Below are 226,606 nucleotides of genomic sequence, written 5' to 3'. Positions count from 1 at the left end.
TGTACCGCTTCACGCTGGTGCCGGAGGGCTCGGCCGAGAGCAATATGTGGTCGTTCATCTTCTTCATCGCCTTCATCGCCTCGCTGTGGTCGAACATCGCGCTGGCGGTGAAGCGTCTGCACGACCTCGACAAGCCGGGCATTGCCGCGCTGATCCTGTTCGTGCCGGTCGTCTCGATCGTCGCCTTCCTTGTGTTGTGCCTGTTTCCAGGGCAGCCTGGGCCCAACCGCTATGGCCGGCGCACCAACGAGCCGGCTGAATCGAAGAGATAGAGAGGCATGATGTCGTCCGAAAGCCGCTCCGCACTTTTCGGCATCATGTTCTAGGGGCCGATCGGATATCTCGCCATGCGCTACCGCACGCTTGATCCGAAACTGATCATCGAAACCGCCGAGCGGCTTGAAGGCCGCGTCGCCGACCGTTTCCCGGACGCCGGGCTGCGCGGCGTCGCCGCCGAACTGGTGTCGCTGTCGCGCGATCTGGCCAAGGCCGCCAAGGCACTGGAAGCGCCGATCTGGTGGCTGCGCGGCATCATCGTCGCCGCCGTGATCGCGGGCGCGCTGATCTTCCTGTTCGTCGGCACCATCCTGCCGCTCATTCACATCTCCCAGGCCGACGACGCGGTGCAGTCGGTGCAAGGCATCGAAGCCACGATCAACATGATCATCCTCGCCGTACTCGGTTTCCTTGCCCTGATCCGCACAGAGGAGCGCATCAAGCGCAAGCAGGTGTTTCGCCAGCTGCACGGCCTGCGTTCGCTGATCCACGTCATCGACATGCACCAGTTGACCAAGGATCCGGCGGCGCTGTCGGCCAGTTTCAAGCCGACCTCGCATTCGCCGGCCCGCATCACCAATGCCGCCGATCTCGCGCGCTATCTCGATTATTGCTCCGAAATGCTGTCGATCACCGGCAAGATCGCGGCGCTGTTCGCCCAGTCCGTCAATGACGCCGTCGTCATCGACGGCGTCAACGACATCGAGAACCTGGCGTCCAACCTGTCGCGCAAGATCTGGCAGAAGATCACGTTGATCGACGGCCGGCCGGCGGCGCCAGAACCTTCTCCGGCACTAGGCCCGGCGAGCCAAGCCGCTCGGCTTCCGCCCCGCGCACCAAGGCGCTGACCCGCTGGACCGTCGGCGCCTGCGTGCCGGCTTTTTCGGCGAGCCGCAAGACAGCACCCTGCAGGTCGTCGATCTCGGTCGGCCGGCCGCGCCGCAGATCATCCCACATCGACGAACGCGCCTCGGGGTCGATCGCCAGCATGCGCCGCGCCAAGAGCTTGAACAGCCAGTCGGGCAGCCTGAGCACCTTCGGCAGCAGCGCAGGGCGCAGGCCGGCGATGCGCGCCGGCTCGATGCCCGAGGCCTTCATCGCCCGGAGAGCCTCATCGATCTGGCCGGCGAGGATCAGCCGCCAGCGCCTGTCGGCGAGTTCGGTCGCCAGCGGCAGGCCCGACAGCGCCACCAGCGCATTGTTCAGGTTCATCAGAAGCTTGCCCCACAGCACGGCCTTCATGTCGCCATGCGCTTCGACGGCGAGGCCTTCGACGTCGAGAAGGCGGGCAAGGCCGGCGTCCCCATCTTCAACCATTACCTTGCCGTCGCTGGCACGGTGGACGCGCAGCGGCAGTTCGCCGTCCGGCGATTGCACGACATTGAACGGCACCATGCCGGCCAGCACCGTTTGCCGGCCAAGCGCCGCGCGCAGCCTGTCGGCATTGTCGACGCCGTTCTGCAGGCTCACCACCACGGCATCGGGACGGGCATGGGCCTTGATTAGGGCCGCCATATCCTGCGTCGCGCCGCTCTTGACTGTAACCAGGATCACATCGGCCACCGGCAAGGCGACAGCGGGATCCACGGTGACGGCGAGTGCTTCCGGCTTGATCAGTCGATCGCGGCCCTTGAGGTCGCTGACGCGCAATCCGCCCTGCCGCAGCGCTGCCTCGATGCGCGGTCGGGCGAGCAGGACAAGCTGCCGCCCGGCGAGTGCCAGGCAGCCGCCGGCATAACAGCCAATGCTGCCGGCGCCGGCAATGACGATCCTCTTTTCCCCGTTTTCCATCTCTTGCTCCGCATCAGTCGACTATACGACATGAAAACCATAATGTCGGCGGTATCGTCGGCCATGGGGCTGGCCCCTACGTCTGGCCGTGACAGGCCTTTCGCTTTCGACTATCGCTTTTGCCATGACGCTGCCGACTGATCCCGCCGCAAACCTCGCCTCTCTCATCCGCTGTGCCTCGGTGACACCAGCCGAAGGCGGCGCGCTGAGCGCGCTGGAGGCGATGCTGGAACCGCTCGGCTTCCTGGTCGACCGGCCAGTGTTCTCGGAGGAGGGCACGCCGGATATCGAGAACCTCTATGCACGGCGCTCCGGCAACGGCCCGCACCTGATGTTCGCGGGCCATACCGACGTGGTGCCTGTCGGCGACGAAGCCGCCTGGACGCACCCGCCTTTCGCCGCCGAGATCGCCAATGGCGAGATGTATGGCCGCGGCGCTGTCGACATGAAGGGCGGCATTGCCTGCTTCATCGCCGCGGTGGCGCGCCATGTCGAGGCAAATGGCGGCCCGAAGGGCTCGGTGTCGCTGCTGATCACAGGCGACGAGGAAGGACCTGCCATCAACGGCACGGTCAAGCTGCTCGAATGGGCCGCATCGAAAGGCGAGAAATGGGACGCCTCGATCGTCGGCGAGCCGACCAATCCGGACACGCTTGGCGATATGATCAAGATCGGCCGGCGCGGCTCGATGTCGGGCAGCATCACCGTCAATGGCCGCCAGGGCCATGCCGCCTATCCGCAGCTTGCCGACAATCCGGTGCGCGGCCTGATGAGCCTGGTGGATGCCTTGCTGCACCCGGTCTTCGACAAGGGCACGAAGGATTTCCAGCCGACCAATCTGGAGGTGACCTCCATCGATGTCGGCAACCCGGCCACCAACGTCATTCCGGCCAAGGCGACCGCCACCTTCAACATCCGCTTCAACGACAGCTGGACGGCCGAGACGGTCCAGGCCGAAATCCACAACCGCCTCGATCAGGCGGCGGGGCGCAAGAAGTACCGGCCAGGCAAGAAGACGCCGGTGGACTATGACCTCGTCTGGCGCGACCGGCCGAGCCATGTCTTCCTGACCCGCGACGACAGGCTGGTCGAGACGCTGAGCGGCTCGGTCGGTGCGGTGGTCGGCAAAAAGCCGGCGCTGTCCACCTCCGGCGGCACATCGGATGCGCGCTTCATCAAGGATTATTGCCCGGTGGTCGAATTCGGCCTGGTCGGCAAGACCATGCACATGGTCGACGAGCGCGTCGCCATTGCCGATCTGGAAACGCTGACGCGAATCTACCAGCGCTTCATCGACGACTGGTTCGGACAGGGCTGACCGGCATGCTTTCGGCGGACGAAACCCAAGCTTCGCTGACCGGCGCCTGGCGGCTGATGCTCGGCAAGGCCGATGGGCTGCGCCTGCTCGACCTGTCGGCCGACGGCTTCTGGAATTCGTTCTTCGCCATCATCATCGCGGCTCCGGCGCTGATCGTCGGCTGGGTCGGCATCGCCAACGAGATCGGCGATCCCGATGCCTTCGCCGGCCGCTTCTCCATGCTGGTGCGGCTGGCGACGGTCGATATCGGCTCCTGGGTGCTGCCGCTGGTAGCGCTCGCCTTGGTGGCGCCGCGCGCCGGCATTGGCGGGCGCTTCGTCCACTATGTCGTCGCCAGCAACTGGGCCTCGGCCATCACCGCCTGGCTGATGCTGCCCTCGGCGCTGATCAGGCTTTTCCTGTCGTCGACAAGCCAGGTCTCGAGCCTTGTGTCGCTGCTCCTATTTTCCCTGTCGATGGTGCTGACCTGGCGCATGACCAATGCCACGATCGGCAAGGGCGCGGCCGTCGGCACCGCCGTTTTCGTCGGCATGTTCACCGCTTCGCTGCTGGTGCTGTTCGGGCTGCAGATGCTGCTCGGCATCGCCGTGCCCGACGATATCGGGGCTCAGAGCCTCTCGGGACTCTATCCGGGGTAGAGCCCGGTTCTACCAGGGCAGAGTTGGTGTCTATCCGGGGTAATCGACGCCTATCAGGAAAAGCCCATCGGGCGGCGCCACCTGGCCGCAGGCGGCGCGGTCTCGCGCCTCGAGCGCGGCCTTGAGGTCGCCTGATGTCCAGCCGCCGTCGCCGACCCGCTTCAGCGAGCCGACCATGGAGCGCACCTGGTTGTGCAGGAAGGACCGCGCCGAGGCTCTCACCTCGATCACGTCACCCGTTCGGCTGACATCGAGCCGCTCCAACGTCCTGACCGGGCTGTTGGCCTGGCACTGGGTGGAGCGGAAAGTGGTGAAGTCGTGCCGGCCGAGCAGGAGCTTCGCCGCCTCGTGCATGGCGGCGGCATCGAGCCGCTTCGGCACCCACCACACCTTGCCCTGTTCCAGTGCCGAAGGCGCGCGCCGATTGAGGACACGGTAGAGATAGTGCCGGCCGGTGGCCGAGAAACGGGCATCGAAGTCGTCGGAAACGACTGCAGCTTTCAGGATGGCAATGCGCGCGCCCGCCGCCTGCAGGTGCGCATTGATGGCATCGCGCACCTTGTCGTCGGGCCACGCCTTGGCAAGGTCGACATGCGCCACCTGCGCGGTGGCGTGCACGCCGGCATCGGTGCGGCCGGCGGCGCGCAGCCGGACCGCCTCGCCGCAGAATTTCTCGATCGCCTGTTCGATCGCCTGCTGCACCGAAGGCTGATCGGCCTGGTGCTGCCAGCCGGCAAACAGGCTGCCGTCATATTCGATGTCGAGGCGAAAACGCGGCATGCCGGTCGGCTGTACGCTCTCGCCTAGGCGGCGAGAGCGGTGAAGGCGGAGGCGTAGACCAGCCTGCCGGCTTCGGGTGCGTCGCCCCAGGCCAGCGCCTGCAGCGCTTCGCCTTGGTATTCGCTGTCGAACTTTTCAGCCCGGGCGTGGCTATAGCCGAAACGGCCGTAATAGGCCGGATCACCAAGCACAACGGCCAGTGTCTCGCCAGCGTCCTTGAGCCGGATATGGGCCTCGCGGATCAGCGCGCCGCCGATGCCGGAGCCGTGAAAAGACGGCTCCACCGCCAGCGGGGCAAGCGCCACGGCGGCAAAACTCTTGCCGCCGTTCTGCACGAACAGGCGCGAAAACAGGATGTGGCCAACGGCTTGCCCGTCTTCTTCCGCCACCAGTTCGACGACGGCATCACCGCCGGTCACCAGCGCGTCGACCAGTCCGGCCTCCGCCTGCTGGCCGAAAGCGTGTTCCTCGACGAGGCGGATGGCCTCGCGGTCCCGCGGCGTCGCCGCGCGTATCGACATCATGCTCATGAGAATTTCAGTCCTTTTTCGATCTTGGCTCCGCGCAGGAATTCCGACGCGGCGGCGGGCTTTCCGCCCGCACGTTGAACTTCGACCAGCCTGATCGCGCCTTTTCCGCAGGCGACCGTCAGCCGGTCATCGAGAATTCCTCCCGACTCGCCCAAATCTTCCGAAGGCGACAGGCCTTCGGACAGCGTCGAGCGAAGCAGTTTCAGCCGTTCCATGCGGCCGCCAAATTCAATTTCGGACCAGGCGCCGGGAAAGGGCGACAGGCCGCGAATGTGATTGTGGACATCGGCCGCAGGCCGCGTCCAGTCCACGCGCGTCTCGGATTTATCGATTTTCCTGGCGTAAGTCACCCCTTCGGCCGCTTGCGCGGTAAATGTCAGGGTATTCCGTTCCAGCCGTGCCAGCGCTTCCACCATCAGGGCAGCGCCAACGCTCATCAATCGATCATGCAGATCGCCGGCTGTCATATCGGGGTCGATGGCGCATTTTTCAAGCAATGCCACCGGTCCGGTGTCCAGGCCCTCCTCCATGCGCATCACCATCATGCCGCTTTCCAGGTCTCCTGCCATGATGGCCCGCTGGATGGGGGCGGCGCCGCGCCAGCGCGGCAAAAGCGATGCATGGCCGTTGATGCAGCCGAGCCGGGGTGCCTCCAGAACCGCCCTGGGCAGAAGCAAACCATAGGCGACGACCACGGCGATATCGGCGCCGAGCGCAGCAAAGGCAGCCTGTTCGGCCTCGCCTTTCAACGATGCCGGCGTGCGCACCTCGATGCCCAGCCGCTCGGCCTCGCGCTGCACCGGCGACGGCGTCAGCTCCAGCCCGCGCCGGCCTGCGGCGCGCGGCGGCTGCGTATAAACGGCCGCTATCTCATGTCCGGCTTCAGCGATGGCGCGCAGCGTCGGCACCGAAAACTCCGGCGTGCCCATGAAGATGACGCGAAGGGGCATTGCCCTATCCCACCAGCTTGCCCGGCGCCTTGTCCTTGGCGAGCTTCCTGAACTTCTTTACCACCATGTCGCGCTTCAGCTTCGAGATGTGGTCGATGAACAGCACGCCGTTGAGGTGGTCGATCTCGTGCTGCAGGCAGGTCGCCATCAGGCCCTCGGCCTCCATCTCCTGCAGCGTGCCGTCGCGGTCGAGATATTTGACCCGCACGGAAGCCGGGCGCTCGACCTCGGCATAGTAATCCGGGATCGACAGGCAGCCTTCCTCGTAGACCGACCGCGCGTCGGCACTTTCGAGAATCTCCGGGTTGATGAAGACGTGCGGCGCCGGCGTTTCGTCTTCCTTGGCAAGGTCGATCACCAGCATGCGCAGCGGTTCGCCGATCTGGATTGCCGCCAGCCCGATGCCGGGCGCGTCATACATGGTCGCCAGCATGTCGTCGGCCAGTTTGCGCAAGGGCGCGTCGACGCGCTCCACCGGCTTGGAAACCTGGCGCAGGATGGGGTCGGGAAGGATGATGAGCGGCTTGATCGGCATGGCGTTTCACCTAAGACCTCCAAGGAAAGGCGTCAACCGGTGCGCCTGAGCCTCGTTCACGTTTTGATCTGTGCCCGCCCGCCGAATCGGCTATGCTGTCCACATGAATGATCTCAGCACCATCTTTTCGGAGCCTGTCATACGGCTCGGCGCCTCGACAATCACGCTGGGTCACGCGCTGGCCTTCGGCGCCTTGCTGTTTCTCGGCTTGTTCGTGGCGCTCGTCGTTGCGCTGTGGCGGTCGGCCAAGGCGCGCGCGGTCGCCGCCGCGGAGGCCGCCGACCATGCCCGCGACGCCGAGACACGCATGGCTGGTATTTTGCAGTCGCAGGCTGAAATGCAGGGCCGCATGGGGGCCATCGCCGAAGTTTTCGGCGCCCGGCAGGCCGAATTGACGCAATCGATCGGCCAGCGCCTCGACGCCATGACCGGCCGCATCGGCCAGACCATGACCGAGCAGACCAAATCCACGCATGAGAGCCTGGCGAAACTGCAGGAGCGGCTGGCGGTCATCGACACCGCGCAAGGCAACATCCAGTCGCTGGCCGGCCAGGTCGTGCAGCTGCAGGCGATCCTCTCCAACAAGCAGACCCGCGGCGCCTTCGGCCAGTCGCGCATGGAGGCGATCGTCGCCGACGGCCTGCCGCATGGGGCCTATGAATTCCAGGCGACGCTGTCGAACGGCAGCCGGCCGGACTGCCTGGTGAAAATGCCGAACGGCGCGCCGTCACTTGCCATCGACGCCAAATTTCCGCTGGAAGCATGGAATGCCATCCGCGCCGCCGACGGCGCCGACCTGCAGAAGGTCGCGGCCCAGGCCTTTCGCCGCGACATCGAGGTCCATATTCGCGACATTTCGGAAAAATACCTGCTCCAGGGCGAGACGCAGGACACGGCCTTCATGTTCGTGCCGTCGGAATCGGTGTTCGCCGAAATCCATGAGAATTTCGAAGCGGTCGTGCAGAAGGCGCACCGCGCCCGCGTCATCATCGTCTCGCCTTCGCTGCTGATGCTGTCGATCCAGGTCATCCAGGCGATCCTGAGGGATGCCCGCATGCGCGAGCAGGCGCATCTGATCCAGGGTGAAGTCATCAGGCTGATGGAAGATGTCCAGCGTGTCGACGAGCGGGTGCGCAAATTGCAGGGCCATTTCGGCCAGTCGGCCAAGGATATCGAAGACATCCTCGTCTCGACCTCGAAAGTGACCAAGCGCGGCCAGAAGATCGAGGCGCTGGAGTTCGGAGAAGGCGAGGCCGACGTCCCACACGGCGGCGCCGCCAAGGTGGAAGCCGCACCGCGCGTGGCTGATTCCAAGACGGGGCAGTTGAGGCTGAGGGTCGTCGAAGATGGAGAGTAGCCGCTCGACGCCAGAGATTAGCGAAGCGTCTATCCCATCGTCATTCTAGGGCGGAGCAAGGAGCGGAGCGACGCGCGCAGACCCTAGAATTCATGCCGCGACCGCGGCGCGCCGCAACAGTGCAGAATTCCGTTCCACGGCATCCTTCGGCAAGGTCACGGCATGGATCCTCGGGTCAAGCCCGAGGATGACGAAGCGATAGGAGGCTTCGCTAATCGCAGAGGTCTTGTGGGAGCCTACTAACCCTACTGCTCCTCCACCGTCGTCATGCCCTCGAAGTCCGGAAGCCAGTGCAGCGCCGACCGGTGCCATTTCTGGTGTCTCGGGACCAGGTCCTGACGCTGCCGCGAGGTCCCGACCCTGATCCCATAGACCTTCGGACCGTCGCCGACCGATGTCGCATAAAGGTGCGAGCCGCAGTCGGCACAAAAAGCCTGGGCGCGCTTGGCGCCGCTCGCCACGGTCTTGATATAGATTTTCGGCGCGCCCCTGGTGATCCGGTAGTGATCCTGCGGCGCGGGAACGGTGACGCGAAAGGCCGTACCGGTCAGCTGTTGGCAATCGGTACAGTGGCAGATCGAGGTCTTTTCCGGGTCGACCTCCGCCTCGTAGGTGATGGCACCACAATGACAGCCGCCGTCTATCTTCATCGTCATTCCTCCAAAATCGATCGGCTGATCTTAGCGACGCGGGGATGCGAGGCAACGGCGCGGCGCTGGTCCAGAGGCCAGGGCATGGATCACGAAGAGGGTTTTCGGGATCATGCTCAACTTTCATCGGACGCGGATTCGATCACCTTACGCCGCTTTTCCCAGGTGCCCGTGGTCTGCGGCTTGACGAACAGCCGCGCGATCTCAGGCATTTCCTTCTTCAGCCGCGCCTCGATGCGTTCGACACAGGCCTCGATCTCCGGCGCCGCCAGATGGTCCTCGAATTCGATGCTCAGGGCGGCAACGATCTCTTCCGGTCCCATATGCACCGTCAGCACACCGTTCGCCCGCTGCACCGCCGGATCCTGCTGGACGATTGCCAGCACCTTCCTCTGCACCTCGGGTGAGGCCGGCTCGCCGATGAGCAGGCCCTTGCTTTCACGCGCCAGGAAGATTGCCGTCGCGCCGAGGATGAGCCCGATGCCGATCGAGGCGGCGCCGTCAAGTTCGGGCATCTCGAAAATCTCCGCCGCCAGGATGCCGGCAAAGGCGACGGTCAGGCCGAGCAGGGCGGCACTGTCTTCAAACAGCACCGTATAGACGCTTGGGTCCTTGCTCGATTGCACGGCCCGCAGCCAGCCTTGCCTGCCCTTCTGCTTGCGGAATTCCTTCAGTGCCACCAGCCAGGAGCTGCCTTCGAACAGGAAGGACAGGCTGAGAACGACATAGTTCACCTTGACGTTGGCGACCGGCTCCGGCGCCAAGATGTGGACGACGCCCTCGTAGAACGACACGCCGGCGCCCAGCGCGAAGACCAACAGGGCGACGATGAAGCTCCAGAAATAGAGCTCCCGGCCATGCCCGAGCGGATGCGTACTGTCCGCAGGGCGCGCGGCGCGGTGCATGCCGTAAAGCAGCAGGCCGCCATTGCCGGTGTCGACGAGCGAGTGCACGCCTTCCGACAGCATGGCCGAACTGCCGGTGAAAAAGGCGGCGGCGAACTTGGTCAGCGCTATTGCGAGATTGCCGGCGAGCGCCGCATAGATGACCGTTCTGGAGCCGCCGTGCCCTGCCATCGCTTCCTCGCCGCCTCCGATACTCGCGAGCTTGTGCCGGGGAGCTTAGCCACCCGCGCGCTGAAGCTCCATATCCATCCTGAACGCATAACCCGTCGATCCGTTCAGGCCTCGGCGTTGCCCGCCCGAGGCCATTGGGGGCCGGAAAAGCGGTTGATACGGGCACTGGCAGTGGTGGCGGGACGGAAACAGCCCCTTGCCTAGAGACGCTTGTCTTGTTTCACTCCGTTTCCCGCAACTGGAGGAACGAATCATGGCTAAAGGTGCGATGAAGGCAGGCAAGGAAGCCCGCAAACCGAAGAAAGACGCCAAGAAGCCTGTAGCCGCTCCGGCCCTGAAGGCGCCGCCGGTCAAGGCAATGAGGCTCAAGGAAAAGTAAGTCCCGGCAACCCGGCGCGGCGGGATTTCACCGGCGGCATTCGACAATGCCGCCGGCCCGTGTTGATCGGGCATTCGGACAGCCCTATATCGACGGCGCGGGGACGACCTCGCACTTTCCGAAAAATTCGGCCGGGACGACCCGCCATTGTCGACTGAGCAGCCAAGGCCGGAAAGCCTGGATGCTCCGATGGAGCGTTGCGATGTCCTGGACTTTTCTGTTTTTCGCCGGCCTGTTCGAAATCGGCTGGGCAATCGGCCTCAAATACACCGACGGGTTCACCAGGCTGGTTCCAACCGTGCTCACGGTCGCGTCGATGATCGTCAGCCTCACCTTGCTCGGCCTGGCGCTGAAGGCGCTGCCTGTCGGCACCGCCTATGCGGTATGGACCGGTATCGGCACCGTCGGCACGGCGCTGCTCGGCATCTGGCTGCTGGGCGAGCCCGCCACGGCGATCAGGCTCGGCTGCATCGCGTTGATCGTCTGCGGCATCATGGGGCTGAAATTCGCGGCCTGAATGGCCTTGTCCGCCGGCGGGCGACATCGACCGAGCCGATATCCCCGGATGTCCAAGCCGACATCCCGGATGCAGGGGCTTCCGGTCGGCGACATGGACAAGCGAAAAAAGGGCCGCGCCTTGGCGCGTCCCTTGTTGGTCATCCGTCGAGGCGAGTGCGCTCTTAGCGACCCGTAAAGCCGGGAGGAGTCCTGCCGGTGCGCTGCTTGCGTGCTGCGTAGCGCGCGTCGCGCTTTGCCTTGCGCTCGGCTTCATCGGCAAGCAAGCGAGCAATGCGCTCGTTCTCTTCAGCCTCCCGAAGCTTTGCTTCCGCCTCCGCTGCCTCTTCGGCGGCAATGCGCGCCGCTTCAGCTGCTGCCTCACGCTCGGCCTTCTCGATCGCCTCGCGCGCCAGCTTTTCCTGCTTCAGCTTGGCCTTTTCGGCCTCGCGGATCTCACGTGCCGCAAGAATTGCCTTGCGTTCGGCCTGTCGTGCCAGCACCGCGGGATCGTCTGCTGCCGGCTTTGACTTGAAGCGCTCCAGAAGCGCCTTCTTTGCCTCGGTCGCGGCATTGCGCCGCTCGAAAATGTCTTTTTCCCTGTAGATAGCCAAGTCCACTTCCTTGAAGTCTATTCGCGAGGCTTACATACGCGTGAAAACCGGGAGTTCAAGCGCCAAAACGGTATGGCAGCCATGAAATTCCGGGATGTTGCACCGGGGAGACGCATTTCCGGCCGAAATCGACATGCACTGTTCACCAGCCACCCTCTGGCGGCGCGACGGACGCGTCGCTACCTCTAGGGCGACAATCAACACACTGGGATGACATTCAAATGGAACTCGGCCTCTACACTTTTGCCGATGTGAGCCCTGTGCCGGGTCCCGGCGCCATCGGCCCGCATGAGCGGCTGCGCAACCTGATCGAGGAGGTCGAACTGGCCGACCAGGTTGGCCTCGACGTCTTTGGCCTCGGCGAACACCATCGGCCCGACTATGCCGCCTCGGCGCCGGTCGTGGCTTTGGCCGCGGCGGCGGAGCGTTCGAAGCGCATCAGACTGACCAGCGCTGTCACCGTGCTCTCTTCCGACGATCCGGTACGCGTCTTCCAGCAATTCGCCACGCTCGACCTTCTGTCAGGCGGCCGCGCCGAGATCATGGCCGGGCGCGGATCGTTCATCGAATCCTTCCCGCTGTTCGGCTACAACCTCGAAGACTATGACGAGCTGTTCGCCGAAAAGCTCGACCTTTTGCTTGCCATCCGCGATCAGGTGAAGGTGACCTGGTCGGGCAGTCTGCGCGCGCCGATCAACGATCGCGGCGTCTATCCCAGACCCTTCCAGGACAGGCTGCCGGTCTGGATCGCGATTGGCGGAACGCCGCAATCGGCAGCCCGCGCGGGCGCGCTCGGCCTGCCGCTGGCGCTTGCCATCATCGGCGGCGAACCGGCGCGCTTCGCGCCGCTGTTCGACCTCTACCGTGATGCAGCCAAGCGCGCTGGCAGCGATCCGGCAGGCTTGGCCACCAGCATCAACGTGCATGGCTTCATCGCCGACACGACCGAGCAGGCGGCGGACGATTTCTACGGCCCGCAAGCCGAGGTGATGAACCGCATCGGCCGTGAGCGCGGCTGGGGTCCGACATCGCGCGCGCATTTCGACCAGTCGCGTGGTCCCGATGGTGCGCTGTTCGTCGGCAATCCGGAGCAGGTGGCGGAAAAGATCGTCGCCCAGCACAGGATTTTCGGCAACGACCGCTTCCTGCTGCAAATGGCGATCGGCACCATGCCGCACGCCAAGATCATGAAGGCGATCGAGCTTTATGGCACCAAGGTGGCGCCGATCGTGCGCAAGGAAACGGCGAAATCCGTGCCGGCCGTGGCGGCGCCTGCGGGCTTGGATTTCTCCGGCGCCGACTCGATTGTCTGAAGGGTAAATCTTTGCATCGCATGAAATATGGCGCACTCGCAGCCGAGTCTCCGGTTGCGCAATTGGCGGCACGATCCCTCGACGGCGGCCCGTGCGGCAGTGCCGGCTAACGGAACCTTGAAGCCGTGCCGGCGTTTTCGTCTGCGGATTGCATCAGTTGTGGTGCGCCGCCGAGGGGGCCACTATGAAAGCCGAACCCGCCGCTTTGGGCGCAGGCGTTGCCGAGGCCGAGGCCGAGGAGTCACGTTTGGTAACGCGCGCCGACACACGCCTGATGCGCTCGCTGCTCATCGGCATCTTCCTGTTCATGAGCATCTATGCGCTCTATTTCGCGCGCGCCTTCTTCATGCCGGTCATCCTGGCCTTTCTGCTGACGCTGACACTGACGCCGATCGTGCGGCTGCTGCGCAAGCGCGGCATTCCCGAAGTGGTCTCGGCGACGCTTCTGGTGCTTGTGTCCCTCTTCGTCTTCGCGAGCGCCGGCTATGTGCTCAGCGGCCCCGTCATCGATCTCATCAACAACACGTCGTCCATCGGCCAGCAACTGACCGAACGGCTGGCGCAGTTGCGGCGGCCGGTCGAGAGGATCATGGAGATCGCGCACCAGATCGAAGGGCTGACCGAAACATCGCAGGAACCGGGCGTGCAGAAGGTCGCTGTAGCGCAGTCCGGCTTCCTCTCATCGGCGGCGAGCAACATCCTGTCGGCCGGAACAAGCCTGACCATCATCTTCGTTTTGTCGCTGTTCCTGCTCGCCTCGGGCACGATGTTCTACGAGAAGATCATCCAGTCCTTCGCCAGCCTCACCGAAAAGAAGCGGGCGCTGCGCGTCGTCTACGACGTCGAGCGGGAAATCTCGCACTATCTGCTCACCGTCACAATCATCAACACCGGCCTCGGCACGGTCATCGGCCTCGGCCTGTGGGCGCTTGGCATGCCCAATCCGCTGGTCTGGGGCGCCGCGGCCGCTCTGCTCAATTTCCTGCCTTATGTCGGGGCCATGATCACGCTCGTCCTGGTCACGGTCATCGCGCTGATCAGCTTCGACACGATCGCCTACGCGTTGTTGGCGCCTGCCTTCCTGGTGTTGTGCGACATTGTCGAAGGCCAGTTCGTGACGCCGATGGTGGTCGGGCGGCGGCTCGAGATCAACGCCGTGGCGATCTTCATCGCCATCGCATTCTGGTCATGGCTGTGGGGCTTCGTCGGCGCGCTGATGGCTGTGCCGCTGCTGGTCGTCGTCAAGGTGTTCTGCGACCATTTCGAGAGCCTTAGCCATGTCGGCAATTTTCTCGCCGCCCAACATACGGCGGTCGTGGAGGAGGACGCCGACGAACAGGACGGCACGGCCGCCGCATAACAGGCGCACCGTTTGCGGCGGCGGGATCGAATGCCTATATCCGCCCGATCAGTGCCCGGTGCCCTTCCCGATGAACGACGCTCCCTTCGACCTCGACGCCTATTTTGCCCGGATCGGCCATGCCGGTTCCAGTGATGCTTCGCTCGACACGCTGAAGACGCTTCATTTCCTGCATCCGCAGGCGATCCCCTTCGAGAACGTGGATCCGTTTCTGGGGCGCCCGGTCCGATTGGACGCCGCATCGCTGCAGGACAAGATGGTCCTCGACGGGCGTGGCGGCTATTGCTTCGAGCACAATCTCATTTTCATGCACGCGCTGAAGGCGCTTGGCTTCGAGGTCGGCGGCCTCGCCGCGCGTGTGCTCTGGGGTCAGAGCGAGGACGCGATCACGGCGCGTAGCCACATGCTTTTGCGCGCCGAGCTCGATGGCCGGACCTATATAGCCGATGTCGGCTTCGGCGGCCTGACGCTGACCGCCCCGCTGCTGCTCGAGCCGGGCCTCGAACAGACGACCCCGCACGAAACGTTCCGCATCGTTGAAACCGGCGATCACTTTCGCCTGCAGGCCGCCATCGGCGGCGGCTGGCGCTCGCTGTATCGCTTCGATCTGCAGCCGCACTATGAGGTCGATTATTCCGTCACCAATTATTTCCTGTCGACCAACCCGGCATCGCATTTCCTGACCTCGGTTCTGGCGGCGCGCGCCGCGCCCGACCGGCGCTACGCGCTGCGCGGCAATCGCCTGTCGATCCATTACATTGATGGCCGCACCGAACAGAAGCAGATCGCCACAGCCACTGAACTCGCCGACACGCTGGAAGGCCAGCTCGGCATCACCATTCCCGACCGCACGGCCTTCGAGGCTCGGGTGCGTGAGAAGAAGATCGTGGAGACCAGTACATGACCGAACTTTCCGTCCTCGACCTGTCGCCGATCGTCGAAGGCAGCGATGCCTCGCAATCGCTCGCCAATTCGCTCGACCTCGCCCGCCACGCCGAGCGGCTCGGCTACAAGCGCTACTGGCTGGCCGAGCACCACAACATGCCAGGCATTGCCAGTGCGGCCACATCGGTTGTCATCGCCCATGTTGCCGGCGGCACCAAAACCATTCGCGTCGGCGCCGGCGGCATCATGCTGCCCAACCATGCCCCGCTGGTGATCGCCGAGCAGTTCGGCACGCTGGCGGCCTTGTTTCCAGGCCGCATCGACCTTGGCCTCGGCCGCGCTCCCGGCACCGACATGAACACGGCGCGGGCGCTACGCCACAATCTCGAGGCCGGCGTCGACAATTTCCCGCAGGATGTCGTCGAGCTGATGGGTTATTTCCTGCCGGCCGAGGAAGGCCAGCGCCTGCGCGCCGTGCCTGGCGAAGGGCAGACGGTGCCGATCTGGATTCTCGGGTCGAGCCTCTACGGCGCGCAACTCGCCGCCATGCTCGGCCTGCCCTATGCCTTCGCCTCGCATTTCGCCCCGGCGGAACTCGACCACGCGCTGGACATCTACCGCTCGCGCTTCCAGCCGTCCGAGCAGCTCGACAAGCCTCATGTCATGCTCGGCCTCAATGTCTTTGCAGCGCCCACCGACGCCGAGGCACGGCTGCTGTTCACCTCGCTGCAGCAGGCCTTCGTCAATCTGCGCACCGGCAGGCCCGGAAGATTGCCGCCGCCGGTCGAGGACTATGACCGGGATCTCGACCCGATGGCCAAGACCATGCTCGGCCAGGCGCTGTCCTGCGCCGTCGTCGGCTCGCCGGAAACGGTCCGCCAAGGCATCGATGCGTTCGTACGCCGCACCGGCGCCGATGAGCTGATGGTCACCGCGCAGATATTCGATCACGCCGCCCGCGTGCGTTCCTTCGAAATCCTGGCCGAGGCACACAAATCGCTGTCGCAAGCGGCCTGACGTCTTGTACTTCGCCGGGTGCTTTTGCCGGTCACAATGCTCTGCTAAGTGCAAGGCATCCATCGGCAGCAAGTGAGCTTTCCCGTGACACATGATCTCGAAGCACGCATGCGGTTCGCCATCGATCTGGCGCGGCGCGCCGGCGAACTCGGCCTGAGATATTTCCGCGATCTCGACAGCCTGACCATCGAGAGCAAGGGCCATCAGGACCTGGTCTCGCAAGCCGACCGTGAGGTCGAGCTGTTCATCCGCGCGGCGATCGCCGCCGACTATCCGCGGGACGGCATCGTCGGCGAGGAGCATGCCTCGGTCGCCGGCTCTACCGGCCATGTCTGGGTGATCGACCCCATCGACGGCACCGCCAATTTCGTGCGCGGCATTCCGGCTTGGTGCGTGGTGATCGCTTGCGCCCGGGATGGGGAGACGATCGTCGGCGTCATCCACGAGCCATCGACCGGCGAGACCTTCCACGGAAGGCTGGGCGGCGGCGCCTTCGTCAACGGCAGACCGATGAAGGCGAGTACGGCGACCGGCCTGGAAGAGGGCTCGGTGGGCACCGGCTTCTCAAACCGGGCCGAGGCCGAAAACATCGCCGTGCTGATCAAGAAGATCCTCGCCGAAGGCGGCGTCTTCTTCCGCAACGCGTCAGGCGCCCTGATGCTCGCCTATGTCGCCTCGGGCCGGCTGCTCGGCTATGTCGAAGAACACATGAACGCCTGGGACTGCGTGGCCGGCATGCTGTTGATCGAGGAGGCTGGCGGCACCGTTCTGAAGGCGGACCCGAAGACGGTGCTGCAGAGCGGCACGCAGGTCATCACGGGCGGCAAGGGCGTGTTTTCGAAGCTGCAGGCGCTGTGTTCCGGTGTCTTTACGCCCTGATCAGGCTCCAAATCTCGGGAAGCAGGATGGCGTCCGAAAACCGCTTCACATTTTTCGGCATCATGCTTTAGGCACTGACGCTCTGAACCGCCCCCAGCGGCCGGCATGAATTGCGGATCATCAGGCGGCCCTTGAGCACGAGCTTGCGCGGCGGCGCGTCCCGGTTGCCGGCGAGGCGGTCGAGCAGCAGATTGGCCGCTTGCTCGCCGATGGCCTGCACCGGCTGCGCCACCGTGGTCAGCTGCGGCTGGAACACGTCGGACCAAGGAAAATCGTCGAAGCAAGCGACCGAAATGTCCTCCGGACAGGACAAGCCGATGTCGCGGATCGCCTTCATGGTTCCGATCACCATCGGGTTGTTGGCCGAGAAGATCGCGCTTGGCCGGTCATGCAGCGACAGCAGCTGCATGGTTGCGTTGTAGCCGTCGATCTCGTGGAAATTGCCGGAGCGAACCAGTTCCTCGGCCACCGGCAAGCCGGCGGCCTGGAGCGCCTCGCAATATCCGGTCATGCGGTCATGCATGGGTGAAATATCCGAGGTGCCGGTGATGTAGCCGATGCGGCGGTGGCCGAGGTCGATCAGATAGCTGATGGCGTCGAACACCGCGCGCTGGTTGTCGAGAACCACGGCGTCGGTGTCGACCCCCTCGCACAGGCGATCCATCAGCACCACCGGCACGTTGGCATCGGCGACGATCCGCTCGAGGATCGCGCCGTCACCGACGCGCGCCACGATCAAGCCGTCGACCATGCGGTCGAGCAGCAGCCTGATCTGGTCGTCCTGGGTGTTCAAATCCTCGTCCGTACAGCACAGCATGACAGCATAGCCGGCGCGGTCGAAGGCCTGCTGGATGACCGAGACGACGGCGGTGAAGAACGGGTTGGTGATGTGGGGAACGGTCAAGCCGATGGTGCGCGTCGTACCCATCTTCAGGCTGCGGGCGATGGCGTTGCGCTTGTAGCCGATATCGCGGATCGCCTGCTCGATGCGAGCGCTGAGCTCCGGACTCACGGTTGCGGTGCCGTTGATCAGCGCCGACACGGTGGCGACCGAGACACGCGCCGCTTCGGCCACGTGCAACATGGTGGGCGCGGTGGATTTGCGTTGTTTTTTTGGCCCTGACGCTGTCATTTTCGAAACGTTTCGTCACCCCTTGCCAGCAATACCTACGGAATCCCGTCATTTTAGGCAAGAATTGAAATGCATCAAAGTTTCGTCACCCTATATCGGCTTGACAGGATCGAAACGTTTAGATTAGCGTTCGAGAAGCTGACGAAGACGGAAGGGAGGCCGCCATTGTCATGGAACAGAGCAATTCCCTTTCCTCGGCGCGCAATGCGACATCGGATCGCTCGGACACCGTTCTGAGCGCCGAGCATATTTCGAAGAGCTTTGGCGGCATCGCCGCGCTCGTCGATGTCGGCTTCGAATTGCGGCGCGGCGAAGTGCATGCCTTGATGGGTGAGAACGGCGCCGGCAAGTCGACGCTGATGAAGATCCTCTCCGGCGTCTATACCGGCTACGAAGGCACGGTCAGCATCGACGGAAGGCCGGTCAGCTTCGCCGGCGTGCGCGACGCCGAGGACGCGGGCATCGCCATCATCCACCAGGAGCTCAACCTGGTGCCGGAGCTCAGCGTCGCCGACAACATCTTTCTCGGGCGCGAGAAGCTGATCGCGGGTCTGATCGTCCACCGCAAGGCGAGCAGCCGCGCGGCAAGCGCCCTCCTGCAGCGGCTCGGCATCGAACTCGATCCGGACGCACGCGTCGGCGCGCTGCGTGTCGGCGAACAGCAGTTGGTCGAGATCGCCAAGGCGCTGTCGATGTCGGCGCGTATGCTGATCATGGACGAGCCGACCTCGGCACTGTCGCCGGCCGAATGCCAACGGCTGTTTCGCATCATCGGCCAGCTTGCCGACAGCGGTGTCGCCATCGTCTACATCTCGCACCGCATCGACGAGGTCATGCATCTGGCCGGCCGCGTCACCGTGTTCCGCGACGGGCGCCATGTGCTGACGCGGCCGATGGCCGAGCTTGACGAAAATGCCATCATTTCGGCGATGGTCGGACGGGACCTGCTCGCATCCTCCCAGGACGAGCGGGATCCCGGCGGCAGGACCGTACTTTCGGTCAGCGATCTGTCGCTGTCGAAGCCAGACCGCCAGGGCTGGCGGCAGATGATCGGCGGCATCAGCTTCGATCTGGCCGCCGGAGAAATCCTCGGCATTGGCGGGTTGCTGGGCTCCGGCCGCACCGAGATCATGGAAGCGATCTTCGGCTCGAGCGATGGCCGTGCGGGCGGCGAGATCCGGCTCGACGGCCAGCCGGTGGATATCCGCTCACCGCGCGATGCGCGGCGGCTGGGCATCGCACTGGTCACCGAGGACCGCAAGACGCAAGGCTTGCATCTACAGGCCTCGATATCGGACAATGTGGCGCTGCCGCTGGTCGGAGCGCTGGCCCGCTTCGGCATCCGTTCGCTGGCCGGCGAACAGGGGCTGGCGCGGCAAGCTGTCAAGGCGCTCGGCATCCGCTGCCGGGATATCGACCAGCCCGCCGGCACGCTGTCGGGCGGCAACCAGCAGAAGGTCGTCATCGGCAAGTGGCTGGCGACCAGGCCGAGGGTGCTGTTGCTCGACGAGCCGACGCGCGGCATCGATGTCGGCGCCAAGCGCGAGATCTACGACCTCATCTTCCGGCTGGCGGGCGATGGCCTGGCCATCGCCGTCATCAGTTCCGAGCTGCCGGAATTGCTGCATCTTTCCGACCGCATCCTGGTGATGGCCGACGGCCGCCAGACAGGCATCCTTTCCCGCGAAGCGGCGAGCGAGGAGGCCATCATGCGCCTCGCGGCACCGCGCCGGAGCCTATCGAGACCCGCCGCATGACCGCACTGAAACTCCTGTCCCGCACCAAGCTCTACTGGGGCCTGATCGCCATCTTCCTGATCGGCGTGCTGGGCTCGCCAGTGAGTTCCAAGGGCAACAACATCTTTCTGTCCTACGGCAATCTCCTCGACGTGCTGCGCCAGGTGTCGACCACCGGGCTGATCGCCACCGGCATGACGGCGGTGATCATCACCGGCGGCATCGACCTTTCCGTCGGCTCGCTGATGGCCATCTGCTCGGTGGTGTGCGCCATGCTGCTGACGGTTCCGGGCGTGACGCCGGGCGTCGTGCTGGGCGTGCCGACGGTTGCCCTGGTTGCGCTGTGTCTCGGCTTCGTGGTCACGCGCTTCATCTTCCTCAACGTGGAAAAGTCCCGCGCCGGCGTTGATGCCGTGGCCCGCGACGTGAGGCTGGACACCGTTCGCGGCCTGGTCACGCCGGCAATCGTCGGCATCGTCCTGTGTTGCCTTTCGCTCTCGTACCTGCTGCCGCAGATCGAGCCCAAATTCGGCGTTCTCGGCGTGCTTCTGGTGGCGCCTTGCGTTGGTCTGCTGTTCGGCGCCATCAACGGTTTCATCATCGTCGGCGGACGGCTGCAGCCTTTCATCGTCACGCTGGCGATGATGGTGACGGCGCTCGGAATCGCCCGGCTCACCGCCGGCCAGAACAATGCCGTGTTGCCGGTCTATACCGGTTCCAACGCCACCGCCGATTTCGAGCTGCTGCGCTCGCTGGTATTCGGCGTCATCCCGATGCCCGGCCTGTTCTTCCTCGGCGCCATCGTCATCTACGGCGCGCTGCTGCGCTTCACGCCGTTCGGCCGCTATGTCTATGCCATCGGCGGCAATGAGGAGGCGGCCAGGCTTTCCGGCATCGCCGCCGGCCGCGTCAAGATCGCCACTTATGCCATATCAGGACTGCTCGCCGGCATCGCCGCCGTGCTCTACGTAGCGCAGTACCGGCAAGGCAAGCCGGACGCCGGCGCCGGGCTGGAGCTCGACGCCATCGCCGCCGTGGTCATCGGCGGCACCAGCCTGATGGGCGGGCGCGGCAGCCTGATAGGCACCTTCTGCGGCGTGCTGATCTTCGGGCTGCTGTCCAACATATTGCAGCTCCACAACATCAATTCGAACCTTCAGCTGGTGCTGAAGGGGATGATCATCATCGGCACCGTGCTCGTGCAGGAGCGCAATGCCGGCGATCTGCTGGCCTATCTGCGCCTGCCCGGAGCGGCGCACAAGGAAACGGCCGCCGCAAAACGGCCGTCGCAAGAGACACCGTCTCTCAATCTCGGAGGAAACAAGAAATGAAACGACGTGACATGCTGAAGCTTGCCGCATTCGGCGCGGCCCTGCTGACCACCACGGCACTGCTCTCCACCGGACATGCCTTCGCCCAGGACAAGAAGTGGAAGATCGGCTTCTCGCAGGTGACCACCATCGAGCCCTGGCGCGCGCAGTTCAACAAGGACATCATTGCCGAGGCCGCCAAGCATCCCAATGTCGAGCTGATCATCACCGACGGCGAGGACAAGACCGAGAAGCAGGTCGCCGACGTCGAGAACCTGATCCGCCAGGAAGTCGACGCGCTCCTGGTGTCGCCGAAGGAATCGGCCGGCCTGACCGGCGTCGTGCAGCAGGCGATCGACGCCAAGATCCCGGTCTTCGTGCTCGACCGCAACGTCGACACCAAGGACTTCACCCAGTTCGTCGGCGGCGACAACAAGCTGATCGGCCGCGCGGCCGGCGAATATGCCGTCGAACTGCTCGGCGGCAAGGGCAAAGCGGCAGGCAATGTCGTCGAGATCTGGGGCGGCATGGGCACCCAGCCGGCGCATGACCGCCATGATGGTTTCCATGAATTCACAGACAAGGAGCCGGGCATCAAATACCTGCTCGACCAGCAGTCGGGCGACTGGAAACAGGACCAGGCCTACAATTTGATGGCCAACGCGCTGAAGACCAACGAGAAGATCGATCTCGTCTACGGCCATAACGACCCGATGGCCTACGGCGCCTATCTCGCCGCCAAGGATGTCGGCCGCGAGAAGGACATCAAGTTCATCGGCATCGACGGCCTGCCCAACGAAGGCGTGCAGATGGTGAACAAGGGCGAGCTGACGGCGACCTTCACCTATGTCACCCCAGGTGCGGAAGGCCTGCGCCAGGCGATCAAGTTCCTGAACGGCGAGAAGGTCGAGAAGACCATCACCTTGCCGACGCAGAAGATCACCAAGGAAAACGCCGCCCAGGTGCTGAAGGACAACGGCCTGTGAGATAGTGGAGCTTGAGGGGCCTCGGTTGGCGCAGCCCCTCATCCGCCTGCCGGCACCTTCTCCCCGTATAGTGACGGGGAGAAGGGAGCTGTGGTGAAGCCGGCGCCCTTCTGCAACGCCGGCGACTAGCGAAGCCGTCGATGACAGCGCCTTTCTCCCCGTCCCTATACGGGGAGAAATGTCCGGCAGGACAATGAGGGGCAGCGCAGACCAACCAATTCTACTCAACTCAATCGTTTCGGTGACCAGCTTCTGCAGGCTGGTAAGATCCGCACCTTACGCCAGCTTGGCCAGCAGCTTCATGAAAGTGGCGGCCTCCTTGGCCGTGAGCGGCGCCAGGGTCTCCAGCGTGATCTCGCGGGCCAGCGGGATCAGGCGCTCGATCGCGTCGCGGCCCTCCGCCGTCAAATTGACAAGCAGCCGCCTTTTGTCGACCTCATGCCTGGAAAGCTCGACCAGGCCACGCGCCTTCAGCCGGTCGATGACGCCTTTCACCGTCGCCGCGTCCATGGCGATCAGCGTGCCGAGCTGGTTCTGCGAAGTTTCGCCAACGTCGCGCAACTTGGCGAGTGCGGCGAATTGCGGAGGCGTCAGATCGGCGATACGGGAGGCGAAGATCGAAACATGGCGCTGATGCGCCTTGCGCAGAATGAAGCCGACCTGCTCCTGCAGGAGGTAGTCGTGATCATCGGCCTCTTCGGCCTCGACCAGCTTGAGCAGGTTGTCCTCGCCGCTCACCGCAGCCCGTCCCAGGCTTTTATGTCATCCGCCGCGAGGCCACCCATCCGATTATGGACGCGCGGGCCGCAGGTCATGGCGAGGCAGAACAGGATCTCGTCAGGACGCGGGCCGTCGCTGATGCCGACTTCCATGGCGTCGAAATGGCTGCGCACATAGGCGGCGTTGATATGGCCGAGCGGCACGTCGAGCTTTGAGCCGAAGGCGCCGACCTTCTTGGCCGACGGCACGATCGCCTTGGCATCGCCCAGCCGCTCGCGCATCGCATAGCCACCCGGCACATGCCACAGCGCGCCATGTTCCAGCTCGCCCGCGCTTCCGACGATGGCGCCCTTGCCGTAGCCGTCGATCTGTTTGATGTCGCCGCCGAGGACGGCGACCAGCCGGTCGGCGAGCAGCAGGCCGAGCGGCTTCAGATCGTCCATGGCGCTTTGCAGATCCTCGACATAGCGCCCGGCGAACGGGTTCCCGACCGCGGCCATGGCGGCGGCACGACGGCGCGGCACCGCGGCGGCCGGTCCCCCGTCGTGGAAGATCTCCTCGCTCAGCACCGCGATCTTGCGGATCGGAAATTCAGGCATGGGCAACTTCCTCCGGTTCATGCTTGGTGGGCGCGCCGAGTGCAACGGAGCCGCTGATGCGGGCCTCCCCGCCAAGAAACAGCGCCGATGCTGCAATCAGGCCGCGCCGGCGAAAATCTTCGGCGACGGCAAGACCATTGTCCAGCGCGCGTGCCACCTCATCAGGCGCAAGCGTGCCGACGCCTTGCGTCACCAGCCGCGCGCCAAGATCGCTGTCGGGCGACAGGTCGCGTGCGGGAACGCGCCTGATGGCGGGATTGCCGGGCAGGTCTACCGCGTTGGCTATGAGCGTTGCCGCCGCATCGGCCTCCGCGCCGGTCCGCGCCAGCACGGTGACGGCGTCGGCAATGCCAAGCGAGAAGGAGCGGCCACGCCAGCCGCTGGTTGCAACGCCACGCACGCCATCCTGCGCGCGGATCGTGATCCGGTCGGCCATGCCGTTGCCGGTGCCGGCGACCGCCAATCCCATCGAGCGGCCCTTGCCGATGTGGAGGGCGCTGTCGCCGCCATTGTTGACATAGGCGCGATCGAGCTTGCGTCCGGCAAGCAGCGCGGCAAGCATTTCGTCGGCTACCGACCCGGCAACGGCGGCCATCGGTGTGATGAAGCATTCCGCCATGGGCATGACGGCTGCTTCCATGCGGCGCGCCGTCGGGCCGGCGAAGGTTCGCGGCGCCAAGAAAAATGCAGGGAGCCGCAATTCGGGAAGCTCCTCGACCAGCTCGATCAGGATCGTTTGGAAGCGCGCGACGGCCTGGACGTAGGCGGCGCGACACTCATCAGCCTCGCCAAAGGCCTCGACGATCAGGTCGATCGGCCCATGGTTGAGATGCAGCCGCTTGCCGTCCTGCAGCCAGTGCGCTTGCGGATCTTCCATCACCCCGCCCCGTTCGGACCCACGCGGCGCAATTGCGCCAGCGGCGGCCATGGATTTTGGGTTGCGGCGCCTGTGCCGCGTCGGGGATTGAGATACTCGCCGCCTTTGGCGACGATGTCCGCAACGCTGCGGATCTCCGCCTCGTAGCCGCCGAGCCTGACATAGTCGTCGCGACGCAGCGTGAACTCGATCGGCGCCACCAGCGCCGGCGTCGGCACATAGCCGAAGGCGCCTTCCGGAACCCTGGTGACATCGACCATCAGCGTGATGCCGCCGCCCGGCCAGACATAGACCGGGGCGCCGCCAACGGTGACATAGGTAGTCAGGCCTTGCACCGAACGGGTGAGATTGACCGGGTTTTCGGTGACGCCGGCGCGCAGCGACCCGCCGGCGCCGCCGATGAACAGCACGGTGCACAAGGCCGGCTCGCAATTGTCCTCGATCAGGTTGACCGATTTCCTAAGCCGTTCCGGAAACGGTTTTTCGACCGGCTTCAGGTCGTCATCGAGCTCGTAATAGGCGAACTGCTCGCCGGTGGTCGAAACCATCAGCAGCGACAGGCCCGGCCGCGCACCCTTCTTGGCGTTCCATTCGCCGAGTATCGACAGCGGATCAGAAATGCTGGTGCCGCCCCAGCCGAGGCCTGGCTCGGACACTTTGAAATAGCGGCCCGGGGTCGAGCGGCGGCCAACGATCTTGATGCCGGTATCCTGCCAGCCCAGCACCTTGCCGGCCTGGTGTTCGGAGACAACGCCGGTGATGTGGTCGTCGACCACCACGACCTCGTCGACCAGCCCGCGCCATTGCGTGGCGAACATGCCGATCGTGGCCGAGCCGCAGCCGACCCGCATGCGGTGTTCCTGCTTGCCGTCGATGACAGGCGGTTTGCCGGCTTCGACGATGACCGTGGCGCCGCCGTCTATGCTGAGTTCCACCGGTTTGCGGTTGCACAAATTGAGCAGGGCGTCACAGGTGGCGCGGCCTTCCGCCTTGGAACCGCCGGTCAGATGATGCACGCCGCCCAGCGACAGCATCTGCGAACCGTATTCGCCCGTCGTGACATGGCCGATGGCCTCGCCCTCGGCCCGCACGACGGCCGTTTCGGGTCCGATATGTCGATCGGTGTCGATCTTCACCTTGACGCCGCAGTAGGAGAAGATGCCTTCGGTCACCACCGTGACGAGATCAACGCCCTCGACCTCCTGGCTGACGATGAAGGGAGCGGGCTTGTAGTCGGGATAGGTGGTGCCGGCGCCGATTGCCGTGACGAAGCGGCGGCCGGTGTTGAGCAGCTCGCCGTCCCATTGCTCGCCCTCGGCGACAAAGGGCACCATGGCAGCGCCTGTTTCGGCCGCGTGGTCGAGGATGGTCAGCGGATCCATGCGCACGATCCGGCCGGCGACATTGCCATAGCGGTCGCAGGCGCCGGTGCGGCCGTCGGCGATGTAGCACATGACGGGACAGGCATCGCAGCGGATCTTCTCCGCCACCAGCTTCTCGCCGGGATCATGGGTTTCGAAGCGTTCGGCAAGCTCGCTCATGCGCGTGCCTCCTTCTCGCGGATGGCCGCCAGGATGCGGCTTGGCGTTGCCGGCACCTTGGTGACCAGCACGCCGGTGGCGTGGCGGATGGCGTTGAGGATCGCCGGCGCCGTCGGGATCAGCACGTGCTCGCCCAGGCCCTTGGCGCCGAACGGCCCTTCGGGATCGGGCACCTCGATAAGGATGGTCTCGATCGGCGGCACGTCGCCAATGGTCGGGATGAGATAGTCGTGCAGGTTTTCGGTGCGCCCGGGAATATATTCTTCCATCAACGCCATGCCGATGCCTTGGGCGATGCCGCCTTCGATCTGGCCCTCGGCCAGCAACGGATTGATCGCCTTGCCGACGTCATGCGCCGCCGTGATCTTGATCAGCCTGACAGTGCCGAGTTTGAGGTCGACCTCAAGTTCGGCAATCTGCGCGCCATAGCCATAGACCGCATAGGGTTTGCCCTGGCCCTTGGCATCGAGGGGCAGCGTCGGCGGATCGTATGTCTCTTCGGCGCGGAAGACGAAGCCGTCGGCATTCGCATCGAGCGCGGCAAGGTCGATGCGGCGTGTCGCCTCGCCTTCGCGGATGACGATCACCGCGCCATCCAATTTAAGGGAAGCCTTATCCGAGACATTGGCAAAGCGCAGGATTTTTTCGCGAAGGGCCCGCCCAGCCTTTTCAGCCGCCTTGCCGGTCACGAAAGTCTGTCGCGAGGCCGAAGTCTTGCCGGCGTCTGGGCTGATTGCCGTATCGGCGCTCTTCAGCTGGAATTTGTCCAGCGGCAGGCCGAGCGCGTCGGCGCAGATCTGGGTGATGACGGTGTTGGATCCCTGGCCGATGTCGACGGCGCCCTGGTGCAGGATGACGTCGCCCGAGGGTGCGATGCCGACCCTGATGGTCGACGGATTGGGAAGCGAGGTGTTGCCGCAACCATACCAGCAGCACGCGACGCCGACGCCGCGCTTTCTATCTATGCTGGTGCTGTTGAAAGTATCCGCGTCGGCCGTCGCCCGCGCCCAGTGCAGCCGCAGCGCTTCGAGGCATTCGGCGATGCCGACGCCAGACACCAGAAGCTGCCCGGTAACCGTTTCGGAGCCGTTCCGAAGGCAGTTCTTCAGGCGAAAGTCTAGCCGATCCATGCCGAGCTTGCCCGCAAGCTCGTCATAGAGCGTCTCCTGCATGATCGTCGCCTGCGGCACGCCGAAGCCACGGAAGGCGCCGGCAATCGGACCATGGGTGTGGATGGCGCGGCCCTCGGCACGATAGTTGGGCGTGAGATAAGGGCCGGAGGCATGCACCGGCACGCGGTTGGCGACCGTCGGACCCCAGCTGGCATAGGCGCCGGTGTTGAAATCGCCGGTAAAGACCATGCCGGTGACGTAGCCGTCGGAGGCGGCACCGATGGTGGCCTTCATCTCAGCCGGATGGCGCTTGGTGGTCGACATCATCGATTCGTTGCGGGTGTAGGCAAGGGCCGCGGGCCGTCCCGTCTTGATGGCGACGAGGCCGATCAGAGGCTGCAGGGAAACGTCGAGCTTGGAGCCAAAGCCGCCACCGGTCGCGGTCGGCACGATGCGCACCTTGTTGACGGCAAGGCCGAGCACTTTCGCGGTGTCGTCACGGTCCATGTAAGGCGCCTGGGTGCAGGCGACGACGACAAGCGTGTCGCCGTCGACATATGCATAGCCGGCTTCCGGTTCGATATAGGCGTGCTCGACATAGGAGGTGTCGATCGCGCCGCTCGCGGTGACGGCCGCATTGGCAAGTGCCGCCTCGGGATCGCCGCGTTCGACAAAGCCCTTGGTCAGCAGGTTGTCCGGCCGGTTGCCGTGGATCAGCGCAGCACCCTCGGCCTGCGCGTCACGAGGCTGGAGAACATGCGGCAGTTCGGTCCAGCGGATAGGGAAATCCGACAGATCGAGATCGAGGATCGCCTCTCGCTCGCCGGCGACCAGGGCGACCGCCTCGCCGCGAAGCCGGGCAAAGCCTTCGGCCAGCGCCGGCTGGTCGGCGAATGGGCCGATAACGCCGAAACAGTTTTTTCCCGGGATGTCGGCGGCCGTGAAAACGCCCGCGATGCCTGGATGCGCCTTGGCCCAGCCGTCGAGGTCGCCGAAATCGAACTTTGCATGATAGTGCGGCGAGCGGACCACCAGCACCGCAAGCGCATCGACCGGGAAGGAATCGCCGCCGAATTTCTCGGCCCCGGTCACCTTTGGCACGCCGTCGAGCCTGATCGGCGACGCGCCAATGGCGTGGCCCGAGGCCGGCATCCTCCGATCGAGATCGCGATCCAGTCCATAAAGTTGGCGCTGCCCCTCACCCTTACCCTCTCCCCGCAAGGGGCGGGGAGAGGGGGGCGCCAACGCTGCAGCGCTTCCTTTCTCCCCGTCACTATACGGGGAGAAGGTGCCAGCAGGCGGATGAGGGGCGGCGCTGGCAGTTGACCGTTCACTGCCGAACCATCCCGCCTCCATCACCGCCGCGATGATCTTCCGGTAGCCGGTGCAGCGGCAGAGGATGCCGCCCAGCGCATCCTGCACCTCGGTCTCGGTCGGCCTGGGTTTCGTGTCCAGCAACGCGGTTGCGGCGACCAGCAGCGCCGGCGTGCAGATGCCGCATTGCGCGGCGCCATGCGCCAGGAACGAGGCTTGCAACGCCGACAGTCGGCCATTGGCCAGTCCTTCGACCGTCGTCACCGCGGTGCCAGCGGCCGAGGCCGCCGGCATCAGGCAGGCGCAGACAGGGTCGCCGTCGACCAGCACCGTGCAGGCGCCGCAGTCGCCGGCATCGCAGCCGACCTTTGTGCCGGTCAGCCGCAATTCGTCGCGCAATACCGAAGACAGCCTACGCAGCGGCGGCACGTTGACCGAGACAGCGGCGCCATTGACCGCGAAAGCGATATCGGCGCGATCCATGCTCATGCGGCCACCTTGTCGCCTGCTGGCGTCTCCGTGGCCGCGAGCACGGCGCGGGCAACGATCTCGCGCACCGCGTCCAGCCTGTATTCGGCGCTGCCGCGCACATCGCCGATCGGCGACAGCTCAGTCATCGGCGCCGACCGGACCGCGGCGACAAGCCCGGCGCCCACGGCAAGCCCGCGCAGCGCCGTCTCGACCCCGGGCAACCGCCTGGCGACGGCGGAACAAGAGCCGACGGCCACGGCCGCATCCGCGACGGTGCCATTTTCGACAACCAGACGCGCCGCCACCATGGCGATGGAGATGACGAGATAACGCCGGGCGCCAAGCTTGACGAAGGCCGATGTGCCGGAGAGTTTCGGCACGCGGATGGCAGTCACCATCTCGCCAGGCTGCAAGGCGGTACGGCGGTTGCCGAGGATGAACTGCGACAAGGGCAGATGGCGTGTCGCCGCCACCGAGCGCAGTTCTACCTCAGCGTCGAGCGCGAGCAGCCCCGGCACGCCGTCGGCGGCAGGTGAAGCGTTGCAGAGATTGCCGGCGACCGAGGCGACGTTCTGGATCTGCGCCGAGCCGACCTCCCGCGCCGCCTGTTTCAAGGCGTCAAAGGCTGGCGGCAAGGGGTGGCGGATGACATCGGTCCATGTCGTGCGCGCGCCGACGATCCAATGGCTGGCGGTTTCGACGATGCCGCGCAGCGTTGTCAGTCCGTTGACATCGAGGACATTGTCGCGAAACGGCTTGCTTCCCTGCACCGGATAGAAATCCGTGCCGCCGGCAAGAATGCGCCAGGTGCCTCCGCCAAGCAGCGCGAGCGCCTCGTCGACCGTGGTGGGTTTCGCGTAACGGATCACGCTTTCCTTCCCAATAAGATGGGCCTTCCCAGTAAGATGGCCTTCCCAACAAAATGGGCTTTCCCAACAAGATGGGGCCTTCCCCGAGATCGGCCCTCCCAAGACGTTTTGCCTGGGAATATCCCGCCGGTTTTCGATCCGGCAAATTCATTCGTATGCAAATGATATCAAGACGGCTGAATTTGTCAAAGCCAGAGTTTACGCCGGAGCCCGTGTGGCTGGCATCGCCACGCATTTGTTATTCCGCTGGAGGTTGACGCGGCCCGCCATCTGGTCAAGTTTCTCCCTCCGGTCGCGCCAGCGGCTTTTTCTTTCGCCGAGCCCCTCATTCGGAGCCGACCGCAGCCTGACAGGAAGGAAACTCCATGGCCGACGAAGCGCTCGTTGTCATCGACCTGCAGAACCACTTTTGCCCGGGCGGCGCGCTGGCCGTTGCCGGCGGCGACGAGATCGTGCCGCTGGTCAACGACATGATCCGGCGAACCGACCATGTCGTGCTGACGCAGGACTGGCACCCCGCCGGCCATTCCAGCTTTGCCTCCAGCCATCCGGGTTCGCAGCCCTATTCGACGATCGAAATGCCATACGGTGCGCAGACCTTGTGGCCGGACCATTGCATCCAGGGCAGTCTCGGTTCGGATTTCCACTCGGGGCTGGCCTGGACCAAGGCCGAACTCGTCATCCGCAAGGGATTTCGTCCCGCCATCGACAGTTACTCCGCCTTCTTCGAGAACGATCACGCGACGCCCACCGGACTCGCCGGTTATCTCCGGGAACGCGGCATCGACACGCTGATCCTGGTCGGCCTGGCGACCGATTTCTGCGTCGCCTTCTCGGCGCTGGATGCGGTCAAACAGGGGTTTAGAACCACGGTCAGGCTCGATGCCTGCCGTGGCATCGATCTCAACGGATCGCTCGAGACAATGCTGGCGAGAATGCGCGACGCCGGCGTGACGCTCGAAGATCATACGTCGGACTGACCGCACCGTGGCGGGCAGAGGGGGATGCATGCCGATGGCGATCGGGGCGGCCGGCGCGATCATCGTCGCGTTGCTGTTTCCGGCATCGGCCTTGGCGGCAGAAGAGCATGGCCTGCCGGGCGCCGCCATGTCGCTCTGGTGGGCGCTGCCTTTTGCCGGACTGCTCCTGTCGATCGCCACCGGTCCGCTGCTGTTCCACCATGTCTGGGAACACCACTACGGCAAGATCGCTGCCTTGTGGGCGGCGCTGGTGATCGTGCCGCTCGCGGTCGCCTTCGGCACCCCGGCGGCAACCGAGGCGGTGCTGCACGCGCTGCTCACCGAATACATGTCGTTCATTGTCCTGCTGTTTGCGCTCTACACGATTTCAGGCGGCATCCTGCTTGCCGGCAACATCCACGGGACACCGCTGGTCAATGCCGGACTGCTGGTCGTCGGGGCGGCGCTTGCCTCGGTGATCGGCACGACGGGCGCCTCGATGATCCTGATCCGGCCGATCCTGCGCGCCAACGACAACAGGCCTTTCAATGCCCATGTCGTCATCTTCTTCATTTTCCTGGTGTCCAACATTGGCGGCTCGCTGACGCCGCTCGGCGACCCGCCGCTGTTCGTCGGCTTCCTGCGCGGCGTCGATTTCTTCTGGACGACCGCCAATCTCTGGCGCGAGACGCTGTTCGTCGTGGTGGTCGTGCTCGCCGTCTTCCTGGCGATCGACCTCATCCTGCACCGGCGCGAGGCCGGGGCACCGAAGATCAAGGACCCAACACCGGACACGAAAGTGCGCCTGCGCGGCCTGGCCAACGTCCCGCTGCTGGCCGGTGTGATCGGCGCCATCCTGCTGTCGGCGGCCTGGAAGCCGGACGTGAGCTTTTCCGTGTTCGGCGTCGGTCTCGAACTGCAGAACCTGGTACGCGACGCGATCATCCTCGCGCTGGCCCTGCTATCGCTTCCCCTCTCCTACAAGAGCCACCGCCGAGCAAACGGCTTCAACTGGGGACCGATCGCGGAAGTGGCCAAGTTGTTTGCCGGCATCTTTATCTGCATCGTTCCGGTCGTCGCCATTTTGAGAGCCGGCCATGACGGCGCGCTGGCGCCGCTGGTCGCGCTCGTCACCTCGGCGCAAGGCACACCCAACGACCTCGCCTATTTCTGGCTGACCGGGGCGCTGTCGTCCTTCCTCGACAATGCGCCGACCTATCTGGTGTTTTTCGAGCTGGCCGGCGGCGACCCCCAACACCTGATGACGGAGTTCGCCTCGACGCTTGCCGCGATCTCGGCGGGCGCTGTGTTCATGGGCGCCAACACCTATATCGGCAACGCGCCCAACTTCATGGTCTATGCCATTGCCAGGCATCGTGGCGTCAAGATGCCGGGCTTCTTCGGCTATATGCTGTGGTCCGGGCTGGTGCTGATTCCGACCTTCTTGATCGCCGGCTTTCTGTTTCTCGGTTGATCAGCCGACACCGACATAGCGCCTGACCGCTGACGGGTCGGCGCGCAGGGCGTCGACATCGACCGTCTCGCGGTTGCGGCCGTTCTCGATGAACGAGACTCGGTCGGCGACCGACAACACAGCGTCGACCCGCTGCTCGACCAGGATGGTGGAGACGCCCAGCTCGCGCAGCTTCGATACAGTCTCGCGGATCTTGGCGATCATCGACGGCATCAATCCTTCGGTCGGTTCGTCGAGCAAAAGCACCTGCGGCTCGAGACAGAGCGCACGCGCCATGGCCAGCATCTGCTGCTCGCCGCCGGACAAGGTGCCGGAGCGCTGCTTCAGCCGCTGGCGCAGCAGGGGGAAAAGATCGAGGACGTTCTCCTTCGTCGCCTTGCCCTTGCCGCGCGCCATCAGCCCGATCTCGATATTCTCGGCCACCGTCATCTCGGCGAACAGCCGCCTTCCCTGCGGCACGTAGGCGACGCCGGCCTTCGGCACCTCATGCGCCGGCAGGCCGGTCAACTCCCGGCCGGCGAGCCTGATCGAACCGGCACTCGCCGGAACCAGGCCCATGATCGCTTTCAGCGTCGTCGTCTTGCCGGCGCCATTGCGGCCGAACAGGCACAGCACCTCGCCCTTGTTCAGCACGAGATCGAGCCCGTAGAGCACCTGGACCTCGCCATAGAAGCAGTCCAGCCCCGAGATCACCAATGCATCGGTCATGGGGCGGTCCCCAGATAGGCGTCCTGCACCGCCGCGTCGTTTCGGATCGCTTCGGGCGCGCCCTCGGCCAGGATCCTGCCGGCGTTGAAGACGGTGATGCGGTCAGCCAGATGCATGACCACAGGCATGTTGTGCTCGATCAGCAGCACGGTGGCGCTCTTGGCGATGTCGCGTACCAGCTCGACGAAATTGTCGATCTCGCTATCGGCAAGGCCTTGCGTCGGCTCGTCGAGGATCAGCAGGCGCGGCTTCAGCGCCAGGCCCATCGCCACTTCGAGCAATCGCTGATGCCCGTAGGACAACTGCCCGGCCGGCATATGGGCGCGGTCGGCCAGCCCGGTGCGTTCGAGCGCCGACATGACGCCGGCGCGCACCGCACCCTTCGAGCGGCCGTCGCTCAACGTGCGCTGCACCGGCAGCGCGACATTGTCGTAGGCAGGCAGGTTGGCGAAAACGCTGGTGATCTGGAAGGTGTAGGCGATGCCCTGGCGGACCCTGACATAGGCCGGCAGGCCGGTGATGTCAGCGCCGTCGAAGAGGATCGCTCCCGAAGATGGCCGGATGCGGCCGCTGACCAGGCTGACGAAAGTGGTCTTGCCTGCCCCGTTGGGGCCGATGACGGCGCGGATTTCTCCGGGCATCAAGGTGAAGTCGACGCTGTCGACGGCGCGCAGGCCGCCGAAATTGCGCGACAGGCCCTTGGTGGTCAAAAGCGGCGTCATGGCAGCCATCCGAGCCAGCGCTGGCGGATGCTGCCGAGAATGCCCTTGGGGAAGAACAGCACCAGCAGGATCAGCGCAACGCCGACGATCAGCAGATAGGCCGATGTGTAGCCGCTGGTGACGTCGATGACATAGTACATGAACAGCGTGCCGATCAGCGGTCCGAGCGTCGTGGCGGCACCCCCGAGCAGCACCCACAGCAGCGGCAGGATCGAGTATTGCACCGAGGCGAAGCTCGAGCCGACATAGCCGAACAGCAGCGCGTAGGCGGCACCCGAGGCAGCGCAGATCGTGCCGGAGACGACGACGGCGGCGAGCTTGTTGGAGAAGGTGTCGTAGCCCAGCATCTTCGTGCGTTCTTCGTTCTCGCGGATGGCGACCAACACGCGGCCATAGCGGGACCGGACGATGGCGAGCGTGATCAGCAGCACGAGTGAGAACAGCGACAGCGCGCAGATATAGCGCACGGTCGGGTTGGTGAGGTCGAGCGAGGTTGCACCGAAAGAGAGGACCCGCGCCGGCTGCGGCACCACCATGCCCTGGTCGCCCCCGGTCCAAGCCGCGAAATAGAGGATGGCGAGATAAAACACCTGGGCGAACATCATGGTGACGATCATGAAGGCAACGCCCGTGGTGCGCAGCGCCAAAAGGCCAATGATCAGGGAGAGGACGGCACCACAACCGAGACCAGCGCCGAATGCCGCGGGCACGCTCCAGCCGAGCTGGATGACGGCGAGTCCGGCGCCATAGAGCCCGGCGCCGAAGAACATGGCGTGGCCCAAACTGAGCAGGCCGACATAGCCGAACAGCATGTTGTAGCCCATGGCGAAGACCGCTAGCACCATGATGCGGGCGAGCAGGCCGTGATAGTACTCCGGCAAAAGGAAGCTCAGCACGAAGAGCAGGGCGATGACGCCGAGATGCAGCGCGTAGGCCTTTGCCGGCGAAGCTTCGCTCATCGCGATGCCGTCCCGAACAGGCCTTGCGGCCGGAACACCAGCACCATGGCGACCAGCAGCGTGGCGATGATCTTGGCCAAGGTCGGCGAGAAGAACATCGAGATGATGCCGTCGGACAGGCCGATCAGCACGGCGGCGACGACGGTGCCGCGCAGCGAGCCGAGGCCGCCGATGATGACGACGATGAAGGACAAGAGCAGCGGGTCCTGTCCCATCAGGTAGTGCGCCTGGCTGATCGGCACGATCAGCACCGCAGCGATCGCCGCCAGCATGGCGCCAAGCGCGAAGACGCCGCCATAGACGCGGCCGACAGAGATGCCGAAGGCTTGCGCCGTCTCGCTGTCGTACTGCGTGGCGCGCATGATGAGGCCGATCTTCGTGCGCGTCAGCACCAGCCATGTCGCGATCAACAGGACAGCGGATGCGGCGATGATCGACAGCTTGTAGCCGGAATAGCCGAACCACGGCAGAAGGATGCGATAGCTGAAGGGCGGCTCCACCGGCCGCGCTTCGGGACCATAGAAAGTCAACGCCAGCTGCTGGATGATGTAGAGCATGCCGATGGTGGCGACGATGGTGGCTTCAGGGTTGTAATTGAGCCGGCGCAGCACCAGCCGTTCGGCGACCACCGCGATGGCGCCGACGATCAGTGGCGCGATCACCAGCGCTGCCAGGAAGCCGAGCGCGGGGTGGCCGCCGATTGCTGATGTGATCGCCCAGGCAAGCACGGCGCCGAGCATGAAGAACTCGCCGTGGGCGACGTTGACGACACGCATGACGCCGAACACCAGCGACAAGCCCAGCGCCGTCAGCGCCAGCACGGCCGAGGTGACGAGGCCTTCGAGGGTTGCCAGGAGGAGATGAGGTCCGAAGTGCATTGATTACACGCTTGATAGGGCGGCGCGAAGCGCCCCCCTCTGCCCTGCCGGACATCTCCCCCTCAAGGGGGGAGATTGGCAGCTCCTGCGACGGCTCTTTTTTTCCATCGTCTGCGATTGGCGAAACCCGCCGTAAAATCCAATCTCCCCCCTTGAGGGGGAGATGTCCGGCAGGACAGAGAGGGGGGCCTGGGCGCTCACGCTTGCTGGAAAAGCAACGCCTACAGCGCCTGCGTCGTGTAATCCCCTTCGGCCTCGTAAAGCCCGTCCTCGATCTTGGTCTTGTGCACGACCTTGAGCTTGCCGCCTTCGACCTTGGAGATGTTCTGGATGCCAAAGCACTGATGAATCTTGCCGTTGAAGGTTTTCGGCCCTTGCGGATGCTCAGGCCCTTCGGCGAATTCCTTCAGCGCTTCGGTCGCCTCGACCAGCTTGGCGCGATCTTCCGGTCCCTTGTAGCCGGCGTCTTCCATCGCCTTCTTGACGACGTAGAGCGTCTCCCAGCAGCCGAACATGTGCGCGGCGGTGGAGACATCCTTGGGATCGCCGACAGCGGCGCCATTGTCGTCGATGCCGACGGCGGCGCGATAGGCTTTCTGCGCGGCGGAATCATCCGGTTGCGCATAGCGCGGCGAGCCCTCCCAAAAGTGGCTGCCGTCGAGGAATTCCAGGCCGGGGCTATTGATGTCGGTGGCTTCGAGCGAATCGATGAAACCGAACAATTGCGGCCGGTTGGAGCCGTAGAATTCGCCGAGTTCCTTGACGAAGGTGAGCACCGCCGGTCCGACCATGACATGGTAGATCACCTCGGTCTCGGCCGGGATCTGCGGGAAATATTTGGTGAAGGACGATTCCGTCGGCGGAATGGCGATCTGGGCAATCACCTCGGCGCCTTGCGCCTTCAGCGCCGGCGGCAGGTAGTCGCGATGGTCGTAGCCGAAGGCGAAATCGGGGAATATTTGCGTCACCTTCTTGCCGGCATTGGCCGCGATCCACGGCGCCATCGACTGGATCTGGCTCTTCACATCGGTGATGCCGGGCTGGAAGACGTAACGGTTGAGCTTGGTCGAGGCGACGTGGTGGCCTTCGCTGACGACGAAATAGGGCATCTTGGCTTCGCCGGCGGCGGGCGCCGAGCCGATGACGACATGCGAGAACAGCGTGCCGAAGACGATGTCGGTCTTGTGCTGTGTGGCGAACTTGCCGACCACCTCGGCGCCGCGGCCAGGATCGGTGCCGTCATCCTCGATGATGACCTCGACCTGACGGCCATTGATGCCGCCGGCGGCATTGATCGCCTTGATCGCGGCGGCGGTGGTCTTCTCATACCAGCGGCCATAGGCGGCGCCGATGCCGGTTCGGTGCGACTGGAAACCGATCTTGATCGGCGCCGAGCTTTGCGCCTGGGAATAGCGGACAAAGCCGGGCGCCATGGCGAGACCGGCGCCGGCGGCGAGACCCTTCAGCGCATTGCGGCGGGTAAGTGTGGTTTTGGAGAGGTCAAAAAATCCGTTCTTGTCAGTCACGTTCGTTCCCCTGTTTTTGCGTTTTGACCAACGATAAGGCGGCTCGAACATCCTCGGCAAGAGGATGCAAAATTGCATGTGTACAAACTAAATCACCAAAGGCTTGGCCTGGCAAGCGAGCTTTCCGTGGCGGCAAGCCCGCACGGGATGGCTTGTCTCATCCGACCGTCGGCGTGGCAAGCAGCCAAAGACCGAAAATGGTGTAGGCGATCATCAAAACAGTGAGCGGAAACTGGCTGAGCGCGGCGCGAGTGGGCTGGGGATGCAGGCGCCAGGCAAAGCCGTGGGCGACGAGAACCGCCAGCACATGGCCAAGGATGATGGCGCTGGCCTGGACATTCCACAGCCACCATGCGGAGCCGGCGCCGGCAACGATGCCGGCTTCGACCTGCATGTCGGCGGTGCCGAACAGGTTCCAGCCCAGCGCGAATGGATCGGACAGGGAGGCCAAAGCATACTGGCCGTCGACCAGCAGCGCCGTCAGATAGTGCGCGACATGATAGGCGAGCGCGATCGGCACGATCGACCACACCAGCAGTCCCGCCGACTGGGCGAGAGACCGATCGCTGCGGGCAAGACGCTGGCCGAGAAAGACGGCGAGAAGGAACACCGCTGTCAGCAGCGCGAATGTCATACCGAGTCCCAGCGTGCCGCTGTCGATCACCGCCGTGCGGCCGGGAAATTCCAGCGGGTTGATGCCGAACAGGCCGAGCCAGAAGAAGGTTTTCGACAGGCCGTCGAACGAGACCGAGGACAGAGCGAGCAGCAGGAACGCCATGCCGCTGGCCGGCAAGGGCTCGGCCGCGAGCAGCTTGGCACCTGGCCAGCACAGCGCAAGCCGGCCGTCATCGTCGCGCGCGACCGGCGCGAAGCGCGCCACCATCGAGAAGAAGATGCCGAGGAATTCGCCGCCACGGCTCCACTTGTCGTAGCCGAACACCCGCATGGCGATGAGGGTAACCAGCCAATAGAGGCCGGCGGCAAAGGCAAGCCGTGCCGGATCATCGGGCGCAGGATCGATGAGTTCGAACCAGGCAAAGGCCAGGAACAGGATGACGGCCGGCCAGCAGCCAAGCCATTGCGGAAGTGGCCTGGCCACCTCATCGCCTCTGCCCATCAGGCGGGACAGCAGCCGCCACGGGCCGTACCACGGGTTGAGCCACGACCAGAGATCACCGAACACGCTTTGCAGCAGGGTCAGCCCGGTCCATAGCAGCGTCCATACCACCAGCGGCAGCGGGTTAGAGAGCGGATCGCGGCTGCCGAAGGGGCCGGCGGTGATGAGGATTACAAAGCCGGCAAAGGACACTAAGCTGATAGTGGCTCGGGCACTGTCACTGAATGTGAAAAGCGGCAGGCGCCGACGCCAGAAACGGTCGAGGGAAGCAGGTGGGAGCAATGCCAGGACGAGGAAACTGGCTGCTACGGCGAAGGCGCCGCCGATGAGATAATAGCCGGTTGGAAGGAGCAGGACGTGGCCACGGTCGGAGGCGTGGGCGAAGGCGGGGGTGGGTAAGACGAGCCCCAAAGCGGCAGACAGCAACGCTAATGACCAGCGACAGCCCTCTACGGCGGGACTCGACCTCTCCAAGATCCCGCCTACCTCCTCAAACCTTGACCAGTTGCTCCACGCGATCCTTAGCGCCAAAAATCCGCAAATACCGCTCGATCTCCTTGAGATCGCCGGTCGCCTTGGCCGGGTTGTCGGACAGTTTCACCGCCGGCCTGCCATTGGCCTCGGTCACCTTGCAGACCAGCGATATGGCATCGAGGCTGTTGGTCTCCGTCGGCGCGCAGCCTTCGAAATCATTCGTCAGGTTGGTGCCCCAGCCGAAGGACATGCGCACCTTGCCTTTGAAGTGGCGGTAGGTTTCCTCGATGCTCTCCACCTCGAGCCCGTCGGAGAAGATCAGCAGCTTCTGCCTGGGGTCCTTGCCCTTCTCGCGCCACCAGTCGATGATTTTTTCGCCGCCCTCGATCGGCGGCGCGCTGTCGGGACGGAAGCCCGTCCAGTCGGCGACCCAGTCCGGCGCGTCGCGCAGGAAGGAAGCGGTGCCGAAGGCGTCGGGCAGCACGATCAGCAGATTGCCGCCATAGTAACGCTGCCAATCCTGCAGCACCTTGTAGGGTGACTGCTTCAGCTCTTTTTCCGAATTGGCGAGTGCCGCAAACACCATCGGCAGTTCATGCGCGTTGGTGCCGAGCGCTTCGAGGTCGTTGTCCATGGCCAGAAGCACATTGGAGGTGCCGGTGAAGGCTTCGCCAATGCCTTCCTTCAGCGCCTCGACGCACCAGCGCTGCCACAGGAAGGAATGGCGCCGCCGGGTGCCGAAATCGGAAATGCGGATGCCGGGCAGCGCCTTCAGCCGTTCGGTCTTGGCCCACATCTTGGCCTTGGCGCGGGCATAGAGCACATCGAGCGCGAAAGGCCCGTAGGCCCGCATGGCGGCACGGGATCGGAGCTCGTTGATGATGGCGAGCGCGGGGATCTCCCACAGAGTGGTGTACATCCAAGGGCCGGAGAAGGAGAGTTCGTACTGGCCGTCACGCCTGGAGAGCTCATAGTCAGGCAGCCGGAAGCCTTCCAGCCAGGCGAGGAATTCCGGTTCGAAAATCTGCTTGCGGCCGTAGAAATTGTTGCCGCCGAGCCAGATCATCTCCTTCTTGGAGAAGCGCAGCGTGCGGGCATGGTCGAGTTGTTCGCGCAACTCGCCTTCGTCGATCTCGTCGGCGAGCCGCACCGAGGTGGTGCGGTTGATCAGCGAAAAAGTGGCATCGACCTTGGGATACATCCCCCAGATCATCTGCAGCATCAAAAGCTTGTAGAAGTCGGTGTCGAGCAGGCTGCGCACGATCGGGTCGAGCTTCCAAGTGTGGTTATAGACGCGCCGTGCAATATCGGTCTTGGCCATGTCTCGTTACCGCCTTCGCTGCCCTGCCACCACAATAGCGACAGGCCTCATAGCATCGAATTGACCAAAACGCTGCCCGCTTTCAGGCTGGCCCGACAAAAAGAAAGCCCTGCGTGCGGCTACGAGGGTTTGCCGCCCATCACCTTGAGCGCTGGACGTTTGCGGCGGGTGACGAGGCGGCCCGCCACGGGGGCGCCGGCGCGGCCGTCATCCCCCGCCTTCTCGGCGAACAGCCAGTCCATGAACACCTGCACGATCGGCGTCGCCCGCATTTCGTTGCGGCAAACGACATAGAAATCATCGACCGCCGGCACCGACAGGCTGAACGGAGCGACCAGCATGCCCCTGGCCAGCAGCGCGCTTGCCGTCACCGAGTCGCCCAGCGCCACGCCATGGCCGTGCACCGCGGCTTCCGCCGTCATGCGCGCATCGCCGAGATGATGGCGCCGGCCGCGTTCCAGGTCCAGCGCGTCGGCGGCGGCCAGCCAGGTGTGCCACTCGCGGCCATCGTCCCCATGCAGCAAGACATGGTCGGCGAGGTCGCGAACATTGCGGATCGGCCGGTTGTTGATCAGCGTCGGGCTGACCACCGGGAACAGCTCCAGGCCCGACCATTTGCGCATCCAGCAATCGGTCCAGCTGCCATCGCCATAGTGCACGCAGACATCGATATGCGGCGCCCGGATATCCCTTGGGTCGTTGGAGGGGATGAGCGTCAGCTGGATATCAGGATATTGCGCGGTGAAGCTGCCGAGCCTCGGCGTCATCCACAAAAGCAGCAGTGCCGGCACGCAGGACACCGACAGCGCGCCGCTGCTTGCCGGCCGCGTCAGCCTTTGCGTTGCGGCGGCGATGCCGTCGAAGGCCGTCGACACCGCCGGCAAAAGTTCGGCGCCATGCGGGGTCAACTTGACCCGCTGGCCGACGCGTTCGAACAGCTTGACGCCGAGCGATTGCTCCAGCGCCTTGATCTGGTGGCTGACGGCGCCATGCGTGACATTCAGCTCACTCGCCGCCTTGGTCAGCGAGGCATGGCGCGCCGTGGCCTCGAAGGCGCGCAGCGGGTTGAGAGGTGGCAGGCGCTTGGCCATGGGCGCTCGGCTTCATTGTGAGATTTTCTCACAGAAACCACCCTAACAATATCAATTGCTTTTTCAATGCGGCTGCCGGACACTTTTGCCCGGAACAACATCAAGACGTGAAATCTGCATTCAGCCAGCGGGACAGCGGCCCGGCCGGATGACGGTCGGTTCGCCCGAGATCACCGACGGCGACACTGCATCACTTGAGGAGGAGCGGATATGGGATACGATCGCGGCAAGCTCGACGCGCTGCGTCGCAAATATGGCGAGAGCCATGGCGGCGAGATGTTCGACCCGAAATTCCGCAAGGTCGCCGACAAGATCTTTTCCAAGAGCGGCACGCGGCTGGCGCCCTATTCCGGCATCCCGACGTTCCTCACGGCGCCTTATCGCGAAATCGCCGCTGACAATCCGGACTTCGGCGACCTGCAGGTGGCGATCATCGGCGTGCCGATGGATCTCGGCGTCACCAACCGGCCGGGCTCACGCTTCGGGCCGCGCGCATTGCGGGCCATCGAGCGCATCGGCCCCTACAATCATGTGCTGGAATGCGCGCCGACGCATGAGCTCAGGGTCGCCGACATCGGCGACGTTCCGTTCCAGAGCCGCTACAGGCTGGAGACCAGCCACGAGGATATCGAGCGGCGCATCAACCAGATCGTCGACGCCGGTGTCATCCCATTGTCGGTCGGTGGCGACCACTCGATCACGCACCCGATCCTGAAGGCTGTCGGCAAGAAGGCGCCGGTCGGGCTCATCCACATCGACGCCCATTGCGACACCAGCGGGCTGTTCGACCTGACCAAATTCCACCACGGCGGTCCGTTCCGCAACGCGGTGCTGGACGGCGTGCTCGACCCGACGCGCACCATCCAGATCGGCATACGCGGCGCCGCCGAGTATCTGTGGGAGTTCACCTACGAGTCCGGGATGACCGTGGTCCATGCCGAGGAGGTGACCGGTCTCGGCATTCCCGCCATCATCGAGAAGGCGCGCAGGATCGTTGGCGAAGGCCCGACCTATGTGTCCTTCGACATCGACAGCGTCGATCCGGCCTTCGCGCCAGGCACCGGCACGCCGGAAGTCGGCGGGCTGACCACGCGCGAAGTCCTCGAATTGCTGCGCGGCTTCAAGGGCCTCAACATCGTCGGTGGCGACGTCGTCGAGGTGGCGCCGCAATATGACGCGACCACCAACACCGCGCATGCCGGCGCCCAGGTGCTGTTCGAAATCCTGAGCCTGATGGTGTTCAGCCCGGCCCTGGCCGGCAAGGGAGCCTGACGGCCGGAAAGCAAAGGCGGCCGCCGCGCTGGAGCCGGCGGCCGACCCAAACAATCAAAAGCATCCAGAAGGGGAATGACAATGACAATCCGATCGACGTTCAAATCATCCATCACCGCCGTCCTGGTCCTGGGCGCGGCAGGTCTCGGCCTCGCCACGCAGGCGGCCAAGGCCGACGCGCTGGCCGATATCACCAAGGCCGGCACGATCAATGTCGGCGTCTTCGCCGACTTCCCGCCCTTCTCCTCGGCCAGTGCCGACATGAGCCTCAAGGGCTACGACATTGATGTCGCGCAGTACATCGCCGACACGCTCAAGGTGAAGCTCAACACCGTGGCCGTCACCGGCCAGAACCGCATCCCTTACCTCAACGACCACCGCGTCGACATCCTGATGAGCGTCGGCTACTCGAAGGAACGCGAGCAGGTCATCGACTTCGCCGCCGCCTACGCGCCGTACTACATCGCGGTGATCGGTCCGGCAGCGATGTCGGTGAAGGGCAAGGAAGACCTTGCCGGCAAGTCGATCGCCGTCAATCGCGGCACGCTGGAAGACACCTCGCTCACCGAGGCAGCGCCCGCTTCTGCCGACATCAAGCGCTTCGACAACTACAATTCGGTGATCCAGGCCTTCATTTCCGGCCAGACCCAGTTGATGGTCGTCGGCAACGATGTCGGCGCCCAGGTTCTGGCGAAGCAGGACGTGCTGAAGCCGGAGCAGAAGTTCCAGCTTCTGACCTCGCCCTCGCATATCGGCCTCAACAAGAATGAGGATGCCCTCAAGAAGGCCGTCAACGATGCCGTCGCAAAGATGCTCGCTGACGGCAAGCTGGATGAAAGCTCGAAGGCCTGGCTGAAGACGCCGCTCAACCCCGACAATCTCAAGGATTGAGTTGCCGTGGCCTTCGGCTGGCTTCCAGGTGCCGTGGGCGACATCGCGCACGGCGCCGCCACGACGATCCTTTTGATCGCCGTGACCACGCTGGCGGGAACGCTGCTCAGCATTCTGGGTGCCGCCGTACGGCGAAACGGCCCCGCGCTGCTGCGCCACGCCATCGCCTGGTATGTCGAGGTGATGCGCAACACGCCGTTCCTGGTGCAGCTGTTCTTCATCTTCTTCGGCCTGCCGAGCCTCGGCATCAGGCTCGACCCGATCCTGGCCGCCATGCTGGCGATGACGCTCAACATGGCGGCCTACACGATCGAGATCGTCGGCGCCGGGCTCGACGCCGTGCCGCACGGGCAGACGGAGGCGGCCCTGGCGCTTGGACTGCGGCCGCGCCAGGTGTTCATCAAGATCGTGCTGCCGCAGGCGCTCAAGATCATCTATCCCGCGCTGACCAGCCAGATCGTCATCATGATGCTGGAATCCGCCGTTGTGTCGCAGATCGCGGTGCGTGAGCTGACCTATGAGGCCGACATGCTGCAGGCGCGCACTTTTCGCTCGTTCGAGACCTATTTCGTCGTGACGCTGGTCTATCTCGCCCTGTCGATGGCCTTGCGGCGGCTGCTGGTTACAGGCGGGCGCCGCGCGCTCGGAGCTGGCGTGTCATGATCGAGTTCACGCTGTGGGACATCGTGCGCAACCTTCTGCTCGCCGCCCGCTGGACGGTGCTTTTGTCGCTGACCGCCTTCGTCGGCGGCGCGCTGGTCGGAATGGTGGTGCTGTTCTTCAGGATCGCCAAGAACAAATGGAGCCGGCGCCTTGCCTCGGGCTACATCGCCCTGTTCCAGGGAACACCGCTCCTGATGCAGCTCTTCCTGATGTTCTTCGGTCTGCCGATGCTCGGCCTGCGCATCGAGCCCTGGACGGCGGCCGTGCTCGGCCTGACCTTCTTCGCCAGCGCCTATCTGGCCGAGATCTGGCGCTCTGGTGTCGACGCGCTGCCGCTTGGTCAATGGGATGCCGGAGCCAGCCTCGGCCTGCACTATCTGCAGGAACTCAGGCTGATCATCCTGCCGCAGGCGTTCGCCATCACCCGCGCGCCGACCGTCGGGTTCCTGGTGCAATTGATCAAGTCGACAGCGCTGACCTCGATCATCGGCTTCGAGGAGCTGGTGCGGACCTCGAACGCCATCAACAACGCCACTTTCGAGCCGTTCAAAGTCTACGGACTGGTGGCGCTCATCTTCTTCCTGATGTGTTTTCCGCTGACGCAATATGCACGGCGGCTGGAGCGGCGGGCGGCGGCCCGCTAGGGCGATATCGGCGCGGAGCATTCGCCGCGCGACTGCGACGTGTCGCAAGCCGCAGCGCGGACGCGCAGAGCTCCACGAACTGGTCTTCACCGCCAATGACGACGGCGTTGGCAACGGCGGCTATGCGGTTCAATGCCTGAACGCCAATGCCGGCGCCAGCGTCGGCCTGCAATGTCTGCAGGAATTCCGGTTGATCATCCTGTCGCAGGCGTTCTCGATCACCCGTGCGCCCAAGGCTGGCTTCCTAGTGCGTGGTATCGGTCGACGGCGCCGCGATCGCAAAGTCGGCTTGGAGTGGCTCCGCATCGATGCCGGTGTCGTCGCGGCGATGGCAGGCATAGAGCATTCCTGTTAGGAATAGGCCTTGACATGTCGTCGTGCGAATTGTCCATTCGAAGCTTGGCCATGCCGAATGGGGCGGCAAGGGCGGACAGGGGCAAGCCTGCGCGTGGACAGACAGTCGAGCCGAGTGCTGTTGAGGACGGACGGGCTGACAAAAGCCTTCCGGGGCCTGGTTGCACTCCGGGATCATTCCATCGAGCTCCACGAAGGTGAAATCGTCGGGGTGATCGGCCCGAACGGCTCCGGCAAGAGCACGCTTTTCAACCTCGTCACCGGTTTTTCCCAGCCGAATTCCGGCAGCATCGAGATGAAGGGCCGCTCGATCGTCGGCCTGCGCACATCGCAGATCGTCGCGATGGGCATCGCCCGCACCTTCCAGGGGTCTCGCCTGTTCGGCAGTCTCAGCGTCGCACAGAACGTGCTCACGGCGGCGCAGTTGCGCCATCCTGTCGGCTTCGCCGATACGGTGCTGCGCGGCCGGCGCTATCGCCAGCGGGTGGACGCCACGCGCCGGAAGGCCGACGAACTCCTCGACCTCATGGGCCTGACAGATCAGGCCGGCAGGATCGCGGCGGATCTTCCTTACGGCGATCAGCGACGGTTGGAGATTGCGCGTGCGCTGGCGACCGGCCCGCAACTGCTGCTGCTCGATGAGCCCGCGGCCGGCCTTGATTCCAACGAGACCAAGGTGTTGGCGGCGCTGATCCGGACGATCCGCGACCGCTACGGTGTAACCGTGGTCGTCGTCGAGCACGACATGGACCTGATCATGGCGCTGTGCGAACGCATCCAGGTGCTGGCGACCGGCGAGGTGATCTGCGTCGGAACACCGGAGCAGGTACGCGAACACCCGAAAGTGCGGGAGGCGTATCTTGGCCACGCCTAGCCCTGCCCTGCTCAGCGTCGAGAACCTCGAGGTCAATTTCGGCGCGGTGCGGGCACTGAAGCGCATTTCGCTCGACGTCCATGCCGGCGAGGTGGTGGCGCTGGTGGGGGCCAACGGCGCCGGCAAGAGCACCACCTTGCGCACCATTTCCGGCCTGTCGCGGCCGCGTGGCGGCAAGATCATCTTCGATGGCAAGCCGATTGGAGGTGTCGCTCCGTCGCAGATCGTGAGTCTGGGCATAGCGCAGAGCCCGGAGGGAAGGCGGCTGTTCGGCGGCCTGACGGTGGCCGACAATCTGCGGCTCGGCGCCTGCACCCGCACCGACAAGGAGGCCGTCGCCCGGGACAGCGAGCGCATGTTCACGCTGTTCCCGATTCTCAAGCAGAGGCTGAGGCAGCTGGCCGGCACGCTGTCGGGCGGCGAGCAGCAGCAGCTTGCCCTGGCGCGTGCGCTGATGGCGGCGCCGCGCCTGCTGCTGCTCGACGAACCTTCGCTCGGCGTTGCGCCGCTGCTGGTACGCCACATCTTCAGCGCACTTGCCGAACTCAAGCGCCAGGGCATGACGATGCTGCTGGTGGAACAGAACATCGCGCTTGCCCTGGACCTCGCCGACCGCGCCTATGTGCTGCGCACGGGTCAGGTGGCGCTGTCGGGCCTGTCCGCGGAACTGCGCGACAGCGAGCGCGTGGCGCAGGCATATCTCGGGGCGGCAACATGACCCAGCTGGACTATATCCTGCAGCAGATCGTCAATGCGGTGAGCCTCGGCAGCCTCTACGCGCTGGTGGCGGTCGGCCTGTCGATCGTCTTCGGCGTCCTCAAGCTGACCAATTTCGCGCATGGCGACGTCATGATGGTCGGCGCATTCGGAGTAGCACTGCTGGCGGGAGTGGGCGTTCCATTCCCGGTCGCCGTGATCTGCGGCATCGCCGCGGCCGCCGTCGCGGGCTTCCTCATCGAACGCATCGCCTATCGCCCGATCCGCGACGCGCCAGACGTCGCGCGACTGCTGACAAGCCTCGCCGTCACCTACATCATCGAGAATGTCGGCATCCTGGTGTTCACCTCCTCGCCGCGCAATTTTCCACTCCCCGATATTCTCAACACCTCCTGGGAAGTGTCGAACGGCGCCATCACCTTCACCAGCATCAATCTCCTGACCATCGCGCTGACCTTCGTGTCGCTGCTGCTGCTCGGCTGGTTCATCACGCGCACCACGACGGGGCTTGGCATGCGCGCTGCTGCCGAGGACATGTCGGCGGCACAGCTTGTCGGCCTCAACGTCAACCGGCTGATCATCGTCGCCTTCTTCGTCGCGTCCGCCTATGCCGGCCTAGCCGGCATTCTGTGGGCGGCACAAGCCGGCGTGGTGCAGCCGCAGATGGGCTTCACGCCACTCCTGAAGGCCTTCGTGGCGGCGATCATCGGCGGCTTCGGGTCGATCGCGGGCGCCCTGGTCGGCGGTTACATATTGGGCGCGCTGGAGATCTTCATCGTCGCGTTCCTGCCGAGCGCCGTCTCGTCCTATCGCGACGCAATCGTCTTCGCGGTGCTGATCGCCTTCCTGCTGGTGCGCCCGGGCGGACTGCTCCAGCCGAACCGGGAGATAAAGCTGTGAGCCGGGAAACGCGGATCACACTCCTCGTCCTCGCCGCCCTGGTGGCAGGCGCTGCCATCGCTTTTGGTGCGCCGCACGTGCTGAGCGACTATTTCGTCCGGATCATCCTGCTGATCGCGCTCAATGCGATCCTGGTGCTGGCACTGTCGCTGAGCAATGGTTTTACCGGCGTGTTCTCGCTCGGCCATGTCGGATTCATCGGCGCCGGCGCGTATATTTCGGGGATCCTGTCGATCCCGGTGCAGCAGAAGATGGCATTGCTGCCGCATCTGCCGGCGTTTCTGCATGCCTTCAGCCTCCCCTTCCTGCCGGCGACGCTGGTGGCGGGTCTTCTGACGGCGCTGCTTGCGGTGGTCGTCGGGTATCCGTTGATGCGCCTGTCGGGCTACTTCGTTTCGGTGGCGACGATGGGATTCCTGATCATCGTCAACGTGGTGCTGATCAATGCCTCGGATTTCACCAGAGGCGCCCGCACCTTCACCGGCGTGCCGCTGGAGACGACGTTGCCCTGGGTGATGGGTTGGCTCGCCATCACGCTGTTCGTGCTGGCCCGCCTGGTTTATTCGCCTTTCGGGAGCGCCATGAAGGCGGTGCGCGACGACACCATCGCGGCCAGCGCCGTCGGAATCGGCGTGCTGCGGACCAGACTGATCGCCTTCGTTACCGGCGCGTTCTTCTCGGGGGTCGGCGGGTCGCTCTACGCGCACTATCTCGGTTCGTTTTCGCCAAACACCTTTTACTTCGCGCTGACGATGAGCCTGATCACCATGCTGGTGCTGGGCGGCATGGGCTCCCTGACCGGCGCGATTGTCGGCGTCATCTGCGTTTCGCTGTTGTCGGAGGTTTTGCGCGCGGTCGAACGCGGCTTCACCATCGGCGATTTCGCGGTGCCGGCGCTTTTTGGCGCCAGCCAGATCGTGCTCGGCTTCATTTTCATTCTAATCATGATCTTCCGGCCGAAGGGGATCATGGGCGACCGGGAGCTCACGTTCGGATTAACCCAAAGATCGGCAACGGTGAACCAGAGAGAGGAACGAAAACCATGATCAGACTCACTCGACGCGGCACAATCGGCCTGGGACTGGGCGCATTCTTCGCGCTTGCCTCGGCCAGTACGGCACTTGCTGCCGACACGATCAAGATCGGATATCCGGCGAACCTGACCGGCATTCAGGCCTCGCTCGATGGTCCGATGCTGAATGGCGCCAAGCTGGCAGCGAGCCAAATCAACGCCGCCGGCGGCGTGCTCGGCCAGCAGATAGAACTGGTGATCTACGACTCCAAGAGCGATTCGACGACGATCTCGACCGTCGCCAGCCAGTTGATCGACAGTGACAAGGTCGTCGGCATCATCGGCTTCGCCGATTCCGACTCGGTGCTGGCCATCGGACCGCAGGTCCAGAAGGCGCAGATACCATTCATCACGCCCGGCGCGACCTCGCCGAAATTGCCGAGCCAGCTCGGCAACGAGATCTTCCTCGCCGCTTTCGGCGACAATGTTCAGGCCGCGGTTGGCGCGGAATTCGCGCTGAACAAGCTGAACGGCAAGACAGCCTATCTGCTGACCGACATCGGCACCGAATATACAACGCTGCTGTCGGACTACTTCGTCTCCGCCTACGAGCATGGCGGGGGCAAGATCTTGGAGCGCGACACCTACAAGATCGGCGACAAGACCTTTACCGCCCAGATCGCCAAGCTGAAGGCGCTGTCGCCGCAGCCCGACTTCGTCTATTCGTCGTCGAATGCCGAGGAAATCGGGCTGATCCTGAAGCAGATGCGTCAGGCCGGCATCAATCTGCCGGTGGTCGGCGGCGACGGCTACGACACGCCGTTGCTGATCCAGGTCGGCGGCGACGCGGCCAAGGATACCTACTTCACCACCCATGCCTATATCGGTGAGGGCGCCAGCCCGAAAGTGCAGGCCTTCATCGACGCCTACACCAAGGCGGTCGGCAATGCGCCCGAGAACGCCTTCGCCGCGCTCGGCTACGACTCGGTCAAGCTGATGGCCGACGCGATCAAGCGCGCCGGCGCACCGGATCCGGCCAAGATCCGCGACGCGCTTGCCGCCACGTCCGGGCTCGACGGCGTGACCGGCACCATCACCTACCGTCCGGGCATTTCGGTGCCGGACAAGTCGGTTTCGGTCATCGGTGTCAAGGACGGCAAGCTTGTCTTGGCGAGTGAAGCGGCACCGACCTTCGTCGCGGAGCCGTGATCTTGTCGACTCGGGGCTCGCTTTGGGACATCTACAGGTCGCGGCTCTCCGCCGCGACCTTCACCGACCTGACGCATGCCTTTCGTCCGGGCCAGCCGCATTTCCCGGCCTTCCCGGATGAAGAGCGCAACGCGTTGCTCGACTTTTCGAAGGGCGACGCCTTTCAGGTGCACCACTACGCCTTCGTCGGGCAATGGGGCACGCATGTCGACCCGCCGGTGCACTTCATCGACGGCGGCCGCTCGATCGATCAACTGCCGGTGTCGGAGATGCTTCTGCCACTGGTCATCCTCGACATCACCGACAGGGTAGTGGCCGATCCCGACGCGACGCCGACGCTGGACGACATTTCCGCCTGGGAGGCCCGGAACGGCCGCATCCCGGAAAAGTGCTTTGTCGCGCTTCGCACCGGGTGGTGGCCGCGCTGGCCGGACCCGGTGACGTTTCAGAACAGGTCGGCCGACGGTATCTCGCATGCGCCGGGCTGGTCGAAGCCGGTGCTGGAGGAACTTCTGGAGCGCCGCGGTGTCACTGCGATCGGGCACGAGGGCATGGACACCGACCCCGGCCGCGCCACTTCGGCGGGCGATGCAAGTCTGGAATATTATGTGTTGTCCCGCGACTGCTGGCAGATCGAGCTCCTGGCCAATCTCGACAAGGTGCCCGAAGCCGGTGCGTTGATAATGGCAAGCTGGCCAAAGCCGAAGGCCGGATCCGGCTTCCCGGCTCGCGCTGTCGCGATCCACGAAGCCACCGGCTGAACGCCTGAAGCCTCTGTCGGCGGCAGGACCCCGCACAACGACCAGTCAGACACGGAATTCAGACATGGATGTAAACACAGTCCGCGATGCCTTTCCGGCGATGGCGAGAGATGCCGCGCCGACGAAGCGGATTTTCTTTGACAATCCGGCGGGGACCCAGATGGCGGGCCGATCGATCGAGCGCATGACGCGCGCCATGATCGAGACCAACGCCAATCTCGGCGGCTATTTCGAAACCTCGCTCGCAGCCCAGGCGATGGTCGACGACGCGCATCAGGCGATGGCCGATTTCTTCAACGCCGCCGACCTCCGTGAAGTGGTGTTCGGCCAGAACATGACGACCCTGACTTTCGCCGTCTCGCGCGCCATCGGCCGCGACCTGAACGCCGGCGACGCGATCGTGCTGACGCGCATGGATCATGACGCCAACGTCGCGCCCTGGCTGATGCTGGCGGAGGACCGCGGGCTTGAAGTCCGCTGGATCGACCTTGATCCGAAAACCTTCGAACTCGACCTGTCCACGCTGGAGACAACGATCGACGAGCAGGTCAAGCTTGTCGCCGTCGGTTATGCCAGCAACGTGACCGGCACGATCAACGACGTGAAGCGGATCGCTCGGCGCGCCCGCGCGGTTGGGGCGCTGAGCTATGTCGACGCTGTGCAGTTCGCGCCGCATGGGGTGATCGACGTCCAGGCGATTGGCTGTGATTTCCTGGTTTGCTCGGCCTACAAGTTTTTCGGACCGCATCACGGCGTGTTGTGGGGCCGGTTGAATCTGCTGCAGGCGTTGACCGCCTATAAGGTGCGTGCGGCTTCGAACACGCCGCCCGGGAAATTCGAGACGGGGACGACCAGCCGCGAGGCGCTTGCTGGAGTGCTTGGCGCGGTCGAGCACTATGCCTGGCTCGGACAGTCCTTCGGCAATATCCACCCGCATGCGACGCGGCGTGAGCGCATCGTCGCCGGCATTGAAGCCGCCGACCGTTATGAGCGCGTCCTGACAGCACGGCTGATTGCCGGACTGTCCAGAATCGATGGCGTCGTCATCCAGGGCATAACCGATGTGGCGGCGCAGGCGCGCCGGGTGCCGACCGTGTCGATCACCGTCGCCGGGGCCGATCCCGCCGACATCGCCAAAGCAATGGCAAAAGAAGGCATCTATCTCTGGCACGGACACAATTACGGTTTGGAGCCGATCAGGCGGCTGGGGCTTGCGGACCGAAACGGCGTCGTGCGGATCGGGCTCGCCCACTACAACACCGCGGCGGAGGTCGATTTCCTGTTGGCGAAGCTGGCGGACTGGATGAAGATGCGGACCTGAGATGCGCGACAGAAACGAAACCCCGAAGATCGGCGTCAAGCTGCGCCATGCCAGACAGGTGCTTGGCCTCAGTCTGGAGGAGCTCGGCGCCCGCATCGGCCTGACGGAAGGGTATCTGTCGAAGATCGAGAACGACCTGGCGACGCCCTCGATGGCAGCCCTGCACCGGCTTGTGCAGGCGCTGGGCATCAATATGAACGCAATGTTCGGCACGCTGCAGCACAATGCCTCGGAAGTGTTCGTGTTAAGGCAAAACGAGCGTCCACACATGGAGACGGGACATCGGCGTTCGGGCAACCATGTCGTGCTCGAGCAATTGGTGCCGTCCGGTCCGGAATATCTGTTGCAGATCAACGTCCATGTGATCGAGGCCGGCGGCGGCAGCCTCGAGTTGATCCGCCATAAGGGACAGGAATTCGGCTACGTGCTCGAAGGTTCTGTCGAGTTGCTGGTCGAGGCGAACGTGGTGGCACTGGAGGCCGGCGACGCGTTCTACTTCAACTCCGAACTCGGCCATGGCTACCGCAATGTCGGTTCGACCACCGTCCGTATCCTCTGGGTCAACACGCCGCCGACATTCTGACCGCCGCCAGGCCTGGCGGCCCTCGGGATTCAATGTCCGAACGCCAGCGACGGCGCGATGCGGTTGCGCCGCAGCCAGCGCGCCAGAAGCAGCGCCGCCACCACGGCCAGCCCCGATGACAGGCCGATCCAGATGCCGACGCCGTGGAAGCCGAAATGGAAGGCGAGCAGCACGCCGAGCGGCAGGCCGACGCCCCAGTAGCCGATCGCGGCATAGATCATCGGCACCTTGGTGTCGTGCAGGCCGCGCAGCATGCCGGCGGCAACCGCCTGCGCGCCGTCGAAGACCTGGAACAGGGCGGCAAAGACCAGGAACGACACGGCAAGCGCGATCACCCTGGCATTGGCGGGATTGCCCAGGTCGATGAAGGCGCTGATCAGGAGATGCGGCCAAAGCACCATCACCAGCCCCATCAGCGCCATGAACGAAACGCCGATGACGAAGGCGGTCCAGCCGGCACGCGACACGCCCTCGGGATTGCCGGCGCCATGCGCCAGTCCGACCCGAACCGTCACCGCCTGGTTGAGGCCGAGCGGGACCATGAAGGAGATCGAGGCGATCTGGATGGCGATCGCGTGCGCGGCCAGCGAATCGGCGTCGATCAGGCCCATCAGCAGCGCCGCCGCGTTGAAGATCGTCACCTCGAAGGCGAGGATGCCGGCGATCGGCAGGCCGAGCCGCAGCAGGCCCTTGAAGCGCGGCCAGTCGGACCGCCAGAAGCGGCCGAACAGATGGTAGCGCCGGAACTTCTTCTCCCACATCACCACGACAGCCATGCCGACGAACATCAGCGTGCTGGACAGCGAGGTGGCAAGGCCCGAGCCGGCGATGCCCATCGCCGGAACACCCAGATTGCCGAACATGAACACCCAGTTCGCAAACACGTTGAAAGCCACGGCGACGAAGACGATGACCAGCGCCCAGCCCGGCCGCTCGAGCGCCGAGATGAACGAACGCAGCACGATGTAGCCGTAGAAGGGCAGCACCGCCCATTCGAGCCAGCGCAGATAGATGCCGGCCTGATGCGCCAGCGCGGGCTCCTGCCCCATCGCCAGCAGGATGGCCTCGCCGTGCCAGAGAACGAGCCAGATCGGGATCGAGATCAGGATTGCCAGCCAGAGGCCCTGGCGCACGGTGCGGCGCAGGTCGCGCACGGAATGGCGGCGGCGGCCAAGCTCGGTGGCGATCATCGGCGAGGTCGCCAGCATCAGGCCGAGGCCGAAGATCAGCGGCATGAAATAGAGGTTGGCGCCAAGCGCGCCGCTGGCCAGCGTATCGGCACCGAGGCGCCCCATCATCATGACGTCGGTCGCGGTCATCGCCGTCTGGCCGAGATTGGTCAGCACCATCGGCCAGGCCAGCGCCAGCGTCGCCCTGATTTCCTGGCGCCAAAGATTTTCCGGCGCGCGGGCGCCGGCTTCGATCGCGGACATTGTCCTGCTCTTTCAAGGTTGCGGCGCATCGGCAAAGAGCCGGAAGCCGCATTGCAAACGGCAAAACCTTCGGTTTCGCGGCGTTTGCGCCGTCTATTGAACGAAATGCGACATGAAGGCAAGGGAGGAGGCGCGTGAACAGATTGAGCCAGCGGCTTTGCCCGGCAGGCGTCGCCTCGTTCCCTTGCCGGCCGGGGGCTGCTACGGATTGGACATCGGCAACCGGCGAATGTGGGAGGCAGGATGGCGTTCAGACGCAGAAAGAACACGGCCGCGATCCCGCGCACGGCGCCTTCCTTCGAGCACATCGTCACCGAGGCGAGCGACAGTTTCCTGTGGCGGCTGGACGACTATCCCTGGGAGCGCAATGTCTGGAATTTTCATCCGGAATACGAGATCCATCTGCTCAGGAAATCCTCCGGCGTCGTGCTGGTCGGCGACCATATAGGCGAGTTCGGGCCCGGCTACCTCACCATCGTCGGCGGCGGCCTGCCGCATGACTGGGTCACCGCGGTGCAGCCGGACGAATTGATCGAGGGCCGTGACATCGTGCTGCAATTCGATCCCGAGCGGCTGCGCGGATCGGCGGGATTGTTGCCGGAACTGCGCGAACTGGAGCCGTTCCTGGAGCGGTCGCTGCGCGGCATCGTCTTCCACGGCCGAACCGCGCTTGAAGGCGCCGCGCTCATGGAGCGGATGGGCACGGTGCAGGGGCTCGCCCGCCTCTGCCTGTTCCTCGAACTGGTCGACCTGCTGGCCAGGACCGACGAATACGAGCTGTTGTCGTCGCCGGATTTCTCGCCGGTTCTCGACGCCGCTTCGCTCGATATCATCCAGCGCACGCTGACCTATCTGTTCCAGCACTTCGCCGAGGATCTCAAACTGCCTGACATGGCCGATCTGGCCGGCATGAGTGAAAGCACTTTCTCGCGCTTCTTCCAGAAGAACACCGGCAATTCGTTCAGCGACCATCTTGCCAAGCTCAGGCTCTGGCAGGCCTGCAAGCTTCTGGCCGATACCGACGTCCCGATCACCGATATCTGTTTCCAGGTCGGCTACATGAACATCTCCAATTTCAACCGCGCCTTCCTGCGCAAGCACAAGATGACGCCGTCATCCTATCGCAAGCTGTCGCGACAGCGTCTGGCGATGCGCGCATAAGCGCTTCCTGAATCATCGTTTTGGACCAGATCGATACTCGTGTGACAGGCTCCCCATAGGGAGGCCGGGTTTTGCGCTGCACAATGCATAAAAGTACAGGTCTGCTGCAACGGGGCTTCTAGCTTGGCCCATCGCAACTGCGCATTTTGGCGATGGGCGGCATGTCGTTCGGGCGATGGTGAGGATCGCGTAACCCGAGGACCTGCGCTTCCCGCGAAATATTCCTGGAGGAGAAAAGACCATGAAACCAGTTCGGCTCGCTGCCAGCCTCGGCGCAGCTCTCGTGCTTTCCGCTACCGTTTCAACCCTTGCACTGGCGCAGGCGCCGGTCTGCTCGGCACCGGTCAAGGTGCTGGCGCAGCCGCGCGACGGCCTGACGCTTCTGGAGGACTCCAAGGCCGAGTTCGAGAAGCTCTCCGGCGCGAGCTTCAAAATCGACTATCTGAACGAGAACGACCGGCGGGCGAAGTCGCGCGCGGACGCCTCCACGGTCGGCAACTACAACGTCTACTATGTCGATGAAGCGAACGTGGCGCTGTTCGCCTCGTCGAAATGGATCGTGCCGCTGACCGATTATTACCCGGCTGACTACGACTATGCCGATTTCGATCCGGGCCGCCAGAAGGTCGCCACCTATGACGGCAAGGTGTGGTTCGCGCCGCTGACCGGCGGCGGCGACCTGATGGTCTATCGCAAGGACGTGCTGGAGGCCGCCGGCATCCAGCCGCCCAAGACGCTGGACGAGCTGATCGCCGACGTGCCGAAGCTGACCGACGCCAGCAAGGGCATGTACGGCATCGCGCTGCGCGGCGCGCGCGGTTCAGGCGCCAATGTCTGGCGCTGGATGCCGTTCTTCAAGGCCTATGGCGGCAAGTGGTTCGACGGCGACAAGCCGGCTTTCAACTCGGACGCCGCCGTCAAGGCGACCGAGACCTATCTGAAACTGTTCAAGGATTCGGCGCCCGGCACGCAGACCGGCAGCTGGGATGAATCGACCGGCGCCTTCCTGTCGGGCCAGGTCGCGATCCTCGTCGAATCGACGCCGCTGTCGGGCATGGCGGTCGATCCCAAGACCTCGCAGGTGGTCGGCAAGATCGGCTTCCTGCCGCCGCCCTCGCCGCTGCCCGGCGGCGGCTACGGCCATGGCCTCGCCATCGCGGCGAAGGCCAATGCCGACGATGCTTCGAAGAAATGCGCCGGCCTGTTCATCGCCTGGGCGACATCGAAGGAGAACGAGAAGCGCCGGCTCGACGCCCATCAGTTCGGCGAGCTGAACCGCACCAGCATCCTGTCCAGCAAGGAGTTCGCCGACATCTACGGCGCCGATCTCGGCCAGGCGCTGGCCGAAACCGGCAAGGTGACTGCTGTCAACTTCTGGCAGGATCCGCGCTGGCCCGATCTCGGCGACCGCTGGGGCATCATCCTCGAGGAACTGGTCGCTGGAACGCGCACCGACGTCAAGGGCGGCCTCAACGAACTCGAAGCCTATGCCAACGAGCTGGTGAAGAAGTAGGCCCCTCCCTCTTGCGGCGTACGGTCCGCGGCATTCCCGCGAATGCCGGGACCTGTGCGCCGCAGGAGGGCCTGCCTTTCCCTGAAATGCGCGACGGTTTCGTCATGTCCAGATATCAGCGACACAGCAAGGCCTGAGACCAATGCCTCGACGTTCATCCCTGCCGGTCACCTTTGTCGTGCCGACGCTGGTCATTCTGCTGATCCTGTCGATGGTGCCGACGCTCTATGCCATCGTCATCGCCTTGCAGAACCGCGAATTGAGCGCACCCGGCTATTCCTGGGTCTGGTTCGCGAATTTTGCCGACCTGTTCCTCGACCGCCGCTTCCTCAACGCCGTCTGGGTGTCGGTGAAGTGGGAGATCGTCACCGTCGTGGCGACGATGGTGGTGGCGATCGGGCTCGGCGTGCTGATGTTCGAGGTCGCCAGCCCACGTCTGCGCAATGTCTACTGCCTGCTGTTCATCATCCCGGTGCTGTTGCCGCGCGTCTCGGCGGCCTTCGTGTGGAAATTCGCCTATCATCCGCTCTACGGCATTGCCACCTACCCCTATCGGTTGTTGACCGGCGGGCTGATCTTCGACCCGCTCTCCAAACCGTCGACGGCGCTGTTCGCCGTCGCCTCGGTCGACGTCTGGCAATGGGGCCTGTTCTTCGCCGTGATCGTGCTGAAACTGCTGGAGACCCTGCCGCCGCAGCCGATCGAGGCCGCGAGGCTCGACCACGCCAAACGCTGGCAGATCCACGCCTATGTGACCTTGCCGATGCTGAAGGCGCCGCTGGTCAGCCTGATGTTCGTCAAGATGATCGAATCGCTGCGCTCCTTCGACCTGATCTATGTGATGACCCGCGGCGGGCCGGGCGTGGCGACCGAGACGCTCGACATGTACGCCTTCTCGCAAGGCTTCATCGAGTCCGGCAAGGTCTCCTATGCCTCGGCGATGGCGGTGCTGATGATGATCGCCACCGTCATTACCTTCACCATGTTGTGGAAGCGGGTGCAGGCATGAGAGCGGGTCGCCTGATCGGCAGGATCGTGCTGGCGTTTGCCGGCTTCATGGCCGTGTTTCCGCTGCTGTGGACGGCGCTCAACGCGCTGAAGAACAATGTCGACATCATCACCCGCGTGCCGCGCCTGGTGTTCACGCCGACATTGGCCAACATCAGCTACATCATCGGACGCGACAGCGTGCTGACCGGGCTCTACAACTCGATCGTCGCCTGCGGCTCGGCCGTGCTGATCGGCGTCGTGCTCGGCCTGCCGGCGGCTTACGCCGTGGCGCGCTATCCCAACCGCTGGGCCGGCGACATCCAGTTCTTCGTGCTGTCGCTGCGCTTCCTGCCGCCGGTGGCAGTGGCGATCCCGCTGATGGTGATCTGGCTGCAGCTCGGGCTCTACGACACGCTGCCGGCGCTGATCGTCACCTACTCGCTGCTCACCATCTCGGTGATCATGTGGCTCGCCATTCCTGCCTTCCAGGCCGTGCCGAAAGAGGTCGAGGAGGCCGCTTTCGTCGACGGCTACGGCGCCTATTCGGTGTTCTGGCGCATCGCGCTGCCCGTGGCGGCACGCTCGCTGGCCGGAGCGGTCGCCTTCAGCTTCGTGCTGGTCTGGAACGAATTCCTGATCGCGCTGATGCTGTCGAGCTCCAACGCCAAGACCTTGCCGATCGTCGCCTCCGAACTTTCCCAGCAAGGCATGAACGTGCCGTGGGGAATTCTCAACGCCTCGGTCGTGCTGTTGTCGCTGCCGCCGCTGCTGTTCCTCGGCGTGTTGAGCGGCTTCCTGAATTCCGTTTTCCGGCAAAAGAAGAATTGAAGTGAGGCTTACGTCGATGCAGGCACTGGTGCTTGAGAAAAAAGGCGAACTGTCGCTGCGCGAGATCGCGCTCCCGCTCGACGTCGGACCAGACGATGTCAAGATCGCCATCCACACGGTCGGCGTCTGCGGCAGCGACGTTCATTATTACACGCATGGCGCGATCGGCAGTTATGTCGTGCGCGCGCCGATGGTGCTCGGCCACGAGGCCGCCGGAACGGTGGTCGAGATCGGCGCCAATGTCGCGAGCCTGAAGCTCGGCGACCGCGTCTGCATGGAGCCGGGCGTGCCCAACCTGTCATCGCGCGCGACAAAGCTCGGCATCTACAATGTCGATCCGGACGTCACCTTCTGGGCGACCCCGCCGGTGCACGGCATTCTTGCTCCCTATGCCGTGCACCCGGCCGCTTTCACCTACAGGCTGCCGGACAATGTCTCCTTCGCCGAGGGCGCGATGGTCGAGCCGTTCGCCATCGGCATGCAGGCGGCAAGCCGTGCCCGCATCGTTCCGGGCGATGTCGCCGTCGTCGTCGGCTGCGGCCCGATCGGCATCATGATCGCGCTGGCGGCGCTGGCCGGCGGCTGCTCGAAAGTGCTGATCTCCGACTTTTCCGCGCCCAAGCTTGCGATCGCCGGGCAATATGCCGGCATCGTGCCGGTCAATATCGGCGAGCGGTCGCTGGTCGATGCCGTCGCCGCCGCGACCGACAACTGGGGCGCCGACATCGTCTTCGAGGCGAGCGGCAGCCCGAAGGCGTTCGCCGACCTATTCGACGTCGTGCGCCCCGGCGGCGCGGTGGTGCTGGTCGGGCTGCCGGTGGAACCGGTGAGCCTCAATGTTCCAGCCGCGATCTCCAAGGAAGTGCGCATCGAGACGGTGTTCCGCTATGCCAACATCTTCGACCGCGCCCTGCAGTTGATCGGCTCAGGCAAGGTCGACCTCAAGCCGCTGATCACCGGCACCTATGACTTCGCCGACAGCATCAAGGCTTTCGAGCGGGCCGCCGAGGGCAACCCGCAGGACGTCAAACTGCAGATCCTGCTTACCGGCGAAAAGGGCTGATCATGTCCGCGATCGTTTGCTCCCATGTCGACAAGGTCTATGGCGCCACTTCGGTCATCCGCGACCTCAACCTGGCGATCGAGGAGCACGAATTCGTCGTCTTCCTCGGCCCGTCCGGCTGCGGCAAGTCGACCTTGCTGCGGATGCTGGCGGGGCTGGAGGACATCAGCGGCGGCGAGGTCTCGATCGGTGGCAAGGTGGTCAACGATCTCGATCCCGGCGACCGCGGCATCGCCATGGTGTTCCAGAACTATGCGCTCTATCCGCACATGAGCATCTTCGACAACATCGCCTTCGGGCTGCGGCGCCAGAAGGCGCCGGCGCCGGAGATCGACAAGCGGGTGCGGGCGGTGGCGGCGACGCTGGGGCTGGAGCCCTATCTCGGGCGCAAGCCGACCGAGCTTTCCGGCGGCCAGCAGCAGCGCGTGGCGATCGCGCGCGCCATGATCAAGACGCCGAAAGTGTTTCTGTTCGACGAGCCGCTGTCGAACCTCGACGCCAAATTGCGCAACCATATGCGCGTCGAGATCGCGCGGCTGCACCAGTCGTTGAAGACCACCACCGTCTACGTCACCCATGACCAGCTCGAAGCAATGACGCTGGCCGACCGCATCGTGCTGCTCAAGGACGGCAAGATCGAGCAGATCGGCTCGCCGGCCGAAATATACGAGCGTCCGGCCAATATGTTCGTCGCCGGCTTCATCGGCACGCCGAACATGAATTTCATCGACGTGGCCATCGGGCGCAAGGATGACCGCTGGACCCTGACCGGCGCCGGCACGGTGTTTTCCATCGACGGCTCCCGCTTCGACCTGCATGGCGTGTCGCGCGCGGTGCTCGGCATCCGCCCGCCGGACCTCAAGACCGCCGGAGCCGACGAGACCGGGAACCTGTTGCAGGGTGCCGCCGACCTGATCGAGTTCCATGGCAATGACGCGCTGGTGACGTTCGGCACCGGCGGCAAGGAAATCAGTGCCCTGGTTCCGACCCGGGAATGTCCGACGCGCGGCAGCGGCATCCGCTACACGTTCGAGGACAGCCGCATTCACCTCTTCGACGCGGCGTCCGGCGTGTCGCTGCTGCGGCAGTGACGGCCGTTAGAGCATTTCACCGTTTCACGGAAACGGTGAAATGCTCTAACTCTTTGTTTTAACGCAATTCCCAAGGGCAAGCGCTACGCGCTTGTCCCGGGAAAACCGCTCACACTTTTCCTGGAATTGCTCCAGAGCCTACCTTATCGCGTCGAGCGCCTGCCGCTGGCGGTGCATTTCCAGGAAGATCCGGTAGTCGCGGTCGAAGCGGGCGCCGGCTGCCGGGTTGGCGGCGCGCGTCCTGCCGCCCTGCTGCATGGCAAGGCAGGCGGCGTTGAGGTCGGGGAAAAGCCCGGCGGCGGTGGCGGCGACCATGCCGGTGCCGAGCAGCACGGCCTCGTCGGCCAGCGGCTCGACCACCGTGCAGCCGGTGGCGTCGGCATAGAGTTCCATCAGGAGCGGGTTCTTGGTGTGGCCGCCGGTGACATGCAGCGTGTCGATCAGGTAGCCGTTCTCGTTCAACGCCTCCAGCACGTGGCGCACGCCGAGCGCGATGCCGACGGCGGTGCGCCAGTAGAGCTTGCACAGGCTGTCGAAGGAGGAATCCAGCGTCAGCCCGCTGACCACGCCGACGGCATGCGGGTCGGCGAGCGGCGAACGGTTGCCGTGGAAATCCGGCAGCACATGCAGCCTCGCGGCAAGGTTCTCGCCCTCGGCGGCGCGCAGTTCGGCCACGCGCACGGCGATCCTGGCATGCATGGCCGCGTTCGGCTCGCCGCCGGCGCCGTGCCAGCGGATGATATGGTCGAGCAGCGCCCCGGTCGCCGACTGGCCGCCCTCCGACAACCACAGCTTCGGCAGTGCGGCGCCGTAGTAAGGGCCCCAGACACCGGCGAAAGGCTGCGGATCGGGCGACATCGCCATGACACAACTCGATGTGCCGGCGATCAGCGCCAGATGCCGGCCGATATTCTGGTCATCGCCGGCAAAACCGCCGAGCACGCCAAGCGCGCCGGCATAGGCGTCGATGACGCCGGCGCCGACCCGGCATTCCTCGCTCAGGCCGAGTTCGGCGGCTGCCCGCGGGGTCAACCGGCCGATATCGGCGCCGACCGGACTTGCCCTTTCGGGCAGATTGCCGTGATCAAAAAGATCGTCGAGGCCGACGAGCTCGAAGAAATCGCGCTGCCATGCGGTTTCCTGGTGCGCCAGATAGGTCCACTTCGCCGTCAGCGTGCATTGCGAGCGGGCCAGCGATCCCGTCGCCTGCCAGGTCAGGAAATCGGCCAGGTCGAATAGATAGCCGGCTTCATTCCAGGTCTTGCGCAGATTGCGCTTCAGCCACATCAGCTTCGGCGTCGCCATCTCCGGCGACATCACGCCACCGATATAATTCAGCACCTCGTGGCCGCTCGACGTGCATTCGTCGGCTTCGGCAATGGCGCGGTGGTCGAGCCAGACGATGGTGTCCCAGCGCTGGTCGCCGGTGGTCGAAACGCTGAGCTGGCCGCCTTGCCTGTCACGCACCACCAGCGAACAGGTGGCATCGAAGGAAATACCGGCGATGTCCTCGGCGGCGACGCCGGCTTTTTCGCGCGCGGCACGCACGGCGGTGCAGACGGCGGACCAGATGTCGCGCGAATCATGCTCGGCATGATCGGGCTTCGGCTGGTTCATCGCGATCGGCCGCTCGGCGCGGCCGAGCAAGGTTCCACTGGCGTCGAGAATGCCCGCGCGAGCGCTCCCGGTGCCGACATCGACCGCGCAGACAAACTGTTTCGTCAAGATGCTTTAACTCTCGCTCCCAGGCCTGCAATCAGATCGGGCAATTGCAGCATGTCAGCGAATATAAAGTCCGGTTCGGTCGACGCAAGCCGCGCTTTCAGAGCCGGGTTGCCGGCGTGCGCGCCGCCGGTGAAGGCGAAGACGCGCATGCCTGCCGCGCGTGCCGCCGCGACGCCGGCGGGGCTGTCCTCGATGACCAGGCAGTTGCGCGGACGTGCCCGCATGCTGGCGGCAGCGTGGAGAAAAAGGTCCGGTGCCGGCTTTCCCCTGGCAACCATGGCGGCGCTGAACAGATGCGGCTCCATCAGCGTAAGCAGGCCGGTGACGTCGAGCGCGTAACGAATCCGTTCCAGCGTACCGGAAGAGGCAACGCAATACGGCAGGCGGAGCTTCGGCAACATCTCCCTGACGCCGGCGATCGGCTTCAGCTCCTCGCGGAACTTTCGCATGAGGTCGACGCGCATGGCGGTGAGATGCCGGTCGGTGATCTCCAGGCCGAAGTCGCGGCCGAGGATCTCGCGCACGCTCTTCATGCTCTTGCCTAGGAAATGCTCGTAGGCGGCGTCTTCGCCTATGCTGCCACCGGCAAGTTCGATCATGCCGAGCAGCGCCGAGACGGAGAGCGCCTCGCTGTCGACCAGCACGCCGTCGCAGTCGAAGATGACCAGTTCAGGCGTCATGGTGCCGGCTGGCTCTCAGAGCTTGCCGGCGATGTAGCGCGTCAGCGTGGCGCGCGTGCCATTGGCCCAGAGCACGTTGAGCGCGTGGGCGAAGGCCTCGACGAAGGCGGTGGCGCGGCCGACATCGCCATAGATGTCGTCCATCGCAAGCCAGGCGGCAGGCGCGGCCTTTGCCGCCTTTGCCGTTGCCTGCATCCGATCCCAGCTCGGGTCGTTGGGTTCGATGACGGCGCCGCTGTCCGTCGTGCCGAAGCAGTAGCGGCACCACAGCGCCGATTCCAGCGCCAGACCGGCAACGCCTTTGCCCGCCTTCAGCCGGTCGGCGATGGTCGGGATGATGAATTTCGGCTGGCGGTTGGAGCCGTCGAGGCAGAGCCGGCGTACCGTGTCGCCGATCTTGGGATTGGAGAAGCGCTTCTCGATGAGCTGGTAATAGTCCTCCAGCACGGTGTCCGGCACGGGCGGCACGGTCGGGATGATCTCGTCATGCTCGAGCTTGTCGAGGAAGCCGCGCACCAGCGGCTCCTGCATCGCCTCATGGACGAAGTGGATGTCCATCAGTCCGGCCGGATAGGCAATGGTGGCGTGGCCGCCATTGAGGATGCGGATCTTCATCAGCTCGTAAGGGGCGACCTCTTTGACGAACTGCACGCCGACCTTTTCCAGCGGCGGGCGGCCATCGGTGAAATGATCTTCCAGCACCCATTGCCGGAACGGCTCGCAGAACACCGGCCAATTGTCTTCGAGGCCGAAGTCGTCGGCGAGGATCTTGCGCTCGCGGTCGCTGGTCGCCGGCGTGATCCGATCGACCATGGCGTTCGGGAAGGCGACGTGGTCGCTGACCCAGTTCGCCAGGTCCTCTTCGATCAGGCGGGCAAGGCCGATCACACCGTCCGACGTGACATGGCCGTTATGGGGAATGTTGTCGCAGGACATGACGGTGAACGGCACGATGCCGTCCTGACGGCGGCGCATGAGGCCAGCCAGGATGATGCCGAACACGGTCTTTGGTGTGGCGCCCGGCTGCGCGTCGGCGACAATATCAGGATGAGTCGGATTGAAGACTCCGGAGGCCGGATCGATGAAATAGCCGCCTTCAGTGATGGTCAGCGATACGATCCTGATCGCCGGATCGGCCAGCCGTTCGATGGTGGCGGCGGCATCGCCCGGCATCAGGAAATCGATCATCGCTCCGGTGACGCGGGCGCTCATGTGGCCTTCGTCCTGCTCGACCACGGTGGTCAGCCAGTCCTGCTCTTCGAGCTTGCCGCGGCCGATCTTCTCGCCGTCGAACACGCCGGCGCCGACCAGGGCCCAATCATGGCCGATGCCCTGACCGAACAGGTCGTCGAGATAGACGGCCTGATGCGAGCGGTGGAAATTGCCGACACCGAAATGCACGATGCCGGCTTTCAACGCCGACCGGTCATAGTTCGGACCTGCGACCTTGGACGGAAGCGTGGCGAGGCTTGAGGAAGAGAGTTTCACGGTCATCTGCTTTACCCTTTGGCCGATTTGCAGCCCGACTGTTTCGCCTCCTTCGGGAGGGTGAGGATGAGGGGCCGCACCTGGTGTTCCAGTATGCTGCCCCTCATCCATCCCCTCGGCACTTCTCCGGAGGAAATGAGAGAAGCGCCTTCCCCCTCAACTCATCCTTTTCAACTCATCCATTGGCCGCCATCGACATTGTAGGTCTGGGCGACGATGTATTCGGCCTCGTCGCTGGCGAGGAACACGGCCATGCCCGCGAGGTCTTCCGGCTTGCCCATGCGGCCGTACGGCACGCCCTCGCCGACCAGCCGTTTCTTTTCGCCTTTCGGCCGGTTCTCGTATTTGGCGAACAAGGCATCGACCTCGTCCCACATGTCGCTGTCGACGACGCCGGGCGCGATGCCGTTGACATTGATGCGGTGTTTGATCAGGTCGAGCCCGGCTGACTGCGTCAGCGAGATGACGGCGGCCTTGCTGGCGCAATAGACCGCGACCAGCGGTTCGCCGCGACGCCCGGCCTGGCTCGCCATGTTGATGATCCTGCCGCCCTTGCCCCGCGCGATCATCGACCGGGCGGCTGCCTGCAGCATGAACAGCGTGCCGGCAACGTTGACGGAAAACAGCTTTTCGTAGCTCGCCTTCGAGATCTCCACGATCGGTGCCAGGTCGAACAGAGCGGCGTTGTTGATCAGGATATCGAGGCCGCCGGCCCTGCTCTCCACCGCCTTGACCGCGGCGTCGATGGATGCCTGATCGGTGACGTCAAGCTTTAGCGCATAGGCGTGATCACCGATTTCAGCAGCGGTCTTGCGTGCTGCGTCGAGGTTGATGTCGGCAATCGCCACGGTGGCGCCTTCGCGCACATAGGCTTCGGCGAAGGCTCTGCCGATGCCGCGCGCCGACCCGGTGATCAGCGCCGATTTGCCTCTCAGCCTCACCGCTCCATCCTCACCGCTCCATACTCACTGGGCCATCGCCTTGCCGTCGGGACCGAAGCGGTGCAGCTTGGCTTGGTCGGGCGTGAGATAGATGGTGTCGCCGTGGCGGACCGCCAGTTCGCCGTCGGCGCGCACCGTCAGTGGCCCGATCCCGTCAGCCTGGACGTGCAGGAACGTGTCGGAACCCAGATGCTCGGCCACGCCGACGGTGGCCTTCCAGTCGCCCGCCGTGGTCGAGATCTGCATATGTTCAGGCCGGATGCCGATCGTCTTGGCGCCATATTTAGCGGCCGGCGCGCCCTCGATCAGGTTCATCTTCGGCGAACCGATGAAGCCGGCGACGAACAGGTTGCGCGGCGTCTTGTAGAGCTCCATCGGCGAGCCGACCTGCTCGATGTTGCCGGCGTTGAGCACGACGATCTTGTCGGCCATGGTCATGGCCTCGACCTGGTCGTGGGTGACGTAGATCATCGTCGTCTTGAGCTGATGGTGCAGCTCGCTGATTTCGAGCCGCATGGTGCCGCGCAGTGCCGCGTCAAGATTGGACAAGGGCTCGTCGAACAGGAAGGCCGAGGGCTGGCGCACGATGGCGCGGCCGATGGCGACGCGCTGGCGCTGGCCGCCGGAGAGCTGGCCGGGACGGCGTTCGAGATAGTTGGTGAGGTTCAAGACGCGCGCCGCGTCCTTCACCTTCCTGTCGATGGTCGCCTGATCCTCGCCCGCCATCTTCAAGGGGAAGGCGATGTTCTTGGCAACCGTCATATGCGGGTAGAGCGCATAGGACTGGAACACCATGGCAAGCTTGCGCTTGGCCGGCGCCTCGCCGGTGACGTCACGGCCATCGATGTTGATGGTGCCGCCGCTGGTGTCTTCCAGGCCGGCGATCAGCCTCAGCAATGTCGACTTGCCGCAGCCCGACGGGCCGACGAAGACGACGAACTCGCCATTCTCGATCACCAGGTCGAGACCGGGGATGATGGACGTCGATCCAAAGGATTTGGAGACGTTCTTGAGCGTGATGTTTCCCATGGTTTCCTCCCCGAGAGCTATTTTTCGCCGATTGCTTCAGGCAATTTCCGTTACTTCACCGCACCAAAGGTCAGGCCGCGCACCAGCTGCTTCTGGCTGAACCAGCCCATGATCAGGATCGGTGCGATGGCCAGCGTCGAGGCCGCCGAAAGCTTGGCCCAGAATAGGCCTTGCGGGCTGGAGAAGGAGCTGATGAAGGCGGTAAGCGGTGCTGCTTCCGTGGTCGTCAGCCGGATCGTCCAGAATGCCTCGTTCCAGGCCAGGATGATGTTGAGCAGCATCGTCGAGGCGATGCCCGGCACCGCCATCGGCGTCAGCACATAGATGATCTCGTTCCACAGCGACGCGCCGTCCATGCGGGCCGCTTCCAGGATCTCGCCGGGAATCTCGCGGAAGTAGGTGTAGAGCATCCAGATCACGATCGGCAGGTTGATCAGCATCAGCATGACCATCAGGCCGATGCGGCTGTCGAGCAGACCGGTGTCGCGGAAGATCAGGTAGATCGGAAACAGAACCGCGACCGCGGGCATCATCTTGGTGGACAGCATCCACATCAGGATGTCCTTGGTCCGCTTGGTCGGAGAGAAGGCCATCGACCATGCCGCCGGGATGGCGACGAGCAGGGCCAGGACGGTCGAGCCGACCGAGAGCAGCACCGAGTTGAAGAAGAACTTGAAATAGCCGCTCTGCGCCTGGACCTCGGAATAGCTTTCGAAGGTTCCAGACGGGATCAGGTTGAAGCCCTGGATCGCTTCCTGTTCCGACTTGAACGAGGTGATGATCGTGTAGAGGATCGGAAAGAAGATCAGCAGGGCGACGATCCAGGCGGCTGCCGTCGCGATGGTCTTGTGCTGGGTGGTGACTGCGCGTGCCATCTTGTCCTCCCTTACTTGTCCAGGTTCTTGCCGACGGCGCGCATGGCGAAGAAGGCGACGATGTTGGCGAGAATGACGGCGATCACACCGCCCGCGGATGCCTGGCCGATTTTGAACTCCAGCAGCGCCTTCTGGTAGACGAGGAAGGGCAGGTTGGTGGAGGCATAGCCGGGGCCGCCATTGGTGGTGACCAGGATCTCGGCATAGACGGAGAGCAGGAAGATCGTCTGGATCAGGATGACCACGGTGATGGCGCGCGACATGTGCGGCAGCGTCAGATAGATGAAGCGGCTGATGAAGCCCGCGCCGTCCATCTCGGCGGCTTCCTTCTGCTCGCCGTCGAGCGATTGCAGCGCGGTCAGCAGGATCAATGTCGCGAAAGGCAGCCATTGCCAGGCGACGATGATGATGATCGCCGTCATAGGATGCTGCCCGAACCAGTCGATCGGTTGCGCCCCGAAGAAGCGCGCTATGTCGGCGAAGACGCCATATTGCGGGTGCATGATCATGTTCTTCCACACCAGAGCGGCGACCGGCGGCATGACGAAGAACGGCGAGATGACGAGGATGCGCACGATCCCTTGGCCCCACATCGGCTGATCGATGAGCAGTGCCAGCAGGATGCCGCCGATCACCGTGATCAGCAGCACGCTGACCACCAGGACCAGCGTGTTGAGGATCGACTGCAGGAAAGCCGGGTTGGAATAGAACAGCGCGTAGTTCGAGAGGCCGACGAAGCCATCGCGAACCGGATTGAGCGGGTTGTACTGCTGGAAGGAGAACCACAGCGTGAGAGCGAGCGGAACAACCATCCAGACCAGCAGCAGCACCACGGATGGCGCCATCATGAATCGGGCAAGCGAACGGGTCTGCTGAGTAGCCATGACGGTCACCCTTCAAGGATCAGACTGAATTTTCACAGGCGTTGGAAAGGCGGCCGCCCGAACTGGGTTTCGGGCGGCCGTTGCCGGTCGAGGAGGTGACCGGCATTCGGCACCGGGAGGAGCCTTACTTGATATAACCGCCCTCGGTCATCGCCGCGGTCGCGGCGTCCTGGGCCTGCTTCAACGCATCGTCGACGCTCGACTGACCGGCAAGTGCCGCCGAGAAGAGCTGGCCGACGGTTGTGCCAAGGCCCTGGAATTCAGGGATGGCGACGAACTGCACGCCGACATAGGGCACCGGCTTGACGGTCGGATGCGTCGGGTCGGCGGCGTTGATGGAGTCCAGTGTCATCTTGGCGAACGGAGCCGCCTTCTGGTACTCGGCGTTCGCATAAAGCGAGGAGCGCGTGCCCGGAGGTACGTTGGCCCAGCCTTCCTTCGACGCGACGAGCTCCGCATAGTGCTTGCTGGTCGCCCAGGAGACGAACTTCTCGGCAGCGTCGGCCTTCTGCGTGCCGGCGGGGATCGCCAGCGACCAGGCCCACAGCCAGTTGCCGCGCTTGCCAAGGCCGTTGTCAGGCGCCAAGGCGTAACCGACCTTGTCGGCGACGGTCGAGTTCTTCGGGTCGGAGACGAAGGACGCCGCGACTGTGGCGTCGATCCACATGCCGCACTTGCCCTGCTGGAAGAGCGCCAGGTTTTCGTTGAAGCCGTTGGAGGACGCGCCTTCGGGGCCGTCGGCCTTCATCAGGTCGACATAGAACTGCAGCGTCTTCTTCCACTCGGGCTGGTCGAACTGCGGCTTCCAGTTCTCGTCGAACCAGCGGGCGCCGAACGAGTTCGACATGGCGGTCAGGAAGGCCATGTTCTCGCCCCAGCCGGCCTTGCCGCGCAGGCAGACGCCGTTCACGCCATTGGCGCGGTCGGTCATCTTGTCGGCGGCCTGTTTGATGAAGTCCCAGGTCGGCGCATCGGGCATCTTCAGCCCAGCCTTCTCCATCAGGTCCTTGCGGTACATGACGAAGGAGCTTTCGCCGTAGAACGGCGCGGCATAGAGCTTGCCGTCGACCGAGAGGCCGCCGGCGATGGCCGGGATGATGTCCTTGGCGTCGTAGTCGTCGCCGAGCTTGTCGAGCGGCAGCAGCCAGCTCTGCTTGGCCCAGATCGGAACCTCGTAGGTGCCGATGGTCATCACGTCATACTGGCCGCCCTTGGTGGCGATGTCGGTGGTGACACGCTCGCGCAGCACGTTCTCTTCGAGCGTGACCCAGTTGAGCTGGATGTCGGGGTTGGCCTTGGTGAAGTCGTCGGTCAGCTTCTGCATGCGGACCATATCGCCATTGTTGACGGTGGCGATGGTGATGGATTCGGCATGTGCGGCGAAAGCCAGCGCGCTGGCCGAGCACAAGCCCAGGATGAGCGTACGAAGTTTCATCAAATTCCTCCCATGGACCAAGATGAGCATTTGCCTTGGCTGTGAGCAATTACTCACTAAGTGTGAATTATGTCAAGCCGGATTCGATGCTGCAGCGCAGCACCGGGCTTGCCGATGGACCGCCGACGGATGGAAGTTGGAGACGACGAGCCGCGCGCGTGCCGGATATCAGGCAACGGGACAGAAAGGGGTCCAGGATCGAAGCGGGCGCGACGAACCGGTCAGCAGGCGATCTCGGCCAGCAGCCAATCGCGGAAGGCGCGGATCTTGGGCACGTTGCGGCGGGCTTCCGGATAGACCAACCAGTAGGCGTGGCCGTCGTCGCCGACCAGGTCGAACGGCTGGATCAGACGGCCGTCGGCGAGTTCGGCCTTGAACAGGGCCCGGGTCAGGATCGCCACGCCGTGGCCCGATATGGCCGCGTTGGCTTCATAGGCTTGCGCGCCCATGCTGCTGCCGGGCCGCCTGGCAAGGTCATGGCTGTGCACGCCGGCGGCCTCGAACCATTGCGTCCACCAGATATCGCTGGGATCGAGGATCGGCAGCTTGAGCAGATCGGCCGGTTCGTTGATGCCGCCGATGCTCGCCGCGAGCTTCGGGCTCAGCATCGGCGTGAAATCGGCATCGAGAAGCTTGTGGGCTTCCAGCCCGGGCCATTTGCCGCCGCCAGAACGAATGGCGAGGTCGACGTCCTCGCGGGAGAAATCCGTCAGCCGGCTCGACGTCTCGAGCCGCACGGCAAGCGACGGATGCGCGATCTGGAACGCGCCCAGATGATGCGCCAGCCAATTCGAGGCAAAGGTCAGCACCGTGGTGACACATAGCAGCCCGTCCGCGCCGCCGCGCGCGGCGGCATAGGCCTGGCTGAGGATGGCAAAGGCCTCGCTGACAGCCGGCGCTAGGCGCTGGCCCGCTTCGGTCAGTTCGATCTGTCGCGGCCGGCGCAGGAACAGCGGCGCGCCGACGCGCTCCTCCAGCACCTTGATCTGGTAGCTGACCGCGGCTTGCGTCATGGCGAGTTCCCCGGCGGCCTTGGTGAAAGAAAGATGCCGCGCCACCGCCTCGAACACCCGGATCGCCTGCAATGGCGGCAGTTGCGAAACCTGCGGCGCGCTGAGGTCAGGCATAAAGCCTCCTTATGGGTCGTTATCGACGTTCGATTGGCAAAGGCGGCCGGCAAGGCCGACATTCATCCTCAACCCGTCATTCGGGTTCAGGATAGCGAAGGTTGACGATCATGACCATGACGCAGCAAAAATGCACTCCCGCTCCCGATCATCGCTGGATTTCGTGGTTGGTGGACGGATTCGGCTGGTTCGCGCCCCGAAAAAAGGCGCATCTCGACATCAGGGACCTGTCGCCCCATCTGCAGCGCGACCTCGGTTTTCTCGACGGCAACGACCCTTTCGGCCGGCACCAATAGCCTTCCTGGCTTTATCAGGAAGCCGTCAAATACCGGCCAGCAGGGCGGTCGCCGTCCGCTCGTCGGTGATGAGCCCGTTGACCAGCCGCCGGTTCACGGCCGCCAGGATTCCCGGCAGCTTACGCTCGCCCATGGCGAGCGCGATAACCAGCGACTTCTCGCGCGACGGCAGCGCCGCCGACGACACCCGGTCATTGGTGATGCCTTCGATCATGCGGCCCTCGCGATCGAACACCCAGCCGACGATTTCGGCGACGCCGCCCGCCTTCTGCAAGGCTTTCAGCTCGCTTTCGGAAATGAAGCCGTCCTCGTAGAGCGGCGCCTTCGGGCCGAGGTCGCCAATACCGATGAAGGTGACATCGGCCTCGGCGGCAAGCGCCAGCGTCGGCTGGATCATCGGCTGGTTGAGCAGCATTTCGCGCTCCTGCGGCGAGGAGGCGATGACCGGCAGCGGCATCGGGAAGGACCGCGCCTTGACCCTGTCGGCCATGGTGAAGATGACGTTGTAGAAGGCGGCCGAACCGTCCGGCGAGATGTTGCCGGTCAAGGACACCACCTTATGCTGCGGGCATTCCATCGGCGGCAATTGTTCGATCGCCGCCTTCAGCGTGCGTCCGGTGCCGATGCCCATGACGATCGGTGTCGGCGACCGCAGCCGCCGTTCGATCTCGGCGGCGGCCGCTTCGGCGATGCCGATGGTGGTGGAGGATGAGTTGGGATCGCTCGGCACCACCTCGACAAGGTCGAGCGCGAAGCGTGATTTCAGCCGCGCGGCAAGGTCCAGGCAGTTGGCGATCGGATGATCGACGCGGACCTTGATCAAGCCTTCCGACACCGCCAGCGACACCAGCCGCTGCGCCGTCTGCCTCGATATGCCAAGCGTGGCCGCGATCTGGTCCTGTGTGTTGCCGGCAACATAATAGAGCCAGCCGGCGCGCGCCGCGTCGTCCAGCCTGTTGCTGCCGCCATCCTGCCGGCTATTCACGTCTTGCCTCCCGAAACCCGCCGATCATCAGGCGATCCGTATCAGTTTCGCAGGGAATGGCCGCCTGCGCAATTGTCAATCTCAAGAGCAAATGCTTACGCTGATACAGCGGAGGTTTCTCGGCCAATACCCGGTCGGAGAAAACGCGGCGGGTTCCGTTTCGCTTTGAAGGCATGTTCTATGGCCGCCAAAGGTTTATCTCCCGCCGCAAACCCTTTAAGGGATCGCAAAAAGGAGCGCTGCATGACACCGAAGGCGGTTTTCTGGGACATGGACGGCACGCTGGTCGACAGCGAACCGCTGCATGAGGCAGCCCTCATTGCAGCGATGCGCAATGCCGGCCTGACGCCGCCTGACGATCTGCATGAGCGCGTGCTGGGCGTCGCCGCCTGGCCGGTCTACGAAATGATGCGCGACGAGTTCGGGCTGCGACTGCCCTTCGACGAGTGGATCGTTCACAAATATGAGCATTACCTGCCGCTGGTCGAAGGGCTCAAGCCGCGCCCAGGCGCTATCGAGGTCTTCCACGAACTGCACGCGCTCGGCGTGCAGCAGGCGGTGGTGTCCAATTCGGACCGGATGATCGTCGACGCCAATCTGCGCATGGTCGGCCTCACCTATCCCGGCATGAAGACGATCAGCCGCAACGACGTGCGCGACGGCAAGCCGCACGCCGAGCCTTTCTTGCGCGCCGCCTATCTGGCCGACGTCGATCCCGCGCACGCCGTCGCGGTCGACGACAGCTGGCCGGGCGCCATGGCGGGGCTGGCGGCGGGAATGAAGACCATCTTCTGGCCTGAAAAGCCGATGGAAGGACCGCCCGGCGCCATCGTCATCAACAGCGCCGGGGAATTGCGGGCTCAGCTCGGGCTGTGAGTAGCCTCCTTCTCCCCCGTCACTATACGGGGAGAAGGTGCCGGCAGGCGGATGAGGGGCAGCGCTGACTTGGCAAAACGTCGGCGTGCAGGTTCTGATTTCTGAGACCTTGGTGCCGCCCCTCATTGTCCTGCCGGACATTTCTCCCCGTATAGTGACGGGGAGAAAGTGGCGGTGCTGACGGTTTCGCCAATTACCGGCGTTGCGAAATGATCGCTTAATTCCGGTACACCGGCTCCTGCTCGTCGAGGATCGCCTTCAACTCGGCGAGGTGACGCTCGGCCTGGCCGGGATAGTCGTCCATCTCGCTCGCCGCCTTCTCGGCGATCGCGTCGGAGAGCGTGCGCAGCGGGCGACCGGTCCACAGCGCCTTGATGTAGGTCTCGGCGGCGCGCTCGAAATAGAACATGCGGTTGAAGGCGTCGGCGACGGTGTCGCCGATGACCAGCACGCCATGGTTGCCCATCACCATCACCTTGACCTTGGGGTCGGCGAGAAGCTGCGAGCAGCGTTCGCCCTCTTCCTCGAAGGCCAGCCCGCCATAGTGCGCGTCGACGACATGGCGGTTGAAGAACATTGCCGAATTCTGGTCGATCGGCGGCAGCGTCGAGTCGGCCAGCGAGGCCAGCACGGTGGCGTGGATCGAATGGACATGCATGACGCAGCGCGCGTGCGGTACGTTGCGATGGACGGCGCCGTGCAAGCCCCATGCCGTCGGGTCGGGTGCATTAGGCCCCGAAAGTGTGTCAGGGTCGTTGGCGTTGATTTCGATCAGGTCGCTCGCCTTGATGCGCGAGAAATGTACCTGGTTCGGGTTCATCAGGAACCTGGTGCCGTCGTCGTTTATGGCCAGCGAGAAATGGTTGGCCACCGCTTCGTGCATGTTGAGACGCGCCGTCCAGCGGAAGGCGCAGGCGAGATCGACGCGCTCTTCGTAGAAGGGCAGGTTGGTCAGCGTTTCCTTCTGCAGGCGGGCTATGCTCATCGTAAAAATCCTCCGGTTTCGGCAAGAATGGCGCGCGCCGCTGGTGCCTGCAACCGCTTTCGCTTGGTGCAGACGGCCAGCTATGCCGCGGTGCTTGCGGCGCCAATGGTGCGCAGTCCGCCGTGCTCGACGATGAAGTCGATCACCTCCCGCAGGCCCTTGCCGCGCGAAAGATCGGTGAAGCCGAACGGGCGCTTGCCACGCATGCGGCCCGCATCGCTTTCCATGATGTCGAGATTGACATTCACATAGGGCGCCAGGTCGCTCTTGTTGATGATGAGGAAATCGGAACGGGTGATCGCCGGGCCGCCCTTTCTCGGAATCTCTTCGCCCTGGCAGACCGAGATGACATAGAGCGTCAGGTCGGCAAGGTCCGGCGAAAAAGTGGCGGCAAGGTTGTCGCCGCCGGATTCGATGAAGATGATGTCGAGATCGGGGAATTTGCGGTTCAACTCGGCGATCGCCTGCAAATTGATCGAGGCGTCCTCGCGGATGGCGGTGTGCGGGCAGCCGCCGGTTTCGACGCCGACGATGCGGTCCTCCGGCAGCGCCTGCAGCCGGACCAGCATCATGGCGTCTTCCCTGGTGTAGATGTCGTTGGTGACGACGGCGATGGAAAACTCGTCGCGCAGCGCCTTGCAGAGTTTTTCGGTGAGCGTCGTCTTGCCGGAACCGACGGGGCCGCCAATGCCGATGCGAAGAGGACCGTTAGCTTGTGTCATATCGGAAACTCCATAATGGCAAGAGCCGCGAAGCCGAGCCCGATCAGCAGGCACAGCGGCGAATAGAGACTGGTATCGAGCCACGCGAAAGGCTGTTGCGGCGCCAGCCGGCGCCACCAGGGCGTGAAACCGGCAATGCCACGCCCCAGGAACACCAGACCGATCAGCATCGACGTGGCGGCAAGGCCCTCCTTGGGAAAGGGCGAGGCGAAGAACCCGATGAGCGCCAGCGGCCAGAGCGTCGCCAGGCCAAGGCAGGCGGCAACGGCGAAACTGGCGATCGGTGTCGGCATTTCGTCGACGCCGCGAAAACCGACGACGGCATGGGCGCAGGACGCGGCATCCCTGCCCGGCCAGATGCCGCCGATGCCCCAATAGACATGCAGTGCCGTGATCAGCAGCAGGACGAATGAGAGGACGAAGGCGAGGAGGATCATGAGCGGAACAATCGCGAATACTGGGTTTCGTGCTTCATCGCCATGACGTCGGAGACGAAGGCGCAGCCGCCGAGATCGTCCGATGTCGAGCGGGACGCGCGCGCCGCCGTCGAGAGCGCCAGCGGCTCGAAGCCGGCAAGCAGCGCGGTGGCTTCGTTCTGACCGATGACGCCGAGCCGGATCGCGGCCTGGACGAGGTTGGAAAAGAAGGCTTGCAGGAAGGCGGACAGCGCGTCCTGCAGCGCAATGCCATTGCCCCCGGCGACGGCGCCGACAGCGACGCAATAGGCGCATTCGGCCGGCAAGCGCTCCAGCACGGAATTGGGCCAGGCGCCGGCCGCTTTAAGGAAGGCCGCACCTTGCAGCATGGCCTCGGCGTGGCGTTCGCGCGAGCCGGCCAGTGCCTCGGCCAGCGCGGCGACCTCGGCCAGATCGCCGCCTTCGCGGGCGCGGCGCCAGCTCTCGGCGAACAGCACGGCATCGTTCCAGCCGGAGCCCATCTCGACCAGCGTCTCCAGCCAGCTGGCAAGGCCGGCGGCATCGTCCACCAACCCGTCATGCACCGCGCGCTCCAGACCATGGCTGTAGGCAAAGCCGCCGACCGGAAAGGCCGGCGACAGCCATGCCATCAGCCGCAGCAGGGCGATGCCGGAGGGCTGGTCAGTCATGATGATGATCGTGATGCGAATGCGCATGGCTGTGCGAATGGGATTCGCCGTGGCCATGGCTGTGCGCCTCGGCGTGGGCATGGCCATGCCTTCCGGAATAGGCGCCGCGCACCGGCTTGAACGGCTCCGAGACGTCGCGCACCGTGGCGCCGAGCCCCTCCAGCATCGCCTTGATGACATGGTCGCGCAGGATGAGGATACGGTGCGCCTCGATGCCGGCGGCGAGGTGGCGGTTGCCGATATGCCAGGCGAGTTCGGTCAGATGCACGGCGTCGCGGGCGCGGATGTCATAGACCTCTTCGGGCGCCGCGATAATCTCGATATGACCGCCGTCCTCCAGCACCAGCCGGTCGCCGTCGTTCAGGGCAACGGGCTCGGGCAGGTCGACCAGCACCTTGCCGCCGTCGGCAAGTTCGATGGCGCGGCGGCGCAGATGCCGCTCGTCATGGGCGAGGACCGCACGGCCGGAAGGCACAGTGGTCGCGGCCGTGCCGGCAGGCAGCACCGAGACGGCGCGCGGAAATTTGGTGAAGTCGGTGTTGAGGTTGAGCTTCATTTCATGGCTCCGCCATTAGAGCGCCGCGCGTCCCCTTGGACGCGCAAAGGACGCTCTAACATGTTTGAATCTATGCATCGTGCTTTCCGAAAACCGATTCCGATTTTCGGGCCGATGCATTGGCTTGGGCACGGGCGCGGGCTGGGCGGCCCAGCACGCGGTCGAAATAGGCGTTGACGCGGTCGGATTCGATCGGGAAGCGGCCGGCTCGGGCCCAGCCGCCCATATCGCCGAGCAGCACGTCGACGGCGGAAAACCGGTCGCCGAGTGCGAACGGTTTGTCGCCGAGCCGGCGATCCAGTGCCTTGAGCTCCGTAGCGAAATCATAGGCCGCCGCGGGGCCGACCTCGACCCGCACTTCCCTGGGTAAGAGGAAGCGATGGCGCAATTTGTTCCACAGCGGCGCCTCGAATTCGCTCTGGGCAAATGCATCCAGGAATCCATCTCGGCACGGCCCGCAAGGCCCGGATTGGCACCCATGCCTTTATCGGCGTGCTTGTCGGCGAGATAGACGCAGATCGCCGCCGAATCCGTCACGATCAGCTCACCGTCGATGAGGATCGGCACCTTGCCCGACGGATTGAGCGCATAGGCTTCCGGCGAGCGGAGCTTGACCTCGACGAATTCATAGGGCTGCCCGAGTTCCTCGAGCATCCAGAGGACGCGGCTGACCCGGGACCCACGCGATCCAATGGCCTTGTACATCGCTGAACCTGCCTTTCCCCGAAACTCTAGATCATCGGCTGGCGTCATACGATCGTGTCGAAGAGCCGCAGGATGAACGATATCTGGTAGATCAGCGCCGCCGTGACGAAGGCGATGTGGAAGCGGCGGTCGCGGACCAGGATCGCGGCGATGCAGAGCGCGACGAAGATCGGCGTTCGGAACAGATATTCGTTGCCGAAGCGGGCGAAATGCTCCGGCCCTTTCAGCAGGGTGTCGATCACATCGAGCAGATAAGTCGCCGCCAGAAGGCCGAAGAACCAGGCGCGGCGCGAGTAAAAATAGTCCTCGTAGCTGGTGTAATCGAGCATCGAATCCGGAAACAGCAGCGCGCACAGCAGGAACAGCGTGATGGCGTAGAAGATGATGAACAGGTACTTGCCGAAGGTCCAGGTTTCGATGGCGTAAAGGCCGAACTCCCACCACCAGAAATGCACCATCATCAGCAGCACCGAACCGACCCAGGCGAGGTGCACGGGATAGAGCCGGTACTGGCCCGGATGCTGGACGATGCGAGCCAGCCCCGACAGAAGGCGAGTGACGCCGAGCCCGATCACCATGCCCATGACGATGCGAATATGCGGGAAGATGTCGTGGGGAGAGGCTATTTCGGTGGCCATGCCTAATCACAATACGACTTTTCGAGGCCGCATATTGCGGTGTGGAATCCTCCCCTGCAATGGATTTTGCACCACTTGAGGCGGTCGCCGATTTCGCGTCAAAACAGAAAATACCGCTGCGCCATCGGCAGCACGGTTGCCGGCTCGCAGGTCAACAGCTCGCCGTCGGCGCGCACCTCGTAGGTTTCGGGATCGACCTCGACATGCGGTGTGGCATCGTTGAGCACCATGGAATGCTTGCCGATACCACCGCGCGTGTTTTCCACGGCGACGAACTGCTTGTCGACGCCGAGCCGGCCATGCAGCCCCGACTCGAGCGCGGCTTTCGAAACGAAGGTCACTGACGAATTGGTCCGGGCTTTGCCATAGGCGCCGAACATCGGCCGGTAGTGCATTGGCTGCGGCGTCGGGATCGAGGCGTTGGGGTCGCCCATCGGGGCGGCGGCGATCATGCCGCCGATCAGCACCATGTCCGGCTTGACGCCGAAGAAGGCCGGGTTCCATAGCACCAGATCGGCGCGTTTGCCGACCGCGATCGAGCCGATGTCCTTCGACAGGCCATGGGCGATGGCAGGATTGATGGTGTATTTGGCGATGTAGCGGCGGACGCGGAAATTGTCGTTGTCGCCGGTCTCCTGCGGCAATGACCCGCGCTGGCGCTTCATCTTGTCGGCGGTCTGCCAGGTGCGGATCGCCACCTCGCCGACGCGGCCCATGGCCTGGCTGTCCGACGAGATGATCGAGAAGGCGCCGATGTCGTGCAGTATGTCCTCGGCCGCGATGGTCTCCTTGCGGATGCGGCTTTCGGCAAAAGCGATGTCCTCGGGAATCGATGGCGACAGATGATGGCAGACCATCAGCATGTCGAGATGCTCGGCCAGGGTGTTGACCGTGTAGGGCCGCGTCGGATTGGTCGAGGACGGGATGACGTTGGGTAGGCCGCAGACCTTGATGATGTCGGGCGCATGGCCGCCGCCGGCGCCCTCGGTGTGGAAGGCATGGATGGTGCGGCCCTTAATGGCGGTGACCGTGTTCTCGACGAAGCCGGATTCGTTCAGCGTATCGGTGTGGATCATCACCTGCACGTCGTGGTCGTCGGCGACCGACAGGCAGCAATCGATCGCCGCCGGCGTCGTGCCCCAGTCCTCATGCAGCTTGAGCGAGCAGGCGCCGCCCAGCACCATCTCCTCGAGCGCTGCAGGCAGCGAGGCGTTGCCCTTGCCCGACAGGCCGATATTCATCGGGAAAGCGTCGAAGGATTGGATCATACGCGCCATGTGCCATGGCCCCGGCGTGCAGGTGGTGGCCAGCGTGCCATGCGCCGGGCCGGTGCCGCCGCCGAGCATGGTGGTGATGCCCGACATCAGCGCTTCCTCGATCTGCTGCGGGCAGATGAAGTGGATATGCGCGTCGAAGCCGCCGGCGGTGAGGATCTTGCCTTCGCCGGCGATGATTTCGGTGCCGGGTCCGATGATGATGGTGACGCCGCCTTGAGTGTCGGGATTGCCGGCCTTGCCTATTGCGGCGATGCGACCGTCCCTGAGGCCGATGTCGGCCTTGAAGATGCCGGCGCTGGCATCGATCACCAGCGCGTTGGTGATGACGGTGTCGACCGCTCCTTGGGCACGGGAAACCTGGCTCTGCCCCATGCCGTCGCGAATGACCTTACCGCCGCCGAATTTCACCTCTTCGCCATGGATGGTGAAATCCTTCTCGACCTCGATGATCAGCTCCGTGTCGGCAAGCCGCACTCTGTCGCCGACCGTTGGGCCATACATCTGGGCGTAGGCGGCACGGCTCAGTCTGGCCATCAGCGATTGCTCCCGAAATGCGGTATGGTCGAAACCCGGCTGCACATTGCCGCCACCCAATGGTCACGCAATGACCCGCTGGGCGACACCTTCTGATCCCATTTGGCGGTTGAGGTTGGCAGGCCACCCCAAAACGACCGTTTGCCAAACCGATGGAAGGAAAATCCATGCGCAAAACGATAGTTCTTGCAACCGCCGCCAGCCTGATGCTGGCGGGCGCCGCCAGTGCCCAGCAGCAGCCTGCCCAACAGCCCGCTCCGACCGCGCCGGCCCCAGCCGCCCCCGGCGGTCAGCAGGCCGCGCCGGCAATCCAGAGTGTCAACATCATCGACATCAGCGAGTTGCCGAAGGACACCCAGACGCAGGTCAACCAGGTGATCACCCAGCGTGGCGATGCCGGCCTGCAGAAACTGCGCAGCTCGATCGATGCCACGCCCAAGGTGAAGTCCGCCCTCCAGGCCAAGGGCATGACCTCGGCTCAGGTGGTCGCGGCCAGCATGGAGCCAAACGGCGCGCTGACCCTGATCACCAAGAAGGCGAGTTAACGACCCGGCGCGGCGGGCCGGCATCCGGTCCGCCCACCGAATCGGAGAGGGAACCGTGGCAGGGTTGGCGTCGTTTTGTTTCCTGAGCGTTGGAACAAACCGCGGAAGTGAACCATGACCGATACCACCTTGCCAGATATCCGTTGGCTGCATGCCATTGCAGCGGCTGCGTTTCTGGCAGTGGGCCTCCCCCAGGCCGCGCTGAACGCGCAGGGCCTTCAGAGCCCGGAAACCGTCGACCGCATCGTCGGCTCGCAAGTCAACCAGGAAGAGGCCAAGACGACCGCCGAGATTGGAAAGGTCAATTCGGCGATCGAACGCACGCGGGAAAACATCAGTACGGTGCGCAAGACGTCCAAGCTCGACAAGGTCGATATCGTGTTCCTGACCGATGCGGCGCGCAGCGAAGGCGGCCCGCCGCCGGTCATCGAGAACAAGGTCCGGCAGCATCAGGACGATGTTACCGAGCTGCGCAAGGAGATCGAGGCCAACGCGCTGCTCTTCAACGCCATCGAGTCGCGGCGCGTGCTGGCACAAGATGTTCTCGCAGTGGAGTTCGACGATCCCGGAAAGATCGTCATCTATGCGGCCGCCAAGCCATCGGACTGAGCGACGCGCAGCGGCTGCGTTCATGCCCGCCGTGAAGCCGTTCGCCGGCCTTGCGCGCGAAGCATGAGACGTCCTCACAGCTTACCCATTACCTTCTGCTGGAATCCATAGACCTCGCGCTTGCCGCCAAGCGGCACCAGCGTGACGTCACGTTCCTGCCCCGGCTCGAAGCGCGTGGCGGTGCCGGCGGCGATGTCGAGGCGCATGCCGCGCGCGCTCTCGCGGTCGAATGTCAGCGCCTCATTGGTTTCGAAGAAATGGTAATGGCTGCCGACCTGGACCGGCCGGTCGCCACTGTTGGCCACTTTCAGGGTGACGGTCGGCAGACCCTTGTTGAGTTCGATGTCGCCTTGGGCAGGCATGATTTCGCCGGGGATCATCGGACCTCACACGACGCCGAAGACGAGGCCGACGCCGATCGCCGCGCAGGCGGCACCCACGATGCGGGCCACACCACGAAATCTCATGCCGAGGCCGAGCCCGGCGGCGATGCCTATGGCATGGAGCAGCACGGTGGCGATGGCAAAGCCGGCCATATATTCGAGCCCGCCGGCATTTTCCGGCACTTCCGTGCCATGGGCGTGGCCGTGAAACAGCGCAAACAGGCCGATGATAGCGACACCGGCCGAAACGGGGAGATCGACCGCCAGCGCGACCAGTAGCCCGAGCGCCACGACCGAGGCCAGTATGCCCGGCTCAACGAACGGCAACGGCAGATGGGCCATGCCAAGGGCCGCGCCGGCCAGCATGATGCCGACGAACGCCGCCGGCCAGGCCCAGATCGCCTTGCCGCCCTTGAGGGCCGCCCACAGGCCGACAGCGAGCATCACCGTCATGTGGTCGAGGCCCGACAATGGATGCGTGAAGCCGGCCATGAGGGAGGACGTCGAGCCGATGCCGACATGGGCGTAGGCAGGCATGGCTGCCGCCACGAGCAGGATCGCCGAGAGGCACAGGCGTTTGACAGGGATCATTTACTTGCCTTTCGTTTGCGGTGTCAGGCGGCCCTGCGGGGACCGCAGCCCTCGGCCTTGAGCACGCGTTTGGTCGAAGCCGGATATTTCTTCAGCATCGCGGCGGGACGGATCGGCCGGGCTGTAAAATCGCCGCCGCAGTTCGGGCAGACGCCGCCAAGCACGTTTTCGACACAGCCGGCGCAGAAGGTGCACTCGAAGGTGCAGATCCGCGCATCCCGGGCTTCCGGTGGCAGGTCCTTGTCGCAGCATTCGCAGTTCGGGCGCAGCTCAAGCATGTCGGCCTCCTCACCTGATCGGTTCGTGCACGGTCACCAGCTTGGTGCCATCGGGAAAGGTCGCTTCCACCTGCACGTCATGGATCATCTCGGCGATGCCTTGCATCACCTGCGCGCGGCTGACGACATGGGCGCCGGCCTCCATCAGTTCGGCCACAGGGCGGCCATCGCGGGCGCCCTCGACGACGAAATCGGTGATCAGCGCGATGGCTTCCGGATGGTTGAGCTTGACGCCGCGCTCCAGCCGCTTGCGCGCCACGATCGCCGCCATGGCGATCAGCAGCTTGTCCTTTTCCCTTGGCGTCAGGTTCATGCGTCTTCCTGAAATGATGCGGACACAGTCACAGTGACCATAATTTGGGCAACCCCGCCCTTCCGTTGAGCAATCCGACGAGCGGAACCAGCCGTTGGCGCAGCTGGTAGCCGTCCTCGGCGTAGAGCCTCGCAAGAAGCTTGCCAGATGTCGTCACGGTCCAGACACTGGCGCCACCTCGGTCGCCAATGATCTCCCGGACCGCATCGAGCAGAGCCTCGGCTCGCGGCGACACCAGCAGCAGCGTTGCCACGGCGATCGCGCCACCGGATATCGCCGTACGGGCCAGTGTATCGGCAATGGCAGGTCCGATGCGGAAATCCTCGGCATGAATGAGGGCTCCTTGCCTCCGGATACGCCAGCGATCGCGAAAAGTGCCCTGCGCGGCACGTTCGCCCATGGCCAGGCGGCCGAAGACGGCCGCTTCCAGCACCAGCGCCTCGGCTCCGGCCGCAAGCTCGACATCGAGCGTGCGGGCAAAGGCGGCGCGGTCGAAGACGATGGTTTCCTGCGGCAGCCAGGCGATGCTGCCGTTCTCGCCGACGGTCAGCTTGACCCGCACTTCGGCATGGTCCGACGCGGCGCGATAGACTTTTTCGCAGGCCTGGGTTGTTACCGCGGCGCTGGCATCCGCGCCGACATCCACGTCCCAACCGAGGCGGTCGCCGCCGGTCAGCCCGCCGGCGGTGTTGATCAGGACGGCCTCCAGCGGACCGGCCGAAACGGCCGGCAGCCTTATCTTGGCCGAGCCGTCCTGATAGAGGCGCCGCAGCCGCGTGCGGCCGTCGACGCTGGCGCAACCAAGCTGCGCCTTGCCCGCCGCGCGCTGGGCCAGTTGACCTGATAACTTCGTATTTTCGATCGTATCCACGCCGTCAGGTTAAGCACTGTGGCGGTTTTGTCGACATATAGCTTGTTGCTTGATGGCGTTTCCGTTTCTATAGAGGGAACCACCTTGGTACGGTCGGGCGACGCTTGACGGGGGTATAAGGCGAAGATCGCGGCCTGATATCGAGGATAAGAAGGCGCTGTTCAGTTAGCGCCGGGAAACGACAAGTGGGGAAGAAACCGAATGGCTGACCAGCTGGCAACGGACATCATCGAGAAGATCAAGGCCCATGCCGAGCCGGGCGGCGAGGAAATCACCACCACTACCGAATTGACGGCGCTCGGCATCCATTCGCTGGAGTTGACCGAGATCATCTTCGACCTCGAGGAGCAATATGGCATCGAAATCGAGATGAACACGGTCGATGCCTGGAGCAATCTCAAGAATGTCGGCGACATGGTCGAGGCCGTTCGCGCGCTGATCGCGAAAAAAGCCTAACCGAATGCTGAAGCGCGTCGTCATTACCGGCATCGGCGGGCTGTGCGGATTGGGCACCGACGCGCAGGCAATCTGGGCCGAGATGCGGGCCGGCCGATCGGCGATCGGCCCGATCGACAATCCCTTCCTGCACGACCTGAAGGTCAAGACCGGCTGCGAGATCAAAGCACTGCCGGATCACGGCATCGAGCGCAAGCAACTGGTGTCGATGGATCGCTTCAGCCTGCTGGCGGTGATCGCGGCGAAGGAAGCCATGCGGCAGTCCGGATTGGTGCCGCATGCGGACAATACCTATCGGATGGGAACCATTGTCGGTGTCGGCGTCTGCGGGTTCGAGACGGTCGAGGAGAACTATCGCGCCATCCTGATCGAGGGCAAGAATCGCGCCGGCATCTTCACCGTTCCCCGGGTCATGCCGGGCGCGGCCGCCGGCCAGGTCAGCATGCATCTGGGTTTGCGCGGACCGGTGTTCGGCGTCACTTCGGCCTGTTCGTCAGCCAATCATGCCATCGCCTCGGCGGTCGACCAGATCAGGCTCGGCCGCGCCGACGTCATGGTGGCCGGTGGCACCGATGCGCCGCTGGTGTGGGGCGTGCTGAAGGGCTGGGAGGCGCTGCGCGTTCTGTCGCCCGACACGTGCAGGCCGTTCTCGGCCGACCGCCAGGGCCTAGTGCTGGGCGAAGGCGCCGGCATGGCGGTTCTGGAAAGCTACGACCACGCGATGGCACGCGGCGCCACCATTTTGGCCGAGATCGCCGGCGCCGGCCTTTCGGCCGACGCCTCCGATATCGTCGCGCCGACCGTCGAGGGCCCGGAAGCCGCCATGCGCTTCTGCCTGGCCGATGCCGGCCTCAATCCCGAGGATGTCGACTACCTCAACGCGCACGGCACCGGCACGAAGGCCAACGACCAGATCGAATCCCTCGCGATCAAGCGCGTCTTCGGCGACCATGCCCGCGCGCTCTCCGTCTCATCGACCAAGTCGATGCACGCGCATTGCCTCGGCGCCTCGGGCGGGCTGGAGATGATCGCCTGCGTCATGGCGATCCGCGAAGGCGTCGTGCCGCCAACGGCGAATTACCGCGAGGCCGATCCCGACTGCGATCTCGACGTGACGCCGAATGTCGCGCGCGAGCGCAAGGTGCGCGCCGCCATCAGCAATGGCTTTGCCTTCGGCGGCACCAATGCGGTGCTGGCCTTCAAGGCCATCTAGTACCGGGAGGTCACCACCTGTTCGGGCGGCTACTATCCGCCCGGGCGATCCGATCGATTGACTATCCATGCACGGTGAAAGCGCGGCCGCCATATTGATCCGGCCCGACCGCAGCCCTAATTCTTGGCCGACCCGCCAACACCGCGCCGCTTGGTGCGAATCCCCCCGCTCAGGAGTTCTCGATGGCCGACCTGTCCGCCTTTCCGATCGCAACCCGTTGGCCTGCCAAGCATCCCGACCAGATCCAGCTCTATTCGGCAACGACGCCGAACGGAGTGAAGATATCGATCGCGCTGGAGGAACTCGGCCTGCCCTATGAGCCGCATCTGATCAACATCGGCAAGAACGAGAGCTGGACGCCGGAATTCCTGTCGCTCAACCCCAATGGCAAGATCCCGGCGATCATCGATCCCGACGGCCCGGACAGCGCGCCGATCGGCCTTTTCGAATCCGGCGCCATCCTGCTCTACCTGGCGGAGAAGACCGGCCTGCTCATGCCCGTTGACGCGGCGCGGCGCTACGAGACGATCCAGTGGGTCTTCTTCCAGATGGCGGCGATCGGGCCGATGTTCGGCCAGGTCGGTTTCTTCCACAAATTCGCCGGCCGCGAGATCGCCGACAAGCGGCCGCTGGAGCGTTACCGCGACGAATCGCGCCGCCTGCTCGGCGTTCTCGACGTCAGGCTGAAGGGCCGCAAGTGGATCATGGACAATGACTACACCATCGCCGACATCTCGCTGCTCGGCTGGGTGCGCAACCTGATTGGCTTCTACGAGGCGCGCGACCTGGTCGGCTTCGACGATTTCGCCAATCTGGCAGCGTGGCTTGAGCGCGGCCTGGCGCGGCCGGCGGTACAGAAGGGCCTGACCATCCCGGCGCGAAGCTGAATCTGCCCCCGCCGGGAAGCGCGTCGCTACTTTGCTTTCGCCTTGGACCCGCCCTTGCCGACGACAGATGCGGCGAGAGACGCGACACTCCGCGCCGTGGCCACGACCGCTCCGGCCGCGACGTTGGCTGCCGTGCGAACCTTCGAGCCGCCGGCCGCGGCCGGTTTCTTCGCCTGGGCGGTCTTCGCTGCCGCTTTGGGCGCGGTCACCTTCGACGCGCTGCCTGGCACGACTTTCTTGGGCGATGCCTTGCCGAAGGCCGGCTTGGCATCCTTTGAGCGCTGGGCGACCGCTGGACCAGCCCCGGCCTTCGATTGCGTCGCTTTCGGTTGGGCTGACTTGCCCCTGACGGGCTTTTTTGCCTTGGTTGCCATCGGACGGAATCCCTCTTCTGGCATGATTGCCTGACCGGGATAACGCCTTGTAAGTCTTAAGGTTCCCGTCGAAAAATATTGAAAATTAAGAGGGTTAATCGAGATTAACCCGGGTTAACCAATGACCAGGTCGGCCGCCCGGCGTCGTGCCAGCACGCGTTCGATGTTGGGCATGTCGTTGGAAGCTATCCAGGCCCGCGCGTCGGCTTCGGAACGGCCATGCTCGTGCCAGCGTTCCATCAGGCGGCGTTCGAGCTCATTGCGCGGTACGTCGACGAAGATCGAGAAATCGAACAGCGGCGCAAGGCGCGACCACGGCTCCTCGTCGAGCAGCAGGTAATTGCCTTCGACCAGGATGAATTTGGTCTCGGCATCGACGATCGCCGCGGCGGCGCGCGACAATTCCATGCTGCGGTCGAAGACCGGAATGGCAATGTCGGGCTCGCCGGCGCGGATGCGCTTCAGAAGCGTCTCGAAGCCGCCGAAGTCGAACGTGTCCGGCGCACCCTTTCGCGCGCGCAGGCCGCGCCGCTCGAGCAAGATGTCGTCAAAGTGGAAGCCGTCCATGGGCACGACTTCCACCGCGCCTTCCGGCAAAAGGTCGTGCAGGCCCGCCGATAGCGTCGACTTGCCGGCGCCCGGCGGTCCGGCAATGGCAACAATGAAGCGCTTGGCCTTGCCGGCGCGCTTGAAGATGGTGGCGGCGAGGTGGGCGATTTCGGACATTTTGGCTCCTTCCGCACGATTTCAGGCGCATCTTGTCGGCAGTTGGCGGAAATTTCAAACCCTGCCGTTGGCTGGGTTGCACTATGCCGCCGCTGGCTGGCCGATGCGCAGGAAATCACTGTCGAACGGCACCTCCGAGGCCGCGGAGCCAGCCAACCGAAGACGGCCATCCGCCGTGGTGATCTCTCGTGGGGGTTCGCCAGCCGACAGCGGCAACGCACCGATGACGTGGCGGAACGAGACGCCCTCGCCGAGCGCGAATGCCGTCGCCACGCCTTCGCGCTTCAGCCAGTTGTCGCCGAGCGAGGCGGCATGGCCGATCGCCGTGCGCCCATCCTCGATGCCGAGCACGCCGAGATGGCGGCCGCTCCACGGCGCGTAGTCGCGCCCGCCATTGCTGAACCACAGCATGGTGACCGGCAGTTCGGCCGGGTTTTTCAGCACCAGCACCAGATCGTCCTCGGCCTGGCGCGCAAGCGCGGTCCAGCCAGGTCCGCCATGATCGGCCTCGACCAAGGTGAGGAAATCCTCGCGCCGATCCTCCATGCGGTAGTCCGTGAGATCCAGCGTACCGCCGCCGGCAGCGGGGAAATGCGCGAGGTCGGACGACCGGCTGGGATAGGCCAGCATGAAGCGGCCACGTGCAGGATCCGGCTCCAGCGGATCGGCAGGCGTGGCGGCAAACCGCTTCGGCGAGAAAGCCAGCCTGCCGCCGCCTTTCATCGCCGTCATCGGGTGATGGGCGACCGAGATCGCGCCGGACCCGCCGGAAAACACGTGTTCCTGGTAGAGGAAGGGATGGTCGTCGCGCAGGGTGAAAATCTTGTCGACGCTGGCGCCCATCACCTTGTGGCGCAACCGGAAGACGGCGCGCCATCCGCCCTCGGTGGCGCCGCTTTCGACCACATCCCAGGCGCTGTTGGCCGGCCAGCCATGCAGTGGCGCCTCCTCGACATCGCTGCGCGAAAACGGCGCGCAGAGAAAGTCGCCGGAGAGCCGGACGGTGCCCTGCGGCAGGTCTTGAGGCAGCGTCTCGCTTGCGTCGACCCAGGGCGCGCGGTGCAGTGGCCGCAATTGGCGCCCGCCGCTCTCGATGCTCATGTCGGCGATGTGGCCAACCGTGAGGTCGAGCGAAACCGAAATGCCCTTGGCGTTGATCGTGATGGTGTCCATAAGCTCTCACCCGAATCTGACGGGTGCCAAGAAGAACCCGTTCGGCGCACCGCGCAAGCGCGCGGGCGCGCATTTTGCATCAGATGTATGTCCGCCTTCCCACACGCCGAAAGGTGCCGCCCTACTGCCGCTTGTATTCCCGCACCGGCGATTTTGTCCCGTCGGTATAGGTCACCTGCACCGACATCGATTTCACGCTGTCGGCAACCTTGAAATAGGGCTGGAAATCATCGGGGATGGCGTAGGGGTCCTTGGCATTGCAGGGCGGCATGGCAAGCACCTTGTCGAGCACGGCGCCATTCAGGCTGTAACGCACCTCCTTGATGGCGCAGCGGTAGGACAGCATCTGCGTGAAATAGACCAGCCCATGATTGCCGCTGGCGTCGAAGGCGATCCATGACGTCCAGAACTGGTCGAGGATCTGCTTGTTGCCTTGCTGCAGGGCGGCGTCGGGATCGAAGCGGATGTCGAACGGGCCGGTCTCGCGCCCCCTGATGTCGAGATATTTGATCGCGATGGTGGTCGTCGCCGTGCTGTCGGGCAATTCAAAGCTCGGATTGGGCATCGGCTTGCCGGTGCGCTGGTCGTTGAGCGCCAGCGGGCCGGTGTCGGTGAAGGGGCCGGTGTCGCCAAGACGCCAGGATATCGCGGTTGCCGGCTCGGGCAGCGAAATGGTCATCGACCAGCCCTGGTTGGAGCGCATCGGCGTCAGCGAAGGCACGAAGCGGGCGGGGTCGAGGACGTCGCCAAGGGCCGCCAGCCGGCTGCGGCTGCGGTCCAGCCAGTCGGCAAGCTGGGTCTGGTCGACGAAATATTTGAGCAGCCCGCCATCTTTTTCGTAGGAGACGAATTTGGTCAGCGCCTGGGCTTCGCTGCGCTTGTCGGCCAGCGTCTGGCTGCCGAGGCGATCTTCCGAAAACTCCTGCGCCTCGAGGTAATAGGCCGGCGCGAAATCCGGATTGGTCGATATGAAGGCGCTGAGCTTGTCGAGCCGCTGCGCATCGTCGAACTGCAGGATATGCACCAGCTTGATCGACAGCGCCTTGCCCTTGTCGGCCAGTGCTCCGAACACTTCGCGGGCGCCCGCCTTGCCGTCCTGGACCCGCAGCAGCGTGGCAAAGCGCGTATAGGGGTCGATGGCGTCGACATCGAAACCGGCAAAGGCGAGGTAGGAGCGCCGCGCGTTGAGCATGTCGCCCGACAGCTCGTAGACACGGGCATTGTGGTAGAATTCGTCCGGCCGTTTCGGTTCGGCGATGGCGCCGCCTTGCGCGGCCAAGGTGGCAAACCCCTTGGCGATCGTGTCGATCGAAGCGGCGATCTGTTCGGTCGTCGCCTGAAGCTTTTCGGCCTGGGCCACTTGCTGCTGCTGGCCTGCGGCGAGCGTCTCGGTCGTCTGCTTGACCGCTTCCACGGTCTTTTGCGTCTGCGCCCCTTGCGCCGTCTGCTGCTGCTGGACGGAGGCGATCTGATCGGTTTTTTGCGCAGCCGTGTCGGTCGATTTCTTGACCTCTTCGACGGTTTTCTGTGTCTGCGTGACGGTCTGCTCGATCCTGGCCACCTTTTCGGCGACGATGCCCATCGACTTCTGCAGTTGCGCGATCGCCGGCACCAGGCCGGCGATGATGCCGTTCTGCGAACTGGTCTCCTTCTGCACGGCGTAGACGCCGCCGGCAACCGCCGCCGCACTGGTGGCGAACACCAGCGCCGGCAGTGCCTTGGCCGCCAGCACCAGCCTGAGCACGATGGCAATGGCGATGATCACGGCCGCGATCGAGGCAACCAGCGCGATATAGGCGGCAAACGGCGCCAGCGGGTTGAGAATGTCGGAAACGGCGCCGCCGATGAAGGCGATGCTGCCGGCCCATTTGCCGGTGCGGCTGAGCGATGCCCTGATCAATGACGGCGCGGCGCCAGCCCCAATGTCAGTCATTTTGCAACCCCCAAGCCGCCAGATGCCACACTCCTTCCCACGGGAAACGCGGCTCTGGCAAGGAAAGACAGGAACGGGGCGATTTCGGGGCGGCGGAAGCGGAGCTCGAGTTCCTCGCCCCACTCGACATTCCCAGGGCTAACCGGCATTAACCAAATGGACGCATCCGCCGCGTTACGTTAGCTTCGCCTTATCTCAGCAACAGCATCGCCAGAACAGTCAGCCCTTGTCCTTTCCGCGTCTCTTTCCGCTCTTCCAGAAAATCCTGGCTGTCCTGGCCCTGGCGGCCTTGGTTGCCGGCTGCTCGACCACAACCCCGCCCGACACGGTGCTGTCCGTGCCGGCGCCGCCGCAGAAATACGCCGCCATCGTCGTCGATGGAAAGAGCGGCAAGCAGCTGTTCGAGGTCAATTCGACGGCGCAGCGCTATCCGGCGTCGCTGACCAAGATGATGACGCTCTACCTGCTGTTCGAGGCGATGGACACCGGCCGCGTCACCAAGGAGACGCAGATCCCGGTTTCCGATCACGCCGCCTCGCAGCCGCCGACCAAGATGCGCTTCCGGCGCGGGGAGACGATCGACGTCGATTCCGCCATCCGTGCCATCGTCGTCAAATCGGCCAACGACGTGGCGGTCGCGGTGGGCGAATATCTCGGCGGCTCGGAAGACCAGTTCGCCGCCATGATGACATCCAAGGCGCGCCAGCTCGGCATGAGCAGCACCACCTTCCGCAACGCATCCGGCCTGCCCGACGACGGCCAGATGACGACCGCGCACGACATGGCGGTGCTCGGCATGTCGTTGCAGCGGCGCTTCCCGCAGCACTTCCATTATTTCTCCGAAAGCGACTTCATGTTCCGCGGCAGGCTGGTGCGCGGCCATAACGACATGCTCGGCCGCGTGCGAGGCGTCAACGGCATCAAGACCGGCTATATCAGGGCTTCCGGCTTCAACATCGTCACCTCCTACGATGCCGACGGCCGTCAGCTGATCGTGGTGGTGATGGGCGCCGACTCAGCCCGCCAGCGCAACGACCATGTCGAAGCGCTGATCCAGCGCAGCCTGTCGCCCACCATGGCCGACACCAAGACCAGGCTGATGTACGCCGAACAGCAGTAGGTGAGGAGTGGTCCGCGCAGCGGACGAAAAGCCAATTGCTTGGCTTTTCGAATGACGAACGCCCTGAGCCTGCGAAGGGCCGTCCGGGGCCCTCGACTTCGTCATCCACGGGCGGAGCAAGGAGCGAAGCGACGCGGCGCAGACCCGAGGATCCATGCCGCGACCTATGGGCGCCGCAACGGCGCGGAATTCTGCTCCGCTGCACCCACGTCCAACGTCCCGGCATGGATCCTCGGGTCTCCGCGACGGAGCTTCGCTCCTGCTCCGCCCGTGGATGACGAAGTCGGAGGGAAGCGCCCGCTAACCTGCCAACAGCCGGGCACAGCAGGCGGTCGCCCTTGCGCTCGCCCGCAACCCCGCGGCCCCATCCCCCCAACAAAAACCCCACAGCCGGCTATTGTTTTGCCACTGTCACGCAATCGTGCGGAAGACGTGGCATAGGCTGCGAAAACCGGCAGTGGATATGCGCCACCGCCTAAGCGTATTCTAGCGTATCCTCGCCCCTTCCAGCAGGAGCCCATCATGAGCACCGTTCCCAAGGCATCCGAGCAGCAGGGCGCCGACAACCAGAACGACAGCGGCGGCGAGTATTTCGAGGCGCCGACCACCGAGGCCAATCTGCAGGAGGTTTCGGACGAGCATTTCGACACACCCGAAGTGCCGGACTCCGAACCGACGCCGCCCGACGCGTCGCGGATAAAGCCCAGGAAGAAACCGTCGGCGATCTCGGGCCGCAAATTCCGCAAGCGCGACCTGGTGCGCATCGACACGCTGCGCCCGAGCCTTGCCGACCGTATCCGCTCCGACCATCCGGACCTGCCCAAGGGCGCGCGCGTCAGCCGCGAGGAGCTCGGCCGCTACCGCATGCGCTACATGGAGGAGCTCCTGCAGCAGGAGCACGGCGAATTCTCCGAGCTCGACCGCCAGGTGGTGGAATCGATCGCCAAGCAGGACACGATCTCCGAAAACTCGGAAGAGGAATTCGAGGAGCACAGGACCTTTCCCGACCGCGTCTCCGACAACATGGCGGCCTTCGGCGGCAGCTGGTGGTTCCTGATCTCGTTCGCCACCGTGCTTCTGGTCTGGATCGGCATCAACCTGTTCGAGGGCTTGAACGGCGCCTTCGACCCCTACCCGTTCATCCTGCTCAACCTCTTGCTCTCCTGCATCGCCGCCATCCAGGCGCCGGTCATCATGATGAGCCAGAAGCGCCAGGAGGTGAAAGACCGCCTGCGCTCCTTCAACGAATACCGCGTCAACCTCAAGGCCGAGCTCGAAGTGCGCCACCTGCACGAAAAGCTCGACTATTTGATCTCGCGCCAATGGACACGGCTGGCCGAAATGCAGCAGATGCAGCTCGATGCGATGAACGAGCTGGCCGGCGCCAAGAAAGCCAAACGCGCGGTGCGCCGGCGGCGGACGGCGAAGGGTGCGGCGGGGCCGCAGTGAGGTACCAGGCTGCCATGGATAGGGAAATGAAAAACGCAAAGTTTTGCTCTGGTCATAGAAGGCGTTTCTATGCTTCATTGCCGAAATGGGACTCGGCGGAGCGGGATTGGTGAGTGCAAATTCGTCTTATTCGAACTTAATTAGAAATGCGGAAGAATTTCTACGAAAAAGAGGTTCAGTTAGTTCAGAGAGCTCCGTTAGAAGCAAAGATATAGTCGATCATTTGTCAAAGCTTATGTCGGATGGAGAGCTTAAGCCTCCACTGGCGCGGAACACTATATTCAACTATTTGAGTCAGGCGGCAAATACGGACCAAGAATCTAGCATTGTGAGCGGGGGAGCATGGGGCGGTTACTGGCTGGATACCTCGCCAACCGTTGCTCCGCCGAGCCCAGATCCCTCCTCGGTGGCAACCGAAGTTCAAGCAGACAAGGGGACTATCTCATTTCAAGAGAAGGACCTCTATCCACTGATACGCCTTTGGTTTGAGACTAAGGGCTACGTGGCCAAAGATGCCGCAAATAAGCGATCAGGTGGCAAATGGGGAAATCCCGACATCGTTGGGATGAACCGCGTCGAAATCCTTGGGTGCACAGAGTTGGAGGTCGCGTCTTGCGAAGTAAAACTTAGCGACGCGCAGTGGGAGACTTTTATATTTGAAGCGATCTCTCACAAACGGTTCTCGAATCGCTCGTATTATTGCTATCGAACAAGAAATCCGGAAGAGCCTTTGCCCAAGGGGATGGAGTACTATGCTGAGCGGTATCGGGTAGGTCTTGTACAGATTACCCTTTCAGATAACGATTTGGCAGAACTAAAGGAAGCGACCGATTCCAAACTAGAAGCTTTTGTGGATAAGGTGAGGGAACGGTTCCCCGGGCTCTACGAACCTGTGCCGCTGCAGGAAAAGGTAGACCTAATTGATCGTCTCGATTTTCAGGCCAAGCTGTCTCTCCAAGCAGGCTGACCGAAACCCTTCGCTGCCGTAGGGGCTTCAAGTCTGCTCAGCAGCTATTTGGCCGTTGAAGCCCGCGTCGGCTTCCGCTAAGAAGCGGTGACTTGCCGGTTCACCGGCTGGTTCGTTTTCCGGGCTCTTCGTCCTGAAAGCACCCGTAGCTCAGCTGGATAGAGCGCTGCCCTCCGAAGGCAGAGGTCACAGGTTCGAATCCTGTCGGGTGCGCCAAGTTCCATAGGTCCGTTCCGGACACATAGGTTACGGTTTGTACCGGGTAACACGTTTGGCCCGAACGGGTTTTGGAGCCTGATTTGGCCGCAACCACCCCCAAAACCAGGCGTGTCCTGATCACCGGCGCCGGCGCTGTCGACGGCATCGGCTTCGCCATTGCGCGCCAGTTTGGCCAGGCCGGGCATGCCGTTTTCCTGACCGGCGCCAGCGCGCGGGTGCTTGAGCGCGCCGGCGGGCTTCGCGGCGAGGGCATCGATGCCAAAGCCGCTATCGCCGATCTCACCATCGCCGCGGAGGTGGAGCGGCTGCAGGCAGAGGTCGGTACTGTCGATATCCTGGTCAACAATGCCGGCATGGGATCGCTGGCCTCGCCGTCCATCGACAAGACGTTCCTGGCGATGAGCGAGGCCGAGTGGGACCAGGGCATAGACACCAGCCTGAAGACGGCGTTTCTCGTCACCAGGGCGTTTCTGCCGGCGATGGTCGAAGCGGGATATGGGCGCATCGTCAATGTCGCATCGGTGACCGGGCCGCTGGTTTCCTACCAGGGCACCGCCGCCTATTCCGCGGCTAAGGCCGGGATGGTCGGCCTGACCCGGACATTGGCGCTGGAAGTGGCGCGCCACGGCGTCACCGCCAATGCCGTGGCGCCGGGCTGGATCGAGACAGGCGCCTCGAGCGAGCCGGAGCGGATAGCGGCCCTGCATGCGCCGCCGGGCCGCGCCGGCCGGCCGGACGAGGTCGCGGCGGCAGTCGTGTTCCTGGCCTCCGAGAGCGCCAGCTATATCAACGGCGCCTTGCTCGTCGTCGACGGCGGCAACAGCCTTGAAGAACGCAAGGGATAGATCTCGCGGCCGGGTGGATCTCGACCTGACGTAATTCCTTCCATCCAAACGAATGCGATCTCTCTTTCGGGAGAAATTCCCGCACTGCCAAACAGGGCCTACTAGGTGCGCCCGCTTGACTCAATCATCAGTCTGCACTAATCATAAGTCATGACTGTTGATAGTGCACAGCTTGCCGCCTTGGGCGATCCGACCCGAAGGCAGATTTTCGAGCTGATCGCGGAGCGGCCGCGCTCGGTGGCGGAGGTCACGCGGCAGGTCAGCGTGTCGCAGTCCGCGGTGTCACAACACCTGAAGGTGCTCAGGGATTCGCGGCTGGTGCGCGCGGAGCCGAAGGGCGCCAGCAACGTCTACCACATCGATCCGCACGGGCTTGGCCAGATGCGCGCCTGGCTCGACCGGTTCTGGAGCAAGACTCTCGCGGCCTACAAGCTGGCTGTCGAGACCCCACCAGAGGAGTCACCATGAACACCCAGGTCCCCATCGCCTCCGTGAAACAGTCCGTCGTGGTCGAGGCGCCGATCGAACGCGCCTTCAAGGTTTTCACCGAGGATTTCGGCAGTTTCAAACCGCCAGAGCACAATCTGCTTGCAGCCGAGGTCGCCGAGACGGTGTTCGAGCCTCGGGTCGGTGGCCACGTCTATGATCGCGGCGTCGACGGCAGCGAGTGCCGCTGGGCGCGCGTGCTGGCCTATGAGCCGCCCAACCGCGTGCTCCTGAGTTGGGACATCAGCCCGCAATGGCGCATCGAGACCGACCCGGCCAGAACCAGCGAGTGGGAGGTGCGGTTCACCGCCGAAACGGCTGAGCGTACCCACGTCGAGATCGAGCACAGGAACCTGGAGCGCCATGGCCAGGGCTGGGAAGGCGTCCGCGATGCCGTCGCCGGCGATCAGGGCTGGCCACTCTACCTGCAACGCTATGTCGATCTGGTTGCACGGCAGGCCTGACAGCAGCTTTTAAAGGCGCTTCGCCGCCTGCGGTCAGGGCACCATGCCCCTGCACGCCCAGGCGACATTGGCGAACGACCTCGGCCCGTCCGGTCGTCCGGCCTGATAGGCATCGCGAACGGCAGCCTCGGCGCGCTCGCGTTCGGCTGCCTCCAGCGTGGTCATGTATTTGCCGAGCGGGCCCTCGCCGGCTGATATCGGCGCCCAATAATCGGCGAAGTCCTGATAATCCATGCGGATCATCAGCTCGGTTTCGGTCACGTCGGCCAGCCCCTGTTCCACGAAACTCCGCTTCATTTCGCCGGGCTGCATCATCGGCTGGAAGCAATAGCGGCTGCGCAGCTGGCGTCCGCTCTCGCTGAGCGCCGCCACAGTGTCGATCATCATGCGCATGCCCGCCATGCCGCCGAGATGGTCCCACACCACGGCCGCGACCACGCCGCCCGGCCGCGTAACACGGCGCATTTCGGCAACCGCCTTGCCGGCTTCCGGCACGAAGTGAAGCACCAGCAGGGCCAGCGCCCGGTCGAATGCATTGTCCGCGAAGGGCAAGGCGGTGGCATCCGCCTGCTGGATTGCGATGCGCGGATCGGTGTTGCGCCGCTTTGCCGCCTCGACGAAAACAGGCGAAAAGTCGATTGCCCCGATCGCCGCGAGTTCGGCGGATTTCGCCAGCTCGAACGTCAGGCTGCCGGTGCCGCAGCCGACGTCGAGTATCTTTTCGCCAGGGGCAAGTCCGGCGAAGCCGATGAACTTGGGCGCCAGCTTTCGGCTCCAGCGGCCCATGAGTTGCTCGTAGCCGGACGCGTCATGAACGGTGAAACTCGATGTCATATGCCCCTCCCCAGGCTGCAGGCTAGACCTCTATCGGGATGAAGCCAAGACGCGGGGAGCACGGTGGATGCCTGCATCCGGGACGGGACAAGAGAGCCGGCGGTTTATGCGAGGCCCCTGAACGTCGCCACGCTCTCCCGCTCCACCAGCGGACACTCCAGCTTGGTGATGGGATAGCGCCCCCGTCCCGCCACCGCCGGCGCTTCCAGCTGCTCGATCGCCCATTGACCCATGGCCATATGCGGCAGGATCGAGGTGGTCAGCGGCGGAAACAAATGGCGGGCGATTTCCTCGTCATCGTAGCCGACGACGGAGATGTCGGCGGGGATGTGCAGGCCGGCTTCCTTCAGCGCTTCGTAGCAGCCGATGGCGGTGCGGTCGTTCTGGCAGAAGATGGCGGTGGGGCGGTCTTTGAGGGCCAGGAGCTTGACGGTGGCGGCGTAGCCCGCGCTGGCCGACCAGTCGCCTTCGACCACCAGCTCGGGGTCGAAGGGAATGTCGGCGGTGGCGAGCGCGCGGCGGTAGCCTTTGAGGCGGTCCTGGGCTGCCTGCATCCAGGGTTCGCCCGTGATGGTGGCGATGCGGCGGTGGCCGTGGCTGATCAGATGGCGGGTTGAGCTCTGGCCGCCAGCGATCTCGGAGGGCACCACGGCGGGGAAGGCATAGTCCGACGTGTAGCAGTTGAGCAGGATGACCGGGATGTCGAGGCCGTAGAGGAAATCGGGCGCCGTGATCTCGCGCGTGAAGATGGTCATGTAGATCAGCGCCGAAATGCCCCGCCTGGTCAGCGCTGAGATGGCGCGCGGCTCCATCACGGCGTCGCCCATGGTCTGCGCCACCAAAAGCACGTTGCCGGCATTCCACGACGCCTGGCGCGCGCCCTCGATGGCGACCACGGCCTCCGGGCTGGTGGCGAGCTGGTCGACACAGAAGCCGATCACGCCGTCGAGTCCACCAAAGGCGGCGCCCTCGAAAGCCGCAACCGGCTGCTTCAGCGCCGAGAAGGCGGGCGCGCTGTAGCCGAGCGCCCGCGCCGCCTCGATCACCCGCTCGCGGGTCTGCTGCGACAGGCGAATGCCGGGCGAATTGTTGAGCACGAAGGAAACCGTGGCCTGCGAGCAACCGGCGGCGCGCGCGATGTCGGTCATGGTGACGCGGCCCTTGGGCTTTGCCGGCGCCTTGCGGCGCTTCGCGGTTGCGATGTCCGGATCCGTCGTCTCGCTCATGCCGTAGATGTTCCCCAATTCCCAGCCTGTCTAACGGCGGCCCGGCGGGCCGACAAGATGGAGTGACGCCGCCAGTTCGTGGGCGCGTCGGGCAAACTAATAACTATTATCACCCTTTGCAGCCCATCCCATCATGCAGGCCCAGCCTCGCAAAAATACCCAGATCGCAAGGGCCCCGGCTGCGCTCGGACAAGCATCGCTGCGTCATCGAATCGGTTCGGCTATGACACCCGAGCGCCACCAGATCGGTCCTTTGCTAATAGTATTTACTAATACAAGGATGCGCTGTACCGTCAATCCACCGCATCCGGCCTGATCGGTCCGGTTGCGGTGGACGTGTCTGTGAATAGCCCGATGGCAAGCGGATATTGCTTCCGCAAACCATGTCTCAGATATGTGATATGTCAGACAAATCGGACTATTTACGAATGAAGAATGGTTGTCTAAAGTCCGTGGCCGTGGCTGGGAACGACGCCATTCTTTTCAGTGCCGGGAACCCTTGAGGAGGAGGGCGTCCACGCCGCAGACGGCAATTCAGGTGAGCAAGACAATTCTGGTGAGCAAGTCCGGTCAGTCCTACGACTGACCAAAACGGGAGGTTGAACATGAAATCCTTGATACGCAATGCATCCATGGCCGCCGCGGCCCTGGCTGTCGGCCTAACGGCGACGGCCATCGCGCGCGCCGACGACAAGCCGACGCTGGCCTTCGTCGTCAACGGCGCTTCCGACTTCTGGAAAGCGGCCGAAGCCGGCGTCAAGAAGGCGCAGGGCGAACTGCCCGACTACACGCTCGAACTCAAATATCCCGAACAATCCTCGGTCGCCATCCAGCAGAGGCTGATGGACGATCTGGTGACCGCCGGCGTCAAGGGCATCATGGTCTCGGCCGTCGATCCCAAGACCTCGACCGATGGCTTGAACAAGATCGCCTCGCAAACGGCGCTGTTCACCACGGACTCCGATGCTCCGCAGACCAAGCGTGTCGCCTATATCGGCTCGTCCAATGTCGACGCCGGCAAGCAGGCGGCCGAAATCGCCAAAAAGGCGATGCCGAACGGCGGCAAGTGCCTCGGCTTCGTCGGCCTGCTCGGCGCCGACAATGCCAAGGAGCGCATCCAGGGCATGAAGGACGGTCTCGCCGGCACCAAGATCGAGCTCGTCGACGTGCGCGGCGACGACATCGACCAGGCCCGCGCCAAGAAGAATGTCGAGGACGCGCTGGTCGCCAGCCCCGACGTCACCTGCATGGTCGGCTTCTACTCCTACAACACGCCGCGCATCTATGAAGCGCTGCGCGACGCCGGCAAGCTCGGCTCGATCACCGTCGTCGGCTTCGATGACGATCCGATCACGCTGGGCGGCGTCAAGGAAGGCACAGTTGCCGCCACCGTCGTGCAGCAGCCCTTCGAATGGGCCTATCAGGGCATGAAGCTGATGGCCGCCTATCTCAAGGGCGACAAGTCGGGCATCCCGGCCGGCAATTTGATCATCATCCCGACCAAGATCATCGGCAAGGATGACGTCGACGCCTATGCCGCCAATCTCAAGGCGATGGCAGGTAACTGATCGGCGTTGGCGCTGCCCCTCGTCCGCCTGCCGGCACCTTCTCCCCGTATAGTGACGGGGAGAGGGGAGGTGGCCGCGACGCTGGCGACCCCCTCTCCCCGTCTCTATACGGGGAGAGGGTAAGGGTGAGGGGCGGCGCGACGTTTCGCTTTTTATTGACGGGTTCGATCAGGCCAGTCAGTCTGTGAGCCCGCCAAACGCTGTCAGGCATGATGAATTATTCCGACACATCCATCGCTGCGACCACCCCGTTCCTCAGCTTGGAGAACGTGCGCAAGACCTATCCGGGCGTCGTGGCGCTCGATGGCTTCTCCATGGAGGTCAGGCCGGGCGAGGTCATCGGCCTGGTCGGCGAGAACGGCGCGGGCAAATCCACGCTGATGAAGATCCTCGGTGGCGTCACCACGCCGGATACCGGCACCATCACGGTCGACGGCACCGCCCATAAGGGCCTGAGCGTGGAGGGCAGCCTGGGGTCGGGCATCGCCTTCGTTCACCAGGAACTCAATCTGTTCGAAAACCTCGACGTCGCCGCCAACATCTTCTTCGGCCGCGAGCCGCTGCGCGCCGGGCCGCTGAAGCTGGTCGACCGCGCGAAACTGCGCGAAATGGTGGCGCCGCTGCTGAAGCGCGTCGGCGCCAATTTTTCAGCCGACACGCAGGTCGCGGATCTCTCGCTCGCGCAGCAGCAGATGGTCGAGATCGCCAAGGCGCTGTCGATCAAGGCAAGGCTGGTCATCCTCGACGAGCCGACATCGAGCCTGCCGCTCGCCGAGACCGACAAGCTGCTCGACGTCATCAAGGCGCTGAAGGCCGACGGCATCTCGGTCATCTTCATCTCGCACCGCCTGCACGAGATCGAGCGCGTCGCCGACCGCGTCGTCGTGCTGCGCGACGGCATGCTGGCCGGAACATTGGGCAAACGCGACATCAACCACGACCAGATGGTCAAGCTGATGATCGGACGCATGCTGAAGGAACGCGAGAAGGCCTCCGAGGCCGCGCGTGCCCCCGGTGCCGTCGCGTTCTCGGCCAAGGCGGTCCGCACCCCCACCTATCCCAGCCGGCCGGTCGATCTCGACGTCAGGCGCGGCGAAATCCTCGGCCTCGCCGGCCTCGTCGGCTCGGGCCGCACCGAACTGGCACGGGTGTTCTTCGGCATCGAAGCCAGCCTCGGCGGCACGCTGGAGCTCAACGGCAAGCCGCTGACGCTGGCGAGCGCGGCGGACGCCGTCGCGCAAGGCATTTTCCTCGTGCCGGAAGACCGCAAGCTGACCGGCATCCTGCTCGACCTGTCGATAGCGCAGAACATTTCACTCCCCAATTTGCCGGCACATGCGAAGCGAACGCTGGTCTCGAACAGCGCGGAAGCGGCTACCGCCGAGAAGCAAAAGAAGAATCTCGGCATCAAGGCACCTTCGGTGCAGACACGCACCGGCACGCTGTCTGGCGGCAACCAGCAAAAGGTCGTGCTCGGCAAATGGCTGGCCATGAACCCCAAGGTGATGATCCTCGACGAGCCGACGCGCGGCATCGACATCGGCGCCAAGGCGGAGATCTACGGGTTGATGCGGGCGCTGGCCGACGCCGGCGTCGCCGTGCTGATGATCTCCAGCGACATGGAAGAGGTGATCGGCGTCTCCGACCGCATCGCCGTGATGCATGAGGGCCAGATCTCGGGCATCCTCGACAAGGACCATTTCAGCCAGGAAAACGTGCTTTTGCTCGCGGTGGGCAAGCCGGCAAACTAATGCATGCCCGCGCAAAAGTTGCCTGCGGTTTTTGCGGCAACGGCATGCATAAACAAAGAGCTGAAGCGCGCGACGCGCCTTAGCTAAGCGGAGACGGCGATGACAAAGAAAGATCTCGGCCTGCTGATCCTGATCCTGGTGGTCGGAGCGATCGTTGCCATCATCAATCCGCGCTTCCTCTTGCCGATCAATCTCGCCAACACCTCGAACCTCATCGGTCTCTTCGGTATCCTGTCGATCGGCCAGGCCTTCGTCATCATCACCGGCGGCATCGAGCTCTCCGTCGGCTCCGTCGTCGCGTTGCTGGGCACGCTGTTCATCGACTTCATCGCCGTGCGTGGCATGGGATGGCCGATCGCCTTCGTGCTGATCCTGGCGCTCGGCGCCATCATCGGGTTGGCGCATGGCTGGCTGATCACGCGGCTCAAGCTGCAGCCCTTCGTCGTGACCCTGTGCGGCCTGTTGATCTACCGCGGCGTCGCGCGCTTCTACACCGCCGACGGCACCGCGGGCTTCGCCTTCGGCCAGAATTTTCCCGATCTCGAATTCCTGACCGCCGGCCGCTCCTGGGGCGTGCCGAACTCCTTCTTCGCGCTGATCGTCATCGCCATCGTCATGTGGGTGGTGCTGCACCGCTCGGTGTTCGGGCGCTATCTCTACGCCATCGGCAAGAACGAGGAGGCGGCGAAATATTCGGGCATCCGCACCGGGCGCGTCGTCATGGCGGCTTACGTCATCTGCGGCGTGCTCACCGCGCTGTCGGCGATTTATTTCGCCATGTACACGCGCTCGATCTCGCCGGCCAGCCATGGCCAGTTCTACGAGCTCTACGCCATTGCGGCGGCCGTGCTCGGCGGCTTCTCGCTGCGCGGCGGCGAGGGCTCGCTGATCGGCGTCCTCCTCGGCACGGTGCTGCTGCAGGAGCTGCAGAACCTGGTCAACCTGCTCGGCATCCCCTCCTCGCTCAACTTCGCGGTGATGGGGGGCGTCATCCTCATCGGCGTGCTGGTCGATCAGCAATGGGGCGTGTTCCGGGCGCGCCGGCGGATGGTCGATGCCGCCCGCAAGGGCGCGGTCGGGGCGGCCGCGGAATAAGTCCCGCGCGCCCGTGTAGCTGCTTGTCCGCGCCACCAGATTATTATAATAGCATAACCTGTGCTGCGGGAGGCTGACGGGACATGCGCTGCGATTTGCGAGGCAAGGTGGCGCTGGTCACGGGAGCCGCCGGCGCCATCGGCAGTTCGATCGCCAAACGCCTGTCGGACAATGGCGCGGCGATCGTCGTCGCCGACATAAATGGCGAGGGCGCACGCCAGGTCGCGGCCGGGTTGAGCGATGCGATGGCCTGCACCACCGACATCCGCGATCCCGCATCGGTGGACGCCGCGATTGCCGCGCTCATGCGGCGCTATGGTCGCCTCGACATCCTCATCAACAATGCCGGCGTCAACACGCTGGCGCATCGCGTCACATTAGACGAATTCCCGGCCGACGAATGGCACCGCATCACCGGCATCGACCTCGATGGCCTCTACATCGTGAGCCGGGCAGCACTGGCCCCGATGCTTGACGCCGGCAAGGGCGGGCGCATCGTCAACATCGCCTCCGTCGTCGGGCTCGCCGCCATGCGGCTGCAAAGCCCGTTCGTCGCCGCCAAGGCCGGCATCATCCATCTGACGCGGTCGATGGCAATCGAACTCGGCGCCAGGGGAATTCTCACCAACGCCATCGCGCCGGGGTCGGTGATGACGGCGCTGACCGCCAAGCTGTTCTATGGCGAGGACGGCAAGTTCGCCGGGCGCACGCAGGAATTCCTCGACCATGTGCCCCTCGCCCGGCCTGCCCAGCCGGAAGAGATCGCCGAGGCGGTGCTGTTCCTGGCCTCGCCGGCCGCCAGCTATGTCAACGGCCAGGTGCTGGCCGTCGATGGCGGCTGGACGGCGGGATACATGATGTGAGCGGGGCCATGGAAATCGATCTCACTGGCTCGACAATAGAACTGGAAGGCGCGAGCAATCCGGTTGCCGAGGCGGCACTCGCCGCCTTGCGCGCCAATGGCGGCCGCGTCCTCGAAGGGGCGCGGCACGCCAGCGTCCTTTCCCCCGACATCGTTCTGGTATCATGCCCTCTGCGTCCGGGAAGCACGGCCGAAAATCCCGGCACCTTGTACGCGGCGGCGCGCAAGGCGGCGGTGGCCATGACCGAGCGCGGCGGCGGACGCATCGTCTTCCTGCTTTCGGTGACCGCCGGCATGCCGATGCGCCGCTATCCGCGCTTCTCCATGGAGAACGCCTCGATCCTGGCCGGCATGCGCACGCTGGCCATGGAGTTCGGCCCCAAAATCCTGGTCAATGCCGTCGGCGTCGGCTTGGTCGAGGACGAGACCATGGTTTCGGGTGACAAGGCGATGCTCAGCCACGTCCCGGTCAACCGCGCCGGCAATATCGAGGAAGCGGTTGCGGCCGTGCTGTTCTTCTGCGATCCACTGAACACCTATACGACGGGCCAGATGCTGGGCGTCGACGGTGGATGGATGGCAGGCTATGGGCGTAATTTCTGAGCCGCTGGCGCTGACGGCCGACGCAATCGAGGTCGGTCTGGTGTCGCAAATCGGCGGCTCCGTGAGTTCACTGCGCTGGCGCGGCATCGATCTGATGCGCCGGCTTTCGGACGGCGATCGCGAGGCCGGCAACGTGCTGGGCGTCGCCATGTTCCCGATGACGCCCTATGCCAACCGCATCGCCGGAAATGCCTTTGAGTTCAGGTCAAAGCGTTGGCAGGTCCTGCCCAACAATCCGCCGGAAAAATTCAACGTGCATGGCAGCGGCTGGCAGCTTGCCTGGACTGTCGTGGAGGCAGGAGCCGGTAGCGCAACCCTGGCGCTGGATATTGCTGGCGCCGGCGAACCCTATTCCTATCGCGCGATGCAGACTTTCGTGGTTTCCGACGAGGGGCTTGACGTGACCATGACGCTGACCAACACCGGACCGGTTTCCCTGCCGTTCGGCTTCGGCCTGCACCCCTGGTTCGATCGCGACCCGGACGCCACTCTGCAATTCAAGGCCAAGTGTTTCTATCTCGAAGAGCCCGACGGTGTTTCCGGCGACCCGATCACGCTGCCACCCGAACTCGACTTCGCCGAGGGCCGGCCATTGCCGGCGGGCTGGCGCAACAATGATTATGGCGGCTGGGGCGGCGAGGCGATCATCCGCTTTCCCTCGCGCGGCGCGGGGCTGCGGATCACGGCCGATCCGGTCTTCAGGCACCTGATGCTCTATGCCGACCCGACAAAACCGTTTTTCTGCGTCGAACCCCAGACCAATGCCTCCGGCGCCTTCAACCGCGGCCGATGGGATGATCCGGAAGAGGGCGTCATCGTGCTTGGCCCGGGGGAAAGTGCAGCCGGCGCTGTTTCGTTCATGCCCTTCGCGCTTCAATCCTAAAGCAGCCGAGCCAGCAGGCCGCCATCCACCTGCATGGCACTGCCGGTGACGAAGGAAGAGGCGTCCGAGATCAGGAAGCCTATTGCCGTGGCGATCTCGGCAGGGTTGGCGATGCGCGCGATCCGGTTCGGTTCGAAAGACAGGCCCAGCGCTTCCGCGCCGCCGGCTGCCTCCAGCCCGTCCAGCGTCATGCGGGTGGCGACCGAGCCGACCAGCACGGCGTTGACGCGGATGCGGTCGACGGCATAGTCGAGCGCCATCTGCCGCGACAGGCCGACGACCGCCGCCTTGGTCGCCGCATAGGCGGGCACGCCGGGTACGGTGGCGTCGGCATGGACGGAGGCGATGTTGACGATCGAGCCGCCGTCGGCCTCGCGCAGCAGCGGCAAGGTCGCCCGGCAGACGCGGAAAATGGCCGTCAGATTGACTGATATGGTCCTGTCCCACTCCTCGTCGGAAAGCTCTTCCAGCCGCTTGCCTGTCGGATAGATGCCGGCGCAATTGACGACCGCGTCGAGCCCGCCGAACCGTTCCGCCGCCGCCGCGACGGTTGCCCGGACGTCTGCTTCGCGCGTGAGGTCGCTCTCCCGGAAGATCAGCCGGCTCTCGCCATAACGGCTCGCCAGTGATTTGCCCTCATCGCCGTCCAGCCCGGCGCCAAAGACCTTGGCGCCCTCGGCGACAAGGTATTCCGCCGTTGCCCGGCCAATCCCGGTCGCGGCGCCAGTGACGAAAATGCGTTTGCCGGCAAATATCATGCGGAAACCTGTGCCTGACGCTCGGCCTGCGCCGCGGTGACCGAACGCAAGACGCGATCCTCACCGCCTTCGCCGCGGCCGAATTCATCGACGATGCGGCCGTCGGCGACGACGAGGCAGCGGTCGCAAAGACCGATCAATTCCTCGAGTTCCGACGCGACGATCAGCAGTGAAACGCCCTTGTCGGCCAACTCGACCACGAGCCGGTAGATCTCATGCCGGGTTGCCGCGTCGACGCCCTTGGTCGGCTCGTCGAGCAGCAGTACCTTCGGCGCCCGCATCAGCACGCGGGCAAACAGCAGTTTCTGCTGGTTGCCGCCCGACAGATGGGTGACCGAGGCCCGCGGCGACGATGCCTTGACGTTGAGGGCACGCATGGCTGCCACGATGGCGTTGCGCTCCAGCCCGCCGCGCACCACGCCGCGCCGCGACAAGGGCGCGAGATTGCCGATGGTGATGTTGGCGCCGACCGGCAGGTTGAACAGCAGGCCGTCACGCTTGCGATCCTCGGTCAGCAGCGCGATGCCGGCCGCGCGGGCATCGGCGGGCGACTTGATCGATACCTCCTTGCCGCCGACGTGGATCTCGCCCTCGGACAGCACGCGGCCGTAGATGCCGTGCAGGATCTCGCTGCGGCCGGAGCCAAGCAGTCCCGCCAATCCGACGATCTCGCCGGCCGCGACGGACAGGTTGATGTCCCTCGCGCCATGGACAGCACCGCCGTGGCCGGCGACGCTGAGGCGGCGAACCTCCAGCGCGGTCGGGGTGCCGACAGGCGCGGCATGCTCGGGGAACAGCCGCTGCAACCTTTGCCCGGACATCGAGAAGATGAAGGTCTCGGCGTCGAAATCCTCGCGGGCAATGCGCACCGCCACCTGTCCGTCGCGCAGCACGGTGGCGCGGTCGCAGATGGCGAGCACTTCCGGCAGGCGATGGGTGATGTAGATCATCGCCACGCCCTGTGCCTTGAGCCGACGCAGCACGGCAAACAGCGCGTCGACTTCGGTGCCCGAGAGCGACGCGGTCGGCTCGTCCAGCATCAGCACGCGCGGCTTCATGACGATGGCGCGGGCAATCATCACCAGATGACGCTGCGCCGAGGGCAGCGATGCGACATAGGCCCTTGGGTCGATATCGATGCCAAGATCGGCAAATATCTCGGCCGCCCGCTGCTCGAGCTTCCGCTGGTGAACCAGCACGCCGTCGCCCAGACCGGTGCGGCCGGCAAAGACGTTCTCGGCGACCGAGAGCTGTTCGAGCACCTCGATTTCTTGCGGGACATAACCGACGCCGTTCGATCGCGCGTCGGCCGGCGAGGCAAAGCTGACGGGCTGGCCGTCGAGCTGGATCGTGCCGGTGTAGGAGCCGGCCGGATGCACGCCATTGAGGATCTTCACAAGGGTGGACTTGCCGGCGCCGTTCTGGCCAAGCAGAGCATGGATTTCACCAGAGACCACGTCGAAATCGACCCCGCGCAACGCCTGCACGCCGCCAAAATTCTTGGCGATCGCGGTGGCTGAAAACAGCGGCGCTTGGTTGGTCGACACAGTGGTCCCTCAGGATGTTGCCGGATCCGCAAGATGCGGGCCCGGCGGCAGGCGTTACTGGCCGGCGCTGTCCAGCATCTGGTAGTACGGGTCGAGGTCGGCTGCGGTGATCACCTTGGCCGGCAACGGATTGCTGTAGGGAACCGTCTTGCCCTGGGCGAGGTCGCCGAGCAGTTCGGCCACCTTGGCGCTTTCCTCGTAGAGCGGCTGTGCGACGATGCCGTAGGCGGCGCCCGATTTCACCAGATCGAGGTTCTGCCTGATATAGTCCATGCCGATGATGACGACGTCGCGCCCGGCCTTGCGGGCCGCGCCCGACCAGGTCTGGATGCTGTTGCCGGTGGTGCCGAAGGCGGCGGTCACGTCGGGATTGCCCTGCAGGATGGCCACCGCCTTGGCTTCGGCGGCGGAAGGCTCGAAGCCTTCCATCTGCGTATCGAGCACCTTGATGCCGGGATACTTTGCCGCGATGGTCTTGCGGAAGGCATCCGACATCGCGTTCTCGGTGTCGTTGGAAGCGCCTTGCGTCAGCGCCACAGTGCCCTTGCCGCCGAGCTTGTCGCCGATGGCGATGGCCGCATTGGCGCCGACCTCGGCAATGTCTTCTCCGGTCGCAGCCTTCAGTCCATTGACGGTGCCTTCCGGCGGCAGGACGTGCCAGGTGACGATCGGGAAGCCCTCCTTGGCAAGCTTGGTGATGTAGGAATAGATGGCCGGGTCCACCCCGTAGACGCCAATGGCGTCATATTTGGTACGGGCAAGCGCGGCCTCGGCAAGCGGCAGCGTCGCGGGAATATCCCAGTTGGTGGCGCTCGGGTCGCCGACGACCTCGCAGGTGTAGCCGAGCTCCTTGCATTTGTTGAGGAAGCCCGCCTGCATCAGCCGGTGCACCGGGTGATCCTTCATCGCCTGCACCCAGAGCAGATGCACATCCGCCGCCCGCGCTAGGCTCGCCACGCCCAGCGAGGTGGCGACTGTCGCCGCCACCAGCGCGGCGCGGATCAACCCAGTCTTCAAATGAATTCTCATGCCTTACCTCCCTTGGTTCGCCGGCATTTTGCCGGCGCAATATCTCGATCGGTTCAAGCCCCGGCGATGAAGTAGCGGCGGCGCACGATGTCGAGGCCGACGGCCATGACCATGATCACGCCGACCGCGATCTGCTGCCAGTTGGAGTTGACGCCGATGACGACGAGGCCGCTCTGCACCACTTTCAGCATCAGGATGCCGACGACACCGCCGGCGACCGTGCCGGCCCCGCCGAACAGGCTGACGCCGCCGACCACGACACCGGCGATGACCGTCAGTTCCCAGCCACTGCCGATCGATGTGCCGCCGCTGCCGAGATCGGCCATGACGAACATGCCGGCGATCGCCGACAGCGCGCCGACGGTGATGAAGGCGCCGATCTTGCAGGCATTGGTGTTGATGCCGACGAGATGCGCCACTTCCTTGTTGCCGCCGGTGGCATAGATGTTGCGGCCGAGTACGGTGCGCCGCAGCACGAAATCGGCTGCCACCGCCGCGATGATGAAGAAGGCGAAACTCCAGCCGAGGCCGAAGGCGAGATCCGTACCGCCGATCGTATTGATCGCCTCCGGCAGCGGATAGACCGGATAGCCTCCGGTCACCACCTGGATCAGCCCCTGACCGATGAACAGCATGCCGAGCGTCTGGATGAAGGCGGGGATACCGAGCCTGACGACGATCAAGCCGTTGAGCAGGCCGATCAATGCGCCGACGCCGATGCCGCCGAGAATGCCGACGGTCACCGGCAAGGCGGCAGCGGTCATCAGCTTGGCGGCGACCACTGCGGACAGCCCGGCGACCGAGCCGACGGACAGGTCGAACTCGCCGGCAACCAGCAGAATCGTCTGGCCGATGGCGATGATGCCGACAAAGGAGACGACGTTGAGAATGGCGCGGATGTTGCGCTCCGACAGGAAAGCCGGTTCGAGCAACCAGAAGAAGGCAATCAGCAAGGCCATCGCCGCCAGCACGCCGACTTCGCCCACCGCAATCAAGCCGATCAGTCGCCGCCGGAACGATTGCGTGTCCCGGCGCGGAGAGCTCACCTCAGCCGCGCTGTTCATCCTGACCTCCCTGGCGGCGCCTGTTGCCGGATCCCGCGGCCGGCTCCATTCACCCGCGCCAATCCCGGCGCGCTCCTCGTCTTCATTAAGATTATAATATTATAACTTGTCAACGATGAAAATTCCACGCCTCGCGACAGCGCGTCGCGTCGCTGGAAAGCGTCCGCTGCAACCGCTATGAATGGGCTGATGTGATCCGTGGGACTTTGCCTTGGTGGATCGCGCTCTCTTGGAGCAGGGTGATGACCGATAAGCCGCCGGCGGGCGAGAAAAAGCCGCAGCGCCTCGGCGTTCGCGAGATCGCCAAGCGCGTCGGCGTTGCGCCGATGACGGTGTCACGTGCGCTGTCCAATCCCGACATGGTGTCGCCGGAGACGCGCGCCAAGGTGCTCGAGGCGATCGAGCAGGCCGGCTTCGTGCCCAACCGCCTGGCCTCCAGCATGCGCGGCAACGGCCGCATGATCGGCACGGTTGTGCCACCGCTGATCAATTCGGGCATAGCCGAACAGGTGCAAGGCATGTCCGACGAATGCCACGAGAGCGGCTATTCGATGCTCCTGGTGCAAGGTGAATTCACGCAGGAGGCCGAGGAGAAGGCGATCCGCAATCTGCTTGGCTGGCGCCCGGTCGGCATGATCCTGCAGAGCTTCGTGCAAAGCGAGACGGCGCGCGCGCTGCTGAAGAGCAGCGGCGCACCGGTGGTCGAGATCTCCGAGATCAAGGGCCGCAAGCCAATCGACATGGTGGTCGGCGTCTCCAATTTCGAGACAGCCTATGCCATGACCATGCATCTGGCGGCGAAGGGCTACAAGCGCATCGGCTTCGTCTCGACGCCGATCCACGGCAACGATCGTCTCCAGCAACGCCGCACCGGTTACCACGCGGCCTTGACCGAACTCGGCTTCAAGAACCATGCCGACCTGGAGGTCGAGGTGCCGATCACCGCGCAAGGCGGCGCCGAAGCGCTGGTGACGCTGACCTCCCGCCACAGGGATATCGACGCGATCTTCTTTTCCAGCGATACGCTCGCTGTCGGCGCCGTGCAGGAATGCCACCGGCGCGGTTGGGCGGTGCCTGGAAAAATCGCCATTGCCGGCTATGGCGACATGGATCTGGCCGCGCAGCTTCATCCGCCGCTGACCACGGTGAAGGTCAACCGCTACGAGATGGGCCGGCGCGCGGTGCGGCAATTGCTGGCAAAGCTCGGCGGCGACACCAAGGTGCCGACCATCACCAGCCTCGGCTTCGAGATCGTCGACCGCGAAAGCGCTTGACGTCTTGATGTTAGTCGAAACGCGCCCCCCAGCTTCGTCATCCTAGGGCGGAGCAGCCGCAAAGCGGCGTCGCGAAGACCCTAGGATCCATTCCGTGACCGTGGCCGTAGGGTGCAGCGGAGCAGAATTTTGGACCGCAGTGTCGCTCGGGAGTCCCGGCGTGGATCCTAGGGTCTGCGCCGCGTCGCTTCGCTCCTTGCTCCGCCCTAGGATGACGAATGGCCGGAGGGCTTTTGCCAACCTAAAGGCCACGCTTCCCCGCCTCTTCGCGCCGCCCGAGGCGTTTCTCCCAGCCTTCGGCGTGGACGTTGAGATAGGCGTTGGGATCGTAGGGATGATCCTTGATCGCATCGATGTCGAGGTCGATGCCGAGCCCCGGCGCGTCCGGTAGCGACAGATGGCCATTGTCGGGATTGACGGTCGGATGCCAGCTCACCAGCTCGCGCGTCCAGGGGTCGTTGAAGGCGTCGAAATGTTCCTGAATGAGGAAGTTCGGCACCGCCGCCGCCAGTTGCAGGCAAACCGCCGTCGCCACCGGTCCGCCGCTCTGGTGCGGCGCGATGTAACTGCCATGGGCAAGCGCCAGATTGGCCACCTGCATCGACGGCCCGATGCCGCCGAGCGACATCGGCTCGGGCTGGAAGATGTTGACGCCGCCGCCGGCCGCCAGCGTGTAGAACTGACCGACCGTGTCGTACATCTCGCCCGTCGCCACCGGGATCGGCGAGCGGTGCGCCACTTCATGCACGGTCTCCTGGCGGTCGCGCGAGGTCGGCTCTTCCCACCAGTAGATGTCGAGATCGGCGAATTTTTGCGCCGCCTGCAGTGCGGCGATCTCGGTGAAGCGCGCATGCACGTCAATCAGGATCAGCGTGTCCTTTGGCAGCCTGTCACGTAAGGTCCGGCAGATGGCGTAGGAAAGCTCCAGCTCCTCGCGCGAAATGAAGCCTTGGGCGGTGCCGAACGGGTCGAGTTTGAATGCCTTGAAGCCTTTGGCCAGCACCGCTTTCGCCGCATCGAGAAAGGCCTCGGGCGAGCGCTCGGTGCGGTACCAGCCATTGGCATAGCCGAGCACGCTGTCGCGCACCTGGCCGCCGAGCAATTGGTGGATCGGCACGCCGAGGCTCTTGCCCAGTATGTCCCAGCATGCGACTTCGATGGCCGCGATCACCGTGCGGTGGATGTGGCCGCCGTCGAGCGAGACGCTGTCCAGCATGCGTTTGGCCAGCGCGTTGATGCGGCGCGGGTCCTGGCCGATGGCGAGGTGTTTCAACTCGTGCACGCCGGCTTCGGTAGTCTTGATGAAACCGTTCAGCGTGCCTTCGCCGATCCCGTGGATGCCCTTGTCGGTATGTACTTTGACAAACAGCCAGTTCTTCCAGCCGGCGCCGACGGCAAAGGTCTCGATCTCTGTAATCTTCATGGGAGAACCCTAGCTCAATGCGGCAATGGTCGCGATGACGGCCTCGGTCGTCAGTCCGTATTTCGCTTGCAAGGTCGGCACCGCGCCGCATTCGATATAGCGGTCCGGCAGGCCGACGCGCGTCACTGTCTTCGCAATGCCGGCATCGAACAAGGTCTCGACCACAAGGCTCGCCAGGCCACCGACCACGACGTGGTTTTCCACTGTCACGATACGGTCAACCGACGCGGCGAATTCGGCCACCGCCTCGCTGTCGAACGGCTTTATGGTCGGCACATGCAGCACGCCGGCAGCGACGCCCCGTTTTTGCAAAGCATCGGCTGCATCCAATGTCCTTTCGGTCATTAGGCCGGTCGAGATGATGCCGACATCGCTACCCTGGCGCAGGCGGCGCGCCTTGCCGATCTCGAAGACGTAACCGGGCTCGAACACGACCGGCACGCTGCCGCGCAGCAGCCTCATGTAGACCGGACCCTGATGTTGGGCAATCGCTTCGGTCGCGGCTTCGATCTCGGTCGCGTCGCAGGGGTCGATGATGGTCAGGCCGGGGATCATGCGCATCAGCGCCAGATCCTCGATCGCCTGATGGGTGCCGCCATAGCCGGTCGTCAGACCGGGGAGGCCCGCGACGATCTTGACGTCGAGATTGGAGTGGGCCAGCGCGATGGCGACGAAATCATAGGCGCGCCGCGTCGCGAACACGCCATAGGTGGTGGCGAACGGCACCTTGCCGGTGCGCGCCAGCCCGGCGGCGACGGCGACCAGATTCTGCTCGGCCATGCCGACGTTGAAGAAGCGCTCCGGGAAGGCGTCTCGGAATGGCAGGATGTCGGTGTATTTGCCGAGATCGGCGGTCAGTCCGACAATGTCGGGGCGGCTCTCGCCGAGCCTTGCCAATGCCCGGCCGAAGGGTGCCTCAACGCTGCGCCGTCCGCCGCCGACGGCCTCGTCCTGGCCCATGGCCAGCGTGCGGCCGGCCTCCATCGCCGCGCCGCTCATTGGCTCGCTCCCACGGTTTTCTCGAACTCGGCGATGATGCCATCCCATTGCGCCACGTCGATGCGGAAGAAGTGCGACTTCTCGGAAGTCTCGATGCGCGGCACACCCTTGCCGGGCCGTGTGCGCAGGATGATCGCCTTTGGCTTGCCGTTGCGGTTTCTCGCATCCGCCAGCGCGCCAACCACCGCGGTCATGTCATTGCCGTCGATCTCGGCTGTCTGCCAGCCGAAGGCGCGCCATTTGTCGGCCACCGGCTCCATGTCGAGCACCACAGGCCCGTCGGCCTGAATGCCGTTGCAGTCGATCAGCGCCACCAGCCCGTCGAGCTTGAAGTGGCTGGCCGACATGGCTGCTTCCCAGGTCGAGCCTTCCTGCATCTCTCCATCGGAGAGCTCGACGAAAACGCGCGCGTCGGAGCGGTCGACACGCAGGCCCAGCGCCTGCCCGACACCTTGCCCCAGCCCATGGCCAAGTGAACCGCCAATCATTTCGACGCCGGGCGTGGTGTCGAGCGTCGACATTTCCAGCCGGCTGTTGTCGGCGCCATAGGTGACGAGTTCATCGACAGGAATGATGCCCGCTTCGGCCAGGGCAGCCCACAAAGCGATGGAATAATGCCCGGTCGACAAAAGGAAACGGTCGCGGTCGGGCCAACCGAGATTGCCGGGATCGTAGCGCAGCTCGTGGAAATAGAGCGCCGCCAGCACATCGGCGATGCCGAGGCCCTGGCCGATATAGCCCTGGCCCTGGCCGCGCGCCATCGTCAGCATATGACGGCGCAGCAGCATCGCCTTGCGTTCGAGCGCGCCGATGTCGGCGTAGCCGGGAGGAGAGTTTCGCAGCATCTGGATCAGTCCTTGTCGAGCCCGCCCGACATGTTGAGCCGCTCGGCGGTCATGTAATCAGGCGCGTCGAGGCAGAGCCAGACGACGGCCTCGGCCACTTCCGCAATCTCGGCACGGCGGCCGAGCGGGATGCGGCGGGTGCGCTCGTCGAGAAAGGCCTGCAAATCGTCGCGGCCATTGGCACGGGCAAGGTCGATTTCGGTCGAGCGCTGCATTTCGGTGTCCATCATGCCCGGCGCCAGGCTGTTGACCAGCACGCCATAGGGCGCGAGCGCCACTGCCGCGGCGCGGGTGATGGAATCGACGCCGGCCTTGCTCGCCGTGTAGGCGGTGTAGTCGGGCAGCGCCATGCGCGAGCCCGGCGAGGTGATGTTGATGATGCGCCCGGAGCGCTGCTCCCGCATCACCCGGCCCGCCGCCTTGCAGGCCATGGCAAGGGCTGTGACATTGAGCGCCAGCGTACGCGTCCAGGCCTTGAAGGTGGCGTCGAGGAAGGGCTCGATCACGCCATAGCCGGCATTGTTGACCAGGATGTCGATGCCGCCCCAGCGCGCGACGACTTTTTCGACGGCCGCTTCCGGCGCGCCTTCCCCCGTGAAATCGCTGACGATGCTTTCGGTTTCCGTGCCGGTTTCGCCGATCTGCCTGGCGGTCTCGGCGAGCCCATCGCCGTTGATATCGGTGACCGCGACGAAACAGCCGCGACGCGCCAGCTGAACCGCCACCTCGCGGCCGAGCCCGCCGGCAGCGCCTGTGACCAGCGCCCTGAGCGGCATCTTGTTTCGATTTTGGGCAGGCAAGCGAGCACCCTCCCGGAGGCGATCTTGACGAAATTGATACCGGTACCATAAATGGCTGTCAACGGCTATGTGCTATTGTCCTTGGACTGTAGTATCGGCGGGAGTTGGGAGGAAAAGATGAGAGTCGTCGCGCTCGAAACGCTGCAGCTGGCCGAATTCCCGTTCCTGTTCTGGTTGCGCGTCCACACCGACGCCGGCCTTGTCGGAACCGGCGAGACCTTCTGGGCGCCGGGGCCGGTCGCCGCCTACATCCACGACAATGTCGCGTCCTATCTCTTGGGCAAGGACCCGCGCGACATCGAGTTGCACGACCGCACGCTGGGCAGCGTCTATGTCGGCGCGCGCGATTCCGGCGCCGAGGTGCGCGGCAATTCCGCCGTCAACATCGCGCTGTGGGATATTTATGGCCAGGCGCTCGGCGAGCCGGTCTGGCGGCTGCTTGGCGGGCGCACCCACGCGACCGTGCCGATCTACAACACTTGCGCCGGCTACAAGCATGTGCGCGCCACGAAGAAGAATGCCCTTTTCGAACGCGGCGAGGACTGGTCGCTCAATTCAGGCGATTCGAATGAAGGTCCGTATGAAGACCTGCTCGCCTGGCGCTACAATGCCGGCGATCTCGCCAAAAGCCTGAAGTCGGAAGGCATTGGCGCCATGAAAGTCTGGCCGTTCGACATCGCCGCCGAGGCCTCGAACGGCAGCCGCATCTCGCTTGTCGATCTCGACAAGGCGCTGGAGCCCTTCCACAAGATCCGCGACGCCGTCGGCCGCGACATGGAGATCATGGTCGAACTGCATGGGCTGTGGACCTTGCCGCCGGTGCTGCGCATCGCCGAGGCGCTGAAACCCTATGACGTCGCCTGGCTGGAAGAGCCGATCCGCTACAACGAACTCAACGCCATGGCCGAGCTCGCCCGCCACACCTCCATCCCGATCGCCGCCAGCGAAAGGCTGGCGTCGCGGCAGATGTTCAAGCAGTTGATCGACAAGCGCGCGGCTAGCGTGATCATGATCGACCTCGCCTGGTGCGGCGGCCTGTCCGAGGCGCGCAAGATCGCCAACATGGCCGAAGCCAGCGAACTGCCTGTCACCTTGCACGACTGCACCGGACCGATCGTCTATGCGGCGAGCTGCGCCTTGTCGGCGACCTTGCCGAACGTCAATTACCAGGAAGCGGTACGCGCCTACTTCACCGGCTGGTACACCGAGATCGTCGCCGACATCCCGCCGGTCCAGGACGGTCATGTCGCGCCGCTCGAAGGGCCGGGCCTTGGCCTCAGCCTGCGGCCGGAGCTGTTCCAGCGGCCTGACGCAGCCGTGCGGATCACCAGACTCTAGCCTCTCGCACAGCTCGGTCAGAGCCAGTAGACATTATGCTATTATAATCTATGATGCGTCGAAGCGGGCGACCAACAAGCCCGCCGCCGGCGCTCTGCCGCCCGGCGCCAGATGCATTCAGGGAGGCTTTGGTGGCAATGTCTGCGGCGCGTGCACGCGAGGATTCCAGGAGTGCGTCAAATCTGCCCGACCGGAAAATCCTGCTCGACCTGTTCGAACGCATGGTGCTGCTGCGCCGCTTCGAAAGCATCGCCCAGATCGCCTGCCGCAAGGGCGAAACGCCCGGTTTCCTGCACCTCTATATCGGCGAGGAGGCGACCGGCGTCGGTGTCTGCGCGCATCTCAGGCCCACCGACTGGGTGACCTCGACCCATCGCGGGCACGGCCATGCGCTGGCGAAGGGCGCCGATCCCGGCCGGGTGATGGCCGAGCTGTTCGGCAAGGCCGATGGTATCTGCGGCGGGCGCGGCGGCACCATGCATCTCTATGACCGCTCGGTCGGCCTGTTCGGCACCAATGGCATCGTCGCCGCCGGCATCGGCCATGCCGTCGGCATCGGCATGAGCGCGCGCCAGCAAGGCCGCGACGATATCGGCGTCGCCTTCTTCGGCGATGGCGCCGCCAATCATGGCGGCTTCCACGAGGCGCTCAACTTCGCGGCCGTGCAACGCGCGCCCGCCATCTTCATCTGCGAGAACAATCTCTACGCCACCGCGACGCCGCTCAAATCCGTCACGCTCAATCCCGAGATCGCCAGCAAGGCGGCGTCCTATGGCATGCCCGGCGTCGCCGTCGACGGCAACGACGTCTTCGCTGTCTGGCTGGCGATGAAGGAAGCCACCGAACGCGCCCGCGCCGGCAAGGGCCCGACGCTGATCGAGGCCAAGACCTATCGCACGGTCGGCCACCACGAAGGCGATCCGGTCATCGGCACCTACCGGACGCAGGAAGAACTCGACGCCTGGATCAAGCGCGATCCGATCGACATGTTCCGCAGGAAACTGATCGAGGACTACGGCATTGCCGACGCCGAGGCGCTTGCAGCAATAGAGGCGCGGATCGAGACCGTGGTCAAGCAGGCGCTGACCTTCGCCCGCAACTCGCCCGAGCCTGATCCGGCCACCGTGCGCCTGCATGTTTTCGCCGACCCGATCAATCCGCCCGCCGCCCTGCAGCCGCGCGCGGTCGGCGAGACGCGCATGCAAGGCTGGCTGGAGGCGGTGCGCGACGGCCTCGCCGAGGAAATGCGCGCCAATCCGGCGATCCTTTATTTCGGCGAGGGCACCGGCGAGCGCGGCGGCAGTTTCGCGCACACCAAGAACCTGTGGCAGGAGTTCGGCGCCGAGCGGATGGTCGATACGCCGATCTCCGAACAAGGCTTTACCGCCGCCGCCGTCGGCGCTTCGGCCACCGGCGCGCGGACCGTCTCGGATCTGATGTTCGCCGACTTCGCCTTCGAGACCGCCGGCCAGATCTTTCTGCAGGCCGCCAAGCTGCGCTACATGACCAGCGGCCTGATGAGCGCGCCGATGGTGGTGCGCGTCGGTGCCGGCGCGCTGCGCAGTTCCGGGCCGCATCACAGCGGCATCTACCATCCGATCTTCGCCCACATGCCCGGCCTCATCGTCTGCGTGCCTTCGACCCCGGCGGATGCCAAGGGGTTGATGAAGACCGCGCTGCGGGCCGGCGATCCCGTCATCATGCTGGAGCCCAAGGCGCTGTTTGCCTCCAAAGGCGAGGTGCCGGTCGGCGAGCATTTTGTGCCGTTCGGGGTCGCGCGCATCGCCCGGACCGGCACCGACATCACCATCGTCGCCGCCGGCCAGATGGTGCAGCGCGCCCTTGAAGCCGCCGAAGCGCTGGCCGGCGAAGGCATCGAGGCCGAGGTGATCGACCCGCGCACCATCATGCCGCTCGATATCGACAGCATCGTCGCCAGCGTCCGCAAGACCCATCGCCTGCTCGTCGTCGACGAGGCCTGGGCGATGTGCGGGCTGGGCGGCGAGATCGCCCAGGCGATCAACGAACTCGCCTTCGACGAACTCGACGCACCGCCCGGACGATTGCACACGGCGCCGACCTCGCATCCCTTCGCACCGGTGCTGGAGCGCGCCATGCTGGTCGATACGGCCCGGATCGCGCAAGGCGTGCGCGACGTCATCGCAGGCCGGCCGCCAGTGCCGGATCACTGGTATACGGTCGGTCTGAAAAGCGCTGCGCCGGCTAAACCAACCCCTGCCCCCGTCAAGGTGGTGCCACCCGCGCCATCGGCCCAGCCCCCGGTCGCCGCCAGCGACGACGAGCCGGTGACAATGCCGTTCGGCGACCTAACGGTGAGCGAAGGCACTGTCATCAAATGGCTGAAGGCGGTCGGTGATCCCGTCAAGGAGGGGGAGCTGATCGCAGAGATCGAGACCGACAAGGCCGTGGTCGAGATCGAGGCGCCGGTCAGCGGAACGCTTGCCGCCATCGATCAGCCGGTTGGCGCGGTGGTGCCGATGGGCGGCCGCATCGGCGGGGTCAAGAAATAGACCACTTCCGTACATCAAATCCGAAGGACTGGCATGAAGATCCTGTGCGCCAACTGGCAAGCCGCCGACGAGGCCGAACTCGAGCGCGAGCATTATCCCGACATCGAGTTCATCCTCGCCCGCTCGACCAATGACAAGGCCGCCGCGCTCGATCCGGCCGTCTGCCAGACGGCCGACGCCGTCATCAACTATTCGCCGACCCACAATGTCGCCGCCGCCCCGTCGGCCTTTCCCAAGGCACGCATCGCGGTGCGTTCCGGCGTCGGCTTCGACAACATCGACACGGCAGGCTGGGGCGCACGCAAGATCCCGGCCTGCAATGTGCCGGATTATGGCACGACCGAGGTCGCCGACCACGCCATCGCCCTGATGCTGGCGCTGACACGCGGCACCTCGGCCTATGGCGCTGAACTTCGCAATGGAGCCGAAGGCTGGCATTTTTCCAAGGCGCCGCTGGTGAGAAGGCACAAGGGCGCCACCTTCGGCATTGTAGGGCTCGGTCGTATCGGGCTCGCCACCGCGCGCCGTGCCGCCGCTTTCGACATGAAGGTGGTATTCTATGATCCGCACCTCCTGTCCGGCGTTGATCTCTCGACCGGCTACGAACGCGTCCATTCGCTGGCGGAGTTGATGGGGCGAGCCGATGTGGTGAGTGTCCACGCACCGCTCAGCGAAGAAACCCGCAAGCTGCTCGGCGCGGCGACCTTCGCCGCCGCCAGGCCAGGCCTCGTGCTGATCAACACCGCGCGCGGCCCGATCGTCGATCTCGACGCGCTGGAGACGGCGATGCGCAACGGCACGGTCAGCGGTGCCGGGCTTGACGTGCTGCCGAACGAACCGGGCGATCTCGACCATCCGCTGCTGGCGGCGTGGCGCAATCGCGAGCCGTGGATCGCCAATCGCCTGATCGTCACCCCGCATGCCGCCTTCTACAGCCCGGCATCGATGCGCGACCTCAGGCTGAAATCGATCGAAGTCGTGCACGCCTATCTTGCCGAGGGCCGGCTCACCAACTGCGTCAACTCCGAGTATCTGAAATGAATGCAGCGGCGGTGCAGGCGAGGCGTCTCGCGGTTTCCCCATACGCCCGCCGCCTGGCGCGCGAGCGTGCGCTGCCGCTCGAGACGCTTCGGGGCAGCGGTCCGGGTGGGCGCATCCTGGCCGCCGATGTGCTGAGCTTCGCCACGCCCGCGCGGCCTGTCGGTCAGCCTGCTGTCGAGGCCGCTCCAGCCTCCCCTTCCGTCGCCGCATCCAGCATCGCCGCCTTTGCCACATCGATAGCACTGGGCGCTCTGAAAGACCTTCTGGCCGCCATGGAAAGTACGGGGAGGGTGTTCGACATCGACGATGTGCTCTTGCGTGCGGCAGGTAGAGCATTCGATGAATCCCCAGATATCGATCGGGGCGCCGATGCTTGCGTGGCATTGGAACTGCCCGGCCGGCAAGCAGTGTTCGCGACAGTTCCGGAGATATCCCTGACATCGATGCGCGCAGCGCGGCTTGCATCCCTGCGTGGCGACCGTGACGACGCGGGAAAGTTCGCGGTTCTATCTCTGCGGCCTCTCCCCGCAAGCAGCATTCGGCCGATTATGATGCCACTTCTGCCCGGCCGTGCCATGCGCTTGACCGTTTCGCTCGACACGGCCGGCAATCAAGCCGAGTGCCTGCTGATAACGGATGCCTCGAGCGTCGATGAGTCAAACGCCGCCGCTTGGCTCGCTACCCTGAAATCGACCATCGAACACCCGCTTCGGCTCTTCGTCTGAGAGGGTTGATCATTGCCGCCGTTGCCTAGCCTCAAGCGAAGGAAGCTATTATAAAAGCTTCGACACAGGCGCGACGAGGCACATGGACCATTCCGTTCCCACCATCGAAAGTCTTCCCAAGCGCACGCTCGGCCGCGCCAATGGGCCGCTTTACCGGCAGCTCGCCGACATCCTGCGCGAGCCGATCGGCAACGGCACCTTCCCGGTCGGCGGCGAGCTGCCCAAGGAAGCGACCATCGCCGAGCATTTCGGCGTCAGCCTTATCACCGTGCGCCAGGCGCTGCGCGATCTCGAGGCCGACGGCCTGATCAGGAAGCGCTCGGCCAAGCCCGCAGTGGTGGCGGCGCGCAGCCCTTCGGTCAATCTGAGCTGGAAGTTCAAGAATTTCGCCGACATGGCGGCCTTCACAAAGGATGCCGAACTGACGGTCAAATCCTATCGCAAGGAGGTTTCCCCCGTGCTTCAGCGCCATTTCGGCATGGCCAAGGACGAGGCTGGCTACTGCTTGCGCGGCATCCTGTCGGTGGGTGAGCAGAAGAAGGCCCAGATCACCAGCTATTTCCCGCCTTCTGTCGGAGCGAAGCTGAAGCGGGACGATTTTTCCGACGTGCTGATCTTTCGTTCGGTGCAACGGCATCTCGGCCTGCGGCTGGACGTCGCGCATGTCACGGTCCGCGCCGAGATCGCCGACGAGGTCATCGCGGACGACCTCGGCATCGCGCTGGGCAGTGCAGTCCTGAGTGTGGAGATGCTCTACCAGTCGGCCGACCAGCAGAGCATCGAGTTTACCATCGCGCGGCATCCTGCCGATCTCTTCAGCATCAGCTACGACGCGCCGAACGACCTCGCCTGAACCCGATCGGCGGGATTTCACGCCGATTTCGTCGTCTCGGCCATGGACAGCTTTATAAAATTATAATAGCATCATAGCTAGGATGGAGGCTGCGTCGAGAACCATGATCGAACGTGGAAGCGCAGCCGCATCCGACGTCGAGCATTTGCCTGGTGCGTGTCGCCCAAGTGCACAGTGGTCCTGGGTAGCGGCATGCACAAAACAAAGTCTGTTCATAAGGGGGTGTGCGGCGAAGGCACTTGATAGGCAGCGGCGTTCGCGCGGCTGACACCAAACACGGGAGGAGGAAATCATGAAAGCAGGCGCATTCTTCGCCGGCCTTGCGGTGATCGCGACGACTTTGCTGTCGATTGATGCCGTGCCGGCCAACGCACAGGACAAGAAGCCCTACACCATTTATCTGTCCAACAATTTCGTCGGCAACGACTGGCGCCAGCAGATGCTGCGCAGCGCCGACATCGCGGTCAAGAAACCGCCGCTTGCCGGTCGCGTCGACCTCAAGGTCGAGGTGGTCGAGACCACGGTCCAGGCGCAGATCAATTCCCTCAACAACATCATTCGCAACAAGCCCGACGCCATCGTGATCGACGCGGGCTCCGGCGAAGCGCTCAACCCGACTATCGAGAAGGCCTGCAAGGCCGGCATCGTGGTCATCGCCTTCGACCAGATCGTTAGCGCGCCCTGCGCTTACACGATGGAGTCCGACTGGGGCCGGGCACCGCGCGTGGAGGCCGAATGGCTGGTCAAGAAACTCGGTGGCAAGGGCAAGATCCTCGTTGACCGCGGACTTGCCGGTGCTCCGATCTCCGCCCAACTGCAGGGTGGTTTCGAGGAAGTCATCAAGAAATATCCCGGCATTGAAGTTGTCGGCTATTTCAACGGCGACTATGCACTGGGACCGGAACAGGCCGGCGTCGCCAGCCTGCTGGCGGCGCACCCACAAGTCGACGCCATCTTCGTCCAGGGCTATGGCGCCGGAGCCATCAAGGCGCTGCAGGACGCCGGTCGTCCGATCGTTCCCATCACCGGCAGTCCGTTCAACCTGACGACGACGACCTGTGCGCAGACCCATGGCGCCCAGTGCATCCTTGCGCCCAACCCTGCCTATCTGTCGGCCGAGGCCTTGAAACTCGCGGTGGAGATACTGGACGGCAAGAAGCCGGCGGAGAAGAAGATCCTGCTGCGCAACGCCTTCCTTACCACCGATCCGGTCCCGTCGGAATTGTATCCCGACGCGACCATGCAGAAGATAGAGGTCGGCAAGAATGCCTTTCCGGACATGGCGCCGGGCCTGTTTCTTCCAGTCAGCCCGGACTGGGTTGAAATCACCCCGGCCGAGGCTGCCGGCTCGAAATGACGATGCCTGCCGATCGGTGACGAAATGATCGCCTCCAGGTCTCTCCAATGCGCCTTGGCTTAAATTGACAAGGCGCATTGGTACCGGTATCAATTTACACGCAGCACCCACCAAGATGGCGAAGTCCGTCACTGGCTGATGCAGGAAACGCAAGGAGGAGAGATCATGAAACTGAAGACAATTTGCGCCGGATTGGCAAGCCTTGCCGTGTCCGCGATCGCCATCGGCACGGCGCCTAGCCACGCCGAGGACAAGAAGCCCTACACCATCTATCTCTCGAACAATTTCGTCGGCAATGACTGGCGCCAGCAGATGGAACGCGTCGCCACGGTGTCGGTGAACAAGGGCCCGCTGAAAGGCCGCGTCGACCTCAAGATCGAGAATGTCGAGAACACCGTCCAGGCGCAGATCAATTCGCTGAACAACATCATCCGTCAGAAGCCGGACGCCATCCTCGTCGACGCCGGTTCGGATTCGGCGCTCAACCCGACCATCAAGAAGGCCTGCGACGCCGGCATCGTCGTCATCTCTTTCGACCAGGTGGTGACCGAACCCTGCGCCTTTGCCGTCGCTTCCGACTGGGATCGCATCCCCTCCGTGATGGCCGAGTGGATGGCCACCCAGCTTGGCGGCAAGGGCAACATCATCCTCGACCGCGGCCTGGCAGGCGCGCCGATCTCGGCCCAGTTGCAGCAAGGCTATGAGAAGGTGCTGGCCAAATATCCCGACATCAAGGTCGTCGGCTACTACAACGGCAACTACGCACTTGGGCCGGAACAATCCGGCGTGGCGGCGCTGCTTGCCGCCAATCCGAAGATCGACGGCATCATGACGCAAGGCTACGGCTCGGGCGCCATTCAGGCGCTGAAGGATGCCGGCCGGCCGATCGTCCCGGTCGTCGGCTTCTCCTACAATGTCGCCGCCGTCACCTGCGCGCAGACACAAGGGGCCAAGTGCATTCTTGGCTCCAATCCGGCCTATCTTTCGTCGGAAGCGATCAAGCTGGCGGTCGACATCCTCGACACCGGCAAGAAGCCGGCCGAGCGCTCCGTCTCGGTCAAGGGTGATTTCGTCACCACCGATCCCTTCGAGTCCAAGCTCTATCCGGGCACCAAGATGATCAAGATCGCGGTCGGCGAAAATGCCTTCCCCGACCAGGCGCCCGGCCTGACGCTGCCGATCACGCCCGACTGGGTCGAGATCACCGCTGCGGAAGCCGCCGGCTCGAAGTAACATCACGGGACCACGACCCTGTCTCCCGGCATCGCAAGATGTCGGGAGAGCTTTTCGAAGGCGCATCCATGGACCTCGTCACCGTCAAAGGCCTGTCCAAACGCTATGGCGGCATCGTTGCGCTGAGCGATGCGACATTCAGCGCCCGCGCCGGCGAGGTGCATGCGCTGCTCGGCGAGAACGGCGCCGGCAAGAGCACCTTCATCCAGATCCTGTCGGGCGCGGTGCGGCACGATGGCGGCTCGATCCTGGTCGACGGCCAGGACTATCGCCCTGCCAATCCGGACGTGGCCCAGGCGCGCGGCATTGCCGCCGTCTTTCAGGAACTGTCGCTGATCCCCGACCTCAGCGTGGAACAGAATATCTGGTTCCGCCACGAGCCAAGGACGTTGCTGCGCACCGTCAACCGCGCCGAGATGCGCCGCAGGACGCTTGCCTTGCTCGAAAGGTATGATTTTCCGGCGTTGCGTCCCGACCAGGAATTGCGGCGGCTGACGCTGGCCGAACGGCAGATCGTGGAGATCGCCAAGGGGTTGGCCAAGGACCCGCGCATCCTCATCCTCGACGAGGCGACCTCGGCTTTGCCCGCGCGTGAAGCCGAATGGCTGCTGAAGCTCACCCGGCAACTGGCGGCGGAAGGCAGGCTGGTCATCTTCATCTCGCACCGCATGGCCGAGGTGCGCGCCATCGCCGACCGGCTGACCATCTTCCGCAATGGCAGCACCGTCGCCGCGCACGAGGCCAACGCCGTGTCCGACAACGAGATCGTCACCCAGATGATCGGCCGGCATCTCGACCGGCTCTATCCCGAGCGGGTGGCCACGGCCACGGATCGCGTCGCGCTAAGGGTCGAGGGCCTGTCGAGCGGCAGCCGGCTCTCCGGTGTCGACTTTGCCTTGCGGGAGGGCGAGGTGCTCGGCGTCGGCGGCTTGCAGGGCCATGGCCAACGCGAGCTGTTCCAGGCACTGTTCGGCGCCAGCAGGGCGAGCGGTGCCGTCGAGCTGTGGGGCAAGCCGGTCGCGATCAGCAATCCACGCCAGGCTTTGACCGGCAGGGATGGCATCGCCCTGGTGCCGGAGGACCGGCGCGGGCAAGGCCTGCTCCTTACCAAGAGCGTGCGCGAGAACCTGACGCTGTCGGTGATCAAGCGCTTCACCGAAAACGGCTTGCTCAGCCGGCAAAAGGAAGCGGCTCTGGTCAAGGAGATGGTCGATTTCCTGCGCATCAAGGCCGGCACGCCTGAGCAGCTCGCCGGTACCTTGTCGGGCGGCAACCAGCAAAAGGTGATCTTCGGCAAGATGCTGTTGACGCAAGCGCGCGTGCTCTTGCTCTACGACCCGACGCGGGGCGTCGACGTCGGCACCAAGGGCGAGATCTTCCAGCTGATGCGCGACCTCGCCGCCAAGGGTTACGCGATCCTGTTCCATTCCAGCGACATGCCGGAACTCGTCCATGTCGCCGACCGCGTGCTGGTCATGCGCGACGGCCGTATCGCCGCGACGCTGGAGGGCGATCGCATCTCCGAGGCCGGCATCTTGCGCGCCGCCATGCTTGAACGCGAGGCGGCTTGAGGCATGGTCATGGCGAGCGCGGAGCAGACTGGCGAGATGATGCAAAGGCCGGCCGACATGAAGTCAACCACCCCGGCCATCGATTGGCGCGGCCGCTTGCTCGACCGCGCGCCGTTCCTGGTCGCCTGCCTGATGCTGGCATTGATTGTCGGCATCTACGGCAGCCTGCAATCCGGCGTCTTCACGCTGGATGAACTCAATCTCGACACCGCCGCGGCGATGACGCTGATGCTGGCGGCGACGGGCCAGACCATCGTGCTGCTGCGCGGCGGCATCGACCTGTCGATCGGCGGCATGATCAGCCTTGGCACGGTGATCGCCGCGACACGGTTCGCCGATGATCCGTCAACCACCGGGTTCTGGGCGTTGGCCATCCTTGCGCTCGGTTTTGTCATCGGCGCGATCAACGGCCTGCTGATCTCACTGCTCAAGCTGCAGCCCTTCCTGGTGACGCTCGCGACATGGTCGATCCTCAACGGTGTCGCCATGATCATCCTGCCGACCGACGGCGGCAGCATTCCCACATGGTGGGTCGGCTTTGCCTCCACGCAGCTCTTCGGCCTCACCAGCCCGGTCTGGATGTTGCTGGTCCTGCTGCTGTTCTGGTGGTGGTTCCGCGCCACCCGGGTGGGCATTTCGATCCAGGCAACCGGATCGAACGAAAAATCGGCCTTCCTGTCTGGTGTCTCCATCACCCGCGTCAATCTCGTCACCTACGGCCTGTCCGGCCTGTTCGCGGCGGGCGCGGCGCTGTTCCTGGTGACACAGACCGGTGCCGGTTCGCCGACCATCGGCAAGGACTACATCCTCCCTTCGGTGGCGGCGGCGGTCATTGGCGGCGTCAGCCTGTTCGGCGGCCGGGGCCATCTAGCCGGCACGCTGATCGGCGCCTTCGTGCTCACCCTCATCGGCAACCTCGTCTTCGTGCTGCATGTATCGAGCTACTGGCAGCCGGTCGCGTCCGGTGTCATCCTGCTGCTCTCGGTGCTGGCCAGTTCCGTCGCCGAGAAAACCGCAAGGGGCCGCGTCCAATGAGTGCCTTCCTCGCCCGCAACCGGCTGATTGTGCTCGCCTATGCCGGCGTGGTCGTGCTGCTCCTGGTCACGGCGCTGTTCTCGCCCGGCTTCCTCTCCGTCTCCAACATGCGCTCCACCGTCGTGCTGGCGGCCTTTGTCGGCATCGTCGCGCTCGGCCAGACCTTCGTCATCATCGGCGGCGGCATCGATCTCTCGGTGCCATGGGTGCTGAATTCGGCGGCGATCATCATGGCGCTGCTGTGCGGCGGGCAGGATCTGCCGCTGGTCTGGGTGATGCCGCTGCTGCTCGCCGGCGGCGCCTTCATCGGGCTGATCAATGGTGTCGGCGTCGCCCGGTTCGGCGTACCGCCGATCATCATGACGCTGGCCACCAACGTCATCCTGCAAGGCCTGATCCTGGTGCTGACCGGCGGCTCGCCGACCGCCTCGGCGCCGGCGCTGATCCAGTTCCTGTCGGTCGGCCGCATAGCCGGCTTTCCGGTCATCGCGCTGATCTGGCTCGCCCTGACGCTGGTGGCGACCGTGCTGCTCTCCAAGGCGGCCTTTGGCCGTCACCTCTATGCGCTCGGCACCAGCGCCACCGTGGCCGAATTCTCAGGCGTGCCGACGGCACGCACCACCATCCTGACCTATGTGATTTCGGGCCTTGCCGCCGCCTTCGCCGGCATGCTTTTGACCGGCTATTCCGGCCAGGCCTATCTCGGCATGGGTGATGCCTATCTGTTCACCTCGATCGCCGCGGTCGCCATTGGCGGCGCCTCGATCCTCGGCGGCAGCGGCCACTATCTCGGCACCGTCGCCGGCGCCATGGTGCTGACCATCCTCACTGGTCTTTTGCCGGCGCTCAACCTGTCGAGCGGCGCCCTGCTTGTCGTCTATGGCGCGGTGATCCTGCTCACGGTCTCGATCGGCAGCGAGGCCTTTGCCGGCCTCGGCGGCAGGCTGCGCAGGGGCTGAACGGAGGGAAGAATGGTCGAGATCACTTGTGTCGTCGATGCCAGGGCCGAGCTTGGTGAAGGCACGCTCTGGGACCCCAGGGCCGGCGTGCTCTGGTGGATCGACATCTGGAAGAAGCTGATCCATCGCTACGACCCCGCGACCGGCAAGGACGAGGTCTTCGAAACACCGGAATATCTCGGCTGCCTTGGCCTGCGCGAGAAGGGCGGCCTGGTGCTGACCATGACCAATGGCTTTCATTTCTTCGATCCGGCAACCGGCCAATTCGAGGCGATCGTCGATCCGGAAGCACATATGCCGAAGACCCGCTTCAACGACGGCAAGCCGGACCGCCAGGGCCGCTTCTGGTCGGGCTCGATGTTCGAGGTGGCGGGACAGCCGATCGAATTCATCGGCGCGCTCTACCGGCTCGATCCCGATCTCTCCGTGCACAAGGTGATCGACGGCATCGGCTGCTCGAACGGGCTGGCCTGGAGCCCGGACTCGAAGACCATGTACTTCTCCGACAGCCATGCCGGCGCGGTCTGGGCCTATGATTTCGACCCCGCCACCGGCGACATCGAGAACCGCCGCACCTTCATCGACATGACGGCAACAGGCGGCGTCGCCGACGGCGCCACGGTCGATGCCGAGGGCTGCTACTGGGTGACCATCCCTGTGACCAGCAAGGTCTGCCGCTACGATCCCGATGGCGAGCTGATGGAAACAGTGGTTCTGCCGACCGACCTGCCGACCTGTTGCGAGTTCGGCGGCAAGGACCTCGACATCCTCTACGTCACCTCTGCCGTCCTCAAGCGCCCGGCCAGCCATTTCGTGCGCCAGAAGAATCCGGGCGGTCTGTTCGCGCTCGACGTCGGCGTCAAGGGCCTGACCTTGCCGGCGTTCAAGGGCTGACGGCTTCGCTCAGACTGCCGACATGACCAGCGGCGTCTCGGTCCTGCGAGTCATTCCGGTAGCGAAACGACGCTCGAGGTAGCCTGCGTAGAGCGACAGCGGCCAGCACAGCGCGAAGTAGATCAGCGACACCGTACCGAACACCATCACCGGCTGGAAGGTCACAGTGTTGACCTGCGTGGCGGCCCGCGCAAGCTCGGTCAGGCCGATCAGCGAGGCGATCGATGTCGTCTTGACGATCTGCACCATGAAGCCGACGGTCGGCGGCAGCATCAGCCGCACCGCCTGCGGGATGATCACCAGCCGCAGCGTCCTGACAAAGCGGAAGCCGAGCGCCGTTGACGCCTCCCATTGTCCCTTTGGAATTGCCTCGATGGCGCCGCGAAAGATTTCGCCGAAAAAAGCACCGCCATTGAGCGAGAAGGTCACGGCCGCCGCCACCCAGGGGTCCGGCCGGTAGCCAAGGAACGAAGAACCGTAATAGGCCATGAATAGCTGGATCAGGATCGGCGTGCCCATGAAGAACTGGATGTAGCCCGCGGCCAGCCAGCGCAGCGGCCGCGCCGGCGCCACCCGGATCGCCGCCACCACGAGGCCGATCAGGCCGCCGCCGGCAAAGGCGATCAGCGCCAGAAGGATTGTCCAACGCGTTGCCAGAAGCAGGAACATCAGTTCGTTGGGGCCAAAATCGCGCAGGCTCATGATCTAGAGCCTGTTCCATCCCGATGGAATCGGGATGCGGCTCTATCTTCTTGCTTGAGCATGATCTCCTCCGAAAACCGGATTCCACTTTTCGGGATCATGCTCAGACCTTCCAGCGGAACATGAGCTTGCCGATGCCGGCAAAGAACAGGCTGGCCGCCTGCACCAGCACGAAATAGATGATGGCGATGACGATATAGACCTCGAAGCTGCGGAAGGTCTGCATGACGAGGTTGTTGGCCACCGCCGTCAGTTCTTCCGCGGCGATGGCGCCGACGATCGAGGTGCCCATGATCTGCAGGATGAACTGCGCCGACAGCGATGGGTAGACGGCGCGCGCCGCCGGCACCAGAACGACATGGCGGATGATGCGGTAGCGGCTGAGGCCGAGCGACTTGGCCGCTTCGATCTGCCCTTCGGGGATGGCCTCGATTCCGGCGCGCAGGATCTCGGTGGCGTAGGCGCCGAGATGGATCGACAGCGCCACGACCGCCGCCGTGTTGCTCGACAGTTTGAAGCCGAACAGCGGCAGCGAGAAGAAGACGAAATAAAGCTGGATCAAGAGCGGCGTGTTGCGGATCATCTCGACATAGGCAGCGATGAGCCACGACAGGAAGCGTGGGCCAAAACTGCGTCCGACGGCGCCAAGGACACCGATGGCGGTGCCGAACAGGATCGACAGCGCCGCCAGCTGGATGGACTTCTCCAGGCCGCGCAGCAACAGATCGAGATGCACCAGGATCTGGCCGAATTGCAGGGCGGTTTGCATGGGCATTCCGTCACGAGGTCGAGAAAGCGGGGCTGCTGCCATGCGCGGTCCCGCCGTGGAATGACGCGATCAGAAGACCGGCAGCACCGGCAGTGGCTGGTTGCGATACTTCATCGACAATGCATCCAGCGTGCCGTCCGCCTTCATGGTGAACAGCCAGGTGTTGATCCACTGGCGCAGATTGTCGTTGCCCTTGGCGACGCCGATGCCGAAGTAGAAGGTCTTCAGCACGTATTTCTGCTCGAAGGCGTCGCCGTTCCCGGCTTTCTTCAGGTAGATTTCGCCGTAATCACCGCCGCCCATGGCGTCGATCTGGCCCGACACCATCGCCTGCAGCAGCGAGGAATAGTCGTCGAAGCGCAGGATCTCGATGCCCGGATTGGCTTCGGCGGCCTTGGTCAGCAATCCGTCCTCGCCGGTGCCGCGCGTCAGGCCAACCTTCTTGCCGACGAGGTCGGCAACGCCCTTGATCGAGGTGCTCTTCGGCGCGATCACCACCGCCGACTGGCCGGCATAGGGAATCGAATAGTCGATCTGGATGGCGCGCGCCGGCGTGATCGAGAAGATCGAGATCACCGCATCGACCTGCTTGGTCAGCAAAGCCGGAATCCGGCCCGGCGAGGTGACGGTGACGAATTCCATAGGCACGCCCAGCGCCTCGCCCATCTTGTTGGCGACCTCGATGTCGAAGCCGGTCGGTTTCAGATTGGCGTCGAGAAAGCCGTAGGGCGGCGTGGTTGTGTCGATGGCAACGACCAGCTTGCCGCGCGAAATGATCTCATCGACCGACTGTGCCGAAGCGATCGACGGCAGCAGCGCCGACAGCGCCAGCACGATGCCGGCTAGCATCGCGTCCCTCAGGAAAGTCCGCATGTTTTCCTCCCATGCATTTTCTGGCGCCTCGTGTCGATATCGACGGTGCGGGGCGCCTGGCCACCCGACGATTTGAAACAGCTCGCTCGCGGACATCCCTTGCAAACCGGAGAGTCAGCGGCTCCTCTGCGAGTTATAATGGTATGCTATTATAATATTATTTGTCTGTCCATGCGCGTTCCGCTAGGGGGCTTCGCATTTGATACCGGTACCATATTTTTCATTTTGGACGTGAGTCAAGGGTGCCGGGGCAAGACGATGATGATCCCCGTGGCGCCGCTGAAGGCTGTCCGCTACCGGTGAGCGTGGCGTGCGGCGCGGCGAACGCTTTGCAAAAGGATGGCAAGGCAGCCGACGAGCAGGAGGGCGCCGCCGAGCAGCGGCGGCAATGCGAGCAGCTTCACCCCCGCGGTAACCGCGGCCACCAGGACCAGCGCCAGCAGCGCCAGACTGCCGTCATCGACGAACATGCCGAAGAATTCCCTGGCGACAAGGCGAAGGACGTTCATCGGGCGAGCCCTCCGGCGGCTGTGGGATTGGTGCCGCGCAGCCAGCGCACCATGGCGAAGGATGCCAGCGCGACGATGGCGAAGATGGCGAGCAGAGCAAGATCGGCGCCCGGCCAGTCGGCGCCGATGCCCTCGCCGGTCCAGAAGATGCCGAAGCTGGTCAGCATCAGGCCGACCACGAATTTGAGGGCGTTTTCCGGCACGCGCGCCAGCGGCCGGTGGACAGCGAGACCGGCAAGCATCACCAGGACGAAGGCGGCCAACGCGCCCATGCTCGCGTAAAATGTCTGCCCATGCGCGGCGCCGACAGCGATGACGATGAACACCACCTCCACCCCCTCGAGCAGCACCGCCTTGAACGAGGCCAGCCCGGCGAGGTAGTCGGCGCGCCGATCGTCAGCCTGCCGGTGCAGCGCGGCGGTTTCCTTGGCGAAGGCCGCCTCTTCGTCATGCAGGGCGATGACGCCGACGCTGCGCAGGATGGCTTTTCGCAGCCAGCGCATGCCGAACAGGATTAGCAGCACCCCGACGATGAACTGCAGCGTGTTGATGGGGACAAGCGCCAGCAGCGGCCCGAACGCCAGCACCAGGGTTGCCAGCACTGCCAGAGCCAGCGCAGCACCCGTCAAGGCCGGACGCCAGCTGCGTGTCACCCCGACCGCGAGCACAATGGTGAAGGCTTCGACGACCTCGACCAGGGAGGCGAGAAATGCCGCCGTGACTGTCGAGAGGATGGGTGTCAGTGTCTGCATCAAGGCTTCCTGTCTTGCTCGACCCTGATTCCCTGGGGGCGAATTCCCGGATCGTAGTCCAGAATCACCCTACGCGGCCAGCAGCCCAAAGCGTTCCGGCGGCAGCGCAAGCAGACGGGTGAAACTGGCCTCGATCAGATCAGCCCCGACATGTCGGAGAAGGCCATTGCCTTGCGTAGCAGCTCGGCGAAGCGCTCACCGGCCACCTCGCGCGGACCGCTGTTGTCGATCGAGGTGACGCCAGGGCCGGACAAGGTCACACTGGCGCTGCGCGCCAGCCGTGCCAGCACTTCGCCGCGCGACTCGCGGCCGCGCATCGCCAGCCGCTCGGCCAGCACCTGGGGCGAAGCGGTGATCTCGACGATCGCCAGATTGGCATAGCGTTCGCGCAAGGTGGGGATGACCGCGCGCGATACGTTGGCAACGGCGACGTGGCCATTGGAAACGGACCAGTCGACATCGGCGGGCAGGCCGTAGCGCAGGCCATGCGCTTCCCAGGAGATGGCGAAGGCGCCATCGGCCTCGGCCTCGGCGAAGGCGGCGTCGGCCAGCGTGTCGTGATCCTCGCTCGCCGCATCGCTCGGCCTGGTGATGACGCGGCGAACGAACTCCAGCTGCGTCTCGTCGGCGAAAAGCGCCTTGGCGTAACCGATCACCGTGTCCTTGCCGGCACCGCTAGGGCCTACGACGGCAACAAAGACGCCATGACGGATCGGAAAGGTTTCGGCGGACAGTTCGCGCTCGATCAAGGCCGACACCATCATGCCACCCGGCATCCCTGCCGCCACACGGTGCGCACGACCGGAACATGATCGTCGACGCGCACCCGCACCAGATCGGCGCGGCGTCCCTGTTCGATGATCCCGCGGTCGTCAAGGCCTACGGCCTGCGCCGGGTTCTTCGAGACCATGGCGACGGCCTGCGGCAGCGAAATGCCTTCGACCATGTCGCCGAGGAAGAAGGCCGACTGGATCAGGCTGAAGGGGATGTAGTCGGACGACAGGATGTCAAGCAGGCCGTCACTGGCCAGGGTGCGTGCCGAAACATTGCCCGAATGCGAGGCGCCGCGCATGACATTGGGCGCGCCCATCAGCACGCCGAGCCCGGCGGCCTTCGAGGCCCGCGCCGCTTCCTCTGTGGTCGGGAACTCGGCGACCCTCACGCCCTGCTCGATGGCCTCGTCGACATGAGCCGACGTGGCGTCGTCATGGCTGGCGAGCACGATGCCGCGCTCCTGGCAGGCGGCGGCGATGAAGACGCGGTTCGGTCCTGAATTGAGTGCCGACTCGCCCATCCGCTTCTCGCAAAATTTCTTGAAATCCTGATCCGAGAGCTTCAGCTTGCGCTGGTAGTAGTAGGCGTAGGTTTCAAGGTTGACGAACTGGCGCTGGCCGGGCGCATGATCCATCAGCGACGCCAGTTTCACCCTGTCGTCTGTCTCGAAATTGGCGAAGGCCCTCAGGCAGTCCGGTGCCGAGACTTCGCAGCGCAGATGGATGAAATGGTCTGCCCGCAGCCGCTCCTGCTGGACACTGTCCTCGATCGCATTGGCCAGCTTGCGGATGTCGTCCGATGTTAGGTCGGCGTCCTCGTCCATGCCGACGCGGAGCGCATCGAGCACGGTGGTGATGCCGGCGGTCGCCACCTGCGCGTCATGGGCAAGCACCGCGGCGATCGGGTTCCAGCGCACTTTCGGCCGTGGCGCATAGTGGCCCTCGAGATGGTCGGTGTGGAGTTCGACCAGTCCTGGAATGATGAAGTCGCCGCCCATGTTCTCGCCGGTCCGGGCCGCGCCGGCATCGATGCCGGCGATAAAGCCGTCGCGCAACACCAGCGAGCCTTCGACGATCTCGTCGGCAAGAACGATGCGGGCGTTGGAAAGAACAGTTTCGGCGGTCATTGCGGCTGGTCCTTGCTTCTTCCGGCGCCTGTCAGGCGGTTTTTCTGGCCGGGCGGCGTCCAAGCGCGTGCTGGGACAGCACCATGAACGGCGCACCGGGTTCGAGTTCGACAAACAATGTCAGCGCATCCACCAGCACGGGCTGGCGCAACACATCGGCGAAAAGGCCGTCGATCGCCGCGCGCAGGCGAGGGCTTTCCTGTGGCCCGGCCCGGCCCGACAGGGTCATGTGGAAGCGGAAGGTCTCGAAAACATAGGGATAGCCCCACTGGCAGAGATTGCGAAACTCGGCAGGCTTCAGCAAATCCGGGCTGCGCCGCTCGATCTCGGCCTCGCTCAACGGCGCGCGAAACCGGTCGAAATCGCGCACGACGTCGTCGGCGAAGCGGTTGAGCGGAGGCAGCGGACCATCCGGCACCAGCGCGAAGAAGCTGTCGATCTGGCTGACGACCAGACGCGGGATCGTCACAACCGGCGTTGTTTCGGCAAAATGGTCTAGCGCCGCGCGCAGCGAAGCCTCGGTCTCGGTGGCGGCCAGGCGGAAGGGCGCTTTCAGCGTGGCGTGAAAGCCATAGCGGCGCGCCGAAGCGGTGTGGAAGGCCACCTCCGCCGCCGACAGGTCGGCCACGGCCTCAACCGGGCCGGTCGCGGCACCGAACGGGTCGCGGCCCAGCCAGTTGGCGGCGATACGCGCCAGCAGCTCGTCCTGCCTGGGGGTGAAATAGATGGCATAACGCATGGGAAGTCCTCGTCAGAAACGTTGCCATAGGTGATTTCCATGACGGATTGACGAAGCTTTGAAGGGTTTTCGAAGGCAAATCGACCCTCAGGGTCGTTAGCCGACGATTTTTCCCAACTGGACCAACAAATTCAACCGGAAACGCATAACGGTCAGGCCTTCATCAACCATTCGTGCTCGGGCGCGTTGTGGAATTTCCACGTCCGCTTCGGCCCGGCCATCACATTGAGGTAATAGAGGTCATAGCCATGGCAGGCGGCACAAGGGTGATAGCCCTTGGGCACCAGCACGACATCGCCGTCCTCGATCGCCATGGCTTCGTCCAGCGCGCGCCGGCCATCCTTGTCGGCGTCGGTATAGACGCGCTGGAAGGCAAAACCCTGCGGCGGGTTGAGGCGGTGGTAGTAGGTTTCCTCGAGATAGGATTCAGCGGGCAGATTGTCCTGGTCGTGCTTGTGCGGCGGGTAGCTCGACGTGTGGCCGCCGGGCGTGATGACCTCGACCACCAGCAGCGAGTCGGCCGGCTGCCCCTCAGGCAGGATGTTGGTGACGTAGCGCGTGTTGGTGCCCTTGCCGCGCACCTCCTGGCCGAGATCGTCCGGCCCGATCACCCGGACCGGCAAGCCGCCGCCAAGGCCGGGCGCCGAGCATACCGCGAGTTCCAGCTCGGTATCGGCCGTCACCGACCAGTCCGATCCCTGCGGCACGTAGACCGACCACGGCTTGCCCTCGAAAGGCGACATGCGCTCGCCGAGCAGGCCGAGATCCTTGCCGCCGGCTTTTGCCGTACCCTTGCCGGTCACGAAGACCAGGCAGACTTCGCGGTCGTCCGACTGTCCCGAGGCGCTCTGGCCGGGCTTCAGCCGATGCAGATCGAAACCGACATAGGTCCAGCCAGCGCCTTGCGGCGTGACATGCGCGACGCGGCCATTGCCCTTGTCGGCTTTGACGAGCAGTTTCGACATTTTTGTCTCTCCTATCGCAAATCTTCGAGATCGGCCGAAGCCTCCCAACTTCGTCATCCTAGGGCGTAGCAGGAGCGAAGCTCCGTCGCGGAGACCCTAGGATCCATTCCGTGACCCCGCAGCGGAGCGGAGCGGAATTCTGCACCGTCGCAACGCTTCAATCCAACGGCATGGATCCTAGGGTCTGCGCCGCGTCGCTGCGCTCCTTGCTCTGCCCTAGGATGACGAAGCGAGGAGCGTTTCGGCCAATCACCAACGTATGCGATCCGTTACGCACGTATCCAATCCACTGGAACTTCTTCCATCATTCCTTGGGTTCGATGCCGACCTTGGGTTCCTCAGGCGTCGCCTTCGCCTCCTCCACGGGCTTGTACAGATAAAAAAACTGCCAAACGGCATAGCCGGCGAAGCCCAGCGCAATCACGCCCCAGAACGGCGTGCCGCTGGCGAACTCGATGATCAACCAGATGACGCAGACCGCGACGACGGCGATGCGCCGCCAGAGCGGCCGGAAGAACGGGTGTTCATAATCTTTCATCGCGCCATCCGAGAGTTGCTGGACCAGTTCTCAGATAAGCCACCCGTGGCGACCAATCCAGCCTTCAGGCATTCGGGAAGCCCTGCGTCTCGACCGTGTAGCCGGCAGCGGTCATCACCCGCATCAGCTCCTTGTAGCCGACCTGCGCCATCTTGAGCGGCGGGTTCTTCCTGGGGTCCTGCTCGGCTTCGACCACGAACCAGCCTTCATAGCCGTGGTCGGCGAAGCGCTGCACGATGGCGCCGAAATCGAGCGAGCCGTCGCCCGGCACGGTGAAGGCGCCGAGCGCCACGGCGTCGAGGAAGGACTGCTTCCCACGGTCGAGCTTGTCAATCACATCCATGCGCACATCCTTCACATGGACATGGCTGATGCGCTTGTGGTGGTTGTCGATGGCGCGCAGCACATCGCCGCCGGCAAACGCCAGATGGCCGGCATCGAGCAGCAGCGGGATTCCTTCGCCGGAATGGCGCATGAAGGCGTCGAGTTCCGGCTCGGTCTCGACTACCGCCGCCATGTGGTGGTGGTAGGAAAGCGGCATGCCTTGCTCGGCGCACCATTCGCCGAATTCCGTCAGGCGCCGCGCGTAGGCCTTCATTTCGTCGCCCGAAAGCTTCGGCTTGGTGGCGAGCGGCCTGGAGCGGTCGCCCTGGATCGAGCGTCCGACCTCGCCATAGACGATGCAGGGCGCGTCGACCGCCTTGAACAGGTCGATCATCGGCTGGATGCGGTCCTTGTTCGCAGCCATCTCCTCGTCGACCAGCGTGCCGGAAAACCAGCCGCCGCATAGCGTGACGTCGGCGGCCTTCAGGATCGGCAGCATCACCTTTGGGTCCTTGGGAAAGCGCCGGCCCATTTCCATGCCGGTGAAACCGGCAGAGCGCGACTGGCGCAGACACTCTTCCAGCGACACGTCATCGCTCAGTTCGGCAAGATCGTCGTTCCACCATGCGATGGGGGACATGCCCAGTTTGGCTTTCAAGTCGTCACTCCGGGTTAGAACTGCTTATTACCTGTTGGTTGGCGCTGCTCCTCATCCGCCTGCCGGCACCTTCTCCCCGTATAGGAACGGGGAGAAGGAAGGAGCTTCAGCGCCGGCGTCAATCGCCGATGGTCTGCATCTGCCGCTTCTCGTCATAGGCCTTGCGCGCCGCGTTCACCTGCGGCCGCACCGAGACCTCGGGCACCGCCACGTCCCACCAGTGCCCGCCGGCATCGGTGGAAACCAGCGGGTCGGTGTCGATGACCAGCACGGTGGTGCGGTCGTTCTTTTTCGCCTGAGCCAGCGCCGTCTCCAGCCCGGCGATCGACGAAACTTTTTCTGATATCGCGCCCATGCTGGCGGCATGCGCGGCAAAGTCGACATCGGGCAGGATCTCGTGGCGCGAGTCCTTCAACAGGTTGTTGAAGTTGGCACCGCCGGTCGCCATCTGCAGCCGGTTGATGCAGCCGAACCCCCTGTTGTCGAGCAGCACGATGGTCAGTTTCAGGCCGAGCATCACCGAGGTGGCGATCTCGGAATTCAGCATCAGATAGGAGCCGTCGCCGATCATGACGACGATCTCCTCGTTGGGCTTGGCCATCTTGGTGCCGAGCCCGCCGGCGATCTCGTACCCCATGGTCGAAAAGCCGTATTCGGCATGGTAGGAGCCGGGCGCGCCCGCCTGCCAAAGCTTGTGCAATTCGCCCGGCAGCCCGCCGGCCGCGTGCAGCAGCGTCACGCCGGAACCCATGGCGCGCTGCACGGCGCCGATCACCTGCGCGTCGGACGGGAACGCGGCGTTGGTCGACGCCGTCACCTTGGCCGCTTCGGCCTCCCAGGCCTTCTTGCCGCTGGCCGCATTGTCGGCCCAGGCGGCAGGCGCCTTCCAGCCTTTCAGCGCGGCGCCCAATTCGGCGAGCCCTTCCGCGGCGTCAGCGACCAGCGGCAGCGCCCGGTGCTTGCCGGCGTCGAAGGGCTGTACGTTGAGCCCGATGATGGTCTTGCCGGAATTCTTGAACAGCGCCCATGAGCCGGTGGTGAAATCCTGCAGGCGCGTGCCGATGGCGAGTACGACGTCGGCCTCTTCGGCCAGCCGGTTGGCGGCCGAGGTGCCGGTGACGCCGACCGCCGCCATGTTGAGCTTGTGATCGTCCGGCAGCGAGGACTTGCCGCCTTGCGTCTCGCAGACCGGAATGCCGGCGCCTTCGGCGAACTTCGCCAGTTCGTCGGAAGCCTGCGAATAGAGAACGCCGCCGCCGGCGATGATCAGCGGCTTCCTGGCTCCCTTGAGTGCCGTGACGGCGGCGGCCAATTCGCCACGGTCCGGGCGCGGCCGGCGCTGGCGCCAGACCCGCACGGCAAAGAAGCTCTCGGGATAGTCATAGGCCTCGGCCTGTACGTCCTGGCAGAGCGACAGCGTCACCGGGCCGCAATCGGCCGGATCGGTCAGCACCTGCATGGCTCGGCTCAGCGCCGGTATGATCTGCTCCGGCCGCGTGATGCGGTCGAAATAGCGCGACACCGGCCGGAAACAGTCGTTGACCGTCGCGGTGCCGTCCGAAAAATCCTCGGCCTGCTGCAGCACCGGGTCGGGGATGCGGTTGGCGAAGACGTCGCCCGGCAAAAACAGGACGGGCAACCGGTTCACGTGGGCGAGTGCCGCCGCCGTCACCATGTTCAGCGCGCCGGGGCCGATCGAAGAGGTCGCGGCCATGAAGCGGCGACGGAAATTGGCCTTGCCGTAGGCGATCGCCGCATGCGCCATCGCCTGCTCGTTGTGGGCGCGGAAGGTCGGCAGCTCATCGCGCACCTGGTAAAGCGCCTCGCCGATGCCGGCGACATTGCCATGGCCGAAGATCGCCCAGACGCCGCCGAAGATCGGCACCGTCTTGCCGTCGATCTCGGTCATCTGGCGGGACAGGAAGCGGGTCAGCGCCTGCGCCATCGTCAGGCGGATTGTCTTGCTCATGGTTGTTTCCTCCGCAGTCCCTGTGTCGCGGCCTGTTATGCCGCCTTGCGGCCGCGCGCGGCAAGCCACGCCTCGGTCAACTGTTCGAAGCGCAAGGCCATGTCGGCGACGGCCTCGTCATCGGACATTTTGCCGGCCAGCCACTGTTCGGCCGCGTGGACGAAGATGGTGCGGCCGACGGCAAAGCCCTTGACGATGGGCGCCTTGGCGGTGGCGGCAAAAGCCGCCTCCAGCTCGTCCTGCGGCGCTTCCAGACCAAGCAGCACGATGCCACGGCACCAGGGATCGTGCTTCAGGATCACCGCCTCGATCTTGGCCCAGGCGCCGCTTGACGCCTGCGGCTCGAGCTTCCACCAGTCCGGCTTGATGCCGAGCGCATAGAGTTCCTCCAGCGCGCGCGGGATCGTCGTGTCGTCGAGCTTGCCATGCTTGCCGGCGATGATCTCGATGAGAAGTTCCCGGCCGACCTTGCGCGCGGCCTCGAACAGCGCGCGCAGCTTCTGCTGCTGTTCTTCCTTGAGTTCCGCCGGATCGTCAGGGTGGTAGAAGCACAGGCACTTGATGCAGTGATCGACGGGCCATTCGGTGAGCTGCGAGCCGATATCCTGCGAGAATTCGAAGCGCAGCGGCCGCGAGCCCGGCAATTCCACCGGCCGGCCCAGCCAGGCAAAGGGATGCCTGGCGAATTCGAACATCGCCTCGCGGCCATGCTTCTCGTCGATCAGCATGCCGTAGCCGTCGCGGCCGGCAGCGACCTTGGCCGCCGCCTTGACCGCCAGCACCTTGAAATCGCGGATGCGCACTGGATTGGCGCCGGTCTTGGCCGCCACATCCTCGAGCTGCACACGGTGGTCGCAGGCGAGCGCCATCAGTGAAGGAATGTCGCGCCGGCGGGTGGTTGCCCAATGGATGTGGTTGATCGCCTCGTCCTTGCGCAGTGCGCGATGCTTGCTGCCGTTCTTGAGGAAGAACTGCAGCTCTTCGAAGGTCGGATATTCCGGCGCGCAGAGCAGCCGCGACACGGCGAAGGCGCCGCAGGCGTTGGCCCAGGTCGCCGCGGTTTTGAAGCTTTCACCGCCGAGCCAGCCGCGAAGCAAACCGGACATGAAGGCGTCACCGGCGCCCAGCACATTGTAGATCTCGATCGGGAACCCTTCGCCGACGATGCCGTCCTCGAGATCGTCGCTGATCGGCCCGTCATAGACGATGCAGCCCATGGCGCCGCGCTTCAAGACGATGGTCGCCGGGGACAGGGCGCGGATCGTCTTCAGCGCGCTCAGGCAGTCGTCGGCGCCGGACGCGATCATGATCTCTTCCTCAGTGCCGACGATGAGGTCGCAATCGGGCAGCACCGTCTTCAACTGGGCCGAGACCCGGTCCGACTTGACGTAGCGCTCGAAACCTTCGGCGTGACCGGCGAGACCCCACAGGTTCGGCCGATAGTCGATGTCGAAGACCACCTTGCCGCCCTTGGCCTTCATGATGCGGATCGCCTTGCGCTGGGCGGCGTCGCTGTTGGGGCGGGAAAAATGCGTGCCGGTGACGACGATGGCGCGGGCCGAGGCAATAAACGCCTCGTCGATATCCTCTTCCGAAAGCGCCATGTCGGCGCAGTCGGAGCGGTAGAAGATCATCGGCGAAACGCCTTCGCTCTCGACCGAAAGCAGCACAAGCGCGGTCAACCGTTCCTTGTCGGTCTTCAGCCCGTCGGTGTTGACGCCTTCGCGTTTCAGCTGCTCGCGGATGAAGCGGCCCATCTGCTCGTCGCCGACGCGCGTCAGCAGCGCCGAGCGCAGGCCGAGCCGCGCCGTGCCGACCGAAATGTTGGCCGGGCAGCCGCCGACCGACTTGGCGAAGGAAGTGATATCCTCGAGCCGCGAGCCGATCTGCTGACCATAGAGGTCGACGGAAGCGCGACCGATGGTGATGACATCGAGCGGCGCCTGTCTTGCGTCCACGGCTTCGCTCATTGGAACCTCCCGTCGGTCTTGTCGTCATGGACAACATTATTGGGTAACACGCGCGAGCGGCAGCGTGGCGCCAGCAATATGAAATAATAATTCCAATCCATAGTCAATATGGAATGAGCATTCCCTAGCCTAAAATTGCCTTGTTGGATGTCTGGTCAAGCCTTGCGCTTGCGGCTCGCGTCACGCCGCTTCTCGCCGACGCCGACGGTCAGCGCCATGGCCAGCGCCATTGTCGCCGACAGCGAACGGAAACCGGCGAAATCCGCCTCGGCCACCTCGAACCAGACCCTGGCGAACTGGGCCAGCGGCGAGAATGAGCTGTCGGTGATGGCAACGATCGGTACGCCCTGCTCGGAAATGCTGCGCGCTTCCTCGATCGTGGCCGGTGCGTAGGGCGAGAAGCTGATGGCGATGACGGCGTCCGCCGGCGTGGCGAAGCCGACCATCTCGGCATTCAGGCCGGCAGCCGATTCGATCAGCTGGTTGCGGATCTTCAGCTTGCCCAGCGCGTAGGCGATATAGCTCGCCACCGGATAGGAGCGCCGCTTGGCCAAGACATAGATGGTCTGCGCCTTTGCCAGCAGCGAGATAGCGTCTTCCAGATGCGCGTCGTCCAGTGTGCGGGAAATGTCGTTGAGCGAGGTGCTGGCGGCGGCAATGAAACCGTCGAAGATCGCCCGGTGGCCGGCGCCGCCCTCGGCCTTGGCGCGTAGCGCCTGCAGCCGCTCGTCATAGGAGGAGTTGCGCTCGCGCAACCGCTCGCGGAACACCTGCTGCAGGCTGGTAAAGCCGTCGAAACCGAGTTGCTGGGCAAAGCGGATCAGGGTCGAGGGCTGCACACCGGCCGAAGCGGCGATGCTGGCGGCGGTGCCAAACGCGATGTCGTCCGGATTGTCGAGCGCATAGGCGGCGATCTGGGCGATGCGCTTGGGCAGGCTCTCGCGCCGGTCCAGAATGGTGGCGCGCAGCGTCTCGAAGTCGCGAGGTACCTGTTCGTCCATCGTCTCCGCCCAAGCCTGTCTGGAGGCTCTCTGTGCCCCATCATAGCGGGCCTGCGCAAGAACGCCATAAAAAATGAGGCAGACATTCCATTTCCGGAGAAAATGGACTAATTCATCCATCCATCGCTCAGGCAGTGGAGAAAGTTGGATGGTCGGCGTAGGTCTTATCGGTACGGGTTTCATGGGCAAGTGCCACGCCATCGCGTGGAGCGCAGTGGGAGCCGTCTTCCCCGATGCGACCAAGCCGCGGCTCGTCCATCTCGGCGAGGTCAGCGAGGACCTTGCCAGGCGCAAGGCCGGCGAGTTCGGCTTTGCCAAGGCGTCCGGCGACTGGCGTGCCGTCGTCAACGATCCGGAGGTCGACGTCGTCTCGCTGACGACGCCCAACCAGTTTCATCCGGAAATGGCCATCGCCATCCTCGAAGCCGGCAAGCATCTGTGGTGCGAAAAGCCGATGGCGCCGAGCTTCGCCGAGGCCGAGGCAATGGCGGCCGCCGCCAAGACATCAGGCAAGATTGCCGCGCTTGGTTACAATTACACCCAGAGCCCGGCCATCCGTCACATCGGCGCGCTGCTCGACGAGAAGATCATCGGCGAGGTCAACCATCTGCGCATCGAGATGGACGAGGATTTCATGGCCGATCCCGAGGCGCCGTTCTTCTGGAAGCACGAAGCGACTTCCGGCTATGGCGCGCTCGACGATTTCGCCGTGCATCCGCTGTCGCTGGTCACGGCGTTGTTCGGCCGCGTCGCCAGCGTCATCTGCGACATGGCCAAGCCCTATGCCGACCGCAAGCTGTCGGCGGGCGGGCGCCGCGCGGTCGAGACCTACGATATCGCCAGCGTGCTGATGCATCTGGAAAACGGCATTGCCGGAACGCTGCAGGTCAACCGCTCGGCCTGGGGCCGCAAGGGCCGCATCGCCATCCAGATCTTCGGCTCGAAAGGGTCGATCCTGTTCGACCAGGAGCGGATGAACGAGTTCCAGCTCTATCTCACGTCCGACCGACCGACCGAACAGGGCTATCGCACCGTCCTGGTGGCGCCGCAGCACAAGCCCTATGACCTTTTCGTGCCGGCGCCGGGTCACAGCCTCGGCTTCAACGATCTCAAGATCATCGAGTGCCATGAACTGCTGGCGCGGCTGGCCGGCAAGCCGGCCCGGCTTATCGAGTTCGCCGAAGGGCTGGAGATCGAGCGCACCGTGCACGCGATGGCGCGTTCGCATGCGGAAAGGCGCTGGGTGGATGTAAGGTAAAAGTCAGACGCCTATGGCCGCGTTCGTCTCCCAGCCATTGACCCAGATTTGCCGCAAGCGGTCGCCTTCGCCCTTGAAGCGTAACCCGGTCGGCTGGCAGTCCTCGATGCGGTCGCTGCGGAAATTGCGGATCGCCTGGCGCAGCTCGCACCAGGCGACGATGTTGGCGGTTTCGGCGTAGTAGATCAGCGCGATCGGGCGGATGAGCCGCTCGGAGGCACGGCCCATCTCGTCGCGATAGGAGAGGTCGAGCTTTTCCTCGTCGCGGATGGCGCGGCGCACCAGCGCCAGGTCGATCGTGCCGGCGGCGGGCGCGGCAAAGCCCCAGGCATGCAGCGCATTGGCGTCGAGCGTCTGGCGCAAGGGCGGCGGCACCGCGCCGGCGATCTTGGCGCTAACGCGCTTGGCCGCCTGCTTGAGCTCGTCGTCTCCCGTGCGCTCGAGCAGCGCCAGTGACAACACGATCGCCTCCATCTCCTCGATCGAGAACATCAGCGGCGGCAGGTCGAATCCGGGGCGCAGGATATAGCCGATGCCACGGCCGCCCTCGATCGGGACACGCATGGCCTGCAGCGCGGCGATGTCGCGGTAGATCGAGCGTATCGTCACTTCCAGTTGCCCGGCAATCATTGCCGCCGTCACCGGCTGCCTGGCCAGCCGCAGGATCTGGATGATCCCGAACAGGCGCGAGGCCTTGCGCATTTTTCTCACCGGCTGCGATCACAACTGACACACCATCGTCAGTTGGCTCGATCTATAGGATCGCCCATCGGCTTGAAAATCAACAATTCCTTGGCGGCACGCCCCCAAGAGGCGACAGGCAACTGACATGAGCTACGCGGAAAATCTCTGGCTTTTCTTTCTTCTCCTGTTCGGCATCATCGCCGTTCCAGGCATGGACATGCTGTTCGTGCTCGCCAACGCGCTTACCGGCGGACGCGACAGGGGGCTGGCGGCGACCGGCGGCATCATGGTCGGCGGCATGGTGCACACGCTGAACGGCGCTGTCGGCGTCGGCCTGCTCATGCATTTCGTGCCGATCCTGTTCAAGCCGCTGCTGATCGCCGGCGCCGCCTACATGGCCTATATCGGCATCACGCTGATGCGCAGCTCCATCACCGTCGGCCATGAGGGGCCGGCCGGCAGCCGTTCCGCATGGAAGCTTTTCGCCAGGGTTTCGTGACCTGCCTGATCAATCCGAAGGCCTATCTCTTCGTCCTGGCCGTCTACCCGCAGTTCCTGAAACCGCACTACGGTCCAATCTGGATGCAGGCGACGATCATGGGCCTGCTGACCGTGCTGACGCAGGCCGCGATCTATGGCGGGCTGGCCATTTCTGCCGGCCGCAGCCGCAGCCTTCTGATCGCCAATCCGCGGGCGACGGTTCTTGCCGGGCGCGCCGCCGGGCTGCTGCTGTTCGCGGTCTCGGTCTTCACCGCATGGGAGGGGCTGAGGGCGGCGTAAGTCCCGGCGCCGCCCTTCCCGCATCGCCATCGTGTCAGGCGGCCCCTTGCCGGCTGTCCAGCATGGCGCGTCGCGCCGAGCGGCGCCATTCGACCGCACCGGCAAGCCCGTGCAGCACGGTCTCGGTGGTCGCCCAGTCGATGCAGCCATCGGTGATGCTCTGTCCGTAGACCAGCGGCTTGCCGGGCACGACATCCTGCCGGCCGGCGACGAGATTGCTTTCGATCATGACGCCGATGATGCGCTCGTCGCCCGCCGCCACCTGGCCCGCCACGTCCGCCGCCACCTTCGGCTGGTTCTCGGGCTTCTTGCCGGAGTTGGCGTGGCTGACGTCGATCATCAGGCGCGGCGCGATGCCGATGCGGGCGAGTTCCACCGAGGCGGCCTCGACGCTTGCCGTGTCATAGTTCGGCTGAACACCGCCGCGCAGGATGACATGGCAATCCTCGTTTCCGGTCGTTGCCGCAATCGCGCTGCGTCCGCCCTTGGTCACCGCCATGAAATGATGCGGCTGGGCGGCCGACTTCACCGCCTCGCCGGCGATCCTGAGATTGCCGTCGGTGCCGTTCTTGAAGCCGACCGGGCAGGACAGGCCCGAGGCCAGTTCGCGATGGATCTGGCTTTCGGTCGTGCGCGCGCCGATGGCGCCCCAGGCGACGAGGTCGGCAATGTATTGCGGCGTCGTCATGTCGAGGAATTCGGTCGCCGCCGGCAGGCCGAGATTGTTGACGGCGGAAAGCACATTGCGCGCCATCCGCAGCCCCTTGTCGATGTTGAAGCTGCCGTCGAGGTCGGGATCGTTGATCAGGCCTTTCCAGCCGACGGTCGTGCGCGGCTTTTCGAAATAGACCCGCATGACGATCTCGAGCCGGTCGGCCAGGGCCTCGCGCAGCGCCGCCAGACGGCTGGCATAGTCAACGGCCGCAACCGGATCGTGAATGGAACAAGGGCCGACGATGACAACAAGTCGATCGTCGGCCCCTGTCAGGATGGAGTGGATGGCGTTGCGCGAGGCGGCAACGGTGCGTGTCGCCGTGAGTGAGCGCGGTATCTCGCGCATCACCTCTTCCGGCGTGCTCAGCAGTCTAAGTTCCTTGACCCGAAGGTCGTCTGTAGTGGTCAACACGGCTTTCTGCTCCTGTTTGGGAACCTGCCGGCTGAAACAAAAAAGCCGCCAGGTCTGGCGGCTTGTCGGACTGTTTGCTGCAATCTTCAGATCGAGCGCAATCCTCCCGCCGCCAGCGAGCTGCTAAAGTACCAATAGGTGGCGGACAGGTGGATCATGCCGCTCATATAGTCGAAGCGGCGGCGTTTGTCGATGGGGCGATGAGGGTCAGGTGGCGAAACCGTCGATGACAGCACCCCTCTCCCCGTCCCTATACGGGGAGAGGATGCCGGCAGGCAGGTGAGGGGCGGCGCCTACGTCGGAGAGACAAGCGAGGTGGCAGGGTATGGACCGGTAACTGTCAAAGTCGGTGCTGCCTCTCATTGCCCTGCCGGGCATTTCTCCCCGTATAGTGACGGGGAGAAAGGGCCAGCCGCAACGTCGGCACTATTCCGGCGACGAGCCGGCGATGCTCTGGTCGTAGTCGACCAGCGATCCGGTCATGACGCCCGATTGCGGGCTGACCATGTAGCTGATCAGCCGCGCGAGCTGGCCCGGCTTCACCAACTGGCCCATCGGCTGGGCCGCTTCGGCCTTCGCCAGCCAGTCGTCGGGCGCGCCGTGCCATTTCTTCTGCACGATGTCCTCGCCCTCGGTGTCCATCCAGCCGGGCAGCACGGCGTTGCAGCGGATGCGGTTGAAGCGATAGGCGTTGGCGACGTTCTTGGTCAGCGTCATCAGCGCGCCCTTGCTGGTCGAATAGGGCGTCAGGAAGGACTGGCCGGTATGCGCCGACATCGACAGCACGTTGACGATCGAGCCGGGTGCCTTTTTCTCCAGCAGATGCGCCACCACGCCCTGCATCAGGAAGAAGGGGCCGCGCACATTGGTGTCGAAGATCTGGTCGAAAAGCTCTTCTGATGTCTCGACCAGCGAGCCGCGCGCCGAGGTGGCGGCGGCGTTGACCAGCGCGTTGATCGTACCGAAATGCGAGAGCGCGGTGGCGACCGCGCGCTTGCACTCGGCCACCTTGGAAACGTCGGCGCTTATGAAGATGGCGTCGACGCCCGACTTCTCGAGGATGGCGACCGCCTTGTCGCCCTTCTCCTGTGAGCGGCCGATGAGCGCCAGCGCCCGGCAGCCCTCGTCGGCGAGTGCCTCGGCGACGGCGAAGCCGATGCCTTGCGCACCGCCGGTGACGATGGCGCGTGTCTGTGAATTACGATCGGTGCTCATTGCTCTGCTCCTGGGTTCTTGACTGCCAACAGTTTCATGAGATTCATTGAGGTTTCTTCGGTGCCTTATCGCAACGTTGGGAAACTTGGTCGAAGCATCCCCAACGTCGTCATCCTAGGGCGAAGCAGGAGCGAAGCTCCGTCGCGGAGACCCTAGGATCCATTCCGTGACCTCTGCCGAAGAACGCAGCGGACCAAAATTCTGAACCGTTGGAGCCGCTTCTATGTAACGGAATGGATCCTCGGGTCTGCGCCGCGTCGCTTCGCTCCTTGCTTCGCCCGTGGATGACGACATGATGGATGTTACGGCTAGTCATAAAGCCCTGTAGATCGACGACCTTACTGTCTAGCCTAGGCGCACTGTCTTGCCTGTCGTCGCCGATTTCAGCGCCGCGTCCGCCAGCTTCAGTGCCACAAGGCCATCGGCGCCGCTTGGCGCTGCCTTCTTGCCCTTTGTCGCCGCCGTGATGAAGGCAGCAATCTCATTGGCATAAGCGTCGAGATAGCGGGTCATGAAAAAGTCGTGCAGCGGCGGGCGCGTATAGCCCTTCTCATTGGCCAACTCGATCGACACCGGGCGCTGGTTTTCGGCAGCTATCATGCCTTTCGAGCCATGCACCTCGATGCGCTGGTCGTAGCCATAGGTGGCGCGGCGCGAATTCGAGATGACCGCCTGCTTGCCCGATGCGGTTTCGAGGATGACGCTGACCGAGTCGAAATCGCCGGCTTCGCCGATCTTCTTGTCGACCAGCACCGAGGCATGGGCGCTGACCGCCACCGGCTCCTCGCCGAGCAGGAAGCGCGCCATGTCGAAATCATGGATGGTCATGTCGCGGAAAATGCCGCCGGAGCGCGCGATGTAGTCGAGCGGCGGGGCGCCGGGATCACGCGAGGTGATGGTGACCATTTCGACCGTGCCGATGGCGCCGTCGTCAATCGCCTTGCGCACGGCGGCGAAATGCGGGTCGAAGCGCCTGTTGAAGCCGACCATCAGCGTCGCCTTGGCCTTGTCGACCACGGCCAGGCACTTCTCGACGCGCTTGACGTCGAGATCGATCGGCTTCTCGCAGAAGATCGCCTTACCGGCCTTGGCGAAGCGCTCGATCAGATCGGCATGCGTGTCGGTCGGCGTGCAGATGACGACCGCGTCGATGTCTTTCGATTTTTCGATGGCGTCGATGGTACGCACCTCGGCGCCATAGGCGCTCGCCAGTTCGCTTGCCGCCTTTTCGAAGGCGTCGGCAACGGCGACCAGTTTTGCCTGGGGGTTGGAACCCACGGCGCGGGCGTGGACCTTGCCGATGCGGCCGGCACCAAGGAGGGCGAAGCGAACAGTCATGGAAATTTTCCTCTAGGGGATGGTTCGAAGCGGGGCGCCGGTCATGGGCGCTGGATGATTTTCCGGTCAAGACAAATCGACGGGAAGGCGATGACCATCGCCGCCGCGCCCGGCCCTTAGGCCGCGAGTTCCGCCTCCCCGGTCTTGGCGCCGGTGATGTAGGAGACGATGTCCTGCCCGTCGGTATTCTCCTTGCGCAGATTGGCAACGATGCGGCCGCGCCGGAACACGACGATACGGTCGCAGAGGTCGAACACCTGGCGCATGTTGTGGCTGATCAGGATCAGCGGCTCGCCATTGTCCTTCAGCGTGCGGATGATGTTTTCGACCTGCGCCGTCTCCTGCACGCCAAGGGCCGCCGTCGGCTCGTCCATGATGATCAGCTTGGAGGCAAAGGTGGCCGTCCTGGCGATCGCCACGCATTGGCGCTGGCCGCCCGACATGTGGCGGATGGTGTTGGACAAATTGGGAATTTTCACCGCGGTGCGGACTAGAGCCGCCTCGGTCGCCTTGCGCATGTATTTGCGGTCGAGGATCGAGAATGGCCCCAGATTGAACAGCACCTTTTCGCGGCCGAGGAACAGGTTGGACGGCACGTCGAGATCGTCGGCCAGCGCCAGGTTCTGGAACACCGTCTCGATACCCGCCTCGCGCGCCTCGATCGGGCCGGCGAAATTCACTTCCTTGCCGTCAAACCAGACCTGGCCGCTCGTCCGCTGCTCGACGGCGGTGATCTGGCGCACGAAGGTCGACTTGCCGGCGCCGTTGTCGCCCATGATGGCGACATGCTCACCCTTGCGCAGCTCGAAATTGGCGCCTTCAAGTGCATGCACGCCGCCATAGCGCTTGGTGAGGTTTTCGGTCTTCAGGACGATGTCTGACATGGTCAAGCCCTCAATGCCCGCATGCGCTGGCGCCACTGGTCGAGAACGACCGCGCCGACGATGATCACGCCCTTGACCATCTCCTGGTAGTAGGCGTCGAGGCGCAGGAAGGTGAAGCCGGAGATGATGACGCCGAAGATGAGCGCGCCGATCACCGTGCCGATGATGGAGCCACGGCCACCCGACAGCGAGACGCCGCCGATGACCGCCATGGCGATGGCGTCGAGTTCGTACATCACGCCCATGCCGGCCTGGGCGGTGAGGTTCTTGGAGGAGAGCACCACGGCGGCGAGCGCGGCGAGAATGCCGGCGATGACATAGACGAGGATCTTGTGGTTGGCGATCTTGATGCCGGACATGCGCGCGGCATCCTCGTTGGAGCCGATCGCGTAACAGTGCTTGCCGTATCGGGTATAGGTCATGATGAGCTGGAACAGCGCGGCCAGCGACAGGAAGATGATGACCGGCATCAGGCCCTTGCCTATTGCCGCGAAACTGTCTGTCGGGAATGATATCGGCTGCCCCTTCGACCACCATTTGGCGATGCCGCGCGCGGTGACCATCATGCCGAGCGTGGCGATGAAGGGCGGGATGCGCGTGTAAGCGATCAGGGCGCCGTTGACGAGGCCGGCGAGCAGGCCGCAGCCGATCGCCACCAGCACCGGGACGATCACCGGCAGGTCGGTCCAGCCCTGCGCCAGGAACATCGCCTTGGGATTGGGATTGCCGTTGACGGTCGCGACCTGGGCGAAGCTCATGGCGATCATGGCGGTCGCGCCGACGATCGAGCCCGAGGACAGGTCGATGCCGCCGGTGATGATCACTTGCGTGACGCCAATGGCGATGATGCCGACGATCGACACCTGCAGGATGATGATCTGCAGCCGCGCCTCGTTGAAGATGCCGGAGACGTCGCTGCGGGTGTTGAACAGGAAGCTGTCGCCGAGAAAGATCCGGCCGATCAGCTCGAAGATGACGACGAGGATGACGAGCGCCAGGAAGACGTTGAATTCGGCCGGCCATGTACGCTTCCTGGCGTCATAGCCGACGCCGCCGACGCCGTGAGATGTCTGTGCCAATCTTCTATCCTCCGTCAGCCGCGGTCGTTCCTCGAGCACCTTTCAGGCGCCGAGGGGGAAGAGGAGCGGCGCTGCCTTTACGCGAGAGCGCCGCTCCGTATGTCCGCGGCTCAGTTCTTCTTCAAGAACTTGTCGATGTTCGCAGGCGTGACCAGCTGGAACGGGACATAGACCTTGTGTTCGACCTTCTCGCCCTTGGCGAGCTTCAGCGCCGCATCCAGCGCGCCCGCGCCCTGGCCGGCTGCATCCTGGAACACGGTGGCATCGAGGTCGCCCGCCTGCATGGCGGCAAGCGCGTCCTGGGTGGCGTCGACGCCGCCGACGACAACCGACTTCATGTCGATGTTGGCGGCCTTCATCGCCTGGATGGCACCGATGGCGCTTTCGTCATTGTTGGCGATGACGCCGTCGAACTTCTTGCCGGTCGACAGCCAGTTGGTCATCAGGTTCTGCGCCTGGTCGCGATCCCAGTTCGAGGTCTGCTTGTCGATGATCTTGATGAAGCTGCAGTCCGGGGTGGCGATGACATCGTCGATGTCCTTGGTGCGCTGCACGGCGGCCTGGTTGGAAAGCTCGCCCATGATGACATAGACATTGGCTTCCTTCTTGCCGGCTTCCTTGAACAGGCGGCAGACTTCCTTGGTTTCGAGCGTGCCGGAATCGGCCTCATTGGAAGCGACGAAGGCCTGGTTGTCGGGCAACGTGTCGACATTGACCGGCTGGCGGTTGACATAGACCAGCGGGATCTTGGCCGCGGCGGCCGCATCCGACATTGCCTGCGTGGCCGAGGTGTCGACCGGGTTGACGATGATGGCGTCGACGCCCGAAGCGGCGAAGTTCTTGATCTGGTCGAGTTGCTTGGCGACGTCGTTCTGCGCGTCCTCGACCTGCAGCTCGACGCCACTCATGCCCTTGGCCTGCTCGATCATGCCGTTGCGCAGCACGGTAAGGAAATTGTCGTCGAACTTGGCCATCGAGACGCCGATCTTGGCGGCCATGGCCGATGAACTCATCAGCGCCGCGAAGGCGACGCCCAAAAGCAGTTTCTTCATTTTAATCTCTCCTCCACTTTGGTGTCCGGTTGCACCGATTTCTCCGGAATCCCCGATCTCCCCGGGGAATCTCTCCCGATTGTCTTCTCCCCGGTGGCGCCTGCCGTTTGCTGGAACGCCAAAGCCTCTGTTTGAAACAGATGTTCCCGGAACGTAAGGACCAAAATACATCACTGATGAAATATTTATTCCATTTCGTCGGGAGGCGTCAAGGGCGATTCCAAAACCGGACGTGCGATTTTGGCGGACGCGTCGACGGTGTGCGGATGCTGCCGGAAGAATGCCGCTGGCTTGGCGGCGGAGCAGACAGGCGCACGCCCGGCGCCGGCGGCGAGGCCTATGGCATCAGCGCCAGGTCCGTTCCCTGGATGCCGTCGACAGGCGATGGCAGTTCAGAAATGCCAGATGTCTCTCTGCAGCAAGAGATCGAGCGGCGCTCTCCAGACCCTGTATCCCGCCGCCTGCCTCACCTGCTGTTCGACGCTGAGCTTGCCGCTGACATCGAAGAAAACTCCAATTCGCCTTCCGGCGTGAAGCTTTGTTCCGGTGGTGGTGTAATTGCGGATAGGCAGCTGCTGGCGGCTGATCGTTCGCCCATCCTGTGATAGCGCGACGCCGATGCAGAATTGTTCCGGGGTATGCAAACGCACGATTTCACTGACTCTCTCGCTGGCGGCGTATGCTCGCTCCAGCGCGGGAATGTTGTTATGATGAACGCCAAGGACGCCGCTCGCCCACATGGTTTCATCTCCGGTCAGGATGTGGCCTCCAATTGAGAGCCCTTTGCCTTCGAGCGCTCGATAAGGGGCCTTTGGGCGCCCTTCGCACCGCCACATTATCGAGGACAACGCTGTAATTCGCCTGAAACATCGCGATATGTCGCCGGTCGGATACATGTCCGTGTCCATGAAGAACAGGCGCTCGCAACGCCGCAGCAAATCGACGATGCCGGCTGCCTTGATGCCAAACCTGTATCGATTGCCGAAGGACATCTCGGCCTTTCTCTCGGCCGTTAGCTCGATCGTTTCGATAGGATAGCCGTCGAAAATGGAGGGCCTGTCGGTCAGGACCATGACCCTGGCATCCGGGCAATAGTAAAGCAGGCGAAGGGCGCTGAAGAGCGCGCCACGCGCATAGAGCTCGTCGCTCCCAAAAGCGATGTACCCAAACCCATCTCCGCCCATCGGGCATGTATATATTAGCAATCATTAATGCGTCAAATTTGGATGCCCCCGTCGGGCGACGCGCTGAAAGCCCTGGCTCGCTAGATGTTCTCGGGCAGGTAGATGTCGAACGGCAGGAAGGTCTGGCCGGGAGCGTTAGCCGCGCCCGTCTCGATGGCGTGCGCCATGAGATCGAGCAGTTCGCGGCACAAAGCCGCCAGCGGCGTGGAGATCACCATGGTCAGCACCCCGTCCGCCAGGGCGGATCGCGAGACCGCCGATATCTCGTTGCAGACCACCGCTGGCATCTCTGCTGGCTTGGCCTGCCTAAGCGCCGCGACCGCGCCTTCCATGCCGCCGCCCGCGACATAGCAGCCGACGAGGTCCGGATGACGGCCGAGCAGGTCGAGCAGCGTGTCCTGCGTGATCTGGTTGGCCTCGAGATTGACCAGCGTTTCGAGCAGGGTGAAGTCCGGCGCCTGTTCGCGGAAGAAGGAGCGGAAGCCGATCTCGCGCAGTTCATGGCCGTGGAAGCGGTGGCTGCCGACGAAAAGCGCGACCTTGCCCGGCCGCTTCGCCGCTTTCGAGATCATCCAGGCTGCCGTGCGCCCGACCTTGCGGTTGTCGAGGCCGACATAGCCCTCGCGAATGCCGGCGGCGAAGTCGGACAGCAGCGAAAAAACCGGCAATCCCCTGGCCTTCATCTCCTCGACAATGACCGTCAGCGCCGGGTGATCCGGCCCGACCAGGGCGACGGCCTTGCACTTGGCCGCCAGCTTGCGCGTGCGCTCGACGATTTCGTCCGGCGTCAGCGAAACGGCGAAGTCGATGATCGCGACGCCGCGAAAGCGCTGCGATTGCGACACCGCGAGTTCGAGTTGCCGCGCGAACTCCGTGTAGAAGACATCGTTGCCTCTCAAAAGCAGGAAGCCGAGCCGGTATTCCGGCAATTCATGGCGCATACGCTGCTTGATCAGGCCGGCCGCGTGATAGCCGATCTCGGTCGCGGTCTCGTAGACGCGGCGTGCCGTTTCCTCGCGAACCGGCAAGCGATTGTTGAGCACGCGGTCCACCGTGGCGACGCTGACGCCGGAGACGCGCGCCAGATCTGTTATGGTCGGCCGTTTCGCCATGATCGCCCCGTTCGATTGCCTGGTATTGATATACCACTTTGATAGGAAATGATAGAAACTATCTTTGTGACGTTGAGTCTATCATGGCGCGGCGTTATTTCTAAGCATGAAACCAGTGGTGATCGGCATTCGCATGGCGAATGCCCCTGCCTTGGGAGGCAATCATGACCGCAGCGCCGTCCCGGCGTGATTATAGCCTGATCGGCCGCGACGCCCGACTTGCCGTCGAAAACGGCCTGTCGGCGGCAGAGTGGTATCACACCGACATTCCCCGCAAGCAGATGAAGGAGCTGATGCAGCGCTCCGATGGCCCGGCGATCCGCGACACCGTGATCTGGCTGGCCGCCCTCATCATCAGCGGCGCCGGCGGCGCCTGGTTCTGGGGCAGCTGGTGGTGCGTACCGTTCTTCTTCGCCTATGGTGTGCTCTACGGCTCATCCACCGATTCACGCTGGCACGAATGCGGCCACGGCACGGCGTTCCGCACGCAGTGGATGAATGATGCGATCTATCAGGTCGCCTGCTTCATGATCATGCGCAATCCGGTGACCTGGCGCTGGAGCCACACGCGCCATCACACCGACACCATCATCGTCGGCCGCGACCCCGAGATTTCGGTCATGCGGCCGCCGGACCTGGTGCGCCTCGTCCTCGGTTTTGTCGGCGTGCTCGACGCCTGGCACGCGATGTCAGACATGCTGCGCAACGCCGCCGGCAACATCAGCGCGGCCGAGAAGACCTTCATTCCCGAGCAGGAACAGCAGAAGGCGATCCGCATTGCCCGCATCTGGACGGCGATCTATGCCGCGACCATCGCGCTGGCGCTCTACACCGGATCGTTCCTGCCCTTGATGCTGGTCGGCCTGCCCAGGCTCTACGGCGCCTGGCATCATGTCATGGTCGGCCTGCTGCAGCATGGCGGCCTCGCCGACAACGTCACCGACCACCGGCTGAACAGCCGCACCGTCTACATGAACCCGATCAGCCGCTTCATCTACTGGAACATGAACTACCACGTCGAGCATCACATGTTCCCGATGGTGCCCTACCATGCGCTGCCCAGGCTGCACGCGCTGATCAAGCACGATCTGCCGGCGCCGACGCGATCGATCCTGGCCGGCTACCGCGAGATGATCCCGGTCTTCCGCCGCCAGCTGCGCAACGAGGACTATTTCCTCAAGCGCGAGCTGCCGCCGACCGCCAGGCCATACCGCGAGGAATTCCACAACGACGCCGTCGCCACGGCGGCGGAATGACATCGAACGACTCGAGGGGAGGATTGAATGAGCGATTGGGTCGAGGCGTGCGCCGCCGGTGACATCGATGAAGAGGACGTGATGCGCTTCGATCATGGCGGGCGCACCTTCGCCATCTATCGCAGCCCGGACGACGAGTATTTCGCCACCGACGGACTTTGCACGCATGAGAAGGTGCATCTCGCCGACGGGCTGGTGATGGATGACATCATCGAATGTCCCAAGCACAATGGCCGCTTCAACTACAAGACCGGCGCGGCCAGGGGCGCGCCGGTCTGCGTCAACATCAAGACCTATCCGGTCAAGGTCGACGCCGGCAAAGTCCTCGTTCAGATCGGGTGACCGGCATGGCACGCGGGATGGTGATCATCGGAGCCGGGGAATGCGGCGGTCGGGCCGCACTCGCCTTGCGCGATCTCGGCTATGACGGGCCGGTGACGCTGGTCGGCGACGAGCCGCATCTGCCCTATGAGAGGCCGCCTTTGTCCAAGGAGGCGATGGCCAGCGACGCGCCGGCAATCAAGGCGATCGCCAGCGACGAGGTGCTGGCCGAAAAATCGATCCGGCATATCCATTCCGTCCAGGCCGTGGCTATCGATCGCGCGGCGCACACGGTGCGCCTGTCCGACGGCTCGGCGCTGCCCTACGACAAGCTGCTGCTCGCCACCGGCTCGACGCCGCGCAAGCTGCCGATGCCTGGCCTTGGCGGGCGCTGCGTCTATCTCAGAACCTTCGCCGACGCGCTGGCCATTCGCGCCCATCTTCGTGCCGGCAACCGCATCGCCGTCATCGGCGGCGGCTTCATCGGCCTCGAGCTTGCCGCGGCGGCGCGCAAGCTCGGCGCTTCGGTCACCGTCATCGAGGCGCAGCCGCGCATCCTGATGCGTGGCGTTCCGGCCGAGATCGCCGAAATCATTCACAAAGCGCATGTCGCCGAGGGTGTCGACGTGGTCTGCGGGCAAGGCATCGCCTCCATCGCCGACGACGGCAAGGAGGTGCGAGTGATGCTTGCCGGCGGGCGCGAGATATCAGCCGACCTCGCCGTCATCGGCATCGGCGCCGTGCCCGTGACCGAACTCGCGGCGGAAGCCGGCCTGGCCATCGAAAATGGCATCGCAGTCGACGCCGAGCTGCGCAGCAGCGATCCCGACATCTTCGCCGCCGGCGATTGCTGCTCGTTTCCGCTCGCCGTCTACGGCGGCCGCCGCGTGCGGCTGGAAGCCTGGCGCAATGCGCAGGAACAGGGCGCGCTGGCGGCCAGGAACATGCTTGGCGCCGGCGAGGCGCATGCGGCGGTGCCGTGGTTCTGGTCGGATCAGTACGGCCTGTCCCTGCAGATCGCCGGACTTTCCGACGAAGGCCGCAGCACGGTGCGTCGCGATCTCGACGACGGCGCTTTCATCCTGTTTCATCTGGCCGAGGACGGCAGGCTGGTGGCGGCCAGCGGCATCGGCCCGGGCAATGCGGTGGCCCGCGACATAAGGCTCGCCGAAATGCTGATCGGCAAGCGAGCGAAGCCGTCGGTGGAGGCGCTAGAATCGCCTGACGTCAAGCTGAAGGCGTTGCTGGCGGCCTGAACGGTCGCATCGGCTCGCCGATGGCGGCGCCGCCCCTCATCTGCCTGCCGGCATCTTCTCCCCGCAGAACGGGGAGAAGGGAGCTGTGGCACCCTCGCCGCAATTCATCATGCACCGCTAAAAATTGGCGAAATCATTGATATCAGCATCTTTCTCCCCGTCACTATACGGGGAGAAATGTCCGGCAGGACAATGAGGGGCGGCGCAGGCGTCAACGAGCTAATGCCACCACGCCGGAGCCGCTAGAACAGCGCCCTGAGCTCCGGCAGCTTGTCGTTGACCAGCCAGCCGTAATAATTCTCTTCCGGCAGCTTCTCCGGCTCGCCGGCGGCGCGGCGCTTGCCGTTTTCAGCCTTCAGCGCATAGGCGCGCTGCTCCGGATTGCCGACATTGTAGAGCGTGGCGGTCAGTCCTGGATTGCCCGAAATGTCGAAGCCGGCGATGCTCTTATAGGCGTCGATCGACTTCCTGATCGTCGCCGCGACATATGGCAGCGTCAGGTCCGGATCCATGATGGTCTTGTAGACCGAGTTGGGATCGGAGACGTCGAGCTTCGGCAAGCCGGACACCTTGTGCACGAGGTCGCTCATCTGCAGGGCGGTCAACGGGTTGAGCTGGCCGAGGCCGAAGGTCTGGCCGGCATAGTAGGGCTGGAAGAAGGTGGCGCCGAAACGGTTGTCGGGGAAATCCTCGCCGCCGACTGTCTTGCCGCGAAACGAACGGTTCCAGACCTGTTCGCGGCATTCCCACAGATCGTAGCTGTCCGAAATCGCGGCGCATTTCTTGAATTCCGGTCGCTGCACGAAATCGGTAATGTCCTCGCCGTCATAGGCGAAGGAGAGCTTGCTCGAGAGATAGGAGATCGCCTTGACGTAGTAGGTCTGCAGCCGGTCATAGGCGTCGACATTGTAGGTGTGCTCGCCGACGATGGCGCCAACGATATGCAAGGGGTCGATGCCATAGGCGCTTGCCGCCTTCTTGATCTTGGCGCGCAGATCGGCGTCGTTCTGCAGCAGCGCGTAGACCTTGCGGTACTTCGCCTGGAAGGTGGTGTTGGTCGCCTGCGTGCGTCGGCTTGAGGCGCCGGGAATGTCCGGCTGCTCGGCATTGCGGTTTCCCGCCGGCACCAATGTCGCCGCATCGGCGGCGAACAGCGTCGCCGCCAGCGTCAAGCCGAGAATGACCAGGATGAGTTTTTTCATGCGCCGCCGCCTAGAGAATTGCCGCGCAAACTAGGGTATTGCTCTTGGTTGAGTCGAGAGCGCGTCATCATCCGGCGAGACGAAAGGTGGCCAGATGGTACCATCTGGCCACACATGGCTCCTGCCGGAAGGTGTCACCGGATCCCGCGCCGGAACGGTCCGGCGCTGCCGCTCAAAGGATGAACCGCGACAGATCCGTGTTTCTGGAGAGGTCGCCGACATGCTTCTGGACATAGGCAGCGTCGATTGTGACGGCCGTGCCGTTGCGGTCGGGCGCATCGTAGGAGATCTCGTCCAGCACCCGCTCCATCACCGTCTGCAGCCGCCTCGCGCCGATATTCTCGATACTGGCGTTGAGGTCGACGGCGACGCCGGCGAGCGAATCGATGGCGTCGTCGGTGAAGGTGAGCTCGACGCCCTCGGTCTTCATCAGCGCGATATACTGCTTGATCAGGCTGGCCTCGGTCTCGGTCAGGATACGGACGAAGTCCTCCTTCTCCAGCGCACGCAGCTCGACGCGGATCGGCAGGCGTCCCTGCAATTCCGGCAGCAGGTCGGACGGCTTCGAGACGTGGAATGCGCCCGACGCGATGAACAGGATGTGATCCGTCTTCAACGGCCCGTATTTGGTCGCCACCGTGGTGCCTTCGACCAGCGGCAGCAGATCACGCTGCACGCCTTCACGCGAAGGGCCGCCCGAAATGTCAGACCTGGCCGCGATCTTGTCGATCTCGTCGAGGAAGACGATGCCGTCATTCTCCGCCGCGTCCAGCGCCCGGCGCACCACCTCGTCCTGGTCGAGCAGCTTGTCGGACTCGTCTGCGACCAGCAGGTCGTAGGATTCCTTCACCGTGGTCTTGCGCAGCTTGGTCTTCTTGCCGCCCATCGCCTTCGACAGCATGTCGTTGATGTTGAGCACGCCGATATTGGCGCCCGGCATGCCGGGAATCTCGAAGCCGGGCATGCCGCCATTGCCGGTGTCGGCCACCTCGATCTCGATTTCCTTGTCGTCGAGTTCGCCGTCGCGCAGTTTCTTGCGGAAGCTGTCGCGCGTCGCCGGGCTCGCCGTCTTGCCGACTAGAGTTTCCAGTACACGCTCCTCGGCGTTGACATGGGCGCGCGCCTTGACGTCCTCTCGCATCTTCTCGCGCACCAGGCCGATGGCGATCTCGACCAGGTCGCGGATGATCTGCTCGACGTCGCGGCCGACATAGCCGACTTCGGTGAATTTGGTCGCCTCGACCTTGACGAACGGCGCGCCGGCCAGCCGCGCCAGGCGGCGCGAGATCTCGGTCTTGCCGACGCCTGTCGGGCCGATCATCAGGATATTCTTCGGCATCACCTCTTCGCGCATCTGGCCTTCGAGCTGCTGGCGGCGCCAGCGGTTGCGCAAGGCGATGGCCACGGCGCGCTTGGCGTCCTTCTGGCCGATGATGAAGCGGTCGAGTTCCGAAACGATTTCGCGGGGAGAAAATGTGCTCATATCACTAAATTCCACTTTGCCACTGCTTGATGGCCTCGAACGGATGCAGCAGCATGATCACGTTGAGCGTCAGATTGTCCCGGATGAGATAGCCGGTACCCAGTTCGAAGAGGATGGCGAGGCTGACGATCACCCATATAGGTAGCCTTCGCGCCATCACAAATCCCAGCACCATGGCCAGTGTGTCGGACACCGAATTGATGATGCTGTCCCCGTAATAATCGAGCGAGATGGTGCCGGCGCGGTAGCGCTCGATGATGAACGGGCTGTTTTCGAGGATTTCCCAGCCGCCCTCGATGAGGACGGCGAATGCCAGCCGCAAGCCGATCGGCGAGCGCGGGAACAGGAACCGGGCCAGCGCATAGAACAGGAAGCCGTGGATGATGTGGGAAAAGGTGTACCAGTCCGAAATGTGCTGGGAATTCTCCGAACTGTTCACCACGCCATGCCACAGCTTGACATAACCGCAGGTACAGATCGGCGGATGGCCCATCAGGTAGAGCGTGACGGCCTGGGCGACGAGCAGGCCGGCGACGATCAGCAGCCCCATCCGCCAGCTATCCTCGTAAGCAGAAAGGCTCTTGTCGTCGCTGGATGTGGCCATGCCCTGGATTACCCCTCTTGCGCGTCTTCGGCGTCGATCGCCATCAGCACGACGTCGCCATAGATCGATTGCCTGCGATCAATGGCCCGAAATCCCGCCTTTTCATAGGCGCGAATGGCCCTGATGTTGGCGGGATCGGGGTCGATGATGACGCGCGGCACGCCTTCCTCGAACAGGTCTTCGACGAACTGGCGGACGATCGCCGAGCCATGGCCGATGCCGACCAGTTCCGGCCGGCCGATCGAAAGATCAATGCCGAGCGTGCCGAACGGCTGATCGGAATAGGGATGATCGTCCTCCATATGGGGGTCGTAGCTTTGGAGATAAGCGATCGGCTTGCCGTCGAGCTCCACGATCAGCGGCTCGACGGAAATGCTGTCTATGTGATCGGCAATCTCTGCGATTTCCGTCTCCGGATCGTCCCACCACTCGGCGACATGCGGCTCGGCCAGCCAGCCGGCGATCATCGGCAGGTCCTTTTTGGTCACCGGCCGAAAATCGTAGGGCACCACCCTCTCAGGCGGCATCGAGCGTTTCGACGACGAAATTGTTGTTGGTGTAGACGCAGATGTCGGAGGCGATCTGCATCGCCTTGCGGGCGATCTCCTCGGCATCCTTGTCGGTGTCCATCAGCGCGCGCGCCGCGGCCAGAGCGTAATTGCCGCCCGAACCGATGGCCATGACGCCATGTTCGGGCTCCAGCACGTCACCATTGCCCGTCAGTGCCAGCGAGACCGACTTGTCGGCAACCAGCATCATCGCCTCCAGCCGGCGCAGATAGCGGTCGGTGCGCCAGTCCTTGGCGAGCTCGACGCACGCGCGGGTGAGTTGGTCAGGATACTGTTCGAGCTTTGCTTCGAGCCGCTCCAGCAGCGTGAAGGCATCGGCGGTGGCACCGGCAAAGCCAGCAATCACATTGCCGCCCTTGCCGATGCGGCGCACTTTGCGGGCATTGCCCTTCATGATGGTCTGGCCAAGGCTGACCTGGCCGTCGCCGGCGATCACCACCTTGTTGCCCTTGCGCACGGTCACGATCGTCGTGGCATGCATGGTCAATTCATTGGACATTTCCTGCTCCGAGCAGCGCCATCCCTTTAAAAGGCGATTTGGCGCGGTACGAGTGACTTTGATCGGCCATATGTATGCATGGGGCCAATGATTGCAAACCGCTCGATAGCGGCCGGGATCGCAACTGGCAATCGCCGGATCATGCTGCTAGAAGGCTCTCGTTTTCAAGCCAGCGAGCGCTTGAGGCCCGTGAACCGGTCGCGGTCTGAACCACTGGCACAAGGATAGAGTGATGGCGCCCCGTTCCGCCGATGCAAGCCGCAAGACCAGGGAAACCGACATCTCGGTGTCGATCCATGTCGACGGCTCCGGCAAATCGGACATCGCCACCGGCGTCGGCTTCTTCGACCATATGCTGGACCAGCTTTCCCGCCATTCGCTGATCGACATGACCGTCAGGGCCAAGGGCGACCTGCACATAGACGACCACCACACGGTCGAGGACACCGGCATCGCGCTCGGCCAGGCCTTGACCAAGGCGTTGGGCGAGCGGCGCGGCATCATGCGCTATGCCTCGATCGACCTTGCCATGGACGAGACGCTGACGCGTGCGGCGATCGACGTCTCGGGCCGCCCCTTCCTGGTCTGGAACGTTTCGTTCTCGTCGCCCAAGATCGGCACCTTCGACACCGAACTGGTGCGTGAGTTCTTCCAGGCGCTGGCGCAGAATGCCGGCATCACGCTGCATGTCACCAACCACTATGGCGCCAACAACCATCATATCGCCGAGACCTGCTTCAAGGCGGTGGCGCGCGCGCTGCGCGCCGCGCTCGAGCGCGATCCGCGCCAGCCCGACGCGGTTCCCTCCACCAAGGGTTCTTTGAAGGGATAGCCTCATGACCGCCTATGTCGTGATGGAGCCACCTGGCCGCAGCGAGAAAGTCGACATGACGACGTTGGTCCGCGACGGCTTCACCTGGCTCGGCCTGCTGGTGCCGCCGCTGTGGCTTGCCTGGCACCGGCTGTGGGTCGAAGCGGCGCTGGCCTTTGTCATCATGGGCGTGCTTTCGATGCTTGGTCAGAAACTTGGCCTCGGCGTCGCCGGCTCGCTGCTGTCGCTGCTCGTCTCGCTCTATGTCGGCCTGGAGGGCCAGGGATTGCGCATCGCGGCGATGCGCCGCCGCGGCTGGCATGAATGGGGCGTCGTCGAGGCCGGTCGGCTCGGGGACGCCGACATGCGCTATGCCCTTGAGATCGAAGGTCTTTCGGATGAAGCGGCACCCGCGCCGCGCATCGTTCCGGATGCCGCTCTGGCGCGCCCGGCGCAGCCCGGCATGGCGCTGGGGCTGACCCACATTCCGGGACGGCGCTGAGATGCGCGTTGCGATCATCGATTACGGTTCGGGCAATCTGCGCTCGGCCACCAAGGCTTTCGAGCGCGCCGCGCGTGAGGCCGGCATCGCGGCCGAGATCGACCTGACGGCCGATGCCGACCGTGTGCGCACCGCGGACCGCATCGTCCTGCCCGGCGTCGGCGCTTACGCCGATTGCGCGGCCGGCCTGCGCGCCGTCGAGGGCATGTGGGAGGCGGTCGAGGAGGTCGCCATCGCCAAGGGCCGGCCTTTCCTGGGCATTTGCGTAGGCATGCAGCTGATGTCGCAGCGCGGCCTCGAGAAGACCATCACCAACGGCTTCGGCTGGATATCGGGTGACGTCAAGGAGATCCAGCCTGCCGATCCGGCGCTGAAGATTCCGCAGATCGGCTGGAACACGATCGAATTGAGGCGTCGGCACCCGCTGTTTTCCGGCATTCCGACCGGGCCAGACGGGCTGCATGCCTATTTCGTCCACTCCTACCATCTCGATGCGAAAAACTCCGACGAGGTCCTTGCGGTTGCCGACTATGGCGGCCCGGTGACCGCCACGGTCGCCCGCGACAATCTGGCCGGCACGCAGTTCCATCCTGAAAAGAGCCAGGCGCTGGGCCTGGCGCTGATCACGAATTTCCTGCGCTGGAGGCCCTGATGAGCCATCCGCACCGACCGTTGGCGCTGCCCCTCATTGTCCTGCCGGACATTTCTCCCCGTATAAGGACGGGGAGAAAAACGCTGTCTTCGATGTTTTCGACAATTCTGAAAGAGGCGACGAGGCCGGAACTGCCCCCTTCTCCCCGTCTCTATACGGGGAGAAGTGCCCGGCAGGGCGATGAGGGGCAGCGCGGACCTGTGATGGATCGCAGCGCTCCACCGGCCAATTCGGGCGCCCAAACGTTCCAGGAGCCCCAAGCCGTATGATCCTGTTTCCAGCCATCGACCTCAAGGACGGCCAATGCGTGCGCCTGAAGCACGGCGACATGGCGACCGCGACCATCTACAATGACGATCCGGCCGCGCAGGCCAAGGCCTTCGAAGAGCAGGGTTTTGAGTGGCTGCATGTCGTCGACCTCAACGGCGCTTTCCAGGGCCAGAGCGTCAACAGCGCCGCGGTCGGCGCGATCCTGAAGGCGACGAAGAACCCCGTACAGCTCGGCGGCGGCATCCGCACGCTGGAGCAGATCGAGGATTGGCTCGACCGTGGGCTGGCCCGCGTCATCCTCGGCACGGTGGCGGTGCGCGATCCCGATCTGGTCAGGCAGGCCTGCAAGGCATTTCCGGGCAAGGTCGCCGTCGGCATCGATGCCAAGGCCGGCAAGGTTGCCGTCGAAGGCTGGGCCGAGGCGTCGAGCCTCGGCGTCATCGAACTTGCCAGGAAATTCGAAGGCGCCGGCGTGGCCGCCATCATCTACACCGACATCGACCGCGACGGCGTGCTGACCGGCATCAACTGGGACGCCACCATCGATCTCGCCGACGCCGTGTCGATCCCGGTCATCGCCTCCGGCGGGCTGGCTTCGATCGCCGACATCGTGCGCATGACCATGCCCGACGCACAAAAGCTCGAAGGCGCCATCTCGGGCCGGGCGCTCTATGACGGCCGCATCGATCCCGCAGAGGCGCTGGCCATCCTGCAGGGCAGGCCAGCGACGGAGACGCGGTCGTGAAGGTTTCGCTCATCCTGGCCTCCTATGACAGCGGCCACTATCATGGCGGCATGGGCCAGGGGCCCGACGCGCTGATCTCGGGCGGGCTGGTCGACGCCTTGACCCTTGCCGGCCATGACGTCACGGTCGAAGATATCGGCAGGGTCGGTGACGACCAGGAGCGCGAGATCGCCACGGGTTTCGCCGTCTGCAACGCCGTCTCGGGCGAGGTCCGCATCGCCCGAGACAGAGGGCGGTTTCCCATCGTGCTGGCCGGAAACTGCCTGACCAGTGCCGGCGCGGTCGCCGGCGAAGGCGCCGACGCCATCATCTGGGCCGACCAGCATGGCGACCTCAACACGCCCGAGACGTCCGTATACGGTTTTCTCGACGGCATGGCGCTGTCGACGGTGCTCGGCCTGTGCTGGCGCCCGATGGCATCGGCCATTCCCGGCTTCAGGCCGATCGATCCCGCGCGCTGCGTGCTCGTCAACGCCCGCGATCTCGATCCGGCGGAGGAAAAACTTCTCGAAACATTGCCGGTCATCCGGACGGAATGCCCCGGCGTGGCGCAAGCGACGGAACAATTGAAGGCCGCCGGCGCCAACAGCGTGCACATGCATCTCGATCTCGACGTGCATGATCCCAAGGCGCTGCAGGCCAACCGCTATGTCACGTCAGGCGGACCGAGTGCGGAGCAGCTGCGCCACGCGGCCTGCGCCATGGCGCTTGCGGTGCCGGTCGTCGGCATCACCGTTTCCGCTTACGATCCGGCCTTCGATGCCCGGGCCGATGTGCCGCCGCTGGTCGGCCAGTTGCTCAACGATCTGCTTGCCACGATAGAGGGCCGCTGATGCTGAAAGCCCGCGTCATCCCTTGCCTCGACGTCAAGGACGGCCGTGTCGTCAAGGGCGTCAATTTCGTCGATCTCATCGACGCCGGCGATCCGGTGGAGGCAGCCAAGGCCTATGATGCCGCCGGCGCCGACGAGCTCTGCTTTCTCGACATCACCGCTTCGTCGGACAATCGCGAGACCATCTTCGACGTCATCGCCCGCACCGCCGAACAATGCTTCATGCCGCTGACCGTCGGCGGCGGCGTGCGCCAGGTCTCCGACATCAGGAAATTGCTGCTGGCCGGCGCCGACAAGGTGTCGATCAACACGGCCGCGGTGAAGAACCCGGATTTCGTCGCCGAAGCCGCCGACAAGTTCGGCAACCAGTGCATCGTCGTCGCCATCGACGCCAAGAAAGTGTCGGCGCCCAATGAAGCCGACCGCTGGGAAATCTTCACCCATGGCGGGCGCGAAAAGACCGGCATCGACGCCATCGAGTTTGCGCGAAAAATGGTCGATCGCGGCGCCGGCGAGATCCTGTTGACCTCGATGGACCGCGATGGCACCAAGGCCGGCTACGACATCGCGCTGACCCGGGCGGTATCGGACGCGGTGCGTGCGCCAGTCATCGCATCGGGTGGCGTCGGCACGCTGGATCATATGGTCGAAGGCATTCGTGACGGCCATGCAGGGGCTGTTCTGGCGGCCTCCATCTTCCACTTCGGCACCTACACCATCGCGCAAGCCAAGGCGCATATGGCCGCGGCCGGCCTGCCGATGCGGCTGGACTCGCTGGGAAACAGGTCCTAGAGCATGTTCCTTGAACCGGCTTTCGGAAAAGAGCAGGCTTAAACAAGAAGATAGACTGACATGGCCGAGTTTTCGCTCTCCGACCTGGAAAAAATCGTCAGCGACCGCGCCCATTCCGGCGATCCGGACTCATGGACGGCCAAGCTGTTTTCGCGCGGCATGGACAAGGCGGCGCAGAAGCTCGGCGAGGAGGCGGTCGAGACCGTGATTGCCGCCGTCAAGGGCGACAAACAGGGCCTCGTTTCGGAAAGCGCCGATCTCATATATCATTGGCTCGTCGTTCTCGGCATAGCGGGCGTTCCGCTGAACGACGTGCTCAGGGAGCTCGAAGGCCGCACCGGGCGTTCGGGCATCGCCGAGAAGGCGTCACGGCCCAAGGGCTGACCGCGAGGGAGGGCAGGTATCTCGATGGATCAGCTCGCGCCAACCGAGAAATATTCCCCGTTTCGCTTTTTCTCGGCCGAGCAATGGTCGCAATTCCGCGCCGACACCCCGCTGACGCTGAGCGAGGACGAGTTCCGCCGCCTGCGGTCGCTCAACGACCCGGTCGACCTCGAAGAGGTCAAGCGCATCTATCTGTCGCTGTCGCGGCTTTTGTCGGCGCATGTCGAGGCGAGCCAGCTTCTTTTCAGGCAGCGCCAGGCCTTCTTCAATGCCGTCGATGTCGCCAAGACGCCGTTCATCATCGGCATCGCCGGTTCGGTCGCGGTCGGCAAATCGACCACGGCGCGCGTGCTGAAGGAATTGCTGGCGCGATGGCCGTCGAGCCCCAAGGTCGACCTCATCACCACCGACGGCTTCCTGCTGCCCAATGAGGTGCTGCGCCGCGAAAGCCTGATGGAGCGCAAGGGGTTTCCCGACAGCTACGATGTCGGCGCGCTGCTGCGTTTCCTCTCGGGCATCAAGTCGGCGTTGCCCGACGTCCGCGCGCCGGTCTATTCGCACCTCACCTATGACGTCATCCCCGGCGAGTTCGTCACCATCGACCGGCCCGACATCCTGATCTTCGAAGGCATCAACGTGCTGCAGCCGGGCAAGCTGCCGCAGGACGGCAAGATCGTGCCTTTCCTGTCGGACTTCTTCGACTTCGCCATCTATATCGATGCCGATGAGAAGCTGATCCACCAGTGGTATATTTCCCGCTTCATGCGGCTGCGCGAGACCGCCTTCCGCAACCCGGACTCCTTCTTCCATCGCTATTCGCGGCTGTCGGAGGATGCGGCCAAGGCAATCGCCGAGGGCCTGTGGACCAACATCAACCTGAAGAACCTGCGCGAGAACATCCTGCCGACGCGCGCCCGCGCCGACTTGATCCTGCGCAAGGGCGCCGACCACCTGGTCGAGGAAGTGGCGCTGCGCAAGCTCTAGGCTTTCAGAAAACGGTTCCGCTCGAACCGTTTCGATGCGACTGGCGTCCGATTAGAACGCCCTTAACCGATTGGTTGCTAGAACTCCGCCATATCAGCTGTTGTGGTGAAGGCCGTTGGCATGGATGCGCCGCTCATTGCCCCGGGCAAGCCGGCAAGCTTGAATTCCAGCCAGGCCGCGTCTCGTCTCGGTGCTCCGGCCGCTGCAACGTTGCTGATCGTCGCCTATGCGACCATCACCTCGCTTCTTCTACCGGTCAATGTCGACGTCTCCTGGCTGCTGACGGTCGGCGACCGCGTCCTCAATGGCGAACGCCTTTACGTTGATATTGCCGAGGCCAACCCGCCGTTTTCAACCTGGCTCTATCTGCCCTTCCTTGTCATGGAGCGGCTGACCGGGCTCGCGGCGGAACTCTGGCTGAGCGTTGGACTGGCGGCGCTGGCGGTTGCTTCAATCTGGTTTTCGGCCCGCATTCTCATCCAGGCCGATGAATCGCTCAAGCGATACGCCCGGCTCGCTCCGGTCGCGGTGTTTTGCGTGCTGTTCCTGCTGCCGCTGGATTTCGGCCAACGCGAGCAGATTTCCGTCATTGCCTTGCTGCCATGGCTGGCTCTGTTCTCGGTGCGCGATCACAGAGTGGACTTCCACGCCGGCAGCGCTGCCGAGCAGATCGTTGCGGGTGTAGGCGCCGCTGTCTTCGTCATGATCAAGCCTCCTTACAGTGTGCTGGCGCTGGCGGTGCCGGCCTTGGTGGTTGCGCTGCAACGACGCTCATTGCGTCCGCTTTGGACGACGGAGAATATCGTCGGCGGCATCTTGACCGTCATCTATCTGACTGCGGTCGCAGTCTTCATGCGCCCCTTCTTCACCGATGTCTTGCCGTTGCTGCGTCAGGTCTATCTGCCGATGCGCGCGCCGGTCGTTGATATGTTGACGCTCTGGCCGATCGAAGCGTTCCTGGCAATGGCGGCGACCACGCTCGCAATGGCTCGCCCCGACCGTATTCATCGCGATGCGAAAATACTGCTTCTGGCCGGGACAGCTTATGTCCCCGCTTTCCTCATGATGGGCAAGGGTTGGACCTATCAGGCGCTGCCGTTCCTGACATTTGGCGCCTTGGCGTTCCTGCTCCAATTTGTCCGGCGGCCGCCGTGGCGGGACCTGACCATCTTGGCCAGGACCGGAACCGCGCTCGGCCTGCTTCTCTTGATACTGATCGCCCTTCAGGGACAGGTCTCAGCGCTGTTGCAGCCTCGCGGCGATCTGGACGCGGCTACAGCCGCCATCGCCATCGCCGTCGATCGCCCCACCGTCATGTCGATCGGCTCTCGGCTGCAGGTCGGCAACCCACTCGTGCGGGCGGTCGGTGGCCGCCTTGTCGGTCGTCACCCCTCCGCGTGGATGGTCAGGGATTCCGGGCTGCTGATCGAGGCGGGGAGGGATCCGGTCACACGGAAGGAACTGCAAGCACTGCGGGACACATACATTCTCGATATTGCGAAGGAAGTGACCACCAAACGGCCGGACATCGTCCTTGACGATGGGACGGCGGTACCCAGTGCCCCGGTATTGCTGAAGATCGCGGACAACCCCCCTCCGCCGAGGCCACTTCGCGACAACCCCGCGGTCGCAGAAGCGCTGCGGGGCTACCGCTTGCTGCTCCAGAATGGTTCGGTGACAGTGCTCATCCGCGCCGATACAGCCGCGCGCTAGCAGCTCGTAGCAGGTTCGTCGAACCTGCTACGAGCGAAATGCGGGATCACGGTTCAGCCATTGGCGAACGGGACGGCGACATAGATCTGGCTGCCCTCGCGTTCGACCAGCAGCAGCACCGACTTGCGGCCTGACTTGCCGGCCTGCGCGATGGCTTGCGTGACCTGCCTGGCGTTCTTCACCGGCGCCTGGTTGACGGCGACGATGATGTCGCCGGGCTGGATGCCGGCGGTGGCCGCGGCCTTGTCCGGGTTGACGGTGGCGACCACCGCGCCGCGCTCGTTGTCGGCCAGGTTCATCTGCTGGCGGATGTCGGGCGTGATGTCCATCAGGCCGAGGCCGATGGCCGGCGCGCGGGAGCCCTGTTCTGTCCCCGGCGCGCTGGAATCGCCGGTCGATGCCGTTTTCACATCGTCGCTGTTGCGGCCGACATCGACGGAAATCCGCATGGCCTTGCCCTTGCGCCAGACATCCAGTGTCTTCCTGGCACCCGGCGCGACGTCGGCGACGGCCCGCGACAGATCCTTGGGATCCTTGACGTCCTGTCCGGCGAAGCTGGTGATGACATCGCCGGTCTCGACACCGGCCCTGGCCGCGGGCGAGCCGTCATTGACCTGCGAGACCAAGGCGCCGGCGGGATGGTCGAGCCCGATGGCGCTGGCCACGTCCGGGGTGACCGGCTGGATCTCGACGCCGAGATAGCCGTATTCGATGTCGCCACCCTTCATCAGCTTGGCAACCACCTTCTCTGCTTGGTCCGACGGAATGGCGAAGCCGACACCGACGCTGCCGCCATTCGGCGAATAGATCGCCGTGTTGATGCCGACGACATTGCCGCTGACATCCACCAGCGGGCCGCCGGAATTGCCGTGATTGATCGGCGCGTCGATTTGAATGAAATCGTCGAACGGCCCGCTGTGCAGGTCACGGCCACGCGCCGAGACAATGCCGGCCGTGACCGTGGTGCCGATGCCGAACGGATTGCCGATCGCCAACACCTGGTCGCCTGTCATGAGCTTGTCGGAGTCGCCCCATTTCACGGTCGGCAGCGACTTGCCGGCCTTGATCTTCAGCACCGCGAGATCGTTCTTGGCGTCGTGACCGACCAGCTTGGCCGGAAGCTCCGTGCCGTCGTCGAGCGTGACCTTGATCGAGGAGGCGCCGTCGACGACGTGGTTGTTGGTGACGATGGTGCCGTCGGCGCTGACGATGAAGCCCGAACCGAGCGCCTCGGCGCGCTGCGACTGCTGTTGCTGCGGAGGCGTCTTTGGACCAGGCATGCCCTGATCGCCGAAGAACTGGCGGAAATAGTCGTCGAAGGGCGAATTGCCGCCAAAGGGCGAACTCTCAGGCGAACCTTCGCTCATGGCATCCGGTTGCGCCTTCATGACTGTCGTGACCGTGACGACAGCGGGCTTGGTCGAAGCCACGATGGGCGCGAACGATCCGTTCGGAGCCGTTATCCCTGCGACAGGGGTCTGCGTCGTCGCAACGATGTTGGTCAAGCCGCCACTGCCGGCATTTTGAGCGAAGGAGACGACGGCGGGGGAGATGATCAGCGCGGCGCCCAGCAGGGCGGCGACGCGATGCCTACGAAGAATACCAGGAGGTGACATGGTCGTTCTGTCCGGGCGAGGGTTGATCCGGCGCCGCGGGCGGCTCTTGGGAGAAGGCGCCCGTCAGCGTGTCGACGGCCGGGATGGCCTGTCTCGCCGTACATGGCGGCCGGCCGGATCGACATGAGGTATCTAGGGACCCGAATGGCCTGAATTAGGGTTTTTGCCCGACCTTACGAAGATTTAATTCAGAGCGCGCTTACGGATCGCAGATAGGCCGACGCGATTTCACGCATGCGCTTGCCGTCGAAACTCGGGCCGTGGCCGCCATGGCCGATGCGGATCGGCAGGTCGAGCAGGCGCCGCATCGTGCTGGCATAAGCGCCCCTGTCGGAATCCGGCAGATCGTCGATCAGCGTGTCGTCATAGATGGCGTCGCCACTAAAGAACAGGCCATCGGCCTCGTCGAACAGCGCGATCGAATCCGGCGAGTGGCCGGGAAGGTGCAGCACGCGAAATTGCCGGTCGCCGAGGTCGACCACGTCGCCCTCATCAAGGGTCCGCGTCAGCGGCGCCGATGGGATCTTGTAATCCGCCGACTTCCAACCCGGCTCGGGCAGCTTCGAAACCGCGCCCTCGAGATCGTGAAACATGTAGGCGTAGGTCGCGGCCTCATCCATGCTCTCGAATTGCGCCGCGCTCATCCTTGGCCCGGCCCGCAGCGGAAATTCGTGCAGCGAGCCGACATGGTCGAGGTGGATATGGGTGGCGACGACCAGAAGCGGCTTGCCTGCGGGCGTCTCTATCTGCGGCGCCAGCGGACAGATGCCCATGCCGGTGTCGACCAGAAGGTCGGCGTCGCGACCGGTGAAATGCCAGATGTTGGCGCGCACATAGTCGTGGACGAACGGCTCGGTCAGCATCATCGTCCTGTCGTCGACGATGCGCTTGCTGAACCAGTTTTCCATCAGGCGGGACCAGGCATTAATTCCAAGCCCAAGATCAGACGAACGGTTTTCCGACCTTGTATTTTTCCGGCACCAGCCGCTTGAGATAGGCCATGCCGGTCTCGGACAGTTGGTTGGCGTCGGACTTCATGAAATCGTCGGGCATGTGCCGGGTCTTGCCGGCGACGTTCTTCAGCGGCACCTTCTTCAGCACTATTTTGCTGCCATCATACTGCAGCGCGACCGAGCCGCCGCCCTGTTCGGCGACGCCGACGGCGAAGGCGCCGGCATCGAAGGCCTCCTGCGCGTCGACCGCGCTGATGGCGCCGACATAGCCGCGCGGCATGTAGCCGAGTGCGTCGACGCGGGCGCGCTTGCCCGGCAGCCCTTCGGCCAATGCCCGTTCGAGCGCCGCAGGCAGGTCGCTGCCCGACAATTTGACGTTGCCGTGCTGGTCGCGTTCGAGCTTGTCCGCCGGCACCAGGCTTTCGACCAGCGCCTTGCCGTCGGCGGTGCTGACGCCTTCCGACACGGCGACGATACAGCGCTTGTGGCGGTCGAGCGTGGCGCGCACGTCCTCGATGAAGCCTGCGGCGGAGAACGGCCGCTCCGGCGCGTAGACGAGATGCGGGCCGCTGTCGGGGTCGAGCTGCCAGGCCGCGGCGGCCGCGGTCAGGAAGCCGGCATGCCGGCCCATGACGATGCCGACATAGATGCCGGGCAGCGCGCGAAAATCGAGGTCGACCGACAGGAAGGCGCCGGCGACGAATTCGGCCGCCGAGATGAAGCCCGGCGTATGGTCGTTTTCCTCGAGATCGTTGTCGATGGTTTTCGGCGCATGGACGAAAGCGATCTTGCCGCCGGCGGCATCGGTCAGGATCTGCTGCGTGCCCGAGGTGTCGTTGCCGCCAATATAGATGAAGGCGTCGGCGCCCGCCTTCTGCAGGCCCTTCAGGATGACCTCGCAATAGGCAGCATCCGGCTTGTCGCGCGTCGAGCCCAGTGCCGCGCTCGGCGTTCCGGCAATCAGCCGCAGCCGGTCCTCGGGAATGGCCGAAAGGTCGACATAGTTGCCGTCACGAATGCCGCGCACGCCGTGGATCGAGCCCAGCACCTTGGCGCCGGGATGGCGCTTGCGGATCTCCAGAGTGGCGCCCACCACCGTCTGGTTGATGACGGCGGTAGGGCCGCCGCCCTGCGCGATAACAAAAGTTCCGGCCATTCCTGACGTCTCCCGAGGTTTTCAAGGCACCTTGGCCTGTCTTCTCGCCTCGCGCAACGGAAGAGTCTGGCGGCCGCAAAACGTGGCCACGATCACATGACGACGACGGGGTTTTTCTTCGATACCCGGCTGTAGAGGTCGATGATGTCCTGGTTGATCAGGCGCACGCAGCCCGACGACATCGCCTGGCCGATGCTCCACCATTCGGGCGAGCCGTGGATGCGGTAGCCGGTGTCCTTGCCATCCTGGTAGATGTAGAGCGCGCGGGCGCCAAGCGGATTGGTGAGGCCGCCGGGCTGGCCGCCCTGCCACTTCACCAGTTCCGGCTTGCGCTGGATCATTTCGGGCGGCGGCGTCCAGGTCGGCCATTCGCGGCCGTACTGGATGTTGGCCCGGCCGGACCAGCGGAAACCGTCCTTGCCGATGCCGACGCCGTAGCGGATGGCGTCGCCACCCGGCTGGACGAGATAGAGCATGCGCTCCTTGAGATGCACGACGATCGTGCCGGGCGCCTCGCCTGTCGTGTCGACGACGATCTGGCGGCGGAATTCCGGCTTCACCTTGAGATAGGGCACCTCGGGCACGTTGAAGCCGTTGTCGGTCAGCGCGGCATACATGACGTCGGCGCTGGTGATGTTCTTGTCGACGCTGATCGAGGGCCGGATCGGCACCGACCCGGTGACCGTATCGTCGAGCTGGAGCGCCGGCAGGCCGCCGCCACCCGAAGTCGAGCAGCCGGCGACGCCGAGCAGCGCCAAGGCGCCCGCCCCGGACAGGACGGCGCGGCGGGAGAGGAGAAGATCGGTTTCGATTGCGTCGCCGTTTCGCGGCGGCGTCGGACCTTGCGGCAACTCACGCATATACCCAAACCCTACGCTGTCGGCGGGAAGCACGGTCCGGCCGGATAGCGGGCATTTTCATCATTCATGGTTGATAAAGCGTGAATGCCTTGCGCTGCTTGCGTTTGCGCATTGCCGGAAACGCCGTTCCGCCCTCCCGGCGACCGTCATCCAGTGTCAGGCACAAAATCACCCCTGTCAGGTCACAATCCCGGCGCTGGTGTTTCCTACCTCTCCCGATGATCAGCGAGGGGCCTCCATGTGCAAGACGTTAAAAACCGACATCAAGCTTTTTGCCGCTGCCATTGTCGCGGCCGCCACGGTTCTCGGTGCCAATGTCAGCCTGGCCGATATCGTGAGCACGCTGGGCGGCGCGAACTGACACCGGGCTGCCGCTGGCGCAATTGATGTCGTAGTCCATAAGGTCGTACCGGTTGCCCGACCGGAATGCGCAAAAAACAAAGATTCGGCCCTTTACATTTTTCGGGACCCAAGGATTTATCCTCTTCTTTGAGCTCAAAGGAGACGAGCATGTCCTTCGAAAACTGGGCCGCCTTCGCTGCCGCGTCGACCATCCTCCTTGTCATCCCGGGTCCGACCATCCTTCTGGTCGTGTCCTATGCGCTGGGCCAGGGCTGGCGCACCGCTTTGCCGATGGCCGTCGGCGTGGCGCTCGGCGACTTCACCGCCATGACCTTGTCGATGCTGGGCATCGGCGCGCTGCTGGCGGCTTCCGCTGGTGTTTTCACCATCCTGAAGCTGATCGGCGCCGGCTATCTGATCTATCTCGGCGTGAAACTGTTCCGCGCCGGCGGCACGCTGAGGGCCGAACCGCGCACCGACGCGGTGTCGTCGGCCAAGATGATGGCGCATGCCTGGCTGGTCACCGCGCTCAACCCGAAGAGCATCACCTTCTTCGTTGCGTTCCTGCCGCAGTTTCTCGACCGGCATGCCAGTTTCTGGACGCAGATGCTGGTTTTCGAGACGACCTTCCTGGCGCTCGCCTTCGCCAACGCCTTCGGTTACGCGCTGATCGCGGCACGCGCCCGCAACGTGGTGCGCAATCCCAGGGCGATCCGCATCTTCAACCGCACCGGCGGCACGCTGCTGGTCGGCGCCGGCATCGCCACGGTGGCGATGCGGTCCGGCAATTGAGAAAGCAGGCGCGGCCAAGGCGTGTTGAGATTCAGGTCAGGCTGGCACTAGCTGAACATCAGCACAGCTTGCTTCACCATTTGACGCTGAAGCCCAGATTGCCCTCGAGGATGCGGCGTTTGTCGCCGTCGAGGTTGGTGGTGTAATCGCCGGTGGCGAAGATGCTGACCTTGTCCGTCACCTTGGCGACGATACCGCCGCCGAACTCGAACGAGGTCGACCTGCCCTCGGTCGAGATGTCGGTGGTGTCGAAGCTGACACGGTCGGTGCCGCCGAAATCATGCCAGATATTGGCCTTGAGATAGGGCTGCAGCGCTATGCCGTTGACAGAGGCTTCGCCCTGCAGCCGAGCGCCCAGCCGGCCGGTGACGCTGCCGTCGCTATCGAATGAGACCGACGAGAAACGGTCCTTGGTATCGTCGAGCGACAGATGCTGCCAGATCAGTTGCGCCTGTGGTTCCAGCGTCCAGCCCTGCGCCAGCGCTATGGGATAGCCGCCCTCCAGCGAGGCGGTGACACCCGTTCCGCCAATGTCGATGCCAACGTCGCGCGACGACGTCGCGTCGCCGCCGAAGAAGGTGGCGATGAGCACCCCGTCGAGGTACCAGCCGCCCTGGCCGATGCGGGTCCAGTAGCCGCCGACGCTGGTGCCGCTGACATCGAGCCCGCCCACGGACAGATCATTCTGCCCCAGAGCCTGGCCGCGCACGTCACCCTTCATGCTGGCATAGGCGACGAAGAGGCCGGCGCGATCGAAGCCGCCCGAAGCGGTTTCGCGGCCGAAGACGTCGAAGCCCGCCTGCAGGCCGAACAAGGTGCCGTCGAAAGACGGCGACACCGTTCCCGACCAGCCCATTTTGGCGTCCTGGCCGTAGATGCGGCCCCAGACAGGCGACAGCTCGGCGTTGGACAACAGACTCTGTTCGCCGCGCCGCTCGTGGAAGGTGCCGAGCGTCGTCATCGCAAGGTGCTCGGCCACCGGCGGCAAGGCCGAATAGGTGGGCACCTCGATGCGGTAGAGCAGGATCGTCTCGCCGGCAGCCGGCGTCGGCAGGTCCGGAACGGCGGTCGGCACCACCGGTGGTGGCGGTGGTGGATCAGCCGGCGGCGCTGGCGGCGGTGGCGGCGGCGCCTCGGGTTCGGGGTCGCTCGCCTGCACCGGCGGTGTCGAATCGACCGGCGGATTGTTGATGTCGCCATCGGTCGGCACCGGCACCGGCGGCAACTCGGACGGCGGCGGCGGCGGCTCGGCCTGCGGCGGCTCCGGCTCTGGTTGCGGCGTCGGTTCGAGCGCCGACGGCCCGGCGGCCGGTGTTGCCGGTGTGTTCAGCGTCGAACGCAGATACCAGTTCTCCGCGCTGCCGGCGCTGACGCCGCCCTTGAAGAGATAATATTCGAAGGCGCCGGCGGCGACCGGCGCATCGAGGGCAAAGGCGCTTGCGCTCGACGTGGCGCCGTTGACCGCCTGGACGAGCATGATGCCGTCGGACGTGGTCTGCGCCCCGGCGCCGCCGACATTGACCACGGCGATGCCGGTCGAGCCGGAGGCCGTGCCGCCGGACAGCACCAGCCGGTCGGAAGCGGAGCTGTCGTCGCCAAGCTCGGTCTGGAGGAGGAGCAGCCCGCCCATGCCGACATAATTGCCCGATATGGTCAGGCGATCGGAAGCACCGGTGCCGCCGTTGGTCAGGTCGATGCGGCCGGCATTGACCACATCGGCCAGTTGGCCCGAGGTGAAGGCCTGGATGGAACTGTTGAAGCCACCGCCGCCATAGAGCGTGCTTGCCTGGTCGACGCTGAGCCTTCCGGTGCCCGTGCCGCTGTCGCCCAGTACGAGATTGCCGTCGAGGATCAACTGGGTATCGTTGGTGGCGTCTATGGTTTCCCAGTTCTGGACCCTGGCGATGCCTTCCAGCTTGACGTTGTCGAAGGTAAGCGCATCGGTGCCGAGGCCGCCATTCAGCGCATCGGCTCCGCCGAGATAGGCGTTGGTGAGATTGCTGAGTTTGGCGGTATCGTTGTCGGCGCCGAGGTCGACCGAGCCATAGATGATGCCGCCGCCGTTCCAGACGAAATTGTCCGCGCCGAAGCTCATCAGCACATCGCCGCCCACCGTGCCGCCTGTGATCGTCACGCTGTCGTTGCCGCCGCTGACGCTGATGTTGCCGCCGATCGTGCCACCGGAGAGAATGATGGTGTCCTGATCGAAGCCGGTGACGAGGTTGCGGTCGATGATGCCGCCCGACATGTTGAAATAGTTCTTGTCGAGCTTCATGTTGACGCGGCCGATGCGGCCGCCGGTCATCACGGCACGGTCCCCATCGTCGAAGAAATCGACGATGCGGCCGCCCGTCATGGTGAAGGTGTCCAGCCCGTCGCCCTGGTTCAGCGAACCGACCTGGCCGCCGCTCATGCTGAAGTCGTCGATGCCGGCGCCCTGCTGGACATTGCCGGCGACCGTGCCGCCGCCGATGGTGAAGAAATCGGTGCCGTCGCCCTGATCGACCACGCCGGTGATGGTGCCGGACTGCATGTCGATGCGGTCCGTGCCGGCGCCGAATGTGACATTGCCGCTCACCTGGCCGGTACCGCCGGCAGGGAAGGTCAGCGTGTTGTTGCCGCTGGTATCGTTGAGGCTGCCGCTCGAATCGCTACTATCGCAAGTGAAGGTGTCATTTCCCGGAGACGGAACCAGCACGCATGCCGCGAAGGCCGCGGAGCCAGGCAGCAACATAAGCGCTGTAGTTGCAAGCAAGCTAATAAACCCAGGATTGATTCGCCTAGGCCTTCGCCGCGTCAAAGAAATAGCCTCGCCGATGTGCTCCGAACCGCTGTTCGGAGGCTGTATTTCAAAGTGCCGCATCGCGTCCCCTCTCAGATCGCGATTTCAAGCCCCTTACCCGCGCCGCATTGAAGCCACAATTCGTCCAGTTTTACAAAGCCTAATCTGCCTCTCATGGTTGATGAACTGCAAAAATAACTGACATGGCGCAGATGTGCCCGTGAAATGGCATCGCCTTCGCCCATGCTTTAAGATGATGTTGGACCGAGGGGCATCATGCTCATCCGGGTCTGACCAAGGACTCTCGCATGCCAATCAAAGACACATTCGGCTTGGCAGTTTCGGGCGCGACGGAAGCCGGATTCGCGCTCTACGGCCAGGCCGTGCGCGAATTGCAGTGTTTCATCGGCGATCCGGTCAACTCCGTCGATCGCGCCATCGCGCAGGACCCCGGTTTCGTCATGGCGCATGTCTTCAAGGGCTATCTCTTCGGCCTTGCCACCGAGCCGGAAGCTACGGCCGTGGCCAGGACCTGCCACGAGGCGGCGCTGCCGCTTGCCGCGACAACGCGCGAACGGGCGCATGTCTCGGCCCTCGGCCACCTCGCCAACGGCCGCTGGCATCAGGCTTCCGGCATCCTTCAGGACATAGCGATCGATTTCCCGCTCGATGCCGTGGCGCTCCAGGTCGGACACCAGGTCGATTTCTTCACCGGCAACGCCCGCATGCTGCGCGACCGCATCGCCCGCGCCCTGCCGTCATGGCAGGCGGACATGCGGGGTTACCACGCCATCCTCGGCATGCAGGCCTTCGGGCTCGAAGAGATGGCTGAATACGCACAGGCCGAAAGGCTGGGTCGCAGAGCGGTCGAGATCGAACCGCGCGACGGCTGGGCGCAACATGCGGTGGCGCATGTGATGGAGATGCAAAGCCGGCAAAGGGACGGCATTGCCTGGATGCGTGCCGATCCCGATGCCTGGACCAAGGAGAGCTTCCTCCAAGTGCACAATTGGTGGCACCTGGCGCTGTTCCACTACGATCTCGGCGAGACCGGCGAGGTGCTGGCGCTCTATGACGGACCGATCTACGGCGCCAGATCGACGCTGGCGCTCAACATGGTCGATGCATCGGCAATCCTGTGGCGGCTTCATCTCGGTGACGTCGATGTCGGCGACCGCTGGGCGGCGCTGGCTGCCAATTGGGTGCCCAGGGCCGCCTCCGGCAATTACGCGTTCAACGACGCCCATGCGATGATGGCCTTTGTCGGCGCCGGGCTCGACGCCCCGGCCCGGACCTTGCTCGAGGCCCAGCGCGAGGCGATGCGGGGCGATGCGGACAATGCCGCTTTCACGCGGGATGTGGGGCACCCCCTGACGCTTGCGATCAAGGCGTTCGGGGAGGGCAATTACGCCGAGACCATCCGATTGATCCGGCCCATCCGGGCAATCGCCCATCGCTTTGGCGGCAGCCACGCGCAGCGCGACGTCATCGATCTCACGCTGATCGAGGCCGCCCTGCGCGCCGGCGACGGCGCGCTCGCCAAGGTGCTGACGATGGAGCGCTCGATGGTACGCCCGGACAGTCCGCTGTCGGCGCTGTTTTCGAGACGCGCCGCGGATTTGTCAGAGAATTGACCCGGAGCGGATCTTGCCTTAAAAACTGGCTGAAGCATATTTTTCGGAATCCGAAAAAAATAAGAACGTGGGAGGAAACCATGTATCTCGGCCTCGACCTGGGGACATCGGGCGTCAAGGCGCTGCTGATCGATGCCGGACAGGGCGTCATCGGCTCCGGCCATGGCACGCTTGACGTTTCGCGCCCGCATCCCGGCTGGTCCGAGCAGGATCCGCTGCACTGGATACGCGCCTGCCAAGACGCGATCGCCGAACTGAAGGCGTCGCATCCCGGGCAGTTCGCGGCGGTTAAGGGCATCGGCCTGTCGGGCCAGATGCATGGCGCGACCTTGCTCGACGCGGCCGATCAGGTGCTGCGTCCCTGCATCCTCTGGAATGACACGCGCAGCCATAACGAGGCGGCCGCGCTCGACGCCGATCCACGCTTCCGCGCGCTCACCGGCAACATCGTCTTTCCCGGCTTCACCGCGCCGAAGCTGGCCTGGGTGAAGAACAACGAGCCCGCTGTCTTCGCCAAGGTGGCAAAGGTGCTTTTGCCCAAGGACTTCCTGCGGCTTTGGCTGACCGGGGAACACATTTCCGAAATGTCTGATGCAGCCGGTACGTCCTGGCTCGATGTCGGCAAGCGCCGCTGGTCGGCGGACCTGCTCGCGGCGACATCGCTCGACGAGAGCCATATGCCGGCGCTGGTCGAGGGCACCGCGAAGGCTGGCGGGCTGCGCGCCGAACTCGCCTCGCAATGGGGTATCGCGGCCGGCATTCCGGTGGCTGGCGGCGCCGGCGACAACGCGGCTTCCGCCTGCGGCATGGGCGCGGTCCGCGCCGGCCACGCCTTTGTCTCGCTCGGCACGTCGGGTGTGCTGTTTGCCGCCAACGCCGCCTATCTGCCCAATCCGGCAAGCGCGGTGCATACCTTCTGCCATGCGTTGCCCAACACCTGGCACCAGATGGGCGTCATCCTGTCGGCGACCGATTCGCTCAACTGGCTGTCGGAGATCACGGGCAGGGGCGCAGGCGAGTTGACGTCGGAACTCGGCGAGACGCTGAAAGCGCCGACCGGCGTGTCCTTCCTGCCCTATCTTTCGGGCGAGCGCACGCCACACAATGATTCCGCCATTCGCGGTTCCTTCACCGGCCTCGCGCATGAATCGGGCCGCGCCGTGCTGACCCAGGCCGTGCTCGAAGGCGTCGCCTTCGCCTTCCGCGACAGCCTCGAAGCGTTGAAGACAGCCGGCACCACCTTGACGCGGGTGACGGCGATCGGCGGCGGCTCGCGCTCGCGCTACTGGCTGAAGGCCATCGCCACCGCGCTGCAGCTTCCGGTCGACATCCCCGCCGACGGCGATTTCGGCGCCGCGTTTGGGGCTGCGAGGCTCGGACTGATCGCAGCGACGGGGGCGGATCCGCTCAGTGTCTGCACGGCGCCGAAGACAGACGCCACGATCGAACCGGATGCGGCGCTCGGCGGCGCCTATGCCGATGCCTATCACCGCTACCGGGCGCTTTACCCGGTGATCAGGGCTGTAACCGCGTGAGTTGGGGCGTGTCCCACCCTCTTTATCAGGGCGCCGGCGCTGCCCCTCACCTGCCTGCCGGCATCCTCTCCCCGCATAGGGACGGGGAGAGGGGCGCTCCCGTCACCGGTTTCGCCAATCACCAGCGTAGTGACGAAGGCGCCAAGGTTGCGGCCAGCCCCCTTCTCCCCGTCACTATACGGGGAGAAGTGCCCGGCAGGGCGATGAGGGGCAGCACCGACTTTGGCGATTGGTATTCTCCACCACGTCTTGACGAGGTGACCTCACTGCGCCGGCACCTTGTCGAGGAAGCCGGTCACGCTTTTCAGGCGACCGTCCTCGATGACGCCGATGTCAGTGCCTTCGATAACGGACGGGACCCCTTCCGGCCCGAGATTCCACGAAAACCTGATCTTGTCGGCAAAGCCGTCCGGAGTCCCCTTCAGAGAGAAGCGGAAGCCGGCAAAGCGCTGCTGCACGCCGTCGATCAGCGCCGCGACGCCTTCATGGCCGTCGCCCTGCATGAGCGGATCGCGATAGCTGATGTCTTCGGTGAAAACAGCCTTGAGCAAGGCTGCCCGGCGGCCGGCATCGCTCTCGTTCCAGGCGGTGATGTAGTTTTGGGCGATCGTGTTGAGGTCGGTCATGATCTGTCTCCTTCGTTTGACGGTTTTGACATGACCGTTTTCGACCAGCACCGGCGTGAAACCAATTACGCCTGAGGTAATCAGGCAAAACTATCTTGGAGAGGAAGTGAACATGAGCAGCGGCTTTTTCGGCGACATCCAGAAGATCAAATATGAGGGACCGGATTCGACCAATCGGCTGGCCTATCGTTTCTACAACCCCGACGAAGTGGTGGCCGGCAAGCGTCTGGAAGACCATCTGCGCTTTGCCGTCGCCTACTGGCATTCCTTCGCCTGGCCGGGCGGCGACCCGTTCGGCGGCCAGACCTTCGACCGTCCCTGGTTCCCCAAGGCCGGCGGCGTCGACACGATGGAACTGGCGAAACTGAAAGCGGACGTCGCCTTCGAGATGTTCTCGCTGCTCGGCGCACCCTATTTCTGCTTCCACGATGCCGATGTGCGGCCCGAGGGCAAGGATTTCTCCGAAAGTGCTGCCCGGCTCGATGAAATCGCCGATTATTTCGCCGGAAAGATGAAGCAGACCGGCGTCAAGCTGCTCTGGGGCACGGCGAACCTGTTCTCCAACCGCCGCTTCATGTCCGGTGCCGCGACCAATCCCGATCCGGATGTGTTCGCCTACGCGGCTGCGACGGTGAAGAGCTGCATCGACGTCACCAAGCGGCTGAAGGGCGAGAACTACGTGCTATGGGGCGGGCGCGAGGGCTACGAGACCCTGCTCAACACCGACCTTGCCCGCGAGCAGGAACAGGCCGGCCGGTTCCTGAACCTCGTGGTCGACTACAAGCACAAGATCGGCTTCAAGGGCACGATCCTGATCGAGCCGAAGCCACAGGAGCCGACAAAGCACCAATATGACTACGACGTCGCGACCGTTTACGGCTTCCTCAAGCGCTTCGGCCTGGAGAAGGAGGTCAAGCTCAACATCGAGCAGGGCCACGCCATCCTGGCCGGCCATTCCTTCGAGCACGAACTGGCCCTGGCCAATGCGCTCGGCGTCTTCGGCTCGATCGACATGAACCGCAACGACTACCAGTCGGGCTGGGATACCGACCAGTTCCCCAACAACGTGCCGGAGATGGCGCTCGCCTACTACCAGGTCCTTCAGGCCGGCGGCTTCAAGACCGGCGGCACCAATTTCGACGCCAAGCTGCGCCGCCAGTCGCTCGACCCGCAGGACCTCCTGATCGGCCACATCGGCGGCATGGATTCTTGCGCGCGCGGCCTCAAGGCGGCGGCCCGCATGGTCGAGGACAAGGCATTGTCGGGCCCGCTCGCCGAACGCTACGCCGGCTGGAACAGCGCCGAGGCCAAGGCGATGCTGTCGGGCAAGCGGACGCTGGAAGAGATCGCCGAACGCGTGGTGAAGAAGAAGATCGAGCCGCAGCCGCGTTCCGGCCGCCAGGAACTGCTCGAAAACATCGTCAACCGCTACGTCTGACGCTGCGTGGCCGTCGGCAATCCAAGCCGGCGCACTATGCGATTCGAAAGCTTGGCGCGCGGAAACATTTTGCGCGCCATGCTGAAACCGACGACAAGGTTTTGCCCCTTGCCGCCTCTCAATGACCTCGCTCTTGCCTTCAAACTGCCGTCACGAATCTCGTATAGGTATCGCTCGTGGCGGGAGAGGAAGAAGGAGGCGAACCGATATGCAGAACGAACGTGAAATCGACGCCCTGCTCTCACCTGGCGAAGCCGGATCGATCATTGACCGGCTGATGGCAATGCCGCATCCAAAACAGGGCGCACGCAGCACCAATGAATGGGACCGCGCCGTTGCCAGCCGCTTCGAGACCCATCTCGCGCGGCAGATGCGCTCGCAGATCGACGGCGGCAGCGACCGCCGGAATGCTGCCTGACTTCCCAAATCAACCCTGGCCGAATCAACTCCGGCCCGAATCAACCCCGGCCTCAATCAACCCCGGCGAAGCCTGACAGGGGCTTCGCCGAAAGCTCTTGAAAATGCCCTGGAAAAAGCCGCGGCCGACGAGAACCCCGTCCGCCCGGCAATATCCGCCATGGCGATCCGCGTGTCGACCACGAGCCGGCGCGCGGCGCCCAGCCGCAGCCTGAGATAATAGGCGCCCGGCGTCTCGCCGATCGACTTGCGAAAGATGCTTTCCAGGGTCCGCGCCGTCACCCCGGCGCGTTTGGCGACCGCCTCGACGGTCAACGGCTGATCGACATGCGATTCCATCAGCCGGATGGCCTGCGCCAGGCGCGGATCATAGCCGTCGAGCCGGCCGAGCGAGACCAACGGCTGGGCATCGGTCGCGGCCCGGGCCTGGTCGTAGATGAAGACGCTGGCGACATCGAGCGCCACGGCCATGCCGAGGCGCGTGCGAATGAGATGCAGCATCAGGTCGAAAGTCGGCGACGCGCCGCCCGAGGTGAACACCGGCCCGTCGATGACATAGCGGTCCGGACGGACGTCGACGCCAGGGAAGGCCGAGGAAAAATCCTCCATGTCCTCCCAATGGGTGGTAGCGCTGCGCCCTTCCAGCAAGCCGGCACGCGCCACCAGCCAGGTGCCGGCCTCGACCCCGCCGCACGCGCGGGCCGCTCGCGCCGCCCTCCGCAAACCTGAAAGCAGACCCGACGTCGCGTAATTCTGCGTGCCGAAACCGGCGACGACGACGAGAACGTCGGTCGGCTCCGCCGCGTCGAAACGCCCGCTCACCGCCACCGGCAGGCCGCAGGTGGTGACCGGAGCCTCGCCGGTGACCGAGACCAGCTTGAAATCGAACAGGGTCTCGCCGGAGATGCGGTTGGCGGCGCGCAGCGGGTCGACGGCCGAGGCGACGCACATGATCGACGACCCGGAAAACACCAGGAACGTCACCTTGAGGGTCTCGCGTTCGGCGCGAAAGACAGATTTTTCGCTTTTGATCATATCGCCTTCGTAAAACGCAAAGCAGCTTGGATCAAGGCGAGCGATGCTAGTGGCTGTTTCGAATGGGAGGAGAGTTTCGATGCCGCTCGCGATGAACCGTGAGGTTTTCATTACCTGTGCCGTGACCGGTTCCGGCGGCTCGCAGGACCGCAGCCCGCATGTGCCGCGCTCGCCCAAGCAGATCGCCGACTCGGCCATCGATGCGGCCAAGGCGGGTGCGGCCATCGTCCATTGCCATGTGCGCGACCCCGAAACCGGCAAGCCCAGGCGCGACGTGCATCTCTATCGCGAGGTGACCGAGCGTATCCGCGCGGCTGACGTCGACGTCATCCTGAACCTGACCGCCGGCATGGGCGGCGACATGGTGTTCGGCTCGCCGGAAGCGCCGTTGCCGCTCAACGAAAAGGGCACCGACATGGGCGGCGCCACCAACCGCATGGAACATGTGCGCCAGTGCCTGCCGGAAATCTGCACGCTGGACTGCGGCACCATGAATTTCGCCGAAGCCGACTATGTCATGACCAACACGCCCGGCATGCTGCGTGCCATGGGCGGCATGATGACGGCGCTCGGCGTCAAGCCGGAAATCGAGGCCTTCGACACCGGGCATCTCTGGTTCGCCAAGCAACTGGTCGAGGAAAAGGTGCTCAACCCCGACGCGCTGGTGCAGCTTTGCATGGGCGTGCCGTGGGGCGCGCCCGACGACCTCAACACCTTCATGGCGATGGTCAACAACGTGCCGTCGACCTGGAACTGGTCGGCTTTCGCCATCGGCCGCAACCAGATGGCCTATGCGGCGGCGGCAGTGCTCGCCGGCGGCAATGTCCGCGTCGGCCTGGAAGACAATCTCTGGCTCGACAAGGGCGTGCTGGCGACCAATGCGCAACTGGTCGAGCGCGCCGCCTCCATCGTCACCAATCTCGGCGCCAGAATTCTTGGCCCCGAAGAAGTGCGCAAGAAGCTCAACCTGACCAAGCGAGCGCCGATAGCGGCATAAATTATTCGCAGGGAGGGTCGCTATGGCTACCGTCAAATTCACCGCGATGAAGGATGGCGACAGGCAAGACTACGAGTTCCTGACCGCCCATGAAATCGACTATGCGGCCAGGACCGGCGAGCGGCTGCTCGACGCGCTGGTCCAGCTCGACGAAGGCCTGTCCGGCTACAAGATCACCCGGCTCGGCCATTCGCTGCAGGCGGCGACACGGGCCTGGCGCGACGGCGCCGACACCGACTGGATCGCCTGCGCGCTGCTGCACGACATCGGCGACATCTACGCGCCCTACAATCACGACGAATACGCCGCTTCGATCCTGAAGCCGTTTGTGCGCGAGCAATGCACCTGGGTGGTGGAGAAACACGGCGACTTCCAGCGCCTCTATTACGCCCATCATCTCGGCGGCAATCGCCATGCGCGCGACCGCTTCGCCGGCCATGCCTATTTCGACGATTGCGATGCGTTTTGCGAGCGCTGGGACCAGTCGAGCTTCGACCCCGATTATGAGACGCTGCCGATCGAATTCTTCCGGCCGTTCGTGCTCGAAGTCTTCGCCCGCAAGGCCTACGACCCGTCGGTCATCCGCGCCGGCGAGCGCGTGCCCCTCACCGATCCCGAAACCGCCAGGACAAGAACCGGAGCCTCTCAATGAGCATCATCAACAAGGCGGCCGCCATTGGCGGCGGTGTCATCGGCGCCGGCTGGGTCGCGCGCCTGCTCTTGAACGGCATCGACGTCTCCATTTTCGATCCCGATCCGGAAGCCTCGCGCAAGGTTTCGGAAGTGATGAAGGGCGCGCGCCGCGCCTATAAGCAGATGGTGCCCGGCGGCCTGCCCAAGGAGGGCAAGCTGACCTTCGCCAAGACGATCGCCGAAGCGGTCGCCGATGCGGACTTCATCCAGGAAAGCGTGCCGGAACGGCTCGATCTCAAGCACAGGGTGCTGGCCGAGATCGACGCGCATGCGCCGGCCAACGCCATTGTCGGCTCCTCGACCTCGGGCATCAAGCCGACCGACATGCAGGTGGCGATGAAGAAGCATCCGGAGCGCTTGGTCGTCGGCCATCCGTTCAACCCGGTCTACCTGCTGCCGCTAGTCGAGATCGTCGGCGGCGACCAGACCTTCCCCGAGGCGGTCGAGGTCGCCAAGGAAATCTATGCCTCGATCGGCATGAAGCCGGTCGTGATCCGCAAGGAGATCGAGGCCTTCGTCGGCGACCGCCTGCTCGAAGCCGCCTGGCGCGAAGCGCTGTGGCTGATCAAGGACGGCATCTGCACCGTCGAGGAACTCGACGACATCATGCGCTATGGTTTCGGCCTGCGCTGGGCGCAGATGGGCATGTTCCAGGTCTACCGCGTCGCCGGCGGCGAGGCCGGCATGCGCCACTTCATGGCTCAGTTCGGGCCCTGCCTGAAATGGCCGTGGACCAAGCTGATGGACGTGCCGGAGTTCAACGACGAACTGGTCGACCTGATCGCCACCCAGTCGGACGACCAGGCGCATGGCCTGTCGATCCGCGAGCTGGAAAAGATCCGCGACGACAATCTGGTCGCGATCATGGACGCGCTGTCGAAGCAGAACAAGGGCAAGGGCTGGGGCGCCGGCGCGCTGCACAAGGATTATACCAAACAGCTCGCCAAGCTGGCGGCGAAGAAGCCCGCGGCTTCAAAGGCGGCGGAAAAGGCCAAGGCCGCCAAGCCGGTGAAGAAAGCCGAAAAGCCGAAGAAAAAGAAGAAGGGCTGAGACCATGGATTTCGGTCTTTCGGAAGAGCAAAAGCTCATTGTCGAGACGACGCGTGCCTTCGTCGAGAACGAGCTTTATCCGCATGAGCGCGAGGTCGAGCGCACCGGCGTGCTGCGCCGCGAGCTGATCGAGGAGATCAAGGCCAAGGCGATCGAGGCCGGGCTCTATGCCGCCAACATGCCGGCCGATGTCGGCGGCGCGGGGCTCGATACGGTGACCTGGCTGCTTTACGAGAAGGAACTCGGCCGGGCCAATTACGCGCTGCACTGGACCTGCGTGGCGCGTCCTTCCAACATTCTGCTCGCCGGCACGCCGGAGCAGCGCGAAAAGTACCTTTTCCCCTGCATCCGCGGCGAGAAATGGGATTGCCTGGCAATGACAGAGCCGGGCGCCGGCTCCGATCTGCGCGGCATGAAGGCATCAGCCGTGCAGGATGGCGACGACTGGGTGCTGAACGGCACCAAGCACTTTATCTCGCACGCCGATCTCGCCGATTTCGCCATCGTCTTCATGGCCTCGGGCGAGGAGGAGTCTGCGCGCGGCAAACGCAAGAAGATCACCGCCTTCTTCGTCGACAAGGGCACCAAGGGTTTCACGGTGCGCGACGGCTATCGCAACGTCTCGCATCGCGGCTACACCAACGCCATTTTGGAGTTCGACGATTGCCGGCTGCCGGCATCCCAGGTTCTGGGCGAGGTGCACAAGGGCTTCGACGTCGCCAATTCCTGGCTCGGCGCCACGCGTCTGCAGGTCGGCGCCACCTGTCTCGGCCGTGCCGAGCGGGCGCTTGGCCATGCCGTCGAATACGCCGCGCAGCGCCAGCAGTTCGGCCAGCAGATCGGCAAGTTCCAGGGCGTGTCGTTCAAGCTCGCCGACATGGCGACGGAACTCAAGGCCGCCGACCTGATGGTCTTCGAAGCCGGCTGGAAGTACGATCAGGGCACCGTCACCGACCAGGACATGGCCATGGCCAAGCTGAAGGCCACCGAAATGCTCGCCTTTGTCGCCGACGAGGCAATCCAGATCCATGGCGGCATGGGGTTGATGGACGACCTGCCGCTGGAGCGCATCTGGCGCGATGCCCGCGTCGAGCGCATCTGGGAAGGCACTTCGGAGATTCAGCGACATATTATTTCGCGGGCGTTGCTGCGCCCGTTCGGCGCTTAGAGCATGATCGCGCAAAGCCGGGATTCGGTTTGTCGGGCAAACGAGATCGTTTGTCCTGAGATCGCGCTCAAAACGAAAAGATGACCATGCATAAACTCGAACGTCTCCTGCGCCCGAAATCGATTGCCGTGTTCGGTGGCGTGCAGGCCGCCGCCGTCGTGGCGCAATCGATCAAGATGGGCTTTGCCGGCGATATCTGGCCGGTGCACCCGACCAAGGACGAGGTTGCCGGATGCAAGGCCTACCGCTCGGTCGCGGATCTGCCCGGCGCGCCGGATGCCGCCTTTGTCGGCGTCAACCGGCATCTGACCATCGAGGTGGTCAAGGCGCTGGCCGAGCGCGGCGCCGGCGGCGCCGTCTGCTTTGCCGCCGGATTTCTCGAAACCGAGGCTTATGACGACGACGGCGAACGGCTGCAGGCCGAACTGGTCGCGGCCGCCGGCCAGATGCCGATCATCGGGCCGAACTGCTACGGCCTGATCAACTATGCCGACGGCGCGCTTTTGTGGCCCGACCAACATGGCGGCATCAGGCTGGACGAGGGCGGCAAGGGCGTCGCCATCATCACCCAGTCGTCCAACATCGCCATCAACATGACGATGCAGAAGCGCGGCCTGCCGATCGCCTTCCTGATGACCGCCGGCAACCAGGCGCAGACCGGCCTGTCGGAAATGGCGCTCGGCCTGATCGAGGATGAGCGTGTGACGTCGCTCGGCCTGCATATCGAGGCCTTCGACTCGGTAGCAGGCTTCGAGCGCCTGGCCGCACGGGCGCGCGAGCTTAGGAAACCGATCATCGCCATGAAGGTCGGCCGGTCCGAACAGGCGCGGCAGGCAACCGTTTCGCACACCGCATCGCTGGCCGGCTCGGACGCTGCTTCCGGCGCCTTCCTGAGGCGGCTTGGCATTGCGCGTGTCGATTCCATCCCCGCCTTCATCGAGGCGCTGAAGCTGCTGCACATCACCGGCCCGCTGCCTGGCTACAAGCTCTCGTCGATGAGCTGTTCGGGCGGCGAGGCGTCGGTCATGGCCGACAGCGCCGAAGGGCGCTGGGTCAACTTCCCGGTGCTGACAGAGGCCCATCGCGCCCATGTCAAATCGACGCTCGGGCCGCTGGTCGCGGTCGCCAACCCGTTGGACTACCATACCTTCATCTGGAACAACGAGCCGGCGATGACGGCCACCTTCACCGCCATGGTGTCGGGCGGCTTCGACTTGAACATGCTGGTGCTCGACTTCCCGCGCCCCGACCGCTGCTCGGTGACCGACTGGTGGGCGACGCTGCGCGCCTTCGAATCGGCGCTGAAGACCAACAAGGCGCATGGCGCCATTGTTTCCTCGCTGCCGGAGAACCTGCCCGAGGAATACACCGCCGAGCTGATGGCGCGGGGCATGGTGCCGCTGTTCGGCATTTCCGAGGCGATGGACGCCGCAGGCGCGGCAGCCTTCATCGGCTGGGCCTGGCGCGAGCCGCAGGCGCAGCCGGTGGATACGAGAGCTGCCGGCGCATCCGACGCGCCGCGCGTTACGCCTGACGAAGCCGAAGCCAAGGCGCGGCTGATCAAGGCCGGGCTTTCCGTGCCCAAGGGCGAGCGGGCCGGCAATGCGGTCGAGGCGGTGATCTCGTCGATGGCGCTCGGCTTTCCCGTTGCCCTGAAGGCGCTGGGGGTCACCCACAAATCCGAGGTCGGCGCTGTCCGGCTCAACCTCAAGGACGCCGAATCGGTCAGCACGGCCGCGCACGACCTGTTGCCGCTCGGTACCGGGCTCTATGTCGAGCGCATGGTGCGCGACGGCGTCGCCGAACTGATCGTCGGCTTCACCCGCGACCCGATGTTCGGCGCCGTCATGACGCTGGGCACCGGCGGCGTGCTGGTCGAACTGCTGCGCGACAGCGTCACGCTGATGCTGCCGGCGACGCGCGACGACATCGAGGCCGCGCTGCGCGGGCTGAAACTGTTTCCGCTGCTCGAGGGCTATCGCGGCCGGCCGAAGGCCGATGTCGCCGCCGCCATAGACGCGATCGCTGGCATCGCCGGTTTCGTGCAGGAGAATGCCGGCGAGATCGAGGAACTCGACATCAATCCGCTGATCGTCTGCACGCAAGGCAAGGGCGCCTGGATCGCCGACGCGCTGCTGGTGCTGGGAGAGAACAAGAATGTCTGACGTCATTTCGACTCGCCGCGAAGGCACCATCCTCGAGGTCACGCTCGACCGCCCCAAGGCCAATGCGATCGACCTGAAAACCTCGCGGCTGATGGGCGAGACCTTCAAGGCATTCCGCGACGATCCCGGCCTGCGGGTCGCCATCGTCAAGACCGCGGGCGACAAGTTCTTCTGCGCCGGTTGGGACCTGAAGGCCGCGGCCAGCGGCGACGCGGTCGACGGCGACTATGGCGTCGGCGGCTTTGCCGGCCTGCAGGAACTGCGTGACCTGAACAAGCCGGTCATCGCCTGCGTCAACGGCATGGCGGTCGGCGGCGGCTTCGAGCTGGCGCTGTCCTGCGACCTCATCTACGCCTCGGACCATTCCTCCTTCGCACTGCCCGAAATCCGTGCCGGCACGCTGGCCGACGCGGCGACGATCAAGCTGCCGAAGCGCATCCCTTATCATGTCGCCATGGACCTTCTGCTCACCGGCCGCTGGATGGATGTCGCCGAGGCGCATCGCTGGGGCCTGGTCAACGAGGTGCTGCCCAAGGAAAAGCTCGAGGACCGCGTCTGGGAGATCGCCCGCCTGCTCGCCAGCGGCCCGCCGCTGGTCTTCGCCGCGATCAAGGAGACGGCACGGGTGGCAGAATCGCTGACTTTCCAGGATGCGATGAACAAGGTGACGCGCCGGCAGTTGCCGACCGTCGACGCGCTCTATGGGTCGGAGGACGGTATGGAAGGCTTCCGTGCCTTCGCCGAAAAGCGCGAGCCTGTGTGGAAGGGGAAGTGACACTGGAGATGATGGCACCAGGCACCCCCCTCTGCACTGCCGGACCCGTTAGGCCAGAGGGCGGCCCCTGGGCGCATTCGTTGCTGTCCGGTCTCCCTTCATGACCGACTACGCAAAACTCATCGATGCCGAGACCTGGGCCTTCATCGAGCGGACCAATTCCTATTATCCGCCCGACACGATCGACTATACGATCACCCAGCAGCGTGAGATCTATGACCGGATGTGCCGCGAGTTCTTTGCCGGCTATCCCGAGGGCGTGACGGCCGAAACCACGGTTGTCGCCACGCCCGCGCAAAACGTCCCGATCCGCATCTACCGCAACGCGATGCCGGACGATGCGGCGATGGTGGTCTACATCCATGGTGGTGGTTTCATCCTCGGCGGGCTGGACAGTCATGACGATGTCTGCGCCGAGCTTTGCGGCCGCACCGGCCATGAAGTGGTCTCGGTCGATTACCGGCTGGCGCCTGAGCATCTGCATCCGGCCGCCTTCGATGATGCGATGAGCGCCTTCGAATGGGCCGCCAGCACCTACGACCGCCCGGTCGTGCTGTGCGGCGACAGCGCCGGCGGCAACCTTTGCGCCGCCGTTGCGCACGCGACGCGTGGCCATGTGAAAAAGCCGATCGGCCAGGTGCTGATTTATCCCGGTCTCGGCGGCGATCGTTCGCGCGGCTCCTATGTGAGGCACGCCGAAGCGCCGATGCTGACGGTGCGCGATCTCGAATTCTACAAGCACATCCGCACCGGGGGCGTGGATCAAACCGGCGACATCACGCTGTCGCCGCTGGCCGATGCCGATTTCGCCAATTTGCCGCCGACCGTGCTGATCACCGCCGAATGCGACCCCTTGTCATCCGACGGCGAGGCTTATCGCGACCGCATCGTCGCGGCCGGCGGGCGCGCCACCTGGTTCGAGGAACCCGGCCTGGTGCACGGCTATCTCAGGGCCCGGCACAGCGTCGGCCGCGCCCGCGCCAGCTTCACCCGCATCGTCGACGCTGTGGCGACGCTCGGAAAGGGCGGCTGGACCTGGTAGGGGCAGGGGCCGTCCCCGCTCAGGAGGCCTTGGCCAGGAAACTCTGATAGTCCGATTTCGCCTGCAGCAGGCGCAGCACGTTCTCGCGCGATCCCCGCACATGGGCGCGCGCCAGGGCGCCGGCCCTGCTGACATCGCCAGCGCAGATCGCCTCGACGATCTCGGCATGCTCGTCGCGGGCGATCTTCCATTCATCAAGCCACAACAGTTCGGTCCAGACATAGTGCTGGCACTTGTCGAGGATGCCGCACAGCATGCCGTGCAGCATCGCATTGCCGCTGATTTCGGCGATGACACGGTGCAGGTCGATGCCGACTTCCAGTTCCTGGAATTTCTCGCGCGTGGTGCGATCCGGGATGGCGGCCAGCCGTTCGCATTCGGCCAGCATGGCGCGCAGCCGCGCCTTGTCCTTGTCGGTCGCCGCGGTGGCCGCGAGTTCGGTCGCATGGCCGTCGAGCAGTTCGCGGATGTCGAAGGCCTCGCGGAACATGTTGATGTCGAACTCGGTGACGGCATAGCCCTGGCGCGGCCGGCCGGTGACCAGCCCGTCGCGCTCCAGCCGGTTGAAGGCTTCGCGCACCGGCGTGCGGCTGACATTGAGTTTCGCCGCGATGTCGCTTTCTGTGACGCGCGAGCCCGGCGGGATCTGGCAGGTCACGATCATCGCCTTGAGCGCGGAATAGACCGAGTCGCGCAGCGTGTTTTTGGTTTCCTTGGCCAAGTTCCGTTCCCAGTTCTCCGGCCGCTTTAGCCGGACATTGCCTCGTTTGTAATCGCAGTCGGCGCAATTTGCCACGCCTGCGGCATCGTCCCATCGCGTCGAACTGATCGTGCCTGTCGCAGTTGACAACATCGATCTCTCGGCTACATTCTAAATTGTATACAAAATCGCATGCCAAATCAAAAACAAATGGGAACACCGGTCGGAGAACCGAAATGAACAGGATCAGAAACGTTAGCGTTGTGGCGATCGCGGGCCTCGTGGCGGCGTTCGCAGTGCCCGCCGTCGCCGCCGACACGATCACCGTCGCCTCGTGGGGCGGCACCTATCAGGAGGCGCAGACCAAGGCCTTCTTCAAGCCGACCGCCGATGCGCTCGGCATCACCATCAAGGAAGACACCACCAACGGCCTCGACGACGTGCGGCTGCAGGTGACCGGAAATGCAGTGAAGTGGGACATCACCGAGCTCGGCGCCGACGAATGCGCGCGCGGCTCGAAGGAAGGCCTGTTCGAAAAGCTGGATTACGGCATTATCGACAAGAGCGGCATCAACCCGAAATTGGTGCATGACGACTGGGTCGGCATTTCCTACACCTCCGTCGTGTTGATCTACCGGACCGATGTCTTCGGCGACAAGGGCCCGAAGAGCTGGGCCGACTTCTGGAACGTGGAAAAATTCCCGGGACGGCGCGCGTTGAGCAGCAGCCAGGCGACGGAGACGCTGAGCGTTGCCGCACTCGCCTCGGGCCTGCCGATCGACAAGGTCTATCCGGTCGATGTCGATAGCGCCTTGAAATCGGTCGACAAGATCCGCGGCCATGTCGATGCCTGGTGGACCTCCGGCGCCCAGGCCATGCAACTGGTGAAGGACGGCGAAGTCGACATGGCGAGCATCTGGAACGGACGCGCCGGCACCCTGAAGAAGGCAGGCGCGCCGGTCAGCTTCTCCTTCGACCAGGGCGTGCTCACCGCCGACTGCATGGTCATCCCCAAGGGCGCCAAGAACAAGGAAGCGGCGATGAAAGCGCTGGCGATGTTCGTCAGCCCGCAATTGCAGGCCAATCTGCCGCTCTATGTCGACAATGGGCCGGTCAACGAGAAGGCCTTCGAGACCGGCAAGATCCCGCCCGAGCGGATCAAGGACATCAATTCGGCGCCCGAAAACGTCAAGAAGCAGGTGCTGCAGGATGCCGAGTTCTGGCGCGACAACCTTGTCGAGGCGACGGAGAAGTTCAACAATCTGATCCAGCAATAGGCCGGAACCCTGACATTGCGGGGCGGCGCGAACGCCGCCCTGCTCCTTCAGCCTTCTGCCCAGGAGAGAAGAACCTTGTCCATTGCACCATCCGCGCTGCCGATCAGCATGCGCCGGATCGAGAAGAGATTTGGCAGCGTGCCGGTGCTGCGCGACCTGAACCTCGATGTCGAGGCCGGCGAGTTCCTGACCCTGCTCGGCCCCTCCGGCTCGGGAAAGACGACGCTGCTGATGATCCTGGCCGGTTTCGTCAGGGCCAATGCCGGGAGCATCAAGGTCGGCGGCGACGAGATCATCACCACGCCGCCGCACAGGCGCAATATCGGCATGGTGTTCCAGAACTATGCGCTGTTTCCGCATATGAACGTCTTCCACAACATCGCCTTCCCGCTGAAACAGCGCGGCGTCGCGGCCGCCGAGACGGCGCAGCGGGTGGAGAAGGCGCTGGAGCTGGTAAAATTGCAGGGGCTGGGCGAGCGCCGCGTCGACCAGCTTTCCGGCGGCCAGCGCCAGCGTGTGGCCCTGGCGCGCGCCATCGTCTTCGAGCCGCGTATCGTGCTGATGGACGAGCCGCTGTCGGCGCTCGACAAGGGCCTGCGCGAGCATATGCAGATCGAGCTGCGCGCGCTTCATCGCCGCCTTGGCATGACCACGGTCTATGTCACGCACGACCAGCGCGAAGCCATCACCATGTCTGACCGCATCGCAGTCATGAACGGTGGCCGCATCGAACAGCTCGACCGGCCCGAAACGCTCTACGCCGCGCCGAAGACGCAGTTCGTGGCCGGGTTCATCGGCGAATCGAACTTCATCCCGGTCGAAAGCCGCAACGGATCGGTCTGGTATGAGGACAGGCGGATCCAGACCGGGGCGCCGACACCGCCGGCTGGTCCGCATCTGATGGTGGTGAGGCCGGAGAAGCTCAGGCTGGTCACGGCAGCCGACCCGTCGGCCCGCATCAATGTGCTCGATGCGACGGTCAGCGACATCATCTACCAGGGCGACAGTTTCGTCTGCTACGCCAGCCTGCGCGACGGCCGGCAGCTGACGCTGCGCGACTATTGCCGCAGCGATGTGCTGGCCAGAATGCCGGCGCCCGGCCAGCCGATCATGCTCGGCCTCGACGCGAAGGACACGATCCTGGTGGCGGCCGAGGGATGAGCGCGCAATCCGCCCTGCTGAAGGAGATCGCCGGCCCGGCAGGGCAGGATCTCAACGCGCAGGCGCTGCGCGCCGACGCGCGGCGTGAGTCGCTGCGGCTGCTGGCTCTGCTGGCGCCGAGCCTGTTCCTCGTCTGCGCCATCATCATCGTGCCGATCGGCTGGCTGTTCTGGCTGTCGCTGCTGGACGAGACCGGCGCCTTCAGCGCCGCCAACTATGCGCGTTTCTTCGAACAGGCTTCCTACATCAAGACCTTCATCACCACCTTCAAGGTCGCCTTCATCGTCACCGGCGCCTGCGTGCTGCTCGGCTATCCCCTGGCCTACATGCTGTCGCAACTGCCGCGCCGGGCGGCGTCGATCTGCCTGATCTTCGTCATCCTGCCGTTCTGGACGTCGGTGCTGGTGCGCACCTATGCCTGGCTGGTGATCCTGCAGCGCAAGGGCCTGATCAACAGCTGGCTGATCGATCTGGGCGTGATCAGCCAACCGCTGTCGCTGGCCAACAATTTCTCCGGCGTGGTCATCGGCATGACGCACATATTGCTGCCATTTCTCGTTTTGCCGCTCTATGCCTCGATGAAGACCATCGACATCGACTGCCTGCGCGCCGGCATGAACCTCGGCGCCGGCCCGGCCGCGACCTTCCGGCAAATCTTCTTTCCGCTGTCGCTGCCCGGCCTCGCCTCGGGCGTGGTCATCGTCTTCGTGCTCTGCCTCGGCTTCTTCGTCACCCCGGCGCTGATGGGTGGCGGCAAGGTGGTGATGTGGGCGATGCGCATGGAACAGACCACTAGCCTGTATTCCAACTGGGGGGCTGGTGCGGCACTCGGCGTCGTGCTGCTGGTGGTCACGCTGGCGCTGCTCGGCCTGTTCCAGTGGCTGCTCGGCGCGCGCGCCACCGGCGTATGGAGCTCGCGATGAGCGACGGTATCGGCCTGCCGATCTCGCACCGGCAACGCCTGTGGCTCTACGGCTTCGGCGGCCTCGTGCTGTTGTTCCTGATCGCGCCGTCGGTCATCATCGTCATCATGTCGTTTTCGGATTCGACGCTGCTGCAGTTCCCGCCGCAGCAATGGTCGCTGCGTTGGTATGAAAGCTACTTCCAGTCGCTGGAATGGCGCGACGCCACCATCGTGTCGGTCAAGGTCGCGATCATGACCGCGCTGGTGGCGACGCCGCTCGGCACCACTGCCGCCTATGCGATCAACCGGGGCACGCTGCGCTTCAACGGCACCATCAACGCGCTGCTCACGGCGTCGCTGATCATCCCGGTGATCCTGGTCGGCATCGGCACCTTCTTCCTTTACGCGCGCATCGGCCTTAACAACTCGCTGACCGGCTTGGTCATCGCCCATACGGTGCAGGCGCTGCCGCTGGTGGTGCTAACGGTGCTTTCAGGACTGCGCTCCTACGACATGAACCAGGAACGGGTGGCGCGCAGCCTGGGTGCGGGACGCATCGCGGCGTTCTGGCAGGTGACGATGCCGCAGATCCGCTTCTCGATCGTCTCTGGCGCGCTGTTTGCCTTCATCACCTCCTTCGACGAAGTTGTCGTTTCGCTGTTCATCTCGGGCGGCGAGACCACGACCCTGACACGCCGCATGTTCAACGCGCTGCGCGACCAGATCGACCCGACCATCGCTGCCATCTCGACCTGCCTGATCGTGCTGTCGGTGCTGCTTTTGTCGCTGGCACAGATTTTCGGCCGGCGGCATTGATTTCATCGGACCAATTCGCAGAAATGACCTAGGGATATCCAGACAGAATGCGTGATTTCCAGTTTCCCGGCCGTTCGCCGGTTCGTGCCACCGAAGCGATCGCCGCGACATCGCATCCGATTTCGACGCTTGCGGCCATCGAGATGCTGCGCGTCGGCGGCAATGCGATGGATGCCGCCATCTGTGCCGCCGCCGTGCAGGGCGTGGTCGAGCCGCAATCGACCGGCATCGGCGGCGATTGCTTTGTCCTTTACTGCCCCAAGGGACAGAGCGAGGTGCTGGCCTTCAACGGCTCCGGCTGCGCGCCTGCGGCCGCGACCGTCGACTGGTATCGCGACAGGGGTTTTAGCGAGCTTCCCAAACAGGGGCCGCATGCGGTGACCGTGCCGGGCGCCATCGACGCCTGGTGCCGGCTGCTGGAAGACCATGGCAGCAAGAGCCTGGCCGAGGTGCTGGCGCCGGCGATCCACTATGCCGAGAACGGCTATGTCGTGCACGACCGCGTCGCCTTCGACTGGGCGGAACCCGAAACCGACCTTTCCGCCGACGAGCATGCCGCCCGCATCTTCCTGCCGGGCGGCATGGCGCCCAAGGCCGGCGATGTGCACCGGCAGCCGGAACTTGCCGCCACCTTGCGGGTGATCGCCAAACAGGGCCGCGCCGGTTTCTACGAAGGCGCAGTGGCCGACGACATGGTGCGCCGGCTCAAGGAACTAGGTGGACTGCACACTGCGGAAGATTTCGCCGCGACACGGGGCGATTATGTGGCGCCGGTCAGCATCGCCTATGGCGGCCACGAGATTCACCAGATGCCGCCGAACAACCAGGGCCTGACGGCGCTGCTGATGCTGAACGTGCTGTCGGGTTTCAAGCTTGGCGGGCTCGACCCCAACGGCGCCGAGCGCCTGCATCTGGAGATCGAGGCCGGGCGGTTGGCCTATCGCGACCGCGACCGTTTCGTCGGCGACCAGGACCGTGTCCCGGTGCCGGTGCGAGAGCTCCTGTCGGCCACCTATGCCGAGCGGCTGCGCGCCGAGATCGACCGCGAGCGCGCCATGACGCATCTGCCGGATGTGCAACTGCCCGGCAGCGACACGGTCTATATCTCGATCGTCGACCGCGACCGCAACGCGGTCTCGTTCATCAACTCGACCTATTATTCCTTCGGCAGCGGCGTGGTCGGCCCGAAGAGCGGCGTGGTGCTGCAGAACCGCGGCTCGAGCTTCCGCCTCGATCCGGCGCACCCGAACGCGATCGCGCCCGGCAAGCGGCCGATGCACACGATCATGCCGGGCATGGCGACAAGGAACGGCCGCGTGGTGATGCCGTTCGGCGTGATGGGCGGCGGCTACCAGCCCTTCGGCCATGTCCACCTTCTGACCAACATGATCGATTTCGGCATGGACCCGCAGCAGGCGCTGGACGCGCCGCGCGTGTTCTACAATGACGGCATGGTGGAGGCGGAGCGCAACGTGCCCACCGAGGCGATCGAAGGCCTGCTCCGGCGCGGCCACGCCATCGCCGAGCCGCACCATCCGCTCGGCGGCGGACAGGCGGTGCTGATCGACTGGGAAAAGGGAACGCTGACGGGCGCGTCGGACCCGCGCAAGGATGGAATGGCGCTGGGATATTGAGGTATGGGTACCGGTAGAGCGTATTGATGGGATTCAGTTCAAGGTTGCTCGCTACTTTTCCAGGCGCTGGCGCTGCCCCTCACCTGCCTGCCGGCATCCTCTCCCCGTATAGTGACGGGGGAGAGGGACGCTCCGCTCCCTCGGCGCTTTTCTGCAACGCTGGCAGTTGGCGAAACCATCGGCGAACAGCCCTTTCTCCCCGTCGCTATACGGGGAGAAATGCCCGGCAGGGCAATGAGGAGCGGCGCGAACGTAGAAAGATTGCCCCGCTGGACTTTCGCAAGCTTTGAAACATAGTCGGTGACCATGACCCAAACCCACACAGACCTCTCCCGCCGCCTCGTCGCCGGCACCGACGACGCCCCCGCCATCCTGGCGCCCGACAGGCCCACGCTGACCCATGGCGGTCTGCGCGCGCTGATCGCGACGACCGCCACTCAGCTCCACGCCCTCGGCATCGGCCGGGGCGACCGGGTGGCGATCGTGCTGCCGAACGGACCGGAGATGGCGACGGCCTTCATCGCGGTCGCCGCCGCAGCCTCGACGGCACCGCTCAATCCGGCCTACCGGGCCGACGAACTCGATTTCTATCTCACCGACATCGGCGCCAAGGCGATCCTCGTCGCGGAGACCGAGACCGGTCCGGCCGTGACGGTGGCCGAGCGTCTCGGCATCGGCGTGCTGCGGCTGGTCGTGCAGCCAGATGCTCCGGCCGGCAGCTTCATCATCGAGGGGGCGGCGGTCGGTCCGCAGGCGGCGCCCGCGATGGCGGGGGACGACGAGATCGCGCTGCTGCTGCACACCTCCGGCACGACGTCGCGGCCCAAGCTGGTGCCGCTCAGCCATGCCAATGTCGCGTCCTCCGCCCGCCATATCGGCGCGACGCTCGGCCTGACGGCCGGTGACCGCTGCCTCAACATCATGCCGCTGTTCCACATCCATGGGCTGATCGCGGCGGTGCTGTCCTCGCTCGCATCGGGCGGCGGCATCTACTGCACGCCAGGCTTCAATGCGCTGCGCTTCTTCCAATGGCTGAGCGAGGCGAAGCCAAGCTGGTACACGGCGGTGCCGACCATGCACCAGGCGATCCTGGCGCGCGCGGCGCGCAATGCCGAAGCGCTGGGGGCGGCACGCCTGCGCTTCATCCGCTCGTCCTCGGCATCGCTGCCGGCGCAGGTCATGGCCGAACTCGAAGCGACCTTCGGCTGCCCGGTCATCGAATCCTATGGGATGACCGAGGCCGCGCACCAGATGGCCTCGAACCGGCTGCCGCCGGGCCTGCGCAAACCGGGCAGCGTCGGTGCGGCGGGCGGACCCGAAGTGGCGGTCATGGCGCCGGACGGACGGCTGATGCAGGCCGGCGAAACCGGCGAGATCGTCATTCGCGGACCCAATGTCACGTCAGGCTACGAGAAGAACCCGGACGCCAACGCCACGGCCTTTGCACATGGCTGGTTCCACACCGGCGACCAGGGCGTGCTCGACGGCGACGGCTATCTCAAGGTTACCGGCCGGCTGAAGGAGATCATCAACCGCGGCGGCGAAAAGATCTCGCCGCTCGAGGTCGACGACGTGCTGATGGACCATCCGGCGGTGGCGCAGGTCGTCACCTTCGCCATGCCGCATGACAAGCTTGGCGAGGAGGTGGCGGCGGCCGTGGTGCTGCGCGAAGGCATGAGCGCCACCGAGGGCGATATCCGCGCCCACGCCGCGACCCGGCTCGCCGATTTCAAGGTGCCGCGCAAGGTGCTGATCCTGGACGAGATCCCCAAGGGCGCCACCGGCAAGCTGCAGCGCATCGGGCTCGCCGCCAAGCTCGGGCTCTGACGATGAAGATCACCATCTTCGGCGCCGGCGCGATCGGCGGCTATCTCGCGGCCAAGCTGGCCATTGCCGGCCGCACCGATCTGTCGATCGTCGCCCGCGGCGCGCATCTCGAGGCGATCAAGGCAGATGGCCTGCGCCTGATCGAGGATGGCAAGGAAACGACCGCTCCGGTCAGGGCCGCCGCCAAGGCGGAGGAGCTTGGCGCGCAGGATTATGTCGTGCTGGCGCTGAAGGCGCATTCCGTCGCGCCCGCACTCGACCAGATCGCACCGCTGCTTGGACCCGACACATCCGTCGTCACCATGCAGAACGGCGTGCCCTGGTGGTATTTCTACAAGGCCGGCGGCGCGCTCGAAGGCACCAGGCTGCAGCAGGTCGATCCCGGCGGCACGATCTGGGAACGGCTCGGCCCGCAGCGTGTCATCGGCTCGGTCGTCTATCCCGCCGTCGAGGTCGACGCGCCCGGCCTCATCCGCCATGTCGAGGGCAGGCGCTTCTCGCTCGGCGAACCCTCGGGCGAGAAGAGCGAACGGACCACACTTCTGGCCGGGGAGTTGGTCAAGGCCGGGCTGCAGGCGCCGGTCCGCGACGACATACGCGGCGAGATCTGGATAAAACTATGGGGCAATCTCTCCTTCAACCCGATCTCGGCGCTGACCGGCAGCACGCTGGCGGGAATCGTCGCCGACGAGGGCACCCGCACGCTCGCCCGCGCCATGATGCTGGAAGCGCAGGCGATCGGCGAAAGCCTCGGCGTGCGCTTCCCCATAGACGTCGACCGCCGCATCAAGGGCGCCGGCGATGTCGGCGAACACAAGACCTCGATGCTGCAAGACCTGGAACGCGGCCGCCCTATGGAGATCGACGCGCTGGTGGGCGCGGTGCAGGAACTGGGGCGGCTGACGGGGCAGCCGACGCCGGCGATCGATGGGGTGCTGGCGCTGGTGCGGCGGCTGGCGGTGGAGCGCGGGTGTTACGGGTGAGGAGGCGGGCTGAGCCTGCGCTTGCGCCCCATCCCTCTCGACAAGAGCTGAACGCGATCGAAAGCAGGCGTGCTCAGTTGGTGCTGGTTGTTGCGGTAAACCCGCACTGCTTCTGTTCCATCTCGATCTGTTTCGTGATGCGGACGGCGTTCTGTGCGTAGGCCTCCGTCACCGAGCCACTATTCACGGTCTTGTCCTTCAGTGGGCTGACGCCCGCGCAGAGATGGAAAACATGCGGCTCCGTGGACTTCGCGGCTCCGTTTTCGGGCGCGATCCAGTAGACGACATCCTGACCGGCGGGGTGACTCGCATCCTGGGTCGCCGTCGCCACCGCGGCGGTGTCCGTGGCGATCGCCTGCGCCTGGGCGGCGACGTCGGGCGAACAGGCGGTGGTGGGCTGCCCCGACTTGATCTGGGCTGCGCAGGCGTTCATATCCTGGGTGTATTGTTCGACCGACGGGGGTTTGAAACTGATCCCCATGACAGTCGCGAGCACGGCCAGCGCAGCGCCGAGGCCGCCGGCAACCTTCTTGGTCTGCGGATCCATGTTTTTGTCGGTGAGGATCAGGAAAACCAGCGGGAGGAAGGCTATCAGCGTGATGATTGCGCCGAGTTGGTTTTGGAAGAAGAACCTGGCTGTGTCGGATGCACGGGCCGGATCGTGCCTGTTGGCCGCCTTCCACAGCAAATTGCCGGCGATTGCGAAAATCGCAATGCCGACCAGAAGGCCGATGATCAGCGGCAGGTGTCCCTGGTCGAACCTGTTCTGGCGAAGCAGAATAATCCCGTAGATCTCGCCGCCAATGGCGACGATCCACGACAGTGCGGCGAAAAGGCGAAGACGCGTGGCGGAGGACTTCTGGCCCTGCGTCGCTTGCCAATCCTTGGTAACGTCTGGCTTGTTGTCGGTCATTGACCAGATCCCCTGATATCGACACTTATGCGAGCGGCATTGGACCAGAAGGCCAACCCGCCCTGCGCTGCGTCATTCAACAAACGTCACCTGCCTTAGCGACGCGGCGAAAATGCGAATACCATAGCAGGCTTCATCCCCATCCATATTGCGCATGATTGGATCCGTCCATACCCACGGAGGCGGACGCCTATGCGGCGATGGCTCCGTTCCACTCTGGGCAAAGCGCCCCTTGCGGCAGCCCGCTCAATCGCGGTTAGTCGATCTGGAGCTGATCAGCCCCTGCCCGGCCGTTTGAGAAGCCGCGTCGGAAAATGAGCACGCACACCATGAAGATCAGCCCCGTCGTGATGGTCACCGGGAAGCCTGACGTGGCCAGCGTGTTTTTCCAGGCCGACGACGAGGCTGGCGCCGGTGATCGGGCCGACCATGGTGCCGATGCCGCCGAGAAGCGTCATCAGGATCACCTCGCCCGACATCTGCCAGGTGACGTCGGTGAGGGTGGCGAACTGGAAGACGATCGCCTTGAGGGAGCCCGGCCAGCGGCGGCCGTCCCTCAGCCCTCGGCGGCGACGAGATGGCCGTCGCCGACGTCGCTCAGCGCCAGTTTCAGCGGCGCCTCGCCGATCCGGCGCGTCGCGCTGGGGATTTCCTGATCGAGGCGGGCGAAACGGTTTCTGCGCCGCGCGGGATCGGGCACCGGCACGGCTTCGATCAGCCTTTTGGTGTAGGGGTGGCGCGGGTTTGAAAAAACCTGGTCGCGCGAGCCCATCTCGACGATCTGGCCGAGATACATGACGGCGACACGGTCGGAGATGTTCTCGACCACGGCCATGTCGTGCGAGATGAAGAGATAGGCGACACCGAATTCGCGCTGCAGTTCCTTCAACAGGTCGAGCACGCGCGCCTGCACCGAGACGTCGAGCGCGGAGACGCTTTCATCGGCGATGATCAGTTTTGGCCTGAGCGCCAGCGCACGCGCGATGCAGACACGCTGGCGCTGGCCGCCGGAGAACTCGTGCGGATAGAGCTCCATCTGATCCGATGATAGGCCGACACGATCGAACAAGGCCGCGACCCGCTCGCGGCGCTCTTCCTTCGAGGCGATGCCGTGGATGACCAGCGGCTCGGCGACGAGGTCGCCGACGCGCATGCGCGGGTCGAGCGAAGCAAACGGATCCTGAAAGATCATCTGCACGTCGCGGCGCACCGCCTTGCGTTCGTCGCGGCCGAGGCCGGACAGGTTGCGGCCGCCGACGACAATATCGCCGCTATACGGCACGAGCCCGGCCAGCGCCTTGGCGGTGGTCGACTTGCCGCAGCCTGATTCGCCGACCAGCGCCAGCGTCTCGTTGGGCGCGATCGAGAAGCTGACGCCCTCGACGGCATGGACGCGCCGGGTGACCCGACCGAAGACGCCGCCGCGCAGGTCGAAGCGGACATGGAGGTCTTTCACATCGGCGACATTGGCCGGCATTGCGGCTTCGGCAATCTCTTTCGACGCCTGCCGACCGACGCCACTGCCGATACGCGGCACGGCGGCGAGCAGCTCGCGCGTATAATCGGCTTGCGGGTGAGCGAAAATGTCAGATGTCTTGCCTTCCTCGACCATGCTTCCATGCCGCATGATGATGACGCGGTCGGCCATCTCGGCGACCACGCCCATGTCGTGGGTGATCAGGATGACGCTGGTGCCATGCTGCCGTTGCAGGTCCCGCAGCAGCTCCAGCACCTCGCCCTGCACGGTGACGTCGAGCGCCGTCGTCGGCTCGTCGGCGATCAGCACGTCGGGCTCCAGCGCCAGCGCCATGGCGATCATCACCCGCTGGCGCATGCCGCCGGAGAGCTCATGCGGAAACTGTTTTAGCCGGCTTTCGGCTTCCGAAATGCGCACCGCCTTCAGCGCCTCGATGGCACGCTGGCGGGCCTGCGCAGGCGTCAGGCTGGTGTGCGCCTCGATGGATTCGGTGAGCTGGCGACCGATCGACAGCACCGGATTGAGCGATGTCATCGGCTCCTGGAAGATCATGGCGATACGGTCGCCGCGGATACGGCGCATGCGGCGTTCGTCAAGCGTGGTCAGCTCGGTGTCGGCCAAACGGATAGTGCCGGCGGAGATGCGCGCGGCGGGCTGCGGCAGGAGCTGCATGATGGCAAGCGCGGTCATGGACTTGCCGGAGCCGGACTCGCCGGCGATGCAGAGTGTTTCGCCACGCTCGAGCGTCAGGGAGAGGTCGGAGACGACGTCGCGAGAGCCATCCTCGCCGCGCACGGAGACGGAGAGGTTGGCGACGCTGAGGATGGGGTTGGGGGTGGTCATTGGAGGCGCAGGCTTCCGAGAGGTTTAGCGCGGCACGCCCCCCTCTGTCCTGCCGGACATCTCCCCCTCGAGGGGGGAGATTGAACGGCACGCAGGCCTTCGCCAATTTCCAACGCTGCAATCGGGGAAGCCGGCATGAATGACAGCCAATCTCCCCCCTTGAGGGGGAGATGCCCGGCAGGGCAGAGGGGGGTGCCTTGGCGCTGACCTGGCCTCATTCAAACACGCAACGCGGAAAATAGAACGACACCACCCAGTTAGGCATGTCGACGATTTCGCTGATCCGGAGATCGCCGCAGACCGATGCCAGCATGTAGGCCTCGACGGGATCTATTTTGTAGCGGCCCGCCAACAGGTCGACCATCTGGGCGACCGCTTCCTTCGCGCCGGTCATCAGGTCGGGGCCGATGCCGGTCGTCACCTCATAGCCCTTGGCGTCGAGATGGCGCGTCACCGGGCCAGATGTGGTGAAGCGTGGCGTCTTCAGCTGCGCATCTTTCACCAAATCGAGCTTGAGCACGACGTCCATCGGGCTTTCGATCGCGGTGCCGCAGACCTCGCCGTCGCCTTGCGCGGCATGGGTGTCGCCGACCGAGAACAGCGCGCCCGCCACTTCCACCGGCAGATAGAGCGTGGTGCCGGCGGCAAGGTCGCGAATGTCGAGATTGCCGCCGACGCGACGTGGCGGCACCACCGAGTGGTGGCCCATCTCGGCCGGCGCGTTGCCGATGGTGCCGGCAAAGGGCTTCAGCGGCACGCGGGCGTTCTTGCCGAACAATGCTGGCTCCAGTGAAGCCGCGTCGTATTTCCAGATGTTCAGCGCCGGCTCCTTGAAGTCGTCGGCGAGCAGGCCGAAGCCCGGAATGTTCGCCGTCCAGCCGAAGCCGGACGGTTTGAACATCTCGATCGTCACCTTCAGCGCATCGCCGGGCTCGGCACCCTCGACGAAGATCGGCCCGGTAACCGGATTGATCCCCGCGAAGTCTAGCTTGGCAATGTCGGCGGCGGTGCTATCGGGCCTCAGCTGGCCACCGCCGGCATCGAGGCACTGGAACTCGATGGTGGAGCCGGGCGCCACGCGCTGCGCCGGGACAAACGAATTGTCCCAGCCGAAATGGTGGTGGCGCCCGTGGATGGTGTAGTCGCAGTTATTGCACATCTTTTACGTACACATTGTCGTAGTTGATCGGAACGTGGACCGGGTCGACATAGAGGTTGTCGGCGCCGCCCATGCGGGCCGATTTCATGGTGAATCGCTGCTCGTTGAAGACCGGCGCCCAGGGCGCGTCCGCCATGATCTTCGCGTAGATGTCGCTCCACATCTTGCTGCGCTCCCCGGCCTTCGCAGGGTCGACAATCGAGTCGGCCTCGGCCGCCTTGGCGTCGAGTTCCTTGTTGCAATACCACGACCAGTTCCAGCCGCCCGGCACGGCACCGGCGCAGCCCAGGATTGGACCGTAGAAGTTCGACGGATCGGGGAAGTCGGCGATCCAGCCCATGCCGCCCGACCAGATCATCGGCGCGCCGGCCTTGTCGCCGCCGGCGGCGATGACGTTGGCCTGCGCCAGCGACTGGATGCTGGCCTTGATGCCGATTGCCGCAAGGTCCTGCTGGATCGCCTGGGCGATGCGTGGGTTGGGGTCGGTGTTCATGGCGAACAATTGCGTCTCGAAACCATCGGGATGGCCGGCCTCGGCAAGCAGCGCCTTGGCCTTGGCGACGTCGTAGGGATAACCCTTGTAGGCCTTGTCGTAGCCCGGCATCGATGGCGGCAGCGGCTGGTTGGCCGGCACGGCGCGGCCGTTGATGATCTGGATGATGCGCGCCTTGTTGAGCGCCATGTTGACGGCCTGGCGCACCTTCACATTGTCGAACGGCGCCATGGTGGTGTTCATGGTGACATAGCCGGTGTGCAACTGGCCGCCCTCGACGACGCGCGCCTTCTGCTCGGGATCGGCCATCACCTCCTGGAATTTTGCCGGAGGAATGCCGTCGAGCGGCAGGTCGATCTCACCTTTCTGCAGGCGCAGCAAAGCCACGATCGGCTCCTGGCCAACCTCGAAGGTGATCTTGTCGAGATGCGGCAGGCCTTTGTGCCAATAGTCCGGATTGCGCTCGAAGACGATGCGCTGGCCGAGCGTCCACTCGGCGAGTTTGAACGCCCCGGTGCCGACCGGATGCTTGCCGAAATCGGCGCCATATTTTTCCACCTCTTCCTTCGGCACGACATGCGAGAAGTTGATGGCCATGACATGCAGGAAGGTGGCGTCGGGGCGGGTCAGCTCGAACTTGACCGTGTAGGGGTCGACGACGGTGACGCCGGAGAGGCCTTCGGCCTTGCCCGCGGCGACATCGTCATAACCCTTGATCGAGCCGAAGAAGCCGGCGCCGGGGCTCTGCGTCTTGGGGTTGGTGACGCGGTCGAGCGAATATTTGACGTCGTCGGCCGTCATCTCGCGGCCATTGTGGAATTTCACGCCATGGCGCAGCTTGAAGGTGAAGGTCTTGCCGTCGGGCGAAATCTCGTAGCTCTCGGCGAGGTCGGGCTTGAGGTTGGTGGTGCCGGGCTCGTAATCCATAAGTCCGTCGAACAGGCTCTTGATCATCGACCAGTTCTGCCAGTCATAGCCGATCGCCGGATCGAGCGTCGTGACATCGTCCTTGTATGTGGCGATGATTTCGCCGCCCTGCCTGGCGTTGGGGTCGATCGTGTCCTCGGCGCGGGCGCTGGTCATGCCGAGCATCAGCGCCAAGGCCGATGCGGCGACGGTCGATGCGAGAAACTTCTTCATTGTCGTGTTCCCTTTCTCTGTTTGTTTTCTGGTTTCATCCGGGCGCTCATCTCAGTTTGATACGGGGGTCGATGAACGGCGCGATGATGTCGGCCAAGAGGTTGCCGAGCACGATGGCGAAGGCCGAAACCAGCGTGACGCCCATGATGATCGGAATGTCGACGCGCTGGATGGCCTGCCACGCCAGCTGGCCGATGCCTGGCCAGCCGAACACGCTTTCGACGACGACGATGCCGCCCATGAAGATGCCGATGTCGATGCCGATCATGGCGATGACCGGCAGGATGGCGTTGGGCAGAGCATGGCGGAAAATGATGGCGCCCCGCGCCAGACCTTTCGCACGCGCGGTGCGCACGTAATCCTGACGCAGCACGTCGATCATCGACGAGCGCATCATGCGCGCGTACCAGCCGGCGCCGAGGATGCCCATGGTGAGCGAGGGCAGCACGAGATGGCGCCAGGTGCCGTAACCACCGATCGGAAACCAGCTCAGCCTGACCGCAAAAACGTAGAGCAGCAAAAGGCCGACGACGAATTGCGGCGCCGAGACGCCGACGAAGGAGGCGACCATCAAGGTCTGGTCGGTGGCGGTGCCGCGCTTGACGGCGGCGATCAGGCCCATCGAGAGCCCGATCAGCAATTCGCACAGGATGGCGCCGACCATCAGAAGCAGGCTGGCCGGTAGCCGCGAGAGATCAGCTCGGTAACCTCGGAGCGCTGGATGTAGGAGCGCCCGAGATCGCCGCCGACGAGCTTGACCAGATAGTGCCAGTACTGGACGACGAAGGGCTGGTCGAGGCCGAGCTGCTGGCGGATGTTCTCCACCGTCTGCGGCGTGGCGCTGCGGCCGGCGATCTGGCGCACCGGATCGGCGGGCAGGAGATAGAGCAGCGCGAAGGTGATCAGCGAGACGCCGAGCAGGATGAGCAGCGACTGGATCAGTCGGCGGCCGAGATAGGCGATCATGACCGGCCTCCCATTATTCCCGGCCCCCCATTATTCCCGGCCCCTTTGCGTCGGGTCGAGGATGTCGCGCAGCGCGTCGCCGATCAGGTTGAAGGCCAGCGCCAGCGCCAGGATCGCGGCGCCGGGAAAAAACACCAGCCAGGGTGCGGCCTGGAAATAGGTCTGGTTCTCGAAGATGATGTTGCCCCACGATGCCGTCGGCGGCTGCACGCCGATACCGAGGAAGGAAAGCGTCGCCTCCAGCAGCACCGTGGTCGAGATGCCGAGCGTGCCCCAGACGATGATGGTGGGCAGGAGATGCGGCAGTATGTGGCGAAACAGGATGCGCGGCGCGCTCGCGCCGATGGTGCGCTCGGCGTCGATGAACTCGCGTTCGGCGAGCGACGAGGTTTCGGTGTAGATGACGCGCGCGGTCTGCACCCAGTTGACCAGGGCGATGACCATGGCGACGATCCAGAGGCTGGGCTGGAACACCGCCGCCAGGCAGATGGCCAGCAGCAGCGCCGGGAAGGCCATCATCAGATCGGTGAAACGCATCAGCGCGCTGCCGACCCAGCCGCGGAAATAGCCCGCGCTGACGCCGACAAGCGTGCCTATGAGCAGCGCCACGCCATTGGCGACGATGCCGATGATCAGCGAGGTGCGCGCGCCGTAGAGGATGCGGGTCAGAAGATCGCGCCCGAGCAGGTCGGTGCCCAGCCAGAATTTCGCGGTCGGCGGCAGCGGCGAGCCCTCGATGGTCAGGCCGTCGAACATCTGCTCGTTGGGATCGTAGCCGGTCAGCCACGGCGCCAGGATCGCGCCGGCGACGACGATGGCCACGATGACCAAGCCGAGCAGCGCCAGGCGGCGCTTGATCAGCCGGCGCCAGACGCCGGCGCGCGGCTTGGCCGGCATGCGCCCGGCCGTGAGATCAGGCGCGATGGGACTGGTCATCGCCGCCTTCCTCTTCGGTCTTGGCCTCGTCCGTCATCGCCACGATACGGCGCGCGGCGTCCTCGACGCTGATCTGCCAGCTCATCGCCAGCGAGCGCAGCTGCGCATAGGCGCGGTCGTCGTCGCCGCCTTTCGACAAAGCCGAGACAGCCCGCACGATGGTCTGGCGCTCGGCGACACGCTGGCGCAGCGCGGCGATCTCGCCGGCTAAATGCTTTCGAGCCTCGAAACTCTGGCGCGCGATCAGCAGCGCGCTGTAGACGCCGGCATTGCCGACCGGCTTCAGGAGCTGGGCATCGGCCTTGTGCGACAGCGCCCATTCGATGCGGCCGGGCGCTTCGGACCCGATCAGCGCCACCAGCGGCATCGGCGCCTCGCCCGGCTTCCAGGGGAATTGCTCGTCGAAGCCGAGATCGGCGTCGAAGAAGACGAAGTCCGCGGCCAGCGCCTCCGGCGCCAGTTCCGGCCAGCAGTCCACGGTGACAAGCCCGATGGCCGACAATTGCCTGGTGATCGCCTGCACCGTCGGGTGCGGGCGATGCAGGACAAAGGCCCTGGCGCCGCCGAGATTGGGGATGCGCGGGGTTCGGGTCACGACACCACCCTGAGGCGTGGCCGGCCGAATGTCTTTGCCGGGTCGTAGCGCGACAGATACGGGTCCGGCGCGACCTCGTCCTCGCGGCTGACGACTTCGAAGAAGCCGTCGGCGATCCGGCCGATGATGACAGGCAGCGTCGCGTGCTGGGAGTGGGCGTCGATGGCGATCGGGCCGAGCCGGGTGGAAAAGCGCCGTTCCGCGAAAGCCTTGGAGAATTCCGCCGGACCGGCCTCGGGATCGCGCAACAGCACGTCGGCCATCACCTGCACCGAGGCATAGGCGGAGGCCTCGAAGGACGAGGCGAAGGCGGCCGGCCTTGGCGCGAAATAGGGCCCGACCGACAGGTGGCCCTTGCCGGTCTCGCCGATCGCCGGCAGTTCACCCTCGGTGAGGTTGCAGGAGATCACCGGGCAGTTTTGCGAACTGAAGGCGGGATCCTCGACGCCCAGGTCGCGATAGGCCGCCAGGAAGGCATAGGACGAGGTGCCGATCAGATTGTTGAGGATGAAGTTCGGCCGCGTCGCCCGGATTTCGGCGATCAGCCGCGACACGTCGATCTCGCCGATGCGCAGGTAGCGCTCGCCCAGCACCTTGCCGCCGGCGTCCGCGATCAGGTCGCGCGCGACGCGGTTCATCTCCCAGCCCCAGATGTAGTTCGACCCGAGTAGAAAACCGTTGGCGCCGAAGCGCGGCACGACATGAGCCAGCAGCGGCACCAGGTGCTGGTTGGGGCAAGCATGCATGTAGACGACATGCTCGTTGGCCTCGAAACCCTCATAGGGGCAGGCATACCAGAGCATGCCGCCGGCCTTCTCCAGCACCGGAATCGTCTCCTTGCGGCTCCAGGAGGTGACGCAGCCGACGACATGGCGGGCGTTGCTGGTTTTGAAAATATCCTCGCACAGCGTCGCGTAGCGATCGGCATTGCTTTGCGGATCGCGCTCGACCGGCACCAGCTCGATGCCTGAACTCCTGTCGGCGTTGATGTCGGCGATGGCGCGCATGGCGCCCATGCGGCACGCGTCGGAAACGAGCTGATAACTGCCCGAGCGGGAATAGAGGATGCCGATTTCGATGCGCCGTTTCAAACAGGACCCCAGAAATGACAATGCCCCGCAGCCAGCGCCGGAAAAGGCGAGGCATACGAGGCATGTTTGCCGCCCGGCGATCAGAGCCGGTATTTGGCCTTAGCGTATTCGGTCCGGCGGGTCAGTCAAGCCCTCAACGCCATCCGCGTCAAACAGCGAAGGCCGGCCATCGCTATTTCCCGCGAAATCCGCTGCCGCTATTTGGCGGCCGGCCTGTGTTGGCGGGCATAGGCCACGCAGGCATCCACGGTGCTGACACAAAGCGCGTCGCGCCTGTTTGGCAGATTGTTGTCGCCGGCGTAGGCAACTTCGGCGACGCGGCCGCCGAACATGCGGACCTGCGTGTCGCAATAGCCGCCGGGAGCGACATTGAGGGAGCCACCGAGCGCCGGGACCGGCCCCACCGACAGGGTCGGGACGACGATGCTGAGATTGCCGCGCTGAACGACGCGCTTATAGGTCCAGATCTGGCCGGATCCGCCGGCGTCCGCGGTGGCGGTTGGAAACCCCGCGCACATTCGAACGTCGGCTTCGCTGAGACCGACCATCTCCTTGCGAGCCGCCGCCGCCGTGGGTCAACCTTGGCGATGCGCGACGTGTCGTCGGGAACGACGCAGGATGACTGGACGACGACGATGAGACCAGAAAGGGCAAGCTTTCGAATACAGGAAAATGTCATACTGATTGTTGAGATCGCGTGGCCCGCCGCCCTCTCTACCTAGGCATGCAGGCCGCCGGATCAACCCGCGCACCTTCACGAAAAGGTGGCCATTGCTGCATCGGGGAAGAATGCTGTCCTCAGGCACAATCAATCAGCGTAAGGATCAATGCCCTTGCAACTGCCTCCGCCGCCACGCGGCCGGCGCCTCGCCGGTACGCTCGCGGAAGAAGCGGGAGAAATAGGCCGGATCGTCGAAGCCGACTTCGTAGGCGATGTCCTCGACCGTGCGCACGGTGAACAGCAGCAGCCGCTTGGCTTCCAGCAACCGGCGCTCGCCGACCACCCGCTTGACGCCGCTGCCCAGCACCGCGTGGGCGGCCTTGTCGAGCAAATGCGGCGTCGTGGCGAGGGCCTCGACGTAGCGGTCGACCGGCCAGTTGTCGCGGAAATGCGCATCGACGAGCCTCCGCAGCCCCCGCGCCAGTGAAGTGTCGGAAGAGCCCCGGGCATCCGTCGGCTCAGGAGCGAGCCTCGCGATATGGGAGAGCGCGACAGCGATCAGCGCCGGCAGCACCTTGTCGCTGCCGCCCTGCGCCTCGGCGTATTCGGCGGCGATCATGTCCAGCACCGTTGCCAGCCTTTGCCATGCGGCGTGCTGGGGCAGGGCGTCGGTGAAGACCGGCCGGTCGAGCGGCAGCAGGCTGTGGCCAGCAAGCGTGGCCAGCGCATCGTCGGCGACCGAGACGACGATGGCGTCGGTGCCTGGTCCGATCGAAAAACCATGCACGATGGTGCTCGGCACGAAGCTGACGGCCGGCGCCGAAAAGTCCCAGGAGCGGTCCTCGATGCGGTAGGTGCCGGAGCCCCCGGTCCAGTAGGTGATCTGGCCCATCTGCGGGTGCTTGTGCGCGGCGACCTGGCCAAGGTGAATGTTGCTGCGCGCAAGCACCGTCTCGACATGCAGGAAGCCAACATCGAGCGGCCGCACCGGTTCGCCATAGACGAAGAAATGGGGAATGGAATTCTGGCTCATGGCGCCGGAAAAAGTCCAATCGGTTTTGCCGTTCCGTCCATACCCGATCGCCAGCGGAGGCGCTAGGGTTGCGGTACAAAGTGGAGGAGCATCATGCGGTCGGAAGATTTTCGCGCGGACAAAGCGCGCCCGTTCACGGGGGCGGAGTATCTGGAGAGCCTGCGCGACGGGCGCGAGGTCTATATCAATGGCGAGCGCATAGCAGACGTCACCACCCATCCGGCGATGCGCAATTCGGCGCGGTCGCTGGCGCGGCTCTACGATGCGCTGCATGACGGCAAGCGTCGAGAGACGCTGACCTCTGCGACCGACACCGGGTCGGGTGGCTATACCCACAAATATTTCCGCGTCGCCAAATCCTCCGGCGAACTCGCGGCCCAGCAGACGGCGATCGCCGAGTGGTCACGCATGTCCTATGGCTGGATGGGGCGCACGCCCGACTACAAGGCGGCGCTGATGAACACGCTCGGCGCCAATGCCGACTGGTACGGACCGTTCAAGGACAATGCGCTGGCCTGGCACAAACGCGCCCAGGAAGCCGTGCTGTTCATGAACCACGCAATCGTCAACCCGCCGATCGACCGCCACAAACCGGCCGAACAGGTGAAGGACGTCTTCGTCCACATCACTGGGGAAACTGATGCCGGCATCTATGTTTCCGGCGCCAAGGTGGTGGCGACGTCCTCGGCGCTGACGCACTACAATTTCCTGGCGCAGGGCTCGGCGACGGTGACCGAGGATCCGTCGCTGTCGGTGATGTTCATCGTGCCGATGAACGCGCCGGGGATAAAGATGTTCTGCCGCGTCTCCTATGAGCAGACGGCCAACACGGTCGGCGCGCCCTTCGACTATCCCTTGTCGTCGCGCTTCGACGAGAACGACGCCATCCTCGTGCTCGACAATGTCTTCATCCCCTGGGAGGACGTGCTGGTGCTGCGCGACGCGCAAAAGATCCTGTCGTTCCACCCGGCATCCGGCTTCATGCACGGTTACTGCTTCCAGGGCTGCACCCGTTTTGCCGTGAAGCTCGACTTCCTCGCCGGCCTGCTGGCCAAGGCGCTGCGCGCCACCGGCGGCGACGCGTTTCGCGGCAACCAGGCAGCGCTTGGTGAGGTCATTGCGCTCAGGCACATGTTCTGGAGTTTCTCCAATGCCATGGCCCACAACCCGATCCCATGGGCGAACGGCGCGGTGCTGCCCAATCTCGATGCCGCGCTGGCCTACCGCACCTTCATGTCGGAGGCCTATCCGCGCGTCATCGACACGGTGCGCCGTGTGATCGCGTCCGGCCTGATCTATTTGCCGTCGTCGGTGCGCGATTTCAACAATCCCGAGATCGACAAATATCTGGCGCAATATGTGCGCGGCTCCAACGACATGGGCCATATCGAGCGCATCAAGATCATGAAGCTTTTGTGGGACGCGACCGGCGCCGAATTCGGCGGCCGCCACGCGCTATACGAGCTCAACTACGCCGGCGCACCGGAAGAGGTGCGGCTGCAGGTGCTGAAGGGCGCCGAGCGCGGCGGCCGGCTGAAGGCGATGGAGGAACTGGTCGACACCTGCATGGCCGACTATGACGAGCATGGCTGGACGGGGAATACCTGGCTGCCGCCGCTCACTCCAACGGCCGGATGAAGCCGATGGCCGCGCAGATTTCGAAGGCCGATTTCCGCGACGCCATGGCAAGGGTCTGCGCGCCGGTCAACATCATCACCACCGACGGGCCTGCCGGACGCGGCGGCTTCACCGCCACCGCCATGTGCAGCGTCTCCGACGAACCGCCGACGCTGCTTGTGTGCATGAACGGACGGTCGACGCAGGCCGCCATGTTCCTCGCCAACCGGCGCTTCTGCGTCAACGTGCTGACGCATGACCACATGCATCTGGCGGGAAAGTTTGCCGGCGCGACCAGGGACATGGCGACCCGTTACGAGGCGGCGCGCTGGCAGACGCTGGCCTCGGGCACGCCGGCACTGTCGGACGCCATCGTCAATTTCGACTGCGAGATCGAGACGGTGCATATCGTCGGCACGCACAATGTCATGATCGGCCGCGTCACCGACGTCAGGCACGGCAGCGGCGGCTCGGCGCTGCTCTACGTCGACCGGAATTATACGCAGCCGACGCGGCTGGGGAGTTTTGGCGGGTGAGGCGAGGCCACCCACTTTCGTCATCCACGGGCGAAGCAGGAGCGAAGCTCCGTTCGCGGAGACCCGAGGATGACGAAGCGATGGGGTTTCGCCAATATCCAAGGTTACGGATTCGCCTGCGGGTGAGCCTCAGCTCTCGCCGTCGATCAGGGTCTCCAGCAGGTCGAGCAACTGCTCCAGCCGCTCATGGCCGAAGCGCTTTTCGATGTCGTCGTAGATGACGCGGCGCTCGGGCGAGAGCGCATCGATCAGGGCCGAGCCAGCTGGCGCGATGGTGAGCACGACGCGGCGGCCGTCGCCTTCCGCCTTGTTGCGTGTGATGAATTTCCGGCCCTCGAGCGCCTTGATGATGCGGGTCAGGCTCGGCGGCAGCACCGAGGCGCGGTCGGCAAGCTCGGTCGCCTCGACCGGGCCGGCCTCGCTCAGCACGCGCAGAACGCGCCATTGCTGCTCGGTCACGTCATGCGCGGCAAGCATGGGGCGAAACCGCGCCATCACGGCTTCGCGGGCGTGAAGCAATGCCATCGGTAAGGAGCGACGAGTGTTTTCCGGCAGCAAGAAGCAGCGCCCCCAATAAATGCGGTGGTCGGCGAGTCTTGACCCCACATGGACCAACGTCAAACCCCGACCTTTCCATCCCGTATCGTCGCCTCCAGCCCGATGCAAGACTTGACTTTGGGGGTACATCATGTAATTAACGCGTTAACTACAAAATGCAAGAATCCAGGGAACGAAACGCGGTGCCGCACTTCTCCATCGAGTATTCGGCCAATCTCGATGCCAAGGTCGACATGAGTGCATTGTGCGCGCTGGTGTTGCGCACGGTGCTCGACACCGGGCTGTTCGAGACCGGCGCCGTGCGGGTGCGGGCTTTTCGCGCCGACGCCTACGCCATTGCCGATCGCCTGCCGGAAAACGCCTTTCTCGATATGTCGTTTCGCATCGGTAGCGGCCGCGGCGCCGAGGACAAGAAACGCACCGGCGAGGCCGTGTTCACCGCGGTAAGCCAATACCTGGCAACGCTGTTCGAGACCCCGCATTTCGCCTTGTCGCTGGAGATCAGGGAAATCGACCCGGTGTTGAGCTGGAAGAAGAATGCAATCCACCCGCGGCTGCGCGGCAAGTGACGAAAGACCGACATGTCCGATCTCGAAGGCAATCTGAAAAAGGCGCAAGCCTACCTCGCCCGCTTCAAGCGCGATGGCGTGCTGAACCAGATCGGCGGCGAAGCGGTGCCTGCCGCCGACGGCTCGACCTTCGAGACGTTGTCGCCGGTCGATCTCAAGCCGCTGGCCAAGGTCGCGCGCGGCGGCATCGCCGACATCGACCGCGCGGCAAAAGCGGCGAAGGCGGCATTTCCGGCCTGGGCCGGCATGCCTGGCGAGGCGCGCAAGAAGCTGCTGCACAAAATAGCCGACGCGATCGAGGCGCGCGCCGAGGAGATCGCCTTCGTCGAATGCATGGACACCGGCCAGGCGCTGAAGTTCATGGCCAAGGCCGCACTGCGCGGCGCCGAAAACTTCCGCTTCTTCGCCGACCGCGCGCCGGAAGCGCGCGATGGCGAAACGCTACGGACGCCTGGCCAGGTCAACATGACGACGCGGGTGCCGATCGGGCCGGTCGGCATCATCACGCCGTGGAACACGCCATTCATGCTGTCGACCTGGAAGATCGCGCCGGCACTGGCCGCCGGCTGCACGGTGGTTCATAAGCCGGCTGAGTTCTCGCCGCTGACGGCGCGGCTGCTGGTCGAGATCGCCGAGGAGGCCGGCCTGCCGAAGGGGGTGTGGAACCTGGTCAACGGCCTCGGCGAACATGCCGGCAAGGCGCTGACCGAGCACCCCGACATCAAGGCGATCGGTTTCGTCGGCGAAAGCCGCACCGGCTCGATGATCATGAAGCAAGGCGCCGATACGCTGAAGCGCGTGCATTTCGAACTCGGCGGCAAGAACCCGGTGATCGTCTTCGCCGATGCGGATCTGGAGCGCGCGGCGGATGCGGCGGTATTCATGATCTACTCGCTCAACGGCGAGCGCTGCACCTCCTCGTCGCGGCTGCTGGTGGAGGCCTCGGTCTATGACCGGTTCACCGATCTGGTGGCGGAGAAGGCCAAGCGCATCGAGATAGGCCATCCGCTCGACCCCAACACCGTGGTCGGGCCACTGATCCATCCGGTGCACGAGGAGAAGGTGCTGTCCTATATCGAAATTGGCAAATCGGAGGGCGCGGTGGTCGCCGCCGGCGGTGGCAAGTTCGCCGGTCCGGGCGGTGGCTGTTATGTCAGCCCGACATTGTTTACCGGCGCGACCAACAGGATGCGCATCGCCCAGGAAGAGATTTTCGGGCCGGTGCTGACCGCGATCGCCTTCAAGGACGAGGCGGAGGCGCTGGCGCTGGCCAACGACACGCAATATGGCCTCACCGGCTATCTCTGGACATCCGACGTGACCCGCGCCTTCCGCTTCACCGATGCGCTCGATGCCGGCATGATCTGGGTCAATTCGGAGAATGTGCGCCATCTGCCGACGCCTTTCGGCGGCGTCAAGAACTCCGGCATCGGCCGCGACGGCGGCGACCATTCCTTCGACTTCTACATGGAGACGAAGAACGTCGCCTTCGCCACTTCGGCGCACGCAATCCAGAAACTCGGCGGCTGACCGGAGGAAACCAGATGCCCTTGCCCAAGCCCAACCTCTACCCCGCCTTCAACATCGTTCGGCTCAGCCATGTCGAGCTCGCGGTGACCGACCTTGCCCGATCCCGCGCCTTCTATGTCGACACGCTCGGCCTGCAGGTCACCGACGAGACATCAGGCGCCATCTACCTCAGGGCCATGGAGGAGCGCGGCCATCACTGCATCGTGCTGCGCAAGGCAACGACGCCGGAAGCCCGCGATCTCGGTTTCAAGGTTTTTTCCGACGAGGACCTCGACAAGGCAGAGTACTTCTTCAGGGGCAAGGGCCTGCCGGTCGAATGGGTCGAGCGTCCCTACCAGTCGCGCACCTTCCGCACGCGCGACCCGCACGGCATTCCGCTGGAATTCTACGCGACGATGGAACGGTTGCCGCCGATCCACCAGAAATACGCGCTCTATCATGGCGTGAAGCCGCTGCGCATCGACCATTTCAACTGCTTCTCGCCCAATGTCGACGAGTCCGTCGCCTTCTACAACGAGCTCGGCTTTCGCGTGACCGAATATACGGAAGATGCCTCGAGCGGAAAGCTGTGGGCTGCCTGGACGCACCGCAAGGGCGGTGTCCACGACATCGCCTTCACCAACGGTATCGGCCCGCGCCTGCACCACGTCGCCTTCTGGGTGCCGACGCCGCTCAACATCATCGACCTGCTCGACCTGATGGCGACCACCGGCTACCTGCCGAACATCGAGCGCGGCCCCGGCCGGCACGGCATTTCCAACGCCTTCTTCCTCTATGTGCGCGACCCCGACAATCATCGCATCGAGATCTACTGTTCGGACTACCAGACGGTCGATCCGGACCTCGAGCCGATCAAATGGGATTTGAAGGATCCGCAGCGCCAGACGCTGTGGGGCGCGCCGGCGCCGAAGAGCTGGTTCGAGGAAGGCAGTGTCTTTGCCGGCGCGGAGGTGCGGCAGCCGGATCTGGCGGCTTCGCCGATTGTGGCGCCGTGATGGGCTATTGGGAGATGTTGGCGTTCCTTCGCGCCCCCCTCTGTCCTGCCGGACATCTCCCCCACTTGGGGGGAGATTGGCTGTCATCCCTGCCTTCGCCAATTTTCAACGTTGCTAGTGAGGCGCCGACGGCGCGGCCGGCTGATCTCCCCCCAAGTGGGGGAGATGTCCGGCAGGACAGAGGGGGGCGTCGTAGAGCTCGGCGGTTCCGGTTGGCCAGCAGCAACGACCATGGAGTATCAGCATGAGCGCCCGCCTCGCCACCTTCACCGTCGGCGGCAAGACGCGCTACGGCGCTATTGCCGACAAGCGCGTCATCGACCTTTCGGCGCGCCATCCCGAGTGGCCATCGCTGCGTGAGGTGATCGAGGCGGGTGCGCTGAGACAGCTGGCCGAAGAAGTCCACAGCTATTCCCCCGATTTCCCGCTCGACGCCATCACCTACGACATCCCCATTCCCTCCCCGGAAAAAATCATCTGCGTCGGCGTCAACTATCCCGACCGCAACGAGGAGTACAAGGACGGGCAGGCAGCTCCCGCCAACCCCTCGCTGTTCATCCGTTTTCCGCGCTCTTTCGTCGGTCATGGCGCGCCGCTGGTGCGGCCGCCGGAATCATCACAGCTCGACTACGAGGGCGAAATCGTCATCGTCATCGGCAAGCCCGGCCGGCGCATCGCCGAGGCCGACGCGCTGGACCACATCGCCGCCCTGTCGCTGTGCAACGAAGGCACCATCCGCGACTGGGTGCGGCACGCCAAGTTCAACGTCACGCAAGGCAAGAATTTCGAGCGCACCGGCTCGATCGGCCCCTGGCTGGTGCCGTTCATCGACGAGGCGCAGATCGCCGACATCGCGCTGACCACCCGCGTCAACGGCGAGGTGCGCCAGCAGGACCGCACCAGCCGGATGATCTTTTCCTTCCGCAAGATCATCAATTACATCTCGACCTTCACCACATTGGTGCCTGGCGATATCATCGTCACGGGAACGCCGACCGGCGCCGGCGCCCGCTTCGATCCGCCGGTGTGGCTGAAACCGGGCGATGTGATCGAGGTGGAGGCTGACGGCATCGGCGTGCTCAGAAACAGCGTCGTCGACGAGGCCGAACAATGACCCCGAGCCAAGTGGAAGACGCCGCCGACAGGCTGTTCGAGGCCGAACGGTCGCGCCGCCAGATGCGGCTGCTCAGCCTCGACTTTCCCGAGGCGACGATGGAGGATGCCTATCGCGTCCAGGCGGCGCTGGTGAAGCGCAAGACCGATGCCGGGCTGAAGCCGAAAGGCTGGAAGATCGGCCTGACCTCCAAGGCGATGCAATATGCGCTGGCCATCGACACACCGGATTCGGGCGTGCTCTTCGACGACATGTTCTTCAACGACGGCGCGACCATTGCCGCCGGCCGTTTCATCCAGCCGCGCGTCGAGGCCGAGATCGCCTTCGTCATGAAGGCGCCGCTGAAGGGGCCCGGGATGACCCTGTTCGACGTGCTCAACGCCACCGACTACATCACGCCGGCGTTGGAAATCCTCGATACGCGCATCGAGCGCGTCAATGCCGAGACCAAGAAGGCGCGCACCTTCTTCGACACCATCTCCGACAATGCCGCCAATGCCGGCATCGTCATCGGCGGGCGGCCGCAGCGGCCCGATGAAGCCGACATGCGCTGGATCGGCGCCATCGTCTCGCGCAATGCCGAGGTCGAGGAGACCGGGCTCGGCGCCGGCGTGCTCAACCATCCGGCCATGGGCGTGGCCTGGCTGGCCGACCGGCTCGCCCGCTACGGCCTATCGATCGCGGCCGGCGAAGTGGTGCTGTCGGGTTCCTTCGTGCGGCCCGTGGAGGCACGGCCGGGCGACACGATCGTCGCCGATTTCGGCGGTTCGGGAACGGTCAGCATCCATTTCGCGAAAGGCTGACGGTTCCCCGCCAGCCACACCGCCTCATTTGTCGCGCAAATAGGCCGCTATCACATCGGCGGCGATGTTCGACATGCGCAGGCCGACTTCGCGGGTGATGTCGCCCTCGACGCGGCTTTGCACCCAGCCCAGAAACGCGAAGGCCCGCAGCGCGGCGAACAGCGGCAGCGCAGCGATGTCCTGCGCGGTCAACTCCCGCTGCTGCCGGTAGCCGTCGAGCAGCGAGGCCTCGATCAGCGGATAGAGCGGCTCGTCTCGGTTCTGGTAGAGCGCAACCGCAAGGTCGTACATGTGCCAGCCAAAGCCGCAATCATCGAAGTCGATGATGCGCACTGCACCGTCATGGATCAGCACGTTCTCGCGCACCAGATCGGCGTGGATGATGCCGAAATTGCGGGCGCTGCGTTCGTGTTCCGACAGCGCCTTCGCGGCCTTTTCCCGCGCTTGGAAAACCAGATCGCGGCGCGCGCCGTCGAGGAAGGGTGAGGTCTCGAAGCGTCCCCAGTTCGGCGCCGCGCCGAAGAAGCCGTCGAAGTCCCAGGCATGGCGGGTGAAGCCTGAAGGCGGCGTCCAGGCGGCGGTGACAGTGTGCATGTGGGCGATGCTTCGCCCGATCTCCCTGAAGACCTGCTCCAACTGTTCCGGCGTATGGTCCAGCGGTACGCCGCGCGCGCCGACGGCGCGGCCCTCGAGCCAGCTCAGGCAGTCGACCTGGCGTGGTTGCGTCAAAGCCGCGGTCCCGACGAGCACGAACGGGTCGCCGGCTTGCGTTGCGATCGGAGACGGGGTGGCGACGCCGGCGGCTTGCAGAAAGCCCATCCATCGCAGTTCCCCGCGCAGTGCGGCATCCGTGTGGTAGCCAAGCCGATGCACGCGCATCACGGCCGGCCGGCCATCGAGCAGGTGGATCCGGAAGACCGCATTCTCGCGGTATTTCAAGAGCACCGGCTCGCCGCCGCGAACGCCCCAATGGTCCAGCGCACGTCTGGCAAGGTCGGTGACATCAGCTGCCGTTTCCGGCCCGGCATGCGTCGAGACGGCGTTCACCCCGGCACTCCGCCGACTTCGCCGACTTCGCCGAGCACCTCATCGAGCGTTTCGATCAGGACATCGGCGTTTTCGCGGGAAAACGGCATGGGCGGGCGTATCTTGAGCACATTGCCGTGGATGCCGGTCTTGCCCATCAGCACGCCACGGTCGCGCATCGCGTTGATGACGCGGCCGGCGATGTCGGGCGCCGGCTCGCGTGTCTTGCGGTCGCGGACCAGTTCGGCGCCGAAGAACAGCCCGGCGCCCCTGACCTCGCCGATCGATTCATGACGATCGGCCAGTGGCCGCAGCAGGCCGAGCGCATAGGCGCCGACGTCGCGCGCATTGGCGACGAGGTTCTCGTCTTCCAGGACATCGAGGACCGCATTGGCCACGGCGCAGGAGACCGGATTGCCGCCAAAGGTGTTGAAGTAGCGGAAGGCGTCGCGGAAGGTCGCCAATATGTCTCGAGTGGTGACGACAGCGGCGACCGGGTGGCCGTTGCCCATCGGTTTGCCCATGGTGACGATGTCGGGGACGAAACCGGCGCGCTGATGACCCCAGAAATGGCTGCCGGTGCGGCCGAAACCGGGCTGTACCTCGTCGGCGATCATCAGACCGCCGGCTTCGCGCACCGCCGATATGGCGTCATCGAAAAAGCCGTTCGGGAGTGCTGGAAAGCCCTCATTGGCGAGCAGCGGGCAGAGGATCATGCCGGAAAGGCCGATGCCGTCTCTGGCCAGCGAGGCGATCGCCTCGCGCACGGCATCGCCGAAGGCCTTGCCATTGGCCATCGCATCGGGATGGCGATAGCTGTCGGGGGCCGGCACCAGCCTGACATGGTGGGCGCGGCCGCCGACCGGCGGCATGCGGGTTGAGAGTTGCGAAACGGCTGCGGTGTTGCCGTGATAGGTGGCGTCGGTGGCGATGATGCCCATCTGGCCGGAGACCGCCTGCGCCATGCGCAGCGCGATGTCGTTGGCCTCGCTGCCGGTGCAGGTCAGGATGGCGGTGGAGAGGCTGGCATCGAAGGTCGCGGTCAGCCGCTCGACATAGTCGAGGATGGCGGTGTGGAGGTAGCGCGTGTGGGTGTTGAGCAGGCTCGCCTGCCGGCACAGCGCCTCGACCACGTGCGGGTGGCAATGGCCGACATGGGCGACATTGTTATAGGCGTCGAGATATTTGCGGCCGTCGGCGTCGTAGAGCCAGACACCCTCGCCGCGCACAAGATGCACCGGCTTGTCATAGAACAGCTGCGATTTCGCGCCAAGCAGCCGGCCGCGCCGGCCAACGAGCGTTTCCCCGGCGATTCTTTCCTGCGAATGGGACATGCGTGTACCGGAACTCCGTTGTGTCAGTCGGTTCGTCAGGCCTTCGACAGGCCGGCGTCGATCGCTTCGCCGATCCTGGCCACGTCGGCGGCGCTGATGATCAGCGGCGGCGACAGGATGATGTTGTTGCCGGAGACGCGCAGCATGACGCCGGCGTCGTAGGCGGCTTCCGAAACAACGCCCATGGTCTTCTTGTCGGCGGGTTTTTTCGTCGCGCGGTCGGAGACCAGTTCCAGCGCCGCCATCAGGCCCTTGTACCTGACATCGCCGACGATGGCATGCTTGGCCTTCAGGCCCTCCAGCACATCGGCCAGTTCGGCCCCGCGCGCGGCCGCGTTCTCGTCGAGGCGAAGCCGTTTGGTCTCGGCCAAGGCCGCCAACCCGGCCGCGCAGCCGACCGGATGGCCGGAATAGGTGTAGCCGTGGCCGATCGCGCCGAAGCTGGTCTTGTCGGCCTCGAATACGTCAGCAACCTTGGCGCCGATCAAGGTGGCACCGAGCGGGAAATAGCCCGAGGTGATCGCCTTGGCGATGGTCATGAAATCCGGCTTCACGCCGGACAGCCGCGACCCGGACCATGCGCCGGTGCGGCCGAAGCCCGTGACCACCTCGTCGGCGATCAGCAGGATTTCGTGGCGGTCGCAGATCTCGCGCACCAGCGGCATGAAGCTCTCATGCGGAACGATGACGCCGCCCGCACCCAGCACCGGCTCCATGATGAAGGCAGCGATCGTGTCGCCGCCCTGGAAGGCGATCTCGTCCTCCAGCGCCCTGGCGCACAGTTTCGCCAGCCGCGCCGGATCGGTCTCGTCGAACGGGTTGCGGAAGGTCCAGGGTGCCGGGACATGGAAGACGCCAGGCAGCAGCGGCTCATAGTTGCGGCGGAAATTGGCATTGCCATTGACGGAGGCACCGCCGAAATGCGTGCCGTGATAGCCCTTCTTCAAGGCGAGGAACTTGGTGCGGTCGCCCTGGCCGCGGATCTTCCAATATTGCCTCGCCAGCCGCAGCGCGGTTTCGACCGAATCCGAGCCGCCCGAAGTGAAGAAGGTGCGCACCATGCCTTCCGGCGCGAACCATTCCGCAAGTTCGTAGGCGAGTTCGATCGACGGTCCGGTCGAGGTGCCGCGAAAGCCGGAGTAGTAAGGCAGTGCGCCGAGCTGGTCGGCGATGGCTTGCTTGATCGGATCGCAGCTGTAGCCGAGATTGACGTTCCACAGGCCGCCGACGGCGTCGAGCACGGTGTTGCCGGCGATGTCGGTGACCATGACGCCCTCGCCCTTCATGATCACCTTGGGCGGATTGGCTCGCATCTCGGCCGGATGCGCCATCGGGTGCCAGATCGGCCTGGCGTTGGTCTCGGTGAGGAAGTTGATGTCGCGCATCACAAGGCTCCGCAAAAGGTCTCAGGCAACTGGAACGAGGTCGAAATGGCCGAGGGCCTCGGCATAGGAATGGGCCGGCCGGGCAACGTCGAAATGAACCGTGCGCATGCCGGCGGCACGGCCGCCATCGACATTGCGCTGCTGGTCGTCGACGAAGACACAGGCGGCGGCAGGCAGGCCAAGCGCTTCGGTGACGAAGGCGTAGGCACGCGGATCCGGCTTGAGAATGCCGGTGTAGGTGGCGTCGACGATCACGTCGAACAGGTCAAGCAGCGGCAGCCGCCGGCGGAAGCCGGCGCCGTAGAACAGGTCGAGTTCGTTGGACAGGATCGCCAGGCGAAATCCCGCCGCGTGGACGGCGCGAATGGCGCTGATGGCTTCCGGCCGCACCACCTTTTCGGGCTCGGCGCCACGCGCGCGCTGGACGAAGGTTTCCATCGCCTGCCAGTCCTCGCCGACAAGGCGCCCGACCTCCCGAGTGCGGGTGCGCCAATAGTCGCGCTCGCTGATCTCGTCGGCCTGCATGGCACGCCACAGCGGATCGCTGCCGGGATCGAACGGGCCGCGCCACTGCAGCGTTCCCGGCTTCAGGCCCAGCGCCTGTTCAGTCAAGGCATGGGTCTCGAACAGCGTACGGGTGACGACGCCGCCGAAGTCGAGGACCAGCGCCTGTGCGGAAACAGCACTCACGCGGCGACCTCCTTGGCCGGCATGCCGCGCGGGATGATGCCCTCCTCGACCCAGCGGTCGAAGATCTCCAGCGCCTTGGCGACGAAGGTGTCGCTGTTGATGTGGGCGTCGATCTCGTGGAACTCGACGCCCGCGGGGATCGCCCTGCGCATCTCATCGACGAAAGCGGCAAGCGCTTCGGGCTCACAGAGCGGCTCGCCCTCGGTGTCCCATTCCTGGATGCCACGGGAAGGCAGGATGAGGGCGGAACGGCCCTTTGCCATGCCGAGCTTCCCGGCGATGGTCCGAGCGACCTCGCGGCGGTCATCCGCATCGACTGTAATCGAGGCGATCAGCCTGTTGTGGGCGTGGAACGGGCGCTCGGAAAATTTAGCCGGCAAATCCTGCCAGGTTGGCAGGTCGACCATGTCGACCGCACCAGGTGCCGCGATCTGCGGAACGCCACGGGCGCCGGCATTCTCCAGCCGGTCGGCGCCGGAGCTGACGACGGAGCCGGCCAGATGGTTGGTGATCTCCTGCAGGCTGAAATCGAACACCGCGCAGAAATGATCCTGACCGGCGATCGATTCGAAGGCGCGGCCGCCCATGCCGGTGGTGTGGAAGACGGCGACGTCATAGCCGCGCCGTTCCAGCGCCGGCTTCAGCGTCTTCATGTAGCGCAGGCAGGAGCTGCCGAGCGAGGTCATGCCGATGGTCGGGCCTTTCGCCGGCGCGGAGGCGCGGGTTTCAAGCATCATCTTCGTCGCGCCGACGACCGCGCCGCAGGCCTGCGACAGGACAAGCTTGCAAATGGTGTTGAGGCCGTACAACCCGCCCGCCCAGAGGATCATCATCAGGTCTGGCGCGACCCGCTCGGGCGGGATCAGGTGGGAATAGGCGATGGTCGAGACGACGAATTTCGGCACGCCGAGCGGCAGGCAAAGCGCGACATCGAGCGCCAGATCGGTTCCCATGGAGCCGCCTATGGCGATGAAGGCGTCGATCTCGCCGTCTTGCTGGAGCTTGCGCGCCAATTGCACGGCGCCGCCCGCCATCAGAGTCATGGCGGTGTTCTCGTCGCCGCTGGAGACGATCTCGGCGATCGTGACATCCACGGCGCGGGCGACCGCGTGCTTGTCGTGATCGGGGCTGTAGGGCGGGTCGCCCAGCACGCTGACATCCATCATGACGGCCCGGCCGCCCGATGCCTCGATGCAGGCTTTCATGAACAGCAGCTCGTCGGCCTTGGTGTCGCCGGTGCCGATGACCAGGATGCGGGGCCTCTGTGCAGACATTAGGCCTGCCTCCTCAAGGTTTGCAGATTATCGCCATTGAGACGCATCGAAATCTCCCGTGCTGCGGCCACGACCGCAAGCCCGCGCTGCGCGATGTCGGCCGCCGTCGTCCTGGCCTTCGGCGCCGCCACAGCGATCGTGCCGAGCGCGAACCCATCCGCCGCCAGGATTGCCGCCGCGACTGATATGACGCCCTCCTCCAGACCCTGGTCGCAGATCGAATAGCCGCGCTCGCGCGCCTCGCCCATGGAGCGCGCGAGCGCGGCCGGTTCGGTCAGCGTGTGCGCGGTGAAGGCCTCCAGGGGAGCGGCCAGCCATGCCTTGACGGCCTCGTCCCTGGCGAAGGCCAGATAGACGATGCCGGAGGCGGTCGAATGCAGGGGCAGAAGCTGGCCGATATCGACATTGACCCGGTTTGCCCGCGCCGGATGCTCGACATGGACGGTGACCAGCCGGTCGACGCCATATTCCGACAGATGCACGGTCTCGGCCGTGGCACTTGCCAGATCCCGCACCAGCGGCACTGCGGTCTGCAGGAAGGGAAAGCGGGCCTCGCGGATGCGCGCCAGCCGCGACAGGCCGGCGCCGAGCCGGTAGAGCCGCGTGACGGCATCCTGCTCGACGAGACCGTGGCCGGTCAGCGCCACCAGCAGGCGCCGCGTCGTCGCCTTGTCGAAACCCGACCGGCGCGCCAAGTCCGACAGTCCGAGCTCGGGCTCGGCCACGGTGAACAGCTCCAAGAGTGAAATCGCCTTGCCGACCGTACTCAACGCATTCCTCCCAGCAATGTGCGCCCCATAAGCGGCAATCAATTAACGTGTGAATTAACTTGACAGGAAGCCGCTTTGTTTGCAAGTCTATATTCAAAATAACGGTTCAAATAATGAACCATATCCAGAGCGTATGGGACAGGCCATTCGGCCGGCAAGCCAACCGGTTTGCAAACAGGAGGGACAAATGTCAGCAGTTTCGGAAGCGGCGCCGGCCAACAGGCTGCGCAAGAACAGTCTCGGCGTCGGCGCCATCACCTTCATGGTGATCTCGGCCGCCGCCCCGCTCACGGCGGTCGCCGGCGGCACGCCGCTCGGCATGCTGATGGGCAACGGCGCCGGCTTTGCCGGCACCTATCTGATCGTCACGGTGCTGCTGCTTCTGTTCGCGGTCGGCTATGTCGCCATGTCGCGCCATGTTGGCAACGCCGGCGCCTTCTATGCCTATGCCGCGCGCGGCCTGGGCGGCCTTGCCGGCGGCGCCACGGCGCTGATCGCCATCCTGTCCTACAATGCCATGCAGATCGGCGTCATGGGCCTGCTAGGCGCCGCGACCTCCGGGCTGTTCGCCAGCTGGGGCATCAACCTTCCCTGGTGGGTGTGGAGTTTCATCGCCATCGCCATCGTCGCCGTGCTCGGTTACCGCCAGGTCGACCTGTCGGCCAAGATCCTGACGGTGCTGGTGCTGTGCGAATATGCCGTGGTGCTGATCCTCGACCTGGTGATCCTCAGGACCGGCGGCGACAGCGGCCTCTCGGCGGCCCCGTTCAGCTGGAGCCAGATCACCTCGGGCGCGCCGGCGATCGCCATCCTGTTCTGTTTCGCCGCCTTCATCGGCTTCGAGGCGACGACGATCTACGCCGAGGAAGCCCGTGATCCCAAGGTCACCATTCCGCGCGCCACCTACTTCTCGGTGCTGCTGATCGGCGTCTTCTACATGGTCACCGCCTGGCTGATGGCGGTGGGCGCCGGCGTCGACAAATTGCTGCCGGCGCTGCAGGGCCTGCAGGACCCGACCACCTTCCTGTTCGGCCTCTCCGACCGCTATGCCGGAACGCTGCTCACGCACGCGATGAGCATCCTGTTCGTGTCGAGCCTGTTTGCCGGCGTGCTGGCGTTCCACAATGCGGTTGCCCGCTACATCTATGTCTCCGGCCGCGAGAAGCTGTTGCCGCAGTCGATCGGCGTGACGCATTCGGCGCACCAGAGCCCGCATGTCGCTTCGGTGATCCAGAGCGTGCTGGCGGCTGTCGTCGTCGGGCTGTTCGCCGTACTCGGGCTCGATCCGGTGCTGGCGCTGTTCTCGTGGCTGACCAATGTCGCGACGCTCGGCGTCATCGTCATGATGGCGGTCGCCTCGCTCGCCGTGGTGATGTACTTCCGCGCCAACCCGTCGGCCCAGGAGAACGCGCTCAAGACCACGATCCTGCCCGGGCTGACCTTCATCGCCTTCGTCGTCATCATCTACCTGATCGTCATCAATTTCGGCAGCCTGTCGGGGGCCGGCGGCTTCCTCGGTGCGTTCCTGCCGGGACTGGTGCTGATCGCCGGCGTGGTGGGCCTGCTGCTGGCAGGCGCGTTG

General features: G+C 64.4%; 220 protein-coding genes, 1 tRNA gene and 5 pseudogenes (2 of these 226 cut by a window edge). 109 read left to right on the top strand and 117 right to left on the bottom strand.

The features are described 5' to 3' along the window. Both EN850_RS10925 and EN850_RS10920 read left to right on the top strand, forming a co-directional pair. Positions 1 to 272: the 3' portion of a DUF805 domain-containing protein gene (locus tag EN850_RS10925; RefSeq protein ID WP_245458575.1), read on the top strand. The gene continues 112 nt to the left of window position 1, outside the view; the window shows 272 of its 384 coding nt (coding positions 113–384); the start codon falls outside the window, past its left edge; it ends in the stop codon at positions 270 to 272. 75 nt (positions 273 to 347) lie between these two features. Further along, complete coding sequence (locus EN850_RS10920; protein ID WP_135917058.1) at positions 348 to 1,124, top strand: hypothetical protein; 777 nt, start codon at positions 348 to 350, stop codon at positions 1,122 to 1,124. Here EN850_RS10920 and EN850_RS10915 read toward each other — a convergent pair. Beyond that, positions 1,024 to 2,067 (bottom strand): 2-dehydropantoate 2-reductase, encoded by a 1,044-nt coding sequence (locus tag EN850_RS10915; RefSeq protein WP_136091229.1) that lies wholly within the window; start codon positions 2,065 to 2,067, stop codon positions 1,024 to 1,026. The two genes, EN850_RS10920 and EN850_RS10915, sit on opposite strands and share 101 nt — an antisense overlap. Before the next feature lie 124 nt (positions 2,068 to 2,191). Between EN850_RS10915 and dapE the strand changes: the two genes are divergently transcribed. Both dapE and EN850_RS10905 read left to right on the top strand, forming a co-directional pair. Then, positions 2,192 to 3,385 carry a succinyl-diaminopimelate desuccinylase gene (dapE, locus tag EN850_RS10910; RefSeq protein ID WP_127873291.1) on the top strand — a complete coding sequence of 398 codons (1,194 nt, stop codon included), beginning with the start codon at positions 2,192 to 2,194 and terminating at the stop codon, positions 3,383 to 3,385. Between the two features lie 5 nt (positions 3,386 to 3,390). Further along, the gene (locus tag EN850_RS10905) at positions 3,391 to 4,023 is read left to right on the top strand and encodes a transporter (RefSeq protein ID WP_136091228.1); all 633 of its coding nucleotides are present in this window, start codon (positions 3,391 to 3,393) and stop codon (positions 4,021 to 4,023) included. 30 nt (positions 4,024 to 4,053) lie between these two features. Here EN850_RS10905 and truA read toward each other — a convergent pair whose 3' ends face one another. The 4 genes from truA to def are packed head-to-tail and all read right to left on the bottom strand — an operon-like array spanning position 4,054 to position 6,818. Continuing rightward, positions 4,054 to 4,803 carry a tRNA pseudouridine(38-40) synthase TruA gene (gene truA, locus EN850_RS10900; protein ID WP_127873290.1) on the bottom strand — a complete coding sequence of 250 codons (750 nt, stop codon included), beginning with the start codon at positions 4,801 to 4,803 and terminating at the stop codon, positions 4,054 to 4,056. A 23-nt stretch (positions 4,804 to 4,826) separates the two neighbouring features. Next, positions 4,827 to 5,333 carry an N-acetyltransferase gene (locus EN850_RS10895; protein ID WP_127280837.1) on the bottom strand — a complete coding sequence of 169 codons (507 nt, stop codon included), beginning with the start codon at positions 5,331 to 5,333 and terminating at the stop codon, positions 4,827 to 4,829. Next, the gene (fmt, locus tag EN850_RS10890; RefSeq protein WP_136091227.1) at positions 5,330 to 6,283 is read right to left on the bottom strand and encodes a methionyl-tRNA formyltransferase; all 954 of its coding nucleotides are present in this window, start codon (positions 6,281 to 6,283) and stop codon (positions 5,330 to 5,332) included. The genes EN850_RS10895 and fmt overlap by 4 nt, the downstream gene beginning before the upstream one ends. Positions 6,284 to 6,287: 4 nt before the next feature. After that, positions 6,288 to 6,818: a peptide deformylase gene (def, locus tag EN850_RS10885; protein WP_127278277.1), complete on the bottom strand. Its 531-nt coding sequence runs from the start codon at positions 6,816 to 6,818 to the stop codon at positions 6,288 to 6,290. A 103-nt stretch (positions 6,819 to 6,921) separates the two neighbouring features. Between def and EN850_RS10880 the strand changes: the two genes are divergently transcribed. Then, positions 6,922 to 8,175 (top strand): DNA recombination protein RmuC, encoded by a 1,254-nt coding sequence (locus tag EN850_RS10880; RefSeq protein WP_136091226.1) that lies wholly within the window; start codon positions 6,922 to 6,924, stop codon positions 8,173 to 8,175. A 245-nt stretch (positions 8,176 to 8,420) separates the two neighbouring features. On the opposite strand, the gene EN850_RS10875 is transcribed toward EN850_RS10880, so the two are convergent. Continuing rightward, on the bottom strand, positions 8,421 to 8,825 hold the full coding sequence (locus EN850_RS10875) for a GFA family protein (RefSeq protein ID WP_127278275.1): 405 nt from the start codon (positions 8,823 to 8,825) through the stop codon (positions 8,421 to 8,423). Between the two features lie 116 nt (positions 8,826 to 8,941). After that, a complete protein-coding gene (locus EN850_RS10870; RefSeq protein ID WP_136091225.1) occupies positions 8,942 to 9,901 on the bottom strand; it encodes a cation diffusion facilitator family transporter in 960 nt (319 codons plus the stop codon). Positions 9,902 to 10,154: 253 nt separating this feature from the next. Here EN850_RS10870 and EN850_RS37705 point away from each other — a divergent pair, with 253 nt between their 5' ends. Both EN850_RS37705 and sugE read left to right on the top strand, forming a co-directional pair. Next, on the top strand, positions 10,155 to 10,280 hold the full coding sequence (locus EN850_RS37705) for a hypothetical protein (RefSeq protein ID WP_127278273.1): 126 nt from the start codon (positions 10,155 to 10,157) through the stop codon (positions 10,278 to 10,280). A 202-nt stretch (positions 10,281 to 10,482) separates the two neighbouring features. Continuing rightward, the gene (gene sugE, locus EN850_RS10860; RefSeq protein ID WP_127278272.1) at positions 10,483 to 10,797 is read left to right on the top strand and encodes a quaternary ammonium compound efflux SMR transporter SugE; all 315 of its coding nucleotides are present in this window, start codon (positions 10,483 to 10,485) and stop codon (positions 10,795 to 10,797) included. 163 nt (positions 10,798 to 10,960) lie between these two features. Here the strand turns inward: sugE and EN850_RS10855 are convergent, their stop codons facing one another. Beyond that, entirely contained in the window at positions 10,961 to 11,389 is a 429-nt protein-coding gene (locus tag EN850_RS10855) for a DUF6481 family protein (protein ID WP_127873285.1), read from the bottom strand. Between the two features lie 221 nt (positions 11,390 to 11,610). Between EN850_RS10855 and EN850_RS10850 the strand changes: the two genes are divergently transcribed. The 5 genes from EN850_RS10850 (at position 11,611) to EN850_RS10830 (ending at position 16,843) form a co-directional block, all read left to right on the top strand. Then, on the top strand, positions 11,611 to 12,702 hold the full coding sequence (locus tag EN850_RS10850) for an LLM class flavin-dependent oxidoreductase (RefSeq protein ID WP_127278270.1): 1,092 nt from the start codon (positions 11,611 to 11,613) through the stop codon (positions 12,700 to 12,702). A gap of 184 nt (positions 12,703 to 12,886) precedes the next feature. Then, positions 12,887 to 14,062, top strand: a complete 1,176-nt coding sequence (locus EN850_RS10845; RefSeq protein ID WP_135862592.1) for an AI-2E family transporter — start codon at positions 12,887 to 12,889, stop codon at positions 14,060 to 14,062. A 70-nt stretch (positions 14,063 to 14,132) separates the two neighbouring features. Next, positions 14,133 to 14,966, top strand: coding sequence for an arylamine N-acetyltransferase (locus tag EN850_RS10840; RefSeq protein ID WP_136091224.1), 834 nt, complete (start codon positions 14,133 to 14,135; stop codon positions 14,964 to 14,966). Beyond that, the gene (locus EN850_RS10835; protein WP_136091223.1) at positions 14,963 to 15,964 is read left to right on the top strand and encodes an LLM class flavin-dependent oxidoreductase; all 1,002 of its coding nucleotides are present in this window, start codon (positions 14,963 to 14,965) and stop codon (positions 15,962 to 15,964) included. Before EN850_RS10840 ends, EN850_RS10835 begins: the two co-directional genes overlap by 4 nt. A gap of 84 nt (positions 15,965 to 16,048) precedes the next feature. Then, positions 16,049 to 16,843: an inositol monophosphatase family protein gene (locus tag EN850_RS10830; protein ID WP_135930157.1), complete on the top strand. Its 795-nt coding sequence runs from the start codon at positions 16,049 to 16,051 to the stop codon at positions 16,841 to 16,843. Positions 16,844 to 16,910: 67 nt separating this feature from the next. Here the strand turns inward: EN850_RS10830 and EN850_RS10825 are convergent, their stop codons facing one another. Then, the gene (locus EN850_RS10825) at positions 16,911 to 17,927 is read right to left on the bottom strand and encodes a LacI family DNA-binding transcriptional regulator (RefSeq protein WP_135917068.1); all 1,017 of its coding nucleotides are present in this window, start codon (positions 17,925 to 17,927) and stop codon (positions 16,911 to 16,913) included. Between the two features lie 218 nt (positions 17,928 to 18,145). Between EN850_RS10825 and EN850_RS10820 the strand changes: the two genes are divergently transcribed. The 3 genes from EN850_RS10820 to EN850_RS10810 are packed head-to-tail and all read left to right on the top strand — an operon-like array spanning position 18,146 to position 22,007. Next, on the top strand, positions 18,146 to 19,732 hold the full coding sequence (locus tag EN850_RS10820) for a sugar ABC transporter ATP-binding protein (RefSeq protein ID WP_136091222.1): 1,587 nt from the start codon (positions 18,146 to 18,148) through the stop codon (positions 19,730 to 19,732). Then, the gene (locus EN850_RS10815) at positions 19,729 to 21,042 is read left to right on the top strand and encodes an ABC transporter permease (RefSeq protein ID WP_136091221.1); all 1,314 of its coding nucleotides are present in this window, start codon (positions 19,729 to 19,731) and stop codon (positions 21,040 to 21,042) included. The genes EN850_RS10820 and EN850_RS10815 overlap by 4 nt, the downstream gene beginning before the upstream one ends. After that, positions 21,039 to 22,007, top strand: coding sequence for a substrate-binding domain-containing protein (locus EN850_RS10810; RefSeq protein ID WP_135930161.1), 969 nt, complete (start codon positions 21,039 to 21,041; stop codon positions 22,005 to 22,007). The genes EN850_RS10815 and EN850_RS10810 overlap by 4 nt, the downstream gene beginning before the upstream one ends. Before the next feature lie 276 nt (positions 22,008 to 22,283). On the opposite strand, the gene EN850_RS10800 is transcribed toward EN850_RS10810, so the two are convergent. The 6 genes from EN850_RS10800 to EN850_RS10775 are packed head-to-tail and all read right to left on the bottom strand — an operon-like array spanning position 22,284 to position 29,510. Next, positions 22,284 to 22,745 carry a MarR family transcriptional regulator gene (locus EN850_RS10800; RefSeq protein ID WP_136091220.1) on the bottom strand — a complete coding sequence of 154 codons (462 nt, stop codon included), beginning with the start codon at positions 22,743 to 22,745 and terminating at the stop codon, positions 22,284 to 22,286. Continuing rightward, a complete protein-coding gene (locus EN850_RS10795; RefSeq protein ID WP_127279118.1) occupies positions 22,742 to 23,326 on the bottom strand; it encodes an amino acid synthesis family protein in 585 nt (194 codons plus the stop codon). Before EN850_RS10795 ends, EN850_RS10800 begins: the two co-directional genes overlap by 4 nt. Further along, positions 23,319 to 24,203, bottom strand: coding sequence for a UPF0280 family protein (locus EN850_RS10790; RefSeq protein ID WP_127871284.1), 885 nt, complete (start codon positions 24,201 to 24,203; stop codon positions 23,319 to 23,321). Before EN850_RS10790 ends, EN850_RS10795 begins: the two co-directional genes overlap by 8 nt. Next, on the bottom strand, positions 24,203 to 25,744 hold the full coding sequence (locus EN850_RS10785) for a 6-hydroxynicotinate reductase (RefSeq protein ID WP_136091219.1): 1,542 nt from the start codon (positions 25,742 to 25,744) through the stop codon (positions 24,203 to 24,205). Before EN850_RS10785 ends, EN850_RS10790 begins: the two co-directional genes overlap by 1 nt. Continuing rightward, positions 25,741 to 28,653: a molybdopterin-dependent oxidoreductase gene (locus EN850_RS10780; protein ID WP_246689183.1), complete on the bottom strand. Its 2,913-nt coding sequence runs from the start codon at positions 28,651 to 28,653 to the stop codon at positions 25,741 to 25,743. Before EN850_RS10780 ends, EN850_RS10785 begins: the two co-directional genes overlap by 4 nt. 2 nt (positions 28,654 to 28,655) lie before the next feature. Continuing rightward, the gene (locus tag EN850_RS10775) at positions 28,656 to 29,510 is read right to left on the bottom strand and encodes a xanthine dehydrogenase family protein subunit M (RefSeq protein ID WP_136091217.1); all 855 of its coding nucleotides are present in this window, start codon (positions 29,508 to 29,510) and stop codon (positions 28,656 to 28,658) included. Between the two features lie 365 nt (positions 29,511 to 29,875). On the opposite strand from EN850_RS10775, the gene pncA reads away from it, so the two are divergent. Both pncA and EN850_RS10765 read left to right on the top strand, forming a co-directional pair. Further along, positions 29,876 to 30,490, top strand: a complete 615-nt coding sequence (pncA, locus tag EN850_RS10770; RefSeq protein WP_136091216.1) for a bifunctional nicotinamidase/pyrazinamidase — start codon at positions 29,876 to 29,878, stop codon at positions 30,488 to 30,490. Positions 30,491 to 30,518: 28 nt separating this feature from the next. Continuing rightward, on the top strand, positions 30,519 to 31,943 hold the full coding sequence (locus EN850_RS10765; RefSeq protein WP_189524161.1) for a sodium:proton antiporter: 1,425 nt from the start codon (positions 30,519 to 30,521) through the stop codon (positions 31,941 to 31,943). Here EN850_RS10765 and EN850_RS10760 read toward each other — a convergent pair whose 3' ends face one another. The 8 genes from EN850_RS10760 to gcvA (EN850_RS10720) form a co-directional block, all read right to left on the bottom strand. Continuing rightward, on the bottom strand, positions 31,944 to 32,651 hold the full coding sequence (locus EN850_RS10760) for an ABC transporter ATP-binding protein (RefSeq protein WP_135930167.1): 708 nt from the start codon (positions 32,649 to 32,651) through the stop codon (positions 31,944 to 31,946). Continuing rightward, positions 32,648 to 33,373: an ABC transporter ATP-binding protein gene (locus EN850_RS10755; protein WP_135921961.1), complete on the bottom strand. Its 726-nt coding sequence runs from the start codon at positions 33,371 to 33,373 to the stop codon at positions 32,648 to 32,650. The genes EN850_RS10760 and EN850_RS10755 overlap by 4 nt, the downstream gene beginning before the upstream one ends. Then, on the bottom strand, positions 33,370 to 34,332 hold the full coding sequence (locus tag EN850_RS10750) for a branched-chain amino acid ABC transporter permease (protein ID WP_136091215.1): 963 nt from the start codon (positions 34,330 to 34,332) through the stop codon (positions 33,370 to 33,372). The genes EN850_RS10755 and EN850_RS10750 overlap by 4 nt, the downstream gene beginning before the upstream one ends. Then, entirely contained in the window at positions 34,329 to 35,210 is an 882-nt protein-coding gene (locus tag EN850_RS10745; RefSeq protein ID WP_135921959.1) for a branched-chain amino acid ABC transporter permease, read from the bottom strand. The genes EN850_RS10750 and EN850_RS10745 overlap by 4 nt, the downstream gene beginning before the upstream one ends. A gap of 221 nt (positions 35,211 to 35,431) precedes the next feature. Beyond that, positions 35,432 to 36,736 carry an ABC transporter substrate-binding protein gene (locus EN850_RS10735; protein WP_127278104.1) on the bottom strand — a complete coding sequence of 435 codons (1,305 nt, stop codon included), beginning with the start codon at positions 36,734 to 36,736 and terminating at the stop codon, positions 35,432 to 35,434. A gap of 157 nt (positions 36,737 to 36,893) precedes the next feature. Further along, entirely contained in the window at positions 36,894 to 38,045 is a 1,152-nt protein-coding gene (locus EN850_RS10730) for a hypothetical protein (RefSeq protein WP_246689175.1), read from the bottom strand. A 298-nt stretch (positions 38,046 to 38,343) separates the two neighbouring features. Beyond that, on the bottom strand, positions 38,344 to 39,648 hold the full coding sequence (gene pncB, locus EN850_RS10725) for a nicotinate phosphoribosyltransferase (protein ID WP_136091214.1): 1,305 nt from the start codon (positions 39,646 to 39,648) through the stop codon (positions 38,344 to 38,346). Between the two features lie 119 nt (positions 39,649 to 39,767). Next, on the bottom strand, positions 39,768 to 40,739 hold the full coding sequence (gcvA, locus tag EN850_RS10720; protein WP_127871275.1) for a transcriptional regulator GcvA: 972 nt from the start codon (positions 40,737 to 40,739) through the stop codon (positions 39,768 to 39,770). A gap of 210 nt (positions 40,740 to 40,949) precedes the next feature. Between gcvA (EN850_RS10720) and speB the strand changes: the two genes are divergently transcribed. From speB to EN850_RS10655, 13 genes and pseudogenes are all read left to right on the top strand, one after another. Continuing rightward, the gene (speB, locus tag EN850_RS10715; RefSeq protein ID WP_136091213.1) at positions 40,950 to 42,011 is read left to right on the top strand and encodes an agmatinase; all 1,062 of its coding nucleotides are present in this window, start codon (positions 40,950 to 40,952) and stop codon (positions 42,009 to 42,011) included. 81 nt (positions 42,012 to 42,092) lie between these two features. Continuing rightward, on the top strand, positions 42,093 to 42,902 hold the full coding sequence (locus EN850_RS10710) for a transporter substrate-binding domain-containing protein (RefSeq protein WP_136091212.1): 810 nt from the start codon (positions 42,093 to 42,095) through the stop codon (positions 42,900 to 42,902). A 6-nt stretch (positions 42,903 to 42,908) separates the two neighbouring features. Continuing rightward, positions 42,909 to 43,565 carry an amino acid ABC transporter permease gene (locus EN850_RS10705; RefSeq protein ID WP_136091211.1) on the top strand — a complete coding sequence of 219 codons (657 nt, stop codon included), beginning with the start codon at positions 42,909 to 42,911 and terminating at the stop codon, positions 43,563 to 43,565. Next, a complete protein-coding gene (locus tag EN850_RS10700) occupies positions 43,562 to 44,209 on the top strand; it encodes an amino acid ABC transporter permease (protein WP_135921954.1) in 648 nt (215 codons plus the stop codon). The genes EN850_RS10705 and EN850_RS10700 overlap by 4 nt, the downstream gene beginning before the upstream one ends. 145 nt (positions 44,210 to 44,354) lie before the next feature. Next, positions 44,355 to 44,468 (top strand): annotated as a pseudogene (locus EN850_RS10695) (amino acid ABC transporter permease); the annotation flags it as partial. A gap of 210 nt (positions 44,469 to 44,678) precedes the next feature. Beyond that, the gene (locus EN850_RS10690) at positions 44,679 to 45,437 is read left to right on the top strand and encodes an ABC transporter ATP-binding protein (RefSeq protein ID WP_246689182.1); all 759 of its coding nucleotides are present in this window, start codon (positions 44,679 to 44,681) and stop codon (positions 45,435 to 45,437) included. After that, positions 45,424 to 46,155 (top strand): ABC transporter ATP-binding protein, encoded by a 732-nt coding sequence (locus EN850_RS10685; RefSeq protein WP_136091209.1) that lies wholly within the window; start codon positions 45,424 to 45,426, stop codon positions 46,153 to 46,155. The genes EN850_RS10690 and EN850_RS10685 overlap by 14 nt, the downstream gene beginning before the upstream one ends. Continuing rightward, positions 46,152 to 47,054, top strand: a complete 903-nt coding sequence (locus EN850_RS10680; RefSeq protein WP_135921952.1) for a branched-chain amino acid ABC transporter permease — start codon at positions 46,152 to 46,154, stop codon at positions 47,052 to 47,054. The genes EN850_RS10685 and EN850_RS10680 overlap by 4 nt, the downstream gene beginning before the upstream one ends. Then, positions 47,051 to 48,100 carry a branched-chain amino acid ABC transporter permease gene (locus EN850_RS10675; RefSeq protein ID WP_136091208.1) on the top strand — a complete coding sequence of 350 codons (1,050 nt, stop codon included), beginning with the start codon at positions 47,051 to 47,053 and terminating at the stop codon, positions 48,098 to 48,100. Before EN850_RS10680 ends, EN850_RS10675 begins: the two co-directional genes overlap by 4 nt. Then, a complete protein-coding gene (locus EN850_RS10670; protein ID WP_135921950.1) occupies positions 48,097 to 49,275 on the top strand; it encodes an ABC transporter substrate-binding protein in 1,179 nt (392 codons plus the stop codon). Before EN850_RS10675 ends, EN850_RS10670 begins: the two co-directional genes overlap by 4 nt. Next, the gene (locus tag EN850_RS10665; protein WP_246689174.1) at positions 49,272 to 50,036 is read left to right on the top strand and encodes a cyclase family protein; all 765 of its coding nucleotides are present in this window, start codon (positions 49,272 to 49,274) and stop codon (positions 50,034 to 50,036) included. The genes EN850_RS10670 and EN850_RS10665 overlap by 4 nt, the downstream gene beginning before the upstream one ends. 64 nt (positions 50,037 to 50,100) lie before the next feature. Continuing rightward, complete coding sequence (locus tag EN850_RS10660; protein WP_135921948.1) at positions 50,101 to 51,357, top strand: cysteine desulfurase-like protein; 1,257 nt, start codon at positions 50,101 to 50,103, stop codon at positions 51,355 to 51,357. Position 51,358: 1 nt separating this feature from the next. Continuing rightward, on the top strand, positions 51,359 to 51,940 hold the full coding sequence (locus EN850_RS10655) for a cupin domain-containing protein (RefSeq protein ID WP_135921947.1): 582 nt from the start codon (positions 51,359 to 51,361) through the stop codon (positions 51,938 to 51,940). Positions 51,941 to 51,969: 29 nt separating this feature from the next. On the opposite strand, the gene EN850_RS10650 is transcribed toward EN850_RS10655, so the two are convergent. Then, positions 51,970 to 53,373, bottom strand: a complete 1,404-nt coding sequence (locus tag EN850_RS10650; RefSeq protein WP_127871273.1) for an MATE family efflux transporter — start codon at positions 53,371 to 53,373, stop codon at positions 51,970 to 51,972. A 243-nt stretch (positions 53,374 to 53,616) separates the two neighbouring features. On the opposite strand from EN850_RS10650, the gene EN850_RS10645 reads away from it, so the two are divergent. The 6 genes from EN850_RS10645 (at position 53,617) to ugpC (ending at position 60,019) form a co-directional block, all read left to right on the top strand. Then, the gene (locus EN850_RS10645; protein ID WP_136091206.1) at positions 53,617 to 54,534 is read left to right on the top strand and encodes an AraC family transcriptional regulator; all 918 of its coding nucleotides are present in this window, start codon (positions 53,617 to 53,619) and stop codon (positions 54,532 to 54,534) included. Positions 54,535 to 54,775: 241 nt separating this feature from the next. Further along, positions 54,776 to 56,047: an extracellular solute-binding protein gene (locus EN850_RS10640; RefSeq protein ID WP_136091205.1), complete on the top strand. Its 1,272-nt coding sequence runs from the start codon at positions 54,776 to 54,778 to the stop codon at positions 56,045 to 56,047. Between the two features lie 142 nt (positions 56,048 to 56,189). Next, the gene (locus EN850_RS10635; RefSeq protein ID WP_136091204.1) at positions 56,190 to 57,056 is read left to right on the top strand and encodes a sugar ABC transporter permease; all 867 of its coding nucleotides are present in this window, start codon (positions 56,190 to 56,192) and stop codon (positions 57,054 to 57,056) included. Beyond that, positions 57,053 to 57,865 carry a carbohydrate ABC transporter permease gene (locus tag EN850_RS10630; protein WP_136091203.1) on the top strand — a complete coding sequence of 271 codons (813 nt, stop codon included), beginning with the start codon at positions 57,053 to 57,055 and terminating at the stop codon, positions 57,863 to 57,865. The genes EN850_RS10635 and EN850_RS10630 overlap by 4 nt, the downstream gene beginning before the upstream one ends. A 16-nt stretch (positions 57,866 to 57,881) precedes the next feature. After that, positions 57,882 to 58,928, top strand: coding sequence for an NAD(P)-dependent alcohol dehydrogenase (locus tag EN850_RS10625; protein ID WP_136091347.1), 1,047 nt, complete (start codon positions 57,882 to 57,884; stop codon positions 58,926 to 58,928). Positions 58,929 to 58,930: 2 nt separating this feature from the next. Then, positions 58,931 to 60,019, top strand: coding sequence for a sn-glycerol-3-phosphate ABC transporter ATP-binding protein UgpC (gene ugpC / locus EN850_RS10620; protein ID WP_136091202.1), 1,089 nt, complete (start codon positions 58,931 to 58,933; stop codon positions 60,017 to 60,019). Positions 60,020 to 60,157: 138 nt separating this feature from the next. Here ugpC and EN850_RS10615 read toward each other — a convergent pair whose 3' ends face one another. From EN850_RS10615 to gcvA (EN850_RS10575), 9 genes are all read right to left on the bottom strand, one after another. Then, positions 60,158 to 61,744, bottom strand: coding sequence for an FGGY-family carbohydrate kinase (locus EN850_RS10615; protein ID WP_136091201.1), 1,587 nt, complete (start codon positions 61,742 to 61,744; stop codon positions 60,158 to 60,160). After that, positions 61,741 to 62,424, bottom strand: a complete 684-nt coding sequence (locus tag EN850_RS10610) for an HAD-IA family hydrolase (RefSeq protein ID WP_136091200.1) — start codon at positions 62,422 to 62,424, stop codon at positions 61,741 to 61,743. The genes EN850_RS10615 and EN850_RS10610 overlap by 4 nt, the downstream gene beginning before the upstream one ends. Before the next feature lie 15 nt (positions 62,425 to 62,439). Continuing rightward, positions 62,440 to 63,918, bottom strand: coding sequence for a mannitol dehydrogenase family protein (locus EN850_RS10605; RefSeq protein WP_136091199.1), 1,479 nt, complete (start codon positions 63,916 to 63,918; stop codon positions 62,440 to 62,442). A 164-nt stretch (positions 63,919 to 64,082) separates the two neighbouring features. Further along, a complete protein-coding gene (locus tag EN850_RS10600) occupies positions 64,083 to 64,853 on the bottom strand; it encodes an L-iditol 2-dehydrogenase (RefSeq protein ID WP_136091198.1) in 771 nt (256 codons plus the stop codon). A gap of 24 nt (positions 64,854 to 64,877) precedes the next feature. Next, complete coding sequence (locus EN850_RS10595) at positions 64,878 to 65,882, bottom strand: ABC transporter ATP-binding protein (RefSeq protein WP_136091197.1); 1,005 nt, start codon at positions 65,880 to 65,882, stop codon at positions 64,878 to 64,880. 50 nt (positions 65,883 to 65,932) lie between these two features. Further along, positions 65,933 to 66,757, bottom strand: coding sequence for a carbohydrate ABC transporter permease (locus tag EN850_RS10590; RefSeq protein WP_127275236.1), 825 nt, complete (start codon positions 66,755 to 66,757; stop codon positions 65,933 to 65,935). Positions 66,758 to 66,768: 11 nt separating this feature from the next. Beyond that, entirely contained in the window at positions 66,769 to 67,641 is an 873-nt protein-coding gene (locus tag EN850_RS10585; protein WP_127275237.1) for a sugar ABC transporter permease, read from the bottom strand. A 124-nt stretch (positions 67,642 to 67,765) separates the two neighbouring features. After that, positions 67,766 to 69,076 (bottom strand): sugar ABC transporter substrate-binding protein, encoded by a 1,311-nt coding sequence (locus EN850_RS10580; RefSeq protein ID WP_127871260.1) that lies wholly within the window; start codon positions 69,074 to 69,076, stop codon positions 67,766 to 67,768. 221 nt (positions 69,077 to 69,297) lie between these two features. Next, the gene (gene gcvA / locus EN850_RS10575) at positions 69,298 to 70,203 is read right to left on the bottom strand and encodes a transcriptional regulator GcvA (RefSeq protein ID WP_127275239.1); all 906 of its coding nucleotides are present in this window, start codon (positions 70,201 to 70,203) and stop codon (positions 69,298 to 69,300) included. A 110-nt stretch (positions 70,204 to 70,313) separates the two neighbouring features. Between gcvA (EN850_RS10575) and EN850_RS10570 the strand changes: the two genes are divergently transcribed. Then, on the top strand, positions 70,314 to 70,499 hold the full coding sequence (locus EN850_RS10570; RefSeq protein WP_127275240.1) for a hypothetical protein: 186 nt from the start codon (positions 70,314 to 70,316) through the stop codon (positions 70,497 to 70,499). Between the two features lie 25 nt (positions 70,500 to 70,524). Here EN850_RS10570 and EN850_RS10565 read toward each other — a convergent pair whose 3' ends face one another. Then, positions 70,525 to 71,484, bottom strand: coding sequence for a sugar-binding transcriptional regulator (locus EN850_RS10565; RefSeq protein WP_127275241.1), 960 nt, complete (start codon positions 71,482 to 71,484; stop codon positions 70,525 to 70,527). A 243-nt stretch (positions 71,485 to 71,727) separates the two neighbouring features. Between EN850_RS10565 and EN850_RS10560 the strand changes: the two genes are divergently transcribed. Further along, positions 71,728 to 72,360 (top strand): HAD family phosphatase, encoded by a 633-nt coding sequence (locus EN850_RS10560; RefSeq protein ID WP_127275242.1) that lies wholly within the window; start codon positions 71,728 to 71,730, stop codon positions 72,358 to 72,360. A gap of 217 nt (positions 72,361 to 72,577) precedes the next feature. On the opposite strand, the gene EN850_RS10555 is transcribed toward EN850_RS10560, so the two are convergent. The 9 genes and pseudogenes from EN850_RS10555 to ureC all read right to left on the bottom strand — a co-directional run bounded on the left by EN850_RS10555 (position 72,578) and on the right by ureC (position 78,885). Continuing rightward, the gene (locus EN850_RS10555; protein ID WP_136091196.1) at positions 72,578 to 73,345 is read right to left on the bottom strand and encodes a class II aldolase and adducin N-terminal domain-containing protein; all 768 of its coding nucleotides are present in this window, start codon (positions 73,343 to 73,345) and stop codon (positions 72,578 to 72,580) included. Positions 73,346 to 73,425: 80 nt separating this feature from the next. Beyond that, complete coding sequence (gene ureG, locus EN850_RS10550) at positions 73,426 to 74,067, bottom strand: urease accessory protein UreG (RefSeq protein WP_136091195.1); 642 nt, start codon at positions 74,065 to 74,067, stop codon at positions 73,426 to 73,428. Continuing rightward, the gene (locus EN850_RS10545; protein ID WP_127275245.1) at positions 74,064 to 74,504 is read right to left on the bottom strand and encodes a DUF3995 domain-containing protein; all 441 of its coding nucleotides are present in this window, start codon (positions 74,502 to 74,504) and stop codon (positions 74,064 to 74,066) included. Before EN850_RS10545 ends, ureG begins: the two co-directional genes overlap by 4 nt. After that, the gene (locus tag EN850_RS10540; RefSeq protein ID WP_136091194.1) at positions 74,501 to 75,172 is read right to left on the bottom strand and encodes an urease accessory protein UreF; all 672 of its coding nucleotides are present in this window, start codon (positions 75,170 to 75,172) and stop codon (positions 74,501 to 74,503) included. The genes EN850_RS10545 and EN850_RS10540 overlap by 4 nt, the downstream gene beginning before the upstream one ends. Next, positions 75,165 to 75,728, bottom strand: a complete 564-nt coding sequence (locus EN850_RS10535) for an urease accessory protein UreE (RefSeq protein ID WP_136091193.1) — start codon at positions 75,726 to 75,728, stop codon at positions 75,165 to 75,167. Before EN850_RS10535 ends, EN850_RS10540 begins: the two co-directional genes overlap by 8 nt. A gap of 70 nt (positions 75,729 to 75,798) precedes the next feature. Then, a complete protein-coding gene (locus EN850_RS37085) occupies positions 75,799 to 76,116 on the bottom strand; it encodes a glutathione S-transferase C-terminal domain-containing protein (protein ID WP_246689173.1) in 318 nt (105 codons plus the stop codon). A gap of 158 nt (positions 76,117 to 76,274) precedes the next feature. Further along, positions 76,275 to 76,382: pseudogene (locus tag EN850_RS37080) on the bottom strand (glutathione S-transferase N-terminal domain-containing protein); the annotation flags it as partial. 95 nt (positions 76,383 to 76,477) lie between these two features. Continuing rightward, positions 76,478 to 77,071, bottom strand: a complete 594-nt coding sequence (locus EN850_RS10525) for a hypothetical protein (RefSeq protein WP_127275249.1) — start codon at positions 77,069 to 77,071, stop codon at positions 76,478 to 76,480. A 98-nt stretch (positions 77,072 to 77,169) separates the two neighbouring features. Then, positions 77,170 to 78,885 (bottom strand): urease subunit alpha, encoded by a 1,716-nt coding sequence (gene ureC / locus EN850_RS10520; RefSeq protein ID WP_189591069.1) that lies wholly within the window; start codon positions 78,883 to 78,885, stop codon positions 77,170 to 77,172. Between the two features lie 164 nt (positions 78,886 to 79,049). On the opposite strand from ureC, the gene EN850_RS10515 reads away from it, so the two are divergent. After that, positions 79,050 to 79,427 carry a hypothetical protein gene (locus EN850_RS10515; RefSeq protein WP_136091191.1) on the top strand — a complete coding sequence of 126 codons (378 nt, stop codon included), beginning with the start codon at positions 79,050 to 79,052 and terminating at the stop codon, positions 79,425 to 79,427. 114 nt (positions 79,428 to 79,541) lie between these two features. Next, positions 79,542 to 80,036 (top strand): hypothetical protein, encoded by a 495-nt coding sequence (locus EN850_RS10510; protein WP_136091190.1) that lies wholly within the window; start codon positions 79,542 to 79,544, stop codon positions 80,034 to 80,036. Between the two features lie 74 nt (positions 80,037 to 80,110). Here the strand turns inward: EN850_RS10510 and EN850_RS10505 are convergent, their stop codons facing one another. Genes EN850_RS10505 through EN850_RS10485 form a run of 5 tightly spaced genes read right to left on the bottom strand, consistent with a single transcriptional unit; the run spans position 80,111 to position 82,472 of the window. After that, complete coding sequence (locus EN850_RS10505) at positions 80,111 to 80,416, bottom strand: urease subunit beta (protein ID WP_127871251.1); 306 nt, start codon at positions 80,414 to 80,416, stop codon at positions 80,111 to 80,113. Between the two features lie 6 nt (positions 80,417 to 80,422). Then, positions 80,423 to 81,010: a HupE/UreJ family protein gene (locus EN850_RS10500; protein ID WP_136091189.1), complete on the bottom strand. Its 588-nt coding sequence runs from the start codon at positions 81,008 to 81,010 to the stop codon at positions 80,423 to 80,425. Between the two features lie 23 nt (positions 81,011 to 81,033). Further along, positions 81,034 to 81,288 (bottom strand): DUF1272 domain-containing protein, encoded by a 255-nt coding sequence (locus EN850_RS10495; protein WP_127275255.1) that lies wholly within the window; start codon positions 81,286 to 81,288, stop codon positions 81,034 to 81,036. 10 nt (positions 81,289 to 81,298) lie between these two features. After that, positions 81,299 to 81,601, bottom strand: coding sequence for an urease subunit gamma (locus EN850_RS10490; protein ID WP_127275256.1), 303 nt, complete (start codon positions 81,599 to 81,601; stop codon positions 81,299 to 81,301). A gap of 28 nt (positions 81,602 to 81,629) precedes the next feature. Next, a complete protein-coding gene (locus tag EN850_RS10485; protein WP_136091188.1) occupies positions 81,630 to 82,472 on the bottom strand; it encodes an urease accessory protein UreD in 843 nt (280 codons plus the stop codon). 201 nt (positions 82,473 to 82,673) lie between these two features. On the opposite strand from EN850_RS10485, the gene EN850_RS10480 reads away from it, so the two are divergent. The 3 genes from EN850_RS10480 (at position 82,674) to EN850_RS10470 (ending at position 85,028) form a co-directional block, all read left to right on the top strand. After that, positions 82,674 to 82,928, top strand: a complete 255-nt coding sequence (locus EN850_RS10480) for an acyl carrier protein (protein WP_027145432.1) — start codon at positions 82,674 to 82,676, stop codon at positions 82,926 to 82,928. Between the two features lie 4 nt (positions 82,929 to 82,932). Beyond that, positions 82,933 to 84,141, top strand: coding sequence for a beta-ketoacyl-[acyl-carrier-protein] synthase family protein (locus EN850_RS10475; protein WP_136091187.1), 1,209 nt, complete (start codon positions 82,933 to 82,935; stop codon positions 84,139 to 84,141). Positions 84,142 to 84,323: 182 nt separating this feature from the next. After that, positions 84,324 to 85,028, top strand: coding sequence for a glutathione S-transferase N-terminal domain-containing protein (locus tag EN850_RS10470; protein ID WP_135921939.1), 705 nt, complete (start codon positions 84,324 to 84,326; stop codon positions 85,026 to 85,028). A 26-nt stretch (positions 85,029 to 85,054) separates the two neighbouring features. Here the strand turns inward: EN850_RS10470 and EN850_RS10465 are convergent, their stop codons facing one another. The 4 genes from EN850_RS10465 to EN850_RS10450 all read right to left on the bottom strand — a co-directional run bounded on the left by EN850_RS10465 (position 85,055) and on the right by EN850_RS10450 (position 89,234). Beyond that, positions 85,055 to 85,402, bottom strand: a complete 348-nt coding sequence (locus EN850_RS10465; RefSeq protein ID WP_127871246.1) for a hypothetical protein — start codon at positions 85,400 to 85,402, stop codon at positions 85,055 to 85,057. Positions 85,403 to 85,516: 114 nt separating this feature from the next. Beyond that, positions 85,517 to 86,128: a nucleoside triphosphate hydrolase gene (locus EN850_RS10460; protein ID WP_136091186.1), complete on the bottom strand. Its 612-nt coding sequence runs from the start codon at positions 86,126 to 86,128 to the stop codon at positions 85,517 to 85,519. An 81-nt stretch (positions 86,129 to 86,209) separates the two neighbouring features. After that, a complete protein-coding gene (locus EN850_RS10455) occupies positions 86,210 to 87,301 on the bottom strand; it encodes a hypothetical protein (RefSeq protein ID WP_136091185.1) in 1,092 nt (363 codons plus the stop codon). Positions 87,302 to 87,422: 121 nt separating this feature from the next. Further along, positions 87,423 to 89,234, bottom strand: coding sequence for a methyl-accepting chemotaxis protein (locus EN850_RS10450; RefSeq protein ID WP_136091184.1), 1,812 nt, complete (start codon positions 89,232 to 89,234; stop codon positions 87,423 to 87,425). A gap of 226 nt (positions 89,235 to 89,460) precedes the next feature. On the opposite strand from EN850_RS10450, the gene EN850_RS10445 reads away from it, so the two are divergent. From EN850_RS10445 to EN850_RS10415, 7 genes are all read left to right on the top strand, one after another. Beyond that, positions 89,461 to 90,354, top strand: coding sequence for a D-alanyl-D-alanine carboxypeptidase family protein (locus tag EN850_RS10445; RefSeq protein ID WP_127275265.1), 894 nt, complete (start codon positions 89,461 to 89,463; stop codon positions 90,352 to 90,354). A 522-nt stretch (positions 90,355 to 90,876) separates the two neighbouring features. Continuing rightward, positions 90,877 to 91,803 carry a DUF1003 domain-containing protein gene (locus EN850_RS10440; protein WP_127275266.1) on the top strand — a complete coding sequence of 309 codons (927 nt, stop codon included), beginning with the start codon at positions 90,877 to 90,879 and terminating at the stop codon, positions 91,801 to 91,803. A gap of 109 nt (positions 91,804 to 91,912) precedes the next feature. After that, positions 91,913 to 92,770 (top strand): hypothetical protein, encoded by an 858-nt coding sequence (locus EN850_RS10435; RefSeq protein ID WP_136091183.1) that lies wholly within the window; start codon positions 91,913 to 91,915, stop codon positions 92,768 to 92,770. A 139-nt stretch (positions 92,771 to 92,909) separates the two neighbouring features. After that, positions 92,910 to 92,986: transfer RNA gene (locus EN850_RS10430), tRNA-Arg, on the top strand. Between the two features lie 83 nt (positions 92,987 to 93,069). After that, entirely contained in the window at positions 93,070 to 93,834 is a 765-nt protein-coding gene (locus tag EN850_RS10425; protein WP_127871240.1) for an SDR family NAD(P)-dependent oxidoreductase, read from the top strand. 150 nt (positions 93,835 to 93,984) lie between these two features. Beyond that, positions 93,985 to 94,302 carry a metalloregulator ArsR/SmtB family transcription factor gene (locus EN850_RS10420; RefSeq protein WP_135882673.1) on the top strand — a complete coding sequence of 106 codons (318 nt, stop codon included), beginning with the start codon at positions 93,985 to 93,987 and terminating at the stop codon, positions 94,300 to 94,302. Continuing rightward, positions 94,299 to 94,784, top strand: coding sequence for an SRPBCC family protein (locus EN850_RS10415; RefSeq protein ID WP_136091182.1), 486 nt, complete (start codon positions 94,299 to 94,301; stop codon positions 94,782 to 94,784). Before EN850_RS10420 ends, EN850_RS10415 begins: the two co-directional genes overlap by 4 nt. 33 nt (positions 94,785 to 94,817) lie before the next feature. Here the strand turns inward: EN850_RS10415 and EN850_RS10410 are convergent, their stop codons facing one another. After that, the gene (locus EN850_RS10410; RefSeq protein WP_136091181.1) at positions 94,818 to 95,618 is read right to left on the bottom strand and encodes a class I SAM-dependent methyltransferase; all 801 of its coding nucleotides are present in this window, start codon (positions 95,616 to 95,618) and stop codon (positions 94,818 to 94,820) included. A gap of 104 nt (positions 95,619 to 95,722) precedes the next feature. Next, the gene (locus EN850_RS10405; protein WP_189591043.1) at positions 95,723 to 96,844 is read right to left on the bottom strand and encodes a LacI family DNA-binding transcriptional regulator; all 1,122 of its coding nucleotides are present in this window, start codon (positions 96,842 to 96,844) and stop codon (positions 95,723 to 95,725) included. Between the two features lie 605 nt (positions 96,845 to 97,449). Between EN850_RS10405 and EN850_RS10400 the strand changes: the two genes are divergently transcribed. The 6 genes from EN850_RS10400 (at position 97,450) to EN850_RS10375 (ending at position 103,606) form a co-directional block, all read left to right on the top strand. Next, complete coding sequence (locus EN850_RS10400) at positions 97,450 to 98,412, top strand: sugar-binding protein (RefSeq protein ID WP_127275274.1); 963 nt, start codon at positions 97,450 to 97,452, stop codon at positions 98,410 to 98,412. Positions 98,413 to 98,624: 212 nt separating this feature from the next. Then, a complete protein-coding gene (locus EN850_RS10395; protein ID WP_136091345.1) occupies positions 98,625 to 100,163 on the top strand; it encodes a sugar ABC transporter ATP-binding protein in 1,539 nt (512 codons plus the stop codon). A 99-nt stretch (positions 100,164 to 100,262) separates the two neighbouring features. Further along, entirely contained in the window at positions 100,263 to 101,258 is a 996-nt protein-coding gene (locus EN850_RS10390) for an ABC transporter permease (protein WP_135882671.1), read from the top strand. Between the two features lie 83 nt (positions 101,259 to 101,341). Beyond that, a complete protein-coding gene (locus tag EN850_RS10385) occupies positions 101,342 to 102,121 on the top strand; it encodes an SDR family NAD(P)-dependent oxidoreductase (RefSeq protein WP_135862675.1) in 780 nt (259 codons plus the stop codon). Between the two features lie 8 nt (positions 102,122 to 102,129). Beyond that, positions 102,130 to 102,723, top strand: coding sequence for an SDR family oxidoreductase (locus EN850_RS10380; RefSeq protein WP_136091180.1), 594 nt, complete (start codon positions 102,130 to 102,132; stop codon positions 102,721 to 102,723). Further along, positions 102,707 to 103,606, top strand: a complete 900-nt coding sequence (locus EN850_RS10375) for an aldose 1-epimerase (RefSeq protein WP_135882668.1) — start codon at positions 102,707 to 102,709, stop codon at positions 103,604 to 103,606. Before EN850_RS10380 ends, EN850_RS10375 begins: the two co-directional genes overlap by 17 nt. On the opposite strand, the gene EN850_RS10370 is transcribed toward EN850_RS10375, so the two are convergent. Genes EN850_RS10370 through EN850_RS10355 form a run of 4 tightly spaced genes read right to left on the bottom strand, consistent with a single transcriptional unit; the run spans position 103,603 to position 108,004 of the window. Next, the gene (locus EN850_RS10370; RefSeq protein WP_136091179.1) at positions 103,603 to 104,364 is read right to left on the bottom strand and encodes an SDR family NAD(P)-dependent oxidoreductase; all 762 of its coding nucleotides are present in this window, start codon (positions 104,362 to 104,364) and stop codon (positions 103,603 to 103,605) included. The genes EN850_RS10375 and EN850_RS10370 overlap by 4 nt on opposite strands. Next, positions 104,361 to 105,911: a sugar ABC transporter ATP-binding protein gene (locus tag EN850_RS10365; RefSeq protein WP_136091178.1), complete on the bottom strand. Its 1,551-nt coding sequence runs from the start codon at positions 105,909 to 105,911 to the stop codon at positions 104,361 to 104,363. Before EN850_RS10365 ends, EN850_RS10370 begins: the two co-directional genes overlap by 4 nt. Before the next feature lie 54 nt (positions 105,912 to 105,965). Next, the gene (locus EN850_RS10360; RefSeq protein WP_136091177.1) at positions 105,966 to 106,940 is read right to left on the bottom strand and encodes a substrate-binding domain-containing protein; all 975 of its coding nucleotides are present in this window, start codon (positions 106,938 to 106,940) and stop codon (positions 105,966 to 105,968) included. 53 nt (positions 106,941 to 106,993) lie between these two features. Beyond that, complete coding sequence (locus EN850_RS10355; RefSeq protein WP_127871230.1) at positions 106,994 to 108,004, bottom strand: ABC transporter permease; 1,011 nt, start codon at positions 108,002 to 108,004, stop codon at positions 106,994 to 106,996. Between the two features lie 242 nt (positions 108,005 to 108,246). Between EN850_RS10355 and EN850_RS10350 the strand changes: the two genes are divergently transcribed. Beyond that, on the top strand, positions 108,247 to 109,278 hold the full coding sequence (locus EN850_RS10350) for a substrate-binding domain-containing protein (protein WP_135882664.1): 1,032 nt from the start codon (positions 108,247 to 108,249) through the stop codon (positions 109,276 to 109,278). 241 nt (positions 109,279 to 109,519) lie between these two features. On the opposite strand, the gene EN850_RS10340 is transcribed toward EN850_RS10350, so the two are convergent. From EN850_RS10340 to EN850_RS10325, 4 genes are read right to left on the bottom strand one after another with little or no spacing between them, the layout of a single operon-like run. Beyond that, a complete protein-coding gene (locus EN850_RS10340; protein WP_136091176.1) occupies positions 109,520 to 110,701 on the bottom strand; it encodes a mandelate racemase/muconate lactonizing enzyme family protein in 1,182 nt (393 codons plus the stop codon). A 9-nt stretch (positions 110,702 to 110,710) separates the two neighbouring features. After that, positions 110,711 to 111,700, bottom strand: a complete 990-nt coding sequence (locus EN850_RS10335) for a transketolase C-terminal domain-containing protein (protein WP_136091175.1) — start codon at positions 111,698 to 111,700, stop codon at positions 110,711 to 110,713. Continuing rightward, the gene (locus tag EN850_RS10330; protein ID WP_136091174.1) at positions 111,697 to 112,545 is read right to left on the bottom strand and encodes a transketolase; all 849 of its coding nucleotides are present in this window, start codon (positions 112,543 to 112,545) and stop codon (positions 111,697 to 111,699) included. The genes EN850_RS10335 and EN850_RS10330 overlap by 4 nt, the downstream gene beginning before the upstream one ends. Before the next feature lie 5 nt (positions 112,546 to 112,550). Further along, positions 112,551 to 113,345, bottom strand: coding sequence for an SDR family oxidoreductase (locus tag EN850_RS10325; RefSeq protein ID WP_127871226.1), 795 nt, complete (start codon positions 113,343 to 113,345; stop codon positions 112,551 to 112,553). A 117-nt stretch (positions 113,346 to 113,462) separates the two neighbouring features. Between EN850_RS10325 and EN850_RS10320 the strand changes: the two genes are divergently transcribed. From EN850_RS10320 to EN850_RS10270, 11 genes are all read left to right on the top strand, one after another. Further along, positions 113,463 to 114,683 carry a mandelate racemase/muconate lactonizing enzyme family protein gene (locus tag EN850_RS10320; protein ID WP_136091173.1) on the top strand — a complete coding sequence of 407 codons (1,221 nt, stop codon included), beginning with the start codon at positions 113,463 to 113,465 and terminating at the stop codon, positions 114,681 to 114,683. Between the two features lie 137 nt (positions 114,684 to 114,820). Next, the gene (locus EN850_RS10315; RefSeq protein ID WP_246689172.1) at positions 114,821 to 117,214 is read left to right on the top strand and encodes a thiamine pyrophosphate-dependent enzyme; all 2,394 of its coding nucleotides are present in this window, start codon (positions 114,821 to 114,823) and stop codon (positions 117,212 to 117,214) included. Between the two features lie 33 nt (positions 117,215 to 117,247). Further along, positions 117,248 to 118,255 (top strand): C-terminal binding protein, encoded by a 1,008-nt coding sequence (locus EN850_RS10310; RefSeq protein WP_127871223.1) that lies wholly within the window; start codon positions 117,248 to 117,250, stop codon positions 118,253 to 118,255. Next, the gene (locus EN850_RS10305) at positions 118,252 to 118,980 is read left to right on the top strand and encodes an E3 binding domain-containing protein (RefSeq protein ID WP_136091171.1); all 729 of its coding nucleotides are present in this window, start codon (positions 118,252 to 118,254) and stop codon (positions 118,978 to 118,980) included. Before EN850_RS10310 ends, EN850_RS10305 begins: the two co-directional genes overlap by 4 nt. 82 nt (positions 118,981 to 119,062) lie before the next feature. Further along, a complete protein-coding gene (locus EN850_RS10300) occupies positions 119,063 to 119,833 on the top strand; it encodes a GntR family transcriptional regulator (protein ID WP_136091170.1) in 771 nt (256 codons plus the stop codon). Between the two features lie 292 nt (positions 119,834 to 120,125). Further along, complete coding sequence (locus EN850_RS10295; protein WP_135930217.1) at positions 120,126 to 121,190, top strand: sugar ABC transporter substrate-binding protein; 1,065 nt, start codon at positions 120,126 to 120,128, stop codon at positions 121,188 to 121,190. Positions 121,191 to 121,355: 165 nt separating this feature from the next. Continuing rightward, complete coding sequence (locus EN850_RS10290; protein WP_135930218.1) at positions 121,356 to 122,423, top strand: substrate-binding domain-containing protein; 1,068 nt, start codon at positions 121,356 to 121,358, stop codon at positions 122,421 to 122,423. A 68-nt stretch (positions 122,424 to 122,491) separates the two neighbouring features. After that, positions 122,492 to 123,994, top strand: coding sequence for a sugar ABC transporter ATP-binding protein (locus EN850_RS10285; protein ID WP_245464333.1), 1,503 nt, complete (start codon positions 122,492 to 122,494; stop codon positions 123,992 to 123,994). 57 nt (positions 123,995 to 124,051) lie between these two features. After that, positions 124,052 to 125,029 (top strand): ABC transporter permease, encoded by a 978-nt coding sequence (locus tag EN850_RS10280; protein WP_246689171.1) that lies wholly within the window; start codon positions 124,052 to 124,054, stop codon positions 125,027 to 125,029. After that, the gene (locus tag EN850_RS10275) at positions 125,026 to 125,988 is read left to right on the top strand and encodes an ABC transporter permease (RefSeq protein ID WP_136091168.1); all 963 of its coding nucleotides are present in this window, start codon (positions 125,026 to 125,028) and stop codon (positions 125,986 to 125,988) included. The genes EN850_RS10280 and EN850_RS10275 overlap by 4 nt, the downstream gene beginning before the upstream one ends. Before the next feature lie 12 nt (positions 125,989 to 126,000). Continuing rightward, positions 126,001 to 126,882, top strand: coding sequence for an SMP-30/gluconolactonase/LRE family protein (locus tag EN850_RS10270; protein ID WP_136091167.1), 882 nt, complete (start codon positions 126,001 to 126,003; stop codon positions 126,880 to 126,882). 9 nt (positions 126,883 to 126,891) lie between these two features. Here EN850_RS10270 and EN850_RS10265 read toward each other — a convergent pair whose 3' ends face one another. The 14 genes from EN850_RS10265 to EN850_RS10195 form a co-directional block, all read right to left on the bottom strand. Beyond that, on the bottom strand, positions 126,892 to 127,584 hold the full coding sequence (locus EN850_RS10265) for an amino acid ABC transporter permease (RefSeq protein ID WP_127280478.1): 693 nt from the start codon (positions 127,582 to 127,584) through the stop codon (positions 126,892 to 126,894). A gap of 103 nt (positions 127,585 to 127,687) precedes the next feature. Further along, positions 127,688 to 128,353: an amino acid ABC transporter permease gene (locus EN850_RS10260; protein ID WP_136091166.1), complete on the bottom strand. Its 666-nt coding sequence runs from the start codon at positions 128,351 to 128,353 to the stop codon at positions 127,688 to 127,690. A gap of 69 nt (positions 128,354 to 128,422) precedes the next feature. Beyond that, entirely contained in the window at positions 128,423 to 129,226 is an 804-nt protein-coding gene (locus EN850_RS10255; protein WP_136091165.1) for a transporter substrate-binding domain-containing protein, read from the bottom strand. 293 nt (positions 129,227 to 129,519) lie between these two features. Then, positions 129,520 to 129,735, bottom strand: a complete 216-nt coding sequence (locus tag EN850_RS10250; RefSeq protein WP_127279298.1) for a hypothetical protein — start codon at positions 129,733 to 129,735, stop codon at positions 129,520 to 129,522. After that, positions 129,732 to 130,487, bottom strand: a complete 756-nt coding sequence (locus EN850_RS10245; RefSeq protein WP_136091164.1) for a COG4280 domain-containing protein — start codon at positions 130,485 to 130,487, stop codon at positions 129,732 to 129,734. Before EN850_RS10245 ends, EN850_RS10250 begins: the two co-directional genes overlap by 4 nt. 134 nt (positions 130,488 to 130,621) lie before the next feature. Then, positions 130,622 to 131,251 carry a phosphonate metabolism protein/1,5-bisphosphokinase (PRPP-forming) PhnN gene (gene phnN / locus EN850_RS10240; RefSeq protein WP_167531402.1) on the bottom strand — a complete coding sequence of 210 codons (630 nt, stop codon included), beginning with the start codon at positions 131,249 to 131,251 and terminating at the stop codon, positions 130,622 to 130,624. Beyond that, positions 131,248 to 132,387 carry an alpha-D-ribose 1-methylphosphonate 5-triphosphate diphosphatase gene (locus EN850_RS10235; protein WP_136091163.1) on the bottom strand — a complete coding sequence of 380 codons (1,140 nt, stop codon included), beginning with the start codon at positions 132,385 to 132,387 and terminating at the stop codon, positions 131,248 to 131,250. The genes phnN and EN850_RS10235 overlap by 4 nt, the downstream gene beginning before the upstream one ends. 31 nt (positions 132,388 to 132,418) lie before the next feature. After that, positions 132,419 to 133,126 (bottom strand): DUF1045 domain-containing protein, encoded by a 708-nt coding sequence (locus EN850_RS10230; RefSeq protein ID WP_136091162.1) that lies wholly within the window; start codon positions 133,124 to 133,126, stop codon positions 132,419 to 132,421. A 152-nt stretch (positions 133,127 to 133,278) separates the two neighbouring features. Then, positions 133,279 to 134,091 (bottom strand): 5-deoxy-glucuronate isomerase, encoded by an 813-nt coding sequence (gene iolB, locus EN850_RS10225; protein WP_127279305.1) that lies wholly within the window; start codon positions 134,089 to 134,091, stop codon positions 133,279 to 133,281. A gap of 304 nt (positions 134,092 to 134,395) precedes the next feature. Further along, positions 134,396 to 134,629, bottom strand: coding sequence for a DUF3329 domain-containing protein (locus tag EN850_RS10215; protein WP_136091161.1), 234 nt, complete (start codon positions 134,627 to 134,629; stop codon positions 134,396 to 134,398). A 64-nt stretch (positions 134,630 to 134,693) separates the two neighbouring features. Further along, positions 134,694 to 135,611: a myo-inosose-2 dehydratase gene (iolE, locus tag EN850_RS10210; RefSeq protein WP_136091160.1), complete on the bottom strand. Its 918-nt coding sequence runs from the start codon at positions 135,609 to 135,611 to the stop codon at positions 134,694 to 134,696. Between the two features lie 118 nt (positions 135,612 to 135,729). Continuing rightward, a complete protein-coding gene (gene iolD, locus EN850_RS10205) occupies positions 135,730 to 137,580 on the bottom strand; it encodes a 3D-(3,5/4)-trihydroxycyclohexane-1,2-dione acylhydrolase (decyclizing) (RefSeq protein WP_136091159.1) in 1,851 nt (616 codons plus the stop codon). A 35-nt stretch (positions 137,581 to 137,615) separates the two neighbouring features. Next, entirely contained in the window at positions 137,616 to 139,550 is a 1,935-nt protein-coding gene (gene iolC, locus EN850_RS10200; protein WP_136091158.1) for a 5-dehydro-2-deoxygluconokinase, read from the bottom strand. Positions 139,551 to 139,705: 155 nt separating this feature from the next. Continuing rightward, on the bottom strand, positions 139,706 to 140,551 hold the full coding sequence (locus tag EN850_RS10195; protein ID WP_127280184.1) for a MurR/RpiR family transcriptional regulator: 846 nt from the start codon (positions 140,549 to 140,551) through the stop codon (positions 139,706 to 139,708). A gap of 148 nt (positions 140,552 to 140,699) precedes the next feature. On the opposite strand from EN850_RS10195, the gene EN850_RS10190 reads away from it, so the two are divergent. Further along, on the top strand, positions 140,700 to 141,809 hold the full coding sequence (locus tag EN850_RS10190; protein ID WP_136091157.1) for a Gfo/Idh/MocA family oxidoreductase: 1,110 nt from the start codon (positions 140,700 to 140,702) through the stop codon (positions 141,807 to 141,809). 3 nt (positions 141,810 to 141,812) lie between these two features. On the opposite strand, the gene EN850_RS10185 is transcribed toward EN850_RS10190, so the two are convergent. Further along, positions 141,813 to 142,511: a YafY family protein gene (locus EN850_RS10185; RefSeq protein ID WP_136091156.1), complete on the bottom strand. Its 699-nt coding sequence runs from the start codon at positions 142,509 to 142,511 to the stop codon at positions 141,813 to 141,815. 127 nt (positions 142,512 to 142,638) lie between these two features. Here EN850_RS10185 and EN850_RS10180 point away from each other — a divergent pair. Then, positions 142,639 to 143,273: pseudogene (locus EN850_RS10180) on the top strand (LysE family translocator). A gap of 34 nt (positions 143,274 to 143,307) precedes the next feature. Here EN850_RS10180 and EN850_RS10175 read toward each other — a convergent pair. From EN850_RS10175 to EN850_RS10140, 8 genes are all read right to left on the bottom strand, one after another. Then, positions 143,308 to 144,399, bottom strand: a complete 1,092-nt coding sequence (locus EN850_RS10175) for a 3-deoxy-7-phosphoheptulonate synthase (RefSeq protein WP_136091155.1) — start codon at positions 144,397 to 144,399, stop codon at positions 143,308 to 143,310. Positions 144,400 to 144,825: 426 nt separating this feature from the next. Continuing rightward, on the bottom strand, positions 144,826 to 145,614 hold the full coding sequence (locus EN850_RS10170; RefSeq protein WP_136091154.1) for an SDR family oxidoreductase: 789 nt from the start codon (positions 145,612 to 145,614) through the stop codon (positions 144,826 to 144,828). Positions 145,615 to 145,959: 345 nt separating this feature from the next. After that, complete coding sequence (iolG, locus tag EN850_RS10165; RefSeq protein ID WP_136091153.1) at positions 145,960 to 146,952, bottom strand: inositol 2-dehydrogenase; 993 nt, start codon at positions 146,950 to 146,952, stop codon at positions 145,960 to 145,962. Between the two features lie 116 nt (positions 146,953 to 147,068). Beyond that, positions 147,069 to 147,836 carry an ATP-binding cassette domain-containing protein gene (locus tag EN850_RS10160; RefSeq protein ID WP_023772158.1) on the bottom strand — a complete coding sequence of 256 codons (768 nt, stop codon included), beginning with the start codon at positions 147,834 to 147,836 and terminating at the stop codon, positions 147,069 to 147,071. A 2-nt stretch (positions 147,837 to 147,838) separates the two neighbouring features. Continuing rightward, positions 147,839 to 148,915: an ABC transporter permease gene (locus EN850_RS10155; RefSeq protein WP_135883870.1), complete on the bottom strand. Its 1,077-nt coding sequence runs from the start codon at positions 148,913 to 148,915 to the stop codon at positions 147,839 to 147,841. A 110-nt stretch (positions 148,916 to 149,025) separates the two neighbouring features. Next, positions 149,026 to 149,967 (bottom strand): sugar ABC transporter substrate-binding protein, encoded by a 942-nt coding sequence (locus EN850_RS10150; protein WP_015314570.1) that lies wholly within the window; start codon positions 149,965 to 149,967, stop codon positions 149,026 to 149,028. Positions 149,968 to 150,359: 392 nt separating this feature from the next. Further along, positions 150,360 to 151,040 (bottom strand): hypothetical protein, encoded by a 681-nt coding sequence (locus tag EN850_RS10145; protein ID WP_246689170.1) that lies wholly within the window; start codon positions 151,038 to 151,040, stop codon positions 150,360 to 150,362. Between the two features lie 191 nt (positions 151,041 to 151,231). Next, positions 151,232 to 152,263 (bottom strand): LacI family DNA-binding transcriptional regulator, encoded by a 1,032-nt coding sequence (locus tag EN850_RS10140; RefSeq protein ID WP_135883872.1) that lies wholly within the window; start codon positions 152,261 to 152,263, stop codon positions 151,232 to 151,234. A gap of 164 nt (positions 152,264 to 152,427) precedes the next feature. Between EN850_RS10140 and EN850_RS10135 the strand changes: the two genes are divergently transcribed. From EN850_RS10135 to EN850_RS10125, 3 genes are read left to right on the top strand one after another with little or no spacing between them, the layout of a single operon-like run. After that, on the top strand, positions 152,428 to 153,519 hold the full coding sequence (locus tag EN850_RS10135) for a fatty acid desaturase family protein (protein ID WP_127280381.1): 1,092 nt from the start codon (positions 152,428 to 152,430) through the stop codon (positions 153,517 to 153,519). Positions 153,520 to 153,546: 27 nt separating this feature from the next. Continuing rightward, the gene (locus EN850_RS10130; RefSeq protein ID WP_127280380.1) at positions 153,547 to 153,861 is read left to right on the top strand and encodes a MocE family 2Fe-2S type ferredoxin; all 315 of its coding nucleotides are present in this window, start codon (positions 153,547 to 153,549) and stop codon (positions 153,859 to 153,861) included. Between the two features lie 5 nt (positions 153,862 to 153,866). Next, entirely contained in the window at positions 153,867 to 155,096 is a 1,230-nt protein-coding gene (locus EN850_RS10125; RefSeq protein WP_135921874.1) for an FAD-dependent oxidoreductase, read from the top strand. A 242-nt stretch (positions 155,097 to 155,338) separates the two neighbouring features. Here the strand turns inward: EN850_RS10125 and EN850_RS10115 are convergent, their stop codons facing one another. The 5 genes from EN850_RS10115 to hslV all read right to left on the bottom strand — a co-directional run bounded on the left by EN850_RS10115 (position 155,339) and on the right by hslV (position 159,453). After that, positions 155,339 to 156,298, bottom strand: a complete 960-nt coding sequence (locus tag EN850_RS10115; protein WP_127871197.1) for a DUF1402 family protein — start codon at positions 156,296 to 156,298, stop codon at positions 155,339 to 155,341. A gap of 172 nt (positions 156,299 to 156,470) precedes the next feature. Beyond that, the gene (hslU, locus tag EN850_RS10110; RefSeq protein WP_127871196.1) at positions 156,471 to 157,781 is read right to left on the bottom strand and encodes an ATP-dependent protease ATPase subunit HslU; all 1,311 of its coding nucleotides are present in this window, start codon (positions 157,779 to 157,781) and stop codon (positions 156,471 to 156,473) included. A gap of 4 nt (positions 157,782 to 157,785) precedes the next feature. Next, positions 157,786 to 158,385, bottom strand: coding sequence for a DUF2585 domain-containing protein (locus EN850_RS10105; protein WP_127871195.1), 600 nt, complete (start codon positions 158,383 to 158,385; stop codon positions 157,786 to 157,788). Between the two features lie 8 nt (positions 158,386 to 158,393). Next, positions 158,394 to 158,912, bottom strand: coding sequence for a GNAT family N-acetyltransferase (locus tag EN850_RS10100; RefSeq protein ID WP_127871194.1), 519 nt, complete (start codon positions 158,910 to 158,912; stop codon positions 158,394 to 158,396). Then, complete coding sequence (gene hslV, locus EN850_RS10095; RefSeq protein WP_127279611.1) at positions 158,902 to 159,453, bottom strand: ATP-dependent protease subunit HslV; 552 nt, start codon at positions 159,451 to 159,453, stop codon at positions 158,902 to 158,904. Before hslV ends, EN850_RS10100 begins: the two co-directional genes overlap by 11 nt. A 232-nt stretch (positions 159,454 to 159,685) precedes the next feature. On the opposite strand from hslV, the gene hisB reads away from it, so the two are divergent. The 9 genes from hisB (at position 159,686) to EN850_RS10045 (ending at position 167,138) form a co-directional block, all read left to right on the top strand. After that, the gene (hisB, locus tag EN850_RS10090) at positions 159,686 to 160,285 is read left to right on the top strand and encodes an imidazoleglycerol-phosphate dehydratase HisB (RefSeq protein ID WP_127871193.1); all 600 of its coding nucleotides are present in this window, start codon (positions 159,686 to 159,688) and stop codon (positions 160,283 to 160,285) included. A gap of 4 nt (positions 160,286 to 160,289) precedes the next feature. After that, positions 160,290 to 160,766, top strand: a complete 477-nt coding sequence (locus EN850_RS10085) for a DUF2628 domain-containing protein (protein ID WP_127871192.1) — start codon at positions 160,290 to 160,292, stop codon at positions 160,764 to 160,766. A gap of 1 nt (position 160,767) precedes the next feature. After that, on the top strand, positions 160,768 to 161,418 hold the full coding sequence (gene hisH, locus EN850_RS10080; protein ID WP_127871191.1) for an imidazole glycerol phosphate synthase subunit HisH: 651 nt from the start codon (positions 160,768 to 160,770) through the stop codon (positions 161,416 to 161,418). Positions 161,419 to 161,683: 265 nt separating this feature from the next. After that, complete coding sequence (gene hisA, locus EN850_RS10070; RefSeq protein WP_135917604.1) at positions 161,684 to 162,433, top strand: 1-(5-phosphoribosyl)-5-[(5-phosphoribosylamino)methylideneamino]imidazole-4-carboxamide isomerase; 750 nt, start codon at positions 161,684 to 161,686, stop codon at positions 162,431 to 162,433. Then, entirely contained in the window at positions 162,430 to 163,266 is an 837-nt protein-coding gene (locus tag EN850_RS10065) for an arginase family protein (RefSeq protein ID WP_127871189.1), read from the top strand. The genes hisA and EN850_RS10065 overlap by 4 nt, the downstream gene beginning before the upstream one ends. Beyond that, positions 163,263 to 164,057, top strand: a complete 795-nt coding sequence (hisF, locus tag EN850_RS10060) for an imidazole glycerol phosphate synthase subunit HisF (protein ID WP_167531401.1) — start codon at positions 163,263 to 163,265, stop codon at positions 164,055 to 164,057. Before EN850_RS10065 ends, hisF begins: the two co-directional genes overlap by 4 nt. A 60-nt stretch (positions 164,058 to 164,117) precedes the next feature. After that, positions 164,118 to 164,441 carry a phosphoribosyl-ATP diphosphatase gene (locus EN850_RS10055; protein WP_127280828.1) on the top strand — a complete coding sequence of 108 codons (324 nt, stop codon included), beginning with the start codon at positions 164,118 to 164,120 and terminating at the stop codon, positions 164,439 to 164,441. 24 nt (positions 164,442 to 164,465) lie between these two features. Beyond that, entirely contained in the window at positions 164,466 to 165,425 is a 960-nt protein-coding gene (coaA, locus tag EN850_RS10050) for a type I pantothenate kinase (RefSeq protein WP_127871187.1), read from the top strand. Positions 165,426 to 165,545: 120 nt separating this feature from the next. Further along, on the top strand, positions 165,546 to 167,138 hold the full coding sequence (locus tag EN850_RS10045; RefSeq protein WP_127871186.1) for a hypothetical protein: 1,593 nt from the start codon (positions 165,546 to 165,548) through the stop codon (positions 167,136 to 167,138). Positions 167,139 to 167,191: 53 nt separating this feature from the next. Here the strand turns inward: EN850_RS10045 and EN850_RS10040 are convergent, their stop codons facing one another. The 5 genes from EN850_RS10040 to EN850_RS36315 all read right to left on the bottom strand — a co-directional run bounded on the left by EN850_RS10040 (position 167,192) and on the right by EN850_RS36315 (position 172,123). Continuing rightward, positions 167,192 to 168,754: a DegQ family serine endoprotease gene (locus EN850_RS10040; protein ID WP_136091151.1), complete on the bottom strand. Its 1,563-nt coding sequence runs from the start codon at positions 168,752 to 168,754 to the stop codon at positions 167,192 to 167,194. A gap of 188 nt (positions 168,755 to 168,942) precedes the next feature. Beyond that, positions 168,943 to 169,662, bottom strand: coding sequence for an MBL fold metallo-hydrolase (locus EN850_RS10035; RefSeq protein ID WP_127279475.1), 720 nt, complete (start codon positions 169,660 to 169,662; stop codon positions 168,943 to 168,945). 34 nt (positions 169,663 to 169,696) lie between these two features. Continuing rightward, positions 169,697 to 170,863, bottom strand: a complete 1,167-nt coding sequence (locus EN850_RS10030) for a diphosphate--fructose-6-phosphate 1-phosphotransferase (RefSeq protein ID WP_135862746.1) — start codon at positions 170,861 to 170,863, stop codon at positions 169,697 to 169,699. 92 nt (positions 170,864 to 170,955) lie between these two features. Further along, the gene (locus tag EN850_RS10025; protein WP_127279473.1) at positions 170,956 to 171,723 is read right to left on the bottom strand and encodes a L,D-transpeptidase; all 768 of its coding nucleotides are present in this window, start codon (positions 171,721 to 171,723) and stop codon (positions 170,956 to 170,958) included. Between the two features lie 250 nt (positions 171,724 to 171,973). Then, complete coding sequence (locus EN850_RS36315) at positions 171,974 to 172,123, bottom strand: hypothetical protein (RefSeq protein ID WP_167531394.1); 150 nt, start codon at positions 172,121 to 172,123, stop codon at positions 171,974 to 171,976. Between the two features lie 110 nt (positions 172,124 to 172,233). Between EN850_RS36315 and EN850_RS10015 the strand changes: the two genes are divergently transcribed. After that, complete coding sequence (locus EN850_RS10015) at positions 172,234 to 172,857, top strand: LysE family translocator (protein WP_127279471.1); 624 nt, start codon at positions 172,234 to 172,236, stop codon at positions 172,855 to 172,857. 73 nt (positions 172,858 to 172,930) lie between these two features. Here EN850_RS10015 and EN850_RS10010 read toward each other — a convergent pair whose 3' ends face one another. After that, a complete protein-coding gene (locus EN850_RS10010) occupies positions 172,931 to 175,720 on the bottom strand; it encodes an autotransporter outer membrane beta-barrel domain-containing protein (RefSeq protein WP_136091150.1) in 2,790 nt (929 codons plus the stop codon). 227 nt (positions 175,721 to 175,947) lie between these two features. On the opposite strand from EN850_RS10010, the gene EN850_RS10005 reads away from it, so the two are divergent. Further along, on the top strand, positions 175,948 to 177,273 hold the full coding sequence (locus tag EN850_RS10005) for a tetratricopeptide repeat protein (RefSeq protein ID WP_135883886.1): 1,326 nt from the start codon (positions 175,948 to 175,950) through the stop codon (positions 177,271 to 177,273). 80 nt (positions 177,274 to 177,353) lie between these two features. Then, on the top strand, positions 177,354 to 178,808 hold the full coding sequence (gene xylB / locus EN850_RS10000; RefSeq protein ID WP_136091149.1) for a xylulokinase: 1,455 nt from the start codon (positions 177,354 to 177,356) through the stop codon (positions 178,806 to 178,808). Positions 178,809 to 179,071: 263 nt separating this feature from the next. Here xylB and EN850_RS09990 read toward each other — a convergent pair whose 3' ends face one another. Further along, positions 179,072 to 179,434 carry a nuclear transport factor 2 family protein gene (locus EN850_RS09990; RefSeq protein ID WP_127279346.1) on the bottom strand — a complete coding sequence of 121 codons (363 nt, stop codon included), beginning with the start codon at positions 179,432 to 179,434 and terminating at the stop codon, positions 179,072 to 179,074. 112 nt (positions 179,435 to 179,546) lie between these two features. On the opposite strand from EN850_RS09990, the gene xylA reads away from it, so the two are divergent. Both xylA and EN850_RS09980 read left to right on the top strand, forming a co-directional pair. Continuing rightward, positions 179,547 to 180,872: a xylose isomerase gene (gene xylA, locus EN850_RS09985; RefSeq protein WP_136091148.1), complete on the top strand. Its 1,326-nt coding sequence runs from the start codon at positions 179,547 to 179,549 to the stop codon at positions 180,870 to 180,872. A 208-nt stretch (positions 180,873 to 181,080) separates the two neighbouring features. Next, positions 181,081 to 181,290: a hypothetical protein gene (locus EN850_RS09980; RefSeq protein ID WP_127279348.1), complete on the top strand. Its 210-nt coding sequence runs from the start codon at positions 181,081 to 181,083 to the stop codon at positions 181,288 to 181,290. A gap of 56 nt (positions 181,291 to 181,346) precedes the next feature. Here EN850_RS09980 and EN850_RS09975 read toward each other — a convergent pair whose 3' ends face one another. Further along, positions 181,347 to 182,324 (bottom strand): GlxA family transcriptional regulator, encoded by a 978-nt coding sequence (locus EN850_RS09975; RefSeq protein WP_135862763.1) that lies wholly within the window; start codon positions 182,322 to 182,324, stop codon positions 181,347 to 181,349. Positions 182,325 to 182,403: 79 nt separating this feature from the next. Between EN850_RS09975 and EN850_RS09970 the strand changes: the two genes are divergently transcribed. From EN850_RS09970 to EN850_RS09940, 7 genes are all read left to right on the top strand, one after another. Next, a complete protein-coding gene (locus EN850_RS09970) occupies positions 182,404 to 183,321 on the top strand; it encodes a 3-keto-5-aminohexanoate cleavage protein (RefSeq protein ID WP_091586279.1) in 918 nt (305 codons plus the stop codon). A gap of 22 nt (positions 183,322 to 183,343) precedes the next feature. After that, positions 183,344 to 183,973 carry an HD domain-containing protein gene (locus EN850_RS09965; RefSeq protein ID WP_136091147.1) on the top strand — a complete coding sequence of 210 codons (630 nt, stop codon included), beginning with the start codon at positions 183,344 to 183,346 and terminating at the stop codon, positions 183,971 to 183,973. Continuing rightward, entirely contained in the window at positions 183,970 to 185,064 is a 1,095-nt protein-coding gene (locus EN850_RS09960) for a carnitine 3-dehydrogenase (protein WP_127277789.1), read from the top strand. The genes EN850_RS09965 and EN850_RS09960 overlap by 4 nt, the downstream gene beginning before the upstream one ends. A gap of 4 nt (positions 185,065 to 185,068) precedes the next feature. After that, positions 185,069 to 186,232 carry an acyl-CoA dehydrogenase gene (locus EN850_RS09955; protein WP_127277788.1) on the top strand — a complete coding sequence of 388 codons (1,164 nt, stop codon included), beginning with the start codon at positions 185,069 to 185,071 and terminating at the stop codon, positions 186,230 to 186,232. An 86-nt stretch (positions 186,233 to 186,318) separates the two neighbouring features. Continuing rightward, positions 186,319 to 188,397, top strand: a complete 2,079-nt coding sequence (locus tag EN850_RS09950; RefSeq protein WP_136091344.1) for an acetate--CoA ligase family protein — start codon at positions 186,319 to 186,321, stop codon at positions 188,395 to 188,397. Further along, positions 188,390 to 189,172 (top strand): carnitinyl-CoA dehydratase, encoded by a 783-nt coding sequence (locus tag EN850_RS09945; protein ID WP_135883888.1) that lies wholly within the window; start codon positions 188,390 to 188,392, stop codon positions 189,170 to 189,172. The genes EN850_RS09950 and EN850_RS09945 overlap by 8 nt, the downstream gene beginning before the upstream one ends. 100 nt (positions 189,173 to 189,272) lie before the next feature. Then, positions 189,273 to 190,214, top strand: a complete 942-nt coding sequence (locus tag EN850_RS09940) for an alpha/beta hydrolase (RefSeq protein WP_136091146.1) — start codon at positions 189,273 to 189,275, stop codon at positions 190,212 to 190,214. Positions 190,215 to 190,233: 19 nt separating this feature from the next. Here the strand turns inward: EN850_RS09940 and EN850_RS09935 are convergent, their stop codons facing one another. Next, complete coding sequence (locus EN850_RS09935; protein WP_189591042.1) at positions 190,234 to 190,935, bottom strand: GntR family transcriptional regulator; 702 nt, start codon at positions 190,933 to 190,935, stop codon at positions 190,234 to 190,236. A gap of 215 nt (positions 190,936 to 191,150) precedes the next feature. Between EN850_RS09935 and EN850_RS09930 the strand changes: the two genes are divergently transcribed. From EN850_RS09930 to EN850_RS09895, 7 genes are all read left to right on the top strand, one after another. Then, positions 191,151 to 192,191: an ABC transporter substrate-binding protein gene (locus EN850_RS09930; RefSeq protein WP_136091145.1), complete on the top strand. Its 1,041-nt coding sequence runs from the start codon at positions 191,151 to 191,153 to the stop codon at positions 192,189 to 192,191. Between the two features lie 75 nt (positions 192,192 to 192,266). Then, a complete protein-coding gene (locus tag EN850_RS09925) occupies positions 192,267 to 193,352 on the top strand; it encodes an ABC transporter ATP-binding protein (protein ID WP_136091144.1) in 1,086 nt (361 codons plus the stop codon). Next, positions 193,349 to 194,275 carry an ABC transporter permease gene (locus EN850_RS09920; RefSeq protein WP_136091143.1) on the top strand — a complete coding sequence of 309 codons (927 nt, stop codon included), beginning with the start codon at positions 193,349 to 193,351 and terminating at the stop codon, positions 194,273 to 194,275. The genes EN850_RS09925 and EN850_RS09920 overlap by 4 nt, the downstream gene beginning before the upstream one ends. Beyond that, a complete protein-coding gene (locus EN850_RS09915; RefSeq protein WP_136091142.1) occupies positions 194,272 to 195,072 on the top strand; it encodes an ABC transporter permease in 801 nt (266 codons plus the stop codon). Before EN850_RS09920 ends, EN850_RS09915 begins: the two co-directional genes overlap by 4 nt. Before the next feature lie 47 nt (positions 195,073 to 195,119). Next, a complete protein-coding gene (ggt, locus tag EN850_RS09910) occupies positions 195,120 to 196,706 on the top strand; it encodes a gamma-glutamyltransferase (RefSeq protein ID WP_136091141.1) in 1,587 nt (528 codons plus the stop codon). A gap of 306 nt (positions 196,707 to 197,012) precedes the next feature. After that, positions 197,013 to 198,533 (top strand): acyl--CoA ligase, encoded by a 1,521-nt coding sequence (locus EN850_RS09900; RefSeq protein WP_189591067.1) that lies wholly within the window; start codon positions 197,013 to 197,015, stop codon positions 198,531 to 198,533. Between the two features lie 2 nt (positions 198,534 to 198,535). Continuing rightward, entirely contained in the window at positions 198,536 to 199,516 is a 981-nt protein-coding gene (locus tag EN850_RS09895; protein WP_136091139.1) for a 2-dehydropantoate 2-reductase, read from the top strand. A 73-nt stretch (positions 199,517 to 199,589) separates the two neighbouring features. Here EN850_RS09895 and EN850_RS09890 read toward each other — a convergent pair whose 3' ends face one another. The 11 genes and pseudogenes from EN850_RS09890 to EN850_RS09835 all read right to left on the bottom strand — a co-directional run bounded on the left by EN850_RS09890 (position 199,590) and on the right by EN850_RS09835 (position 210,823). Continuing rightward, positions 199,590 to 200,429, bottom strand: a complete 840-nt coding sequence (locus tag EN850_RS09890; RefSeq protein WP_135862773.1) for a hypothetical protein — start codon at positions 200,427 to 200,429, stop codon at positions 199,590 to 199,592. Between the two features lie 256 nt (positions 200,430 to 200,685). After that, a pseudogene (locus EN850_RS09885) lies at positions 200,686 to 200,959 on the bottom strand (hypothetical protein); the annotation flags it as partial. Positions 200,960 to 200,985: 26 nt separating this feature from the next. Further along, on the bottom strand, positions 200,986 to 202,749 hold the full coding sequence (locus tag EN850_RS09880; protein ID WP_136091138.1) for an ABC transporter ATP-binding protein: 1,764 nt from the start codon (positions 202,747 to 202,749) through the stop codon (positions 200,986 to 200,988). Positions 202,750 to 202,963: 214 nt separating this feature from the next. Continuing rightward, positions 202,964 to 203,908, bottom strand: coding sequence for an acetamidase/formamidase family protein (locus EN850_RS09870; RefSeq protein ID WP_136091137.1), 945 nt, complete (start codon positions 203,906 to 203,908; stop codon positions 202,964 to 202,966). Then, a complete protein-coding gene (locus EN850_RS09865; protein WP_135930244.1) occupies positions 203,898 to 205,541 on the bottom strand; it encodes an ABC transporter substrate-binding protein in 1,644 nt (547 codons plus the stop codon). The genes EN850_RS09870 and EN850_RS09865 overlap by 11 nt, the downstream gene beginning before the upstream one ends. 46 nt (positions 205,542 to 205,587) lie before the next feature. Further along, positions 205,588 to 206,507: pseudogene (locus EN850_RS09860) on the bottom strand (ABC transporter permease). Positions 206,508 to 206,537: 30 nt separating this feature from the next. Beyond that, a complete protein-coding gene (locus EN850_RS09855; RefSeq protein WP_135921852.1) occupies positions 206,538 to 207,443 on the bottom strand; it encodes an ABC transporter permease in 906 nt (301 codons plus the stop codon). After that, positions 207,421 to 208,038, bottom strand: coding sequence for an ANTAR domain-containing protein (locus EN850_RS09850; protein ID WP_127278050.1), 618 nt, complete (start codon positions 208,036 to 208,038; stop codon positions 207,421 to 207,423). Before EN850_RS09850 ends, EN850_RS09855 begins: the two co-directional genes overlap by 23 nt. Then, positions 208,035 to 209,129: a transporter substrate-binding protein gene (locus EN850_RS09845; RefSeq protein ID WP_136091136.1), complete on the bottom strand. Its 1,095-nt coding sequence runs from the start codon at positions 209,127 to 209,129 to the stop codon at positions 208,035 to 208,037. Before EN850_RS09845 ends, EN850_RS09850 begins: the two co-directional genes overlap by 4 nt. A 197-nt stretch (positions 209,130 to 209,326) precedes the next feature. After that, entirely contained in the window at positions 209,327 to 209,677 is a 351-nt protein-coding gene (locus EN850_RS09840; protein WP_246689169.1) for a hypothetical protein, read from the bottom strand. A 276-nt stretch (positions 209,678 to 209,953) separates the two neighbouring features. After that, positions 209,954 to 210,823, bottom strand: a complete 870-nt coding sequence (locus EN850_RS09835; protein WP_136091135.1) for a helix-turn-helix domain-containing protein — start codon at positions 210,821 to 210,823, stop codon at positions 209,954 to 209,956. Between the two features lie 93 nt (positions 210,824 to 210,916). Here EN850_RS09835 and EN850_RS09830 point away from each other — a divergent pair, with 93 nt between their 5' ends. Both EN850_RS09830 and EN850_RS09825 read left to right on the top strand, forming a co-directional pair. After that, positions 210,917 to 212,461: a 4-hydroxyphenylacetate 3-hydroxylase N-terminal domain-containing protein gene (locus EN850_RS09830; RefSeq protein WP_136091134.1), complete on the top strand. Its 1,545-nt coding sequence runs from the start codon at positions 210,917 to 210,919 to the stop codon at positions 212,459 to 212,461. A 5-nt stretch (positions 212,462 to 212,466) separates the two neighbouring features. Beyond that, entirely contained in the window at positions 212,467 to 212,976 is a 510-nt protein-coding gene (locus EN850_RS09825) for a flavin reductase (protein ID WP_127279041.1), read from the top strand. Positions 212,977 to 213,105: 129 nt separating this feature from the next. Here EN850_RS09825 and hpaR read toward each other — a convergent pair whose 3' ends face one another. Then, positions 213,106 to 213,501, bottom strand: a complete 396-nt coding sequence (gene hpaR, locus EN850_RS09820; protein ID WP_246689168.1) for a homoprotocatechuate degradation operon regulator HpaR — start codon at positions 213,499 to 213,501, stop codon at positions 213,106 to 213,108. Between the two features lie 215 nt (positions 213,502 to 213,716). On the opposite strand from hpaR, the gene EN850_RS09815 reads away from it, so the two are divergent. The 5 genes from EN850_RS09815 to hpaH all read left to right on the top strand — a co-directional run bounded on the left by EN850_RS09815 (position 213,717) and on the right by hpaH (position 218,545). Then, positions 213,717 to 214,103: a 5-carboxymethyl-2-hydroxymuconate Delta-isomerase gene (locus tag EN850_RS09815; RefSeq protein ID WP_136091132.1), complete on the top strand. Its 387-nt coding sequence runs from the start codon at positions 213,717 to 213,719 to the stop codon at positions 214,101 to 214,103. Between the two features lie 12 nt (positions 214,104 to 214,115). Next, positions 214,116 to 215,633, top strand: a complete 1,518-nt coding sequence (gene hpaE, locus EN850_RS09810; protein WP_135930252.1) for a 5-carboxymethyl-2-hydroxymuconate semialdehyde dehydrogenase — start codon at positions 214,116 to 214,118, stop codon at positions 215,631 to 215,633. 14 nt (positions 215,634 to 215,647) lie between these two features. Next, positions 215,648 to 216,628 carry a 3,4-dihydroxyphenylacetate 2,3-dioxygenase gene (gene hpaD, locus EN850_RS09805; RefSeq protein WP_136091131.1) on the top strand — a complete coding sequence of 327 codons (981 nt, stop codon included), beginning with the start codon at positions 215,648 to 215,650 and terminating at the stop codon, positions 216,626 to 216,628. A gap of 244 nt (positions 216,629 to 216,872) precedes the next feature. After that, positions 216,873 to 217,742, top strand: coding sequence for a fumarylacetoacetate hydrolase family protein (locus EN850_RS09795; protein ID WP_136091130.1), 870 nt, complete (start codon positions 216,873 to 216,875; stop codon positions 217,740 to 217,742). Further along, positions 217,739 to 218,545 carry a 2-oxo-hept-4-ene-1,7-dioate hydratase gene (hpaH, locus tag EN850_RS09790; RefSeq protein WP_136091129.1) on the top strand — a complete coding sequence of 269 codons (807 nt, stop codon included), beginning with the start codon at positions 217,739 to 217,741 and terminating at the stop codon, positions 218,543 to 218,545. The genes EN850_RS09795 and hpaH overlap by 4 nt, the downstream gene beginning before the upstream one ends. A gap of 24 nt (positions 218,546 to 218,569) precedes the next feature. On the opposite strand, the gene EN850_RS09785 is transcribed toward hpaH, so the two are convergent. Genes EN850_RS09785 through EN850_RS09760 form a run of 6 tightly spaced genes read right to left on the bottom strand, consistent with a single transcriptional unit; the run spans position 218,570 to position 225,024 of the window. Further along, positions 218,570 to 219,592, bottom strand: a complete 1,023-nt coding sequence (locus EN850_RS09785; RefSeq protein ID WP_136091128.1) for a phosphotransferase — start codon at positions 219,590 to 219,592, stop codon at positions 218,570 to 218,572. Further along, positions 219,589 to 220,905, bottom strand: coding sequence for an aminotransferase class III-fold pyridoxal phosphate-dependent enzyme (locus tag EN850_RS09780; protein WP_136091127.1), 1,317 nt, complete (start codon positions 220,903 to 220,905; stop codon positions 219,589 to 219,591). The genes EN850_RS09785 and EN850_RS09780 overlap by 4 nt, the downstream gene beginning before the upstream one ends. Positions 220,906 to 220,940: 35 nt before the next feature. Further along, entirely contained in the window at positions 220,941 to 222,290 is a 1,350-nt protein-coding gene (locus EN850_RS09775) for an aminotransferase class III-fold pyridoxal phosphate-dependent enzyme (RefSeq protein WP_136091126.1), read from the bottom strand. A 21-nt stretch (positions 222,291 to 222,311) separates the two neighbouring features. After that, positions 222,312 to 222,980, bottom strand: coding sequence for an HAD-IA family hydrolase (locus EN850_RS09770; protein WP_136091125.1), 669 nt, complete (start codon positions 222,978 to 222,980; stop codon positions 222,312 to 222,314). Continuing rightward, complete coding sequence (locus EN850_RS09765; RefSeq protein WP_136091124.1) at positions 222,977 to 224,254, bottom strand: Tm-1-like ATP-binding domain-containing protein; 1,278 nt, start codon at positions 224,252 to 224,254, stop codon at positions 222,977 to 222,979. Before EN850_RS09765 ends, EN850_RS09770 begins: the two co-directional genes overlap by 4 nt. Continuing rightward, on the bottom strand, positions 224,254 to 225,024 hold the full coding sequence (locus tag EN850_RS09760) for an IclR family transcriptional regulator (RefSeq protein ID WP_136091123.1): 771 nt from the start codon (positions 225,022 to 225,024) through the stop codon (positions 224,254 to 224,256). Before EN850_RS09760 ends, EN850_RS09765 begins: the two co-directional genes overlap by 1 nt. Positions 225,025 to 225,211: 187 nt before the next feature. On the opposite strand from EN850_RS09760, the gene EN850_RS09755 reads away from it, so the two are divergent. Further along, on the top strand, positions 225,212 to 226,606 hold the 5' portion of the coding sequence (locus tag EN850_RS09755) for an APC family permease (RefSeq protein ID WP_135862814.1). The gene runs 54 nt beyond the window's last position; 1,395 of the gene's 1,449 nt are visible here — the first part of the coding sequence; its start codon is at positions 225,212 to 225,214; the stop codon falls past the right edge of the window.

Origin of the sequence: Mesorhizobium sp. M8A.F.Ca.ET.207.01.1.1 (assembly GCF_004794715.1) — a bacterium.
Lineage (GTDB): Bacteria > Pseudomonadota > Alphaproteobacteria > Rhizobiales > Rhizobiaceae > Mesorhizobium.
This window is presented reverse-complemented; position numbering and strand designations above follow the sequence as displayed.

Coding starts and splice junctions, on each gene's coding strand:
- EN850_RS10845 (WP_135862592.1), top strand. CDS start 12,887: ATGAAAGCCGAACCCGCCGCTTTGGGCGCAGGCGTTGCCGAGGCCGAG.
- EN850_RS10480 (WP_027145432.1), top strand. CDS start 82,674: ATGGCTGACCAGCTGGCAACGGACATCATCGAGAAGATCAAGGCCCAT.
- EN850_RS09950 (WP_136091344.1), top strand. CDS start 186,319: ATGCATAAACTCGAACGTCTCCTGCGCCCGAAATCGATTGCCGTGTTC.
- EN850_RS09775 (WP_136091126.1), bottom strand. CDS start 222,290: ATGCGCGACATCAACTTCCTCACCGAGACCAACGCCAGGCCGATCTGG.
- EN850_RS09895 (WP_136091139.1), top strand. CDS start 198,536: ATGAAGATCACCATCTTCGGCGCCGGCGCGATCGGCGGCTATCTCGCG.
- EN850_RS09915 (WP_136091142.1), top strand. CDS start 194,272: ATGAGCGACGGTATCGGCCTGCCGATCTCGCACCGGCAACGCCTGTGG.
- EN850_RS10250 (WP_127279298.1), bottom strand. CDS start 129,735: ATGAACGTCCTTCGCCTTGTCGCCAGGGAATTCTTCGGCATGTTCGTC.
- EN850_RS10560 (WP_127275242.1), top strand. CDS start 71,728: ATGACACCGAAGGCGGTTTTCTGGGACATGGACGGCACGCTGGTCGAC.
- EN850_RS10260 (WP_136091166.1), bottom strand. CDS start 128,353: ATGCAAACCGCCCTGCAATTCGGCCAGATCCTGGTGCATCTCGATCTG.
- EN850_RS10595 (WP_136091197.1), bottom strand. CDS start 65,882: ATGGGAAACATCACGCTCAAGAACGTCTCCAAATCCTTTGGATCGACG.
- EN850_RS10755 (WP_135921961.1), bottom strand. CDS start 33,373: ATGACGCCGCTTTTGACCACCAAGGGCCTGTCGCGCAATTTCGGCGGC.
- EN850_RS10700 (WP_135921954.1), top strand. CDS start 43,562: ATGATCGAGTTCACGCTGTGGGACATCGTGCGCAACCTTCTGCTCGCC.
- EN850_RS10135 (WP_127280381.1), top strand. CDS start 152,428: ATGACCGCAGCGCCGTCCCGGCGTGATTATAGCCTGATCGGCCGCGAC.
- EN850_RS10125 (WP_135921874.1), top strand. CDS start 153,867: ATGGCACGCGGGATGGTGATCATCGGAGCCGGGGAATGCGGCGGTCGG.
- EN850_RS10510 (WP_136091190.1), top strand. CDS start 79,542: ATGACCGATACCACCTTGCCAGATATCCGTTGGCTGCATGCCATTGCA.
- EN850_RS10515 (WP_136091191.1), top strand. CDS start 79,050: ATGCGCAAAACGATAGTTCTTGCAACCGCCGCCAGCCTGATGCTGGCG.
- EN850_RS10005 (WP_135883886.1), top strand. CDS start 175,948: ATGCCAATCAAAGACACATTCGGCTTGGCAGTTTCGGGCGCGACGGAA.
- EN850_RS09920 (WP_136091143.1), top strand. CDS start 193,349: ATGAGCGCGCAATCCGCCCTGCTGAAGGAGATCGCCGGCCCGGCAGGG.
- xylB (WP_136091149.1), top strand. CDS start 177,354: ATGTATCTCGGCCTCGACCTGGGGACATCGGGCGTCAAGGCGCTGCTG.
- EN850_RS10660 (WP_135921948.1), top strand. CDS start 50,101: ATGGATGTAAACACAGTCCGCGATGCCTTTCCGGCGATGGCGAGAGAT.
- EN850_RS09880 (WP_136091138.1), bottom strand. CDS start 202,749: ATGACCACCCCCAACCCCATCCTCAGCGTCGCCAACCTCTCCGTCTCC.
- EN850_RS10905 (WP_136091228.1), top strand. CDS start 3,391: ATGCTTTCGGCGGACGAAACCCAAGCTTCGCTGACCGGCGCCTGGCGG.
- EN850_RS10255 (WP_136091165.1), bottom strand. CDS start 129,226: ATGCGGACTTTCCTGAGGGACGCGATGCTAGCCGGCATCGTGCTGGCG.
- EN850_RS10640 (WP_136091205.1), top strand. CDS start 54,776: ATGAAACCAGTTCGGCTCGCTGCCAGCCTCGGCGCAGCTCTCGTGCTT.
- EN850_RS09835 (WP_136091135.1), bottom strand. CDS start 210,823: ATGAGCCAGAATTCCATTCCCCATTTCTTCGTCTATGGCGAACCGGTG.
- def (WP_127278277.1), bottom strand. CDS start 6,818: ATGCCGATCAAGCCGCTCATCATCCTTCCCGACCCCATCCTGCGCCAG.
- EN850_RS10130 (WP_127280380.1), top strand. CDS start 153,547: ATGAGCGATTGGGTCGAGGCGTGCGCCGCCGGTGACATCGATGAAGAG.
- EN850_RS10840 (WP_136091224.1), top strand. CDS start 14,133: ATGAACGACGCTCCCTTCGACCTCGACGCCTATTTTGCCCGGATCGGC.
- ugpC (WP_136091202.1), top strand. CDS start 58,931: ATGTCCGCGATCGTTTGCTCCCATGTCGACAAGGTCTATGGCGCCACT.
- EN850_RS10035 (WP_127279475.1), bottom strand. CDS start 169,662: ATGGAAAACTGGTTCAGCAAGCGCATCGTCGACGACAGGACGATGATG.
- EN850_RS10495 (WP_127275255.1), bottom strand. CDS start 81,288: ATGCTTGAGCTGCGCCCGAACTGCGAATGCTGCGACAAGGACCTGCCA.
- EN850_RS10045 (WP_127871186.1), top strand. CDS start 165,546: ATGGATGCGCCGCTCATTGCCCCGGGCAAGCCGGCAAGCTTGAATTCC.
- EN850_RS10580 (WP_127871260.1), bottom strand. CDS start 69,076: ATGAAACTTCGTACGCTCATCCTGGGCTTGTGCTCGGCCAGCGCGCTG.
- hslU (WP_127871196.1), bottom strand. CDS start 157,781: ATGAGCACATTTTCTCCCCGCGAAATCGTTTCGGAACTCGACCGCTTC.
- EN850_RS10490 (WP_127275256.1), bottom strand. CDS start 81,601: ATGAACCTGACGCCAAGGGAAAAGGACAAGCTGCTGATCGCCATGGCG.
- EN850_RS10750 (WP_136091215.1), bottom strand. CDS start 34,332: ATGAGCGAAGCTTCGCCGGCAAAGGCCTACGCGCTGCATCTCGGCGTC.
- EN850_RS10355 (WP_127871230.1), bottom strand. CDS start 108,004: ATGAACAGCGCGGCTGAGGTGAGCTCTCCGCGCCGGGACACGCAATCG.
- xylA (WP_136091148.1), top strand. CDS start 179,547: ATGAGCAGCGGCTTTTTCGGCGACATCCAGAAGATCAAATATGAGGGA.
- EN850_RS10380 (WP_136091180.1), top strand. CDS start 102,130: ATGGAAATCGATCTCACTGGCTCGACAATAGAACTGGAAGGCGCGAGC.
- EN850_RS10375 (WP_135882668.1), top strand. CDS start 102,707: ATGGGCGTAATTTCTGAGCCGCTGGCGCTGACGGCCGACGCAATCGAG.
- EN850_RS10290 (WP_135930218.1), top strand. CDS start 121,356: ATGAAACTGAAGACAATTTGCGCCGGATTGGCAAGCCTTGCCGTGTCC.
- EN850_RS10570 (WP_127275240.1), top strand. CDS start 70,314: ATGACCATGACGCAGCAAAAATGCACTCCCGCTCCCGATCATCGCTGG.
- EN850_RS10500 (WP_136091189.1), bottom strand. CDS start 81,010: ATGATCCCTGTCAAACGCCTGTGCCTCTCGGCGATCCTGCTCGTGGCG.
- EN850_RS10150 (WP_015314570.1), bottom strand. CDS start 149,967: ATGAAGAAACTGCTTTTGGGCGTCGCCTTCGCGGCGCTGATGAGTTCA.
- EN850_RS10305 (WP_136091171.1), top strand. CDS start 118,252: ATGAATGCAGCGGCGGTGCAGGCGAGGCGTCTCGCGGTTTCCCCATAC.
- EN850_RS10395 (WP_136091345.1), top strand. CDS start 98,625: ATGAATTATTCCGACACATCCATCGCTGCGACCACCCCGTTCCTCAGC.
- hpaH (WP_136091129.1), top strand. CDS start 217,739: ATGACCCCGAGCCAAGTGGAAGACGCCGCCGACAGGCTGTTCGAGGCC.
- EN850_RS09980 (WP_127279348.1), top strand. CDS start 181,081: ATGCAGAACGAACGTGAAATCGACGCCCTGCTCTCACCTGGCGAAGCC.
- EN850_RS10635 (WP_136091204.1), top strand. CDS start 56,190: ATGCCTCGACGTTCATCCCTGCCGGTCACCTTTGTCGTGCCGACGCTG.
- EN850_RS09990 (WP_127279346.1), bottom strand. CDS start 179,434: ATGACCGACCTCAACACGATCGCCCAAAACTACATCACCGCCTGGAAC.
- EN850_RS10390 (WP_135882671.1), top strand. CDS start 100,263: ATGACAAAGAAAGATCTCGGCCTGCTGATCCTGATCCTGGTGGTCGGA.
- EN850_RS10870 (WP_136091225.1), bottom strand. CDS start 9,901: ATGGCAGGGCACGGCGGCTCCAGAACGGTCATCTATGCGGCGCTCGCC.
- EN850_RS09900 (WP_189591067.1), top strand. CDS start 197,013: ATGACCCAAACCCACACAGACCTCTCCCGCCGCCTCGTCGCCGGCACC.
- sugE (WP_127278272.1), top strand. CDS start 10,483: ATGTCCTGGACTTTTCTGTTTTTCGCCGGCCTGTTCGAAATCGGCTGG.
- pncA (WP_136091216.1), top strand. CDS start 29,876: ATGGCCGACGAAGCGCTCGTTGTCATCGACCTGCAGAACCACTTTTGC.
- EN850_RS10540 (WP_136091194.1), bottom strand. CDS start 75,172: ATGACTGACCAGCCCTCCGGCATCGCCCTGCTGCGGCTGATGGCATGG.
- EN850_RS36315 (WP_167531394.1), bottom strand. CDS start 172,123: ATGGACTACGACATCAATTGCGCCAGCGGCAGCCCGGTGTCAGTTCGC.
- EN850_RS10190 (WP_136091157.1), top strand. CDS start 140,700: ATGGTCGGCGTAGGTCTTATCGGTACGGGTTTCATGGGCAAGTGCCAC.
- EN850_RS09825 (WP_127279041.1), top strand. CDS start 212,467: ATGGCCGCGCAGATTTCGAAGGCCGATTTCCGCGACGCCATGGCAAGG.
- EN850_RS09870 (WP_136091137.1), bottom strand. CDS start 203,908: ATGTGCAATAACTGCGACTACACCATCCACGGGCGCCACCACCATTTC.
- EN850_RS10880 (WP_136091226.1), top strand. CDS start 6,922: ATGAATGATCTCAGCACCATCTTTTCGGAGCCTGTCATACGGCTCGGC.
- EN850_RS10815 (WP_136091221.1), top strand. CDS start 19,729: ATGACCGCACTGAAACTCCTGTCCCGCACCAAGCTCTACTGGGGCCTG.
- EN850_RS10875 (WP_127278275.1), bottom strand. CDS start 8,825: ATGAAGATAGACGGCGGCTGTCATTGTGGTGCCATCACCTACGAGGCG.
- EN850_RS10245 (WP_136091164.1), bottom strand. CDS start 130,487: ATGCAGACACTGACACCCATCCTCTCGACAGTCACGGCGGCATTTCTC.
- EN850_RS10895 (WP_127280837.1), bottom strand. CDS start 5,333: ATGAGCATGATGTCGATACGCGCGGCGACGCCGCGGGACCGCGAGGCC.
- ureG (WP_136091195.1), bottom strand. CDS start 74,067: ATGACACAAGCTAACGGTCCTCTTCGCATCGGCATTGGCGGCCCCGTC.
- EN850_RS10105 (WP_127871195.1), bottom strand. CDS start 158,385: ATGGCCACATCCAGCGACGACAAGAGCCTTTCTGCTTACGAGGATAGC.
- ggt (WP_136091141.1), top strand. CDS start 195,120: ATGCGTGATTTCCAGTTTCCCGGCCGTTCGCCGGTTCGTGCCACCGAA.
- EN850_RS09940 (WP_136091146.1), top strand. CDS start 189,273: ATGACCGACTACGCAAAACTCATCGATGCCGAGACCTGGGCCTTCATC.
- EN850_RS10350 (WP_135882664.1), top strand. CDS start 108,247: ATGACCGATAAGCCGCCGGCGGGCGAGAAAAAGCCGCAGCGCCTCGGC.
- EN850_RS10505 (WP_127871251.1), bottom strand. CDS start 80,416: ATGATCCCCGGCGAAATCATGCCTGCCCAAGGCGACATCGAACTCAAC.
- EN850_RS10545 (WP_127275245.1), bottom strand. CDS start 74,504: ATGATCCTCCTCGCCTTCGTCCTCTCATTCGTCCTGCTGCTGATCACG.
- EN850_RS10230 (WP_136091162.1), bottom strand. CDS start 133,126: ATGCGTTATGCCATCTATTTCACCCCCAGGCAGGACGAGCTGCTGGCG.
- EN850_RS10315 (WP_246689172.1), top strand. CDS start 114,821: ATGTCTGCGGCGCGTGCACGCGAGGATTCCAGGAGTGCGTCAAATCTG.
- EN850_RS09865 (WP_135930244.1), bottom strand. CDS start 205,541: ATGAAGAAGTTTCTCGCATCGACCGTCGCCGCATCGGCCTTGGCGCTG.
- speB (WP_136091213.1), top strand. CDS start 40,950: ATGGGATACGATCGCGGCAAGCTCGACGCGCTGCGTCGCAAATATGGC.
- EN850_RS10765 (WP_189524161.1), top strand. CDS start 30,519: ATGCCGATGGCGATCGGGGCGGCCGGCGCGATCATCGTCGCGTTGCTG.
- hisA (WP_135917604.1), top strand. CDS start 161,684: ATGATCCTGTTTCCAGCCATCGACCTCAAGGACGGCCAATGCGTGCGC.
- EN850_RS10785 (WP_136091219.1), bottom strand. CDS start 25,744: ATGAGCGAGCTTGCCGAACGCTTCGAAACCCATGATCCCGGCGAGAAG.
- EN850_RS10810 (WP_135930161.1), top strand. CDS start 21,039: ATGAAACGACGTGACATGCTGAAGCTTGCCGCATTCGGCGCGGCCCTG.
- iolD (WP_136091159.1), bottom strand. CDS start 137,580: ATGAGCAAGACAATCCGCCTGACGATGGCGCAGGCGCTGACCCGCTTC.
- EN850_RS10370 (WP_136091179.1), bottom strand. CDS start 104,364: ATGATATTTGCCGGCAAACGCATTTTCGTCACTGGCGCCGCGACCGGG.
- hslV (WP_127279611.1), bottom strand. CDS start 159,453: ATGTCCAATGAATTGACCATGCATGCCACGACGATCGTGACCGTGCGC.
- EN850_RS09855 (WP_135921852.1), bottom strand. CDS start 207,443: ATGACCAGTCCCATCGCGCCTGATCTCACGGCCGGGCGCATGCCGGCC.
- EN850_RS10140 (WP_135883872.1), bottom strand. CDS start 152,263: ATGGCGAAACGGCCGACCATAACAGATCTGGCGCGCGTCTCCGGCGTC.
- EN850_RS10330 (WP_136091174.1), bottom strand. CDS start 112,545: ATGCTGCGAAACTCTCCTCCCGGCTACGCCGACATCGGCGCGCTCGAA.
- EN850_RS10460 (WP_136091186.1), bottom strand. CDS start 86,128: ATGTCCGAAATCGCCCACCTCGCCGCCACCATCTTCAAGCGCGCCGGC.
- EN850_RS10310 (WP_127871223.1), top strand. CDS start 117,248: ATGAAGATCCTGTGCGCCAACTGGCAAGCCGCCGACGAGGCCGAACTC.
- EN850_RS10420 (WP_135882673.1), top strand. CDS start 93,985: ATGACTGTTGATAGTGCACAGCTTGCCGCCTTGGGCGATCCGACCCGA.
- EN850_RS10710 (WP_136091212.1), top strand. CDS start 42,093: ATGACAATCCGATCGACGTTCAAATCATCCATCACCGCCGTCCTGGTC.
- EN850_RS10195 (WP_127280184.1), bottom strand. CDS start 140,551: ATGGACGAACAGGTACCTCGCGACTTCGAGACGCTGCGCGCCACCATT.
- EN850_RS10410 (WP_136091181.1), bottom strand. CDS start 95,618: ATGACATCGAGTTTCACCGTTCATGACGCGTCCGGCTACGAGCAACTC.
- EN850_RS10585 (WP_127275237.1), bottom strand. CDS start 67,641: ATGGCTACTCAGCAGACCCGTTCGCTTGCCCGATTCATGATGGCGCCA.
- EN850_RS09890 (WP_135862773.1), bottom strand. CDS start 200,429: ATGACCGACAACAAGCCAGACGTTACCAAGGATTGGCAAGCGACGCAG.
- EN850_RS37705 (WP_127278273.1), top strand. CDS start 10,155: ATGGCTAAAGGTGCGATGAAGGCAGGCAAGGAAGCCCGCAAACCGAAG.
- EN850_RS10475 (WP_136091187.1), top strand. CDS start 82,933: ATGCTGAAGCGCGTCGTCATTACCGGCATCGGCGGGCTGTGCGGATTG.
- EN850_RS10825 (WP_135917068.1), bottom strand. CDS start 17,927: ATGTTGCACGTGGCCGAAGCGGCGCGTGTCTCGGTCGCCACCGTGTCG.
- EN850_RS10470 (WP_135921939.1), top strand. CDS start 84,324: ATGGCCGACCTGTCCGCCTTTCCGATCGCAACCCGTTGGCCTGCCAAG.
- gcvA (WP_127275239.1), bottom strand. CDS start 70,203: ATGCCTGACCTCAGCGCGCCGCAGGTTTCGCAACTGCCGCCATTGCAG.
- EN850_RS10025 (WP_127279473.1), bottom strand. CDS start 171,723: ATGCGTGAGTTGCCGCAAGGTCCGACGCCGCCGCGAAACGGCGACGCA.
- EN850_RS09960 (WP_127277789.1), top strand. CDS start 183,970: ATGAGCATCATCAACAAGGCGGCCGCCATTGGCGGCGGTGTCATCGGC.
- EN850_RS10170 (WP_136091154.1), bottom strand. CDS start 145,614: ATGAGCACCGATCGTAATTCACAGACACGCGCCATCGTCACCGGCGGT.
- EN850_RS10040 (WP_136091151.1), bottom strand. CDS start 168,754: ATGTCACCTCCTGGTATTCTTCGTAGGCATCGCGTCGCCGCCCTGCTG.
- EN850_RS10400 (WP_127275274.1), top strand. CDS start 97,450: ATGAAATCCTTGATACGCAATGCATCCATGGCCGCCGCGGCCCTGGCT.
- EN850_RS10455 (WP_136091185.1), bottom strand. CDS start 87,301: ATGGACACCATCACGATCAACGCCAAGGGCATTTCGGTTTCGCTCGAC.
- EN850_RS10605 (WP_136091199.1), bottom strand. CDS start 63,918: ATGACCGTGAAACTCTCTTCCTCAAGCCTCGCCACGCTTCCGTCCAAG.
- EN850_RS09830 (WP_136091134.1), top strand. CDS start 210,917: ATGCGGTCGGAAGATTTTCGCGCGGACAAAGCGCGCCCGTTCACGGGG.
- EN850_RS10010 (WP_136091150.1), bottom strand. CDS start 175,720: ATGCGGCACTTTGAAATACAGCCTCCGAACAGCGGTTCGGAGCACATC.
- EN850_RS10535 (WP_136091193.1), bottom strand. CDS start 75,728: ATGAAGCTCAACCTCAACACCGACTTCACCAAATTTCCGCGCGCCGTC.
- EN850_RS10920 (WP_135917058.1), top strand. CDS start 348: ATGCGCTACCGCACGCTTGATCCGAAACTGATCATCGAAACCGCCGAG.
- EN850_RS10415 (WP_136091182.1), top strand. CDS start 94,299: ATGAACACCCAGGTCCCCATCGCCTCCGTGAAACAGTCCGTCGTGGTC.
- EN850_RS10160 (WP_023772158.1), bottom strand. CDS start 147,836: ATGTCAGACATCGTCCTGAAGACCGAAAACCTCACCAAGCGCTATGGC.
- EN850_RS10285 (WP_245464333.1), top strand. CDS start 122,492: ATGGACCTCGTCACCGTCAAAGGCCTGTCCAAACGCTATGGCGGCATC.
- EN850_RS10680 (WP_135921952.1), top strand. CDS start 46,152: ATGACCCAGCTGGACTATATCCTGCAGCAGATCGTCAATGCGGTGAGC.
- EN850_RS10235 (WP_136091163.1), bottom strand. CDS start 132,387: ATGACCGCCGAAACTGTTCTTTCCAACGCCCGCATCGTTCTTGCCGAC.
- EN850_RS10915 (WP_136091229.1), bottom strand. CDS start 2,067: ATGGAAAACGGGGAAAAGAGGATCGTCATTGCCGGCGCCGGCAGCATT.
- EN850_RS10100 (WP_127871194.1), bottom strand. CDS start 158,912: ATGCCGCCTGAGAGGGTGGTGCCCTACGATTTTCGGCCGGTGACCAAA.
- EN850_RS10015 (WP_127279471.1), top strand. CDS start 172,234: ATGTCCTTCGAAAACTGGGCCGCCTTCGCTGCCGCGTCGACCATCCTC.
- EN850_RS09965 (WP_136091147.1), top strand. CDS start 183,344: ATGGCTACCGTCAAATTCACCGCGATGAAGGATGGCGACAGGCAAGAC.
- EN850_RS10270 (WP_136091167.1), top strand. CDS start 126,001: ATGGTCGAGATCACTTGTGTCGTCGATGCCAGGGCCGAGCTTGGTGAA.
- EN850_RS10405 (WP_189591043.1), bottom strand. CDS start 96,844: ATGAGCGAGACGACGGATCCGGACATCGCAACCGCGAAGCGCCGCAAG.
- EN850_RS10265 (WP_127280478.1), bottom strand. CDS start 127,584: ATGAGCCTGCGCGATTTTGGCCCCAACGAACTGATGTTCCTGCTTCTG.
- coaA (WP_127871187.1), top strand. CDS start 164,466: ATGGATCAGCTCGCGCCAACCGAGAAATATTCCCCGTTTCGCTTTTTC.
- EN850_RS10385 (WP_135862675.1), top strand. CDS start 101,342: ATGCGCTGCGATTTGCGAGGCAAGGTGGCGCTGGTCACGGGAGCCGCC.
- dapE (WP_127873291.1), top strand. CDS start 2,192: ATGACGCTGCCGACTGATCCCGCCGCAAACCTCGCCTCTCTCATCCGC.
- EN850_RS10835 (WP_136091223.1), top strand. CDS start 14,963: ATGACCGAACTTTCCGTCCTCGACCTGTCGCCGATCGTCGAAGGCAGC.
- EN850_RS10185 (WP_136091156.1), bottom strand. CDS start 142,511: ATGCGCAAGGCCTCGCGCCTGTTCGGGATCATCCAGATCCTGCGGCTG.
- EN850_RS10630 (WP_136091203.1), top strand. CDS start 57,053: ATGAGAGCGGGTCGCCTGATCGGCAGGATCGTGCTGGCGTTTGCCGGC.
- hpaE (WP_135930252.1), top strand. CDS start 214,116: ATGTCCGATCTCGAAGGCAATCTGAAAAAGGCGCAAGCCTACCTCGCC.
- gcvA (WP_127871275.1), bottom strand. CDS start 40,739: ATGGCCAAGCGCCTGCCACCTCTCAACCCGCTGCGCGCCTTCGAGGCC.
- EN850_RS10115 (WP_127871197.1), bottom strand. CDS start 156,298: ATGAAAAAACTCATCCTGGTCATTCTCGGCTTGACGCTGGCGGCGACG.
- hpaD (WP_136091131.1), top strand. CDS start 215,648: ATGCCCTTGCCCAAGCCCAACCTCTACCCCGCCTTCAACATCGTTCGG.
- EN850_RS10610 (WP_136091200.1), bottom strand. CDS start 62,424: ATGACGCCTGAACTGGTCATCTTCGACTGCGACGGCGTGCTGGTCGAC.
- iolC (WP_136091158.1), bottom strand. CDS start 139,550: ATGAGCGAAGCCGTGGACGCAAGACAGGCGCCGCTCGATGTCATCACC.
- EN850_RS10760 (WP_135930167.1), bottom strand. CDS start 32,651: ATGACCGATGCATTGGTGATCTCGGGGCTGGACTGCTTCTATGGCGAG.
- EN850_RS10645 (WP_136091206.1), top strand. CDS start 53,617: ATGGCGTTCAGACGCAGAAAGAACACGGCCGCGATCCCGCGCACGGCG.
- EN850_RS09840 (WP_246689169.1), bottom strand. CDS start 209,677: ATGGTCGGTCTCAGCGAAGCCGACGTTCGAATGTGCGCGGGGTTTCCA.
- EN850_RS10745 (WP_135921959.1), bottom strand. CDS start 35,210: ATGCACTTCGGACCTCATCTCCTCCTGGCAACCCTCGAAGGCCTCGTC.
- EN850_RS10300 (WP_136091170.1), top strand. CDS start 119,063: ATGGACCATTCCGTTCCCACCATCGAAAGTCTTCCCAAGCGCACGCTC.
- EN850_RS09970 (WP_091586279.1), top strand. CDS start 182,404: ATGCCGCTCGCGATGAACCGTGAGGTTTTCATTACCTGTGCCGTGACC.
- EN850_RS09955 (WP_127277788.1), top strand. CDS start 185,069: ATGGATTTCGGTCTTTCGGAAGAGCAAAAGCTCATTGTCGAGACGACG.
- iolG (WP_136091153.1), bottom strand. CDS start 146,952: ATGACTGTTCGCTTCGCCCTCCTTGGTGCCGGCCGCATCGGCAAGGTC.
- EN850_RS09930 (WP_136091145.1), top strand. CDS start 191,151: ATGAACAGGATCAGAAACGTTAGCGTTGTGGCGATCGCGGGCCTCGTG.
- EN850_RS10670 (WP_135921950.1), top strand. CDS start 48,097: ATGATCAGACTCACTCGACGCGGCACAATCGGCCTGGGACTGGGCGCA.
- truA (WP_127873290.1), bottom strand. CDS start 4,803: ATGCCGCGTTTTCGCCTCGACATCGAATATGACGGCAGCCTGTTTGCC.
- EN850_RS10275 (WP_136091168.1), top strand. CDS start 125,026: ATGAGTGCCTTCCTCGCCCGCAACCGGCTGATTGTGCTCGCCTATGCC.
- EN850_RS10030 (WP_135862746.1), bottom strand. CDS start 170,863: ATGGCCGGAACTTTTGTTATCGCGCAGGGCGGCGGCCCTACCGCCGTC.
- EN850_RS10320 (WP_136091173.1), top strand. CDS start 113,463: ATGAGAGTCGTCGCGCTCGAAACGCTGCAGCTGGCCGAATTCCCGTTC.
- EN850_RS10650 (WP_127871273.1), bottom strand. CDS start 53,373: ATGTCCGCGATCGAAGCCGGCGCCCGCGCGCCGGAAAATCTTTGGCGC.
- EN850_RS09975 (WP_135862763.1), bottom strand. CDS start 182,324: ATGATCAAAAGCGAAAAATCTGTCTTTCGCGCCGAACGCGAGACCCTC.
- hisB (WP_127871193.1), top strand. CDS start 159,686: ATGGCGCCCCGTTCCGCCGATGCAAGCCGCAAGACCAGGGAAACCGAC.
- EN850_RS09945 (WP_135883888.1), top strand. CDS start 188,390: ATGTCTGACGTCATTTCGACTCGCCGCGAAGGCACCATCCTCGAGGTC.
- EN850_RS10465 (WP_127871246.1), bottom strand. CDS start 85,402: ATGGCAACCAAGGCAAAAAAGCCCGTCAGGGGCAAGTCAGCCCAACCG.
- EN850_RS10655 (WP_135921947.1), top strand. CDS start 51,359: ATGCGCGACAGAAACGAAACCCCGAAGATCGGCGTCAAGCTGCGCCAT.
- EN850_RS10085 (WP_127871192.1), top strand. CDS start 160,290: ATGACCGCCTATGTCGTGATGGAGCCACCTGGCCGCAGCGAGAAAGTC.
- EN850_RS10780 (WP_246689183.1), bottom strand. CDS start 28,653: ATGGATCGCGCCGATATCGCTTTCGCGGTCAATGGCGCCGCTGTCTCG.
- EN850_RS10850 (WP_127278270.1), top strand. CDS start 11,611: ATGGAACTCGGCCTCTACACTTTTGCCGATGTGAGCCCTGTGCCGGGT.
- EN850_RS09795 (WP_136091130.1), top strand. CDS start 216,873: ATGAGCGCCCGCCTCGCCACCTTCACCGTCGGCGGCAAGACGCGCTAC.
- phnN (WP_167531402.1), bottom strand. CDS start 131,251: ATGATGGTGTCGGCCTTGATCGAGCGCGAACTGTCCGCCGAAACCTTT.
- EN850_RS10820 (WP_136091222.1), top strand. CDS start 18,146: ATGGAACAGAGCAATTCCCTTTCCTCGGCGCGCAATGCGACATCGGAT.
- hisH (WP_127871191.1), top strand. CDS start 160,768: ATGCGCGTTGCGATCATCGATTACGGTTCGGGCAATCTGCGCTCGGCC.
- fmt (WP_136091227.1), bottom strand. CDS start 6,283: ATGCCCCTTCGCGTCATCTTCATGGGCACGCCGGAGTTTTCGGTGCCG.
- EN850_RS10295 (WP_135930217.1), top strand. CDS start 120,126: ATGAAAGCAGGCGCATTCTTCGCCGGCCTTGCGGTGATCGCGACGACT.
- EN850_RS10790 (WP_127871284.1), bottom strand. CDS start 24,203: ATGGAAGATCCGCAAGCGCACTGGCTGCAGGACGGCAAGCGGCTGCAT.
- EN850_RS10795 (WP_127279118.1), bottom strand. CDS start 23,326: ATGCCTGAATTTCCGATCCGCAAGATCGCGGTGCTGAGCGAGGAGATC.
- EN850_RS10590 (WP_127275236.1), bottom strand. CDS start 66,757: ATGGCACGCGCAGTCACCACCCAGCACAAGACCATCGCGACGGCAGCC.
- EN850_RS09765 (WP_136091124.1), bottom strand. CDS start 224,254: ATGTCTGCACAGAGGCCCCGCATCCTGGTCATCGGCACCGGCGACACC.
- hpaR (WP_246689168.1), bottom strand. CDS start 213,501: ATGGCATTGCTTCACGCCCGCGAAGCCGTGATGGCGCGGTTTCGCCCC.
- EN850_RS10360 (WP_136091177.1), bottom strand. CDS start 106,940: ATGAGAATTCATTTGAAGACTGGGTTGATCCGCGCCGCGCTGGTGGCG.
- EN850_RS09780 (WP_136091127.1), bottom strand. CDS start 220,905: ATGTCCCATTCGCAGGAAAGAATCGCCGGGGAAACGCTCGTTGGCCGG.
- iolB (WP_127279305.1), bottom strand. CDS start 134,091: ATGTCGAAACTGCTCGTCAAAGCCGACAAGGGCAATGGCCGCGTCGCG.
- EN850_RS10055 (WP_127280828.1), top strand. CDS start 164,118: ATGGCCGAGTTTTCGCTCTCCGACCTGGAAAAAATCGTCAGCGACCGC.
- EN850_RS10440 (WP_127275266.1), top strand. CDS start 90,877: ATGAGCACCGTTCCCAAGGCATCCGAGCAGCAGGGCGCCGACAACCAG.
- EN850_RS10340 (WP_136091176.1), bottom strand. CDS start 110,701: ATGAAGATTACAGAGATCGAGACCTTTGCCGTCGGCGCCGGCTGGAAG.
- EN850_RS10335 (WP_136091175.1), bottom strand. CDS start 111,700: ATGAGCGGCGCGGCGATGGAGGCCGGCCGCACGCTGGCCATGGGCCAG.
- pncB (WP_136091214.1), bottom strand. CDS start 39,648: ATGGCCAAGACCGATATTGCACGGCGCGTCTATAACCACACTTGGAAG.
- EN850_RS10450 (WP_136091184.1), bottom strand. CDS start 89,234: ATGACTGACATTGGGGCTGGCGCCGCGCCGTCATTGATCAGGGCATCG.
- EN850_RS10280 (WP_246689171.1), top strand. CDS start 124,052: ATGAAGTCAACCACCCCGGCCATCGATTGGCGCGGCCGCTTGCTCGAC.
- EN850_RS10525 (WP_127275249.1), bottom strand. CDS start 77,071: ATGGCCACCGAAATAGCCTCTCCCCACGACATCTTCCCGCATATTCGC.
- EN850_RS10625 (WP_136091347.1), top strand. CDS start 57,882: ATGCAGGCACTGGTGCTTGAGAAAAAAGGCGAACTGTCGCTGCGCGAG.
- EN850_RS10215 (WP_136091161.1), bottom strand. CDS start 134,629: ATGAAAGATTATGAACACCCGTTCTTCCGGCCGCTCTGGCGGCGCATC.
- EN850_RS10145 (WP_246689170.1), bottom strand. CDS start 151,040: ATGGTCCTGACCGACAGGCCCTCCATTTTCGACGGCTATCCTATCGAA.
- EN850_RS10555 (WP_136091196.1), bottom strand. CDS start 73,345: ATGAGCATAGCCCGCCTGCAGAAGGAAACGCTGACCAACCTGCCCTTC.